Source organism: Bifidobacterium scardovii JCM 12489 = DSM 13734 (assembly GCF_001042635.1).
GTDB classification, from domain to species: domain Bacteria; phylum Actinomycetota; class Actinomycetes; order Actinomycetales; family Bifidobacteriaceae; genus Bifidobacterium; species Bifidobacterium scardovii.
Genome location: NZ_AP012331.1, coordinates 2,358,700 through 2,589,385, shown reverse-complemented (window position 1 = coordinate 2,589,385; position 230,686 = coordinate 2,358,700). Strand labels below are relative to the sequence as shown.

Annotated in this window: 173 protein-coding genes, 1 tRNA gene and 6 pseudogenes (2 of these 180 running past the window's edge); 98 read left to right on the top strand and 82 right to left on the bottom strand. The window is 63.4% G+C overall.

The genetic code is table 11. From position 1 onward, the window contains the following. From lepB to araA, 6 genes are all read left to right on the top strand, one after another. Positions 1–513: the 3' portion of a signal peptidase I gene (lepB, locus tag BBSC_RS10525; RefSeq protein ID WP_033519810.1), read on the top strand. 267 nt of this gene lie to the left of the window's left edge; the window shows 513 of its 780 coding nt (coding positions 268–780); its start codon lies beyond the left edge, outside the window; it ends in the stop codon at positions 511–513. A gap of 84 nt (positions 514–597) precedes the next feature. Further along, positions 598–1,359 (top strand): ribonuclease HII, encoded by a 762-nt coding sequence (locus BBSC_RS10520; RefSeq protein WP_033519809.1) that lies wholly within the window; start codon positions 598–600, stop codon positions 1,357–1,359. Between the two features lie 142 nt (positions 1,360–1,501). Next, complete coding sequence (locus BBSC_RS10515; RefSeq protein WP_144414546.1) at positions 1,502–2,581, top strand: LacI family DNA-binding transcriptional regulator; 1,080 nt, start codon at positions 1,502–1,504, stop codon at positions 2,579–2,581. A 207-nt stretch (positions 2,582–2,788) separates the two neighbouring features. Further along, positions 2,789–4,435 (top strand): xylulokinase, encoded by a 1,647-nt coding sequence (locus BBSC_RS10510; protein WP_033519807.1) that lies wholly within the window; start codon positions 2,789–2,791, stop codon positions 4,433–4,435. Between the two features lie 84 nt (positions 4,436–4,519). Beyond that, positions 4,520–5,212 (top strand): L-ribulose-5-phosphate 4-epimerase, encoded by a 693-nt coding sequence (locus BBSC_RS10505; protein ID WP_033520096.1) that lies wholly within the window; start codon positions 4,520–4,522, stop codon positions 5,210–5,212. Positions 5,213–5,613: 401 nt separating this feature from the next. After that, positions 5,614–7,131 (top strand): L-arabinose isomerase, encoded by a 1,518-nt coding sequence (gene araA / locus BBSC_RS10500; protein WP_033519530.1) that lies wholly within the window; start codon positions 5,614–5,616, stop codon positions 7,129–7,131. A 441-nt stretch (positions 7,132–7,572) separates the two neighbouring features. Here araA and BBSC_RS10495 read toward each other — a convergent pair whose 3' ends face one another. Beyond that, positions 7,573–9,039 carry a hypothetical protein gene (locus tag BBSC_RS10495; RefSeq protein ID WP_033519531.1) on the bottom strand — a complete coding sequence of 489 codons (1,467 nt, stop codon included), beginning with the start codon at positions 9,037–9,039 and terminating at the stop codon, positions 7,573–7,575. A gap of 2 nt (positions 9,040–9,041) precedes the next feature. After that, positions 9,042–9,767 carry a response regulator transcription factor gene (locus tag BBSC_RS10490; RefSeq protein WP_033519532.1) on the bottom strand — a complete coding sequence of 242 codons (726 nt, stop codon included), beginning with the start codon at positions 9,765–9,767 and terminating at the stop codon, positions 9,042–9,044. A 160-nt stretch (positions 9,768–9,927) separates the two neighbouring features. Here BBSC_RS10490 and BBSC_RS10485 point away from each other — a divergent pair, with 160 nt between their 5' ends. Then, complete coding sequence (locus tag BBSC_RS10485; RefSeq protein ID WP_144414474.1) at positions 9,928–10,785, top strand: hypothetical protein; 858 nt, start codon at positions 9,928–9,930, stop codon at positions 10,783–10,785. 816 nt (positions 10,786–11,601) lie between these two features. Here BBSC_RS10485 and BBSC_RS10480 read toward each other — a convergent pair. Then, a complete protein-coding gene (locus tag BBSC_RS10480; RefSeq protein WP_033519534.1) occupies positions 11,602–13,422 on the bottom strand; it encodes an AMP-dependent synthetase/ligase in 1,821 nt (606 codons plus the stop codon). A gap of 553 nt (positions 13,423–13,975) precedes the next feature. Here BBSC_RS10480 and BBSC_RS10475 point away from each other — a divergent pair. The 10 genes and pseudogenes from BBSC_RS10475 (at position 13,976) to BBSC_RS10430 (ending at position 31,065) form a co-directional block, all read left to right on the top strand. Beyond that, positions 13,976–15,547 carry a sugar porter family MFS transporter gene (locus BBSC_RS10475; RefSeq protein ID WP_070098303.1) on the top strand — a complete coding sequence of 524 codons (1,572 nt, stop codon included), beginning with the start codon at positions 13,976–13,978 and terminating at the stop codon, positions 15,545–15,547. A gap of 452 nt (positions 15,548–15,999) precedes the next feature. After that, on the top strand, positions 16,000–19,722 hold the full coding sequence (locus BBSC_RS10470; protein WP_033519535.1) for an ABC transporter ATP-binding protein/permease: 3,723 nt from the start codon (positions 16,000–16,002) through the stop codon (positions 19,720–19,722). 407 nt (positions 19,723–20,129) lie between these two features. Further along, positions 20,130–21,487 (top strand): annotated as a pseudogene (locus BBSC_RS10465) (ABC transporter substrate-binding protein). Between the two features lie 202 nt (positions 21,488–21,689). Further along, positions 21,690–22,595, top strand: a complete 906-nt coding sequence (locus tag BBSC_RS10460; protein WP_046726286.1) for a carbohydrate ABC transporter permease — start codon at positions 21,690–21,692, stop codon at positions 22,593–22,595. Next, positions 22,592–23,563 (top strand): annotated as a pseudogene (locus BBSC_RS10455) (ABC transporter permease subunit). The gene BBSC_RS10460 and the pseudogene BBSC_RS10455 overlap by 4 nt, the downstream one beginning before the upstream one ends. A gap of 419 nt (positions 23,564–23,982) precedes the next feature. Then, a complete protein-coding gene (locus tag BBSC_RS10450) occupies positions 23,983–26,190 on the top strand; it encodes a beta-galactosidase (protein WP_046726284.1) in 2,208 nt (735 codons plus the stop codon). 207 nt (positions 26,191–26,397) lie between these two features. After that, positions 26,398–27,471 carry a LacI family DNA-binding transcriptional regulator gene (locus tag BBSC_RS10445; protein WP_081893106.1) on the top strand — a complete coding sequence of 358 codons (1,074 nt, stop codon included), beginning with the start codon at positions 26,398–26,400 and terminating at the stop codon, positions 27,469–27,471. 338 nt (positions 27,472–27,809) lie between these two features. After that, on the top strand, positions 27,810–28,694 hold the full coding sequence (locus tag BBSC_RS10440; protein ID WP_046726283.1) for an aldo/keto reductase: 885 nt from the start codon (positions 27,810–27,812) through the stop codon (positions 28,692–28,694). A gap of 34 nt (positions 28,695–28,728) precedes the next feature. Next, positions 28,729–29,538 (top strand): HNH endonuclease family protein, encoded by an 810-nt coding sequence (locus BBSC_RS10435; protein WP_081893105.1) that lies wholly within the window; start codon positions 28,729–28,731, stop codon positions 29,536–29,538. A 162-nt stretch (positions 29,539–29,700) separates the two neighbouring features. Beyond that, positions 29,701–31,065 (top strand): Nramp family divalent metal transporter, encoded by a 1,365-nt coding sequence (locus tag BBSC_RS10430; protein WP_033519540.1) that lies wholly within the window; start codon positions 29,701–29,703, stop codon positions 31,063–31,065. A 1,087-nt stretch (positions 31,066–32,152) separates the two neighbouring features. Here BBSC_RS10430 and BBSC_RS10425 read toward each other — a convergent pair. Both BBSC_RS10425 and BBSC_RS10420 read right to left on the bottom strand, forming a co-directional pair. Then, positions 32,153–33,838, bottom strand: coding sequence for an MDR family MFS transporter (locus tag BBSC_RS10425; RefSeq protein ID WP_046726281.1), 1,686 nt, complete (start codon positions 33,836–33,838; stop codon positions 32,153–32,155). 337 nt (positions 33,839–34,175) lie between these two features. Continuing rightward, positions 34,176–35,783, bottom strand: coding sequence for a sugar transferase (locus tag BBSC_RS10420; RefSeq protein ID WP_046726067.1), 1,608 nt, complete (start codon positions 35,781–35,783; stop codon positions 34,176–34,178). Positions 35,784–36,130: 347 nt separating this feature from the next. On the opposite strand from BBSC_RS10420, the gene BBSC_RS10415 reads away from it, so the two are divergent. From BBSC_RS10415 to BBSC_RS13440, 10 genes are all read left to right on the top strand, one after another. Beyond that, entirely contained in the window at positions 36,131–36,736 is a 606-nt protein-coding gene (locus tag BBSC_RS10415; RefSeq protein ID WP_033519885.1) for an arsenate reductase/protein-tyrosine-phosphatase family protein, read from the top strand. Between the two features lie 391 nt (positions 36,737–37,127). After that, complete coding sequence (locus BBSC_RS10410) at positions 37,128–38,450, top strand: hypothetical protein (RefSeq protein ID WP_046726066.1); 1,323 nt, start codon at positions 37,128–37,130, stop codon at positions 38,448–38,450. A 154-nt stretch (positions 38,451–38,604) separates the two neighbouring features. Beyond that, entirely contained in the window at positions 38,605–41,280 is a 2,676-nt protein-coding gene (locus tag BBSC_RS13475) for an InlB B-repeat-containing protein (RefSeq protein WP_156182679.1), read from the top strand. A gap of 101 nt (positions 41,281–41,381) precedes the next feature. Continuing rightward, positions 41,382–42,503, top strand: a complete 1,122-nt coding sequence (locus BBSC_RS13470) for a glycosyltransferase family 1 protein (protein WP_081893102.1) — start codon at positions 41,382–41,384, stop codon at positions 42,501–42,503. 55 nt (positions 42,504–42,558) lie between these two features. Beyond that, positions 42,559–43,794, top strand: coding sequence for a glycosyltransferase family 4 protein (locus BBSC_RS13465; protein WP_231649013.1), 1,236 nt, complete (start codon positions 42,559–42,561; stop codon positions 43,792–43,794). Between the two features lie 45 nt (positions 43,795–43,839). Continuing rightward, the gene (locus BBSC_RS13460) at positions 43,840–44,958 is read left to right on the top strand and encodes an EpsG family protein (protein ID WP_152600889.1); all 1,119 of its coding nucleotides are present in this window, start codon (positions 43,840–43,842) and stop codon (positions 44,956–44,958) included. A gap of 28 nt (positions 44,959–44,986) precedes the next feature. After that, positions 44,987–45,994, top strand: coding sequence for a glycosyltransferase family 2 protein (locus tag BBSC_RS13455; protein ID WP_081893100.1), 1,008 nt, complete (start codon positions 44,987–44,989; stop codon positions 45,992–45,994). 8 nt (positions 45,995–46,002) lie between these two features. After that, complete coding sequence (locus BBSC_RS13450; protein ID WP_161787667.1) at positions 46,003–46,986, top strand: glycosyltransferase family 2 protein; 984 nt, start codon at positions 46,003–46,005, stop codon at positions 46,984–46,986. Between the two features lie 13 nt (positions 46,987–46,999). Beyond that, positions 47,000–48,007, top strand: a complete 1,008-nt coding sequence (locus BBSC_RS13445; RefSeq protein WP_081893098.1) for a glycosyltransferase family 2 protein — start codon at positions 47,000–47,002, stop codon at positions 48,005–48,007. Between the two features lie 294 nt (positions 48,008–48,301). Next, positions 48,302–50,071: a thiamine pyrophosphate-binding protein gene (locus tag BBSC_RS13440; RefSeq protein WP_231649014.1), complete on the top strand. Its 1,770-nt coding sequence runs from the start codon at positions 48,302–48,304 to the stop codon at positions 50,069–50,071. Positions 50,072–50,125: 54 nt separating this feature from the next. Here the strand turns inward: BBSC_RS13440 and BBSC_RS13435 are convergent. The 3 genes and pseudogenes from BBSC_RS13435 to BBSC_RS13425 form a co-directional block, all read right to left on the bottom strand. Continuing rightward, positions 50,126–51,313: pseudogene (locus BBSC_RS13435) on the bottom strand (IS256 family transposase). Between the two features lie 155 nt (positions 51,314–51,468). After that, complete coding sequence (locus BBSC_RS13430) at positions 51,469–52,896, bottom strand: oligosaccharide flippase family protein (protein ID WP_081893021.1); 1,428 nt, start codon at positions 52,894–52,896, stop codon at positions 51,469–51,471. 48 nt (positions 52,897–52,944) lie between these two features. Further along, on the bottom strand, positions 52,945–54,066 hold the full coding sequence (locus BBSC_RS13425; protein ID WP_081893022.1) for a polysaccharide pyruvyl transferase family protein: 1,122 nt from the start codon (positions 54,064–54,066) through the stop codon (positions 52,945–52,947). A gap of 254 nt (positions 54,067–54,320) precedes the next feature. On the opposite strand from BBSC_RS13425, the gene BBSC_RS10365 reads away from it, so the two are divergent. The 10 genes from BBSC_RS10365 (at position 54,321) to BBSC_RS10315 (ending at position 68,413) form a co-directional block, all read left to right on the top strand. Further along, complete coding sequence (locus tag BBSC_RS10365; RefSeq protein WP_033520044.1) at positions 54,321–55,739, top strand: polysaccharide biosynthesis tyrosine autokinase; 1,419 nt, start codon at positions 54,321–54,323, stop codon at positions 55,737–55,739. 79 nt (positions 55,740–55,818) lie between these two features. Beyond that, positions 55,819–56,841, top strand: a complete 1,023-nt coding sequence (rfbB, locus tag BBSC_RS10360) for a dTDP-glucose 4,6-dehydratase (protein ID WP_034535491.1) — start codon at positions 55,819–55,821, stop codon at positions 56,839–56,841. A 422-nt stretch (positions 56,842–57,263) separates the two neighbouring features. Beyond that, complete coding sequence (locus BBSC_RS10355; protein ID WP_144414472.1) at positions 57,264–58,580, top strand: hypothetical protein; 1,317 nt, start codon at positions 57,264–57,266, stop codon at positions 58,578–58,580. Positions 58,581–58,599: 19 nt separating this feature from the next. Beyond that, on the top strand, positions 58,600–59,112 hold the full coding sequence (locus BBSC_RS10350) for an NUDIX hydrolase (protein WP_144414471.1): 513 nt from the start codon (positions 58,600–58,602) through the stop codon (positions 59,110–59,112). Between the two features lie 853 nt (positions 59,113–59,965). Further along, a complete protein-coding gene (locus BBSC_RS10340) occupies positions 59,966–60,850 on the top strand; it encodes a hypothetical protein (protein WP_033517364.1) in 885 nt (294 codons plus the stop codon). Between the two features lie 1,578 nt (positions 60,851–62,428). Next, positions 62,429–62,827, top strand: a complete 399-nt coding sequence (locus tag BBSC_RS10335) for a helix-turn-helix domain-containing protein (RefSeq protein ID WP_033517363.1) — start codon at positions 62,429–62,431, stop codon at positions 62,825–62,827. Between the two features lie 24 nt (positions 62,828–62,851). Continuing rightward, on the top strand, positions 62,852–63,295 hold the full coding sequence (locus BBSC_RS14290; protein ID WP_033517362.1) for a hypothetical protein: 444 nt from the start codon (positions 62,852–62,854) through the stop codon (positions 63,293–63,295). A 101-nt stretch (positions 63,296–63,396) separates the two neighbouring features. Beyond that, the gene (locus BBSC_RS14010) at positions 63,397–65,037 is read left to right on the top strand and encodes an FIVAR domain-containing protein (protein ID WP_051923241.1); all 1,641 of its coding nucleotides are present in this window, start codon (positions 63,397–63,399) and stop codon (positions 65,035–65,037) included. Between the two features lie 249 nt (positions 65,038–65,286). After that, entirely contained in the window at positions 65,287–67,044 is a 1,758-nt protein-coding gene (locus tag BBSC_RS10320; protein ID WP_033517360.1) for a DUF4012 domain-containing protein, read from the top strand. Positions 67,045–67,273: 229 nt separating this feature from the next. Then, positions 67,274–68,413, top strand: a complete 1,140-nt coding sequence (locus tag BBSC_RS10315; protein WP_051923242.1) for an HNH endonuclease family protein — start codon at positions 67,274–67,276, stop codon at positions 68,411–68,413. Positions 68,414–68,649: 236 nt separating this feature from the next. Here BBSC_RS10315 and BBSC_RS10310 read toward each other — a convergent pair whose 3' ends face one another. The 4 genes from BBSC_RS10310 to trxA form a co-directional block, all read right to left on the bottom strand. Continuing rightward, the gene (locus BBSC_RS10310; protein ID WP_033517358.1) at positions 68,650–68,937 is read right to left on the bottom strand and encodes a hypothetical protein; all 288 of its coding nucleotides are present in this window, start codon (positions 68,935–68,937) and stop codon (positions 68,650–68,652) included. Positions 68,938–68,978: 41 nt separating this feature from the next. After that, entirely contained in the window at positions 68,979–69,413 is a 435-nt protein-coding gene (locus tag BBSC_RS10305; protein ID WP_033517356.1) for a hypothetical protein, read from the bottom strand. Between the two features lie 486 nt (positions 69,414–69,899). Next, a complete protein-coding gene (locus BBSC_RS10300) occupies positions 69,900–70,901 on the bottom strand; it encodes an aggregation-promoting factor C-terminal-like domain-containing protein (RefSeq protein WP_033517354.1) in 1,002 nt (333 codons plus the stop codon). Between the two features lie 550 nt (positions 70,902–71,451). After that, positions 71,452–71,817: a thioredoxin gene (gene trxA, locus BBSC_RS10295; protein WP_033517352.1), complete on the bottom strand. Its 366-nt coding sequence runs from the start codon at positions 71,815–71,817 to the stop codon at positions 71,452–71,454. Positions 71,818–72,056: 239 nt separating this feature from the next. Between trxA and BBSC_RS10290 the strand changes: the two genes are divergently transcribed. The 12 genes from BBSC_RS10290 to BBSC_RS10235 all read left to right on the top strand — a co-directional run bounded on the left by BBSC_RS10290 (position 72,057) and on the right by BBSC_RS10235 (position 88,140). Then, positions 72,057–72,683, top strand: a complete 627-nt coding sequence (locus BBSC_RS10290; RefSeq protein WP_033517350.1) for an NUDIX hydrolase family protein — start codon at positions 72,057–72,059, stop codon at positions 72,681–72,683. A gap of 104 nt (positions 72,684–72,787) precedes the next feature. Then, on the top strand, positions 72,788–73,729 hold the full coding sequence (locus BBSC_RS10285; RefSeq protein WP_046726235.1) for an alpha/beta fold hydrolase: 942 nt from the start codon (positions 72,788–72,790) through the stop codon (positions 73,727–73,729). Positions 73,730–73,829: 100 nt separating this feature from the next. Continuing rightward, positions 73,830–74,930 carry an NAD(+) diphosphatase gene (nudC, locus tag BBSC_RS10280; protein ID WP_033517348.1) on the top strand — a complete coding sequence of 367 codons (1,101 nt, stop codon included), beginning with the start codon at positions 73,830–73,832 and terminating at the stop codon, positions 74,928–74,930. A gap of 178 nt (positions 74,931–75,108) precedes the next feature. Beyond that, entirely contained in the window at positions 75,109–75,513 is a 405-nt protein-coding gene (gcvH, locus tag BBSC_RS10275) for a glycine cleavage system protein GcvH (RefSeq protein WP_033517346.1), read from the top strand. Between the two features lie 77 nt (positions 75,514–75,590). Next, positions 75,591–76,811 carry an App1 family protein gene (locus BBSC_RS10270; protein WP_046726229.1) on the top strand — a complete coding sequence of 407 codons (1,221 nt, stop codon included), beginning with the start codon at positions 75,591–75,593 and terminating at the stop codon, positions 76,809–76,811. A 27-nt stretch (positions 76,812–76,838) separates the two neighbouring features. Continuing rightward, a complete protein-coding gene (locus BBSC_RS10265) occupies positions 76,839–79,415 on the top strand; it encodes a S9 family peptidase (protein ID WP_033517344.1) in 2,577 nt (858 codons plus the stop codon). 67 nt (positions 79,416–79,482) lie between these two features. Then, positions 79,483–80,514, top strand: coding sequence for a 3-isopropylmalate dehydrogenase (locus tag BBSC_RS10260; RefSeq protein WP_033517342.1), 1,032 nt, complete (start codon positions 79,483–79,485; stop codon positions 80,512–80,514). 550 nt (positions 80,515–81,064) lie between these two features. Continuing rightward, on the top strand, positions 81,065–81,853 hold the full coding sequence (locus BBSC_RS10255; RefSeq protein ID WP_051923243.1) for a TM2 domain-containing protein: 789 nt from the start codon (positions 81,065–81,067) through the stop codon (positions 81,851–81,853). Between the two features lie 301 nt (positions 81,854–82,154). After that, entirely contained in the window at positions 82,155–83,348 is a 1,194-nt protein-coding gene (locus BBSC_RS10250; protein WP_046726237.1) for a lipoate--protein ligase family protein, read from the top strand. 102 nt (positions 83,349–83,450) lie between these two features. Further along, a complete protein-coding gene (locus BBSC_RS10245) occupies positions 83,451–84,170 on the top strand; it encodes a Crp/Fnr family transcriptional regulator (protein WP_033517340.1) in 720 nt (239 codons plus the stop codon). A gap of 218 nt (positions 84,171–84,388) precedes the next feature. Beyond that, on the top strand, positions 84,389–86,722 hold the full coding sequence (locus tag BBSC_RS10240) for a transglycosylase domain-containing protein (RefSeq protein WP_033517338.1): 2,334 nt from the start codon (positions 84,389–84,391) through the stop codon (positions 86,720–86,722). Positions 86,723–86,988: 266 nt separating this feature from the next. Then, the gene (locus tag BBSC_RS10235; RefSeq protein WP_033517337.1) at positions 86,989–88,140 is read left to right on the top strand and encodes an NADH:flavin oxidoreductase/NADH oxidase; all 1,152 of its coding nucleotides are present in this window, start codon (positions 86,989–86,991) and stop codon (positions 88,138–88,140) included. A gap of 101 nt (positions 88,141–88,241) precedes the next feature. Here the strand turns inward: BBSC_RS10235 and BBSC_RS10230 are convergent, their stop codons facing one another. Next, a complete protein-coding gene (locus BBSC_RS10230) occupies positions 88,242–89,390 on the bottom strand; it encodes a quinone-dependent dihydroorotate dehydrogenase (RefSeq protein WP_033517335.1) in 1,149 nt (382 codons plus the stop codon). Between the two features lie 374 nt (positions 89,391–89,764). On the opposite strand from BBSC_RS10230, the gene BBSC_RS10225 reads away from it, so the two are divergent. The 7 genes from BBSC_RS10225 (at position 89,765) to BBSC_RS10195 (ending at position 96,763) form a co-directional block, all read left to right on the top strand. Continuing rightward, entirely contained in the window at positions 89,765–90,568 is an 804-nt protein-coding gene (locus tag BBSC_RS10225; RefSeq protein ID WP_033517333.1) for a DeoR/GlpR family DNA-binding transcription regulator, read from the top strand. Between the two features lie 3 nt (positions 90,569–90,571). Beyond that, entirely contained in the window at positions 90,572–91,819 is a 1,248-nt protein-coding gene (gene galT / locus BBSC_RS10220; protein ID WP_033517331.1) for a galactose-1-phosphate uridylyltransferase, read from the top strand. Between the two features lie 157 nt (positions 91,820–91,976). Next, a complete protein-coding gene (gene galK, locus BBSC_RS10215) occupies positions 91,977–93,227 on the top strand; it encodes a galactokinase (protein ID WP_033517329.1) in 1,251 nt (416 codons plus the stop codon). Between the two features lie 483 nt (positions 93,228–93,710). Further along, the gene (locus tag BBSC_RS14285) at positions 93,711–94,040 is read left to right on the top strand and encodes an MFS transporter (protein WP_231649311.1); all 330 of its coding nucleotides are present in this window, start codon (positions 93,711–93,713) and stop codon (positions 94,038–94,040) included. Positions 94,041–94,058: 18 nt separating this feature from the next. Continuing rightward, positions 94,059–95,003 (top strand): MFS transporter, encoded by a 945-nt coding sequence (locus BBSC_RS10205; protein WP_046726230.1) that lies wholly within the window; start codon positions 94,059–94,061, stop codon positions 95,001–95,003. A 103-nt stretch (positions 95,004–95,106) separates the two neighbouring features. After that, positions 95,107–95,379: an ACT domain-containing protein gene (locus BBSC_RS10200; protein WP_033517326.1), complete on the top strand. Its 273-nt coding sequence runs from the start codon at positions 95,107–95,109 to the stop codon at positions 95,377–95,379. Between the two features lie 19 nt (positions 95,380–95,398). Then, positions 95,399–96,763, top strand: a complete 1,365-nt coding sequence (locus BBSC_RS10195; protein WP_033517324.1) for a PFL family protein — start codon at positions 95,399–95,401, stop codon at positions 96,761–96,763. 311 nt (positions 96,764–97,074) lie between these two features. On the opposite strand, the gene BBSC_RS10190 is transcribed toward BBSC_RS10195, so the two are convergent. The 3 genes from BBSC_RS10190 to BBSC_RS10180 all read right to left on the bottom strand — a co-directional run bounded on the left by BBSC_RS10190 (position 97,075) and on the right by BBSC_RS10180 (position 100,606). Then, positions 97,075–97,722: a tRNA (cytidine(34)-2'-O)-methyltransferase gene (locus tag BBSC_RS10190; RefSeq protein WP_144414469.1), complete on the bottom strand. Its 648-nt coding sequence runs from the start codon at positions 97,720–97,722 to the stop codon at positions 97,075–97,077. Between the two features lie 45 nt (positions 97,723–97,767). After that, on the bottom strand, positions 97,768–99,486 hold the full coding sequence (locus BBSC_RS10185; protein ID WP_033517322.1) for a glycosyltransferase family 39 protein: 1,719 nt from the start codon (positions 99,484–99,486) through the stop codon (positions 97,768–97,770). 136 nt (positions 99,487–99,622) lie between these two features. Then, positions 99,623–100,606 (bottom strand): glycosyltransferase family 2 protein, encoded by a 984-nt coding sequence (locus BBSC_RS10180; RefSeq protein WP_033517320.1) that lies wholly within the window; start codon positions 100,604–100,606, stop codon positions 99,623–99,625. A 645-nt stretch (positions 100,607–101,251) separates the two neighbouring features. Between BBSC_RS10180 and BBSC_RS10175 the strand changes: the two genes are divergently transcribed. The 4 genes from BBSC_RS10175 to BBSC_RS10160 all read left to right on the top strand — a co-directional run bounded on the left by BBSC_RS10175 (position 101,252) and on the right by BBSC_RS10160 (position 110,979). Beyond that, positions 101,252–102,181 carry an A/G-specific adenine glycosylase gene (locus tag BBSC_RS10175; protein ID WP_375713297.1) on the top strand — a complete coding sequence of 310 codons (930 nt, stop codon included), beginning with the start codon at positions 101,252–101,254 and terminating at the stop codon, positions 102,179–102,181. Between the two features lie 187 nt (positions 102,182–102,368). Continuing rightward, a complete protein-coding gene (locus BBSC_RS10170; protein ID WP_231649312.1) occupies positions 102,369–103,019 on the top strand; it encodes a hypothetical protein in 651 nt (216 codons plus the stop codon). A 269-nt stretch (positions 103,020–103,288) separates the two neighbouring features. Further along, a complete protein-coding gene (rpoB, locus tag BBSC_RS10165) occupies positions 103,289–106,855 on the top strand; it encodes a DNA-directed RNA polymerase subunit beta (RefSeq protein ID WP_033517314.1) in 3,567 nt (1,188 codons plus the stop codon). 101 nt (positions 106,856–106,956) lie between these two features. After that, entirely contained in the window at positions 106,957–110,979 is a 4,023-nt protein-coding gene (locus BBSC_RS10160) for a DNA-directed RNA polymerase subunit beta' (RefSeq protein WP_033517312.1), read from the top strand. A gap of 64 nt (positions 110,980–111,043) precedes the next feature. On the opposite strand, the gene BBSC_RS10155 is transcribed toward BBSC_RS10160, so the two are convergent. From BBSC_RS10155 to BBSC_RS12900, 5 genes and pseudogenes are all read right to left on the bottom strand, one after another. Continuing rightward, positions 111,044–113,497, bottom strand: coding sequence for a transglutaminase family protein (locus tag BBSC_RS10155; protein ID WP_046726231.1), 2,454 nt, complete (start codon positions 113,495–113,497; stop codon positions 111,044–111,046). Next, positions 113,494–114,681 carry a DUF58 domain-containing protein gene (locus BBSC_RS10150; protein ID WP_051923166.1) on the bottom strand — a complete coding sequence of 396 codons (1,188 nt, stop codon included), beginning with the start codon at positions 114,679–114,681 and terminating at the stop codon, positions 113,494–113,496. Before BBSC_RS10150 ends, BBSC_RS10155 begins: the two co-directional genes overlap by 4 nt. Positions 114,682–114,683: 2 nt before the next feature. After that, a pseudogene (locus BBSC_RS10145) lies at positions 114,684–115,772 on the bottom strand (AAA family ATPase); the annotation flags it as partial. A gap of 146 nt (positions 115,773–115,918) precedes the next feature. Then, on the bottom strand, positions 115,919–121,984 hold the full coding sequence (locus BBSC_RS10140) for an Ig-like domain-containing protein (protein ID WP_081892897.1): 6,066 nt from the start codon (positions 121,982–121,984) through the stop codon (positions 115,919–115,921). A gap of 35 nt (positions 121,985–122,019) precedes the next feature. Continuing rightward, a complete protein-coding gene (locus tag BBSC_RS12900) occupies positions 122,020–123,645 on the bottom strand; it encodes a serine/threonine-protein kinase (protein WP_051923168.1) in 1,626 nt (541 codons plus the stop codon). A gap of 207 nt (positions 123,646–123,852) precedes the next feature. Here BBSC_RS12900 and BBSC_RS13775 point away from each other — a divergent pair, with 207 nt between their 5' ends. From BBSC_RS13775 to pepN, 9 genes are all read left to right on the top strand, one after another. Beyond that, complete coding sequence (locus BBSC_RS13775) at positions 123,853–124,128, top strand: hypothetical protein (RefSeq protein ID WP_144414468.1); 276 nt, start codon at positions 123,853–123,855, stop codon at positions 124,126–124,128. Between the two features lie 87 nt (positions 124,129–124,215). Next, positions 124,216–128,589, top strand: a complete 4,374-nt coding sequence (locus BBSC_RS10130; RefSeq protein WP_081892926.1) for a PD-(D/E)XK nuclease family protein — start codon at positions 124,216–124,218, stop codon at positions 128,587–128,589. Beyond that, positions 128,586–132,965, top strand: coding sequence for a UvrD-helicase domain-containing protein (locus BBSC_RS10125; protein WP_033517308.1), 4,380 nt, complete (start codon positions 128,586–128,588; stop codon positions 132,963–132,965). The genes BBSC_RS10130 and BBSC_RS10125 overlap by 4 nt, the downstream gene beginning before the upstream one ends. A 135-nt stretch (positions 132,966–133,100) precedes the next feature. Continuing rightward, the gene (locus BBSC_RS10120) at positions 133,101–133,838 is read left to right on the top strand and encodes a GNAT family N-acetyltransferase (protein ID WP_161787638.1); all 738 of its coding nucleotides are present in this window, start codon (positions 133,101–133,103) and stop codon (positions 133,836–133,838) included. Further along, positions 133,835–135,175, top strand: coding sequence for an MFS transporter (locus BBSC_RS10115; protein WP_033517306.1), 1,341 nt, complete (start codon positions 133,835–133,837; stop codon positions 135,173–135,175). The genes BBSC_RS10120 and BBSC_RS10115 overlap by 4 nt, the downstream gene beginning before the upstream one ends. Positions 135,176–135,379: 204 nt before the next feature. After that, a complete protein-coding gene (gene dapB / locus BBSC_RS10110; RefSeq protein ID WP_033517304.1) occupies positions 135,380–136,135 on the top strand; it encodes a 4-hydroxy-tetrahydrodipicolinate reductase in 756 nt (251 codons plus the stop codon). Positions 136,136–136,315: 180 nt separating this feature from the next. After that, positions 136,316–137,221: a 4-hydroxy-tetrahydrodipicolinate synthase gene (dapA, locus tag BBSC_RS10105; RefSeq protein WP_033517302.1), complete on the top strand. Its 906-nt coding sequence runs from the start codon at positions 136,316–136,318 to the stop codon at positions 137,219–137,221. A 226-nt stretch (positions 137,222–137,447) separates the two neighbouring features. Further along, complete coding sequence (locus tag BBSC_RS10100) at positions 137,448–139,457, top strand: ribonuclease J (RefSeq protein ID WP_033517300.1); 2,010 nt, start codon at positions 137,448–137,450, stop codon at positions 139,455–139,457. 144 nt (positions 139,458–139,601) lie between these two features. Further along, positions 139,602–142,211 (top strand): aminopeptidase N, encoded by a 2,610-nt coding sequence (gene pepN, locus BBSC_RS10095; protein WP_033517299.1) that lies wholly within the window; start codon positions 139,602–139,604, stop codon positions 142,209–142,211. 139 nt (positions 142,212–142,350) lie between these two features. On the opposite strand, the gene BBSC_RS14280 is transcribed toward pepN, so the two are convergent. The 3 genes and pseudogenes from BBSC_RS14280 to BBSC_RS10085 all read right to left on the bottom strand — a co-directional run bounded on the left by BBSC_RS14280 (position 142,351) and on the right by BBSC_RS10085 (position 144,071). Continuing rightward, the gene (locus tag BBSC_RS14280; protein WP_231649317.1) at positions 142,351–142,644 is read right to left on the bottom strand and encodes a GH36 C-terminal domain-containing protein; all 294 of its coding nucleotides are present in this window, start codon (positions 142,642–142,644) and stop codon (positions 142,351–142,353) included. A gap of 129 nt (positions 142,645–142,773) precedes the next feature. Continuing rightward, positions 142,774–143,631 (bottom strand): annotated as a pseudogene (locus tag BBSC_RS14275) (alpha-galactosidase); the annotation flags it as partial. Next, positions 143,526–144,071 (bottom strand): glycoside hydrolase family 36 N-terminal domain-containing protein, encoded by a 546-nt coding sequence (locus BBSC_RS10085; RefSeq protein ID WP_033517296.1) that lies wholly within the window; start codon positions 144,069–144,071, stop codon positions 143,526–143,528. The pseudogene BBSC_RS14275 and the gene BBSC_RS10085, both read right to left, overlap by 106 nt. A gap of 383 nt (positions 144,072–144,454) precedes the next feature. On the opposite strand from BBSC_RS10085, the gene glmM reads away from it, so the two are divergent. From glmM to BBSC_RS10065, 4 genes are all read left to right on the top strand, one after another. Beyond that, entirely contained in the window at positions 144,455–145,840 is a 1,386-nt protein-coding gene (glmM, locus tag BBSC_RS10080; RefSeq protein WP_033517294.1) for a phosphoglucosamine mutase, read from the top strand. A gap of 79 nt (positions 145,841–145,919) precedes the next feature. Continuing rightward, on the top strand, positions 145,920–146,573 hold the full coding sequence (locus BBSC_RS10075) for a peptide deformylase (protein ID WP_033517292.1): 654 nt from the start codon (positions 145,920–145,922) through the stop codon (positions 146,571–146,573). Between the two features lie 284 nt (positions 146,574–146,857). Then, on the top strand, positions 146,858–148,333 hold the full coding sequence (locus tag BBSC_RS10070) for a DNA polymerase III subunit epsilon (RefSeq protein WP_033517290.1): 1,476 nt from the start codon (positions 146,858–146,860) through the stop codon (positions 148,331–148,333). 128 nt (positions 148,334–148,461) lie between these two features. Beyond that, a complete protein-coding gene (locus tag BBSC_RS10065) occupies positions 148,462–149,097 on the top strand; it encodes a hypothetical protein (protein WP_033517288.1) in 636 nt (211 codons plus the stop codon). A 224-nt stretch (positions 149,098–149,321) separates the two neighbouring features. Here the strand turns inward: BBSC_RS10065 and BBSC_RS10060 are convergent, their stop codons facing one another. Next, the gene (locus BBSC_RS10060; protein ID WP_033517285.1) at positions 149,322–150,374 is read right to left on the bottom strand and encodes a Gfo/Idh/MocA family protein; all 1,053 of its coding nucleotides are present in this window, start codon (positions 150,372–150,374) and stop codon (positions 149,322–149,324) included. A gap of 348 nt (positions 150,375–150,722) precedes the next feature. Here BBSC_RS10060 and BBSC_RS10055 point away from each other — a divergent pair, with 348 nt between their 5' ends. The 4 genes from BBSC_RS10055 (at position 150,723) to BBSC_RS10040 (ending at position 156,488) form a co-directional block, all read left to right on the top strand. Beyond that, a complete protein-coding gene (locus BBSC_RS10055; protein WP_081892899.1) occupies positions 150,723–151,247 on the top strand; it encodes a very short patch repair endonuclease in 525 nt (174 codons plus the stop codon). Between the two features lie 10 nt (positions 151,248–151,257). Continuing rightward, complete coding sequence (locus tag BBSC_RS10050; RefSeq protein WP_144414544.1) at positions 151,258–152,448, top strand: aminotransferase class I/II-fold pyridoxal phosphate-dependent enzyme; 1,191 nt, start codon at positions 151,258–151,260, stop codon at positions 152,446–152,448. Between the two features lie 120 nt (positions 152,449–152,568). Further along, positions 152,569–154,017 (top strand): NADP-dependent phosphogluconate dehydrogenase, encoded by a 1,449-nt coding sequence (gene gndA, locus BBSC_RS10045; protein ID WP_033517281.1) that lies wholly within the window; start codon positions 152,569–152,571, stop codon positions 154,015–154,017. Positions 154,018–154,622: 605 nt separating this feature from the next. Further along, entirely contained in the window at positions 154,623–156,488 is a 1,866-nt protein-coding gene (locus BBSC_RS10040) for a DUF975 family protein (RefSeq protein WP_033517279.1), read from the top strand. Positions 156,489–156,631: 143 nt separating this feature from the next. Here BBSC_RS10040 and pgl read toward each other — a convergent pair whose 3' ends face one another. The 5 genes from pgl to BBSC_RS10015 all read right to left on the bottom strand — a co-directional run bounded on the left by pgl (position 156,632) and on the right by BBSC_RS10015 (position 162,179). Beyond that, positions 156,632–157,438, bottom strand: coding sequence for a 6-phosphogluconolactonase (gene pgl, locus BBSC_RS10035; RefSeq protein WP_033517278.1), 807 nt, complete (start codon positions 157,436–157,438; stop codon positions 156,632–156,634). Positions 157,439–157,559: 121 nt separating this feature from the next. After that, positions 157,560–158,537 carry a glucose-6-phosphate dehydrogenase assembly protein OpcA gene (locus tag BBSC_RS10030; protein ID WP_033517382.1) on the bottom strand — a complete coding sequence of 326 codons (978 nt, stop codon included), beginning with the start codon at positions 158,535–158,537 and terminating at the stop codon, positions 157,560–157,562. Beyond that, positions 158,534–160,111 carry a glucose-6-phosphate dehydrogenase gene (zwf, locus tag BBSC_RS10025; protein WP_033517276.1) on the bottom strand — a complete coding sequence of 526 codons (1,578 nt, stop codon included), beginning with the start codon at positions 160,109–160,111 and terminating at the stop codon, positions 158,534–158,536. Before zwf ends, BBSC_RS10030 begins: the two co-directional genes overlap by 4 nt. Positions 160,112–160,246: 135 nt before the next feature. Further along, complete coding sequence (locus BBSC_RS10020; protein WP_033517274.1) at positions 160,247–160,966, bottom strand: DUF4391 domain-containing protein; 720 nt, start codon at positions 160,964–160,966, stop codon at positions 160,247–160,249. A 481-nt stretch (positions 160,967–161,447) separates the two neighbouring features. Further along, a complete protein-coding gene (locus BBSC_RS10015; RefSeq protein ID WP_033517272.1) occupies positions 161,448–162,179 on the bottom strand; it encodes a gamma-glutamyl-gamma-aminobutyrate hydrolase family protein in 732 nt (243 codons plus the stop codon). A gap of 199 nt (positions 162,180–162,378) precedes the next feature. Between BBSC_RS10015 and BBSC_RS10010 the strand changes: the two genes are divergently transcribed. Beyond that, on the top strand, positions 162,379–162,795 hold the full coding sequence (locus BBSC_RS10010; RefSeq protein WP_033517270.1) for a GNAT family N-acetyltransferase: 417 nt from the start codon (positions 162,379–162,381) through the stop codon (positions 162,793–162,795). Positions 162,796–162,869: 74 nt separating this feature from the next. Here BBSC_RS10010 and BBSC_RS10005 read toward each other — a convergent pair. Beyond that, positions 162,870–162,942 (bottom strand) — tRNA-Arg (locus BBSC_RS10005). Positions 162,943–163,252: 310 nt separating this feature from the next. On the opposite strand from BBSC_RS10005, the gene BBSC_RS10000 reads away from it, so the two are divergent. Beyond that, positions 163,253–164,302, top strand: a complete 1,050-nt coding sequence (locus BBSC_RS10000; RefSeq protein WP_081892900.1) for an endonuclease/exonuclease/phosphatase family protein — start codon at positions 163,253–163,255, stop codon at positions 164,300–164,302. Between the two features lie 168 nt (positions 164,303–164,470). Here the strand turns inward: BBSC_RS10000 and BBSC_RS09995 are convergent, their stop codons facing one another. Both BBSC_RS09995 and xseA read right to left on the bottom strand, forming a co-directional pair. Further along, positions 164,471–164,797 (bottom strand): exodeoxyribonuclease VII small subunit, encoded by a 327-nt coding sequence (locus BBSC_RS09995; RefSeq protein ID WP_046726232.1) that lies wholly within the window; start codon positions 164,795–164,797, stop codon positions 164,471–164,473. A 75-nt stretch (positions 164,798–164,872) separates the two neighbouring features. Then, on the bottom strand, positions 164,873–166,192 hold the full coding sequence (xseA, locus tag BBSC_RS09990; RefSeq protein WP_081892901.1) for an exodeoxyribonuclease VII large subunit: 1,320 nt from the start codon (positions 166,190–166,192) through the stop codon (positions 164,873–164,875). A gap of 315 nt (positions 166,193–166,507) precedes the next feature. Between xseA and nrdD the strand changes: the two genes are divergently transcribed. The 3 genes from nrdD (at position 166,508) to BBSC_RS09975 (ending at position 175,160) form a co-directional block, all read left to right on the top strand. Continuing rightward, positions 166,508–168,904: an anaerobic ribonucleoside-triphosphate reductase gene (gene nrdD, locus BBSC_RS09985; RefSeq protein WP_033517268.1), complete on the top strand. Its 2,397-nt coding sequence runs from the start codon at positions 166,508–166,510 to the stop codon at positions 168,902–168,904. A 145-nt stretch (positions 168,905–169,049) separates the two neighbouring features. After that, on the top strand, positions 169,050–169,778 hold the full coding sequence (gene nrdG / locus BBSC_RS09980; protein ID WP_081892902.1) for an anaerobic ribonucleoside-triphosphate reductase activating protein: 729 nt from the start codon (positions 169,050–169,052) through the stop codon (positions 169,776–169,778). Positions 169,779–170,063: 285 nt separating this feature from the next. Next, a complete protein-coding gene (locus BBSC_RS09975; RefSeq protein WP_033517266.1) occupies positions 170,064–175,160 on the top strand; it encodes an acyl-CoA dehydratase activase-related protein in 5,097 nt (1,698 codons plus the stop codon). A gap of 371 nt (positions 175,161–175,531) precedes the next feature. On the opposite strand, the gene BBSC_RS09970 is transcribed toward BBSC_RS09975, so the two are convergent. The 44 genes from BBSC_RS09970 to BBSC_RS09755 all read right to left on the bottom strand — a co-directional run bounded on the left by BBSC_RS09970 (position 175,532) and on the right by BBSC_RS09755 (position 209,228). Further along, positions 175,532–175,828, bottom strand: coding sequence for a phage holin (locus BBSC_RS09970; RefSeq protein ID WP_033517264.1), 297 nt, complete (start codon positions 175,826–175,828; stop codon positions 175,532–175,534). Positions 175,829–175,911: 83 nt separating this feature from the next. Next, entirely contained in the window at positions 175,912–177,207 is a 1,296-nt protein-coding gene (locus BBSC_RS09965) for a GH25 family lysozyme (protein WP_034535431.1), read from the bottom strand. Between the two features lie 147 nt (positions 177,208–177,354). Then, positions 177,355–177,669, bottom strand: a complete 315-nt coding sequence (locus BBSC_RS09960) for a hypothetical protein (RefSeq protein ID WP_033520093.1) — start codon at positions 177,667–177,669, stop codon at positions 177,355–177,357. A gap of 19 nt (positions 177,670–177,688) precedes the next feature. Continuing rightward, positions 177,689–179,887: a right-handed parallel beta-helix repeat-containing protein gene (locus BBSC_RS14005; protein ID WP_081892904.1), complete on the bottom strand. Its 2,199-nt coding sequence runs from the start codon at positions 179,885–179,887 to the stop codon at positions 177,689–177,691. Further along, on the bottom strand, positions 179,884–180,057 hold the full coding sequence (locus tag BBSC_RS14000; protein ID WP_156102373.1) for a hypothetical protein: 174 nt from the start codon (positions 180,055–180,057) through the stop codon (positions 179,884–179,886). The genes BBSC_RS14005 and BBSC_RS14000 overlap by 4 nt, the downstream gene beginning before the upstream one ends. A 10-nt stretch (positions 180,058–180,067) precedes the next feature. Beyond that, entirely contained in the window at positions 180,068–180,427 is a 360-nt protein-coding gene (locus tag BBSC_RS09950) for a hypothetical protein (RefSeq protein ID WP_033519162.1), read from the bottom strand. Position 180,428: 1 nt separating this feature from the next. Then, on the bottom strand, positions 180,429–181,034 hold the full coding sequence (locus BBSC_RS09945) for a hypothetical protein (protein WP_033519161.1): 606 nt from the start codon (positions 181,032–181,034) through the stop codon (positions 180,429–180,431). After that, the gene (locus BBSC_RS09940) at positions 181,031–182,176 is read right to left on the bottom strand and encodes a hypothetical protein (protein WP_033519160.1); all 1,146 of its coding nucleotides are present in this window, start codon (positions 182,174–182,176) and stop codon (positions 181,031–181,033) included. Before BBSC_RS09940 ends, BBSC_RS09945 begins: the two co-directional genes overlap by 4 nt. Positions 182,177–182,179: 3 nt before the next feature. After that, positions 182,180–182,968 carry a hypothetical protein gene (locus tag BBSC_RS09935; protein ID WP_033519159.1) on the bottom strand — a complete coding sequence of 263 codons (789 nt, stop codon included), beginning with the start codon at positions 182,966–182,968 and terminating at the stop codon, positions 182,180–182,182. Next, positions 182,968–186,306, bottom strand: a complete 3,339-nt coding sequence (locus tag BBSC_RS09930; protein ID WP_051923169.1) for a phage tail tape measure protein — start codon at positions 186,304–186,306, stop codon at positions 182,968–182,970. The genes BBSC_RS09935 and BBSC_RS09930 overlap by 1 nt, the downstream gene beginning before the upstream one ends. Positions 186,307–186,322: 16 nt before the next feature. Then, the gene (locus tag BBSC_RS09925; RefSeq protein ID WP_051923170.1) at positions 186,323–186,643 is read right to left on the bottom strand and encodes a hypothetical protein; all 321 of its coding nucleotides are present in this window, start codon (positions 186,641–186,643) and stop codon (positions 186,323–186,325) included. Between the two features lie 62 nt (positions 186,644–186,705). Continuing rightward, positions 186,706–187,227 (bottom strand): hypothetical protein, encoded by a 522-nt coding sequence (locus BBSC_RS09920; protein WP_033519158.1) that lies wholly within the window; start codon positions 187,225–187,227, stop codon positions 186,706–186,708. Between the two features lie 95 nt (positions 187,228–187,322). After that, the gene (locus BBSC_RS13995; RefSeq protein WP_161787657.1) at positions 187,323–187,586 is read right to left on the bottom strand and encodes an Ig-like domain-containing protein; all 264 of its coding nucleotides are present in this window, start codon (positions 187,584–187,586) and stop codon (positions 187,323–187,325) included. 5 nt (positions 187,587–187,591) lie between these two features. Further along, on the bottom strand, positions 187,592–188,122 hold the full coding sequence (locus BBSC_RS13990) for a phage tail tube protein (RefSeq protein ID WP_033519156.1): 531 nt from the start codon (positions 188,120–188,122) through the stop codon (positions 187,592–187,594). Between the two features lie 56 nt (positions 188,123–188,178). Beyond that, positions 188,179–188,559: a hypothetical protein gene (locus BBSC_RS09905; RefSeq protein ID WP_033519155.1), complete on the bottom strand. Its 381-nt coding sequence runs from the start codon at positions 188,557–188,559 to the stop codon at positions 188,179–188,181. Beyond that, a complete protein-coding gene (locus BBSC_RS09900; RefSeq protein WP_231648976.1) occupies positions 188,556–188,939 on the bottom strand; it encodes a hypothetical protein in 384 nt (127 codons plus the stop codon). Before BBSC_RS09900 ends, BBSC_RS09905 begins: the two co-directional genes overlap by 4 nt. Then, positions 188,936–189,370 carry a DUF6093 family protein gene (locus BBSC_RS09895; protein WP_033519154.1) on the bottom strand — a complete coding sequence of 145 codons (435 nt, stop codon included), beginning with the start codon at positions 189,368–189,370 and terminating at the stop codon, positions 188,936–188,938. The genes BBSC_RS09900 and BBSC_RS09895 overlap by 4 nt, the downstream gene beginning before the upstream one ends. After that, positions 189,367–189,861, bottom strand: a complete 495-nt coding sequence (locus BBSC_RS09890; RefSeq protein WP_033519153.1) for a hypothetical protein — start codon at positions 189,859–189,861, stop codon at positions 189,367–189,369. Before BBSC_RS09890 ends, BBSC_RS09895 begins: the two co-directional genes overlap by 4 nt. 19 nt (positions 189,862–189,880) lie before the next feature. Continuing rightward, positions 189,881–190,450 carry a head fiber protein gene (locus tag BBSC_RS09885; RefSeq protein WP_033519152.1) on the bottom strand — a complete coding sequence of 190 codons (570 nt, stop codon included), beginning with the start codon at positions 190,448–190,450 and terminating at the stop codon, positions 189,881–189,883. Then, positions 190,450–191,397, bottom strand: coding sequence for a phage major capsid protein (locus BBSC_RS09880; RefSeq protein ID WP_033519151.1), 948 nt, complete (start codon positions 191,395–191,397; stop codon positions 190,450–190,452). The genes BBSC_RS09885 and BBSC_RS09880 overlap by 1 nt, the downstream gene beginning before the upstream one ends. Positions 191,398–191,407: 10 nt before the next feature. Continuing rightward, complete coding sequence (locus BBSC_RS09875; protein ID WP_033519150.1) at positions 191,408–191,959, bottom strand: hypothetical protein; 552 nt, start codon at positions 191,957–191,959, stop codon at positions 191,408–191,410. Positions 191,960–192,045: 86 nt separating this feature from the next. After that, positions 192,046–192,315 (bottom strand): hypothetical protein, encoded by a 270-nt coding sequence (locus BBSC_RS09870; RefSeq protein WP_033519149.1) that lies wholly within the window; start codon positions 192,313–192,315, stop codon positions 192,046–192,048. After that, on the bottom strand, positions 192,312–193,742 hold the full coding sequence (locus BBSC_RS12895; RefSeq protein ID WP_051923172.1) for a VG15 protein: 1,431 nt from the start codon (positions 193,740–193,742) through the stop codon (positions 192,312–192,314). Before BBSC_RS12895 ends, BBSC_RS09870 begins: the two co-directional genes overlap by 4 nt. After that, complete coding sequence (locus tag BBSC_RS09860; RefSeq protein WP_144414466.1) at positions 193,726–195,126, bottom strand: phage portal protein; 1,401 nt, start codon at positions 195,124–195,126, stop codon at positions 193,726–193,728. The genes BBSC_RS12895 and BBSC_RS09860 overlap by 17 nt, the downstream gene beginning before the upstream one ends. Then, positions 195,120–196,916, bottom strand: a complete 1,797-nt coding sequence (locus tag BBSC_RS09855) for a terminase (protein ID WP_033519148.1) — start codon at positions 196,914–196,916, stop codon at positions 195,120–195,122. Before BBSC_RS09855 ends, BBSC_RS09860 begins: the two co-directional genes overlap by 7 nt. After that, positions 196,916–197,314, bottom strand: coding sequence for a hypothetical protein (locus BBSC_RS09850; protein WP_033519147.1), 399 nt, complete (start codon positions 197,312–197,314; stop codon positions 196,916–196,918). Before BBSC_RS09850 ends, BBSC_RS09855 begins: the two co-directional genes overlap by 1 nt. An 18-nt stretch (positions 197,315–197,332) precedes the next feature. Continuing rightward, positions 197,333–197,815 carry a bifunctional DNA primase/polymerase gene (locus BBSC_RS09845; protein WP_231648975.1) on the bottom strand — a complete coding sequence of 161 codons (483 nt, stop codon included), beginning with the start codon at positions 197,813–197,815 and terminating at the stop codon, positions 197,333–197,335. 892 nt (positions 197,816–198,707) lie between these two features. After that, positions 198,708–199,469, bottom strand: a complete 762-nt coding sequence (locus BBSC_RS09840; RefSeq protein ID WP_033519145.1) for a hypothetical protein — start codon at positions 199,467–199,469, stop codon at positions 198,708–198,710. 43 nt (positions 199,470–199,512) lie between these two features. After that, positions 199,513–200,007 (bottom strand): hypothetical protein, encoded by a 495-nt coding sequence (locus BBSC_RS09835; RefSeq protein WP_033519144.1) that lies wholly within the window; start codon positions 200,005–200,007, stop codon positions 199,513–199,515. After that, a complete protein-coding gene (locus tag BBSC_RS09830; protein ID WP_033519143.1) occupies positions 199,991–200,185 on the bottom strand; it encodes a hypothetical protein in 195 nt (64 codons plus the stop codon). The genes BBSC_RS09835 and BBSC_RS09830 overlap by 17 nt, the downstream gene beginning before the upstream one ends. Next, a complete protein-coding gene (locus tag BBSC_RS09825; RefSeq protein WP_033519142.1) occupies positions 200,182–200,556 on the bottom strand; it encodes a hypothetical protein in 375 nt (124 codons plus the stop codon). The genes BBSC_RS09830 and BBSC_RS09825 overlap by 4 nt, the downstream gene beginning before the upstream one ends. Before the next feature lie 193 nt (positions 200,557–200,749). Then, positions 200,750–203,023, bottom strand: coding sequence for a bifunctional DNA primase/polymerase (locus tag BBSC_RS09820; protein ID WP_033519141.1), 2,274 nt, complete (start codon positions 203,021–203,023; stop codon positions 200,750–200,752). Positions 203,024–203,121: 98 nt separating this feature from the next. Further along, positions 203,122–203,994, bottom strand: a complete 873-nt coding sequence (locus BBSC_RS09815; RefSeq protein ID WP_046726024.1) for a hypothetical protein — start codon at positions 203,992–203,994, stop codon at positions 203,122–203,124. A gap of 23 nt (positions 203,995–204,017) precedes the next feature. Beyond that, positions 204,018–204,986 (bottom strand): hypothetical protein, encoded by a 969-nt coding sequence (locus BBSC_RS09810; protein ID WP_231648974.1) that lies wholly within the window; start codon positions 204,984–204,986, stop codon positions 204,018–204,020. After that, on the bottom strand, positions 204,979–205,203 hold the full coding sequence (locus BBSC_RS09805; protein WP_144414465.1) for a hypothetical protein: 225 nt from the start codon (positions 205,201–205,203) through the stop codon (positions 204,979–204,981). The genes BBSC_RS09810 and BBSC_RS09805 overlap by 8 nt, the downstream gene beginning before the upstream one ends. Continuing rightward, positions 205,200–205,616, bottom strand: coding sequence for a hypothetical protein (locus BBSC_RS09800; protein WP_033519139.1), 417 nt, complete (start codon positions 205,614–205,616; stop codon positions 205,200–205,202). The genes BBSC_RS09805 and BBSC_RS09800 overlap by 4 nt, the downstream gene beginning before the upstream one ends. 170 nt (positions 205,617–205,786) lie before the next feature. Continuing rightward, the gene (locus BBSC_RS12890; protein WP_051923174.1) at positions 205,787–206,200 is read right to left on the bottom strand and encodes a hypothetical protein; all 414 of its coding nucleotides are present in this window, start codon (positions 206,198–206,200) and stop codon (positions 205,787–205,789) included. Further along, complete coding sequence (locus tag BBSC_RS09790; RefSeq protein WP_033519138.1) at positions 206,197–206,664, bottom strand: RusA family crossover junction endodeoxyribonuclease; 468 nt, start codon at positions 206,662–206,664, stop codon at positions 206,197–206,199. Before BBSC_RS09790 ends, BBSC_RS12890 begins: the two co-directional genes overlap by 4 nt. Further along, positions 206,661–206,879, bottom strand: coding sequence for a hypothetical protein (locus BBSC_RS09785; RefSeq protein ID WP_033519137.1), 219 nt, complete (start codon positions 206,877–206,879; stop codon positions 206,661–206,663). The genes BBSC_RS09790 and BBSC_RS09785 overlap by 4 nt, the downstream gene beginning before the upstream one ends. Next, positions 206,879–207,127 (bottom strand): hypothetical protein, encoded by a 249-nt coding sequence (locus BBSC_RS09780; RefSeq protein WP_033519136.1) that lies wholly within the window; start codon positions 207,125–207,127, stop codon positions 206,879–206,881. Before BBSC_RS09780 ends, BBSC_RS09785 begins: the two co-directional genes overlap by 1 nt. After that, positions 207,124–207,480 carry a hypothetical protein gene (locus BBSC_RS09775; protein WP_144414464.1) on the bottom strand — a complete coding sequence of 119 codons (357 nt, stop codon included), beginning with the start codon at positions 207,478–207,480 and terminating at the stop codon, positions 207,124–207,126. Before BBSC_RS09775 ends, BBSC_RS09780 begins: the two co-directional genes overlap by 4 nt. Positions 207,481–207,607: 127 nt before the next feature. Then, positions 207,608–207,847, bottom strand: coding sequence for a hypothetical protein (locus tag BBSC_RS09770; protein WP_033519134.1), 240 nt, complete (start codon positions 207,845–207,847; stop codon positions 207,608–207,610). 314 nt (positions 207,848–208,161) lie between these two features. Continuing rightward, positions 208,162–208,929 carry a BRO-N domain-containing protein gene (locus BBSC_RS09760; RefSeq protein ID WP_033519133.1) on the bottom strand — a complete coding sequence of 256 codons (768 nt, stop codon included), beginning with the start codon at positions 208,927–208,929 and terminating at the stop codon, positions 208,162–208,164. Next, positions 208,926–209,228, bottom strand: a complete 303-nt coding sequence (locus BBSC_RS09755; RefSeq protein WP_033519132.1) for a hypothetical protein — start codon at positions 209,226–209,228, stop codon at positions 208,926–208,928. Before BBSC_RS09755 ends, BBSC_RS09760 begins: the two co-directional genes overlap by 4 nt. A gap of 75 nt (positions 209,229–209,303) precedes the next feature. On the opposite strand from BBSC_RS09755, the gene BBSC_RS09750 reads away from it, so the two are divergent. Next, positions 209,304–209,939 (top strand): hypothetical protein, encoded by a 636-nt coding sequence (locus BBSC_RS09750; RefSeq protein ID WP_033519131.1) that lies wholly within the window; start codon positions 209,304–209,306, stop codon positions 209,937–209,939. A 295-nt stretch (positions 209,940–210,234) separates the two neighbouring features. Here the strand turns inward: BBSC_RS09750 and BBSC_RS13765 are convergent, their stop codons facing one another. The 3 genes from BBSC_RS13765 to BBSC_RS13405 form a co-directional block, all read right to left on the bottom strand. Then, positions 210,235–210,585 (bottom strand): hypothetical protein, encoded by a 351-nt coding sequence (locus BBSC_RS13765; protein ID WP_144414463.1) that lies wholly within the window; start codon positions 210,583–210,585, stop codon positions 210,235–210,237. Continuing rightward, positions 210,585–210,845: a hypothetical protein gene (locus BBSC_RS13760; RefSeq protein WP_034535433.1), complete on the bottom strand. Its 261-nt coding sequence runs from the start codon at positions 210,843–210,845 to the stop codon at positions 210,585–210,587. Before BBSC_RS13760 ends, BBSC_RS13765 begins: the two co-directional genes overlap by 1 nt. A 245-nt stretch (positions 210,846–211,090) precedes the next feature. After that, positions 211,091–211,708 carry a phage antirepressor N-terminal domain-containing protein gene (locus BBSC_RS13405; RefSeq protein WP_081892908.1) on the bottom strand — a complete coding sequence of 206 codons (618 nt, stop codon included), beginning with the start codon at positions 211,706–211,708 and terminating at the stop codon, positions 211,091–211,093. Positions 211,709–211,853: 145 nt separating this feature from the next. Here BBSC_RS13405 and BBSC_RS09735 point away from each other — a divergent pair, with 145 nt between their 5' ends. The 4 genes from BBSC_RS09735 (at position 211,854) to BBSC_RS09720 (ending at position 214,362) form a co-directional block, all read left to right on the top strand. After that, positions 211,854–212,333 carry a hypothetical protein gene (locus tag BBSC_RS09735; protein ID WP_034535434.1) on the top strand — a complete coding sequence of 160 codons (480 nt, stop codon included), beginning with the start codon at positions 211,854–211,856 and terminating at the stop codon, positions 212,331–212,333. Between the two features lie 134 nt (positions 212,334–212,467). Next, entirely contained in the window at positions 212,468–213,304 is an 837-nt protein-coding gene (dinD, locus tag BBSC_RS09730; protein WP_033519128.1) for a DNA damage-inducible protein D, read from the top strand. A 13-nt stretch (positions 213,305–213,317) separates the two neighbouring features. After that, the gene (locus BBSC_RS09725; RefSeq protein ID WP_231648967.1) at positions 213,318–213,740 is read left to right on the top strand and encodes a hypothetical protein; all 423 of its coding nucleotides are present in this window, start codon (positions 213,318–213,320) and stop codon (positions 213,738–213,740) included. Between the two features lie 31 nt (positions 213,741–213,771). Beyond that, a complete protein-coding gene (locus BBSC_RS09720; protein ID WP_144414462.1) occupies positions 213,772–214,362 on the top strand; it encodes a hypothetical protein in 591 nt (196 codons plus the stop codon). Between the two features lie 36 nt (positions 214,363–214,398). Here BBSC_RS09720 and BBSC_RS09715 read toward each other — a convergent pair whose 3' ends face one another. Further along, positions 214,399–215,679: a tyrosine-type recombinase/integrase gene (locus BBSC_RS09715; RefSeq protein ID WP_046726008.1), complete on the bottom strand. Its 1,281-nt coding sequence runs from the start codon at positions 215,677–215,679 to the stop codon at positions 214,399–214,401. 254 nt (positions 215,680–215,933) lie between these two features. Between BBSC_RS09715 and BBSC_RS09710 the strand changes: the two genes are divergently transcribed. Beyond that, positions 215,934–217,211 carry a glutamate-cysteine ligase family protein gene (locus tag BBSC_RS09710; RefSeq protein ID WP_033519165.1) on the top strand — a complete coding sequence of 426 codons (1,278 nt, stop codon included), beginning with the start codon at positions 215,934–215,936 and terminating at the stop codon, positions 217,209–217,211. An 81-nt stretch (positions 217,212–217,292) separates the two neighbouring features. Beyond that, positions 217,293–218,438, top strand: a complete 1,146-nt coding sequence (locus BBSC_RS09705) for a hypothetical protein (RefSeq protein WP_033519126.1) — start codon at positions 217,293–217,295, stop codon at positions 218,436–218,438. Positions 218,439–218,627: 189 nt separating this feature from the next. On the opposite strand, the gene BBSC_RS09700 is transcribed toward BBSC_RS09705, so the two are convergent. Further along, entirely contained in the window at positions 218,628–220,160 is a 1,533-nt protein-coding gene (locus tag BBSC_RS09700; RefSeq protein ID WP_081892909.1) for an ATP-binding protein, read from the bottom strand. A 109-nt stretch (positions 220,161–220,269) separates the two neighbouring features. Between BBSC_RS09700 and BBSC_RS09695 the strand changes: the two genes are divergently transcribed. The 9 genes and pseudogenes from BBSC_RS09695 to BBSC_RS09660 form a co-directional block, all read left to right on the top strand. Further along, positions 220,270–220,908, top strand: a complete 639-nt coding sequence (locus tag BBSC_RS09695) for a TetR/AcrR family transcriptional regulator (RefSeq protein WP_033519125.1) — start codon at positions 220,270–220,272, stop codon at positions 220,906–220,908. Positions 220,909–221,037: 129 nt separating this feature from the next. Beyond that, a complete protein-coding gene (locus BBSC_RS09690; protein WP_033519124.1) occupies positions 221,038–223,392 on the top strand; it encodes a glycoside hydrolase family 3 N-terminal domain-containing protein in 2,355 nt (784 codons plus the stop codon). 218 nt (positions 223,393–223,610) lie between these two features. After that, positions 223,611–224,084 (top strand): annotated as a pseudogene (locus BBSC_RS09685) (ABC transporter permease); the annotation flags it as partial. Positions 224,085–224,194: 110 nt separating this feature from the next. Continuing rightward, a complete protein-coding gene (locus BBSC_RS13400; RefSeq protein WP_049183469.1) occupies positions 224,195–224,482 on the top strand; it encodes a nucleotidyltransferase family protein in 288 nt (95 codons plus the stop codon). Then, positions 224,469–224,870, top strand: a complete 402-nt coding sequence (locus tag BBSC_RS09680) for a nucleotidyltransferase substrate binding protein (protein WP_033519122.1) — start codon at positions 224,469–224,471, stop codon at positions 224,868–224,870. The genes BBSC_RS13400 and BBSC_RS09680 overlap by 14 nt, the downstream gene beginning before the upstream one ends. An 11-nt stretch (positions 224,871–224,881) precedes the next feature. Then, entirely contained in the window at positions 224,882–226,075 is a 1,194-nt protein-coding gene (locus tag BBSC_RS09675) for a glycoside hydrolase family 5 protein (RefSeq protein WP_033519121.1), read from the top strand. A gap of 396 nt (positions 226,076–226,471) precedes the next feature. Then, positions 226,472–228,730 (top strand): exo-alpha-(1->6)-L-arabinopyranosidase, encoded by a 2,259-nt coding sequence (locus BBSC_RS09670; protein WP_033519120.1) that lies wholly within the window; start codon positions 226,472–226,474, stop codon positions 228,728–228,730. 521 nt (positions 228,731–229,251) lie between these two features. Beyond that, on the top strand, positions 229,252–230,373 hold the full coding sequence (locus tag BBSC_RS14270) for an Ig-like domain-containing protein (RefSeq protein ID WP_033517885.1): 1,122 nt from the start codon (positions 229,252–229,254) through the stop codon (positions 230,371–230,373). Next, positions 230,327–230,686: the beginning of a hypothetical protein gene (locus tag BBSC_RS09660; RefSeq protein ID WP_033517883.1), read on the top strand. It continues 1,089 nt past the right edge of the window; the window shows 360 of its 1,449 coding nt (coding positions 1–360); it begins with the start codon at positions 230,327–230,329; its stop codon lies beyond the right edge, outside the window. Before BBSC_RS14270 ends, BBSC_RS09660 begins: the two co-directional genes overlap by 47 nt.

Genomic DNA, 230,686 nt, shown 5'->3' with positions numbered 1-230,686 from the left:
ATGCTCGACACCATCGAGCCGGGCGACAAGGTGATCACCAGCAAGCTCACGCCGCGCCTCTTCGACCTGCAGCGCGGGGACATCGTCGTCTTCAAGGATTCCGGGGAGTGGCTGACTCCCGAGGAGCGTGGCAGGTTCGGCGGCGACTATCTGATCAAGCGGCTGATCGGCCTGCCGGGCGACGTGGTCGAATGCGAGGGGGCCGGGCAGCCGGTCAAGGTCAACGGCGTCGCGATCGACGAGCGCGCGTATCTGCGGCCCGGGGTCGATCCGAGTTCGTTCGCGTTCCGCGTGGAGGTCACCGCCGGCCATGTGTTCGTGATGGGCGACAACCGTTCCAATTCCTCCGATTCACGGTACCATCAGGACGACGGTTCGCACGGTCTTGTGCCGGTCGGCGGGATCGTCGGCGTCGCCATCGCCCGGTATTGGCCGCTCAGCCGCATCAGCGGGCTCAGCGGCCATCATGATGTGTTCGACGCCGTGCCGGACGGCTCCGCGGCGTCCGACTGAGCGTGCGCCGCGCCCGAAGCGCCGCGCATGCGGACGCGCGGCCGCATACGCGGCGAAGGAACTGCCGAAAGGGGCGTATGGTCGATGTCGATACAGGAAATACCCACATTGAGGATGGAGCGCGAGTTGGCCGGGCGGGGATACGACCTCGTCGTCGGGTTCGATGAGGTCGGCCGCGGCGCGCTCGCCGGGCCCGTCATGGTCGGCGCGGCCGCGGTGTGGTCGGCCGATCTGCCCTCATTGGCGGTGCCGGAAGGGGTCGCCGATTCGAAAATGCTGACCGAGCATCGCCGCGAGGCGATATTCGAGCCCTTGCAGGCGTGGTGCGCGGCCAGCGCCGTCGGGCAGGCCAGCAACGGCGAGATCGACGAGTGGGGCATCTCCCATGCGCTCGGCGTCGCCGCCCTGCGCGCGCTGGACGATCTTGAACGGACGCTGGGGCTCGGTGTCGGTGTCGGTCTCGGTGCCGGTGCCGGCCCCGGCACGGCGCGGCCTGCAGCGGCGGCCGGGCACAAGGACGCGCCGGTGACCGTCGCCGGCATCCTCGACGGGCCCAACGACTACATCACCAAGGCGCTCAACACCTTCGACGCGCCGGCGGTGCCGGTCCCGGCCCATATTGTCACGCAGGTCAAGGGCGACCGGCACTGCGCCACCGTGGCCGCCGCGGCGGTGATCGCCAAGGTCACCAGGGACCGGATGATGGTCGATCTGGCACAGGGCGACCCGAGGTACGCCCCCTATGAGTGGGAGCGCAACAAGGGGTACGGGTCGGCCGCGCACCGCGGGGCCATCGCCGAATTCGGGCCGACCCCGCTGCACCGGGTGAGCTGGAAACTGACTTGAGATCCGGCTCGGCACGGCAAATTGTTAGCGTTCACCGTGTTGTGCTGACTGACGCGGTAAGCTCGTAACACCAGTCGAAAATGCATCATGCGGGGAGGTTTGGCGTATGGGCGGCAATCGAGGAACCAGCAAGCGGCCGTCGATGTTCGAAGTCGCCAAATTGGCGGGGGTCAGCCATCAGACCGTCTCGCGCGTGATCAACGACTCTCCCGACGTCTCCGCCGCGACCCGGGCCAAGGTCCAGGCGGCGATCAAGCAGCTCGACTATCGTCCCAGCAACTCGGCCAGGGCGCTCGCCTCGCACCGTTCGCGCACGATCGGGCTGATCGCCGGCGGGCTGCGGTTCTTCGGCCCGATCTCCGCCATCTCCTCGATCGAGACCGTGGCGCGGTCGCACGGCCTGTTCATGTCGGTGATGATGGTGCACGAGGCGCTGTGCTCGCAGTCCGATTTCGAGGAGTTGTGCGGCACCTTCAACGAGCAGAACGTCGATGCGTTCATCTTCCTGACCCCGACCGACGCGATGTTCGAGGCCGCCTGCCGCACGCAGATCAACCAGCCGCGCGTGTTCGTCACGTCCACGCACGGCGGGCTGAGCATCAGCGAAGGGCTGCGCATGATCCGCCAGCGCGACCGCGGCAAGGTCTCGTTCGTCGGCATCGACCAGTGGGGCGCGATGGACGAGGTGGTGCGGCTGCTCGGGGAGTACGGGCACCGGCGGGCCCTGTATTTCGCCGGGCCGTCGGAATGGCGTGATTCGGCGACGCGTCTGGACGCGTGGGTCAAGCTGTCGATGGCCAAATCGATCAGCTCGGTGACGGTGCGGTGCGATACCTGGGATTCGAGCGAGGCATACGGCCGCATGAATCATCTGCTCGACTCGATCGGGAGGGCCGGAGGCGTGCTGCCGACGGCTGTGGTGGCCGCCAACGACAGCCAGGCCGTCGGCATCGCGCGGGCCCTGCACGAGCACGGCGTGCGCATCCCGCAGGACGTGAGCCTGATCGGCTTCGACGACATGCCCGCGATGGACAATATGTTCCCGCCGCTGTCCACGGTCCGGCCGAACTTCGAGCAGCTTGGCATCGCCGCGATGCGCGAGACGCTGCGTCTGCTGGGGGAGGGCGACGAGGTGGCGTTCCCGGCGGCGGCGCACGGCGTCGGGCTGATCCCCGCGACGGTGATTCCCCGTTCCTCGCTCGGGCGGTCGGCGCGCCGCTGACGGCCCGATCCGCGGGCGTGCCCGCCGTGCCGTGCGGTATGAAGGTTATGAAGATGTGACACGGCGAAGTTGTGAAATCCTGCCGTTCCCGCTACAATGAGAACGTAAATGTGAGCGCTAACAACCCTCCAACGAGGCAGGTGCGAACGCTCAAGGGCAGATGACGGGCGGCGGCGGCCACCCGGCCACGTTAAGGAGCTCGAACGAATGGCAACAACGCACAATGACGCCGAACAGGTCGCAACGATCGCCGAGAAGATCCGCGCGGGCAAGACCTCGCTTGGCATCGAATTCGGATCCACGCGCATCAAGGCCGTGCTGATCGACGACACCTACACCACCATCGCCTCCGGCGATTACGGCTGGGCCAGCCATCTGGAGGACGGGCTGTGGAGCTACTCCGTCGACGAGATCTGGGGCGGCCTGCAGACCGCCTACGCGTCGATGGCGAACGACGTGGAGACCGCGTACGGCGAGAAGCTCACCAAGATCGGCCACATCGGCTTCTCCGCCATGATGCACGGCTATCTGGCCTTCGACGAGGCCGGCGAGCTGCTGGTGCCGTTCCGCACCTGGCAGAACACCAACACCTCCGAGGCGCACAAGAAGCTCTCCGAGCTGTTCCAGTACAACATCCCCGAGCGCTGGTCCATCGCGCACCTGTACCAGGCCGTGCTCAACAAGGAGGAGCACGTCTCCAAGGTCGCGTACTTCACCACGCTGGCCGGCTACGTGCACTGGAAGCTCACTGGCAAGAAGGTCCTCGGCGTCGGCGATGCCTCCGGCATGTTCCCGATCGATCCGACCACCCACACTTACGAGACCGCGTTCATCGAGCAGTTCGACGCGCTGCCCGAAGTCGCCGCCCAGCCGTGGAAGCTGGAGAACCTGCTGCCCGAGCCGCTGGTCGCCGGCACCCCGGCCGGCGAACTGACCGCCGAAGGCGCCAAGCTGCTCGACCCGAGCGGTACCCTGCAGCCGGGCATCGTGCTCGCCCCGCCCGAGGGCGACGCCGGCACCGGCATGGTGGCCACGAACTCCGTGCGCGTGCGCACCGGCAACGTCTCCGCCGGCACCTCCATCTTCGCCATGGTAGTCCTGGAGCACAAGCTCAAGGCCCTGCACCCCGAAGTCGATCTGGTCACCACCCCGGCCGGCGATCTGGCGGGCATGAGCCACGCGAACAACTTCACCTCCGACCTCAACGCGTGGGTCGGCCTGTTCGGCCAGTTCGCGGCCGCGCTTGGCAGCCCGGTCGACGCCGGCACGCTGTACGGCACCCTGTTCCGCGCGGCCATCGCCGACGACGTGGACTCCAACTGCGGCGGCCTGCTCAACTACCCGTTCCGCTCCGGCGAGTTCCTGGCCGGGCTTCCCGAAGGCCGCCCGCTGTTCGCCCGCAGCCCCGAGGCCAACATGACCCTCGGCAACTTCATGCGCGCGCAGCTGTTCTCCGCGTTCTCGCCGGTCAAGATCGGCATGGACGTGATGACCAAGGACGAGCATGTGCAGGTGGATTCGCTGGTCGGACACGGCGGCATCTTCACCACCCCGAAGGTGGCCCAGAAGATCCTGGCCGCCGCGTTCAACACCCCGATCAAGGTGATGTCCACCGCGGCCGAAGGCGGCGCCTGGGGCATGGCGGTGCTCGCCGACTACCTGTGGAACACCAACGAGGACCACACCAACCTCGCCGACTTCCTCGACGGCTGCGTGTTCAAGGACGCGCAGTCCACCACGGAGACGCCGGACGCCTCCGACGTGGTCGGCTTCGAGAACTTCTTCGCGCGCTTCTCCAAGGGCCTGCCCATCGAGCATGCCGCCATCGAGGCCATCGACCTCGAGGACAAGTAGGTCCTGTCTGGCTCCCGCCGCGTGAACGGCGGGAGAGGCAATCGATTGTGAACACTTCCGATTAAGTGGAAAGGAATACCAATAATGGCAACTTTGGCTGATTACGGTCCTGAGGTCCGTGCCGAGGTCAAGCAGGTGCGCGAGGTCGTGGCGGCCCTGCACGAGCAGTTGATCAAGTGGAATCTGGTCGTGTGGACCGCGGGCAACGTGTCGCAGCGCCTGCACACCGCCGACCTGATGGTGATCAAGCCCTCGGGCCTGCGCTATGAGTACCTGACCCCGTCCTCCATGGTCGTGTGCGATCTGGACGGCAATGTGGTCGACGGCGCCGAGGCCCCGTCCTCGGATACCGCGTCGCACGCGTACATCTACCGCAACATGCCGGACGTGTACGGCGTGGTGCACACGCATTCCACGTATGCGACCGCGTGGGCTGCGACGGGTCAGAACATTCCGTGCGGTCTGACGATGATGGGTGACGAGTTTGGTGGCCCGGTGCCGGTTGGCCCGTTCCGTCTGATCGGTTCGGAGGCGATCGGCGAGGGTGTCGTCGAGACGTTGAAGAAGTATCCGAAGTCTCCGGCGGTGCTGATGCAGAATCATGGTCCGTTCACGATCGGCAAGGATGCCGAGGGCGCGGTCAAGGCTGCGGCGATGACCGAGGAGGTCGCGCATACGATGTGGGCCGCCCGTCAGCTTGGCGACATCATCGAGATCGATCAGGCCGATATTGATAAGCTCAACGACCGCTACCAGAACGTCTACGGCCAGCACTGATTTGATGGAGTGTCCGCCGCGTTGCGGAAGGCTCGACGTACCTTCGTACGCCTTCGCCTTCCGCGCCTTGCGGACACACGCATCAAATCAGCGCTGACTTCGCCAGCGCTGGAATAACGGGGTGTCCTCGTCGTTGCTCCTCGGAAGGCGTACCTTCGTACGCCTTCCCTCGGTGCGCCTAGAGGCCGCACGCGCCAGATCAGCGCTGACTCCGCCAGCGCGTGGTGTGTGTTTTGGCTCCCCTCCATGAGGGGAGCTGGCGGCGAAGCCGACTGAGGGGAGCAATACGAAAGCCCCTCACCCACTACCGGTGACAGCCCCCTCAACGAGGGGAGCCTCCGGCCGGCACACAAAACTTAACCCGAAAACCCTATAAACAAAGAAGTAAAGGAAGTAACCCCATGGTTATGGAAAACCCCTTCGAGGGCAAGGAAATCTGGTTCGGCGTCGGTTCGCAGGACCTGTACGGCGAGGAGGCCCTGCGTCAGGTCGCCATCCACTCCGCCGAAATGGTCGACTACCTGAACAACACCGGCAAGATCCCGGCCAAGATCGTGTTGAAGCCCACCCTGAAGTCCTCCGACGGCGTCAAGCAGTTCATGGTCGAGGCCTCCGCCAACCCGAACGTCATCGGCGTCATCACTTGGTGCCACACCTTCTCCCCGGCCAAGATGTGGATCCGCGGCCTCGAAGTGCTGACCAAGCCGCTGCTGCAGCTGGCCACCCAGCACCACAAGGAGATCCCGTGGGAGACCATCGACATGGACTTCATGAACCTGAACCAGGCCGCCCACGGCGACCGTGAGTTCGGTTACATCGTCTCCCGCCTCGGCATCAAGCGCAAGGTCGTCGTCGGCCACTACACCGACCCCGAGGTCGCCGAGAAGGTCGGCACCTGGGCCCGCGCCTGCGCCGGCTGGGACGCCTCCAACAACATGAAGGTCATGCGCTGGGGCGACAACATGCGCAACGTCGCCGTCACCGAGGGCGACAAGACCGAGGCCGAGCGCGTGTTCGGCGCCTCCATCAACACCTGGGCCGTCAACGAGCTCGTCGCCGCGTACGACGCCGTCAAGGACGACCAGGTCAAGGCCATTATCGAGGACTACAAGGCCAAGTACGACGTCGACCCGGCCCTGCTGGACGCCAAGTACGACTCCCTGTTCATCGCCGCCAAGGAAGAGGCCGCGATGGTCAACATGATGCGCGCCAACGGCTGCACCGCCGGCGTCGACAACTTCGAGGACCTCGGCGCCCTGCCGCAGCTGCCGGGCGTCGGCCCGCAGCGCTTCCCGTCCGAGTACGGCTGGGGCTTCTCCGCCGAAGGCGACTGGAAGACCGCCGTCCTCGTGCGCATCGGCGCCGTCATGGGCTACGGCCTTGAGGGTGGCGCCTCCCTTATGGAGGACTACTCCTACAACTTCACCGAGGGCGACGAGCTCGACATGGGCTCCCACATGCTCGAGGTCTCCCCGTCCATCGGCACCATCGCCAAGCCGAAGCTGGAGATCCACCCGCTCGGCATCGGCGGCAAGGCCGACCCGGTCCGCCTGGTCTTCTCCGGCAAGCCCACCAAGGACGCCGTCGTGGTCTCCATGTCCGACGTTCGCGAACGCTTCCGCCTGCTCATGGACGTCGTCGACGTCGTTGAGCCGCAGGGCTCCCTTAAGGAGCTTCCGTGCGCCCGCGCCGTCTGGGAGCCGAAGCCGAGCCTGAAGACCGCCGTTGAGTGCTGGATCACCGCCGGTGGCTCCCACCACACCTGCATGACCACCTCCGTCGGTCGTGAGGCTTGGGAGGACTTCGCCCGCATCGCCGGTGTCGAGCTCGCCGTCATCGACGAGAACACCACCGCCCGCCAGTTCGAGAAGGAGCTGGAGCTGTCCGAGATGTACCACCGTCTCAACAACCAGCACTGATTGACGGAGCGTATACCGCCTTTCCTCAGGCTCGACGTACCTTCGTACGCCTTCGCCTTCGGACGGTGGTCTCCGCACGCGTCAATCAGCGTCGACAGTTGAATAACATGCGCCCTCGGCGTGGCATGGATTCGTGATGAAATTCCATGCCACGCCGAGGGCGTTTGTGTTGAGGCGACAGGTTCGTTTCGGTGCATTCGGCCATCTGAGGGGCAGAATGGAGGCCCTGCAGACGTCACTCACGGATCTGAGGGGTAGGAATAGACGGAGAAGCTGACGACATTACGCGGCATATTCGTCACAAGGCGCAATCCCGGTCGGCTCTGATACGCAAACCACCCCTCACATCGCCGAACGACGTCTGCAAGGCCTCCATTCTGCCCCTCAGATGACCGATTGCGACAAATAAGCGGGGAATGCGGGTGGAATCGCAGGAATGTTCTATGCCAGCGGGAGCTTGAGCAGGCAGGTCCAACTGGCGCCGTCGTCGGTGACGGTGAATTCGCCGTGCAGGTCGGAGGCGATGTCCCGGCAGCGTTTCAGGCCGGTTCCGCCGCTGAGCGCGCGATCGGGCCCGTGGTCTCCACCCGGTGTGGACGAGGCGATCGCATTCGACGACGACAGCGTGGCCAGCCCGGTTTCCGCGGTGATGGCGATGCAGTATCCGTTGGACGGATCGGCGTATTTCATCGTATTGGTCACGATCTCGTGCAGGACGTCCAACAGCGCCGCCTTGCGCTCGGGCGTGCAGGCGCAGGTCGTTTCGCCGCCGACGATGGTTTCGCCGTTGAGCCCGGCGGCGTGCATCCGCTGGTCGTATTCCGCGGCGAGATCCTGCAGTTCGCTTGCGGTGATGGAGGCCGAGGCGGCCCGCGGTGTCTGCCCGGTCGGGTCGCAGCGTGAAACAATCAGTGAAACCGGTTGTGAAACGTCTCGTGAAACAGTTTGTCCGTCGTCGGAAGCGTCGCCGCTCCTTGTCGGTGCGATCTGGCCATCGTGCTGCGGCGCGTCCAGCGTCGCGATCAGCGCCCGCACCTTACTCAGGGATTCGGTGGCGGTCTGTTCGATCAGATCGCGAATCCGACGGTCGTCATGCCGCGGGGCACCTTCGTTCCCATCCGGGGCGGCAGCGGGGCCGTTGCCCGGGTCGTCCGTGTCGTCGCCGCCCAGTTGCCGGGCCAACAGCAGAATCGTCGTCAGGTCATTCGCCACCGAGTGATGCAGCTGATTCGCCAATTGCTCGTTGCCGAGCCGGCGCAGCAGCTCGGTGCGTTCCCGCTGCTCGCGTTCATGCCGTTCCTGCCAGCTCATGGACGAGCCGATCCACAACGCGACCATGAGAAACGCCGCGGTGGCGCATACGGTCGCCATCACCGTCGTATCCCACGGGTACAGCCATATGCGCGTCGCCGCGGCTGCTTCGGCCACCACGGAGGCGGCCATGGCCAGCCAGATGTTCGCATACGCCATCACGGTCATCGCCATCAGCAGACAGAACAGGATCGAGAACGCGGTGGTTTCGGGGATGATGCACCTCGCGAGCCAGATCAGCACGATCGCCCAGCCGCCGAGGCGTGGCATCATCGCCATCAGCAGGCACGCGCAGACCGACAACATCGCGTAGATGATGCCGGTGTCGTCGGCGCGGCCCTGCGAGACCAGATACGCGGTCTCGATCGCCACGGGCAGCGAGGAACAGGCGAGCAGCACTCGCGTACGCCCGTCCGATAGCAGTCGCTTGGCGGAATCGCGCGGATCGTGAGGTTCGTTCGTGCTGCGCGATCGGCCGTACCGGCGGTTATCGGTGTCGGCCCATCGATTCGCCGGCGACGCCTGCCGGGCCTTCTCCGGTTGTTCGCTTGCGCGGTTCCCGTTCATATCGTGTGAGGTCTGCTGCATCCGGGACATGGCTACATCCTGAGGAACCGCCGGCACAACGCCACCGCTTCGTTGCGGTCGCGGGCGTGCAGCTTGTCCCTGACTCGGGCCACCTGCGCGAAGATCGTCCCTTTGGAGACGCCGAGCGCGGCGGCGATCTCATCGGTGGAGCGTCCTTCCGCATATCGTCTCATGATTTCGGTCTGCTGCGCGGACAGTGCGAAGGACCGGGGCACCGAAAGATCGTCGCTGGCGACTTGACCGGCGGGATCCTGTCCGTTGCCATAGGCCGGCGAATCGGCATTGACGAGGCTCGTATCGGAAATGGTACCGGTGCGCGGCTGCGTCTCGGCGGCGACGGGCCGTATGCCGTCCCGCCCCTTTGCGGCCGTGCGGATTTCCTGCGCCATATCGGCGATGCGGTCCTTGCTGATCACGGTGATCGCGCCGGCGGCCAGCGCCTCGGCGCGGTACACGTCCGGGTCATAGGCGGTCACGCCGATCATCGCCAGTCGCGGAGCCCATTTATGCACGGATCGGCACACGTCGATGCCGGTCATGTCGGACAATGCCATGTCGACCAGCAGTGCGTCCGGCCGATCCTGCGCCGGTATGCAGCGTTGGATCGCGGCCGCGCCCAGCTGGACGGTCCAGATGACGGCGAATCCTTCGCGCGTCATCAGCGACGACAGCGCCATCAGCGCCATGCGGTCGTTGTCGACGATGGCCACGCGGATCCGTTGCGTGCTCTTCTCCATGATCCCCAAGTGTATGCCGTGCGGCGCCGGCGTTATCATCTCATGTCATGCGCCGCATGTCGCGCATTGCCCACGTGCGGGCCGCCCGCCGTACGCTGGAATCATCAGGGAACGACGCCGGAGTCGGTATGATGCGGCAAGGATGCTGGAGGTGATGACCATGTCGGGCAAAGGAATCGGCAAGATCGGACGATCCGCCGCTGGCGAGGGCGGCGGCGGAACCCAGCCGGCAGGAGTGGCTCGCTTGTCCGGCCGTGGTCGATTCGACCATTCCGGACGGCTGGGTCGCCGTCTCGCTCGTTTCGGACGGGCCATGCGCGAACGGGGCCCTATGCCGATGTGGTGGCGTCTGCTCGCGGCGTTTCTCGTATTCGCCGTATTCGTGACCGGCGCGTTCATCTGGCAGTCGGCCTCGTCGATCACGGCGCAGAAGATCGAAAACGAGCTGTTCGCGCTCGATCCGAGTGTGAGCGTGGCGGAGCTGGAGAGCAAGGGATACGTGAACAACGGCGATGTTGTGGAGGGCTGGCGTACCGTCGGGGTCAGGGATTTTCCGTGGTATGTCGACGGCGAGCCCAACTCCGCGATCGAGAAGTTCGTCGCCGATGCGCGGTCGGGGCGTGAATCCGTGGTGCGTCTGTACACGCAGTCCAACCAGCGTGTGACGGCGGTGCGCGTTCTGTGGTACGACCCGTATGTCGATGCGACATGGGCGGAGCGTACGCCGCAGATCGATGGCGACGAAGGCCGTGGCGCGACGATCCATTACGACGGCAAGGGGCAGATCCGCGAATGGTGGTGGGAGCGTGGTGCTCTGATCACCACGGACAAGCGATTCTCGCGCGGCATCGAGCAGACGGAATCGGATGCGGTGGCCTGCGGCTTGTATGCGGCCGATGCGAATACGCCTTGCACGACGCTGGTGCTCAGGCATCAGCCATCCGCCGAAGGCCTCGTGCGCAACGATGACTCGATCCGCCAATACGACGAGGTGCTGTATGTCCGCCCGAGTGAGTGAGGGACCCTGTGCCTGGGGATCGCCTGTCACAGGTTTGCCTGGATGAAGTGTCGTTCGGCGAGCCAAACGAGCCAGTGTGTGGCGGGAATCGCTCGCTTGCTCTTGTGCGCCGAGCCGGATCTTCCACTTTGTGGAGAGGAGTTCTCGATTGGCAGGGGAGTTGCGAGCCGGATTCTCCATCATGCGACGCGGAACTCTCTCGCACAGGCCCTTACGAGAGGTTCGTGCCACAGAGCGGAGAGGATTTCTCTCTGAAAGCTGCTTATTGAGAGATCCTTGCCATCCGTTGGCAGGGGCCTCTCGGTGAAGCTGGCTAGTGAGCGGTGTGTGCCGCTGGGTGGCGGGATTCGCTCGCGCAGGTGTCATTCTCCGAGAGGTTCATACCGCCCGGTGGCTGGGGTCTCTCGGTGGGGCTGGTTGGTAAGCGGTATGCGCCACTGGGTGGCGGGATTCTCTCGCGCAGGTACTTCTCACCGAGAGATTCATGCTACCCAGCGGCGGAATTGGCTCGATGATTTTGCCGGCGGGCCGGTCATACCGCCGGGTAGCATCAACCTCTCTCCCAAGTGCCGTCTGGCAAGAGATTACCGCCTTTCAACGGCATCAACCTCTCGCCGCTGCCGTGACCCGATTCAATCCATTACGGATGATGGTTCCCGCCGGCCGGTATCACTCTCCCGATCCGGACCGGCTAGGTTCAGCGGGACGGCGGCGGGCACAGAGGCGGTCTGTTTCGCGGCGAATATGTCCCGGCGAAACGCACGTCGATAGGAGCCAGCCGCCAATCGCTCGTCGCCAAGCACCGGCCGCCCGCCATCACTTCTTGCCGGAATAGATCTGCTTGTCGATCACATCGGCGAAAACGCGGTTGACGGCGGGGCGCACGACCTTCAGCGACGGGGTCAGGCACGCGTTGCCCTGCGTGAAACGCTCGGGCAGAACGGCGAACTTGCGCACCGATTCGGCGCGCGACACGGTCGCGTTCGCGCGATCGACGTACGTCTGGATCTCCGCGCGCACATCGGGCAGCGCCGCCGCGTCCGCAAGCGGCATGTCGGCGGAGAACCCCTTGGTCGGCAGCCAGGCGGCCAGCCCTTCGGGATCCAGCGTCACCAGCGCGCCGATGAACGGGCGCCCGTCGCCGACCACCACGGCATGCTCGACGATCGGGCATTCGGCGATCTCCTGCTCCAGCGGGATCGGGGAGACGTTCTTGCCGCCGGCTGTGATGATGATGTCCTTCTTGCGCCCGGTGATCGTCAGTCGCCCGTCGTCGTCGATCGAGCCCAGATCGCCGGTCTTCAGCCATCCGTCGGGGGTGAAGGCCTCGGCGGTCTTTTCGGGCAGGTTGTGGTAGCCGACGAACACGTTGTCGCCGTGCACCTGCACCTCGCCGTCGTCGGCGATGCGGATCGAGCCGCCCGGCGCGGGCTGGCCGACGGTGCCGATCCTGTTGTCGTGGATGCGGGTGACGGTGAACGGCGCGGCGGTTTCGGTCATGCCGTAGCCCTGGATCATCGGCAGGCCGATGCCGGCGTAGAAGTGCGCGAGATCCTCGGCCAGCGGCGCGCCGCCGCACGCCACGTACTTGATGTTCGGGCCGAGCGCGCCGCGCACCGTGCGGTACACCAGCGTCTCGAAGGTCGCGCGTTCCGCGAGCTGCTTGGGGGAGTGCGCCACGCCGTTCTGCTCGTCGCGCGACCACTGGCGCGCCGCCGCCACGGCGCGGGCGAACATGCGCCCCTTGAAGCCGGTTCCCGCCTTGCGCGATGCGGCGTTGTACACCTTTTCGAACACGCGCGGCACGCCCAGCAGATACGTCGGCTTGAACGAGCGCAGGTCGGGCAGCAGCGACTTGGTGTCGGGCAGGTAGCCGATCACGCCGTTGTCGGAGCCGATCGAGCAGTACTGGATGTAGCGGGCGAAGCAGTGCGCGAGCGGCAGGAACAGCAGCAGGCGCGGCTCGCCCTCACACAGCATCTCCGGCAGCGCGCCATAGCCGGCGCGCACGATCCACAGGAAGTTGCGGTGCGTGAGCTCGACTCCTTTCGGCGCGCCGGTCGAACCGGACGTGTACACGATGGTCGCCAGATCGTCGGCGCGCACCGCATCGATGCGCGCCTGCAGTTCCTCGTCGGATACGGTGACGCCGAAGCCCTGCAGCGCGCCGAGCGCGTTGCCGTCCATCATGAGGATCTGCCTGAGCGCCGGGCAATGGTCCTTGACCGAGTCGAGCCGGTCGAAGCGCTCGCGGTCGTCCGCGATGGCCAGCCTGACCTCCGAATCGTTGAGGATGCGTTCGGCCTGGGCCGCGGAATCCGTGTCGTAGATCGGCACGTTCACCGCGCCGATCGCGGACAGCGCGAAATCGAGCACGCCCCATTCGTACCGGGTCGAGGAGAACAGCGTGACGGCGTCGCCCTTGCCGATGCCGAACGCGATCAGGCCCTTGGCTGCGGCGAGCACGAGTTTGTGGAATTCCCCGGTGGTGATGTCGTCCCAGCGGCCCGGGCCGAGCTTGCGCGCGGCGATGATCGTGTCCTCGCCGGCGCGCTCGATGCGATCGGTGAGCAGCGAGTACAGGGTCTCGTCATCGTTGACGACAATGGTTCCGGGAGTGGTGTATTCGGTCAGCATATCTGTGCGGTGTTCCGTTTCTGGGGATGCCCGCGTGGGCGGCCCTGTCTGGTTGTTGTCTGGATGATTCGCGACGCGCGCGGAGCGTCTCGGTGACGTTTTCTGTTGTTTCGTCAATAAACTTACGGCACCGTAGGTTGCGGCGCGTTGTGCTCTTGTACGAATCGCGGCGTTCGCATTTGTCGAGCCGTACAAACGGACGGTGCCGCGCGAGGAGGAGACGGGGCGGGCCGAGAGCGGTGCGGGTGGCGTTCCCGGAAGGGCTCAGCCATGCGGCGAAGCGCGGTTGCGGCATGTGGTAAAACGTTGCAAATCCTACGTGTAAACGATTCAACACGCGGAGGCGCGAATTGATCCACGGCGGTGCCTAATATATCGCTCTGGCCTTGACCGTTAGCGCTAACAGCTGCGATACTTGATTCCCGAGAACGACCGGAATCCGCAGGTGGCCCACACGGTTATGACGGCGCTCCCCCAAGCGCGATCAACACAATAAAACACAACAACCAAAGCAACGCGGCGTTGGCCGCACATATCGTACGAAGGTATTGCCATGAGTGATTCCGATGTGGTGCTCGAGACCGAGGACCATAACAAGCGCGGCTCGGGTCGCTATATCGTCGGCCTGGCGCTGAGCGCCGGCCTCGCCGGTCTGCTGTACGGCTACGACACCGTCAGCATCTCCGGCGCCATCGACTTCCTGCAGGACAAGTACGGCCTGTCCCCGGCGCTGCAGGGCCTGGTCATCTCGTCCATCATGATCGGCGGCGTGATCGGCGCCGGCTTCTCCGGCTTCCTGTCCGACCGGTACGGCCGCCGCAAGCTGCTCATGTTCGGCGCGGCCTTCTTCTTCGCCGCCGCGCTGTGGTCGGCGTTCACGTTCAGCCCGGTCACGCTGATCCTGGCCCGCGTGATCGGCGGCATCGGCATCGGACTGGCCGCGGCGCTCGCCGTCACCTACATCACCGAGTCCGCGCCGACCAACATCCGCGGCGCGCTGACCAGCGCCTACCAGCTGCTCACCATCAGCGGCATCTTCCTGACCAACGTCATCAACTACTTCATCGCCTCCTCCGGCGACCATGACTGGGGCATTAACATCGGCTGGCGCTGGATGCTCGGCATCGGCGCCATCCCGGCCGCCATCTTCTTCGCCGCGCTGTGGTTCAGCCCCGAATCGCCGCGATTCCTCGTGCAGAACGGCAAGGTCGAAGAGGGCTTCAAGGTGCTCGAGCGCATCAACGGCACCGAGAAGGCTCGCCACGACGTCGAGGAGATCCAGAACCAGGTCCGTGAGGAGCGCGAGGCCAACGCCCAGTTCTCCGACCTGTTCAAGCCGGGCCTGCGCAAGGCGCTGCTCATCGGCATCTTCTTGGCCGTGTTCAACCAGGCGATCGGCATGAACGCGATCAGCTACTACGGCCCGGTCATGTTCAAGGACATGGGCTTTGGCGGCAACACCGAATTCCTCGCCTCCTCGATGGTCGGCGGCATCGAGCTCGTGTTCACCGTCGTGGGCATGTACCTGATCGACACCGCGGGCCGCAAGAAGCTGATGGCCGTCGGTTCCGGCCTCATGGTGCTGTTCGCGCTCGGCATCAGCTTCGCCTACGCGAACAACTACCAGCTGCTCATGCTGATCTTCGTCATGTGCTTCACATCCGCGTTCGCGTTCTCGATGGGCCCGATCCCGTGGATCATGATCCCGGAGCTGTTCCCGACCTACCTGCGTGGCCGTGCGACCGGTATCTGCACGGTGTTCCTGTGGGCCACCAACTGGGCGATCGGCCAGTTCACCCCGGTGATGATCGATTCGATCGGCGGCATGGGCGCCTTCCTCGTGTTCGCCGGCACCAACCTGCTGTGCTTCCTTGGCGTGGTCACCTTCGTGCCCGAAACGAAGGACAAGACGCTGGAGGAGATCGCCGAGCTGTGGAAGCCGAAGTCCGATCAGTCCAACGCCCAGCTCGAAGTCGTGCGCGCCACTGCCGACCTCAAGCAGGCCGAGTCCGATATCCGCGCCGCCGAGGCCGAACTGGCCCGCGCCCGCCGTGCCAAGGAGCGCGCGATCGCCACCAAGGCCGCCGCAGAAGCGTTGGTCACCGCCCAGAAGCGGGGCAACTGAGCCGGGTTGCGCCGGACTGGGTTGGCTGAGCCGGACTGAGTCGGATTAAGTCGGCTGAGTCGGGCTCGGCCGAGCCCCGATCCGGTGCCGCCGGTCGCGGCTGCCACCCCCTACGTCACAGGCTGCATGCCAACGGACCCTCGATGAGTCCGCTGGCATGCAGCCTGTTCCATATCCGCCGGCGGCCGCAAGTCGGCGAGACGTCGACGCATCCGCTGGCATACGGCCTGTTTCGTGCCTGTTCGGGGCCGCAAGTCAGCGGGAATGCCAGGCGTGCAGACGGGTGCACTGGCGCACGGCCGGGGGTGTGGCGTTGCCCACTATCGCGGATGTTCCTCTGGCGCAACGGCGCGCCGGTTGTTAGGGTTGAGACGGTCGCGGCCTCGGCCGCATGGTACGCACACGAGGAACGCAAGGCGCGCAGACGATGCGCGCATGCAGTAGGGGTTGGAATGTTCGATAAGAGACTGTTTTCGGTGGCACCCGGCATCGGGGGGCTGATCGCCGGCAAGGTCGCCCTGTTGTGGGTGTCGCTGCTGGCCAATATCGGATTCGTGGTCACGCTGGTGGCGCTGCTGTCCGGGCTGCTCGGCGGCGCCGAACCCGTGATCACCCCGACGCGCGCGGCCCTGTACGCCGGCATATTCGTCGTCTGCGCGCTGGTGCGGTACCTGACGATCCGCGCCGCGGCCGGACTCGGCACCGAAGCGGCCGAACGCGTCAAACTCGGCCTGCGCGAACGGCTCTACCGCAAGATGCTTGCGTTCGGGCCCTCGTACGGCACCCGCGTCACCACCGCCGACGTGGTGCAGTCCGCGGGCGAGGGCATCGAACAGGTCCAGACCTTCTTCGAGCTGTTCCTGCCGCAGCTGTTCTATGCGATTCTCGCGCCGATCACCCTGTTCGCCGTCATCGCGCCGATCAACATGCCGACGGCCGTGACGCTGCTCGTCTGCGCGCCGCTGATCGTGCTCATCGTCGGCATGGTCGCGATGAGCGCCGCCCGCATGTTCAAGAAATACTGGGGCACCTACACGGATATGGGCGCCACCTTCCTCGACGACATGCAGGGGCTGGAGACCCTGAAGATCTTCGACGCCGACGAGCGCGCGGCCCGTGCCATGGATGACAAGGCCGAACGGTTCCGCATCATGACCATGCGCGTGCTGCAGATCCAGCTGCGCTCGCTCTCCGCGATGGATCTGGTCGCGTACGGCGGCACGGCCGCCGGCATCGGCGTCGCGCTCTGGCAGTATGCGACCGGCCGTCTGCAGTGGATGCCGGGCCATTCGGTGCCGCTCGGCCTCGCCGGGGTCGTGCTGATCGTGCTGTTGTCCGCCGACTTCTTCATCCCGCTGCGCCAGCTCGGATCGTATTTCCACGTCGCGATGAACGGCATGACCTCCACCAAGCGGATCTTCGCGTTGCTCGACGCGCCGGAGCCGCAGCGCGGCGACGTGGAGCTCGACACTGCGGCCGGGGCGCCAGCGGTCGCGTTCGAACGCGTGGGATATGCCTATGAGCGCCGCGCCGATGCGTCCGGGCGCTCCGACAAGTCCAGCAAATCCGGCGGTTCCGCGCGGCCCGATTCCCGCAGCGCGGCCCCGTCGGCTCCGGCGTTATCGGACATCACCTTCCTGGCCAATCCCGGCCAAGTGACCGCCATCGTCGGCGTCAGCGGTTCCGGCAAGTCGACCGCGGCCGCGCTGCTGGCCGGCACGCTCGTCGGATACACCGGATCGATCGCCCTGCTCGACGCCCGCGGCCGCCACGAATTGCGCGGTCTGACCGCGGCGTCGCTCACCCGCGCCGTCACCGTGGTCGGCGCGCGCAGCCACCTGTTCGCCGGCACGATACGCGAGAATCTGCTGCTGGCCCGTCCGGACGCCGGCGACGACGACCTGTGGGAGGCGCTGCGCCGGGCCCATATCGACGATTTCGTGCGCGAACAGTCCGAAGGCTTGGACGCCCGCATCGAATCCGGGGCGACGAACCTGTCCGGCGGGCAGCGCCAGCGGCTGGCGATCGCGCGGGCCCTGCTCCACGACAGTGCGGTATACGTGTTCGACGAGGCGACCAGCAGCGTCGACGTGGAGAGCGAATCGCTGATTCTCGCCTCGATCCGCGCGCTGGCCACGGCCGGCAAGACCGTGATCATGATCACCCATCGCATGGCCAATGCCGTCGACGCCGACATCGTCGTGGTGTTCGACCATGGCGAGGTCGTGCAGAGCGGCAAGCACGGCGGCCTCATCGGTGTCGACGGCGCATACGCGCGGCTGTTCCGCGCGCAGAGCGCGATCGAACGGGTCGGGCGGCGCTCTTCGGCCGATGACGGGGCGCAGGGGAGCGCCGCGTCGAGTGCCGTGGCGCCGATCGACGGTTCCGCCGACTCTGATGGCCCGGCCGCTCCTGCCAAACCTGCTGATCCTGCCGCTCATGACGATTCCGCCGCTCCGTCCGATGATCCGGGTGTCTCCGCGCCGCATGAGGGCGCCGTCGCGGCCGGCGCGTCCACCTCCGCCGTCATCGCGCGGCTGCTGCGCGAGGCCAGGCCGCTCGCCGGCCTGATGACCGCCGCGTCCGTCGCCGGCACGATCGGCCATCTTGCCGCCACGTTCCTGCCGGTCTTCGGCGTGATGGCCGCGTTCGCGCTGGCCGGCAGTCCGGTGTGGGGCATGGGCGCCGCACCGGCCGTGACCGTGATGGTCGTATGCGCGATACTGCGCGGCCTTATGCGCTACGTCGAACAGTATCTCAACCACAACGTCGCTTTCCGCCTGCTTGCGCTCTTCCGATCCAAGTCCTTCGCCGCGCTGCGCCGGCTCGCCCCGGCGAAGCTGGCCGGCAAGGGCAAGGGCGACCTGATCGCGCTGATCACCACCGATGTGGAGCTGCTGGAGATCTTCTTCGCGCATACCATCTCGCCGGTCGTGATCGCCGTGACCACCAGCGTGGTGTATGCCTGCCTGCTGCTGGCGCTGAGCCCGGCGCTCGCCGGACTGCTGGTCGTCGCGCATCTGGTCATCGGCGTGGTCGTGCCGCGGTTCTTCGCCACCGGCGTGCAGAACCTCGGGCCGACGATCCGCCGCCAGGCCTCCGAGCTCGACGACGTGATGCTCGACGACATGCGCGGTCTGGGGGAGATCATCGGGTTCGGGCGCGGCGAGGACCGGGTGCGCGTCATCGTCGAGCGCACCAAGTCGCTGTGGGCCGAACACGCGCGTCTGAGCCGCGTCAACGGCGGCTTCGCCGGCATCGGCACGGTGCTGGTCATGACGCTGACCATCGCGTCGGAGGCGCTCGCTGTGGCGTTGGCGGTCGTTTCGCCGTCCGACATTCCCGCATTGGTGACTGGCGTGGTGCTGATCGCCAGTTCGTTCGGTCCGACGCTGGCGTTGAGCGCGCTGCCGGCGAACCTGACGCAGACCTTCGCCTCCGCGCGGCGTTTGTTCGCACTGATGGACGAGCATCCGGCCGTCGTGGAGACCGGCACCGCGGCGCCGCCATACCGCGGTATGGCGCTCGACCATGTGACGTTCGCCTACGGGGACGATGATCCGGTGTTGGGCGACCTGACGCTCGACGTGCCCCGTTCCGGCATCCTCGGCGTGCAGGGGCCGTCCGGCCGCGGCAAGTCCACGGTGCTGAAGTTGCTGATGCGCTACTGGGATCCGCAGCGCGGCGCCGTGCTGTTCTCCGGCGAGCCGCTGCCCGGCGTCGACGCGCATCACCGCCGCCGCGTGCAGACGATGATGAGCCAGGAGACCGCCCTGTTCGACGGCACGATACGCGAGAATCTGATGATCGCGCTGCCTGCGGAATCCGCCGCCGCGACCGGTTCCGACGCCGATGCGCTGCTGCGCGAGGCGTGCCGCAAGGCGTCGGTGCTGGATCTGATCGATACGCTGCCGGACGGCCTGGATACGCAGGTAGGGGAGCTTGGCGACCGGCTATCCGAGGGAGAGCGCCAGCGAATCGGCTTGGCGCGCGTCTTCCTGCGCAATGCGGATCTGGTGCTGTTCGACGAACCGACCAGTCGTCTTGACGCGTTGAACGAGGCCGTGATCCTTCAGTCGATCAACGCGTTGGCCGACGAGCGCGATGCCGCCATCGTGCTCGTGTCCCATCGCGCGTCCACCATGCGCATCGCCGATCGCGTGCTGCGCATGTAGGCGTGCCGGATGTGGGCGGATGGCGTGCGTCTCGCCATCCACGCACCGACAACTCGGGGGTTTGAGGCATAAATGTGCTTCAAACCCCCGAGTTGTCGGTGCGCTGCTTCCGAGACCATGCCGGTATGTCGCCGGAACCGGCCCGTACGGACCGGCGGTAATCGAGGCGTTGGATGCGGCCTCGGCCAAGACAGGCGATCCACGGCGTGTTCCCCGTTTTTTCAAGCGACCGAGCGTTGTGGTCCCCACCGATTTGACATGCTGGTACACGGGTGTATCAAAGAAAACACCCCCAAAAAACAAAAACAAACAGTCAGAGGAGAGCGTCGCGGTACGGACCCCGCCCAATGTCGCAGTTGGTTTCCGTAGCGCGCAGCAAGCCCGCCGATGGCTCGGGAGGAGACAACATGCGTAACACCAAGAAGGTCATCGCGGCAACGGCTGCCGTAGCAACGCTCGTCGGGCTTGCGGCCTGCGGCAGCGGCAGCGGCGACAACGCCGACAACAGCGCCAATAAGGGCGATGCCGAGAACGCCAACATCACCGTCTGGGGCTGGGGCTCGGGCGATTCCACGCAGCAGCTTGTCGATGCTTTCGAGAAGGCCAATCCCGGGATCAAGGTCAAGTTCAACAACACCGCACCGCCGAGAAGACATCCACCGCGCTGACCAATGCGATCGCGGCCGGCAACGGCGCTCCCGACGCCGTGATGCTCGAGGATCCGACCGTCACCCAGTTCGCCGTCACCGGTGATGTGATCGATCTGAGCGCGTATGGCGCCGATGATCTCTCCGACGACTTCACTGCCGGCCCGTGGAACAAGCTGTAGTACAACGGCAAGCCGTATGCACTGCCGATCGACGCGGGCCCCGAGATGTTCTTCTACAACAAGGCGGTGTTCGACAAGGCCGGCGTCGACGGCGAGTCCATCAAGACCTGGGACGACTATTACGAGGCGGCCAAAAAGATCCGTGCCACCGGATCCTACATCACCAACATCGCCGGTACGTCGAGCGACTACCAGCCCTTCACCGCGCAGATCTGGCAGGCCGGCGCCAAGCCGTGGACCGTCGATGGCGAGAAGATCACCATCAATATGAAGGATGAGGGCATGCAGCGCTACATCAAGTTCGTGCAGAAGCTCATCGACGAGGATCTGATCGACACCAAGACCCAGAACTGGTCCGATGACTGGAACCGCGAGCTCAATGACGGCACCCTCGCCTCGCTGACCATCGGTGCGTGGATGCCGATCAACCTGATGACCGGTGCTCCGGACCAGGCCGGCAACTGGCGCGTGGCCATGCTGCCGCAGTGGAACGAGGGCGATGAGGTGTCCGCCGAGGACGGCGGTTCCGCATGGACCATCACCAAGCAGAGCAAGAACCAGGATGCCGCCTGGAAGTGGATCGAGTTCGTCACCCACGGCGACGGCGCGCAGCTGTCCGCCGACACCGGTGCGTTCTCGGCCCTCAAGTCGATCCTGAATTCCGATTCCTTCACCGATCCGACCACCGAGGCCAACAAGAAGACCAACGACTACTTCGGCGGCCAGAACGTGAACAAGATCCTCGCCGAGGCCGCCCAGCGTCCCACCGAGAAGTTCCAGTACCTGCCGTACAACCCCTTCGCGCAGACCGCGTACGGCGATGAGGTGTCCAAGGCCTACACCAAGGAGATCACCCTCGAAAAGGCCATCGAGAACTACGCCAAGAAACTGGCCGATCAGGGCGAGCAGCAGGGCTACACTGTCACGCTCAAGTAACAGGTAATCCTCGGCCTTCCGCCGAGGTCCCTTGCCGCAGCCAGCAACCCAGTAGGAGCGGGGATGCCCCGGTATCCCCGCTCCTGCCATGCCCGGGCTCGGCGGCTCCCAATCATCCACAAGCATCGGCAAGAAAGCAGTGATCATGTCTGAACCAACAGTGTCCGCTGCCGCCGTGGCGTCGCCGGGCACGCAGTCCGAGATGGCGAACCAGCATTCGGCGACGGTCAGAATCAACAAGCACAAAGCCGACTGGCGCGGCTGGAAGTTCATGTGGCCGTTCGCGGTGGTGTTCGTCTTCGTGTTCATCATCCCGATCGTCTACGCCATCTACATCAGCTTCTTCCAGAAGAAGATGATCGGCGGCAACCAGTTCGTCGGATTCGCGAACTATCTGCGCCTCTTCGGCGACGGGCAGTTCTGGAGCTCGGTCGGGCGCGTCGCGGCCTTCACGGTGGTGCAGGTGCCGATCATGCTGTTCCTGGCCGCGGCGATGGCGTTGGCCTTGGATTCCATGAAGCTGCACGGCACGAAGTTCTTCCGTATCGGCACGTTTTTGCCGTATGCGGTGCCCGCCGTGGTCTCGACGATGATCTGGGGCTTCGTGTACGGCGCGAAATACGGATTGGTCGGCTCGCTCAACGACCTGCTGGGCACGCATATCGACGTGCTGGACCCGAGCGTGCTGCTGGTGTCGATCGGCAATATCAACACATGGGAGTTCACGGGCTACAACATGCTGATCTTCTATTCCTCCCTGTCGACGATCCCGCATTCCCTGTACGAGGCCGCGAGCATTGACGGCGCGTCGGAGTGGCAGATCGTCAAGCGCATCAAACTGCCGGAACTCAAGGGCAGCTTGGCGATCACGGTGATCTTCTCGATCATCGGTTCGTTCCAGTTGTTCAACGAGCCTTCGATTCTGCAGAACATGGTGCCGGGCAACGCGATCACGACGTACTACACCCCGAACATGTACGCATACAACCTGAGTTTCACCGGCAACCAGTCGAATTACGCGGCGGCGTTGGCGATCGTGATGGCCGTGATCACCATGGTGATCGCCTACGTCGTCCAGCTGCGCAGCATGAAGGAGCAGATGAAGTGAGTGCCGTAACGACTTCCCATACCGCAACCGACGCCGTCGATCTCAAGGCGCGTGAAAAGGCCGCGAAGCAGGCCGAAAAGGAACGCCAGAAGCGCATCGCCGCCGACGAGAAGGCCGAGCGCAAACGTGCGGCGAAGACCGGATTCTCCAATCCGGCGAACCCGACCCGGTCCATCGTGATGACCGTGGTGTGCGCGATCTTCGCGGTCTACTGCCTGTTCCCGTTCGTTTACCTGCTGATCAACGCCACCAAGACGCAGGCCGACTTCACCTCGACCTTCGGACTCGGTTTCGGCAAGACCTTCGCCCTGTGGGACAATCTGGTCACCGTGTTCACCTATCAGGGCGGGATCTTCGGCCGCTGGTTCATCAACACGATCCTCTACGTGGTGGCCGGCGCCGGTGGAGCCACCCTGCTGGCGATCATGGGCGGCTATGCGCTGGCCAAGTTCCGCTTCCCGGGCGCAAACTGTGCTTCGCGATCATCATCGGCGCGATTTCGGTGCCCGGCATCGCGTTGGCGGTTCCGCAGTTCCTGCTGTTCGCCAAGCTGAACCTGACGAACACGCCGTGGTCGATGATCATCCCCTCGCTGGTGTCGACCTTCGGCCTGTATCTGATGTGGATCTTCTCCGACCAGGCCGTGCCCGACGAGCTGCTGGAAGCCGCCCGCGTGGACGGCGCCGGCGAGTTCCGCACCTTCTTCCAGATCTCGCTGCCGCTGCTGGCGCCGGGTATCGTGACAACGGCCCTGTTCGCGATCGTGGCGACGTGGAACAACTACTTCCTGCCACTCATCATGCTCAAGGATTCCAATTGGTACCCGCTGACGATCGGCTTGAACCAGTGGAAGGACCAGGCGTCCACCGCCGGTGGCCAGGCGGTCCAGAACCTGGTGATCACGGGTTCGTTGATCACGATCATCACCGTTGGAGATCGCGTTCCTGTGCCTGCAGAAGTACTGGTAGTCCGGCCTGGCCACCGGCGCCGTCAAGGAATAACCGCCGGGACGCCACCGGCGTAGAGAGAGGTTGGGCGACACCCTGCTTCTCGGACGGTTTCTACGCTGGGAGCCCCGTCAGCGTAGAGAATGGTTGGGTAACAGGTTGGTTCTCGGACATTTTCTACGCGGAGAGGTTATCTGGCGTAGAAACCGGTTGGGTAACAACTTAGTTCTCGGACATTTTCTACGGTGAAAGGCTGTTTGGCGTAGAGAACGTTTGGGTAACAACTCGCTTCTCGGACACTTTTTACGCGGGAAGCTCGTTCAGCGTAGAAACCGGTTGGGTAACAATCCGGTTCTCGGACGTTTTCTACGCTGCAGGACTCTACGGCGTCGGAGATGCGCAGCAAAATAGATGCCATCATATATCACAAGGAGTATCCCATGTCGTTGTCACAGACCAAAGCGCTCGGTCGGGCCGCCGACGCGGCGCGCAGACCCTTCCGGTGGCCTGCCCTGCTGGCGCCGGATGGGCACGGCATCGCCTACGGCGGCGACTACAACCCTGATCAATGGCCCGAATCCGTCTGGGACGACGACATTCGCCTGATGACCAAGGCCGGCGTCAACACGGTCGCCCTGGCGATCTTCAGCTGGGACAGGATCCAGCCGGCCGAGGACGAATGGGACTTCGACTGGCTGGACCGCATCATCGGCAAGCTCGGCGCGGCCGGCATCGCCGTCGATCTCGCCTCCGCGACCGCGGCCGCGCCCCTGTGGCTGTATCCGGCGCATCCTGAGGTGTTGCCGATCGACCGGTACGGCCATACGATCAACCCCGGTTCGCGCCAGTCGTGGAGCCCGACCAGCCCCGTGTTCAAGGACTACGCGCTGGAGATGTGCCGCCGCCTCGCCGAGCGGTACGGCGACAGCCCGGCCGTCACCGCGTGGCATGTCGGCAACGAGTACGGCTGGAACAACCGGTACGACTACTCGGACAACACTCTGCGCGCGTTCCGGCGCTGGTGCGAACGGGAGTACGGCACGGTAGGCGCGCTCAACGAGGCGTGGGGCACCGCCTTCTGGTCGCAGGCGGTCACCAGCTTCGACCAGGTGATCATCCCGCGCCATATGGGCGGCGACGCGATGGTCAACCCGTCGCAGCAGCTCGATTTAGAGCGTTTCGGCTCCGAATGCCTCAAGGAGTTCTACAAGGCCGAACGCGACGCGATCACCGAGATCTGCCCGGATAAGCCGATCACCACGAACTTCATGGTCTCCACCGATCAGTGCACGATGGACTACGCCGACTGGAGCGACGACGTGGATTTCGTCTCCAACGACCACTACTTCCATGAGGGCGAGTCGCATCTCGACGAGCTGGCCTGCTCCGACGCGCTGATGAACGGTCTGGCGCTGGGCAAGCCGTGGTATCTGATGGAGCATTCCACCTCGGCGGTGCAGTGGAAGCCTCTCAACTCGCGCAAGCGCGGCGGCGAACTCGTGCGCGACGCCCTCGCCCATGTGGCGTTGGGCGCCGATGCGATCAATTTCTTCCAGTGGCGGCAGTCGCGATCCGGTGCCGAATGCTTCCACTCCGCGATGTTGCCGCATGCGGGGGAGGATTCGAAGGTCTTCCGCGAGACCTGCGAGCTGGGCGGCCTGCTGCGCCGTCTGTCCGCAGCCGGGCTGCAGGGGGCCGCGTTGCGTCCCTCGCGCACCGCCATCCTATTCGACGCCGACTGCGAGTGGATGACCCGCAGCGAGACGTTGCCGAGCATGAAGCTGAGCCACTGGCACGACGTGCGCGACTGGTACCGCGCGTTCCTCGACGCGTCCGCGCGAGCTGACGTGGTGCCGCTGCGCGCCGATTGGTCGGACTACGACACCGTCGTGCTGCCGACCATGTTCATTCTGTCCGAGTCCGACGCCGGGCGCGTCAGGGCGTTTGCGCGGTCGGGCGGCCGCGTGATCGTGGGGTACGCCACCGGCATCGCCGACGAGCACACGCACGTGGCCTTGGGCGGGTACCCGGGCATGCTGCGCGACATGCTCGGCGTGCGCGGCGAGGAATTCAACATCCTGAGCGGTGCGGACGACGGCGCGAGTACCGCTGCGGATGGCGCCGGTCTCGGCGATCCCGGGACGGTCACGCTGTCCAACGGCTCCGTCAGCCGTCTATGGGCGAATGTCGTCACATCGGTTGCGCCGGACGCGACCGTGCTCGCCACCTATGAGGGCACGGACGCCGCCGCGTGGGAGCTGGACGGCGTTCCCGCGATCGTGCGTCATCCGTACGGCGAGGGCGAGGCGTATTACATCGGATGCGATCTGGACCGCGCCGATATCGCGCGGTTCCTGCGTGACGAGTTCTCCGGCGCGCTACCGGCGGAACGGCAGAGCGCGGATGCGTCGGCAGCGCTGGTCGGACTGGAAAGCGAGAGCCACACGGACGCCAGCCTGATCCGCACCCGCCGCAGCACCGATACCGCCGATTTCGATTTCGTCATCAACCGCTCCGGTCAAACCGTGTCGGTGCCGGCCGTGGCGGGTGAGATGGTCGTCGCCTACCGCTGTGACGCCGCGGAATCGGGATCGCCGGCATACGCCCTGCGCCCCAACGGCATCCTCATCACCAAAACCGCTCACTAGCGCCCAGCCGCAAGTCCGTCGATAATTGCAGGGCGAGCTGGCCGCGATCTAATGGACGTCCGGCTCCCCTCCGGAGGGGGAGCCAAAAAGGAGCTGTCACCCCAACAGGATCCCGCACGCATTCCATTCGTAACCGCGGATGAGCCGTCGGCGAGGCTCAGGGTATGATGATGCTCTGTCCCCTCAGCGGCGAAAACGGTTGGTGAAATGTCGAAGGAGCGTGCCGTGGGCGATACCAAGGCGAGCAAAAAGCGCGTCACGCTGCGCGACGTGGCGCAGGCGGCCGGCGTGTCCCTGAAAACCGCCTCGAACGTGATCAACGGCAACGGCCGCATGACCGAGCAAACGCGGGCCAAGGTCGAGGCGGTGATCCAGCGGACCGGATACCGCGTGAACATCGCCGCGCGCAATCTGAACCGCGACCACACCGGGTTCATCACGCTCGCCGTCCCCTCGCTCACCCCGCCGTATCTGGCCGAGCTGGCCAACCGTACCATCGACGCGGCCCGTCAGCGCGGATATTCCGTCTACGTCACCACCTACGCGGAAGGGTCCGCGAAGGGGGCTCGCGACATTCTCGAGAACTTCAACTCCACGGTGTCCGATGGCATGATCCTGTCGATGAGCGAGGTCGAGGACATCACCCCCGAGGATCTGGACGTGGATTTTCCCCTGGTGGTGGTCGGCGCGCGCACCACATGGGGCGTCGCCGACCATGTGACCCCGGATGACGTGTCGGCCGCCGCGAACGCGGCCGGCTATCTGCTCGACCATGGCTCCACAGCGCTCGCCGTGGTCGGAGCCCGCGGTGCGTACGACGAGGACGCGTTGCTGCATGCGGTGGAAGGCAACGCGCAGCTGCGCCTGCGCGGCATCATCGAGGAGTGCCGGCGCCGGGGGATCGCGTTGGATCCCCGGCTGGTCGGCAACACCGATCAGGACTGGACGATCGGCTCGGGGGCGTCCGTGACGCAGCGGTTGCTGGATCAGGGGGTGCCCTTCGACGGCGTGGTGGCGCTCAACGACCAGCTGGCGATCGGATCGCTGGTCGCCTTGCGCACACACGGTTTTGACGTGCCGGGGCAGGTGCAGGTGATCGGCTTCGACAACATCGAGGAGTCCGCCTATCTGCAGATCCCGCTGACCACGATGGACTCGAGGTTGGAATGGACCGCGCCGACCGCGGTCGAGCGCATTCTGCGCCGGATCGGCGGGGAAACCGTGGAACCCGAGCTGCTGATGACCGAATCTCGCGTCATAGCCCGGTCCAGTACGCGCTGACTGCGAGTTGTCGGTGCGTGGATGCCGAAATCGGGTCGAAATAGGGCCAAAATAAGCCGAAAAATTGGGTGGCAACCGGTTTCACTACTTGTCCTCGCACCGACAACTCGACTTTTGCATGCAAAAACGTCATGCATGCTGCCCGATGTGGCGCCCTTTCATGCGATTTTGACGCGGTTGTGGTGCGACGCCGTTGTAAGTCCCATGTATGACCGATCCGTCCGATTCGTCCCCCCACCGCACAATCCCCTTGCGCGCCGCGATTTTCGGGCCAAGTAGGGACGCGTTGAGTGTTATTGTGTGTTGAGGAGAAGAAAAAGTTTCCAGGAGGTTTTGTTATGACGGAAACCAGTGATCTTGTCATTGCGGCTGCCGCGGACAGCGTTCCGAATATCGCCCTGAATGATGGCAATGCAATTCCTCAGATCGGCCTCGGACTGCTGCGCATCGATGACGATGCCGTGGCTCCGGTCGTCGAGTCGGCGCTCGCCTCCGGCTATCGCCACATCGACGGCGCCGCCGGCTACAACAACGAGGGAGGCATCGGCCGCGCCCTCACCGCGACCGGCTACAACACGGGGGAGCGGCGCGCATCCCTGTGGGTGACGACCAAACTGCGGGATTCCGAGCAGGGCTACGATTCCGCGCTCAAGGCCTTCGACCGCCAGGCCGGTCTGCTGCAGGTCGACTACGTGGACATGTACATGCTGCATTGGCCGACCCCGTTCGACTGGCGCAGCGGCGAGACTTGGAAGGCCTTCGTCAAGCTGCGCGACGAGGGGCGGGTCAAGACTCTCGGCGTGTGCAACTTCCTGCCCGAGCATCTGGAGCGTCTGCATGACGAAACCGGCGAATGGCCGGCCGTGGACCAGATCGAGCTGCACCCCACATGGCAGCAGCGCGAGGTCGTCGCGTTCTGCAAGGAACACGGCATCGCCGTCGAAGCGTATTCGCCGATGGCCCGCGGCGCCGATCTGAAGGCCGGCGACGGCACGATCGAGCGCATCGCCGCCACGCATCAGGTGACGCCGGCACAGGTGATCCTGCGCTGGCACATCGAGAACGGCACGATCATCATCCCCAAGTCCGTGCATGCCGAGCGCCAGCGGGAAAACCTCGATCTGTTCGGCTTCGCGCTCACGCTGGAGGAGCATGCCGCCATCGACGCGCTCGACGGTCCGACCCGCGCCGGGCACGACCCGATGACCTTCTCGTACGCGTGATCGCGGTGCAGGGCACGCACGCGAGAGATCGATCATGAGCAGACGCGGATATTCCGGGCGTTCCGGGAGGAGTGGCTCCTCCCGGAACGCCGGCTATTCCCGCTATTCCTCGGGAGGCCGTGCCCATTTCCGCAAGCGTCGGTTCAATGCGAGCAGCCCGCTGGAGCGCGTGCTGATCCTGCTGGTCATCGCGGTGGTGATCGGCATCAGCGTCGGCATCGGACTGCCCAAAGTCAGCCCGGACGTCGGCAAACTGACCGGCGAGTACGCGGCGAGCGGCCCGGCCGCGGACGCGCTGAACCGGCTGACGGTCAATGACAGCCCGGTCACGACCGGCTACGACCGCGATCTGTTCGGTTATCGCAAAACTGATGATGACGGCAACGGCTGCGACGCGCGCGACGATGTGCTCGCCCGCGACATGACGGATGTGACCTATACCCATGCGGGCGGATGCACGGTGAAAACCGGCGTGCTCGACGACCCGTACACCGGCGAGACCATTCACTTCGTACGCGGGCAGAAAACCAGCAGCGCCGTGCAGATCGACCATGTGGTGGCGTTGGAGAACGCCTGGCAGTCCGGTGCCAGTATGTGGGACAGCGCCAAGCGGTACCGGTACGGCAATGACATGTACAACCTGCTCGCCGTGGATGGCACGGCCAACCAGGGAAAGGGGTCGTCGTCGGCCGCGTACTGGCTGCCCACGAACGGCGCCTTCCGCTGCGACTACGTGGCCCGCCAGATCGGTGTGAAGGCCAAGTACGAGCTGAGCGTCACCACCGCGGAGAAACGGGCTATGCTCTCCGTGCTGCGGTCCTGCCCCAGCGAACAGCTGCCCTGACATGGGGTGATTTCGTGTAGCCGCCCCACCCGTGTCCGCGGATATTCGCGCGACGGGCGGCGGACACGCCGCAAATGGTGAACGGGGTATTGCGTCTCGTCATAAAGGTGGCGTATAACTCTGAGCGGTTGTACAGATGGTTGGGAGAGGTTGCACCGCAATATGAGCGTTGAGACAGGTCAGACGGACGCGACAAGCACGACGGATACGACGGATACCGGGTCGGTCGATCGGGCGGAGGCCTTTGAGAACAGGGAAAGGCCCGTCAGCGAGTTGGACATCGAGCGTGATCGGGCGGCTCACGAGGGAGGCAAGGCCAAGCACCCGCATGCGCTCGCCAGCATTCTCGGACCGGCGTTCGTGGCTGCGGTGGCGTATGTGGATCCGGGCAACGTGGCGGCCAATATCACGTCAGGCGCGCGCTACGGATATCTGCTGGTGTGGGTGCTGGTGCTCGCCAATGCGATGAGCGTGCTCATCCAATACCAATCCGCCAAACTGGGCATCGTGACTAACAAATCGCTGCCGGAGCTGCTGGGCAGCCGCATGAGCGACGCCGGGCGGTTCATGTTCTTCATGCAGGCTGAGGTCATCGCCATCGCCACCGATCTGGCCGAGGTGATCGGCGGCGCCATCGCGCTGAACCTGCTGTTCGGGCTGCCGCTGTTCATCGGCGGTCTGATCATCGGGGCGGTGTCCACGGTGGTGCTGTGGTTCCAGGGCGAGACGCAGACCATGTTCGAGCGCATCATCATCGTGATGCTGCTGGTCATCACCTTCGGGTTCATCGCCGGCCTGTTCGTGGCGCCGCCCGATCTGGGCGAGGTGGCCGGCGGACTGGTTCCGCGGTTCGAGGGCACGGATTCGGTGCTGATGGCCGCCTCGATCCTGGGCGCCACGGTGATGCCGCACGCGATCTACCTGCATTCCACGCTGGTCAACGACCACTACGAGGGCGGCGTGAAGCCGACGATCAAGCGCCAGCTCAAAGGATCCAAGATCGATGTGGCCTGGGCGCTGCTGCTGGCCGGCACCGTGAACTTGGCGATGCTCGTGCTCGCCGCCAACTCGCTGCACGGCATGACCGGCACGGATTCCATCGACGGCGCGCAGCGCGCGATTTCGCAGGTACTTGGCCCCGTGATCGGCACGATCTTCTCCATCGGTTTGCTGGCGTCGTCCCTGAGCTCCACCTCGGTCGGCACGTATGCCGGCTCGGAGATCATGCACGGACTGCTGCGCATCAAGGCCCCGATGTGGGCGTGCCGCGTGGTGACCCTGGTACCGGCGCTGATCGTGCTGTGGTTCGCCAAGGATCCGACCGAGGCGCTGGTGATCGGCCAGGTGGTGCTGTCGATCGGCATCCCGTTCGCCGTGATCCCGCTGATGCGGTACACGCATGACAAGCAGCTGATGGGGGAGTACGTGGACGGCACGTTCAAGCATGTGCTGTTCCTGATCGTGGTGGCGCTGATCATCGCGCTCAACGTGCTGCTGGTCTTCCTGACGCTTACCGGCCGGGCGTAGGTGGGCATGGCCGGACGTAGCCGGACGAAGGGGTGCGGCCGGCGCGGGAGATTCGGTACGCTTGGGGTTTCTGGCGTATGGGGTTTCTTTTGCGCGGATTGCGTGTACGCGGAGCGCCAGCGTGGTGTTGCTTCTTGTCTCTAGTATCCCGCACCGTTCATTCGTTGAGTAATTCTGGCTCACCTCTCTGAGGGGAGCTGTCGGCGCAGCCGACTGAGGGGAGAATGCGCGAATCGGCTTAATACCAGGTGTTCGTGGTAATGCTCTCCTCAGTCCGCTTCGCGGCCAGCTCGTCCGCAATCAAGGACGGCCTTACGGCCGCAGTCTTATCCGCTCACTGTCGTTCGTCTTCGCCTACAAACAGCTCCGCTGTTTGCTTCACGGCTCAGCCTCCAAGAGGGGAGCCAAATATAGTGCACAAACTTACGACGCAGGATACTAGATGCTTTGCTCCGCTGAGGAGGGTGCCAGCGAGGCGGTTCGTTTAGAGGATGATGGACTTGCCGTGGCGGATTGCGGTGTGCGCGGTGGTGCTTCTATAGAGTCGGTGTTTTGCCCCGTTGAGGAGCTTCTCCGCGGGGCGCTGTTGCTATAGGAGCGGGGCGCTGTTGCTATAGGATATTGGATCCACGTCTAAAGGAGCGGCGGGGCATGATGTCCAGCCTCTGGGCGGTTTAGCGCGCTGGGAATGCCGTCAGTGGGGTGAACCGTCCAGAGGATGTTCGTTCTACCACATCTCGGAGAGATAGTGTGCCGTTGCTTCTAACCTCTCGAAGGTTTGCACTGAGGAGAGCGTTGTCAGCGGGGTGATGCGCTTAAAGGATAATGGGCTTGCCGCGATAGAACACGGTGGGCAAGTCAATACTCCTGAGAACAGGAGATCTGCCGCGCTAAGGAGTCTTCTCGCGAAGTGGCGTTTCTACAGGGTAGAAGATTTACCTCGCTGAAGAGACTGTCAGCGAGGCAAATCTTCGAGGCGGTAACGAATCAGCTCTACCAAGGTCAGCACTGGCATGCTCCCGCTGGCGGGAGCTGGCTCGCGAAGCGAGACTGAGGGTGGTAGCAGAACGGGGGTAATAGAACCGCCTTACTTCTCCCGAGCCGCGCGCAGACGCGCCACGGCCCGCTGCGCCACGTCGCGCGAGGATCCGGCCCCGTCGCCCTTCACACCGAAGAGCACGAGCATCAGCTGCAGGAACACCAGAAATGCACTGAACCGCAGCGTCCACTCGATGCCGAAGATGTTGGCGGGGATCCGGTTCGCCGCCCCGCCGCCGAGCGCCGCTTGGCGCAATGCGGTCAGGGTTTCCATGATGATCACCAGCACCGGTGCGCCGATGGCGCCGGCGATCTGGCGAGCCGTGTTGGTCACGGCCGATCCGGCGGAAACCTCGGAGGGCTTCAGGCAGTTGAGCGACCATGTGGTGATGGGCATCAGCACGAAGCCCATGCCGACCTGGCGCACGAACTGCCAGATGGAGATCCACCAGATCCAGGTGGTCGGACCGATCAGGCTCATCATGATCGTGCCGAACAGCAGCGTGGCCGATCCGACGATGGCGACGGGTCGGGCGCCCAAGCGGTCGAGCAGCTTGCCGCCGCAGAACTGTGAGATGCACTGACCGAAGGCGCCTGGAAGCATGATCAGGCCGCTCATCGTGGCCGAATAGCCACGATCGTCCTGGATATACAACGGCATGATGACCATGATCGAGCTGAAGGCGAAGAAGCTGAGCGCCGCGCAGATCGTGCCGACAGTGAAGCTGCGGTTCTTCAGTACGCCCAGATCGAGCAGCGGCGGCTGGGGGAGCGCCTTCACCGCGGCATTCTCAGCGACATTTTTGGCGGCGCCCCTAGCCGTATCTTCCGCTTCCGCATCCGCGGAATCGCCCGCCTGTTCCGACTCATTCGCCTGCGAAGCGCGGTACGCCGCCTTGGCCGCGTTGAACCGGCGTGCCCCATGCACCTGCCGCAGAACGAACCACACGATGCCGGCCAGGCCGATCAGCATGGCGGCCCACACCATCGGATGCGTGAACGGATACGATTCGATGTTCGTGAAGCCGAACATCAGACCACCGAAGCCGATGACCGACAGTCCGACGGAGAAGAAATCGGCGCGCGCGCTCGGGTCGTTCACGCCGAAATTACGCAGGCCGAAGATGGCGAGCAGCAGCGAAATCACGCCGATGACGGTCAGCGTCAGAAAGATGGAGCGCCAGCCGTTCGCATCGGTCTGCCAGCCGCCGATGGTCGGCCCGACCGCGGGCGCCACGCTCATGGCCATGCCGACCGTGCCCATGGCCATGCCGCGGCGGGACAACGGATAGATGGAGAACACGGTGATCTGCAGCACCGGCCACATCACGCCGGTGCCGATGGCCTCGAGCAGTCGGCCGACCAGGACGAGCAGGAAGGTGGGGCCGAGCCAGGCGAACAGTGATCCGAGCGTGAACACCATCATCGAGACGATGACGATCTGCCGCGTGGAGAACCGCCGGGTGAGGAAGGCTGTCAGCGGCACCATCACGCCCATGACCAGCTGGAAGATGGAGGTGAGCCACTGACCGGTGGTGACGGAAATGCCGAACTCCGAAACGATGGTTGGCAATGCGGCGCTCAGCTGCAGCTGGGTGAAGTTGCCCACGAAGGTGATGAAGGTGAGGATGGCGATGGAGATGAATGCGGTGCGGGTCAGATGCCCGTTGACGTATGATTCCTCGCTGGTGAGTGCCTGTGTGCGTTTCGTTGCCGTCATTCCGAGTCTAGTCATATACCACTTCTTTCCTGTACCTTAGTGCCGTAGACCGCGCCCGCATCGCGCAAGATTCACCAAAGTGACCAGAACACACTACGCCTATGGCTGTACCGAGGACTCTTGTAAGGGGAGTGTGCATGTGCTGTTACACAACAAAGAACCGGGGTGTGTTGTGCACGTTGATGCACAACACACCCCGGTTTCTCATGTATCGATCCTCCCGCTGGATGGATAGCCCGGTGGACTATCCATAGCAGTGCACGAAGTACACGTCGCATGTAACGCCAGGAGGTGGCGGATGTCGCAGCGCCGAATCATCCCTCGACAGCTCGCATCCTCCGCCCAAACGGAATCAGTACGACCCCGTCCCCTTGAACACCGCGGCGACGGTCTTGAACAGAATCGCGATGTCGCCGGTGATGGACCAGTTCTGGATGTAGGAGACGTCGGCAAATTCGGACTGCTCCTGCGAGAGGTCACTACGCCCGGAGATCTGCCACGGGCCGGTGATGCCGGGCTTGACGAGCAGGCGGGTGGAGTAGAGCGACGAGTACTGGTCCACTTCGTACTGGCGCTGTGGGCGGGGGCCGACCATCGACATATCGCCCTTGAAGACGTTGAAGAACTGGGGGATCTCGTCAATCGAGGTCTTGCGGATGAAATGCCCGATCTTTGTGACGCGCGGGTCTTCCTTGAGCTTGAACGTGGTGCCGAGCTCCACGCCGGCCTGGGCCGCCACGGCGGCATCCATCTTGTCGGCGTCGATACGCATGGAACGGAACTTGTACATGGTGAACGGGCGGCCATACATGCCGATGCGCGACTGGGAGTACAGCGCGGGACCGCCGTCCTCCTTGTGCACCTTGTACGCGGCCCACAGCATGAGCGGCGAGCTGAGCACGATCGCGATGGAGGAAAGCACGATGTCGCACACGCGCTTGAGGATGCGTGTAAAGGTGGAGTACTGGGTAAGCTGCGCGGTGAGCACCGGCATCAGCGGATCGTTGCGCAGATGTAGGGTAGCGCCGCTGATATCGGCGACGGACGCGGTGGTGGCCAGCTCGATGCCCATGGATTCGACAGCAAGTGACAGGGTGCGCGTCGTTTCGGAGTCGCGGGTCAGCACGTCCGCGATCAGCACGGTGCGGGCGTTGAGCCGCTTGGCGGTCAGGGGCAGGTGGGAGTTGAGGGCCAGTACCTTGAGCTTCGCCTCGTCGTCATTGGCCGGAGTGAATGGCACCGAAACCAGATACTGGGCTTCGGTCGGATCATCCTCGTTGCGTACGGAAGCGACCGGGCACACGGCGATGGGCGCGTATCCGAGGCTGGTGCTTTCCCTCAACTGCCGCAGGATCTTGTGGATACCCTCGGGAGAGCCGATCACGATGGTTGGGTAGTTGAACTCTCCCTTGCGGCGGTTGCGGTGAAGCGCCCGTCGCATGAGCCAGCGCTCAACGAGCACCAGCACGAGCGACACGATGGGAATGCAGATGTTCAGCGAGCGGGGAATGCTGAGATGGAACAGGTATCCCAGCGTGCACAGCATGATGAAGTCGACGAAGGCCGCGTTGAGCAGCTTGGAGTACAGAGAGTAGCCCTCGCCCATCGTGTGGCGTTCGTAGGTGTGCGTGCAGCACAGGCTGATGATCCATGACACGCAGACCAGCGCGAGCAGTGCCGTGACCCCTTGATTGTCCGGAGCCATGTTCATGACTGCCTGACGCTGTGCCGGCAACAACGCGAACATGATGCCGGTGGCGATCAGCGTCATCAGCAGATCGAGTACCACCAGGGTGGCGTTGTATATGTAACGCCAGCGCGGAATAGAGTAGTCGAAAAGAGGCGGTTTCGTCTCGGATTCGCTGTGCAGCAGGGTACCGTCGTTGCTCAAGGAAAAGTATGATCCGTCAAAGAACGTTGGCGCGGCAGACTGTCCTTCGTTTTGGCTGTTCAACTTAATTGCCTTCCCCCCCCCTCTATTGTTTTTAGAGGGACTTCTCTTTCGTATCGCACGAAACGCGTTACACGTAACATGAAACACGCTCACTCTACCCGATGGTGAGTATAACGTAAAGAAGTCTGACCATTATATTTCATTATGTTCTACAGTGGTAATCCGCTGTTCACTTTTGAATTTTTCTACTCTATCGTGTGCGCATTGGTTGGGGGTGGTTCGAAGCATACCCCCGCTCTGTGTTCCGGACCATCGAATAGGATGTTTCCACGAGCGAGGGTAGGATGGTACCTTAAACTAAGATATGGGCATGCCCACAAGGTTGTGTTCAAGGAAGTGAATGAGGACTGGCTATGCATATCATGTTCGTCTGCACGGGCAATATCTGTCGCTCGCCTATGGGCGAACTGTTGCTGACCCATTATCTTGAAGGAACCACGGTGCGTGTATCGAGCGCCGGAACGCATGGTCTGCCGATGCATCAGATCGATCCGTCCAGTGCCCGCATGATGGACAGCGTGGGCATCGAGTCGAGTGGATTCCGCTCGCGGCGCCTGACCAGCCAAATGGCCTCGGACGCCGATCTGATCCTGTGCTTTGAAAAGAGCCAACGCAAGGATATCGTGACGTTGGCTCCGACGGCGGTGCGGTACACTTTCCTGCTGCCGGATTTCGCGAATATGTGTAAGTACTGTGCAGAGAACGGCATGGTCAAGGGACTGACAATCCAGGAACGGCTGCAGTCGGTGATCGATATGTCGTCGATCATTCGCCCGATGCTGCCGGAGGCCCAGGATATCGAGGATCCGCATGGCAAGGAGTTCTCCAAGTTCCGCCTTGCCGCCGAGCAGACGAACCGAGCTTTGCTCACCATGCTCACCAGCATGCGCAAGCACTACCGGGTGCAAGAGGCGCCGGTGCGGCCGCAGATCACGCGGCAGTACGTGTCGGCGTGGTGAATTCTCCTGAGTTCAGTGGGACTCAAGCGGGGCCGGAATCTGGTTGCCGCAGGGGGAGTTTGTGATTCCGGGAAACTGGCTACGGGCATGATCCGTCGGCAATGATGAAGATCCGTTGCGAGTCGAAAATGGAACCGGGTGCTGGCCGCCCTGTGTGCCGTTGCCGGTTCATGCGCGTTCAACCGTATGTCATGGAAGGTTGAACGGCGATTGCTGCCATCCGCAGGTGTTCGGCTGATCGTACGCTTGTTCCGCAACATAGTGAATATTCAGCCGTATTGCCGGGTTGTTCACATCAATCTCACAAGTGGTACATATTCTTCTGAACCGAGTAGGTTACACTGCTCCTTATCGAGGTATCCAGCCAAAAACAGGGCAATTTGTGGGGAAAATGAACGGGATAAAGAATACCGCGCGGCATGTGCCGCCACCGTCTCCGATCATTCGAGAGCTTACGGATATGGTTTTCTACGCGGCAATTGCCATGTTGCCCATCGATGGTACCCGGATCGGCATCAGCCTGCCATACTGGACCCCTATTTCCCCGTGGTTGTTCGCACTATATGCCGTATTGAACTGGCGGTACCTACGAGATGTCCTTGGACGGTATCTCCCGTTTTTTGTATTCCCGTTTGTGTTGATTGTCGTATCCACCTATGGCTGGAGCACGATCGGCATACATCCGGTTCAGGCGTTGACCTCGTTTGTCTCCATTGTTTTGGGCCTGTGCTGTTTGGCATCGCTGGAAATCGCGATATGGAAAAAGCATTTGAGTGTGCGACGTATGGTGACGGTGCTGGTGGCGACGTATTGGTTTGCGTTTGCCACGGGGGTGATTCAATTCATCGCATTGTTGGTGAATCCAGCGTGGAAAAATGTGCAGATATACTTTGGGGAGCTTTTACTGCGACCTTATGTATGGAGCCGTCCTCAATTCTTGTTCGCAGAGCCCAGTTACATCGGAATGCACTTATTCGGTGTATTGCTGCCGACATATTGGCTGACCAAAGATAGACGGATCGGCATACTGGTACCTGTATTCGCCGTCGGTTCCTCGATTATGGGCGCGGGCACCAGAATCGTATTGGATTCACTGGTGGCGTTGTTCGTATGGCTCTTGGTCGCCGTTAATTTTAAATCGATCAAGGCTACGGCGGTCTTTTTAAGTGGACTGATAACACTTGGAACTAGTGGCATCGTCGCGTTAATAGTGAACCCGAGAATGAATTCTTTGGTTACGCATGGGCTGTTGTCCGGTGATGAGTCCATGAGTTCAAGGATCTTCCATATGCTGGCTCCGGCATGGTCCTGGAAGCATGATTTGAGTCATGTGCTGCTTGGCTGGGGTGCTGGAAATATTTCCGATGCAGTACGAACCGGGTATGCGGGAGCGAAACGCTGGTTTGACCTGCATGGTGGTAAGAGTAACAGCGAGATCGACAAACTGTCCAATCCTCCGGCGAATACTTTCACGATGAGTGCATACGTCAGTTTCATTACTGAATTCGGAGTGCTTTGTTTCCTGTGCCTTCTATTGGCAATTGTTGCGTATACCACGATTCATCATGCGTGGAACAGGATGACGGTATGCTGGTTGCTCTTGCTGGCATACCTGTTCGTGCAGTTCGAGTCCTACTCGTTCTATGCGGTGCCGTTGTTTTTGTGCTGGGCGGGAGGCGGGTCTCGGCGGGATATCGTGCCGGACCACATATGATTCGTGCACAATGGGCGACGAGGCCGCTGCTTATGGAGACAATTCATTCTCATAGAGGGATCTTGCTGAGCCGGGTTGTTTCAAGTCGGATATATCATATTGAAAAAGGGAAGTAGGAGAGGAGAAGGACTTGCTTCATTTAGGATCCCGAAGGTTGTCAAGAATCAGGCTTGGCCGGATTGTTGCTCTGGCTGTGTCCGCGGCCATCTGCCTAACAGTGGGTATTGTGTCCCGAACCGCGTATGCGGAAGGGCCTGCTTTTCGGGCCGCTGCTCAAGTTTTTAAGTTGAGTGGTGAGAATGGTGCTGATAACGCCAAGGTTTTCTGGCAAAAAGTGAGTGGTGCGGATTCATATACGGTGTTCCGCAAGCAGGGTGACGCGCGCGTTGAAGTAGGCGCCACTTCAAGCGCGACTATGGATGACTACGGTCTGTCGGATGGCCAACAGTATGCATACGAGGTGCAGGCCAAGTCGGGGTCGTCCGTCATCGCAACTGCTTCCACCAACGATGTCGAGACTTTTACTCCGTCACAGACAACATTCACCCAAAACAATGTTGTACCTGCTCAACAGGTCTGGAATAATCCACTGGCAAAGCAGGATGTAGTATTCCCGACTACTCAGACCGGATCGACCGAAAACCCTTCCGATTGGAATCAGAGCAATCCCGAAACGGTGGTGACCGGAACGCAGTGCCCGGCTTTCAACCAACTGGTTACGTACTGGGGACGCCGTCATGTCAGCAACTGGGATCGTCGTGAAAGCACATTTAACTGGAACGATAACGATGGCGGCGGGCTCTCGATCACGCAGCGTGTCTCTTGGGATTTCTGGACACAGCTGAACAATACGCGGACGCATTTCCAGTGTGACACATCCTTTAAAGTGAAGGATTCGAAGACTGGTACGGATTGGAAACTCGCGAATGCGACTATGCAGCATGCTAACCGGACACGGAATACCGTAACTGGCGATGCGATATTGTATGGTCAGCTCAATAAGACGTTAGGGCTTTTGCTGGTTGATATCGATCCCGAGTCCGGAACTGTTAAGAGCTATTTCGCTGATCGGCCGTTGAATCAGGATGTTGGTGATTTGGCACTCTTCGTGGATGACGATAATACGGCGTATATCGTAGCTGCTGCACATAGCAATACCGATACAGTTCTGATTAAGCTGAATCGTGAGTGGAATGCTCCGTCTGAACTTGTGGCGACGCTCTTCCAAGGTGAAAAGCGTGAGGCTCCTGGAATCCAGAAGATCAATGGTAAATACTTCTTCTTTAGTTCGGGGGTGAGAGGCTGGTATCCGTCTCAAACGAAGTATGCTTATGCGGATTCAATAGCTGGCCCTTGGTCTCCGCTGCAGGAAATCGGCAATGCTTCGACCAATGATGCTCAATTTGGATGGCTTCGTACGGATTCAGGTACGAAACGTACTACGTATACCATAGTGGGACAGCATTGGGGTGCTAATAGAAATCCGCAGTCCGCACTGAAGAATGCGTGGAGAGTCTTCCCCATTGCGATGAACGTTACTTATGCTGATACTGCATGGTATCCGCAGGTTGATTTCGATAAGGAATACGGTGCGGTTCCCGTACAAATTGGTCGGAATCTGTCCCGGGGCCGCGTCGCGGTGGATTCCGAAAACGGCAATACTTTGGCATTGACCGATGGGATGGATTCAGAATCAAGTGGATATATCTCTCACACGAAGAGTCCTTATACGGTAACAGTGGATTTGGGCGTGTCGAGCGCCATAAGTGAAGTCGATTTCACCACACATTTAAATGATGACGCTTATACGAATTACAAGTATTCGTTGTCGGTCAGTCAGGATGGAACGAACTACAGCCAAGTCACGGATGGTTCGGCGAATACGTTCATGGGGTTTGTTCCGAATGCGTATTCGGGAACCGTTACAGGGCGGTACGTGCGACTTACTGTGAACAGTTGGGATGAAGTTTCGGATATATCCGGGTGGAATAAGCCTCTTGAAGGTTTGCAGGAGATCACTGTCTATGGGTCCAACTCTTCTCCCGCTATTCCTGAAGCCCCAGTCAATGTAACGCCTCCTTCCTATATGGTGACGTTTGATACGCGTGGAGGAAAGGCATATCCGGCAAAGTCTGTGAAATCCGGTGATCTGCTTGATCTTTCCAGCAGCCCGGAATGGACTGACCCGGCTCAGTATTCGTTCAATGGTTGGTCTCTGGACGCTGCCGGTACTCAGCCGATTGATCTGAAGACGTATCGTGTGAGTGGCGATGTCATCTTATTTGCTCAATGGACTTCTACTCGCCGATATACAGTGACGTTCGATGCCCAAGGTGGTGAGTCAGTTCCTGCGCAAGAGGTCAAGCAAGGCGACGCCGTTACCGTGCCGAAGGATCCGTCGCGTGTGGGCTATACGTTCGCCGGCTGGTCGTGGAGCAAGAGCTACTTGGACAAAGTTGATTTCAATGCGCTGCGTATTTGGAAGGATACGACGGTGTATGCGTCGTGGACCCGCAATTACACGGTTCGGTTTGATTCGAACGGTGGTAGTACTGTTCCGGATCAAACAGTAGTTCAGGATGGTCAGGTGTCGGTTCCGAAGGATCCGTCGCGTGTGGGCTATACGTTCGCCGGCTGGTCGTGGAGCAAGAGCTACCTGGACAAGGTTGATTTCAACGCGTTGCGCATCTGGCACGACGAAACGGTGTATGCGTCGTGGAGTAAATCCTCTAGGAGTTTGAGCCAATTTCCGGGAGTTGACAACAGTTATTTCAATTTGGATGAGAACTCGCCCTTTGCCCGCAGCGAGGGTATAGCAGGTATTCGATGAGATTCTTGTAGAATTACGAATATGATCGGATAAGAGGTGAATACATCCGAGGCTCTGGATGTATTCACCTCTTATCCGTAACTTTATTTAGGAGTATTTTAATGATGGGTCCTTTGCGTGTGGCTCAGGTCGTTGGCCGTATGACAGGTGGTGGTGTGGAGGCTACCGTGCTCAATCACTACCGTCATATTGATAGAAGTCAAGTTCAATTCGATTTTGTGGTGTTGGAGGACTCAACTGTAGTCCCGACTGATGAGATCACAGCGTTGGGCGGACGTGTTTTCTTTGTTCCGACGTATAAGAGGTTATCTCAATATCTACGAGAGTGCGAACGTTTATTCCGCGAGATTAGACCTGTCATTGTGCATTCTCATGTAAACGCATTAAGCGTTTTTCCTCTCATGGCTGCCAAACATGCTGCAGTACCAGTGAGAATCGCTCATAGCCATAGTACGAGTAATCCACGTGAGTATGCAAAAAATGCTGTAAAGACAGTTTTAAAGCCATTCGCGACGGTATATCCAACCCACTATGCTGCTTGTGCCATGCACACGGCACGATGGCTTTTTGGCAAGAAACTTGCTGACTCGGGGAAAGTTCGCATTATTCATAACGCGATTGATCCGAACGCGTTTCGCTTTAACAAGACTGTCCGTGATGTAGTACGGAAAGAACTCGGTGTTCAGCCTAATCAGCTTGTTATAGGTCAGATCGGTCGTCTGTGCTTTCAAAAGAATCCCCTGTTCACGCTAGACGTTTTTTCGAAATTATTACGTAAGCGGTCTGATGCCGTTCTTGTGTTTATTGGTGACGGTGAAATGCGTGAGCAGGTTGAAGCACGCATCCATGAACTTGGAATTGAGAATTCAGTACGGTTACTGGGTGTGAGGCAAGATGTCAGCAAGTTTTACCAAGCGCTTGATGTACTTATGTTTCCATCGACATATGAAGGACTCGGTATGGTCGCTGTTGAAGCACAGGCTGCGGGCTTGCCGGTGCTGGCTTCATCTTTCGTGCCGCAGGAGGTTGTTCTGATTCCAGAGCTTGTGGCATTTTTATCGCTCCGCGATTCTAACGGGTGGGTTAACGCCCTTGCCGCAGTTTCAGTGTCTGCGGAACATTCGAATGAGCAGACTCGTATTTGCCAATCAGGATACGACATTTCAGATAGCGCACGAGAATTGTGCGATTGGTACCTAACGCTTGCTGCTACTATTTCCTAGTAATAGCAAGTATATGCCGAAAACGGGAGATTGTACGATGCATAGATTACCACGCGTGGGGATAGTCACTTCCGGATATTTGCCAGTTCCCAATGTACTTGGTGGAGCTGTAGAAGCTTTGGACATGATGCTCTTACGAGAGAATGAGAGGCAATCTTCGTTCAATTTCACCGTATATTCCACTTGGACTGAGGGCGTTGAAGAAGAGTCAAAGAATTTTGATCATGCAAAGTTTGAGTTTGTCAAGACTCCTTGGTTCGTGAAGTTTGCGGATTCAGGCATTTATACATTTGCGAAATATGTGCTGCGTAAAAAGAAGTTGATGAGCTACCGGTATATAGCGCAGCGTTTATGGTATATCAGCAAGGTTGCCAAGAAGCTTTCTAATGAGGATCTTGACGCTGTTCTTATTGAAAATCATGCCACACTCTTTATGGTGATGAAGAAGTATGGGAACGCGAAAAGATACAAAGGAAGAGTGTATTATCACCTACATAATGAATTGACAGGTGGTTTCGGTTGCTTGGATGAGATATCTCAAGTGCATAAAGTTCTGGGAGTTTCCAGATTTATTGTCGATACGCTTGATGTTTTTCTCAAAAAAGAAACAGACTCGGGTTTGATTGAATCTCAGAAAGCAGTATGGAGAAACTGCGTCGATACCGAGAGATTCAATCCCAGCAATGAGTTGATTCAGCAGCGTGGCAAAGATTTTCGGGGAAAACTGGACATTCCAGAGGACGGCATAGTTCTTCTCTTTTCGGGACGATTGACTGAAGAGAAAGGTGCCAAGGAACTCTTGGAGGCTTTCCTGCTCGCCGATGCGCCTAATACGTTTCTGGTAATTGCAGGAGCATTCTTCTATAATTCGAATATTCAGAGTCCCTTTGAGCAAAAACTTGCTGAGATGGCTCAGCAGGCCAATGATAGAATACGGTTTACTGGATTTGTCGATTATGCGGATATGCCTGCTATATATGCAATGTCTGATATCTGCTGTCTGCCTTCAATATGGAATGATCCTGCACCGCTGGCCGTCATTGAGGCATTGGCTTCCGGTAGGCCTTTGATCACGACCAAGTCCGGAGGTATCCCTGAGTATGCTGACGATCAAGCAGCTGTGATTCTCAAAAAGGATGATAACATTGTTGCTAATATGGCAATCGCCATTAGAGATCTTGTGAATAATCCTTTAAAAAGGGAGAATATGGGATCTCGTGGAAGGTCATTGAGTGAAAATCTATCACCCTCTTCTTATTTAAGGCAATTTGTTGCCCAATTTAGAGATTAAAGTACTTTCTTTAAAATGACCATTTTGTAGAAGAAAGATCTAGCATTGACTCCTTATATAATACTTTTTACAATTCTGGCGATTTGTGCTGTTCTGTCATGGCTTATTTGTATAAGGAGTGCGCGGCTTCTCCTGCTTGCATTGCAATGTACGAGTATGGGGGTTATGACTGCTGGCCGCGGGCTAACAGTTGGTACAGATAATATTTCTTATTTTAATATATTTTCTTGGAGACAGTTATACGACTCACAGTATTGTCCGATGGAGTTTGGTTATTGTAGTTTAAATCGCGTCCTTGCGGATCATGGTTTCAGTTTTCAAATAATTTTTGTTATTGAGAGCATAGTTTTATATATGGCGATTTTTATTTTTACAAAAACTATGATCAAGGAATCAATGTGGTCTTTATTACCTCTCTTGTTCTTCACTCTTCAGCCTTTTTTTAATGCTCTAAACACGTCGCGACAATATTTTGCTCTTGGATTTGCTCTAATCGCATTTGTTCTTGCTTATAAAAAGAAATATATATTTAGCATAATTTGTTTTATTGTCGCATTCTCTATTCATTATGCCGTGGCTGCTGTTCTTTTGCTTGCAGTCCTCGTGCCCATGCTTCGATCCTCTTGGTCATCTACAGTGATATTAGGGGCGTATTTAGTTTCTTTTTTTGTTAGGATTATAGGTCCTGAAAAAGTAATGGGAATTTTTACTCATTTGATTTCAAAATATTCGCACTACGCATCGGGCAATCAATTTGATGCTATGGGATCCTTTCAATATATACTCTTTACTATTCTTATTCCTAATATTATTTTTGTTTTTTGTTTATTATTTGACTATTTTGTAAATAATAGAACAAGGAACAGTTTGTTATCTGATAAGGATATATCTATATTTCATTCGAGAGAGATACTTCTCGGAGGATCTCTTGCCTATGTTTGTCTCTTGAATGCTTTTGTCGGCAGTATGTCGCTTGCAAGGTTTGCTGATTTTTTTATTATATTCCTTATTTCTTATTTCTTATATGTACTGTCAAGCATGGATGATAAAAGATTGGTGATGTTTGTTGTGTTAGTGATTATAGTTACATCATTTATTTCTTGTTATTATTTTATTGGAATACGTGGTTATCAATCTGTGGTTCCGTATATTCTTATGGAATAGGTATACTTCCTACTTTTTTGGAGAAAAAATGTTTGACGATTCACCACTCGTTTCAATTGTTGTTCCAATATTTAAAGTTGAACAGTATCTGGATAAGTGTATTTATTCCATTGTTAATCAAAAGTATAAAAATATAGAAATAATATTGGTGGACGATGGCTCTCCTGATCGTTGCCCCGCTATGTGTGATGAATGGGAAAAACGTGATTTACGAATTTCTGTTATCCATAAAGATAATGGTGGATTATCCGATGCGCGTAATGCAGGGATAAGGTACGCCTCAGGAAAGTATGTGTATTGCGTTGATTCTGACGATGTTATAGATCCGTCATTGGTGCAGTGCGCTGTAGATACTGCTTGTAGATGGAATGCTGATGTTGTTATGTTTAAGTTTTCCTGTATGAAAGAAGATGGGACGGCTATCTCATCAGGTAATAATGATAATGGTTTTATTTATCCGGAATCTTGTTTTTCTTCAGAGCAAATACTCGAATGGATGTGGAAAGAGAAAATACCGAACTACGCTTGGTCTTTCCTCGCATTAAGGAGTATTTATGTAGGATCTTCGATCGACTATCCTAAAGATAGACTGATGGAAGATCTGGCAACAACATACAAGATCATTTCTTCTGCGAACAAAATTGCATTAATTAATGATTCATTATATTTTTATCGTATGCGGAGCGGATCTATTCTTGACAAAAAAAGTCCACAATTGGTTATGGATTATGTGACAAGTATTGAAGAAATAAGTAGATATTCTGAAGAGAATTATCCGTCATTATTCGTGACCCAGAATAATTGGGCGATTAAAAATCTATATACAAGCTTAATTTGGTCATACAATATCAAGAATCAATTTTCTGGTAATGACTATAAAATTACTAAGAAAAGAATTTTACGGATAATAAACGAGTATATAAAAAAAATACCTTTTAATGAAATTAGTGTTACAAACAAAATTGAATTTATTCTTTCCAAGTTTGGACTATTGGCAATGATGTCTGTGATTTCTCGTCATCGTCATGAAAATTAAGGATGAATATGAAGAATATGCTCGATACTGAAGTTGTGCATGTTGTCATTCCGATATATAACGTTTGTGATTATGTAGATGAATGCGTAGAAAGCATTGTTGATCAGTTGTACCGTAATCTGGATATCATACTTGTTGATGACGGATCAACAGACGGTAGTCAAGATTGTTGTGACAAATGGGCTCAGCACGATAAAAGAATCCGGGTCGTGCATCAGACCAACCAAGGTCTTTCTGCAGCTAGAAACACAGGATTAAAAATGATCAGCGATGGTTTTGTCTTTTTCATTGATTCTGATGATAAAATAACCTCATCGTACATGATTGGTTCCTGCGTAGAGAGAATGAAGAGAACTAAGCAAGATATTGTTTTCTTTGGATATCACGAGGGTACTTCTTTAGAAAATAGCGATTCCATACAATTAACTGACTCAGAAGAAATTGTTCCGGATTTGTTATTGAAAATAGCGAGTGCTCAAGTACATAGCTATGCTTGGCATTTTATGTCTAAAACAGCTTTATATAAGGATATTTCTTTTCCTGATGGTAGAATGGCAGAAGATCTGGCGACAACGTACAAGATCGTCGCGAGGGCAGAGCACGGATTGTTTGTTCCTGAGTGCTACTACTTCTATCGACAACGATCTGGATCGATTGTGCATAAAAAGACTTCGTATGATCATATTAAATACTATATGGATGAAATGGCTTCATATCATGAAATGATCGAGTTTCTTAAAGAATATGATCATAGTATTTATGTTGCCGGGTATAATGCTTTTCTTAAGCATTTTATTTCACACTTAGGTTTTGCCAAGCAAGCGGATGTCATTAAGTGGCTCAAAGACACTATTTGCAATGAATGTGTCAAGATGCCGTCAGATGTTATTGATAATAATAATAAATTTAAATTATTTTTAATAAAGTTGAGTCTATTTAGATTTATATTCAATTTTGTTGTTCCTTTGAAGAAAATGATTGTAAAACACTGATCAGGATATTGATATGAAGCCATTAGTAAGTATTATTGTTCCAGTTTTTAATGTTGAGAAGTTTCTTGATAAATGTATCAGTAGTATCGTTTCTCAGACATATTCTCATCTTGAAATCATTGTTGTTGATGACGGCTCCACGGACTCATCTCCTGAGAAATGCGATCAGTGGGCTGAAAAAGATGAGCGAATTAGAGTTTTGCATCAAGAAAACAAAGGATTACCTGGAGCAAGAGAGACTGGTGTTTGTTCTTCGACAGGTGAATATGTCTTGTTTGTTGACTCTGATGATTGGATTGCTGAGCGTTCGGTAGAGTTGCTTATGGAATGTGCTATATCCAGCAATGTAGATATAGTATATTTTGATTTTAATAGAGTTTCTGATATTGAAGATGTTTCTGTTCATAATGCAAGAGATGGTTTTCCTGATGAACGACGTGTGTCGGGTTCTGAAGCTCTTCAAATGTTATTGAACGGTAAATTAGGCTGGAATATTTGGAGAATGATGATCCGGTCTACAGTGTTTGAGAATTCTGATGTTGTCTTTCCCATTGGTGTGATGATGGGAGAGGACTTAGATCTTTCATATCAAGTTTTGGGTTATGCGAAGAGTGTATACTTTCTTCCTTATTCTTTATATTACTATTATGATCGACCATCATCTTCGGTGAACACTGTGACAATGAAGACTCGCGATAAGGCCATGTCTGATTTGATGATAGTTTATGGAAATTTGGAAAAATATATTGCATCATATTATCCTGAGTTTGTTAATTTATGTAATGCGATGGTTGTGACGCAGTTTTTTTCTTATTTGTCTGAAATTATTGCAAAAAGAGAAAATGACCCTTCTGTAAAAAGATGGAAAAATATGTTGAGATTGAGGATTCTACAGTATGGCCATGGCCTCTCTCTGATGGGTAAAAAGAATTTGATACGAATATTCGTTGTATGGTCCAAAATTTTATGGATACATCCTATTGCTTGTTTCTTCTACAAACGGGTTGAAAAGTCTCGATGAAGTTAATATATTCTTATCGTGTGATTGAGAAAAGTTGTAATGAGTGCTCATGGAGGGGAAATATGGCAATTTCTAGAGAAGGTTAGTGCTTCAAGATTTCCTATGTTGTGATAAGTTTTATATTAATATCATGACTATTCTTTAAATTTTTGACATTCAGAAAGATTTAATTCTTTTTCATAGTATTATTCTACGAAGAAATATTATGGGATGGCAAATTTTGATATTTTAATATAATATATATTATTTATCATATAGCGAGATGATCTTATTTGTAATATGAAAGGTTTTTATATGAAATATAGTAATGAAAAAAATTCTCAGATCATTGTTTCTCTATTGAAACAACATGGAGTTCGGAAGGTCATTGCTTCTCCCGGGTCTGCAAATATGGCCATTGTCGTAACTTTGCAGAACGATCCTTTCTTTGAAATATATTCCAGCGTAGATGAGCGTTCGGCGGCGTATATGGCTTGTGGTCTTGCTGAAACAAGTGGAGAGACGGTGGCGATTACCTGCACGGGTGCTACAGCTTCAAGAAACTATTTACCGGGACTTACCGAGGCGTACTATCGGAAACTGCCTGTTGTTGCTATTACGGCATTTCGTGGTGGTGCTGACATGATTGGACAACTTGTTCCGCAGAATATCGACAGGACGCAGATACAACATGATGTTGCACTGATATCTGTGGACGTGCCAGTTGTTAAAGATGAGGAAGATGCGTTATATGCGAATCGTCTGGTTAATCAGGCTCTTCTTGAAACAAAGCGACACGGCGGTGGTCCAGTACATATTAATGTTGCGGCATTATACGGTAACACTTTCTTTGATGGTGATGTGCCGAAATCAAGATGTATTCACCGGTACTACGCTCATGATGATTTTCCTGCAATCAAGCCGGATGTTAAAGTTGCGGTTTTCTGTGGTGCGATAACGAGGTTCACGGCTAAGGAGCAGCAGACGTTATCTGATTTTATTAAGAGCCATAATTCTGTTGTACTTTGTGATCATTCCGTGAACTATTGTGGAGAGGGAAAAGTTCTTTCTTCCTTGGTTAGTGAGAATGCTACCAATCCAGATTTGTATCCGGATCTCATTATCCATATTGGTGAGGTTTCTGGCGATTATCCTACAATGGGAGTTCTGCAATCTTCTGGCGCAGAAGTATGGAGAGTCTCTGAAGATGGCGAGATCCGTGATTATTTTGGTCGTCTTACTAATGTATTCGAATGTTCTCTGTCGGATTTCTTTGGACAATACGATTCTTCGTTGTCAAGTACGCATGATTATTACAATGCATGGGCACGCCGCCGCAAAGAATTAGTTTCGTGGATGCCTGAGTTCCCCTACTCGCATCGTTGGATTGCTCAGAAGACCTCATTGCTGATTCCAGATAATTCTATTCTGCATTTTGCAATCTTAAATAGTCTAAGAACTTGGAACTGTTTTGAACTTCCAGAGCATGTTCGGTGCTTCTGCAATACCGGTGGATTCGGTATTGATGGGGCTATTTCAACGATGTTGGGTTCAGCTTTGGCTGATCCTGGTAAGCTGAATATATTAGTTACCGGCGATTTGGCTTTCTTCTATGATATGAACGCATTGGGTAACCGACATGTATTAAACAATGTGAGGATACTCTTGATTAATAATGGGACAGGTGGGGAGTTTCATATGCCATACTCTTCTGGCAGTGCCCTCGGAGATACTATCGATCCATATGTTGCGGCAACGGGGCATTACCAGTGGAAGTCGTATGATGAGTATGCAGTAAAACCATCATCATCACCGGCAGGACAGTGGGCTGAATCGCTCGGCTTCACGTATATTGCAGCGCATAGCAAATCAGATTTCGAACAAAGTATCAGCGATTTCTTGGATACGAATAGTAAGACTCCGATACTCATGGAATGCTTCACATTCATTGATGATGATGCTTTAGCCGCAAAAATGATTGGTGACCTTGATCCGACCCAGAGGAAAAAGCAAGAAATTCGTGCCACTGTCAAAAAGATGCTTCCCAAGGGAGTTCTTGAGACAATCAAGCATATTAAAAAGTAAGGTAGTGCCCGGATTCTTGCGCACTTTGGTCTTCGCCCGTTCCTGTGGCGGTGATCAGTGCGCTGCTGGTACGTTCTCACCGAGTCTTGACATGTCGAGGTAGCGTCGTGTCGACCATTCGTTGGAGGTCACGTAGCGGATGCGCGCGCATATGAGCATGAGCGCGCTGCGTCCGTCGGGGAAGCTGCCGACCACGCGCGTGCGCCGGCGGATCTCGCGGTTGAGGCGTTCGATCATGTTGTTCGTGCGGATGCGGCGGCGATGCTCGCGGGGGTAGCCGTCGAGCAGGTAGGTCGTGGTCTCGCCGATGCCCTCACGAAGGCATTCGGCGGCCTCCCCCGAGCTTCCTCGAATCCATCTCCTCGGCGACGGATTCCGCCTTCTCCAGCGCCTTGCCGCGGGTCTCCATGGAGAACACGGCCTTCAGGGCGTCCGCGGCCCAATCCCTGTTCCCGGGGTTGACCCTGGCAAGGATGTTGCGCTCGAAGTGCACCATGCACCGCTGATGACGCGCCCCGGGCAGCAATTCGCCCACGGCGGCGACCAGCCCCGCACACCGGTCTCCCGTCACCAATCGCACGCCCCTCAACCCTCGTGCGAGCATGCCTTTGATGAACGAGCGCCAGCTTTCCGCGTCCTCCTTCATGCCCTCCGCCACCGAAAGCACCTCGCGCCGCCCGTCGGCACCGACGCCGATGGCCACCAGCACGCTCACGTTCTCCACGCTGCCTCCCCAGCAGCGCTTGTGCCACACGCCGTCCATGAACACGTACGCATACTCCTGTTCCAACGGACGCTCCCGCCATGCGTCAATGTCCGCGTACACCTTCCTGAGCTTGTCGCTCAGGGTCTGCGAGGGCATGCGATCGCCCCACAACAACTGGGCGACATCATCGACCTGCCGGGTGCTCACGCCGGCCAGGTACATGTCGATCAGCGCCTCCCCGGGCGCTCTCCTCACGGCGCCGGTAGCGTTCGATCACCGCCGACTCGAACACCGCCCCTTTCAGTTTCGGTACTTTGAGGCTCATCTTGCCGGCCTTGACGGTCAGGTCCCGCCCGTAGTGGCCGGCCCGGTACGCCTTCCGCTTCCCGCTGCGCTCGTATCGGGCGGCGCCGGTGATCTCGTAGGCCTGAAGCGTCGGGCATCGCGTTCAACGTCTCCTCGACGCTTTTGCGGACCATCCGGTCCAGGGTGGTCTCCAACATGGCCTGGTCGACCTGTAGAATCTGCTGTGACATGGCTTCGTGCCCTCGTTTCCAATCGCGATTTGTTTTGTTTGGCGACAGAAAATCGTACACAGGACACGGGCCATGCCCTATTCCAAGCCCTCAACCAATTTGCGCAAAAAATCGGACGTTATCAAAAGTAAATTTACCGAATAATAAATGCGCTCTCATTTTAGAAAGTGAGAGCGCATTTTATTATGGGATACTATAAATTGCTTTGCTAATGGAAGAACTTCAAAAATACTCAAAATGAGCAGGAGTATGAAAGTAATAATTGAAAAAATCGTATAATTAGGAATCTGCGCGGATACTATTACTGTTTGTGAAACAAGAAGCAGAATAGAGGGTAATACGATTTTTCCATTTACCTGGATGTCAAGAACTTTAGATGAAAGGAAAACTCGACTGATCAACATAACAATATTACTGATAATCATAGCCAGCGCAGCGCCGTACAATCCGTATGGGTAGATGAAAAGCGCTGTAAAAACGATTACTGCAATAGCGGAGATAACAGTTGTCCAGAAGAGCATGGATGTTTTCATCGCAGTTGTGAAGACGGTTCCATAGAATCCTGCTAAAACATTAAAGAAGAACGCTAAGATGAGTAGTGGGATCAAAGGCCAAGCAGTATAGAATTGCTTTTGCAGTAATATCGAAGCAATGAAGGGAGTAAGCGCGATAATCAATGAAGCAAAAAGAGTACAAATAATTCTAAATACCATAAAAATATTTGAGAAAAACTTAGTGATTCCTGTTGTCTTATATTCTTGAAAAGCTGATAAACTCCAAGCTTGCCAAAATGTAGAAGATACAAGATTCATGACATTAGGTATTTTACTTGCTGCTGCGAATAGACCGGATGCTCCGATGCCGAGGACAGAGGTAATGAAGAAACGGTTGATGCTTGTTCCAGCCCACCAGAAAATTGCATTCGGAATTAATGGAAAAGAATAGATAAGCATTCGCTCAAGATATTTGTCCTTCTTAAGCGAGGGGAATCTTATGTATCTATAAACCTTGCCAGCAAAGACAAAGAGTATAATAGAAACAAAACCACCCAAAGATAGAGAGTAGAAGTATCCGTCAACCTTGAACCTGAGAAGACCTATTAAAATTCCAGCAGAGGCAGCAGATACCAGCGAAGAGATAATTGAAGTCCAAGTGATTAATTTGATTTGATTAAGACCACGTGCTGTGTTGCTAAAGAAGCTTGAGAAGAGGGTGATTACAAAGTATATAAAGAAAAGGCCCTTATAATCACCGAGCCCACCGAAAATATCTAAATCAAGAACGGGAAGCAAGGCTGCAGAAATTAGGCAGCCGACACAACTTATCCAAAAACCTATCGTGATATATTTTTGGGCATTCTTTTTGTCATCGATAATAAATCGTACAACAGAATCATTAATTGATGCAACGACAACAGGAGAGATCAATCCTGCGACTGTCAATGACATATCTGTAATGCCATATTCCTGGGTTGAAAGAAAATATGTGTATAAGGGAATCAGGAAGAAAGTAATTAACTTAGTTGAGACAGCGTTTATTGTGAATAATCCGATATTTACCAAAAGAGTTTTATATTTATTCATATCTTATGTATTTAGTTTGATGTACGTAAATGAGATATTAAGAATACCTTATGAGAGAGCTTCCTTGAGATAATGAATCGAATATATCCGCATTTCAGATAGTTTCTTTTGCACGCTATCCCAATCGGCGGATATCGGATCAAACGCTGATTCGAATTGATCATTCACCAAATGATCAGAAATGTGCAATTCAGAAAGGAGATAAGCCATTCGCGATGTTGCCTTATCCTTTCCATATGTAATGAATTTCTTTTCAAAGAGGATCGAGAAGACAGTAGCATGAAAAGAGTTAGAGACAACATATTCAGCATCATCGATTAACTTTAGAAACATACTAGGCGAGATTCCAAAGAGATTAATGGATGGTGATGAATAATTAATTGCCTTGCGTGAGATATAAACTATGATAAGATTATGACGTCGCGCTAAATTATCAACATATTTGCGCATTGAATTATTAGGCCATAACGTATATGCAAAGATAAACTTTTTATTGCGTATTTTGCTTGGCAGATTATCTGTTTCAATAGATGTGTATTGAGATTTTTCCAACAAAAGGGTTGGATCTACTACAACATTTATCGGATTCTTGGTCAACGGTTGAAATAGACTGACAGTGTTTGCTTCTCTTACGGAGAGAGAATTAAAATCATCAAGCAATGATGAAAGTTGTGATTTTACTGACGAATTAAAGAATTCTGATTTGAAATGGGTCTGAGCCAAACTTGGGGCGTATGCAATTTTCTTGCAACCTGGAGCCGCGAAATCAAGGAAAAAAGGACCCACAATTCCACGTGTACAATCAAGATTCCAGATCTGATCGCTGCCGCAGATCAGTGCGTCGAATGAAGAAGCATCCTTCTTCAGTTCTTCTTCTGCGTTCTTCCCTTGATATCGATTAGGAGTTATATCGAGGTGTTGATTTATGAATTTCTCAAAATTTCTATATCTCTTAAAATTACGAGGGAAAAAGACTATATTCGATAGTGCTCTATGTAGCCGTTGAGAGTCGCCGGTGGCAAAGAGTCGGTATTGGTCAAAATCATCTCCTCTGTAGTCAATCACATGAGTGTCATGCCCCAGTGATTTCAAGTATTCTTTCAAGGCATAAGCCTGTAGCGCTGAGCCATAGTTATATGCACTATGGAATGTAATTGTACCAATCCGCATCGTTATTAGACTTTCCCAATCAACAATCTATGTGTACTCATATACATCATATATACTATTCCATGTATTGGATAGCATCTAGACCTTCATTGATGGTTTTGGTGAAAATCATCGATTACTCAGATTGGGGAACTATGGTCAAGGGGTATGCATAGAAGCAGCGGCTGTGGTGCAACGCAAATCCTTTGAAGTTCTCCAGGGGATGGTACATTACTGTATTATGTGTGAGATTTCCGGAAGAATGAGGAAGCCCATTGAATGTAAGTGATTTACTGCAGGTGCTGCGCAAGCACATCATATCTGCGATCATCTCTTTTGTCGTTGTGTTTGGTGTAGTGGCCGGTGTTACGTTTCTGATGCCCCCGAAGTACACTGCAACTGCTGAACTTTTCGCAACGTATGCCGGTACTTCCGGGGAAACGCAAAATACTACAGAAATGTCTTCTGGAGCATCGTATCTCTCCACGCAAATTAAGACGTATCCTGAGCTGGTCAAGACCGAGTCGGTACTTGATCCGGTCATTGATGAACTCGGTTTGGATATGACCCCGGAAGCTCTGGCCGAAGCGGTTACTGCGACCAATCCGACCAGTACATATATGATCGATATTTCTGCAGAGGTGGGAGATCCTCAGCAAGCCGCTGACATCGCCAACAGTGTCGCGAAGAACCTTTCACAACAGATTTCCTCGGACCTGTATACCAATGGTCAGGGTAAGTCCCCGATTTCGTTGTCTGTCGTGCAGAAGGCAAAGGTTCCGACGAGTAAAAGCTCCCCCAAGGTGCCGATGTTCCTTGCGGCTGGCTTTGTGCTTGGTGTCATCATCGCCATCGGCGTTGCACTGCTCAAGGATATCCTCAACACAAAGGTCGACTCCTCCGATGATGTGCGTGAATTGACCCGTGCTTCCTCTCTCGGCTCCGTTCCTCTATCGGATACCCTGGACGATAATCGTCCGATCGTGGTAGCCCAGCCCGCCAGCAGCGAGGCTGAGGAATTCCGCCGCGTCCGCACCAACCTCTCCTTCCTCGCCACTACGCCCGGCCAGCATGGTCGTCTGCTGGTGATCACCTCCACCGATCCGTCCGAAGGCAAGACCACTGTTTCTGCCAATGTCGCCGTGGCCTTGGCTGAGGAGGGCAAGAGTGTGTTGCTCGTCGACGCTGATCTGCGTCATCCGTCGGTGGCTCCCAAGCTCGGCATCGAAGGCCACGTCGGTCTGTCGCATGTACTGTCCGGGCAGGCGTCTCCCAAGGACGTCATCCAGAAGTATTGGAAGCCGAATCTGCATGTGCTGCCCGCCGGCAAGCGTCCGGCGAATGCCAGTATTCTGCTCAACTCGGATATCATGCGCGAGCTGATTGACCAGGCGCTCACCCAGTACGATTACGTGATCATCGATACCACGCCGCTGTCTGTTGCCGGCGACGCCACGCTGTTCGGCCGTATGGCCGGCGGCTTGGTGCTGGTGACCGGTAAGGGCGTTGTGGAGAAGAAGGAGCTGCAGTCCACGGTCGAGTCGCTCAAGACCGCCGAGGTGCCGATCCTTGGCTTCATCTTCAACTTCGCCGATCCGAAGAAGATTCACTCCGGTAATTACTACTATTACTACGGCGAGGAGAACAACAAGAAGGGCGGTAAGAACAGGCGCAACCGGAAGAAGCGCCGTTAGTTCGGAAGCCTTGCCTATCGAACAATGAATCCGTGGTCGACAATGGCGTCGCCACGGATTTTTGTTTATGCTGTGAATCATGACAGAAGAGATTTTCACCCCCAAGAACATCATCGTGACCGGTGGCTGCGGCTTTATCGGTTCGAATTTCGTGCACTACGTGTACAACAATCATCCCGACGTGCATGTCACCGTGCTGGACGCCCTGACGTATGCGGGCAATCTCGAGAACATCAGGGGCATTCTCGGGGATCGTGTCGAGTTCGTGCACGGCAACATCTGCGATGCGGAGCTGCTCGACAGACTGGTGCCCGGCCACGACGCGATCGTGCACTACGCGGCCGAATCCCACAACGACAATTCCATAGCGAACCCCGAACCGTTCCTGAAGACGAACGTGGAGGGCACGTTCCGCCTGCTGGAGGCCGCGCGCAAGTACGACGTGCGCTACCACCACGTTTCCACCGACGAGGTGTACGGCGATCTGGCGCTGGATGATCCGGCGAAGTTCACCGAGGAGACCCCGTATCATCCGTCGAGCCCGTATTCGTCGACGAAGGCGAGCTCGGACCTGCTGGTGCGCGCATGGCATCGTACTTTCGGGGTGCGCATGACCATCTCGAACTGCAGCAACAATTACGGCCCGTACCAGCATGTGGAGAAGTTCATTCCCCGGCAGATCACGAACATCCTCGAAGGGATCCGGCCGAAGCTGTACGGCGACGGACTGAACGTGCGCGACTGGATCCATACGGAGGATCACAGTTCCGCGGTGTGGACGATCCTGACGAAGGGCCGTCTCGGCGAGACCTATCTGATCGGCGCGAACGGGGAACGCAACAACATCACCGTATTGCGCGACATCCTGACGGTGATGGGCCGGGATCCCGATGATTTCGACTGGGTGAGGGATCGCCCGGGTCATGACCGTCGTTATGCGATCGATTCGACCAAGTTGCGGACCGAACTGGGATGGCGTCCTACGCACACTGATTTCCAGAAGGGTTTGGAGAAGACCATCGCCTGGTACACCGAGAACCGCGCGTGGTGGGAACCCGCCAAGGCCGCAACCGAAGCACGATACAAACAACAGGGGCAATGAACCGCATAACGTCACGTGGACAATAGGGCTTAGACTTGTGTCATATGGACAGTGAGACACCGCTGCGCGCGACGATGATCACGAACTTCGATTCCACCGAACAGCGGCAGGAGTGGAACGACATCGTACAAGACTGCCCCGCATACCCTCGGATCGTAGGCTGTGGTGCCGGACCAATACGTATTGTCCCTGCGAGCGAATGCTGAACGACTACACCAGAATCGCTACGTATTTTGCCGGCATCGTGCGTACTGCATATATGTACTGTCCCACGGTCATGCTGACCGACGCCCAGCTGCTGGATGGGATGTTTTTTCCTGTCACTGGGCCCCGCTGCGGTCAACGGCGTATTGGGAAAGTCACACGGTGATGGGCCGGCGATTATCATTTCCGGCCGTCAGCCGACGCTGGAGGACTGCCTGGTGGCATTTACCACCGCACGGATCGGCGATGTGCGACAATCGGCGAAGAGCATCGATGCGTCGATACGACCTGCTGATACGGCGTGTGAAGGCGCTGAGGAGCAGCTGACCATGCGGCCATTGGAATACTACGTGTTCGGTACCACAATTACGCGTGCACAGGCATCGGGGCTGGATGGCCGGTTCTATGCCGAATTCACCGAACGATTGAATCACGCGCGTGAAACAGGAGCGCCACGGGCGGTGATCATTGCCGAAATGTTTGCGCGAGTGCTGTACGGCGATACCGCAGACGATGATACGGACTATTGGCATGGTACGGCACTGGAAGAGCGATGCCGATTCCTTGGGCAGCGATGGCAGGAATGGATCGATGCCGAGAAGCAGGGGCTGGTACTGTACGAGAACCAGAATGATCCATCGGTGCAGCAGACAACGGGAAGTCCCGGCTTCGGCACATGCTTCGATCACAATGCGCGTCGATATAAGGATGTGCTGAGCAGACAGTTCCATTTGCCGCGATCCGCGGATGCCGCAGATGATGGGCGAACCAGCCGACCCGGCCAGCCAGGTAAGCATGATACGGCCGTGACCTTTACCCGGACGTTGCAGGCCATCGCGGCAATGCCGAAACGCTCCGACGCATGTGTATGCATCGATCGGGCCGATCTGCCGGAGGGAGAATCGGCGCCGCGAGAGACCGAAGCCGATGGAAGCAAGAACGCGACCCGGCCGGTCACCAAGGTCGGCAAGCCCGAATTATCCCGGCAATTGCTGCGGGACTGGTATCAGTTCGTGTATCAGAAAACCATGGCGCAGCATCTTGGTGCCTATCTGGTGGCGGTGAGCGCGCCGAACAACTCATTCGCGCGATTGGCGGGAGACGAGTCGCGTCGGTCGTCGCTGGTGCTGAGCGGCAACATCACCAGGCAGTTGGGACGGATGCCGTTCGTGCTGTTCGCGACGTTCTGCTATCAGAGTCAGCCGATCATCAGGGCATGGCGGGAGTGCAATGCGGATATGAATGCTCGGGTGCAGAAAATCTGCACCCGTAACGTGGCATATGCGGTGGATCAGGCATGCCGGCAGAAAAGCCTGAAAGATGATGGCAAAGACATGTTGTGGGGCGCGCTGATCGCCGGTATCCTAGCGTTGGTTTCCGCAATGACGGATAACGTGTGGCTGAATGGCAATGCGCCGATATGGCTGATTGTGCTGGCGGCATGGTTCATCGGCATCGTTCCCGACCTTATCGATATCTCGAAATGGGTGTGGGGCGTAAGATCGAGTTTCAAAACCGTGGTGTATCTGGAATAACGGGATATGTCGATGCGAATTGATCGTTGACACGAACGATGGTGGAAATGGGGCGAATCGGAATTCGAATGATGCGTTGCCCGAAGTGCGCGATGGCGAGCCTCCACTGGAGGTTTTGGGGGAGAGCGTCGTGTATCGAGAACGGGGCGGTGTCGACTTTACGGTCACGCAAGTGGCCTTGCGGGATACCGACACGGGGAATCATTTTGCGGTGCACTATGCGTCGGTCAAAGACGGTAGGTCTGGGGCGGTGTGCGTCGCGATGTGCGGCGGGCGGATATTACTCGCGCGTCATTGGCGAATCGCCACGGGATCCTGGGAGTGGGAATTTCCCCGGGGCATGGGGGAGCGGGGTGAGTCTCCGGAACAGACCGCATTGCGCGAGTTCCATGAGGAAACTGGATTGCACGCGGATTCCGATTCGGCTGTGACCTTGCAATATATCCATGCCGACACCGGCGTATTGAAGGATTCGATCGCCATAGTGGGCTTGACGGTACTCGATACGGTGCCGGATAGTGGATCCGATTGAGCTCGCCGATCTGACATGGTGTTCGGTGGAGACTCTCGATCGTATGATCGCTGCCGGATCCATCGCCGATGGCATTACGATCGCCGCGTATGCGATTTGGCGACTGAGGCAGTGACAATCGGCCGCTCATTCCGTTTGCAGGGCGTTGTTGACGCAACCGGTTGGGGCAGTCGAAAAAACACGGCGGCATCAGGTGTTCGACCTTTCCTCCGGCGCTACGCGCCATTTTTCGCCGACGGTGATACTCCGCTCAACCATTGACGAGATGAACTGCCAGCAGCCCATCATAATGGACAACCCGCCATCCCCGATGGTATGCTGGGCCCCATCGGAGCAGAGCAGCAGATGGCGGTACATCCCCGCTGACCGCATGCATCGCGTTCTGCAAGCGGCATGATGCATATGCTGCCGCATTCGACTGTTACGCGTACATCGGCGTCCGATACCTCCAAGAAGCGTGTCGGCGTCGCGATGTCGTCTGACCTTGGCCGTGAATAGGGTCAGAGTGCTACGCCGTCGGTCGATGCCATATACGTCATCATGCTGCTGATTATTCCGTGGACACCGCATCCCATAGAACCCAGAAAACATTGCTCGGCATATGCCGTGCCATGGCATGCCGGTGTTCGCGATTGCCGTAACGCCGTTCGGCTGTATGCTGCGTGCCGTGCCAACGCGCGCATGCACCGGCGCGCCATGCACCGGCGCAAGTACAAGCACACACTGCCGTGTATGACTCGACTGTACCGCTACAGATCTCATCGCTCGCATAAGAGTATGGAACGGTGCCTTCGTCATACGGATGCGTCACGGGATCGCACGTACCGATACTGCGGGGAGACAAGGAGATACCATGAATGACGGCGAAGTCATCCCTTCTCATTTTTTCGGGATCACGCGAGGAGGCGCCAAGGGCGGTTCCGCCATTCCCGTGCAGTCCGGGCAGTGCCGTTCCCCTGCGGCCCGACGGGTCCAGCAGATCGATCCGGATACCGGCAAGGTGCTGCGTGTCTTCGGCAGCACCGAGCATGCTGCCCGCGCGTTGGGCGGGAAGAACGCTTCAAATATCAGGAATGCGATCCTGCGAGGCGGCACCTCGTACGGATACCGCTGGCGTTATCTCAGCGGCAGCGGCGTGGCTCCGGCTACGATGCCGGATTCATCGCGACCGATCGAGCAGATCGACCCCGACAGCGGACGTGTCATCCGTACGTTTACGGGCGTCTGCCGTGCCGCTCGGGCGTTTGGACTGCATTCCGGCGCCGATCTGTATCGCGCCGCGCATACGGGATTGACATGCTGCGGATTCCTGTGGAGGTATGCGGACTGCAGGGGATATCCAGTGGAGCGGATTGATCCGAATACAGGGGATCCGGATGCGGTGTTTTTCAGCGTCGCAGGCGCTGCAGGTGACGAGCGTGGCTCGGTTTGCCGTGCTCTTGTTGATGGCAGCGTGGCTGGAGGATATCGCTGGAGGCTGTTGGACGAGCCGGCGATTGCGCGCGAAGATGGTCCCGGCCCGTCGTCGAACGCATACTGCGCCGTCGGCGGCATCTTCAAAATCGTGGATCGGAACGGCATCGTATACGGATACGATATGCGCGACGGACCTCATTCGCGATCGTTCACATCGGTGACCAAGGGTAAGGGGCACAAGCTTTCGCCTAAGCTCATGGACGCCCTTACCCTATGGGTTGAAACCGGTGATACGAGGCTCCTGTGCCATTTCCTCCGATGATACGCATGGATGATATGGGAAGGGCCTTGATCCCCTGACTCTCTGTGGGACCGGCTCCGAAAGGATCCGGTCCCACATCTTGCTGAATCATTGCGGCATCGAGTCGTGGTCTCACTGTCCTGTGTAGCAGAGTGGCCGCATGTCGAATATGCGATGCTTGCCATATGGACATTCATCGGTGTCGCCGAGTCTGTGCAACACCCGATTTCCACTATCTTGGGAACGATGACATACGTGTGCTATCGCTCTTTTCCATATCCTGCCCGGAGGGCTTGAATGGTGATGAAATGATGTATTTGCCCATGATATGGGGGACTGAGGAGCGCGTAGGATGCGGCGATTCGCCATGCGGATTTACCTGCTTTTTGGAAACGTTTTCATGGTCGAAAAGCGTTGCGAACTGTACTAGGGTGACGTTCGTAACGATGGACCGATTGAATGCGAGTATGCCGGTCCACAGTGCTATGACACCCGAATCGGGGGGAGGTCACCTTATGAATCTCAGTATGATCCGTATTCCCATATCCGCTATGGCGGTGATACCGGCAGGGGACGCGCTGGCGGGGGCAAGCGCGGCGACTGCCGTTCCAATCAGGGGTTCCGCTGGGATGCCACCTGTCTGCGCTGCTCACACGGCCGAGCGGCGCAGCGATTCCACGCTATGCACATGCCGGTCACGATTCGTCGCAACGATGACGAGGATGCTGATATGGCTTGGTTCGTGTTGTCATCGCTGTTATGGGGTGGGCGACGCCCGGGACGGACCATGCCCAACCGTGATCCGGCATCCGCGAATCCGATGGTGATTGGTGATTGGTATCCGTCGGCCAAGGGATGGTCCTGGTCCCGTCGTCATATGACTGATTTCGTGTACTGGAGCGTCAAAAGTCCGCCTGATTTTGGGTGGTGCCCGTTGAAGTGAAGGCGGGGCTCCTCGACAAGTCTGGGATGCCGTACACACTGCGACACTCGCTGCCGGCTCTCTTGATGTCTTGCCCGCGACCCGGTAGAGTGGCCGCACCTCGCTTGGAAAGGAGGCTGATGATGGCGGATAGGAGAGTTGCCGATTCATTGTGCTTCCGAAAAGCAGCATCCGGATCTCGGTCATTCCACAAGTGCACTACCATTTCGGAGCAACCCCGATGTTTTGTCGATGAGGAAGTCGGCGTTGCGGCTAATGGACTTCCAGTTGGTTTACGCCATGATTTTCGGCAGTATGTCACCGCAGTGGCATGCGCGGCGGCTCGCGGAGAGCGAGGATATTGTGTCACCGGTCGTTACTCAGCCGGATGTATGGGAATTGCGTTATCCGTATGAGGCACCGTTGTCTGGTAACAGAGGATCTCTTCGGCAGTACAGGATGTACTATGCGGAGGATGAGTTCAGAGACCCCTCAGATGGTTGCATTGCTGTTCCATCGCAAAGAGACGGAGGATCTTTCGGCTGCCGTGCAGCGTGATCGGCAGAACGCTCGGATGGGCGAAGCGCAGGAGCGTTTTGCGCTATATCGGTATAGCAACTGGGGTCATCGCAGTGTGAAGTGCCGGTATTGTTTTCATGAGAAAGGAGGCGCGCTCAATGGTGGATCAGCGTGAGATCGAAGATCGTTTTGCCTCTGTCGATTTTGATGAAGTGGCTTTCGAACTGCATGATGATTTTCTTAGGATGAAGCATGCTTTGGTGTCGAGGCGTAAGGAATCTGGTCTTACTCAGGAACAGGTGTCGCGTTTCTTAGGGACGACGAAGGCGCGGATTAATGCATTCGAACAGTATTACTATGATCCTAAGGCTTCGGAGATACGTGCATATGCGCTTGCCGTGATGATGAGGCTGCATACGGATTGCCAAGCTTTTATCTCCCAAAGTGCTCAATGGGCCTTTTATATGGATGAGCCCGATACAACGGTTATGTCGCCGGCATCCTCGGGGAGATCCATGGCCGAGGACTATACGCTGTCGGTTACGGTACGCGATTAGTGTCGTATCACATAAGGAGTGCTCGTGGACGAGAATGTGGTCAGTGTCAGGCTTGTAGCCTCGCGCGCGGAGATCAATGATTATTCCGTTTCAGACTTGTCAGATGCTCGTATTCGGGTTGGAGTGACGGTAAGAACCAAAACTCCAGATGCCGTTGGCGAGAGTGAGCTGCCAAGTTGCTTGGTGGAGATGGCAATAGAAGCGTTTGCTGGTACGTCGGATTCCTCTGAGGAGCCTAGCTGGGATGATTGTCCAGTTGCGGCTGTGGCGTGCACGTATCTGGTGCACATGCATGAAAAAAAGTCATATAAGCAGTTGGTTTCGTACCTGTGGCTGGCGTTGCGCGCATCCGTCATCGCGCAAGCGGGGACGATCGAATTCCCGGTCGCGAAGATTCCATTGGTTCCGCCTCCGGGGATCAGCCGGTTGGACGAGTCCGAGCCGGCTCGCGATCCGGACCAAAGGTAAAGGAATTCGGTATTCTTCCGGGGTCTTTTGGGTTATCCCGTGGGCATGAGTAGACTGGCTTGCGGTAGGAGAAATACTCGCTGAAAGGTGCATGCCAGCTCATGGTAACGGGTGACCAGCCGGAAAAGAATACGACGCCAACGGTTCCGTCGTCGCATGACAGCGTCGCGGATCAGCTCACGATGGTGCAGTCTCCGGTATCCGGGGTCGCCCAGCAAAGCGATTCGCGATTCACTGACGATCAGCCCACCACGGCGATGAACGGTGTTCCGCTACCTCCCGGCAAGCCGGTGAACGCGGAGATCCCGGCTGCCAATCACGATATCGTCGATACGTTCTGGGATATTCCTCCGATCACGTTCCCCACGGAAATGTATGATGCCGGCGAGAACGCCGGCGCGCCTTCCGGTCCTCGCCATTCGGCAAGCAACGTAGCGGCCCAGGCCGCCACCCAGCCCATCGACTTGGCATTCCCCGCATTGCAGGACAGGAAGACGCAATCGCTCGGGGCGTCGGCCGTGAGCGGGCCGGATCCGGCCGCCGCCCAGTCCGAGACCGAGGTCATGCCGACCTACGAGGGGCAGCCGTTGTTCCCGACGGTTCCCGCGACCGCGACGGCGACGAAGGCCAAGGACGCCGATCCATTCGATATCGATTTCAGCGCGATCGAGCAAAGCTCCGTGCCGGTGGACGATCCCGGCGCCCCCGATCCGGTGTCCACGACCCGCTCGGTGGAGCGTGGCGGGATCCCCAAGACCGTTGTCGTCACGTTGGCGGTGATTCTCGCCATTGCGGTGTTTGTGGCATGCGGCATGTTCGTATGGCGCATTTGGTCGAACCGTGAGGACCGGCAGCTGTACAGCAGCGCGTTGTCCTCCTGCAACAAGGCCTACACGCAGTACACCGACGCGAAAAAGGCGCTGGACAAGGCTCTGAGCGATTCCAAGACCGTCCAGTCCGTGACCTCCGATCAGGTTGCCGACGCCGCCACGGTCACCGCCCTCAAGCAGGCGGTCAGCGACGCGAACGCGCTGCAGGCTCCCGCCGAATGCAAGGAATCGCTGTCGGCCGCGCAGCTGACCACCAATGCCAAGGCCGCCAAGGAGGCTGCCAAGACGGCGAAGAGCGCCACCTCGACCATCACATCGGCCGTCAAGTCCGTCAATGACAGCAAGTCCGCCAAGACCGAGGCCGCATCCAAGCAGTCGCTGCAGGACAAGGTGACTGAGGCGCAGACCACGCTCGACAACAGCTTGGGCATGGTCGCCGACGAGACGACCCGCGACGCGCTGCAGACCGCGATCGACAGCGCGAACACGCTGCTGCAGCAGAATGATCCGGACCAGAAGTCGCTGCAGACCGCCGTCACGACATTGCAGACCGCGATGGACAACGTCAATGCGTCGATCGCCGAACTGACCGCGCAGCAGCAGACTGCGACCCAGCAGCAACAGACCACGGTGACGCCGGCGCCGAACACCACGGTGCCGGATACGACGACGACCACCCCGGGGACCACCGTGCAGCCGGAGACGCCGACGACCACTCCGGAGACCACACCCACGACCCCGACCACACCTACGACCCCGACGGAACCGACGACTCCAACGAATTCGGACACCAAGCCGGACACCAAGCCGGACACCAAGCCGACGGAACCGACGACTCCGACGACTCCCGATACGGGGTCGGGAACGAATACGGACACCAATTCGGGAACGGATAGCAATAAAACTGAATAGTCATTAGCTGGCGGGTAATTGCTGGAGTTTCAGCGGTTGTCTTCGGCTGCCGGAGGTCGAGCGTAGCGCGGGTGTAAACCTGAGAATCGGTGCTGGCCACCTAGGCAGCTGTGCCGACGGCCTCCGGCATCATATGCAACGCGCACTTCGTGCACTGCTACGGGCGGTCCGCTGGACCGCCCGTCCGGTGGAGGCATGACCGGTCAACCAGCCAGTATTGATATGCATAACAATGTAAGGAAGTAACCTATGCCGTCACACGCACGTACGATCACCAGGAAAACCCATCGCGTCCGCAACACGCTGCTCGTCGTGCTGCTGTTGCTGGTCGTGTGCGCCGCTGCGGCCGGTTTCTGCGGATTCAAGCTCTACAAGTCGGCGATGAGCGCCAAGACGCATCTCAATAACGTCATCAACTCGGCCAAGGTCATCAAGGACGGCTCCACCGACGATATGATCAAGGCGCTGTCCGATGTGAGCTACATCCAGAGCGAGGCCGCCGCCGCCAAGCAGGATGTCAGCGGCGGTCTGTGGACGCTGGCGGAGAAGGTGCCGGTGGTCGGCAGCGACGTGAAGACGGCTCGGGTTTCCATCGACACCATCGACGACTTCGCGCAGACCACGCTGCCCCAGCTGGGCAAGGTTGTCACCACGCTGACCAGCGCCAGCCTCTCCAGCGGCGACGGCCAGCTCAATATGGAGCCGATCATCTCCGCGGCGCAGCAGCTCACCACGGTCAACCAGTCCGTGCAGTCGCAGGCAAAGACCATCCAGGATCTTCCCGATGCCAAGATCGGCTTGGTGAACAATGCGCTGCAGAGCGGCAAGACGCAGATGGCCTCGTTGGCGCAGATGACCGAGAATCTGACCGGCATGCTCAACATGCTGCCCAACTTCCTCGGCGCGAACGGCGCCCGCAACTACGTGCTGCTGGCCCAGACGAATTCCGAGATCCGCGCCACCGGCGGTCTGGTCGGCTCGGCCGGCTCCTTCAGCGCGGACAACGGCAAGATCACGGTGGGGGAGTTCCATGCCGATGCCGAGTTCCCCTCGAACGTCGCGCTGGACGACGTCAATGAGGAAGGCGACGGCACACTCTACAGCGGCATGTACTTCGGCCAATTCGTCCACAACATCTCATCCACGCCGGATTTCCCTCGCGTCGCAAGCATGGCGCAGAAGTTCTGGCAGGCGGCGCCGTTCGGCGGTTCGTCCGATGGCGTCATGTCGCTTGACCCGGTCGCCCTGCAGGCGATGATCGGCGCCACCGGCGACGTGACCCTGTCCGACGGCCGTGTGCTCAACGGCTCGAACACCGCCGAGTTCCTGCTCAACGGTGCGTACAAGGAGCTGACGCCGGCGGCTCAGGACCAGTACTTCAGCGAGACCGCGGCGCAGGCCGTCGATCATCTGTTCAGCGACATGAACACGCAGAAGCTCATGACCGTCGCCAAGACGATGCTCAAGATGGCCGAACAGCGCCACCTGTACTTCTGGTCGTTCCACGAGGAGGACCAGGCCGTGCTGCGCACCGCCGGCGTGACCGGCGAGATCGCCAACGACGCGCAGAACCCGGTGGCCGGCGTCTATCTCAACGAGATGCAGGCTTCGAAGATGGACTGGTACATCCAGCGCAAGTCGACGGTGAAGAAGACCGGCGACAACACCTACCACATCACGTATTCGTTCACCAACACCCTGCCGGCGTCCGAGGCTGGCTCGCTGCCGGAATACATCACGGCGAATGCCAAGGGCGGTGTGGCGCTCAATCGCGTGATCCTCTACACGCCGGCCGGCGGTGAGATCAGCAATGTGTCGGCGTCGAACGGCAGCTCGTTCGCGCAGGTGCAGGCCAAGGACCATATGACGTACATGGACGATCTCTCCCTGGCTCCGGAGACCACGGTGACCGTCGAATACGACGTGACCACGGCGGCCGGTTCCGCCAACCTCAAGCTGGACCAGACGCCGACCATCGGGGACCCCTCGATCACGTACGAATACTGATCGGTAGAGGCCGAATCCTCAGAAAGCGCGGTATCTGCTTCTTGTGAAGCGGGTACCGCGCTTTCTTCATGTCCGTTCTCTCTTTAGTTCTCCCCGGGAGGGGACTAAGACGGTATCGAGGGTATGCCGATCACCCGCCAAGCACCATCCGCATAGCGTGTCAGCGGTGTCTGCGCGTACTATCGGAAAGCATATGGCGGGTGGCGTTTCGAGCTGGCAGTAAGGTACCTTGGAGGAGTGGGCGTCGCTGGTCGGCATTTTCTCGCCGGACGGCGAGGATTTCGACGTCAACGTCACCACGCAGTTCCTGCTGAACAACTACGATGCCTTCCATGACAACGGCACGTCGTCGATTACCAAGGGACGTGCACTGCAGCGGTATGACGATGTCATCCATGACGAATATCGTGACGGCAACGATTATCTGTGTGTGCTCATCGACCGGGCGCGTGTATTCGCGCAGATCGCGCAGTTCCCGGGAAAGAGCGTCGAGACCACTCCGTTCGATGATCAATTCGACGCGCTCAAGCGGTTGGAATCGTCCCAGGCATATCCGCTGCTGCTGTCCCTGTTCGTCGGGCGGCGGGAACTGGAGCTTGACGACGATCAGCTGCACACGCTGCTGCAGGCTCTGATCTGCTTCTATGTGCGCCGCAACATCACGCTGGTGCCGAAGTCCTCGAATATCCGCGCGAAGATGCTGGGCATGACCCGTACGATCAAGAATGATGATCTGAAGGGCGCAGCCATTGTCTCCGCCATTCTCGCGATGCTGAAGAGCATCAGCTCCACGGATGACGTGTTCCTCAACGCGTTGAGCAACGAGGGCGTGTATGACAAGAACGCGAAGACGACCCGTTACATACTCATCGCTTTGGAGCGCAATATGGATGGTCCCCAGCTGTTCGACAAGGGGCATCCGGACAATCTGGATGAGATCAATCCGAAAAACAAGCAGCCGTTCTGGTCGATCGAGCATATTCTGCCCGAAGGTGATTTGACCGACTACTGGAAGCGCGAGATCTCGCCGGAGGATCCGGAACAGGCCTCGTCGTTGCAGGATCAGTATGTGCATATGCTCGGCAACCTGACACTGACTCCGTACAACTCCGATCTGAGTCAGCGGCCGTTCGTCAATGACGAGAAGCCCTATACCGGTCAGCTGTCCTACCGCGAGTCGAAGCGTGATTTCGCCGACGAGGGCCACTTTGTGGGATTGCGTCAATCGTCCCGTCTGAACGCCAGCATTCCCGATGTCGAAGAGGGGGAGACGATCATGAACAAGACCTCGTGGACCATCGACGACATCGTGCGCCGCACGCGGTATCTCAGCGGCAAGGCGCTGGAGTACTTCGCGTTCCCGGAGTGACGGGCCTGCAGAGCTGAAACGGGGAATCGGCCCGTTTCTTAGGCAGATTATTCACTTCGTAGGCAGGTCTCCTGAATGACCATCGTTCGCGAGGGCTGAAATACTGGTCTCCGCGGATAGGGTTTCGGGGATGACCTGCCTACGAAGTGAATAATCTGCCCAAGAAACCTTTATGCGAGCACAGAACGGTGTGGTTCTTTCTCCTCAACCGGCTGAGGAGAAAGAACCACACCGAATCATGACGGCAGCAGGGTCGTAAACGCAGTGCCTCCGAGCTGCTCGATTCCTCCTGTGACCAGTGCGGTCAGCATTGGCGCGGCTATGTTTTTGATCTGTTTCTCCCAGATGCTGGGCATAAGCGTCTCCGCCGTGTCCAGATGCTTGATCTGCATACGGATCAGGTCCTTAAGGCATGCCTCGGTTTCATGCATATGCAGGAAGGCGGTCGAGATATTGTCGTTGAACCCCTCCTCCCGCGTCTCGCAGTTAAAGAACTGAAGCATGTAATCAGCTGAATTATCCATTAGGCATTCCTATCTATGCACAGATCATGGAGAGATGAAGATCAGGCGGCCTTTTTGCGGCCGCGGCGCTTCATGGTGCCGGCGGTGGCCTTGGCGGCGTCGAAGATCACGGCCTTGTCGTCCGGGTATGCAGTGCCGTTGACGGACTGGTACGACACCTCGTCCTCGGGGACCTCCGCCAGCTCGAAATACTTCATGATGGCTTCGACCAGCGTGGCGTCCTTGACGCTGACCGACGTGGTCTGCTTGTCTTCGGGCTTGCTGAACTTGACGGCGTTGGGATCCTTCTGCGTCGCCGGGGTGAGCGCGATCTGCCGGGTCTTGTCGTTGATGAGCACCTTGGCGTATGCCGGGTATCCCAGAATGGCCGCGGTCGCCTTGTTGAACTTCACGGCCGTCGCGGTGACGGTCATCATGGTCTTGCCGACCGGCTTGATCAGGCTGACTTCTTCGAATCCCTGCAATAATGACGGCATAATTTCACTCCTTGATTATGGATATGCAAAAACATGTATGTCGTAATTCATAATAAATATAACATGATTTTGCTGAATAAATACTAAGAGCGATTTTTAAAATATGCCATGAATATGGTGGGGTAGAAATGTAATGAAATCACCCTAAAACAATGGGGGCAAAATCCAAATTATGGTAGAAAAGGATTGGTAGTATCTTGTGTCATTAATTCGTTTCCTTAGCTGGCTCCCCTCCATGAGGGGAGCTGTCGGCGAAGCCGACTGAGGGGAGGCAGTGCGAATTGGCCTGATTTCGGGAGTTCGCGGTGATGCTCCCCTCAGACCGCTTCGCGGCCAGCTCCCCTCATGGAGGGGAGCCAGACAAGGAAACGCGCTGATGAAGCATAGCCCCTAGCCCTCATACGCAGTCCCTAGCCCTCATACGCGTGTGGGGTGTGCCCCACAAGGAAGCACACCCCACACGCAAGCGGAAAGCCGGACAGTGGATCAGTACCAGTGATGCGTCGTCCAGAAGCTGTACGCGCCCTGAATCGACCCGTAGCGGCTGGCGCAGTAATTCCAGAACCACTTGAGCTGCGTCTGGTAGTTGGTCGCCCAGTCGGCGCCGACGGAGGCCATCTTGCTGCCGGGGAGCGCCTGGGCCAGGCCATACGCGCCGGAGCTGGCGTTTGTGGCGTTCACACGCCATCCGGATTCATGGTTGATGATGTAGACGGTGGCGGTGAAATCCGCCTCCGAATAACCGTTCGCCAGCAGATAGTCGTGTGCCCACGACTGCATGTCGCCGGCCGGGACCGTCGTGCCGATATTGGCCGCTGCGGCGGTGGGCGTCGTGCTGCCGGTGCCCACGAGGATGACCTTGTCGACCGGAGCCTTCTTCACGTATGAGGTGAACACATTGGAGGAGACGATCTTGTCGCCGGAGCGCGTGACCAGACTCGTGGTCTCCATCACGCCTTCCTCGCCTTCGTTCTCGACCTTCTCCTGCCCCTGCGGCAGGGAATCGGTCTCCTTCTTGACGGTGTTGAACGCGATCGGCTCCTCGTTGGTCTCCACCTGCGTGCCTGCGCGCTGGATGGTGATCACCGTCGACTCGCTCACCGGATCGGTGAGCTGCGGGCTGACCGAATCGTCGGGTTCAAGCGTGATGTTGCCCGCGTCGAGCACGGACTTGACGTCGGTGAAATCGGAGCCGAGGACGGTGCGGGATTCGCCGTTGATCTTCACCGTCACATAGGTCGTGTTCTTGTCGGCGCCGCGCATCGACTCACGGGCCTCGCCACGGGACACCTGCAGCGCATCGGCGTCGGTGGCCGAATACGACGTGACCTGCGACTGGGCAGCATGCTGGCTGGCCGCATAGAAATTGCGGGAGACGATGCCCGCACCCGCAAGCATGCCCGTGGCCGCGACAACCGCCGTGATCTTCATCCACTGGCGCTTGCTCAAAGACCTCAGCGTGGGCACTCGCTTGCTGTGATTGGCCATTATGCTCCTTGCTCGATCGACCCGTCGCCGGCTGACCTGTGCAGCCGGGCGGCACACACGATTCCTTAGTTTAGCGTCTGGCCGCGAAGTAGTGAAATCGTGAATATCGATGGGAAAACGGTTTGCGGTGAAGACGGGGAACGGTGCCGTCGATACCGTATGGACCACCCTCAGTCTCGCTTTGCGAGCCAGCCCTCCGGGCCCTGCAATCAAGGACGGCCTGCGGCCGCATATTCTTGCGCGACTGTCGTCGCGTCCTCGCCTACGGACGCCTCCGGCGTCCGCTACACGGCTCGGCCCGTCAACGGGAGCATACCAACTCTGGTTCACCGGAGCCGAAAACGGCCTTCCGCATGTGCACGGAAGGCCGTTTCCGACATCCTCGTCGTCGCTGAGACCCGAGGGGAGCGCATGCGAATCGGCTTGATTCCAAGTGTTCGTGGCAGTGCTCTCCTCAGGCCGCTTCACGGCCAGCTCCCCTCAGCGAGGGGAGCCAGATGTAGTACACGAACTTATGGCGCGGGATACCGGCCCCGCGTCGGGATAGGTTTTACTCCTCAGGCTTCTTGGGCTCCTCCTTGGCTGCGGCATCCAGATCGAGCGTCTTGGCCTGGGCGATCAGGTCGTCCAGATCCGGGGCGCGCAGGGCGCCGGCCTGCTTGAAGATGACCTGGCCCTTCTTGGCGATCATCAGCGTCGGCACGGCCTGGATGCCGGCGGCCTGCGCCAGTTCCTGATTGGCGTCGATGTCGACCTTGGCGAACACGATGTCGGGATTCGCCTCGCTCGCCTTCTCGAAAATGGGGCCGAACGCGCGGCACGGGCCGCACCAGGTCGCCCAGAAATCCACCAGCACCAGGTCGTTGTCGGTTATCGTCTTCTCAAAATCCTGCGTGGTTACCGCAACGGTCGCCATAGCCATCATCTCCTTTTGCGCATGTCATGCGCCTCTCCGGGCGTCGGCCCCATATGGCCGCCCGCCTGCGTGGTCAGCACCAATATCGCAGCACCACTCAACAAACTTCATCCTCCAGCCGAATCGCGCGGATCGCTCGCCGTGTCCGCGCGGCGGGTCTCCCGGCGAACCGCCCCCGCGCGTGTTCGCTGAGCGCGGGGAAACACGGAGGTCGCACGGGGTGGGCGATAATTGATGCTATGGCAGTCATGAATGATGAGGTGCCCGACGAGGGCGACTTCGACGCGGGCCGTCGCCGCGGGGAATTCGACAACATTACGCCTGAGGATTTCATCCACGGCACCGGCCGGGGCAATCCTCCCGGATGGCTCGGCCCGGCGGACATCGACCGCGCCCGCAGCCAGATGCCGATCGCATACGTGGAGATCGTCCCCGTGCGCACCGACGACCTCGGCCGCATCGCACAGATCGGCTTGCTGTTGCGCGTGGCCGACGACGGGTCGATCGAACGCACGCTGATCACCGGCCGCGTGCTCTTCCATGAGACGCTGCGCGAGGCTATCGCCCGCAATGTGGCCAAGGACCTGGGAGACATCGCCCTGCCGGTGCTGCCGCAGAGCCTGCAGCCGTTCACCGTGGCGGAGTTCTTCCCGACCCCGGGCATGTCCGAATACTACGATCCGCGCCAGCACGCGATCGCGCTGTGCTACGTGGTGACGATAGCGGGCGACTGCAAGCCCCAGGACGAGACGCTCGACGTGGAATGGGTGGACCCGCACGGCGATCTCATGGAGACCTTCCTCGCCCAGATGACCAACGGCCACGGCGACATCGTGCGCAAGGCGCTCGCCTGGGCCGGGGTCTGACAGACAAGCCGCCGGCGGCGCCCGAACAACGGGCCGCGGACCGGCCACGCCGGGCGTCGACGATCGATCAGTGATCGCCCGATGATTTTTGGAAAGCGATGAACATGCCAATCACATTGAACAACACGGTCTATCGCGGCGGGCAGGGCACGCCGCTGATACTGGTGCACGCGTTCCCGGTGGACCACCGCATGTGGGACGACTGCTCGGCAGCCGTCGCGCGCCTTGCGGACGAGGAGGGGCTGTCTCCGTTCCCCATCTGGGCGCCCGATATGCCGGGTGCCGGCGAAGGACCGATTCCCGGTGATGATTCCGGTACCGTTGCCGGCACCGAACCCGGTGACGCAGCCGATGCGGCGAGGGAGGCCGCGATCGCCGAGGCCTCCGGCGGCAGCGCCGCGGACGGTGCGTACGAACGGGCTCTGGACCTGCTGGCCGACGCCTATGTGGACTTGATGCATGCGGCCGGTTACCGCTCGGCGGTCTGGGCCGGGCTGTCGATGGGCGGCTACGTGATCCTCGACATCCAGCGGCGGCATCCCGATGCCGTGGCCGGTTTCGCCATGTGCGACACGAAGGCAGATGCCGACAGCCCGCAGCAGCGGGCGAACCGTTTGCGCGTCGCCAGCGCCTGCGCGAGCGGGCACACGGTCGAACCGGTGATGCACTTCGCCGAGGCGAACGAGCGGGATTCGAGCTTCAAACAGTCGGCGGAGGGCGAGGCGCTCTTTACCCGGTGGATCCGCGAACAGCGCCCGGAGGGCGTGGCATGGCGCCAGCGCATGGCCGCCGGCCGGCCCGACCTCAACGACCAGCTGCCGCTGATCAGCGCCCCGGCCGCCGTGATCTGCGGCGACAAGGACCCGTTCAGCCCGCCGTCCGCCATGAAGCCGATCGTCACGGCGATGACCGGCACCACGGCCGCATACACCGAAATCGCCGACTGCGGTCATTTCAGCGCGGTCGAGCACCCGGACGCGGTCGCGCGGGCGCTCGTGGATCTGGTGCGGTGCGCCGGCCGGCGGTCCGCGTTGATGGTCTGTTGAGCACTGGCTCCCCTCGGGGAGGGGAGCCACAGCTACGCGGAATCGCCGACGCCCGGTATCAGCTCCGACATAACGTCCAACAACACAAAGGAAAAACACGATGTTCTCACCACTGGCACTGACGCAAGCGCTGCCTTTCCTGCCGCTCGCGCAAGGTGATATCGACTATCAGACCGACCTGCGCGGCGAGGCGGGGCTGATCGGCACGGTGCTGGCCGACCCGGCCGCCAAGGTGATCCTCACGCGCAACGGCCGCATCGCCGTGCCCAAGGGCCAGGACAACATCGTCGACTACGAGAACGTGTCCATGCGACTGGCCACGCTGCCCGGGTCGTATGTGAGCGCCGAACTGGCATCCCATCCGCAGGCCGTGGCCATGTACCTGGGCCGGTATTCTGGCGAGCGCGGTGAACGGGTGGTCGCCGTCGACATCACTCGGATCGCGGATACGCCGGCGCCGGCCGAGGTGACGGTGCCGGATTCGGCCAGCACCGGAGCCGACGACGCCTTCGACGAGCATGACAACGGCGCCGGGAACGGCGGCGCGCCGAAGCCGAGCCTGTTGGAGCAGGCGGTGACGCGGTTCGACTGGGTGGATCTGCGCGGGTTCGCGCCGCACGCCTCGGCCCGCGAGGCGGGGCAGGCCACCAGCGCGATCCCGCTGAGCATCTGGCATAACCGTCAGCGGTTCTGCCCGACCTGCGGCGCGCCGGTCACGGCGGCGCTCGCCGGGTGGGCGCAGCGCTGCACGAACGAGGCCGACGGCCGCCGTCTGCTGTTCCCGCGCATCGAACCGGCCGTGATCACCGCGATCGTGGACAGCGAGGACCGTCTGCTGCTGCAGCACAACAGCGCATGGCGGGACGCCAGGCTGTATTCGGTGTCGGCCGGATTCGTCGAGGCCGGGGAGAACCTGGAGCACGCCGCCCGCCGCGAGGCCAAGGAGGAGACCGGCATCACGCTCGGCGAGGTCAAGTACCTCGGGTCGCAGCCGTGGCCGTTCCCCGCGTCGCTGATGATGGCGTTCAAGGCGCATGCGCTGACCACCGACATCACCGTGGACGGCGCGGAGACGATGACCGCGAGGTGGGTCACGCGCGACGAGTACACGGCCGAACTCGTCGCCGGGCGCATGGTTGCGCCGGGCAAGGCGACCATCGCCCGGTACATGATCGAGGAATGGTACGGCCGCGAGCTCTAGTGCGTGCGGTTTGCCGCTTCGTCGCTCCGCATTTCGTACTTCCGGCTCCCCTCGGTGAAGCTGAGCCGTGAAGCGACCGTTCCTTGGCTCCCCTCAGCGAGGGGAGCCAGATATCGGAAACGAACCCATGACGCGGACCACTAGTGGTTGCGGGCGCCATGGGCTAGAGTGGAGGGCTATGAGCGAAAACAACGAGGCACAGCCGCTGAACCTTGACATTCCCGATCACCTCTCGTATTCGGAGGAGCATGCGTGGGTGGACGAATCCGCGTCGCCGGCGATCGTCGGCATCACCGAATACGCGGCCAACGAGCTCGGCGAGCTCGTGTTCGTCGATCTGCCCGAGCCGGGGATTCGCGTCGAGGCCGGCGACGAGATCGTCGAGCTCGAGTCGGCCAAGGCGGTCCAGCCGTTCATCAGCCCGGTGTCCGGCACGATCAGCTACGTGAACCGCGACGCCTCCGACGACCCGAGCGTGATCACCAACGATCCGTACGGCGAGGGCTGGATCCTGAAGATCGAACTCGACGACGACGAGCCGGATCTGCTCACCGCGGGCGAATACGCGAAGCTGATCCGCTAGCGGCCGCCGGGCCGGGGCCCGGCACGCGGTTTCGCCGCTCGTAACGACCGGTCGGTTAATGACCGTATAGTGAGATTATGAGCAGGGTCAAGCAACACACACCGCCGATGGACGAGGACGACGAGATGGCGACCGTGCCGATCCCGGCGCGCAAGGTCGTCACCACGTTCGACGCCGCCTCGAAGCACGAGCGCATCGAGAACAAGCCGCTGCACGTGCAGGCGACGCGCCGCGCCATCACCAAGGGGTTCGGCCTGTGGGTGCGCTTCTCCACCAGCGTGGTGAAGCGGTGGGGCTGGTACCCGAACGTCGAGCCCTACGTCGGCTACGGCACCGATGACTACTCCCGCCTGATCTGCCGCACGATCTACGCGCCCCAGCGCGCGCAGGCCGGCAAGCTGACACGCGGCATCCACGGCATGCTCACCGTGCCCGCGGCGCGCCGGCAGGTGCGCATCTCCATCGACGACATGCCTCTGGAAACCGTGCAGGTCGGCCTGTCCGAGGCGTACGACCGGGTGGACCGCACCAAGGACACCGGCAGCGAGTACGCGATCTCCGACACCAGCGGCTATCTCGACCTGGTGGCCGAGCACCGCCTCGAACCGGGCATCCACAAGGTGTCGTATCAGGTCGAGCGCCGCAAGCCGGTCACCGCGAACCTGTTCACCATCCCCGACAGCGCGCGCGTCGGCGTCATCTCCGACGTGGACGACACCATCATGATCACGCAGGCGCCGACCCTGTGGAAGGCCGCCTACAACCTGCTGCTGCTCGACCCCAAGAAGAAGGCCTCCGTGCCGGGCATGAGCGTGCTGTTCACCAAGATCGCCGATCTGTTCCCCGATGCGCCTTTCTTCTACCTGTCGACCTCGCCGTGGAACGTGGAGAGCTCGATCCGCCACTTCATCATCGACCACGGCTTCCCGGAGGGCCCGCTGCTGCTGCGCGACCTCGACCCCCGGCCGAAGACCTTCGTCCCCTCCGGCGTGCAGCACAAGCTGGAGTTCGCCGAACAGCTCATGGCCGATTTCCCGGACATGAAGTTCATCCTGGTCGGCGACGACGGGCAGAAGGACCCGACCACGTACGCCACCATCGCGCGGCGCTATCCGGGCCGCGTGCTCGCGATCGGCATCCGCCAGCTGAGCCCGCGCGAATCGTCGGCGTTCTCGTCGATGGCCGGCATCACCTCCACGCAGCCCGTGCCGGTGACCGACGTGCCGGTGTTCACCGGCACCACCGGGTCGAACCTGATGAAGACCATGCTGCCGTACCTCAAGGAGCATGTGCGGTAGGAGCACGCGGGCCGTATAATCGCGTGCATGACCGACGATATGACACAGACGGCCGCGGCTGCGGCTCCGGCACCAGGCCGCACGGCGCCCGCGGCCGAGCCCCCGCGGGCCAAACGGGTGCCGTATGAGCGCACCTTTCACGGCGACACCTTCATCGACCCGTACGAATGGATTCGCGACAAGTCCTCGCCCGAGGTGCGCGACTACGTCGCCGCGCAGAACCGGTATTGCGACGCGCGCATGGCACCGTTGGGCGGCCTGCGCAGGACCCTGTTCGACGAGATCAAGTCGCGCGTGCAGGAGACCGACCTGTCCGTGCCGACCCGCGTGAACGGCTACTGGTATTTCACGCGCACCGTCGAGAGCCTGCAATACCCGATCAGCTGCCGCATGCCGATCCGCGCCGAGGACGATTGGGACCCGCCCGTCATCGACCCGGCGTCCGAGCCCGGCTCGATGCCGGGAGAGCAGATCGTGTTCGACTCGAACAGGGAATCGGCCGGCCACGACTTCTTCCGTCTGGGAGGGATGAGCCTGAGCCATGACGGACGGCGGATGCTGTACGGCGTGGACACCGCCGGCGACGAACGGTACGATTTCCGCATCCGCGACCTCGACACCGGCGACGAATCGCCCGAAACGCTGGAAGGTATCAGCGGGGCGTTCCTCACGCCCGACGGGCAGTGGGCGTTCTACACCGTGCTGGACGACGCGTGGCGCCCGTGCGCGGTGCGCCGGCACCGCGTCGGCACGCCGGTCTCCTCGGACGTCGAGGTGTTCCGCGAGTCGGACGAACGCTTCTGGGTGGGCGCCGGGCTGAGTTTCGACGAGCGCAACATCGTGATCGGCACGGGATCGAAGACCTCATGCGAGGTGTGGATGATGCCCGTCAGCGACCCCGAAGGCGAGTTCAGCGTCTTCATCCCGCGCGAACCCGACATCGAATACGATGTGAGCTTCGCCTGCTTCGAAGGCGCGGGGGAGCGGGGCGAGGACATTCCGATCGCTCTGGTGTGCCACAACGCGAACAACCCGAATTTCGAGATCGACGTGATCGACATGCGGTCCCATCAGCCGCCTTACCGGCTCGGCGAGGGCATGCGCGTTGCGGTCGGCTCCCCGTACGGCTGCGAGCGCGGCGACGCCGTGGAGCCCGGCGCGAGCGCGAAGCCGATCGGGGCCGGCTACGTCAACCCGGCCAATCCCGTGATCCTGCAGGGCGCGCATGGCCTGGCGGTCGAGGGCCTGTCGGTGTACCGCCATTTCGTCGCGCTGTCGTACCGTACCGACAGCCTGCCGCATGTGGCCGTGATGACCAAGGAGCAGGCGGTCGCCGACTTTCTCGCCGGGCGGCCGTGGTCGTTCCGCGAGCTGGTGCCGCCCGCGCTGGAGCACGATTGGGATGCCGACCTCGAGGCCGATGACGCCGAGACCGCGGCGTCGATGACCGGCGACGACGCGGCCGGTCCCCATCCGCACGACGCCGTCGCCGACGGTGGCGACAGGACCGGCGATGCCGGTGGCGATGTCGCGGACGCCCCCGTGATGGTGACGACCTGGGACGGGGCCGCGGACGATCTGCTGCCCGGCGAGACGCGGCGGCTGTATTCGATCGGCATCGGCGGCAACGCGTCGTACGAGGTGCCCCGGATGCGCTACTCCTTCTCGAGCTATACGCGGCCGGGCGAACTGCATGAGCTCGATCCGGCCACCGGCAGGGACGTGCTGCTCAAGAAAGCGGCGGTGCTCGGTGATTTCGACCCGCGCGACTATATGGAGCGCCGCGTGTGGATTACCGCGCGCGACGGCGAGCAGATCCCCGTCTCGCTGGTCTGGCGGCGCGACATCCCCGTGTCTGGTTCGGCCATGTTCATCATCGGGTACGGCGCATACGAGATCAGCTCCGACCCGGGGTTCTCCGTCGCGCGGCTGAGCATGCTCGACCGCGGCGTGCTCTATGCGGTGCCGCACGTCCGCGGCGGCGGCGAGATGGGGCGCGCCTGGTACGAGCAGGGCAGGCGCCTGAACAAGCGGCATACCTTCGAGGACTTCGTCGACGCGACCGCCGCGCTGCAGGACGCCGGGCTCGCCGATCGGCGCCGGACCGTGGCGGAAGGCGGTTCCGCTGGCGGCCTGCTCATGGGGGCTGTGGCGAATATGGCGCCGGACCGCTACGCGGGGGTCGAGGCGGACGTGCCGTTCGTGGACGCGCTGACCTCGATCCTCGACCCCTCGCTGCCCCTGACCGTCACCGAATGGGACGAGTGGGGCGATCCGCTGCACGACGCGGACGTGTACCGGTACATGAAGGGCTACACGCCGTACGAGAACGCGCCGGACCTGCCGGAGGGCAGCGACGCCGAGGCTTCGGCGCCCGCCCCGCGGTTCCCGCACATGTTCATCACCACCTCGATGAACGATACGCGAGTGCTCTACGTCGAACCGCTCAAATGGGCCGCCCGGCTGCAGCGCGCCGGCGTGGACGCGGTGATCAAGGTCGAGGTCGAGGCCGGGCACGGCGGCACGACCGGGCGTTACAAAGTGTGGGAGGAGGTCTCCTACGAGAACGCGTGGTGCCTGAGCCAGATGGGCATCGCGCACTAGCTCTGCGGTGTCCACCTGCTGAGCGGGGGGACACCGCGGCCGTGGCGCGCGAGTAGTCTCGCGTGCTATGAGCAAGACATATAACATCGCCGTGATTCCCGGCGACGGCATTGGCAAGGAAGTCACTCCGTGGGCTCAGCAGGCGCTGGAAAAGGCCGCCGAAGGCGTTGCGGACTTCACGTACGAGAACTTCGACCTCGGTGCGGAGCGCTATCTGCGCGACGGCGCGATCCTGCCCGACGACGAACTGGAGCGCATCAAGAAGACCGATGCGATCCTGCTGGGCGCCGTCGGCGACCCGCGCATCAAAGCCGGCATCCTCGAGCGCGGCCTGCTGCTCAAGCTGCGCTTCGCGCTCGACCAGTACGTGAACCTGCGCCCGTCCAAGCTGTACAAGGGCGTCACGTCGCCGCTCGCCAACCCGGGCGACATTGACTTCGTGGTGGTGCGCGAGGGCACCGAGGGCCTGTATTGCGGCGCCGGCGGAGCGGTCCGCCGCGATACCCCGGCCGAGGTCGCCACCGAGGTGTCGATCAACACCGCATACGGCGTGGAGCGCGTGGTCCGGTACGCCTATGAGCTGGCCATGAAGCGTCGCAAGCACATCACGCTCGTGCACAAGAAGAACGTGCTGGTCAACGCCGGCGACATGTGGCAGCGCATCGTCGACCGCGTCGGCGAGGAATACCCGGAAGTCACGCACGACTACCAGCACATCGACGCGGCCACGATCTTCCTGGTGTCCAACCCGAGCCGGTTCGACGTGATCCTCACCGACAACCTCTTCGGCGACATCCTCACCGACGAGGCGGGCGCCGTGGTCGGCGGCGTGGGCTATTCCGCGTCCGGCTGCATCAACGCCTCCAACGAGTATCCGTCGATGTTCGAGCCGATCCACGGCTCCGCGCCCGACATCGCCGGCCAGGGCAAGGCGAACCCGACCGCCGCCATCCTGTCCGCCGCGATGCTGCTGCGCCACCTCGGCTTCGACGAGGCCGCCGCCCGCATCGACGCCGCCGTGGAGGCGGACATCGAGGAGCTGGGCTCCACCGTGCGCTCCACCGAACAGGTCGGCAAGGATATCCTCGCGCGCATGTAGCGCCGTCCGGTCGGGCCCGAAGCGGCAGTCGCGCCGCGGTCCGACCCGTGTGTATCGTCATACGGCCGCCGTATCGTCATCGAACGATACGGCGGCCGTTATGCTCGGTGGCTCGTCCCGCGAATACGTGATGCATGCCTCCGTTGGATGGAGCAACCAGCCAACCATGTACGGGACGGACCGCCAGTGGTCCGCGCCGTTGCATTCGTTGATTAATTCTGGCTCCCCTCAGAGAGGGGAGCCAGGTATGGCGTATGAACGTACGATGCTGGATACCGGTAGCCCGCATCATGGCATGGATCGTCGCGTCCGGTTCCCTCGCTGCGGCTGGGCCGCGTGCCTTCCGTCCACATGCTGGTCATCGAGCTGCTTGTTCGTTCGGATTCGACGGGTGCCCGGCCCGAATTCGGGCAAGTCCTCGCCTCTGCGCCGCATTGTCGGTCCGGTGCGTCGTTCGGGTGGGCGGTCCAATTCGAGTAGGGGTATCTTCGGGGATTTTTCAGGGTGTCCATACGCGAGTGCCGAGTGCGATGCCGGATAGTGTGGAGCCATGAACGAGCACAATAACAGCGGTCCGCAGCAGCCGGACGAGAACGCATCGTACGATGCGCAGTTGCCATACGCGCAGTCCGGGCAGCAGCCCGGTGCGTACCAGCAGTCATATCAGCAGTACGGATACGGTCAGGGTGGTCCCGATACGGGCCAGCCGGGGTCGTACCAGCAGTCCGATCCGCAGCGGCCAAGTCAGCAGCCGGGGCAGCAACCGACCGATCAGCCGGCAGCGGATCAGTCGTACGGGCAGCCGCAATACGGCCAGTCCGCATACGATCAGCCGGCGGAAGGCCAGCCAGCAGAGGGGCAGCAGCCGTATCAGCAGAGCGCCTACGATCAGCAGGCATACGGGCAGGTCCCGTACCAGGACCAGTATGCCCAGTCCGGCGGCCAGCAGGGCCAGCCGCAATATGGCCAGCAGGGCCAGCCCCCGTACGGTCAGCAGTACGCGCAGCCGCAATATGACCAGCAATATGGGCAGCAGCCCGCATACGGCCAGCAATACGCGCCGTACGGATCCGATGTGCCGCCGGGCTATGTGCCGCGCCAGAAACTGGTCGCCGGGCTGCTCGGCATCTTTCTGGGCGGGCTTGGCATCCATAATTTCTATCTGGGCCACACCGGAAAGGCCATCGCCCAGCTGCTACTGTCCTTGGTCGGCTGGCTGGTCATCGTCGGTCCCGCCATCTCCGTGATCTGGTCCTTGGTGGAAGGCGTGCTGATCCTGTGCTCGAACTACGGGTCGCCGTGGCATCGCGATGCCCACGGCGTGGAGTTGCGCGACTGACACGATGAGCGTTCCGCCCCGTCACGCCGGCGTGACAGGGCGGAACGAGCACTGGCGCGAGGGCCACCCTGCCGCTGCGGAGACGCCGCCGTATGGGCGGCATGCGGATGGACGCGTCGTACAGGTGGCTTGACTGGGCGTCGCCGGGTGCCGGGCTGCCCGTCACGCCGGGAGCGAATATCGAGTGTGGCGTGTGGGTGCGCCTACCATAAGCGATGTGAACGAGATGACGAACGTGAACGACGGCGAGCACGCCACGGTGGATCCCGTCGGTGTGGCCGGCGAGCCGACGGCGGCCGATATGGCACGTCCCGGGGCCGGGAACGGCGCGGCAGCTGGGAGCCATTCGAGCCGCGGCGAATACAAGACGCCGGGCGGCAAGCTGGTTGGCGTCACCATCCTGCGCAATGCCGAGGCCGCGGCAGGTGAGGGTGGCGACGGCAACGCGGCCGTATTATGCCGTTTGGACGGCGATTTCTTCGTCGACGACGCCGACAACCCCGGCGGCGACGAAGCAGCCGGCAACCATGCCGACGCGGCGTCCGCGCTGATCGCCGACATCGAGCGCACGCTGCTCGGCGGGCAGTCGGCACGGTACGCGATCGCGCGCCATCCGGAGGTGCGGTTGGTCGGGGCGGACGCGGCCGCGATCGATGCGGCGTTCGCGCGCGCATGGTCGGGCTGGAGCGGTCGGCGTGAAGCCCGGGACCCGGCTCCGGCCGCGGCTCCGGGGGCAGTGGCGCATCCCGCGGCGAGCCCTGCCCCGGCACCCATGAAGAACGGGACGCGCGACGATGACGGCGAGGAGGCCGAATGGCGCCGGCGCTGGGCGGCGCTGCATCCCACGGTCGTCGTGGATGAACCGCGTGGCCCCGAAGAGCAGATGCGCATTGACGAACAGTGGTCGCGCGACGTGGCGCAGGGGCGCCGCGGCCCGACGGTCCGATTCTGGCAGTGGGCGGCACCGGCCGTGGTCATCGGCCGGTTCCAGTCCCTGCCCGACGAGGTGCACGAGGACCGCGCGGCGAGCGAAGGCTTCGTGGTGGTCCGCCGGTGCACGGGCGGCGGGGCCATGTTCATCGAACCGGGCAACACCATCACCTATTCGCTGTACGCGCCGCGGTCCTTCGTGGAGGGGGTCGGCGTCGAGGCATCCTACCGCCTGTGCGACCAGTGGCTGATTGACGCCCTGCGCGGGCTCGGCGTCGACGCCCGGTTCGCGGGGATCAACGACATCGCCTCGTCGCACGGCAAGATCGGCGGAGCGGCGCAGCGTCGGTTCGCCGGTCCGGTCGGCGCGGTGCTGCACCACGTGACGATGGCCTACGACATCGACGCCGAGAAGATGGGCCGGATCCTCAACGTATCCGCGGAGAAGATGTCGGACAAGGCGGTCCGGTCGGCGCGCAAAAGGGTCGATCCGCTGCGCTCGCAGACCGGGCTGAGCCGCGGTCAGATCGTCGACCGTCTGGTCGGATATTTGAGGAAACGGTGAGAGGAACCCGCGGGGGCGAGGCAAACCGACTACAATGTGACCAGCCAACGAAAAACGTGTCTAATGAGGAACGCGTCTGCGGCAAGTGGCAAGGAGGGGTGGATGAGCGCAGTCACACCGAATGCGATACACGATGACGGCAACACGCTGTTGCACACGGTCCTGTTCGCGCAGGTGTCGCCCGATCAGGCCGAGGAGCTGCTGCCGCATCTGCGCCGTGCGACGTATGACAAGGGCGATTACATCTTCAGCGAGGGGGACACCGACCACCGCATGTACCTGCTGGAGGACGGCAAGGTCAAGCTGATCCGGGAGTCGTCGGACCGCCGCGTGCAGCTGCTGTCGATCCACGCGCGCGGCGAGGTGCTGGGGGAGATCCCGGTGTTCGACCCGCACGGCGGGCCCCGCACCGCCTCGGCCGTGGCCATGGTGAACGGCACCAACGTGGTGTGGCTGGAGCACGACGCGCTGTTCGCCTGGCTGGACAAGCACCCGCGCGTGGCCGTGGACATGCTGCAGGTGCTGGCGGCGCGCATGCGCGGCAACAACGAGCAGATCGCCGACCTGGTGTTCATGGACGTCCCGGCGCGTCTGGCGAAGACGCTGCTGAACCTGGCCAGCCGGTTCGGCGAGCCGGTCGAGGAGGGGCTGCTGGTGCCGCACGACCTTACGCAGGAGGAGATGGCGCAGCTGGTCGGCTCCTCACGTGAGACCGTGAACAAGGCACTCACCGATTTTTCGAACCGCGGATGGATCACGCGCAGGGGCCGTTCGATCGTGATCTACCAGCCCGGCATGCTGATTCGCCGCTCCCGCCGGTAGCGGCGTTCGGCACTCGGCCAGGCGGTCGGGTGGCCGGTCGGAACGGCCGCGGACCGGCCGGGAACACGCGCCGGCGCATCTCCCGCGGGGCGGTACCGTGCCTCGTTCACGCCCGAGCGTCAAGGCTCCGTTCAGGCGTTCTTATGGTCGCGAGGGTTTTGTAACGAAATTCTACGTGATGCGCCGCCATGGCGGCTAGGTAGACCCGCCCCCTTAGAATGGGCAGCATGCCCAAGAAGAAGTCCCTGACCGTATCACGCGTGTTTACCCTGATTCTGGCCTACCTGACGCTGTGCGTCTCCGGTGGTGCCGTCACCAGTCTGCTGTTCCTGCCCGGTGTGCTCGGCGTGAACAAGGTCGCGCAGGCGGTCATGCCTTCTCTGCAGGTCGAGGGCATCGATTTCGACGTGACCAGCCTGCCGCAGAAGTCCACCATGTACGCGTCCGACGGCAAGACCAAACTCACCGAATTCTACGAGGACAACCGCATCGTCGTGCCGATCAAGGACGTGTCCAAGTACATGCGCCAGGCCGTGGTGGCCCGTGAGGACCGCCGTTTCTTCGACCATTCCGGCGTGGACGTGCAGGGCGTGCTGCGCGCGTTCGTGCAGACCTACATCCTCAAGCGCGACATGCAGGGCGGCTCGTCGCTGACCCAGCAGTACGTCAAGAACGTGCTGGTGGTGCAGGCCGAGGAGAGCAACGACCCCATAGCCCAGTACCACGCCACCGAGGACACCATCGCGCGCAAGCTGCGCGAGATGCTGATCTCCGTGCAGATGGAGAAGAAGTACTCCAAGCTGGAGATCCTGCAGGGCTACCTCAACGTGGCGCAGTTCGGCTCCAACCGCCTCTATGGCGTGGAAACCGCCGCACGCCGCTATTTCAACGTGTCGGCGAAGGATCTCAACATCGTGCAGTCGGCCACGATCGCGGCCATCACCAAGAACCCGCAGAACTACGACCCGTCGATCGAGGCGAACCAGAAGGAAGCGCAGAAGCAGCGCAACATCGTGCTCGACCTGATGCTGCAGGAGGGGTACATCACCCAGAAGGAGCATGACGAGGCCCATGACACGCCGATCCAGGACACGCTGAACATCCAGCAGATGAACTCCGGGTGCCAGTACGCCGGCGACTACGGCTTCTTCTGCTCGTACGTGACCAAGCAGATCCTCAACTCCGAGGCCTTCGGCAAGACGCAGGCGGAGCGCGACCAGCTGCTCAAGGAGGGCGGCCTGACCATCATCACCACGCTCGACGTGGACGCCAACAGCCTGCTGATGGAAACCGCGCGCAACACGATTCCCCCCGACGACCCGAGCGGCATGGAGATCATGATGGCCTCGGTGAAACCGGGCACCGGCGAGGTGCTCGGCTTCGGCCTGAACCGAACCTACGACACGACGTCGGCCGCCGACACGGACCCGACGAAGTCGGCCCAGAACTACGCGGTCGACGAGATAGACGGCGGCGGCGCCGGCTTCTCGATCGGTTCCTCGTGGAAGCCGATCAACCTGATCGCGTGGATGCAGGCCGGCCATTCGATCAACGAGAACCTGCAGACCACCACCAGATACCCGACCACCGAGTTCAACTGCTCCGGCGCCGCGGACGGCGTGAACGACTACGTCGGCGGCAGCGACTCGTGGGACGTGCAGAACGCGTTGACCTCGGGCACGGTCAACCCGGAGAGCCCCTTCCTCGGCTTGGTGCGCTCGCACAACACCACGCAGGCGTCGATCGGCGCGATCATCGGCCTGTGCAAGATCGCCAAGGCGGCGACCGAGGTCGGATACCACGACGCGCACTCCGGCGAGACCATCGACAAGACCGCGTCGTACACGCCGTCGATGACCATCGGCTCGGTGAACGTCTCCCCGCTGACCATGGCGAACATCTACGCCACCTATGCGGCCAACGGCGTCGCATGCACACCGATCGCGATGACCAAGGTCACCAAGGACGACGGCACCGAGCTCGAGGTGCCGAAGGCCAACTGCCACCAGGCCGTCGATCCGGAGATCATCCAGACGCTCGCCTACACGCTCAACCAGGGCGTGACGCGGCCGGACGGCGCCGGCGGCTCCGCGCAGCTCGACAACGGGCGCAAGACCTTCGCAAAGACCGGTACCAACGGCGATACGTACGTGTCGACGGGCGGGTTCATCCCCAACCAGATCGCCACCTTCGTGCTGGTCGGCGATGTGCAGAACCCGAACGCGAACCGTATGGCGAACGTCGCGATCAACGGCGTGTACCGCACCATGTGGGATGGTTCGATGATCGCGGCACCCGCGTGGAAGGCGTTCAACAACGCCTACGCCGAGCGCAAGCAGTTGCCGATCGACAACGATTACGGGCAACCGTCGTCGAAGTACACGGCGACCAGCAATACGGTCACCTCGATCCAGGGCGTGACCAGCACGCTGCAGCAGCGTTCGTCGAACTCGAACAGCAATTCGAACAATCAGCAGAACAATTCGAATAACCAGCAGAACGGCAACAACACGAACAACAACAATTCGAATAACAATTCGAACAACCACTGACGGCGGTTCCGCCGCGTCCCGCAGAGCCGTTCCAGTGACGGCATGGTGAACGCGCGGATACGGCACGGTGAACGCGCCGCCGTCATGACGAACGCCCGCCCGAAACGGCGGGCGTTCGTCATACAATGGCCTAGTGGTTCGCCGATATGGCGATGCGCCGCTCCAGAGGCGCCGGCGGATCGCGCGGAACGCACCGGGCGCAGGGCGGCGGGTCGCCGCCGGGCCGGACGCTCCGCAGCAACGGAAGACATGAACGGAGGGGTCGTATGAGCGATACGACGAATAAGACCGATGGCGGCAAGAAGGCCAAGAAGGGCAAGAAGAACAAGGAGCCCCAGGCCACGCTGTTCACGCCGATGACGCTGCGCGGCCTCACCGTGCGCAACCGCATCTGGATGCCGCCGATGGACACCTATTCGGCGACGGCCCGCGACGGCAAGCCCACGACGTTCCACTACCAGCACTACGTGTCCCGCGCGATGGGCGGCTTCGGCATGATCATCGCCGAGGCGACCGCCGTCTCGCCGGAAGGGCGCATTTCGCCGTGCGACGTCGGCCTGTGGAACGACGACCAGGTCGAGGCGTGGCGTTGGATCGTGGACGGCGTGAAGGCCGCCGGCGCGGTCGCCGCCGTGCAGCTCAACCACTCCGGGCGCAAGGGCTCGACCGGGTGCTTCGGCGTCGGATACGCCGACCAGAGCGTGCCCGTCGAGGAGGGCGGATGGCAGACCGTGGCGCCGAGCCCCATCGCGTACGGCCATTATGCGATGCCGCGCGAGCTGAGCGTCGAGGAGATCCACGGCATCGTGAACCAGTTCCGCGATGCCGCCGGCCGCGCCGTGGCCGCCGGCTTCCAGGCCATCGAGCTGCACGCCGCCCACGGATACCTGATCTCGCAGTTCCTCGATCCGCTCAGCAACGAGCGCACCGACGAGTACGGCGGCGACTTGGCCGGCCGCATGCGCCTGCTGGTCGAGATCGCCGACGCGGTGCGTTCGGTGATCCCCGAGGACATGCCGCTGCTGACGCGCATTTCCGCGACCGATTGGGCGGCCGGCGGATGGGACCTCGATCAGACGATCGAGGTGTCGAAGGTGCTCAAGGAGCATGGCGTCGATCTGATGGACGTGTCCACCGGCGGCATGGTGCCGAACGTGACCGTTCCCGTGCAGCCCAACTACCAGGTGCCGTTCGCCACGCAGGTGCGCCTCGCCGCGGATATGCCGACCACGGCGGTCGGCCTGATCACCAAGCCGAAGCAGGCGGCCAAGATCGTGGCCAAGGGCGAGGCCGACGCGGTCGAGATCGGCCGCGCCTCGCTGCGTGACCCGTACTGGCCGCTGCGCGCCGCCAGCAAGCTGGGCGTGCCGGTCGCCGAGGCCCCGTACCAGCCGCAGTACGTGCGCGGCGCCTACTGATGCGAATGCGGCGCGCCGGTATCGTCGGTATCCTGCGTCATTGCATAAGTCGCTGACGAATAATTATGGCTCCCCTCTTTGAGGGGAGCCATAATCGTAGGTCAGGCGTCCACACCGACCGCGTCGGCCACGTGCTCGAAGCCGTCGCGCTTGAGCAGTTCGGCCAGTCCGCGCTTGAGCACGGTGATCTGCTGTGGTCCGCGGTACATCAGCGCGGAGATGAACATGACCAGGCTCGAGCCGCTGCGGATCTTCTCGTACGCCTGCTTCGGCGTGAATACGCCGCCGATGCCGGCGATGGCGAACCGTTCGCCGTACTCGCGGTACACTTGGCGGATCATCGCGTTGCTGGCGCGGTAGGTCGGGCCTCCGGACAGGCCGCCCTCCCAGTCGCGCGGAATCTCCAGCCCGGTGCGGTCCTTCTGCAGGTTCGCGATGCTCAGTGCCTGCACGTTGTGCTCCGCGAGCACGTCGAGCAGCGCCTTGAACTCGCCCCAGCTCTTGTTGAGCGGCATCTTGACCAGCGTCGGCTGCGGGCGGTCGATCTTGTCCAGTTCGGTGAACAGCCGGTCAAGCGCCTCGGGGCTTTCGTTGAACGGCTCGCCGGCCATCGTGTTCGGGCAGGAGATGTTCACCTCAACCATGGCGGAGCGCCCGGCCGCGCGGCGCATCGACGTGCAGTAGTCCTCGATGCCCTCGGCGAGGTCGCCGGTGTTGCCGTCGTTGGTGCGCGCGATCGACACGGACACCTGCAGGGTTCTGGCCTTCGTCCAGGCGTGTTCGGCGCGTTCGATGACCTTGTCGGAGCCGTCGTTGGCCAGGCCGACGTGCACCATCATCGAATCGTATTCGGGCAGACGGTGGAACCACGGCTTCGGGTTGCCGGCGCAGGGGCGCGCGGTGGTCGACCCGACCGTCTCGAAGCCGAATCCGACGTTGTCCATGAGCACGGGCATGTCGCAGTTCTTGTCCAATCCGGCGGACAGGCCGAAGGGGTTGGCGAAGTGCACGCCCATCACGTCGGTCTCCAGCACCGGATCGGTGTAGTCGAGCATCTCGCGCAGCAGCCACATGAGCGGGGGGATGTTCTTGGTGACGCGGCAGAAGTCGATCATCTGGTCGTGCGCCACGTCGGGCGTGTGGTTGAACACGAAATGAGGCTTGATGATGTGCTTGTACCCGAAGGAGAACAGGTCGGTGGTGGCTTTGTTCACGGCGTCGTGCCAGAAGCTGTCAGAAACGTAGGTCATGCCCTTATTGTGTCACCTTCGCGGGAGGAATGCCAGTGTGAGGAATGCCGGTGCGCGGGAATGCCGGCGTATGGGGCGCGGGATGCGGGGCGCGGGGCGCCCGCTGCGCGCCGATCGCGAGTTGTCGGTGCGCGGGTGTCGGAAGATCCCTGTTTGTAACGTTCCAAACGCGGTATTCGACGCTGGGCAACCGGTTGCTATACCGGGGCATGCACCGACAACTCGCGATTCGTGTGCAGTGCGTGATGCTTGGTATCTTGTAAAAGTGAGATTTTGTGCGCTTTTCACAGAATTATGTGTGATTGCTTGCTTGTTTCCTCAGGAAACGCTCATATCAGTTTGTTTTATGCGCATATGTGTGCGATAATGTTCGAATGATATCCTCACAACGTCAGCATCTGATACTGAGCAGGTTGCGTACCCGCGGTGCGGTGCGCATCACCGCGCTGTCCAAGGAACTCGGCGTTTCCGCGATGACCATTCGCCGCGATATCGCCGAATTGTCCGACAAGGGGCTGCTCAAGCGCGTCCATGGCGGCGCGGTTACCACCAGCACCCTCCTGTCCGAGCCGTTGTTCTCCGTAAAGTCGCAGATGGACATCGGACTCAAGGACGCCATCGCGCAGGAAGCCGTCAAATACGTGGCCCCGGGCGACGTGATCGCCATCGGCGGCGGCACGACCGCCTACGTGTTCGCGCAGCACCTGCTCGAATCCCAACAGTCCAGCGGCATCACCATCCTGACCAATTCGATCCCCGTGGCCGAGCTTGTGCAGGCCCTCGAATCGAAGGACGTGGAGGTGATCGTCACCGGCGGCGTGATCACCCGGTCGAATTCCCTCGTCGGGCCCATCGCCGACAAGGTTGTCGCGTCGCTGCGCGTCAACACCGTATTCCTCGGCACCCACTCCGTGTCCGTGCCGCGCGGCTTCCTCATGCCCAACTCGCTGGAGGCCGCAACCGATATGGCGATGATGGACATCGCCGATCGGACGATTATCCTCACCGATCACACCAAATGGAGCTGCACGTCGCTGTCGCTGTTCGCGCGCTTCGATCAGGTGGACACGGTGATCACCGACGACGGGCTCGATTCCGATTCCGCCGCCAAAACCAAGGATTTGGTCAAAGAGCTCGTGCTGGCCCATCAGCATGAGCGGGAAGAAGAAAGTGAGTAGAATATGACATTCACCAGCTACACGCCTGGAGAATACGCGAAGAAGCACATTCGGATCACGCCGACCACGTTGGCCGACGGCCGTGATTTCTTCTACCTCGACGACGATCCGGAGTACGTTTCCGGCGCCAAGACCCGCGAGCTCAAGGACCCGCGCCCGCTGGACTACCGCTTCGCGCCGCATCTCGACGCCGACGGCAACGAGGTGCCGTACGCCGCCCCGCAGATGCGCCGCGACCCGCTGACCGGCGACTGGATCCCTATGGCGACCGCGCGCATGAACCGCCCGATCACCGCCGGCCCCGGCGCCACCGCCAAGGGCAACCCGTTGGCCGCCCGCAAGCCCGGCGACCCGTACCAGGACGGCGAGGTGCCGGACACCGACTACAACGTCGTCGTGTTCGAGAACCGCTTCCCGTCGATGGTGCGCGTGCCCGGCGTCTCCGAGGACGTGAGCTACGTCGACGGCAACCCGCTGTGGGAGAAGAAGCTCGCCGCGGGCCGCTGCGAGGTCATCTGCTTCGACCCGAACGAGGACGGCCTGCCGGCCGATCTGCCGGTGTCCCGTCTGCGCACGGTCGTCGAGGCCTGGGCCTTCCGCACCGCCGAGATCTCCAAGATGGAGGGCATCGAGCAGATCTTCCCGTTCGAGAACCATGGCCAGGAAATCGGCGTCTCGCTGGCCCACCCGCACGGCCAGGTCTACTGCTACCCGTTCATCGCCCCGAAGATGGAGAAGGAGCTGCAGCACACCGAGGCCTACCACGAGAAGACCGGCGGCAACCTGCTCAAGGACCTCATGAACGTCGAGCTGGAGGCCGAGGAGCGCGTCGTGATGCGCAACCACAGCTGGGTCGCCTACGTGCCGGCCGCCGCCCGTTGGCCCCTCGAGGTCCACGTCGCCCCGGTGCGCGACGTGCTCACCCTCGACCAGCTCAACGACGACGAGCGCTGGGACCTCGCCTCCATGTACTCCCACCTGCTCAAGCGCGGCAACGCCTTCTTCGACAAGGGCGACGGCAAGGGCATGGACCTGCCGTACATCGCCGCCTGGCACCAGGCCCCGATCCACGACGTCCGCCGCGAGAACTACCGCCTGAACCTGCAGTTCTTCTCCTTCCGCCGCGCCGCCAACAAGATCAAGTACCTCGCCGGCTCCGAGTCCGGCATGGCCGCCTGGATCTCCGACACCACGCCGGAGCTCATCGCCAAGCGCTTCCACGAGCTGGGCGCGGTCGACATCGCCGACTGATCGCATTATGGTGGCTCCCCTCTGTGAGGGGAGCCGTCGCCATAGGCGACTGAGGGGAGTATGACGGTACGCTCCAATGCTCCCCTCGGTCCGCTTCGCAGCCGGCTCCCCTCAAGGAGGGGAGCCAAGAAACTACTTCACAGAAAGAAAAACATCAATGACTGCTGTTGAATTCATTGAGCCGCTGACCCATGAGGAAGGCGTCTCGCAAGCCACCAAGCTGTTCGTCGATACTTATGAGACCGCGCCCGAAGGCGTGTGGGCCGCTCCGGGCCGCGTGAACCTGATCGGCGAGCACACCGACTACAACGCGGGCCTGTGCCTGCCGATCGCGCTGCCGCACCGCACCTTCATCGCGCTGAAGCCGCGCGAGGACACCAAGGTTCGCGTCGTCTCCGACGTGGCCCCCGACAAGGTCGCCGAGGCCGATCTCGACGGTCTCAAGGCCCGCGGCGTGGACGGCTGGTCCGCCTACCCGACCGGCGTGGCCTGGGCGCTGCGCGAGGCCGGCTTCAGCAAGGTCAAGGGCTTCGACGCCGCGTTCGTCTCCTGCGTGCCGCTCGGCTCCGGCCTGAGCTCCTCCGCCGCCATGACCTGCTCGACCGCGTTGGCCTTGGACGACGTGTACGGCCTCGGCTACGGCGATTCCGACGCCGGCCGCGTGACCCTGATCAACGCCGCCATCAAGTCCGAGAACGAGATGGCCGGCGCCTCCACCGGCGGCCTCGACCAGAACGCCTCGATGCGCTGCACCGAAGGCCACGCGCTGCTGCTCGACTGCCGTCCCGAGCTCACCCCGCTCGAGAACGTCTCCCAGCAGGAGTTCGACCTCGACAAGTACAACCTCGAGCTGCTCGTGGTCGACACCCAGGCCCCCCACCAGCTCAACGACGGCCAGTACGCCCAGCGCCGCGCCACCTGCGAGGAGGCCGCGAAGATCCTCGGCGTGGCGAACCTGCGCGTCACCGCCGACGGCATCTCCAAGGCCGACGACCAGTTCCAGGCCCTGAAGGAGACGCTCGACGCGCTGCCCGACGAGACCATGAAGAAGCGCGTGCGCCACGTCGTCACCGAGATCGAGCGCGTGCGCTCCTTCGTACGCGCCTTCGCCAAGGGCGACATCGAGGCTGCCGGCCGTCTGTTCAACGCCTCCCACGATTCGCTCGCCGCGGATTACGAGGTCACCGTACCCGAGCTCGACATCGCCGTGGACGTGGCCCGCAAGAACGGCGCCTACGGTGCGCGCATGACCGGCGGCGGCTTCGGCGGTTCCATCATCGCCCTCGTCGACAAGGGCCACAGCCAGGAAGTCGCCCAGAAGATCGCCGACGAGTTCGACAAGCAAGGCTTCCACGCGCCGCGTGCGCTTGCTGCGGTTGCGGCGAAATCCGCTTCGCGCGAAGCGTGAACGGATTTCGCCGAGGACAGCCCTGTGGGCTGTCCGGCAACTGCAGCCGAGGGTGATCCGATAGGCGAACCCGAGGCAATGCTGAGTCGGCCGCAGGCCGTCCGTAATTGCGGGATTGCGGTTGCGGCGCCGAGCGCCAGCCGCGAGGCCTGATCCGCTTCATCGTGGCTCCCCTCTCTGAGGGGAGCTGTCGCCATAGGCGACTGAGGGGAGTACGCACACGATGCGGCTCCCCTCAGTCAGCTTCGCTGACAGCTCCCGCCAGCGGGAGCCCTGACTTGTCCCACGACACGCGGGACCGACTTACGAAGAATCCCGAATCGTATTACGGTAACGGATTGTTTTGAAAATCGCATGGCATTCGCCGGAATCATCTGGTGAGTGCCATGCGTTTTTTGTTGCCGCCGTAGGCCCGGACGTTAGGGGCGTAACGACATTTTTCGCGCGACGGCAATCTGCAAAGGCGATCCAAGAGAGGTCCCGTTGTCCGATATCCAGACAACCCCCGAAAACACCATGCCCGCCGGCGAATCCGGCATCTACGATTCCCGTAATCCCCGCACCCCCCCCCATAATTCCCCCGACCCCCGCAACGATGACGCGGCCCGGCGCTTCGCGCACCCGCACCGGGTGATGCTCGGCCTGTACGCCGGCGCGTTCCTCGGCATGCTGTCCGAAACGTCCATGAACATCGCCCTGCCCGACCTGATGGACGAGTTCTCCGTCTCCTCCGGCACCGCCCAGTGGATGGTCGTCGGCTATATGCTGGCCATCGGCGTCGTGCTGCCGTGCGCCGGCTTCCTGCTTAAGTAGGTCAAGGCCAAAACCCTTGTGCTGTTCGCGTTGGCCTGCTTCCTCGTCGGCGCCGTGGTGTGCACCGCGGCCGCGAGTTTCCCCGTGCTGCTCGCCGGGCGCATCGTGCAGGGCGTCAGCACCGGCATCGTGCTGCCGACCATGTACGCGGCGATCATGCGCGTCTTTCCGCCCCGCAGCATCGGCGCCGCCAACGGCGTGGCCGGACTGGTGGTCATGTTCGCTCCGGTCATCGGCCCGACCCTTGCCGGCGCGCTGATCGGCGCGCTGAGCTGGCGCGCGATCTTCGCGCTGTTCGCCGTCGTCTCCGTCATCGCCCTGGCTTGCACGGCCGCGTTCTTCGTCACCCCGATCGAGCGCACGCGCCCGGCGGTCGACGTCCCGTCCATCGTCGCCTCCGCCCTCGGCTTCGGCTGCCTGGTGGCCGGCGTGAGCCTGATCAGCGACATGGGCTCCTCCCCGGCGGTGATCGGCCTGCTCGTGGTCGGCGTGGCGGTGCTCGCGTTCTACGCCTATCGCCAGCTGCACATCGCCGATCCGCTGCTCGACCTGCGTGCCCTGGGCATCGCGGCGTTCCGCACGCCGGCCCTCATGGTGAGCTGCTCGTTCGCCTGCACCCTGGCGTTCATGTATCTGGTGCCGCAGGAACTGCAGCGCGGGCTGGGCATGAGCTCCACGCTCGCCGGCATGCTCATGCTGCCGGGCGGCGTCGTCAACGCGGTGTGCACGCTGATGGCCGGCCGCCTGTTCGACCGCCACGGCGCCAGAACGCTCGTGTGGATCGGCGTGGCGATGACCGCCATCGGCGGCGCGCTGTTCTTCGCCATCGGCGTCGGCTTGGCCGTCGCGCTGTTCCTGGCCGCGCACGTCATCGTCATGGTCGGCATCCCGTTCATCCAGCAGTCGGCGCAGTCCTCCGGTTCATGGCGGCCGGGGCGCATGAGCCCTGGCCACGCCCGGTGACGGCCGGGCGGCGCACCGGCGATCGGCTGGCATCGGTCAATGGCGGGTGACTCCCCTATACTTGGGGAGTCACCCGCTTTTTCGCATTCGATCAGGGAGAGTCATGAACAAGGCAATCATCACCGTCGTCGGACAGGACACCGTCGGCATCATCGCGCGCGTCTGCACCTACCTGTCCCAGCGCAACGTCAACGTGCTCGACATCTCGCAGACCATCATCGACGGCTATTTCAACATGATGATGATCGTCGACTACGCCAACGCGGACAAGGACTTCGGCGCGATGGTCGGCAACCTCGAGGATCTCGGCGACGACATCGGCGTGCGCATCCGCTGCCAGCGCGAAGAGATCTTCACCAAGATGCACCGCATCTGAGTCTCGAAAGGAACACACCGTGCTGAATATCATGGAGGTCCACGAGACCAACCAGATGATCGAGCAGGAGAAGCTCGACGTGCGCACCATCACCATGGGCATCTCGCTGCTCGACTGCGCGAGCGCGTCCGTGGACGAGACCTGCGACAACATCTACCGCAAGATCACCACGTATGCCAAGGACCTCGTGTCGACCGGCCAGGCCATCGAACGCGACTACGGCATCCCGATCGTCAACAAGCGCATCACCGTCACCCCGATCTCGCTGGTCGGCGCCAGCTCCTGCAAGACGAGCGAGGATTTCGTCAAGATCGCCCACGCGCTCGACAAGGCGGCCAAGGAGGTCGGTGTCGACCTCATCGGCGGCTACTCGGCGCTCGTCTCCAAGTCGATGACCCCGGCCGAGGAACTGCTCATCCGCTCCCTGCCGCAGGCGTTGAGCGAGACCGACATCGTCTGCTCGTCGGTGAACGTCGGGTCGACCAAGACCGGCATCGACATGGACGCGGTCGAGCTGCTCGGCCATATCGTCAAGGACATCGCCGAGCGCACCGCCGACAACGATTCCTACGGCTGCGTCAAGTTCGTCGCGTTCTGCAACGTGCCCGACGACAACCCGTTCATGGCCGGCGGCTTCCACGGCGTGACCGAGGGCGACGCCGTCATCAACGTCGGCGTGTCCGGCCCGGGCGTGGTCTCCCGCGCGCTCGATGCGGCCAAGGGCAAGGATTTCGAATTCCTGTGCGAGACGATCAAGCGCACCGCGTTCAAGATCACGCGCGTCGGACAGCTCGTCGCGCAGGAGGCCTCGCGCCGCCTCGGCGTGCCGTTCGGCATCATCGACCTGTCGCTGGCCCCGACCCCGGCCGTCGGCGATTCGGTCGGCGAGGTGCTTGAGAAGATCGGCCTGGAGCAGGTCGGCGCCCCCGGCACCACGGCCGCTCTGGCCATGCTCAACGATCAGGTGAAGAAGGGCGGCATCATGGCGTCCTCGTATGTCGGCGGCCTGTCCGGCGCGTTCATCCCGGTGTCCGAGGACAAGAACATGATCGACGCGGCCGCATCCGGCTGCCTGACGATCGAGAAGCTCGAGGCGATGACCTGCGTGTGCTCGGTCGGCCTCGACATGATCGCGATCCCCGGCGACACCAGCGCCGCCACGATTTCCGGCATCATCGCCGACGAGGCGGCCATCGGCATGGTCAACCAGAAGACCACCGCCGTGCGCGTGATCCCGGTGGCGGGCAAGGGCGTCGGCGAGATGGCGAACTTCGGCGGCTTGATGGGCTACGCGCCGATCATGCCGGTCAACCAGACCAGCTGTGAGGCGTTCGTGACGCGCGGCGGCCGCATCCCCGCGCCGATCCACTCGTTCAAGAACTGATGGGTCCGTTTCCCGGGTGTTTGAGGGGCTGGAGCCGACCTATCGTCGGCTCCAGCCCCTCAAACCTGTGTTTATGTGTTTATGCGTACTTCTTAGGCAGATTATTCACTTCGTAGGCATGCGCACCCCGATGGGCGGTGTTGAAACGGTGCGACTTCAACACCGCGTATCGGCGGGTACCCGCCTAAGAAGTGAATAATCTGCCTAAGAAATGGCACATATCCCGATTTCGTTGTTTCCGTCGTCATATGGGCTGGCCATGATCCATGAGGGGGAGTGCTCCGTTCCGGGTTCGGCCGCCGGCAGCCGAATCAGCGGCCGCCTTGGAAGTCGAGCTGGCGCCACGCCTCATAGATCGCGATGGAGGCGCAGTTGGTGAGGTTGAGGGAGCGCAGGCTCGGGCGCATGGGCAGGCGGACCTGTTCGGCGACGTGCGGGCCTGCCATGATATCCATGGGATCGGGAATGTCGCCCGGTTCCGGGCCGAAGAGCAGAATATCGGTCGGCTTGTACTCGACTTCGGTGTACAGCTTGGTGGCGTGCGCCGTGAACGCGATGATGCGCGAGTTCGGCATCGATTCCACCAGATTGTCGAAATTCGGGTGCAGCACCACATGGGCCATGTCGTGGTAGTCCAGGCCGGCACGGCGGAGCTTGGTGTCGCGCAGGTTGAAACCGAGCGGCTCCACCAGATGGAGGATCGTGCCGGTCACCGCGCACAGGCGGATCGCCGACCCGGTGTTGCCGGGGATGCGGGGGGAGTAATAGCACAGATGCGGCGTCACCGTCTCGGTGGCGGCGGCTTTCTCGGCGGAGAGCATCGCATCGACCACGGAGATCGGATTGCCGTGCGCGTCGGTCACCAGCTCGTCCGGGCCGTAATTCGACTTGCGGTATCCGTACTCGAACATCTTCTCGACTTTTTCTTCGGGGTTTCCGGGAACTTTCGCTTCGTTCATCGCCTTGCCGTCAATCGTCATGGGTGTGCAGTTGCCCAACTGAGCTTAGGGCAAACCATACCCGACGCGTTCCCGTGACGGACCCCGGTCGGGCCCCGCTTGCCGCTGCGGCGACGCGGGCGGCGAGGAAGGCCGGCGTCGGTACTCGACGGCGGCGTTGGCGCCGCGGCGGGTCACCCCGCCGCGCGCCCATCCGGTCGCATGCAGCAGCGCGTCGTAGTCGCGCCGCGTGGACCAGCTCAGCAGCGTGAACCGGTCGGCGGCGAGCGGGTCGAGGCTCTTCAGCTGCGCGGCGGTGTGGCGCAGCGGCGCGTACCCGCCCCGTGCCGGCACGTCATCGGCGTCGAGGAAATAGTAGGCCGGACAGTCCCGGTAATACCAGTACGCGTCGATGTAGGTGTACTCGTCCTGCGCGATCACCGGCCGGCTCGCGGAACAGCTGACGGATCGGCTCAGCGCCGCCGATCCGGGCGTATCGGAACGATCGAAGCTATGGTTGCCGCGGATCGCGAAGGTGACGGTTCCGGCGAGCAGCGCGACCAGGACGGCCGCATAGGCGAGGCGGGCGAGGCAGGGCCGCCGCGCCGCGGCGAATATGCAGGACAGGGCCATTGCGGAATATCCGAACGGCATGGCCACGCTCAGATACCGTATGGAGAACAGGCCGTATCCGCCGGTGGACAGCTCCTTGGCCGCCGACCAGACGATCATGATGACCGGCGGTACGGCGGCCAGCATGATGATCAGCACGAAAGCGGCACGATTCAACTGGATCGGGTGGGGCAAGGAGTTTCGACCGGCCGCCGGGGGCCTCCGGTCTGATTGATCCGGCTGGTCCGGCATCCCCTCCTGCGGCGCGTTCAAAGCGATGACGGCCATGGCGAATATGCTCAGCAGGGTCGCCAGCACCAGCAGCGAGACCGACGACGGCAGTTCCCGCTCGGTCATGCCGAGCATCACCGTATCGAGGGCGCTCGCCACGCCGGACATGTTCATCGCGCGGCGTATCGGCGGGAGCACGGAATGCCGCATCTGACCGAGCAATACCGGCATCCACGGCAGATAGAGGGCCAGCGATGCGATATAGACCGTGAGACGACGCCACGAGCGCCATGCCAGCCATATGGCGTGCGCCAGCCAGACGAATGCGGTCAGATAGAGCGTGTACATGCCCAGCGCGACGGTGCACGCATATGCCGTCCACCATGCGATGCGCGGCCGGCGGTCGGCGCGGCTCCGAACGGCGTCTCGTGCCGTGCCGGACGACGGGGCGTCGCCGCCGATCGTGGCGGTGGCGCGTAGGATCGCATAGGTGCCGAACACCGCGACCAGCATCGCCAGCGAGTACATGCGCAGTTCGTATCCATAGCGCAGCATGAAGCCGCCGCACAGCAGGAACGGCATGCATAGGGAGGCGGTGCGGGTGCCGAACAGATCGCGCAGCAGGATCAGCATGACCATGACCGCAGCGCCGAGCAACAGGCAATTCAGGAGTCTGAGCGCGGCGACGTCGCCGCCGGTCAGCGGCATCCAGGCCTTGAGCATCAGATAGTACAGCGGCGGATGTGCGTCGACGGCGGTCAGGGCGATCAGGCTGCGGATCGGCTTGCCCGCCAGCAGCAGGGAATACTGCTCGTCGAACCACAGGGACTGGTTGCGTCCCATCAGAAAACTGGTCGATGCGGCCGCGATGGCGCATAGCGCCACTGCGAGCGAAAAGACGGGCGTGCGGCGATGTGCGCCGGTGCGGTTGCGGTGCGTCATACGGCCTCCTTGCCGTGTCGATGAGATGAGTCGGTGCGCCGTGCCGATGTGGCGGGGCGTTGCGACGGGTCGTCGGGCGCGTTGCGACGGGGCGTTGGGCGCGATGCGACATGCCGGTCCGTCGCATGGAGTGGCGCTATGCATCGGGCGATGCGCCGGTGCCGCCGGCCCGGACGATGTAGTTCGGCCTGCGCTTGGTCTCAAGATAGGTTTTCGCCAGATATTGGCCGATCACGCCCAGACAGAGCAACTGCAGCCCGCCGATGAAGGTGACCAGGCATGCGATCGAGGGCCAGCCGGCCACCGGGTCGCCGAACAGCGCGGCGCGGACGGCGATGAATCCGGTCGCGCCTAGGGCAACGCCGCATAGCAGCAGCCCGATATAGGACGCGATGGTCAGCGGTACGGTGGAACAGGAGATCAGACCGTCGATCGCGTAGCGGGCCAGTTTGAGGAAGTTCCATGTGGTGCGCCCCGCGGCACGGCGTGCATTCGGGTACTCGATCCATGCGGTATGGAAGCCGACCCACGCATAGAGTCCTTTGGAAAACCGGTTGCGTTCGGGCATCCCGGTGATCGCGTCGACCATGGCTCGTCGCATCATCCGAAAATCGCGGGCGCCGTCCGGCACGGCCACGGGCGACATCGCGTTCAGCAGGCGATAGAACAGGCGGGAAAACAGCGACCGGACCGGTGGCTCCCCCTTTCGCGTGATGCGCCGCGTCGCCACGCAATCAAGATCGGGGTCGCTGGCCAGCATGGCGAGCATGCGGGGCAGCAGCGATGGCGGGTCCTGCAGGTCGGCGTCCATCACCGCCACCGCATCGCCGGTGGCGGTGTCGAGCCCGGCGAGGAGCGCGCCCTCCTTGCCGAAATTGCGCGACAGGGACAGCCAGCGGACGGCAAACGGCCATGATCCGTCCTCGGCGGCCTGCCGGCACAGCCGCGCGGTATGGTCCCGCGAGCCATCGTCGACCAGTATCAGTTCCATGTCGGTGCCCGAGCCGGCGGAACGGAGATCGCCCGTGATGCCCGCGAGCGCCTTCAGCAGCAGTGGTAGGCAGCTCTCCTCGTTGTGGCACGGCACCACGATGGAAAGCGTGTCTATGGCGGCGTTCATTGGCTTCCCCCTTCGATGGATCGTCATTGTCTCGCTTCGCCGGCGCCCCCACATCGCTCTCCGTCGCCTTCAGTATGTGCCCGCAGGCGTTGCGGACTGGCCGGTATCGCCCCTGATCGTGCCCTGACTGGTCCCTGGTCTTTGGCCTTCGGGATCGACATGGCGATAAGGAGCGGTATGGGTTATATGGTTAATTACTTATATAACTAACCATATAACCCACTATAGGTTTCCGCCGGTGATTCGGCAACTCGGCGTTCCGTGGCTTCGGATGCACCGGATTGCCGGCACAATGGAAGCCCTCGGCGACGGCGGTCGCAGCGCGGCTGGGGGGCCATCATCGTTCCTCCCGTCATGGGCCGCTTCCGTCGGCCGCCGTGGATCCGTGGAATGGACCCGGACGCCCGCGCCGCATTCACATTACGGGGAGACCTGCGCCACGCGCCCCAACGCGTCCATGCGGCCGGCTTGGTTCCTACGGTCATCGAACGTCCCCGTTCCCGGCGACGACACCCCCGGATCATCAACGACAGGGCGGGAAAGTCATACCAAAACCGGCGACCCCGACCATCGGGGCCTACCAAACAAGGTAATGGGCAGGAGGCTGTGGGGTCTGTGGCGGGAGTGTCCGTTATGGTGAGGAGCGTGAATGCGGTGAACAACGACGATACGGCGAACGGCGGCGTGACCGACGCCGAATGGGCGCATGCCCGGCTCGGCGCATGGTGGGAGGCGAACGCGCGCGATCTGCCGTGGCGGTTCGGCCGGGCGACGCCATGGGGCGTGCTGGTATCCGAGGTGATGAGCCAGCAGACGCAGATGAGCCGCGTGGTGCCCTATTGGACCGACTGGATGCGCATGTGGCCGGACGCCGCGGCGCTCGCCGGCGCGTCCACCGCCGAGGTGATCACCGCGTGGGGGAGGCTCGGCTATCCGCGCCGGGCGCTGCGCCTGCAGGAATGCGCGCGGGTGGTGGCCGACCGGTGGCATGACGATCTGCCCCGCGGATACGACGATCTGATCGCGCTCCCCGGCATCGGCGACTATACGGCTTCCGCGGTGATGAGCTTCGCCTACGGCGAGCGGATCGCGGTGATCGATACGAATATCCGGCGCGTGCTGTCCCGCCTGTTTCTGGGTGTCGAGTCGCGCGGGGGATCGGCCTCGCCGGCCGAGCGGGATCTGGCGAACCGCGCGCTGCCCCGCGACGCGCGGCGTTCCGTGACATGGAACCAGTCGGTGATGGAACTCGGCGCCGTGGTCTGCACGGCGAAGACGCCGCTGTGCGACGCATGCCCGGTCCGCGACCGCTGCGCGTTCCTAGCCGCCGGCCGGCCCGGGCTGGGGGAGCGGCGGACCCGCCCCCGCCAGCGCTTCGCCGGCACGGATCGGCAGGTGCGCGGGCTGGTGCTCGATGCGCTGCGCGGATTGCCGGACGGGGAGACGTCGCTGCCGCGCGCGCAGCTGGAGGCGCTGTGGGCCGATCGGGTTCAGCTGGACAAATGCGTCGCGTCGCTTGACGACGACGGCCTGATCGAGATGCTGCCGGACGGGGCGGTCCGCCTTCCCCGCTGAGCCGGCGGGGCGTTGGCCGGGCGGGCCTCCGTCGCGTTTCGAGTTCCGGGGCGGGCGGAAGGGTTCGGATTCCGTGCCCGGGTCACGGGCTGCGGTCGGAGCGCCGGGCATGGTGTCCGGTCATGATCATGTGACGTTTGACGACATTATCCGCCACTTCGTTTCGCTTCGGTTTAGACTCGAAGGTATGCCTACACCGAAGTCCCGTGGAGCCATGAAGCAGCGCAAGCGCAGGATCAGCGCGAAACGGCGCGCCATCTATCGCCGCCGCCGCATCGTCGTGGGCGTCGCGTGCCTGCTCGTGGTGGCTGTGGTGGTGTTCTGCGCATACAGTCTGGTCCGCGGCTTCGGCGCGATCGGCGCGGCCGCCCGCCATGACGACATCTATGCGGTATCGCGTTCCGCGGTGCCCGATCCGACCAGGACCAGCGGCATCAAGAACTGCTCGGCGAACGACGTCGATCTGTCCCTGACCGCCGAATCGCAGAACGTCGCCGTTGGCGGGTCGCTGAACTTCACCGCGACCATCAAGTACACGGGCAGCGGCAAGAAGGGGTGCCTGATCGACGCCTCCGACGCGAACCGCGTGCTCACGATCACCTCCGGCGACGAGACGATATGGAGGTCTGACGTGTGCCCGGCCGACCCGCGCCTGCTGCTGATGGCCAAGGGCGATGCCGACAAGCGGCAGATCGTGTGGAACGCGGACGCCACCGGGGATGCGTGCGCCGAGGACGACTCGCTGCCGAAGGTGAACGCCGGCACGTATGTGGCGAAGCTGAGCCTCAAGGACCAGCCGAAGGTTGCCAGCGACCCGGTGACGATTTCGGTGCAGTGAGCGCCGGCGCGTCGGCCGGCCGCTGGAGCCCGGGCGCCGCGCGATGCCTTGGTGCGACGCCGGGCTTGCGCCGTCGGGCGTTGCGCCACTTGGCGTGTTGCGATATCGCATGCAATGTGCTAGCATAAGGGATTTGCGTACATGCATGTCATATTGCGGGCATGCTGACACAGACGAAGCGCCCGCGAATTGAGGCATATGGCGGCCCAAGCGGCGCTTGTCGGGGAACACCAGTATCGAACGAACAAGCGAGCGATAAGGAACGTCCATTGGCTGCCACTGAAGCTACGACGAATACCACCACTGTCATCGCGCGCGCCGACCAGCACGACATTGATCTGCACAAGGCGTCGGACCGCGTGAATTTCGGCTCCATCCGAGAGCCCATCGATGTGCCCTACCTGTTGGGCGTGCAGACCGACAGCTTTGATTGGCTGATCGGCTCCGAGCGCTGGAAGAAGCGCGTCGAGGAGGACAAGGAGAACGGCACCAACACCGTGCCGCACATCTCGGGCCTCGACGAGGTCTTCCAGGAGATCTCCCCGATCGAGAACTTCGCCCAGACCATGTCGCTGACCTTCTCGGACCCGTACTTCGAGGAGCCGCGTCACACCGTGCAGGAGTGCAAGGAGAAGGACTACACCTACTCCGCCCCGCTGTACGTGAACGCCGAATTCGAGAACGGCGACACCGGCGAGATCAAGTCCCAGACCGTGTTCATGGGCGACTTCCCGCTGCAGACCCCGCACGGCACCTTCATCATCGGCGGCACCGAGCGAGTCATCGTCTCCCAGCTCGTGCGCTCCCCGGGCGTCTACTTCGACCGCTCCACCGACCGCGCCTCCGGCAAGGAGGTCTTCGGCGCAAAGATCATCCCGAGCCGCGGCGCTTGGCTGGAGTTCGAGATCGACAAGCGCGACGTGCTCGGCGTGCGCGTCGACCGCAAGCGCAAACAGTCCGCCATCGTCTTCCTCATGGCCATCGGCATGACCAAGCCGGAGATCCGCGAGGCGTTCGAGGGCTACCCGCTGGTGCTCGACGCGCTCGACAAGGAGGCCATCGAGACGCAGGACGACGCGCTGACCGATCTGTACCGCAAGATCCGCCCGTCCGACACCGCCACCCCCGAGGCCGGCCGCAACCTGCTGGATTCCTTCTACTTCAACACCAAGCGCTACGATCTGGCCCGCGTCGGCCGCTACAAGATCGACCGCAAGCTCGGCCTCGAGCACGACATCAACGACCGCAGCCTGTCGCGCGAGGACATCATCGCCACGATCAAGTACCTGGTGACGCTGCACGCCGGCGACGCGACCTTCCCCGGCACGCGCAAGGGCGAGAGCATCGACCTGCGCGTCGAGACCGACGATATCGACCACTTCGGCAACCGCCGCATCCGCCAGGTTGGCGAGCTGATCCAGAACCAGTTGCGCACGGGTCTGTCGCGCATGGAGCGCGTGGTGCGCGAGCGCATGACCACGCAGGACGCCGAGGCCATCACCCCGCAGTCGCTGATCAACATCCGCCCGGTGAACGCCACGATCAAGGAGTTCTTCGGCACCTCCCAGCTGAGCCAGTTCATGGATCAGAACAACCCGCTGGCCGGCGTGACCAACAAGCGCCGCCTGTCCGCGCTGGGCCCCGGCGGCCTGTCGCGCGACCGCGCCAGCATGGAGGTGCGCGACGTGCACCCGTCCCACTTCGGCCGCATGTGCCCGATCGAGTCCCCTGAAGGCCCGAACATCGGTCTGATCGGTTCGCTCGCGACCTTCGGCCGCGTCAACCCCTTCGGCTTCATCGAGACGCCGTACCGCAAGGTCGTCGACAGCCAGGTGACCAACGAGGTCGAGTACATGACCGCCGACCAGGAGAACGACCACGTCATCGCGCAGGTGAACCAGACGCTCGACGCCAACGGCAGGTTCGCCACCGACATGGCCCTCGCCAGGGCCAACGAGGAAGAGGCCGTCGATGTGCCGGTGAGCTCCGTCGACTACATGGACGTCTCGCCGCGCCAGATGGTCTCGATCGGTTCCTCGCTGATCCCGTTCCTCGAGCACGACGATGGCCACCGAGCGCTGATGGGCACCAACATGCAGCGTCAGGCCGTCCCGCTGGTCAAGTCCGAGCGTCCGCTCGTCGGCACCGGTTCGGAATGGCGCGTCGCCTACGATTCCGGCGACGTGATCATCGCCGACAAGCCGGGCGTCGTGATCTACGTGTCCGCCGACCTCATCCGCGTGATGAACGACGACGGCACGCAGTCGAGCTACAAGCTGACCAAGTTCCAGCGCTCCAACCAGACGACCTGCTACAACCAGCGCCCGATCATCAAGAACGGCGAGCGCGTCGAGGCCGGCACGGTGCTGGCCGACGGCCCGGCGATCGAGAAGGGCGAGATCGCCCTCGGCAAGAACCTGCTGGTCGCGTTCATGCCGTGGAACGGCTACAACTACGAGGACGCCGTGATCATCTCGCAGCGCCTGGTGCAGGACGACACCCTCAGCTCGATCCACATCGAGGAGTACGAGATCGACGCCCGCGAGACCAAGCTGGGCGCCGAGGAGATCACCCGCGACCTGCCGAACGTCGGCGAGGACGCGGTGGCCAACCTCGACGAGCGCGGCATCATCCGCATCGGCGCCGAGGTCGAGGCCGGCGACATCCTCGTCGGCAAGGTCACGCCGAAGGGCGAGACCGAGCTGACCCCGGAGGAGCGCCTGCTGCGCGCCATCTTCGGCGAGAAGTCCCGCGAGGTGCGCGACACCTCGTTGCGCGTGCCGCACGGCGAGACCGGCACCGTGATCGCGGTCAAGGAGATCACCCGCGAGGACGCCGAGGAGGACGGCGACGAGCTGCCCAACGGCGTCAACCAGATGATCCGCGTGTACATCGCGCAGCACCGCAAGATCACGCAGGGCGACAAGCTCTCCGGCCGCCACGGCAACAAGGGCGTCATCTCCCGCATCCTGCCCGAGGAGGACATGCCGTTCCTCGCGGACGGCACCCCGGTCGACATCATGCTCAACCCGCTGGGCGTGCCCTCGCGAATGAACCTCGGCCAGGTGCTGGAGCTGCACCTCGGCTGGATCGCGCATTCCGGCTGGGACATCAGCCTGGATCCCGAGCTGGAGGCCGAGTGGAAGAAGCACGTGCCGGCCGGCGCCGAGAAGGGCGAGCCGGGCACCCCGGTGGCGACCCCGGTGTTCGACGGCGTGCGCTCCGACGTGATCAGCGGCCTCATGAAGTCGACGCTGCCCAACCGCGACGGCGAGCAGATGGTCGGCGAGGACGGCAAGGCCGTGCTGTTCGACGGTCGCACCGGCGAGCCGTTCGGCAAGCCGATCTCCGTCGGCTACATGTACATCCTGAAGCTGCACCACCTGGTCGACGACAAGATCCACGCGCGCTCCACCGGCCCGTACTCGATGATCACGCAGCAGCCGCTGGGCGGCAAGGCCCAGTTCGGCGGCCAGCGCTTCGGCGAGATGGAGGTGTGGGCCCTCGAGGCCTATGGCGCCGCGTACACGCTGCACGAGATGATGACCACCAAGTCTGATGACGTCGACGGCCGCGTGCGTGTCTACGGCGCGATCGTCAGGGGCGATAACCTGCCGCCGGCGGGCATCCCCGAATCGTTCAAGGTGCTGCTCAAGGAAATGCAGTCCCTGTCGCTGAACGTCGAGGTGCTCAACGCCGATGGCGTGGCCATCGACATGAAGGACGAGGACGACGATCCGATCTCGGCGGGCGACGACCTGGGTTTCAACATCGGCGCGCGCCCCGACGCGGCGGCCAAGGAAGACCAGAAGGCCGAAACCCCGGAATATCAGTGAACCGACGGTCGCCGCGCGCGTGGCGCTCCACGAGGGAGCCCGCGGCGCGCGGCGGCCACCTAGCAACCGTTTGAAAGTTTCATTACAGACAGGACATAAGAGTGCTGGACGTCAACGCATTTGACAAACTGAGGATTGGCCTGGCCACCGCCGAGGATATTCGCAACTGGAGCCACGGCGAGGTCAAGAAGCCCGAAACCATCAACTACCGTACCCTCAAGCCCGAGAAGGACGGTCTGTTCGGCGAGCAGATCTTCGGACCGACCCGCGACTGGGAGTGCGCGTGCGGCAAGTACAAGCGCGTGCGCTTCAAGGGCATCGTGTGCGAGCGATGCGGTGTGGAGGTCACCAAGTCGCGCGTGCGCCGCGAGCGCATGGGCCACATCGACTTGGCCGCCCCCGTCACCCACATCTGGTTCTTCAAGGGCGTGCCGAGCCGCCTCGGCTACCTGCTCGACATCGCGCCGAAGGACCTGGAGAAGGTCATCTACTTCGCGGCCTACATGGTCACCAAGGTCGACGAGGAACAGCGCCATCAGGATCTGCCCGACCTGCAGGACGAGTTCGACACCGAGATCGGCCACATGGCCAAGCGCCGCGACAACGAGATCGAGGAGCGCGCCAAGAAGGTCGAAGCCGATCTGCACGAGCTGGAGGAGGCCGGCGAGGCCAGCGGCTCCGCCAAGGCGAAGCTGCGCAACAGCGCCGAACGCGAGATGGCGGCCATCCGCCAGCGCTACGACGACCAGATCCAGCGCCTGAACGCCGTGTTCGACCGCTTCAAGAACCTGAAGCCCGGCGACATGGAAGGCGACGTGGACCTGTGGCGCGAGATGGAGGACCGCTACGGCGATTACTTCGAGGGCTGCATGGGCGCTGAGGCGATCCAGAAGCGCCTGCAGGACTTCGACCTCGAGGCCGCGGCCAAGCAGCTGCGCGAGGAGATCGACACCGGTTCCGGCCAGCGCAAGGCCCGCGCGCTCAAGCGCCTGAAGGTCGTCAACGCCTTCCTGACCACCGGCAACAAGCCTGAGGCCATGGTGCTCACCGTGATCCCGGTCATCCCGCCGGACCTGCGCCCGATGGTGCAGCTCGACGGCGGCCGCTTCGCTACCTCCGACCTCAACGACCTGTACCGCCGCGTGATCAACCGCAACAACCGCCTGCAGCGTCTGATCGACCTCAAGGCCCCCGAGATCATGCTCAACAACGAGAAGCGCATGCTGCAGGAGGCCGTCGACTCGCTGTTCGACAACGGCCGCCGCGGCCGCCCGGTCACCGGCGCCTCGAACCGCCCGCTCAAGTCCCTGTCCGACATGCTCAAGGGCAAGCAGGGCCGTTTCCGCCAGAACCTGCTCGGCAAGCGCGTCGACTACTCGGGCCGTTCCGTGATCGTCGTCGGCCCGTCGCTGCGCATGCACCAGTGCGGCCTGCCCAAGCCGATGGCCCTCGAGCTGTTCAAGCCCTTCGTCATCAAGCGCCTGGTCGACATGAACTACGCGCAGAACATGAAGAGCGCGAAGCGCATGGTCGACCGCGGCGACACCGAGGTGTGGGGTGTGCTCGAGGAGGTCATCTCCGAGCATCCCGTGCTGCTCAACCGCGCGCCTACGCTGCACCGTCTGGGCATCCAGGCCTTCGAGCCGATCCTGGTCGAAGGCAAGGCCATCCACCTGCCGCCGCTCGCCTGCGCCGCGTTCAACGCCGACTTCGACGGCGACCAAATGGCCGTCCACCTGCCGCTGAGCGCCGAGGCGCAGGCCGAGGCACGTTCGCTGATGCTCGCCTCCGACAACATCCTCAAGCCCGCCGACGGCCACACCGTGACCATGCCTTCGCAGGACATGATCCTGGGCCTGTTCTGGCTGTCCACCATCAGCGATGGCGCCAAGGGCCAGGGCCGCATCTTCTCCTCGCTGGCCGAGACGCAGATGGCGCTCGACCTGCACGAGATCGACATGCAGGCCAAGGTGCTGATCCGCCTGCCGAAGGACTTCGTGCTGCCGACCGGCTGGGAGCCGGGCGAGGTCAAGGTCGTCGACCCGGAGCCGGGCAGCCCGGACGTGGCGCGCGAGGAACGCTTCACGGACGGCACCGTCCTGTTCGCCACCTCGATGGGCCGCATCCTGTTTAACGAGGCGCTGCCGACCGATTACCCGTTCGTCAGCGAGCAGGCCAAGAAGGGCGTCCTGTCCCGCATCGTCAACGACATCTCCACCCGCTACTCGACCGCCCAGGTGGCGGCGACGCTGGATGCGCTCAAGGACCTTGGCTTCACCAAGGCCCCGTGGTCGGGCGTCACCTTCGCGTTCTCCGACGTGACCGAGCCGCCGGCCCGCGCCACGCTGGTCGCCGAGTCCGAGGCGCAGGTCAGCAAGATCAACCAGCAGTACGACATCGGCTTCTTCACGGAGGAGGAGCGTCGCCAGGCGATCATCGACGAGTGGACCAAGTGCACCAAGAAGGTGTCCGACGCGGTCGAGGCCCACTTCGATCCGAAGAACAACCTGTCGATCATCGTCCAGTCCGGTGCGCGAGGCAACATGACCCAGATCAACCAGATCGCGGGCATCCGTGGCCTAGTGAACAACCCGAAGGGCGAGGTCATCCCCCGACCGGTCGAGTCGAACTACCGTCAGGGCCTGTCCGTCCTCGAGTACTTCATCTCCGAGCACGGCGCGCGCAAGGGTCTGGCCGATACCGCGCTTCGTACCGCGGAGTCGGGCTACCTGACCCGTCGTCTGGTCGACGTCTCGCAGGACGTGATCGTGCGCGAGGAGGACTGCGGCACCAAGCGCGGCCTGCCGATGAAGGTCGCCGACCGCGACGAGAACGGCAACCTGACGCTCGTCAAGGCCGCCGACGGCGGTCCGTACTCGCGTCTGCTGTCCGCCGACGTGATCGACCCGGCCGACGGCGAGACCGTGCTGTACAAGCGCGGCGACGCCCTGTCGATGGACGTGCTCCGTGATCTCGTGGCGCACGGCGTCGAAGAGGTCAAGGCCCGCTCCGTGCTCACCTGCGATTCCAAGCGCGGCGTGTGCGCGAAGTGTTACGGCTGGTCGCTGGCCACCAACAAGCTCGTCGACGTCGGCGAGGCCGTCGGCATCGTCGCGGCCCAGTCCATCGGCGAGCCCGGCACCCAGCTGACGCTGCGTTCCTTCCACTCCGGCGGCGTCGCGGCGGCTTCCGATATCACGCAGGGTCTTCCCCGTGTCACCGAGCTTTTCGAAGCCCGTACCCCGAAGGGCGAAGCGCCCATCGCCGAGTTCTCCGGCGTGATCAAGACCGATGCGGAAGCCGACCACGTCTACCAGATGACGCTGACCCCGGACGACACGACCGTCGAGCCGATCGTCTACACCGTGAACCGCCGCGCTCCGCTGCTGGTCAAGAATGGCGATCACGTTGACGTCGGCACGAAGCTGACCGAAGGTTCCGTGGATCCCAAGAAGATCCTGCGCATCCTCGGCCCGCGCGCCGCCCAGGTCAACATCGTGAACGAAGTGCACACCGTGTACCGTGAGCAGGGCGTGGACATCCACGACAAGCACATCGAGGTCATCGTGCGCCAGATGCTGCGCCGCATCACCGTCATCGACTCCGGCGACACGTCGCTGCTGCCGGGCGAGCTGGTCGACCAGGCGCGCTTCAAGGAAGCGAACAAGGAGGCCGTGCAGAACGGCGGCAAGCCGGCCGCCGGCCGCCCCGAGCTCATGGGCATCACCAAGGCCTCGCTGGCCACCGACTCGTGGCTGTCCGCCGCCTCCTTCCAGGAGACGACGCGCGTGCTCACCGAAGCCGCCCTGAGCCAGAAGGTCGACGACCTCAAGGGCCTCAAGGAGAACGTGATCATCGGCAAGCTGATCCCGGCCGGCACCGGCCTCGCCCGGTACCGCAACGCCGTGGTCGAGCCCGACAAGGCGATTCGCGACACCATCTACCCGAACTTCGGCTTGGGTGGCGGCGACGACGCCAGCGCGGACTTCTCCGATGCCGACCTGTCCGATGTGGACTTCTCCAACATCGACTTCGGCGACCTGAAGCTCGGCGACGACTTCAACCCGGACGACTTCCTCGACGATCAGGGAGGCCAGGACGCGCTCGGCGGCGACACGCTGTGACGTCCGCCCGCTGACGGCGAAGACGTGCCGTGACGGATCCCGGTGATCCGTCACGGCCAACGGACTACGGAGGCTCCCTCATGCGAGGGGGCCTTTGTGATATTCGGCGGCGCCCTCGGGCTCGGCGGAGCCCGGACGATGCCGCCTGCGGCGGACGCCATATGCCGCGCAGCGAGAGCCGTGTGCGCCAGCGTCGCAGCGGCGGCTGCGACGAGAGGATCATCCGGTGCAGGCGGCGCACGTCGTCCCAGTACGCGTTCGCCCGCGCGTCCGACAGGGGCCGCCCCGCGAACGCCGCGTAATCCGCCGTGCGGGCGAGCCCCGCCATAAACGATGCCGTGATGCCGAAGCCGGCGGCGATCGCGCCGGCCTGATTGCGGCGCGTTCCGGTGACGGCGAGACCGCCCTGCAGCGCCAGCGCCTCCACGGACCGCCATCCCGAGACGATGCGCCGGCGGGGATCGCCCCGGCGACGCCAACGCGCCATGATGCACGCCTTGGCGGCAAGGATCGCCGCGCACACGCATGCGCACGCCCAGACGGGGCTGCCGTATCGCGCGACGCCGCCGGCGATGCGGCCCAGCCGCGTCCACATCGGATTCGCCGCGCGCGTGTCGGCGTCCTGACCGGCGACCTTGGCCTGCCCATACGGCCGGTCCCGGTCGTGCAACGGGTCGTCAAGCGGCACCGGCGGCTGCCTCACCAGCGGTTGCGGATCCGGTGGCGCCGGCGACTGGTCGGGATCGGGCATATCGGTTTCGCTGGGCGTCGGCCGGAACATCACCCATCCGCATCCCTCCAACTTGATTTCCACCCATGCCTCGATATCGCCGCCGCGGAATTCGGTGATCGCCGTTCCCTCGGCATCGAGGACGGTCCGCCGCCGGCTGATGCCGCCGTGCTCGTCCTTGGGCAGAAACCCCAGCACCACGCGCGACGGCAGGCCGATCTCGCGGGCCATCAGCGCCATGGCCGAGGCGTATTGCTCGCTATCGCCGACCATGACCGGGCCGGAGAGCAGCATGTCGACGCGGTAGCTGCCGTGGCCGGGCGGAGACGGGTATTCGCCCGCCAGCCCGTGCGAGAACCAGCCGTGCTCCCGCAGCATGGCGGACAACGACTGCGCGGCCCGGCCGCCGGCGGCGTCGTCCTCGTCGCCGCCGGCGACGGCAAGCGCCATCCGGGCCACCGTATCGGGAACGTCCTGCGCCCGCGGCTGCGCGATATGATCCGCGGCGGCCCGGCCGATCCGCGCATCGTCCGGCCGCCGTTCGATCACTCCGGTTTCGGTATACGAGATATCCTCCGCCACCGGCGCGGTGAGGATAGCCGAAGCGGTGCCGGTGTTGTAGTAGAGCTCGTTTTCCAGCGTGCCGCGCTTCCTGGCATCGCCGTCGAAGGTCACGCCGGTGGCGGTTCCCGCGAGCGGCAGCCAATGGCCGGCAGCCGATGCGGCAAGGCGGAACCTGGCGGTGAACGGCTCGCCTCGGGCGGTGGTCGGGATGGATTCGCCGACCGGCCGGTAATCGGCGGATCCATCGGTCTCCGCCCGATCGGACAGATTCCACACCGTGCCGTCGAAGCGGTCCATCACCGCCATCCTGACCGGTGTTCCGGCAGGCAGCCCGGTGGCGGTGAGCAGCACATCATCCTTGTGGTACCTGACGTAGGACCGCATGCCGCTCAGCGGACTGGCGATGTCGTTCAGGCTGATCGGCGGCTCGTAGCGGTCGCGTATCGTCAGACGGTGCGGCGTCAGGGCCATGCAGCTCCCCGCCGCAAGAACGATGGCGACAACGGCGGCGATGACCGCGGATGCGTGAGGAGCAGGCCGGACGAGGCGCCAGCGCCACGACAGCCAGATGACCAGAACGAACGCGCCCGTTATGCCGGCTGTGGTTCGCCGGAACCCGCTGGCTGTGCCCAACAGCGCGCACGCGGATGCGAGGACGGCCAGCGGCAGCGCGCAGAGCGCATTGGCCCGTCGCCGTGGTGCCGCAGCCAGCGCGCATGCCGCATATGATGTCCACAGGCACAAGGTCCATGCGGCCATCAGACTTCCATGGCCGGTGCCGATGGGCGGGGCGACGGCGACCAGATACGGGAACGCGCCGAACGTGCCGTACCAGCCTTGGCGCAGCGTGTCCGGCGACGGCAGCACATGGGCCACGGCGCTGCCGTGGAACGCGATCACCGGGCCGATCGCGAATTGGCCGACGAGCAGGATCGCGATCCTCGGGACCGTGTGCGGCCGCGCGCCGTTCCGGCCAGCGCACGCCGTCAATGCGCCGAGGAGCGTCGCCGGTATGCAGGCCGTGCCCCAGGCAACGGGGGACCCGTAGACGTCGATCAGGTTCGCGGCGGCCATCAGCACGAGCGAACAGACGACCATCGCGCCGATGGCCGCGTCATGCAGCGGGCGCCGTCGCTTGGCCGCGCGATGCGTGGCGTGCCCGGCACTGGTTCCTCGCGTCACCTCGACGGCCGAGCGCGCCGATCGGGTCCACGAGCCGTTCATGGCAATGCCCCCATCACTATCGGCAGGTCGGCAAGCGCGCCGACCGTGACCAGTGTGAACCCGGTGCCGTGGTGGACCGTCCGTTCCGCGTGTTCGTCGATGCGCAGCACCAGGCAGCCGGCCGACCGTGACGGCGGCATGGCCATGCGCGTGATCCAGTCAAGCGGTCTGAGCGAGCCGACCACAAGGCAGCGGAACGATGCCCGGGAATCATGCCGCACCGCGGACGGGAAGGCCTGACCGCCATCGCCGTTGGGGACTATGGCACTGCACTCGTCGAGGAAGGCCGGAATGCGCTTGGGTACCGTATGCCGGCTTCCGGCGTGGACGGACAGCCGGCGCCCCTCGGCCAGGTAGCGCACGCCGAGCGAGGCGTACACGGATACGGCGAGTTCGAACTCCGCCTCGCTGGCGTGCGCGGCAGGATCGACGTCCACGGCCAGACTGATGTCGGTGCGGTGGGTCGCCTCGTACTGCCGCACCATCAGCGTGCCCGTCTTCGACGAGTTCAGCCAGTGCACGCGGCGCAGATCGTCGCCCGGCACATACTCGCGCAATCCCTGAACATCGAGGTCGTCGTCGACGGCCGTCCCGTTCGGCAGCCCGTCGGGATCGCGTGCGACGCCGGCCTCGAGCGCATCGAGCCGGATGGTGGCCGGGTGGATGCATATAGTGGTCCGGCCGGTCAGCGGCCGTTCACGACGGATCATACCCAGTGCATCCCCGGCGCGCACCGTCACCGGACCGATGGACAGCACCGCCCGCGCCCTGGCGAGCAATTCCACGGTGAGACGCGTCTCCCCTCCCGGCGCGAGACGGGGCACCGCCAGCCGCTGAGGCACGCCGCCGACCGGGACCTCGATAGTCGCGCCCCCGGATCTCGCCGGACCGGGATTGCGGACGGTGATGGCGAAGAACGTGCGCTCGCCGACGCCGATGCGGCGTCGAGGCGTTTCGACGGAAGCCGTGACGCCGGCGTCTCCCCGGGCCAGGATGGCGGCCGTGACGAGCAGCGTGGCCATGACGATGCCGGCCGCCAGCAATTCATGCCATTGCGTCATCGGGAACAGGACCAGGCACAGGGAACCCGTGACCGCGGCGATCCAGCCGAGAGGGGACACGCCGAATCCGTTCGCGCGCGCGATGCCGCGGCGGGCGGCATGCATCAGGAAGGAACCAAGCACGATCAGCTCCTTCCGGTCGGGGTCGGAACGTCGTCAAGCACCTGCTCGATGACCCGGTCCGCGCGCTGCCCGGCGAACGAGGCCGTCTCGGCGAGCGTGACGCGATGGGCCAGCACGGCGACGGCCAGATCGCGGATATCGTCGGGCACCGCATAGTCGCGCCCGTCGGCGGCCGCCCGCACGCGGGCGCACCGGGTCAATGCCAGCGCCCCGCGGATCGACGCGCCGGACGCGATGAGCTCCGAACGCCGGGTCGCCTCGACGATGCGCACGATGTATTCAAGCAGGCTGTCGTCCATATGGACGCGTTCGGCCACGGCGCGCAGCTCGAGTATGCGTTGACCAGTGAGCACGGGGGAGACGGTTGCCGCCCGATCGCCGACATCGGCCTGCCTGAGGATGTCAAGGCTCGCCTCATGGCCGGGATGGCCGATCGACGTGGAGATGAGGAAACGGTCCAGCTGCGCTTCGGGCAGCCGATACGTGCCCAGCTGCTCGATCGGGTTCTGCGTGGCGATCACCATGAACGGCTGAGGCACGGCGCGCGTGACGCCGTCCACGGTGATATGCCGTTCCTCCATCACCTCGAGCAGCGCGGACTGGGTTTTCGGTGGCGCGCGGTTGATCTCGTCGGCCAGCACGATCGATGAGAACGCCGGCCCCTCCCGGAACCTGAACTCGGCGTGCTGCTGATCGTAGAACGTCACGCCAACCACATCGGACGGCAGCAGATCCGGCGTGAACTGGATACGCTTGCACGGGGCCTGTATCGAGCGCGCGATGCCCCGCGCCAATTGGGTCTTGCCGGTGCCCGGGTCGTCCACGAGCAGTACGTGGCCGCCGGCCAGCAACGCGGTGACGCACAGCGCGATCGGGCGCGCCTTGCCGACCACGATACGCGAAACGTTGTCGACAAGGGCGGAGAACGCGTGCCGGAAGCGGTCCATCGACGCGTCCGACGCCGGCGACAGCGATGGCGCGGGTGATAGTGATGACGCGGGTGATAGTGATGACGCTGTGGACGTTGGCGATACCCGGGGTGGGGACCCCGGCGGCGTTGCTGACGACGATGAAGCGGGTGAGGCGGGCGAGATCGGCGGCGGTGCCGGAGACTCCGGCGCCGGAGACGCCGGTACCGCCATCCATGAAACCGCATGCCGCCCGCCCGCGCGCGTGATTCGCGTGGCGTCCGATATCCGCGTCATATCGTCGGAAGAGGTGCGACGGATGTTGCCGGTCATCGGTTCCTCCTTATGCGGCGATGCGGCTGATCCAACGCGTAGCCCGCGGCCGCCGCCGAACGAGCCGGATACGGACGCGATCGCGGCGCCTTGGCACCATTATGTTTCACGGGATGTTTCACGATGGGTTGCTCCGTGAACCCGACGGAGAGTCCATGGAGGGGACTCATGCCGGGCCTCGACCAAAGCCGGCCCGATGACGGGGACACGGGTATCCTCCACCCTTGTATCTCGGCCGTTGCGGATACCGCGTTCAGCGCCGGATCGTCGCCGGATACGCGCACGGTCCAGTACCACGGCGGCGCGGCGTCGTCTAGGAAGTCGTCCACCACGATATGGTTGCCGGTTCGCAACGGATAGACGCGTTCACGGCCATCGGACCGGATGATGATATCGACGCGATGGCGTTGGTCCCATGCGTTGATGTGCAAATCGGGGAATTCGACGACCGCGTGATCGGTGGGCGACCAGATGGCGGTCCCCGCGCCGATCACGGCCGGAACCTTCCAGACCCGGGACTCGCCGCCGGTGACGCCGGGGCTTTCCGTGCCGTTCAGCACCGAGAATATGGTCACCGGACCGCATGGCCGCCATGGAACAAGGCCGATCCGCGCCGTTGAACCGGTGGCGGATACCGTCTCCCCGGAGGCGTTGCGCACGGCGAAACGGTCATACAGCCCGCCCGAGGGCTGCCACGAGACCGTGCAGGATCCGCCTTCGCCCGTCGCGGTGGATCCCTCATGCAGCGTGACGTCGATATCGGTGATATCGGGAACGTCGGGAAGCGGCGTGATCCGCGCCGTATCCGAGCGCGCTGCGGGCACGGCCAAGCGCGTGGCCAGCGTGGCGGTGACGGTCATGACGGCATGGTACTTGTCCCGAGGAATGCCGATGCGCGCGCGTGGGGCCGAGCAGTCCACAATTCTCTCGGCATCGCCGGAGAGCACGATGCCGGAGCATCCGGCGTTGCGCAGATCGCCGATCGTGATTTCCGCGATGATGCCGTCTCCGGCCTGCGTGAGGGAGAGCCCTATGCCGTCCGGATTCCCCCACGGCGCGGCGACGCCGTCCGACATGCCGGGCTGGCCGTCGCCGGCCCGGTTGCGGCCGGTGACCGTCGCTCCGAACGTGGCTCCGTCGGCTATCATCTCGTCGGGAATCGTGAATACGGCGGCCGTGCCGTTGACGAATCGCGTCAGGGACGCCCCTCCGGCTGATCCGGATATCGCCACCGTGTATCCGTCCGGGGGAGTGCCGGCATACCGAGGCTCCTCCCAGCGCACGGTCAGCGTATGGTAGCCGCCGGCCACCGTGACGCCGGTTGGCGGGGTCGGCACGATATCGGGCATGCCGGCGACCGGCGCCGAAGGATCGGACCATCCGGCTTCATTGCGGGCCCTGACCGTGAAGACGTACTCGGTGCCGTTGACAAGCCCGGTGATATTGCAGGCGGTCACGGCACCGCAGGACTTCGAGCCGCCGCTCCAGAGCACCTGATAGTCGGTGACCGGGCTGCCGTTGGCGGCGCCGGGGGTCCACGACAACGCCACGGAGCCGTTTTCCGGCTGGCCGGTCACCGGCGACAGCAGCGGGGTGCCTGGGCGCCCGACCACGGATACGGTGACCTGCGCGCTCACCTGACGGTCCCGGAGCAGCGTGCCGTCCCTGACGGTGACCGTCACCGCGGTCGACAGGGCCTCGGCATGGTCGTCCACGCGGATCGTCAATGGGCCGGTTCCTTCGCATCCCTCGATGACGACCGGCGGCGCGGCGCCCACGCATCCGATCATGGACAGCGGGACATCCGGGAATGGGTTGTATGCGTCGGACAGCAGATCCACCTGCGCCGAGGAACCGGCGGCGATGCGTATGGTCGGCGCGCCGATGCGGGCCAGAGGACGGTTCGACGCGATTATGCGCGCCGTCACTCCCGTGCGGACCGATCCGTTGCGATGCCCGATCGTGAACGGGATGCCGACGATCGTGCCCGGTGTCGCCTCCTTCGGCGCGCTGACCGTCAGCAGGCCGCTTGGGCTGATGTCGGCGGCGATCGCGTCCGGCGCCGCATCGAGCGCATAGGTGCAGGGCCGATCCGGCCCGCAGGATTCCGGCGAGGCGAGCGTCAGCTTGGTCAGATCGATGGTCATGGCGGGCTCTCCGGCCGCCACGTCGACCATGATCGGCGAGAACACGGGCGGCGGCGCCATATCGCCGATCACCGTGATCGGCAGGGTCAGCACCGCCGTGCTGATGATCGTTCTTCCTCCGTCGCCCGGCTTGCCGTCGGCGGCGGTGAAGGTGACCGAGGCCGGGCCGGCGTAGTCCTTGGGCGCCACGAAACGCAGCGTATGGTCGTCGACATACGGGCTGCCATTGGCCGCTTTGGTGGCGCTCGCCGAACTCTCGTCCGCCACATACGCGGTTTTGCCTACGCCGACGCGCACATGGTCGGCTACGGCGATGATGAGCGTGCCGCCGGCTCGGACCTCCAACGGCGGCGCCTTGGGGCGAAGCATCGGAGGGAACACGCCGTAGGCCGGCACCTGAACGAATGCGGCGGACGTGATGCCGTGCGTCGTGTTCGTCACCGTATAGGCAATGGACTGCGGCTCATCGGTCAGATCCACGCTGATCGTCGTGGATCGGGCGCCGGGCCGGACCCGTGCATGCTCGAAGGCGGACGGATCCACCCCGATCTCCAGCTCATCGACGGTGCCGGAAGGGTTGGCTATCCACTGCGCGATGTCCACGTCCACGGATTTTCGGTCGATCGTCGCCACGGCGGGCACCCGATAGTCGTGCGCCACCGGCGGCTCGATCGCGGCGAGGGGATCGACCGATACGGCAAGCGTGGCCGCATCGGACAGTCCGGCGGCGTCGCTGGCCGTATACGTCACGTAGAACAGTCCCTCCCGATCGGGCGTGACGAACGACACGGCGTCGCCGACCGCCCGCGCCTGGTCGAGTCCGGGCGCATCGATGCCGCTGACGGTCAGCGGTTCGCCGTCGGCGGCGATGTCGTTGCGGGTCACCGGTACGACGGCCTCGACCCCCGGGCGCAACGTGACCTCATCATCCCGCGCCACGACCCCGGCGGCCTGCGCATCGCGGAAGATGCCGACGCGGATGTCCCCCTGCGCTCGCTGGCCGGTCCAATCCTCCACGGCATAGGTGAACGTGTCGGTGCCAGACGAGTCCGCATACGCCTCGTACAGCATGGAATCCGAGCCGACTTCGGTGATGCGCCCCATCGCGGGCGCGCGGTTGCCCAATCCAAGCAATATGACGTCATCACCGTCCACGTCGATGCCGGACAACTCGATGGGGATGCGCACCCGTCGCCCGGCGGCCACCTGCGCTTCGACGGGGAGCGGCGTCGGCGCCGCCTTGCGGCCGGCGTCCCGCTCGTGCACGGTGATGGCAAGCGTGCCTGACGAGGCGTTGCCCGAGCTATCCGTAACCGTGTACGTCACCCGGTATTCGCCGGGATCGGATGACGCCTGGTAGCGGATCAGGCTGCCCGAGACGAAAACGAGCCCCTTAAACGCATCCCGGTCATATTGCAGGTCGGGGGACAGCGATACCGCCGAGCGACCGGTGAAGGAGACGTGGTCGAGCGCATCCACCGAGACGATGCCGCCTGTGCGCACCCGCATGTCGATGTCGGGGGCGCGCGGTGCGGTCTCGTCGGCCATCGGCGCCGGCGGATGCAGCACGATGGTGCCCTGAGACGCGCCGGCCGCATTCGCCACCGTATAGGTGATCGACACCGTCCGGATCGGGATGCGGCGCGCGACCAGATATACGCGTTTGTTGCTGACCAGACCGCCGACGATGCCCTGCTCGTGGTCGGACGACACCGCGGTGACCGACAGCACCCCGCCCATGGGATCCACGTCATTGGTCAGCGGTTCGACGATGGCCGTGCGATCGGGGCCAAGCATCGCGATGTCGTTGGCGGCGACCGGGCGGGCGCTTTCGCCGGTTACCGGCTGCACTTCGATACGGGCCAGGCCGTGCGCGGGCACCGATCCCTGCATGACCGTGAACGGCACATAATAGGTGCCCGGCTCGGTGGACAGGAAGGAGAACGACAGATCCGAGGCATGCGCCGTGACATGCGCGCCATCCGGCGCGTCCACGGCGGACAGGCGTACCGATTGGGCGGACGTGCCGTGCACATAGGGCTTCAGATCGACGGTGGTACGCGTGCCCGGCGAGGTCTGCCCGACGACCGCGTCGACATAGGCGGCAAGCGTGTTCGCCGGGCGAATGGAGAAATACACCATGCCGGTGCCCGTGGCCTGTCCGTCGGATACGGTGACCTCCACGCTGATGCGGCCGGAGGTCGCGGCGGCCGCATCGAAGGTAAGCTGCCCGTCGGCGCGCGTCGAAACGGCCACCTGATCGCTGTTGGTCGCCCGTGCCGCTACCAGGGTAAGCGGGTCCCCGTCCGGATCGGCGAAACCGCCGAGCGCATTCGACGTATGGACCGATCCCTGCTCGACTTCGTATTCCGTGGGCAGATCGGTCTGCGCCGGTTCGGCGTTGGATGAGGGGCCCACCAGCGTGATCGTGACGGTGGCGGTCGAGGTCTGCCCGCGTCCGTCGCCGATGTCGTATGACACCGACGCCTCGCCCACGGCGGCACGCGTGGCGTCCAACTGCAGGTAGCGGCCGCCGTAAACGGGCGATACGGAGATGTCCGCTCCGACCGGTGCCCCCGTGCCGATGATCCGCAGCACCGAGCAGTCGGTCTGCTCGTCGTTGCGCAGCACGTCGAGGATGCGCATGCTCCCGGCCCGCGCGCCGAAAGCGTCGTCCTCGGCGCGGATTTCACCCGATTCGGCGGAGCAGGAAGCTGAAAACTCATGGCGATCGCCGGTCATCCCGCCATCCTGGGGCTGACCGATGGGCTGATCGACGCGGACCGTGTTCCACTGGATGCGGATCAGACCGGTGCTTTCGTCGGGATTCCATATGTCGCCGGTCACCGCGTCGTTGAGCAGCACCAGCCGGTGATTGGTGCGGAACACCAGATCGGAGGTCTCGCCGATCTCCTCCAGCGTGTCGAATACGGCCGGATCGTCATCCGTCTCCAAACTATTCCCTGAGCCGTTCCCCGAGCCATTCGGCGTGCAGACGCGCGCGTGGTTGCGCGCCCGCTGGCTCCACGCCGCATATACGCATCCGCCGACGGATACGGGTTTGGCTGCGTTCCCGGTGCCTCCGCTGGGCAGCGTCCTCGTCCGCTGCACGCCATCGACCAGATCCGCCAGGTAAAGGGCGCCTTGGCCTGCCGCCGCCACCCATTGCCGTTGCTCGCCATCGTAGGGCGGCGCCTGCAGCCGCAGGCGGCCCTTCGCGCCGGTGCTTGCGCTGCCGGTGTTCCAACGGATCGTGCCCCGCGCGACCACGACGGGAATGCCTGCGATCACCGTGAAATCATCGACGTCGAGCCTCCGGCCGTCGCTGAGCGAGCCATATCGGCGTGCCTTCGACGAAGCCGGGCCCTCCGCCACCAGTATCATGCCGTCACGCGGCCTGTACCCGTAGACCGTTCCGTGATCATCGACCGCGATCATGCCTCCCGAACCAAGAGTCATCTTGGGGTCGGAGGACGGCGTCATCGCGTCGAGCGTATCGGCTTGGCCGATCCACACTTTGCCGGTGGCCCTGCTGCACAGGGCCGTCGTGGCGCCGCCGATCATCGCCGCCGTGCTGCCGTCCGTGGCGGCCTTCGGACCCGTGCCGAGCGTGGACGCCGCGACGCTGCTCACGCTCGAGCCCTCGTCGAGTATCATGTCGTTGCCGTGCTGCGCGACGTCGAATCTGGTCGCCGATGCGGAGACGGCCGCATCCGCTTCTCCCAGCGCGACGTTGAATCGTGCGGCCTTGCGATGCTCCGACGACGTGACCCACACCGTGCCGTCGTCGAGGCTCACTTGCTGGCGGGTCACCGAATCGGCCCAGACCGCGCCGATGGCGATGACCGCCAGCGCCATCAATGCGGCCAGGGGCGCCATCCACCGGCGATCATGATGAGGTGCCTTGTCTGCCATGATGAGTTCCTTTCCGATTGCGTCTCCCGCAGAGGCTATGGCTGGTCCGCGCAGACGGCGGCCGGTTTCGCGGACATGCGACGATCGCTGCGCACGATGCTCACCTGAATGCACGTCCGCGTATCGGTGACGTCATGGAGCACGACCGATCGGTCTGCGACGATGCCGGCATTCGCCTGCGGCTGCGCCGTGCCGCCGTCGATCGGCGCCCATGCGTACAGATCGCCTTCCCGCGGTTCGGGATTGATCCAGGTGAACGTGACGGTATTGCCCTGATACACGCCGTTCAGTCGTTCGACGGATGGCACATATCCGGCATCCTCGCCGGTGCGCGGATCGTCCTGCGCCGCGCCGGCGCTGATCGTTTCCGGCGCGATGGCCGGTGCCGTGCCGGATATGATCGTCGCCGGCATGCCGGCGGTCAGTGCGGCCGCCAATGCGACCGCGGCCGTCACGAGAGGCGCCGTGCCGGCGATCGTCGATGCCGTTGCGCTGCCGGACAGGCCCGTGCCGGCACGCCTGATCGGAACCTGCGCCCGTGCCGGCGCCATCGCGCCTGGCGAGTCGGGGGAACCGGCCGGGTACGGGCCGGCCCCCACGGGCCCGGGCTCGGACTGGGGCGGAATCGCCTTATGCGTGAAGTCCGGAGGCCGGCCTTCCCCAGGGAACTCATGGCTCGCTCGGGTCCAGTCGCCGGAAGCGGCGGCTTTCGGCGGTCCTTGTGTCGGGGCGATCAGGACTGATCCGCCGTGCCCGGCGGCGGATCGGCCCCCATGCTCATCGGACAGCCCGGACGGGTACGGTGAGACGCCCGATGCCATGAATGGCGTGACGTGGCCACCATGCCGGTGCTGCGCATGCTGCATGGCCCGGGCGAATTCCAACGCCGAACCGTACCGGTCGTCCGGATGCCATGACAAGGCGGTGCGCAGCACGTCCCCGGCGTCGTGCGAAACATCCGGGAGGTCGAGCCGCGGACGGCTCGCATGGGCGATGGCTCCGCCCGGGTCGCCTTGCGGGCCGGAGATGGGGCGGGGCGGCGGCGATCCCGTCAGCACGCCGAACAATGTGGCGCCCAACGAATACACGTCGGATGCATCCGTGCCGCCGCTCCGGCCTTCAAGCACCTCCGGCGCGGCCCATGGCGCCGAGTGCCCGGTGGCATGGTCGGACCGGTACATACTGGCGGCGATGCCGAAGTCCGCGAGGACCGGCGCACCCTGCACATCGATCAGCACGTTCGACGGCTTGACATCGCGGTGCACGATCCCTACCCGATGCGCGGCGTACAGCGCTCCGGCCAGCACGACGCCCAGGTCGAGGGTCTGATCGGCGCTCAGCGGGCGGCGCCGGCACCGTTCCCGATACGAGCCGAACGGGGCGTAGCCGAGCACCAGATACCCATGACCGTCATCGGTGACGCCGACGGCATGGATGGGCAGGATGGCCGGATGCGAGGAGAGCCGGGCCAGGCATTCGGCCTCGATGCGGTATCGCGCCGCCGCATACGGGTCGAGCACGGTCCGCGACACCTTGACGGCGACGTCGCGATCGGGCATCCTCTGACGGTACAGATACACGATGGATGTCGCTCCCGAACCGATCCGGCGTTTGAAATCGTAGCCCGGCAGCCGCGGCGGCATAGCGTTGCTGGTCATCATTTCACCTCGTTTCGGTCGGCAACATCGGCGGCGTGCCCATCACTCTACCGTCGCTCCGGGTGGCCGGACCGTGACCGTGGGCGCCGATGCCGCGGTCATGGGGAATCGTCAGCCGGTGATGCTACCCGCGGTATATGGCGGTGCGCATCGGAGCGTCGCGACGGAGGAAACGCCGGTTGACGCTTCCGGCGAACGCCGATGGGCGACATGACTGTCACGAAAACCCGAGTTGTCGGTGCATGGGCCGGAAACCTCGACAACGACAATGCCGGAAAATCAAGGAAACGGATTCCTCTTGAACCGTGCATGCCGAATGCGCGCACCGACAACTCCGATTTTCGATGTTTTTTTGGGCGTGTCGTGCCGCTGAATCATGAGCAAGACGCCGCATCGGGATCCTCGGGAAGCGCGTGTGCCGATGACGCGCCGAAGGCGGGCATGCGGGCGAACGGTTTGCGCGGAGCGGGGCAGGGCGGCATTTAGTCTGAGGGCATGACCGGGAATATGCATGACGCAGGCTACAGGCTGTACGACGAGGTGCCGCGGGGCTCCTTGCGCAAGCATGGCCTCATGCACGATCGACGCGACGGCGTGACGATCGATGGGCTGCTGGCCGGATTGGTCTGCGCAGACAACCCCTCGTACGGTTCCCATGACGGACGGACCGTACGGGATGACCGCTCTCGCTCCAGAGTGAGGAAACGCGCGGAAGCCCTGCTGGTGGCCGGGGCGCCGTGCTCGGGCAAGACGGCGTTCGCGACCGACCTGCTGCTGGGGGCCCTGCGCGTATTCGGCGATGACGGTGCGGTGATGGCGGTGTCGGGACGCCAAAGCGCGGACCGGATCGGCAACGAGGTCATCCGGCGCGTGGGCTTCACCTCGCAGGCCCGTCCGGTCACCACGCTGTCCGCGATCGCATTCCGGCTGATCACCGACGTGAGGACCCGTCGCGGTCTGCCGGCCCCGAAATTGCTCAATGGCGCCGAGCAGGATGCGCTGTTGCGCCGGGTGACCGCCGCTCATGTGCGGCATGCGCAATCGGGCGACCCCTGCCAGACCTGCGGGCTGCTGCGCGAATACTTCGCGGCTGAGGATTGGGCCGGCGTCATTGCCGCGGACGGGGCCGACCGCGGTGCGGCATCGCCGACGGCGCCGCATGAATCGCGGACGGCCGGGAATCCCGACCATACCCCGGCGGATGCCTCCGATGCGGGCGAGGCCTCCGGGGACGCCAAGCGGGGAAATTCCTCGGCCATGTTCTCGCGCGGCATCAACGACGCCTTCGTCATGCAGCTGCGCGATATGATCGCGCGCATGAACGAATTGGGCGTCATGCCCGGCGACGAACCCCGGCTGCTGGCCAAACTCAGCGCGTGGACGCCGCACACCGAACGGCTGCATGTGCAATGGAGGCTTGCCTTCGCGCTGCGCCGTGAATATGCGCAGGCGATCAGCGACGCCTATCCGCACGAGTATCGCCTGGATTCCTCGCAACTGCTGGTTGGCGGCGAGCAGGCCGCGCATGAGGCGGAACCCGGCAGGCTGCCGCAGCTGGTGGTGGTCGATGACGTGCAGGATCTGACGCTTGCCGGATTCTCCTTCCTCGCCGCGCTGCAGGAACGTGGCGTACGGCTGGTGCTGGTCGGCAACCCCGACGAATCCGTGCAGTCGTTCCGAGGCTCGTACCCGGAGTATCTGTTCGCGCAGGCGCGGAATCGGCTCGGCGCGAGGCTGCTGCGGATCGAATCCTCGCACGCGGCCGAGCATGGCGAAGCCATGACCGTGACCGATGAGGGCGCACTAGCTGGAATCCATGGCGGAGACGGTTCGGCCGGGACCGCGCCGCCGGAACCGGAACGGCACTGCTACCGGGATGTGGTGGCCGCCCGCATTTCCTTGTCGATCCGTTCCCTGCAGGACGATGATACGGCGTTGCCGGATCGCCCGGGCAAGATCCGGCCGTTGCCCGGCAGCCTGCCCATCGCGCCGTTCGGGGCGGACGACCCGCGTATGTGTGACGGCAGCGTGCATACGGGGCTGTACCGCTCTCCCTCGGAGGAGCTGGATGACGTGGTCTGGCGCATCAAGCGCGCGCATCTGATGGACGGGCGCGCCTGGAACGATCTCGCCGTCATCGCCCACGACAATGCGACCGTCCGCCAATTCGGCGAACGCCTGCGCCGCGACGGCGTGCCGGTACGGTATTCGTCGGTCACCAGGCCGTTGCGCGACGAACCGTTCGTGCAGGGCCTGTTCGCGCTGCTGGAACTGGCCCGGCTGCGCAATCAGGCGCATGAGCGGGGACTGGCCTCCTTGCCGATGAGTCTGGGCGGCATGTCGGCGTTCGTGCGGTCGCGCGTCTCTGCGGTGATGGGATGCCCGCTGATCAGCGTCGGTTCCGGCAGTGACCATGAGGGGCGTCCGGCGCGCATCGCCTCCGTCGAAGCCGCGATGAACGCGCTCGGGGCGTTGTCGGGCGTGATGGGTGAGCGGGACGACGAGCCGTCCGCGGCGTTGCTGCATCTGACGCAGGCGTGGGACAGGCTGCGTGGGCCGGTGATCGCGGCACGCGATGCGGCCGCGGTCGTCACCGATGACAGTCTGGTCGCCCCGGACGCCCGTGGCGGCGACGATGTGCGGTTCGGCATCGATGCACTGTATCTGATGCTTGAATTCGATGACGCGGACGCGGTGCTCGCCGCCATACAGGCGGTCTGCGGGCCGGATCCGCATGCCCAGGCATTCGCCCATCTGTGGGATCTGGTTCGGTCCATTGCCCGGGGACTGCCGGAACTGCCGTCGCGTGAGCCGCAGTATGCGTTGTGGCTGGCCTGGGACTCCTGCAAGGTGGCTTCGCGCTGGCAGCGCGAAGCGCTGAACAACACCGAATCCGGCCAGGCCGCCAACGATCGGCTGGATACGGCGATGCGGCTGTTCGATTATGCCTCGGGCTCGGCGAGCGCCGATGATCTTTCGGGCTTTTTCGAACAGATACGGTCCATGCGCATCGAAGCCGATTCCCTCGCCAAGGTCGCTCCCATCGATCAGGCCGTCACGCTGACCACGCCGGCCGGCGCGGCCGGGCGGCACTGGCCTTTGGTATGGCTGCCGGCATTGCAGCAGGGCGTATGGCCGAACCTTGCGGCGCGCAACACGATGTTCGGCGGCGAGGATCTTGCCGACGTCATGCTGTACGGGGTGCTTGCCGAGGACATGGGCGTGGACGGCGACCCGCGCCTGGAATCCGTGTTGTCCGCCGAGCAGAAGAGCCTGCTGGTCGCGTTCACGCGCGCCGAGGAACGGATCACGGTGAGCGCGGTCTATAACGATGATCTGACGCCGTCGGATTTTCTGTACGGCTATCTGCCCGAATGGTTTGATCGTGCGGCGCACGCCGACCCTGCAAGACGCGATTATGCGGAGGTCGGGCAGTCGGATCGGTTCTGCGGTCTGGACGGCACGCCGCGCGGCCTGGTCGCCGTTGCCAGGGTGACGCTGGCCCGTGAACCGGCGGGCTCCCCTGCCTCGCGGGATGCCGCCGATGCGCTGCGCCTATTGGCGGGACACGGGATCGAGACTGCCGATCCGCGGAACTGGCCGTTCGCCAATCCGGTCGGAGACGGATCCGCGGACGCCGGCGCTGAAACCGGAACGGCAGACGGGAACGGGGAGCGGGCCATACCCGTATCGGAGGCTGCGGAACGGTCCGCGGCTGCGGATCAACTCGTATCCCGATCCATGGAACGGCCCATAACCTTGTCCCCGTCCGCGGTGGACCGCATCTGGGCGTGCCCGGTGTGCTGGCTGATGGAGAACCAGTTCTCCGGGCCAAGCGCGGGCAGCGTGGCCATGACGTTCGGCACGCTGATCCATACGGTCGCGCAGCGGGCCAGCGAGGAGGGCCTCGACCTGCCGGGCGGCGAGGGGACGGAGAGCGAACGCGCCGAGGCCATCCGCTCGCGCATGATGGAGATCTACCGCGACCTGCGGGCCGACCCGTCCGGCATCGCCGACCCGGCTGACCGCTATGCCGTCGCCAGGCAGGATGCGACCGCCGAGGACGTGCTCGGCAACATCGCCATGTATTTCGTGCGGTCGAACGACGGCGACTATCCCACCGGCAACGTGAACAACTTCACCATCGGCACGTTGGATTCGGCGGAGTGCGAGCGCTCGTTCAGCGCCCTGTTCACGGTGGACGACATCCTCGAGGCCTACAATGCCGTCGACGGTGTGGAACCGATCGACAGAAGCGAGCTGGTCTCGATCATGGGAACATTGGTCGGAGGATGGCCGGACGCGATGCATGAGCGCCTCGCCGTGCGGCTTACCGGACGTATGGACCGGGTCGAGCACCGGACCATGGCCGACGGCGGCGAGCGCATCCGTCTGATCGACTACAAGACCGGGCAGGTGCCGTCCGTCAAAGCGGTGTTCAACGATCTGCAGCTGGTCTGCTATCAGTTGGGTCTCGCCTTCCCCGAAGGCGGGGAGCGCGGGGCCACAGCGCTGTCGATCATGCCTCGGATCGCGCAGAGCGCGCTGTTCCACGTCGGGCATAACGCGGCCCCGGCGCAAAGCCGTGGTGCGGAAAGCCTCTACCAGCCGCCGTTGTTCGCGGGCGGATCGTTGAATGACGGGGCGTTCGCGGCGCGTTACTACTACAAGGATCCCGCCAAGCTCACCGACATTCCCGAGTTGGACGAGCGGCCGCCGCGCGGCGTGCGCGAGAGCGTGTGGCGCCGCTTCCTGGAGCTGCGGGGCACGCAGGCGGTATGGGCGCTGACGATGATCAGCCGGGTGTTCTACGCGGCGGCGGCCAGCCGGTCGCGCCGGCTGATCGCCCATCCCCAGCCCAGTCACGTCGAGGCGTGCCGTTTGAAGGAATCCTGCCCCGCCTGCGCGGGCCAGGTCGACACCGTGTTCGAAACGAGGCAGGCATGAACGGCAAAGGCACTCCGGCATTCACCGACAGCCCCGAGCAGGCGGCGGTCATCGGCGCGCCGGTCGGCGGCGATGTACTGGTCGTCGCCGGCGCCGGCAGCGGCAAGACGTATACGATGACCCGTCGCATCATCGGCCTGATCGAGCAGGGCGTGCCCCCGGAACGCATCCTCGGGCTGACCTTTACGCGCAAGGCCGCGTCCGAGCTGCTGTCGCGCGTGTCCTCGGCCGTGTCCGACCACGATCGGGGGAGCGGGCGCAGCGCGTTCCTCAAGCCCGAGGTGTCCACATACGACGCGTTCTTCCAGTCGATCGTGCGGCAGTACGGCCTGCTCGTCGGATTCGACCAGAACACGCAGCCGCTGAGCGACGCCGGGGCGACGCAGCTGGCGGCCACCGTGATCGACCGGCATATGGATCTGCTGTTCGACGACGATTTCGGTTCGTTCCGCACCGTCGTCGGCAAGGTGCTCGCCCTGTCGCATGCGATCGGCAACGCGATGATCGGCGGGCGGACCGTCACCATCGACGAGGCGATCGCCCGCATCCGCCAGTGGGACGCCGCGTTCATCGCACAGCTCGACGTGGCGATCGGCGATGCGGAGGTGCCCGGGGAGGAGCCGAAGACGAAGGCCCCGAAACGCAACAAAAATGACACGGACAGGCAATATGCGGCCAAGCAGGCCGAATACCGCGCCGCACTGCACGATCTGTGCGTCTACCGCTGTTCGGCGCTGCGCGACGTGGTCCGTCGGCGCGAAACGCTGATGACGCTGGTCGCCGAGTACGAACGGGAGAAACGCCGGCAGAACATGGCGGAATTCAGCGATTTCACGATTGCCGCGTATCAGCTGGTCACACGGTTCCCCTCCATCGGGGAACGATACCGCCGCCGTTACACGCATGTGCTGCTCGACGAATATCAGGACACCTCCACCACGCAGGCGATGGTGCTGGCGGCCTTGTTCCATGCGCAGCGGGAGGAAGACGCGGATCCGTCCGCCGGCGTGGTCTCGTCCGCCGGCGTGGCCCAGTCCGTTGTCACGGTCCAGTCCGTTGGCACGGCCCCGAACGACGGCGGCGCGGACTTGGCCGGTGATGGCACGGGCCCGACGGGCGGCGCGAATCCGGCGCGGACCGGACGCGCGCTCCGCTCGGCGGTGAACGCGGTCGGAGACCCGTTCCAGTCGATTTATGCGTGGCGAGGCGCCAGTCCCGGCGCGTTCCGCATGTTCCAGCGCGATTTCGGCATGGCCGAGGGTACAAGGCCCTTCCCGCTCAGCGTGACGCGACGCAACTCGCGCATCGTGCTCGAGGCCGCCAACCACCTGACCGGGCCCCTGCGCGTGCCGCCGCGACGCGCCGGCAGCTCGCTTATGCGCGAGGTCGATGTGGCTGAGCTCACCACGCTGGACGATGCGCCGGAGGGCACCATCGGCGTGCTTGGACTGACCACGTTCGGCCAGGAGATCGACGCGGTCGCCCGCTTCGCCAAGCAGGCGATCGCGCGCTACACGCCGACGGAGCGGCAGCGTGCGGGCGGAGCCAAGGACATCCGCCCCCATGTGGCGGTGCTGTTCCGCGGCAAGACCCATATGGCACAGTTCGCCCGGGGACTGGAACGCGCCGGGTTGTCCACGCTGGTGGTGGGGTATTCGGCGCTGCTCGAACGCCCCGACGTGCGCGACCTGCTCGCCCTGATGCACGCCGTGGCCGACCATACCGATTCGAACGCGCTGATGCGGCTGCTCGCCACGCCGAGATTCGGACTGCGGTCGGCCGATCTGACCGCATTGGCGGATCTCGCCGAACGATTGGACACGGCGTATCGCTACCGCGCGCTCGCGGAAGCCGGGCTGATCGATGCCGGTGGCGGTGCCGATGCCGATGGAGGTGTCGGGGCTGCCGATGAGGCGCGTCAGGCCGCCATCGTCAGGGAATACCGGGATCAGGTGCCGCACGCGGTGTATCTCGCCGACCTGCTCGCGCGCAAGGATCTGGCCGATCTCCTGCGGCGCGGGGCGATCGCCGGCGCGGCGGCGGATGCCATCGTGCGGGCGGGTCGGATGATCCGCCGTGTGCAGGCCGTGGCGAACCATCCTCTGAACGATGTGGTGCGGACCGCGGTCGAGGAGCTGGGCCTCGACATCGACATGATCGTCGCGCAGGCGATCGAGCACCCGGACCAGCCGGTGAATCCGACCGCGGCGCGATCCGGCACGGACGCGATCATCGCGCTGGTGGACACGTACGCGCGCGAGATCGTCGAAGGGGCCACCCCGACCCTGCGCGGGTTCATGGCATGGGTCGATTCGCTCGGATCCGTGGATGAGGAGTCCGCGGCCGCTCCCGATACCCCGGCCGATGTGGTGCTGATGACCATTCACCAGTCCAAGGGCCTCGAATGGGACGCGGTGGTGGTCGCCGGCATGGCGGCCGGCACCTTCCCCAGCAATCAGAGCGGGCTGAAGATCACGGCGGATGCCGACCATGCGGGCGGCATGACGCCGGAAGGCGCATGGATTCCGCCCGAATACCACACGGACGTCGCCACATGGCTGGACGATCCGGCCGCCGTGCCGGTGCCGGTGCGCGTGGACGCGGGCATCCTGCCGAGGTTCCCGCACGATGCGGCGCCGCATGATGATCCGCTGCATGCGTTGACGATGCTCGACGACGTCGAGGTGATCGACGATGAGATCTACGGCGACATGCGCGGCAAGGACATCGGCGACGATATGGATGCCGTCGACCCGGACGGCTGGTATCTGACGCAGGGTGAGGAATACGGCCGCCGCCTGCTTGCCGACGAGCGGCGGCTCGCCTACGTGGCGCTGACCCGCGCCCGTTATGATGCGCTGCTCACCTACAGCAAGTACCCGACCGAGGACCGGGACCCGAGGCCGCTGCTGGAGCGGGGCGGGCGCAAGCCCAATGCGTCCAAGCCGTCGGTGTTCTGGGACGAAGTGCGCGACTCGTTATGCCACCGCGCCGACGTCGTCGCCGTGAACGGGCGGCGCGACGACGGTGACGCCCAGGCTTCGGGCGGCGCCGCAACCCGTCCGGCCTCGGCGCCGGAGCCGACGACCTCGCCGTCCACGTTGCCGTCAGCCCCGCGATCCTTGGATGAGGCTGGCGCCGACAGGCCGGACGGGTTCTTCGCCGGCGAACGGGCCGGCGATTACGAGAGCGCCGTGGTAGAGGCCGCATGGCGGGAGCCGCTCGAACCGCAGCCCGAGGAGACGAGCCTGCCGTGGCCGGCATCGCTTTCCGCAAGCGTGCTCGGCAAGCTGATCGGGGGAGTCGGGGCCATGGGCCTGCCCGGTGCGCAGGCACGGACCGAGGCGAGCCCCGGCTCGGGCCCCGATACGTCCGGTATGGGGTCCGGCGCGGTCGCGCCCGACACGGATCGAAACGACGCTGGCGAGCCTGAGGGAAGCGGCGGGCCATCGCTCGCGAACGCCACGCCCGTGCTGCCGGCGAAGGAGTCGCTACTTGCTCGAGCCCAGCTGCTGGTGAACGATCCCGACCTCATGCCGTGGCCGGACGGCGACGCCCGCGATCTCGACGCGCGCGTGCGCCGGCAGGCGGAACGCCTGCTGTCCGGCGGGCGCCAGAACGTCACGTCGCTGCAGGCCCGGGCCGGTCACCTGAACGAGCGCGACGCGCGCGCCTTGTGGAGGGGGCTTGTCCGGCCGATCCCGCATGTCGCGTCGCCGTCCGCCGAAGCCGGCACGATCTTCCACGCGTGGGCCGAGCAATTCATCACCGCGTTTGGCGGCGGCGAGGTGGCGGATGCGGTCGTGTCAGCCGGCGCCGCGGACGATGCCGCGACGATGGGGCCGACGGGTGCCGGCGTGCCGTCGCGCGAATCCATGATCGCCGATCTCGACGCGCGCGAGGCCGCGGCGGCGGCCGGCGAGCCCCTCGACGGCGAGCCCCGGCAACTGCTCGCGTGGCAGCGGCGTCTGGTCTCGTCGAGGTGGGCGTCGCGCCGCCCGGCATGGGCGGAACGTCAGCTTGTCGTCGCGATCCCGCAACTGGGGAACACCATCGTCAACGGCAAGCTCGACGCGGTCTTCTACGGCGGGCTCGACGCGGGCGACACGGCGAAGCGGTTCACCATCGTCGACTGGAAAACCGGCCGCAAGCCGCGAACGGCACGGGACATCGAAGACAAGCTGGTGCAGCTCGACTGGTACCGGCTGCTGCTGTCGGTCATCGAAAACGTGCCGCTGGACAGTATCGACGCCACCCTCTACTATCTGAGTGAGCCCGATGAGGGCGCGCGCGAGCTGACGGCCCGCGCGAAAACCGAACAGGAGATCCTTGCCGAGTTGAGCTCCGGTATCCCCAAACAGTCCGACAACGACTGACCGCGCCGTGCCGTGCGGTCGCACGCGAATGGAAAACGCTTCGCGCGCGTCGTTGCGGCGGGTGAGCCGCGACCCTTGGTGCAAGTGTGGGCGGGCACACATGCGGGACGCAACAACAGTAAGGAGCATCGCAACATGGTTGCGCACGCATACGCCGGCGCCGGGACGGCCACCGCAGACGCCGCCACGACCATCGCCGGAGTCACCTATCGCCCCATGACATGGGCGGACGTGGATGCCGTGACCGAGGCGTTCGAACAGACTTGGGGGCATTGCAGCAGCGCGGCCGGGACGCCGAGCTCGCCGCTGCTGTCACGCCATTTCGTGCTGCATTATCTGGAACCCGCCACCCGGGCCGACATCGCCGAACGCGACGGCCGGTTCATGGGCGTCACGCTGGCGCGCGTGGCCGGCAGGCCGGCGGCGTTCCCCCAGACCGGCGCGGAGCTTGCCGCCGTCAACGCGCGTTTGGAGCACGGCGCCCCGATCGGCGCGCAGGCGTTGCACGAAACGGAGCGGTGGCATCGGCTCGAGGAAACGCTCGAGGAGCGTATCTCCATCAACGACACCGCGCAGGCGGAGATCGAGCTGTTCCTGGTCGCCGGCGCGGCCCGAGGCCATGGTGTCGGCGGATCGCTGTGGCGCCGGGTGAACCGGTACTTCGCCGGCTGCGGCGTGGAACGGTACTATCTGCACACGGATTCCAGCTGCGACGTCGGATTCTACGATCATCACGGCATGCAACGCGTGCTGACGCGGCTGGCGGCCGACCACCCCGAAGACGGCGACGAGGACGACCTCTACATATACGCGGCGGAACCGGAACGATATGACCGGCCGCGGGCCGGCGCCGGATCCGAGGAGACACGATGAGCAAGGCGAGCAAGGTGGGTTCCCCGACGGATGCGCGGGCCGCCGCCTCCCCCTACGCCCAACTGTTCCGGGTCACCGGCGCGAAGGCGTTCTGCCTGTCCGGCGCGGTGGCGCGCCTGCCGATGTCCATGATGGGGCTCGGCATCGTGCTGGCGCTCAACCACCTCTACGACAACTGGACCGTCGCCGGCACGATGAGCGCCAGCTATATCCTCGCGGCGGCCATCGTCACCCCGTTCTACGCCCGGCTGTTCGACCGGTTCGGGCAGCGCCGCGTCGGGGCGGTCGCGCTGACCGTGCAGGTGGCCTCCATGCTGGCGCTGGCGTTCGGGGCACTGATGCGCGTGCCGATTCCGACGCTCTTCGCGCTGGCGATCCTGATGGGGGCGACCCAGTTCTCCTTCGGCGCGCTGGTGCGCACCCGATGGGCGTACGCGCTGCGCGGCCCGGACAATGCGGCGCTGCTCAACACCGCATATGCGCTGGAGGCCGCAATCGACGAGGTCGTGTTCATTCTGGGACCGATCCTCGCCGCATTCCTCGCCACATCGGTGCACCCGGTGGCGCAGCTGCTCGTGCCGACGGTTGCCTGCGGCCTCGGCGGGGCGGTGTTCTTCTCGCTCAAGCGCACCCAGCCGCCCGTGCTGGAGCCCGTCGACGTCTCGGCCGAACGGACCGGCACCGCTTCCGGCGCCCCCGCCGGCCCCGTCGATGGCGAAGCCGACCGGATGACGCTGCGTCAGCTGCGCTCGCCCGGGCCCAAGGCGACGAACGTGCTGCTCTATCCGGGCATCATGCCCCTGATGATCGTGTTCGTCGTGTTCAACATGAGCTTCACCGCGTTCGACGTGTCGATGACCGCGACGATGAAGGCCGCCGGCGCCGAGCAGTGGCTCGGCCTGCAGCTGGCCATGTTCGCCGTCGGATCGTGCATCGGCGCCGTCATCTTCGGATCGCGCGAGATGAAGGGATCCCATTGGCGCCATATGGTCGTGTTCCTGGCGCTGCTGTCCGTCGGATTCGTGCTGTTCCGGCTCGCCATGGACCAATTCCTGCTGTTGGGATGCCTGGAGGTGCTGTTCGGCCTGTGCGTGTCGCCGCTGTTCGCCACCGGCAACCTCATCGTCAAGGGCACCGTGCCGGCGCGCTCGCTGACCGAGGGGCTGTCGTGGCTGACCACCGCCGGCTCGGTCGGCGCGTCGTTCGGCTCGACCGTCGCCGGAACGGTGCTCGATGCGGCGGGGCCGCACTCCAGCATGCTGATTCCGTGCGTCGCCGTCGCCTGCGCGATACCGCTCGCCCTGCTCGGCTGGTTCCTGGCCCGCAGACGGCGCTAGCCGGCGCCGGGCGCGCCGATCCGCCGCGATGCCGTACGGTCTCCGGCGCCGCCGGCGGGCCGCGCGGCGCCGCGGCGGTGATATGGGCGCCCGCATCGCGCGGGTCAGGTGCTAGGCTCGGGAATGGATGGAACGGCATGCGCCGCCGCGCCCGCCGGGAGGACCGCCGGCCGCGGCGGCCGCCCACAACAGGAGGAATGAGTGATGAGCATCAAGGTATCGGTGGTCGGCGCCAAGGGGCGCATGGGCTCCCACGTGGTCGAGGCGGTCAACGGGGCCGATGATATGGACTTGGCGCTGGCCCTGGACGCCGGCGACGATCTGGCCGCGATCACGCCCGGGAACACCGACGTGGCGGTCGAGTTCACCGTGCCGACCGTCGCGTTGGACAACGTGCTTGCGCTGATCGGGCAGGGCGTCGACGTGGTGGTCGGCACCACCGGCTGGACCGACGACAAGCTCGCGCGCGTCACGGCCGCGCTGGCCGACGCGCCGCGTGCGGACCAGGCCGTGTTCATCGCGCCCAACTTCGCGATCTCCGCGGTGCTGGCCGACTATTTCGCCACCGTTGCCGCCCCGTACTTCGAATCGGCGGAAGTCGTCGAACTGCACCACCCGAACAAGGTCGACGCGCCTTCCGGCACCGCGATCCACACCGCGCACGGCATCGCCGAAGCGCGCCGCGCGGCGGGCCTCGGCGCCATGCCCGACGCCACCGAAACCGACGGCGGCTCCCGCGGCCAGGTGATCGACGGCGTGCACGTGCACGCGGTGCGGTTGCGCGGCCTCAACGCGCACGAGGAGGTGCTGCTCGGCAATGCGGGGGAGCAGCTGACCATTCGCGCCGACAGCTTCGACCGCATCTCCTTCATGCCCGGCGTGCTGCTGGCGGTGCGCAAGATCGCCGCCGGAGGCCACGCGGGGCTCACTGTCGGATTGGACAAGTTCCTCGACCTGTGATTCCGGACGCTTCCGGACGACATTCCTGAACGATGTTCCTGAACAACGCTCACGAACGGCACTCCCGGACGGTCGGATCAAGGCGGCCGGGCGCGGCGGCGCCGGGCGCAACGGGGATGCGATGCGCCCGGAAGCCCGCCCGGGCGCAAGGCGTCCCGACCGCGAAGTACCTTGTGATATATGAGTGACGCTATGCATCTTCTTGATCCGGCCCCGTTCGGGCGTATCCTGCCAGCCATGATCACGCCGATGAAGACCGATGGCTCCGTCGATTTCGAGGCCGCCCAGAAGGTCGCCAGGCAGCTGGTCGCCGACGGCGCGGACGGCTTGGTGGTCAACGGCACCACCGGCGAATCGCCGACCACGCACATGGATGAGAAGGTGGAGCTCGTCACGGCGGTGCGCGAGGCGGTCGACGTGCCGATCATCTCGGGCGCCGGATCCAACGATACCGCGCACACCGTGCGCATGGTCGAACAGACGCAGGAGGCGGGCGCCGACGCGGTGCTCGTCGTCGCGCCCTATTACTCCCGCCCCTCGCAGGAGGGCGTGTACCGCCACTACAAGGCGGTGGACGAATCGGCCGACAAGCCGATCATCATCTACGATGTGCCCGGCCGCACCGGCGTGCACATCCAGCTGGAGACTTACTGCCGCATGGCCGAACTCGGCCATGTCAAGGCGGTCAAGGACGCCACCGGCGACATCGCCGGCGCGGTGCGCAAGCGCATGGAGACCGGGCTGACCTGGTACTCGGGCGACGACGGCCTGTTCCTGCCGTTCCTGTCCGTCGGCGCGGTCGGCATCATCTCGGTGATCGCCCATGCCGCGGCCGGCCCGATGCGCGACCTCGCCGCGGCGTTCGACCGTGGCGACATCCGCGAGGCGCAGCGCATCGCCGTGCAGCTTGCGCCGCTGGTCGAATCGATGAACGGCAACGGCTTCCAGGCGGTGATGGCCAAGGCGGCGCTGCGGGTGCGTGGCGTGCTCGACGATACGAGCATGCGCCTGCCGAACGTCGGTCCCGGCCCGGAGGAGTTCTCCCGCGTGGAAAACGGCATGCGGGCCGCCGGTCTGCTGCACTAGGCGATCGGGCGGAACCTGCCGGCGCCGCTCGGGCGGCGCAAGCCTCACCCGCATCCGCGGCCGGCGATCCGCAGTCGGAGCAGCCGCGCCCGAAATGGACCGCAGCCGACCGGTGGCCTGTCGCAGCGGAATCGCGCCGCGATGCGCGGCCGGCACCGGTCTGCGATGCAATACCTCGTTCCCGGCACAGGTCGGGAACACCAAGAAATGGAAACCCAACTAGGAAATGGCAACACAACAAGAAACCACACAGAAGACCACACGCAAGCGCGGCGCCAAGAACGCCGGCCAGCAAAGCGAAACCGAACAGAACGCGGCGGCCCTGGCCGCGGTCGAGACCCTCGACCAGGCCACGACCCGTTCCTCGCGCTCCCGTAGCGGCAAGTCCGCGTCGGGCTCGGCGGCGAACGGCAAGTCGGCGAAGTCCGCCTCGAAGTCGACGCGTTCGTCCTCCAAGGGCTCCGGCCGCACCGGCGCCGGCCGTTCCGGGTCGCGGCGCGGCACGCGCGGCGCGCAGCCGGCGACCGCGCCGCAGCAGGACAGCGTGCTCATCGCCCCGCCGAAGTACCGCAAGGGCTCGCTGCGCATCGTGCCGCTCGGCGGCTTGGGCGAAATCGGCCGCAACATGAACGTGATCGAGTACAACGGCCACCTGCTGCTCATCGACTGCGGCGTGCTGTTCCCCGAGGAGGAGCAGCCGGGCGTCGACCTGATCCTGCCCGACTTCCACTACATCAAGGACCGTCTCGACAAGGTCGAGGCGCTCGTGCTCACGCATGGCCACGAGGACCACATCGGCGGCGTGCCCTACCTGCTCAAGCTGCGCCCGGACATCCCGCTGATCGGCTCCAAGCTCACGCTCGCCTTCGTCGAGGCGAAGTGCAAGGAGCACCACCTCAACCCGGTGATGGTTCCCGTGCAGGGCCGCGACAAGATGAAGGTCGGCCCCTACAACCTCGAGTTCGTCTCCGTGACCCACTCCATCCCCGACGCGCTGGCCGTGTACGTCAAGACCCCGGCCGGCACGCTGATCGACACCGGCGACATCAAGCTCGACCAGCTGCCCCTCGACCACCGCATCACCGATCTGGTCGAGTTCGGCAAGATCGGCGAGCAGGGCGTGGATCTGCTGATGATGGATTCCACCAACGCCGAGGTGCCCGGATTCGTCAAGCCGGAGACCTCGATCGGCCCCGCGCTCGACCAGGCCTTCGCGCAGGCGAGCCGCAAGATCATCGTCGCGAGCTTCTCGTCGCATGTGCACCGCGTGCAGCAGGTCGTCGACACGGCGCACAAGTACGGCCGCAAGGTCGTCTTCGTCGGCCGTTCGATGGTGCGCAACATGTCCATCGCCGCCGATCTGGGCTACCTGCACATCCCCGAGGGCACCGTCATCGACCTCAAGCAGGCCCACGACGTGCAGGACGACAAGCTCGTCTACATGTGCACCGGATCGCAGGGCGAGCCGATGGCTGCCCTTGGCCGCATCGCCGACGGCAACCACCGCGACATCACGATCAACGAATTCGACACGGTGATCCTCGCCAGCTCCCTGATCCCGGGCAACGAGCACGGCGTGTACAAGATCATCAACAAGCTCGTGCAGCTCGGCGCGCGCGTGGTCAACCGCGACAACGCGGCCGTGCACGTGTCCGGCCACTGCAACGAGGGCGAGCTGCTGTACATGTACAACATCGTCAAGCCCAAGTGCGCGATGCCGATCCACGGCGAGAACCGCCACTTGGTGGCCAACGGCCTGATCGCCGTCAAGACCGGCGTGGACCCGCAGAACGTGGTGCTCGCCGAGGACGGCGACGTGGTCGACCTGTACCATGGCAAGGCCGCGGTCGTCGGCTCCGTGCCGTGCGGCTACGTGTACGTGGACGGCGACTCGGTCGGCGAGATCACCGACGAGGAGCTCGAGAAGCGCCGCATCCTCGGCACCGAGGGCTTCGTGTCCAGCTTCGTCGTGGTCGACACCGAGGCGAACGAGGTCGTGTCGGGCCCGAAGATCTACCTCAACGCCGTGGCCGAAGACGAGAGCGAATTCGACAAGGTTCGCCACCAGATCGTCGAGCAGCTCAGCGACGCGATGATGAGCGGCACGCACGACACGTACAAGCTGCAGCAGATCATGCGCCGCACGCTCGGCGGATGGGTCGCCCGCCAGCTGCACCGCAAGCCGATGATCGTGCCCGTCGTGGCCGACATCGCCACCGACGTCATCGAACAGTAACGGCATCGGCATAAGCTGATGCACGGTTGACCGTATCCACGAACGAGACTCCCCGCAACGGGGAGTCTCCTTTGTTCTTGGTTCCCTTTCGGGGAACGGCCGAATGCCGGCCATCCAACACCTTCCAGACATAAGGAGAGCAGCATGCCAGGAGCCAATCTCACCCGCATCGAAGCCGAGGAGCGCAAGAGCGTCGTCGCCGCGCCCATCCACTACCAGGTGGCGCTCGACCTGACGGTCGGCGCGAAGAACTTCGGTTCGACCGCCACCATCACCTTCGACGCCACGCCCGGAGCGAGCACCTTCCTTGACCTGATCGCCGACGAGGTGAACTCGGTCACGCTCAACGGCGTCGCGCTCGACCCGGCCACGGCCTACGCCGACAGCCGCATCGCGCTGGACGGCCTCAAGGAGCACAACGAGGTCACCGTCACGGCGCTGTGCCGGTACTCCAACACCGGCGAGGGCCTGCACCGCTCCGTCGACCCCTCCGACGGCAACGTCTACCTGTACTCCCAGTTCGAGGTGCCGGACGCGCGCCGCGTCTACGCCGTGTTCGACCAGCCCGACCTCAAGGCCATGTTCGACTTCTCCGTGCTGGCCGCCTCCAGCTGGATCGTCACCTCGAACATGCCGGTCGCCTCGGTGAGCGAGACCGACGCCGTGACCGCGCCGGGCACGCTGGGCGACCACGCGGCCGAAACGGCCAAGCGCTGGGTGTTCCAGACCACGCCGACGATGAGCCCCTACCTGACCGCCATCTGCGCCGGCCCGTACGCCGAATGGCACACCGAGTACGAGAACGAGGACGGCCGCATCGTGCCGATGGCCCAGTACTGCCGCCAGTCGCTGGCCGAGGCGTTCTCGAAGGACGTGGACTACCTGTTCGACATCACCAAGAAGGGCTTCGCGTTCTACGCCAAGACGTGGGGCGTGCCCTACCCGTACGCCAAGTTCGACCAGATCTACGTGCCCGAGTACAACGCTGGCGCCATGGAGAACATCGGTATGGTCACCATCCGCGACTCCTACGTGTTCGAGTCCAAGGTGACCGACGCGCTGGCCGAGCGCCGCGTGGTGACCGTGCTGCACGAGCTGGCCCACATGTGGTTCGGCGACTATGTGACCATGAAGTGGTGGAACGACCTGTGGCTCAACGAGTCCTTCGCCGAGTTCACCTCCACGCTGGCCACCGCCGAGGCGACCGAATGGCACGACGCCTGGGCCACGTTCAGCTCCGGCGAGAAGAGCTGGGCGCTGCGCCAGGACCAGCTGTCGACCACCCATCCGATCGTCGCGCCGATCAACGACCTCAACGACACATACGTGAACTTCGACGGCATCACCTACGCGAAGGGCGCTTCCGTGCTCAAGCAGCTCGTCGCCTACGTCGGCCGCGACAAGTTCTTCGAGGGCATCCATAACTACCTCAACCGGTACGCGTACTCGAACGCGACGCTCGCCGATCTGCTGGCCGAGCTCGAGAAGACCTCCGGCCGCGACCTGACGGCGTGGAGCGCCCAGTGGCTCGAGCGCTCCGGCATCAACACGATCACCACCGAGGTCGAGGAGAACGAGGACGGCACCATCGCCTCGCTCACCCTGCGCCAGACCGCCCCGGCCGAGCACCCCGTGCTGCGCGCCCACCGCCTGGCGGTCGGCTTCTACAACGAGGACCCGGCCACCGGCGCGATCGTGCGCACCGACCGCTTCGAGCTCGACGTGGACGGCGAGACCACCGTGGTCGAGGCCGCGGCCGGCAAGCCGCGCCCCGCGCTGATCCTCGTGAACGACGACGACCTGACCTACACGAAGCTGCGTTTCGACGACAAGTCGCTCGCCTTCGCCGCCGAGAACCTGCATTGCTTCTCCGACGCGCTGGCCCGCTCCGTGATCTGGCTCGCCTTCTGGGACATGACCCGCGACGGCGAGCTGCCTGCCAAGCGGTTCATCGACACGTCGCTGGCCGCGCTCGCCACCGAGCACGAGTCCACCACCTTCCGCTACGCGCTCTCGCAGATCAGCACCACCGCATGGCACTACACCGCGCCGGCCGAACGCGCCGCCGTGGTGGAGCATGTCGCCGCCGAACTGTGGAAGCTGGCCGAGGCCGCCAAGGCCGGCTCCGACGAGCAGTTCCAGCTCGTCACCGCCTACCTCGGCTACGGCGAGGAGGGCGACGAGGCCTTCGCGGCCAACGCGAAGGGCCTGCTCGACGGCACGGTCACGCTCGACGGCCTGGAGATCGACAACAACTTCACCTGGACGATCGTCAACGCGCTCGCCTCGGTGAACGTGCTCGACGAGGCCGGCATCGAAGCGCAGCTCGCCAAGCGCGACACGACCGAGAACCGCGAGTTCGCGCTCGGCGCCAAGGCCGTGCGCGGCACCGCCGAGGCCAAGGCGTGGGCGTGGGACCAGGCGCTGCACAACGCCGACCTGACCAACAGCCAGCTCGAGGCGGTGGCCCGCGGCTTCGCCGCGACCCCGCGCGCCGACCTGGCCGAGCCGTACGCCGGCACGTACTTCGAGGTGATCGACTGGGTCTGGAAGAACAAGACCTTCCACATGGCCGAGGCCCTGCTCGAGGGACTGTACCCGGTCTACGCCGACCCGGCCGGGCTCGTCTCGCTCGGCGAGGCGTGGCTCGCCTCCCACGAGGACGCCGACAACGCGCTCAAGCGCCTCATCCGCGGCAACGTCGAGTCCTCGCAGCGCACGCTCAAGGTGCGCGACTTCAACGCCGCGCTGTAGGGCGCGGCCGTGCTGGGCTGGCCGCTCCGGTGACGGGAACGCCTGACCGCGGTCGATATCCGGCCCAATGGGGTGGTTCGGCAATGCGTGTCCGCGCATTGCCGAACCACCCCATTCAGCGTTGTGGCGTCATGACGGCTCAGTCTTGGTCTTGCACCGCCTGCAGGTGGAACAGCCGCGACAGGTTGTCGCCGGTCGGGATGGACGAACCCCAATCGCCGTTGGAGCGGTCGAGCAGCATGAGCCCGACCTTCTCCAGCTCGTCGCCGTGACGGGTGCGCCACGGATTGGTGTCGAACCCGATCTCCTCGATGCCGTAGGCGGCGGTGCGGTCGAGACCGGCCAGCCGCAGGCGGTAGGGCATCAGACCGACGCCGACGCGGTTACGGTAGTAACCGACCAGCGCCTCCGTGCGGTCCTTCGAGACCACCATCCATGCGGCGTGCGACATGCCGAAGCCCGGCACCGGCGCGAATGGGTCGAGCAGACGGTAGAAGCCGCCGGTCGTCGTGAGCTGCGCGAACCGCTTGTCCGTGGCGATCTGGCGCCTGATCTGCTCGCGGGCATCCTCGTCGGTGATCCTGCGCGGGTCGAGCTCGTAGCCGTACGCGCCGAAGTACGCGACGTCGGCGCGCGTCTTGATCGCGGTGACACGGCCGGTCTGGTGGTTCGGCACGTCGGAGACGTGGTTGCTCATCATGCTCAGCGGGTACCCCATCGAGGTGCCGTACTGGATGCGCAAGCGCTCCATCGCGTCGGTGTTGTCCGATATCCAGGCCTGCGGCGCGAACGCGAGCACGCCGGGGTCCATGCGGCCGCCGCCCGAGCAGCAGGATTCGATGAGCATGTCGGGGAAGTCGCGGTTCAGCCGGCGCAGCAGGTCGCAGTAGCCCAGCACGAAGCGGTGGTAGGTCTCGCCCTGGCGCTCGGCCGGCAGCGTGGGCGTGTACACCTCGGCGAGCTGGCGGTTCATGTCCCATTTGATGTAGTCAGCGCCGCTGTCGCGGATCACCTTCGCCATGCTCTGCTCAAGGTAGTCGATGACCTCGGGGCGGGCCATGTCGAGTACATACTGATGCCTCACGACGCTGAGCTCGACGCTCGGATCGCCCAGCGTCCACTCCGGGTGGATCTTGTACAGCTCGCTGTCGGGGCTGATCATTTCCGGCTCGAACCACAGGCCGAGTTTCATGCCGAGGGCGTGCACGTGGTCGCCGACCGGCTTGAGGCCCTTCGGGAATTTCCTCGGATCGGGGAACCAGTCGCCGAGGGAGGAGTCGTCGCGGTCGCGGTGGCCGAATCAGCCGTCGTCGATCACCAGCATCTCGACGCCGAGGTCGTGCGCGTCGTCGGCCAGCTCGCACGGCTTGCCCTCGTCCATGTCCATATGGATGGACTCCCAGGTGTTGATGACGATCGGGCGGTGGCGGTGACCTTCACGCTGCGCGTGATGACCGGCAGCGCGGCGTAGATCGTGTACAGCAGCTGCACGGACAGGCCCAGCCGCTCGTCGGCGAGCGTGATCTCCAGCGTCTTCGCCTCGCCGGGATGCTCGACGTAGGTCGACGGCATATCGCCGAGATCCGGCTTGCCGTCGATGACCCGATGGCCCGCGTACAGCAGCCGGGCCACATGCGATCCGCGGTGGTCGGTGATGGTCGGCACGGCCGGGTTCAGATCTCCGGAACCCGCCGCCGGGTATTCCAGGTGCACGTCCTCCAGCGAGTAGGCGTCATCGGTGTCCTTGGTCGTCGGCGCCTGCTGGTTGACGTCCATCTCCTCGGCGATCGTTCCGTCGAGCAGCGCGTGGCCGAAGTATATGTGGGCGAGTTCGCCCCCCGTCGAGCACGCGCATGACATAGCTGATCGATCCATTGGTGAGATGGAGCCGCCTGTCGGATGCGTCATAGAGGATGGTCATGCTGATTGTCCTTTCCAGCGGATCAAGGTGATGGTCGCGTCGCTGCCGGCCATGGGATGAGAATTCCTGACGGGACAAGTATATGGATCCTTGGCGTGCGGTACCTGCTATGACTTGTTCGATGAAGTGGAGATATATATCAGGTTTTGCGCGGCTGCCGGCATACGGTCGTTGTGCGGGGCGGAAACGGCTGTATGCCGGCACGGGGCGGCGTGGATGTGGCGGGTGCTGTGGACATGCGACCTGTCGGGGGTGGTCGTGGCCGGGTGCGGGTACGATGGTGCACGGTAATAACCGCTGGGAAAAGCGAGGATGTGGGAACATGCCACGTATGTTCGGAACCGATGGTGTCCGTGGATTGGCCAACCGTGATCTGACCGCGCAGCTGGCGCTCGATTTGGGCGACGCCGCCGTGCGCGTGCTGGGGGATACCGGCACGCAGGACGATCAGCCCGAGGGGCGCCGCCGCGCGCTTGTCGGCCGCGATACCCGCGTCTCCGGCGATTTTCTGGCGTCGGCCCTGTCGGCCGGCATGTCGGCCGGCGGCTTCGACGTGATCGACGCGGGCATCATCCCGACCCCGGGCATCGCCTACCTGACTTCCGTGCTCAACGTCGAAATGGGTGCGGTGATCTCCGCCTCGCACAACCCGATGCCCGACAACGGCATCAAGTTCTTCGCGCGCGGCGGCTTCAAGCTGCCCGACACCAAGGAGGACGACATCGAGGCCGTCCTCGGCCAGGACTGGGACCGCCCGACCGGCGCCGGCGTCGGCCGCGTGAGCCACGACCAGACCACCGCCACCAACCTGTACATCGACCATCTGGTGTCCACCATCGCCCCGCTCAACGACGACCAGACCCAGCCCAAGCCGCTGAAGGGCCTGAAGATCGTGGCCGACTGCGCCAACGGCGCCACTTCCGTGGTGGCCCCCGAGGCCCTGCGCCGCGCCGGCGCCGACGTGATCGTGATCAACGCCTCGCCGGACGGCTACAACATCAACAAGAACGCCGGTTCCACCCACCCGGAGCAGCTGCAGGCCATGGTCAAGGCCACCGACGCCGTGATGGGCGTGGCCTTCGACGGCGACGCCGACCGCTGCCTCGCGGTGGACGAGGACGGCACCATGGTCAACGGCGATCAGATCATGGGCATTCTGGCCCGCGCCAAGAAGCGCGAGGGCAAGCTCAAGCACGACACGCTCGTGGTCACCGTGATGAGCAACCTGGGCCTGAAGCTCGCGCTCAAGGACATGGGCATCAAGACCGTGGAGACCGCCGTGGGCGACCGCTACGTGCTTGAGGAGATGCTCAAAGGCGACTATTCGCTCGGCGGCGAGCAGTCCGGGCACGTCATCAACCGCGAGTTCGCCACCACCGGCGACGGCACCCTGACCGCCCTGACGCTGTGCAACGAGGTCGTCAGGTCGGGCAGGAGCCTCAAGGGGCTCGCCGCCGACTTCCCGCAGCTGCCGCAGACGCTGATCAACGTGCCGAACGTGGACAAGAAGGCCGCCTCGACCAATGCCCGCATCCAGGCCGCCGTGGCGCACGAGGAGGAGCTGCTGGGCGATTCCGGCCGCGTGCTGCTGCGTCCCTCCGGCACCGAGCCGCTGGTGCGCGTGATGGCCGAGGCCGCCACGCAGGCCTACGCGGACGAGGTGTGCACCCGCCTGGCCAAGATCGTGGCCGAGGAACTGGCCCTGTAGACCCGTTACACCGGACTCCCCTCGAGGACCGCGCGGCGGGGCCGAGGGGAGCTCGCCACTGACGCAAAGGAAATCCATCATGTTCGGAAAGAACGCCAAAGTGGACATCGCGCTCAACCGGGATGTCGAACAGCTCATCAAGACCGGTGGCAAGGAGCAGATCCTGCCGATCGTGCAGGCCGGCGAACCGGTGCTGCGCCAGCAGACCGCCGCCTATGCCGGGCAGCTGTCGAAGCGGACGCTCACCAAGCTCATCGACGCCATGCACACCACGATGATCGAGGCCCCCGGGGTTGGGCTGGCCGCCACGCAGATCGGCCTCGGCCTGGCGCTTGCGGTGGTGGAGGACCATGTGCGCGACGACGAGGACGATCCGCGTGAAATCGCGGAATTCCCGTTCCATGTGATCATCAACCCCAGCTATGAGCCGATCGGCACCGAAACGCGCAGCTTCTACGAAGGCTGCCTGAGCTTCGACGGCTATCAGGCCGTGCGCAGGCGCTGGCTCGACATCACCGCGCGCTGGCAGGACGAGGACGGCAAGTCGCATGAGGAGCGGCTGCATGGCTGGCCGGCGCGCATCTTCCAGCACGAGACCGATCATCTGAGCGGCGAGCTGTACATCGACAAGGCCGAGATCCGGTCCCTGGCCACCACCGAGAACCTCGAGGATCTGTGGTGCGAGGACCCGGTGCCGACCGAGGCGGCGCAGGAGCTCGGTTTCGAGATCTGAGGGCGCCCGGCCCGTCTTGCGCGCCCCGAATCGCTCGATCGGGGGCGACAGGGCCCTGATTCCGGCGCAATGACGGCTAGTGCCGAGTTGTCGGTGCGCGGGTCAGTAGTGGAACCGGTTGCAACCTCATGTTTATCGTTTGACGTGGGGCTTTGCAGCCGGTTTTCGCGAGTTCACGCACCGACAACTCGGCATTGCCGTACCATTCGGCGCTACGGTCGCCTTGGCATGGGGGACTGTGGGGCCCGCGCCGCGCGGGCCAGTGCCCGCACTACGATGGCGGCATGACCAATACAGCGCCTCCCGTCGACCGCACCTGGCTCACCGCCGCCAAGGACGACATCGACCCATGGGCCACGGCCATGCCCTCGGATGCGGATGGGCGTGCCATCGACTGGCAATGGGTGCGTTCGCTCGACCTCGAACACGGCATCGGCTGCGCCGGGGACCCCGATCTGCAGCCGGGCGCCGAGCGCGATGCGCGCGAGCTGCTCAAGCGCGACTATGCCGTGCGCGACCGGCTCGAGGCGATCATCGCACAGTGCAATACGGCGTTCATGGCTGATTTCGACCGGTTGATCCCCTCGTATCGGTTGCCGCGCGCGCTGGCCTATGCGAACCGCCGCCTCAACGACGAGATCGCCCTGCTGGTGGAGCGGGGCGTGCAGGAGCATCGCTGGACCGTGACCTATGAGCGCCGCCAACGGGTCACCGTGCCGGTGCTGCGTGCCCTTGACGCGCATGACGCGCTCGACGACGTGCAGGACCGGACCGCCGAGATCGTCAACGGCCGCGCCGAACGGCGCAAGTACCGGCGAGGACAGGAGCGGGCGGCGCGCCGCGACATGGCCCGCGCGAATCTGAGCGGTGTGACGGCGCCAGGCGGATCGCTGACGTTGTTCGGCGAGGATCAGGGCCATCCCGAACGCGGCTCGGCATCCGGCAAGGCCGGTGCCCGGGGCGAAGACGCCGGGCCGGCGCGCCGGGGTTCCCGCGGCCGCGCCCCGGCCTCCGATTGGAGGGACGCCTATCTGCCGGGCCGCGACGTGGACGCGGTGATGGGCATCGACATCGAAACCACGGGCACCGATCCGGCGCGCGTGTACATCATCGACGTCGGGTTCGAGTTCATGAACATGGCGTCGCCCAAGCCTGCCGATGCCGACGGAGACCGGCAATACCGATACGAGCAGGACGGCTACGCGGCCGGTGACGCCTATGGCCAGTCGAGGCTCGCGTTCGGGGTGCCGGATCGCAACGCGCGGCTGGGCAACCCGCTGATCGCCAAGCTCACCGGCATCGACGTGCGGGAGCGCGGCGCCTCGCAGGGCCACCGGCTGTTCGACGAATGGCCGGCCGCGCAGCGCGGCCTGCTGGCCCGGTTGGAGCGGCAGCCGTACGTGGCGCACAATGCCACCTTCGAGCATGGCTTCTTCATGCTCAACGTCGCCGGGTACGCGGAAAGCTACCGCGCCGGCGACATCACGATCATCGACACGCTGCCGATGAGCCGTCGCTGGGATCCGGGGGCGGTCCCGGACGCCGAGCACCCATACGGCAACAACACGCTGGACGCCTATGCCAAACGGCAGGGGGCGCTTCCCGCGGATCAGTCCGAGCGGCACCTGGGGCTGGAGGACGCGCATATCATGCTCGTGGCGATGAAACATCATCTGGCCGAGCTGCGCCGCGAGGGGCGCGGCCCGTGGGGCGCCGACGGCGTGCCGGGCGTCGGCGGCAAGCAATGCGGCCGGCGCTGAGGGTTCCGTAGGGGGCGTTTGCCCCGTTCCTGCGCAATCGCACCCGAAGCCATTCCGATATGTGGCGAAAACCGCAACGTTGCGGTTTCGTGGCCCTACCATGGAACCATCACAGAAAGAGAAGCCTCATGGAGCATAAGCAGTCGCGTCCACTGGTACTGATCGATTTCGACGGCGTGGTCAACCAATTCCCCGACGGCAAGGTACGCCGCCACCAGAACACCACGTCATGGATGAAGCCGGGGGATGCGCGCATGGCGCTATACGCCCCCGATCACTGGTTCGTGCCCGACAACGTCGGCGTCGCGCGCGCCGGCGGCAGCCGGTGGCGGATCCACTGGTCGAGCACGCTGGTACGCCGTCTGGACGCGCTGGACGCCGACATATGGTGGCTGAGCACATGGCAGCCGTATACGGAGGAGCTGAACTACCTGCTCGGCGTGGATTGGAAGACCGTGGAATGGTACGACCCGGTGACCCGCAACGGCATCCTGACCGGCAAACGCCGCGCGGTGCTCAGTCATCTGAAGCTCGGGCGGCCGATCGTGTGGATCGACGACGAGGAGGTCACCCAGGAGGCCGCGGACGACCTCAAGGCCGCCGCTCCCCAAGCGCCGGTGCTGGGCATCGGCCCCAGCGGGGAGATCGGCATCAGTCAGCCGCAGATGGAACTCATCGACGATTTCGTCGCCAACCCGCCCAACTGGCCGGTGCTGCGCTTTAACGCCGCCGAGGAGCGGCACTCCAGCCACTGGGGATATTAGCGGCCGCACCGCAAACAATGAAGTGGCCTACGCCCCCGCTGGTTTGGGCTGCCGGCGAAGCCGACTGGGGTGGCCGGCAACACCGCGGCATCGAGCATCCGACCACCCTCCGGCGTACGCGCCACCTCCCGCCAGCGGGAGGACCAGCCACCACTCAGCCATGTGCGAAACAGGCCACCGGGAGTCTGCGTCACGGGTCGCCGGATGCAGACCAACCGAACGCCCTACTCGAACGGGTAGCGCAGGCCCCATTCGGCGCGCAGCGCGTCCATGAGCTCCATGATGCGCAGGGTGTCCGCATGCGGCATTTCGGCGCATTCGGTACGACCGTCCAGAATCGCGTTCGCGGCGGAGGCCACCTGATATTCGTAGCCGGTCAGCTGTTCGGGCACGTCGTAGTGCGCCGCCACCTGATGGTCGGTGCCGTACACGTCGATCGCCTCGACGTTGTTGATGTTCTGGCACACCACGTACCCCTTGTCGCCCCAGATGGAGCCGCAGCGGTCGGAGGACGCGATCATCGACGACGAGGAGACCGCCATCACGCCGTTGCCGTAGAACAGGGTGGTGGAGTTCTGCGCGTCGACGCCGGTCCCGTACGGCGTCATTGCAGTTGTCAGGCGGTCGATCGGCACCTCCCCGTGCCCGCCCATCACCATGTCGATGAAATTCAGCGGGTACACGCCGACATCCAGCAGCGCGCCGCCGGCCATCGCCGGATCGGACATGCGGGCCTTGGCGCTCACCGGATAGCACAGATTCGCCGCGATCGACCGCACCTCGCCGATGACGCCGGAGGCCACGATGCCGTCGATGATGCCGCGTGAGGGCATGTAGCGCGTCCAGATCGCCTCCGTGCACAGCAGTCCGCTCGCCTCGGCCGCGGCCAGCAGCTCCTTGGCCTGCCTGGCGTTGGCGGTGAATGACTTCTCGACCAGAATGTTCTTGCCGGCGTTCAGGCAGGCGATGCCCTGCTCGGCGTGCAGCGCGTGCGGCGTCGCGATGTACACCAGATCCACGTCGGGATCCGCGAGCAGCTCCTCGTAGGAGCCGTACGAGACCGGGAAGCCGTACCGCTCGGCGAACGCCGCGGCGCGGCCGCCGTCGCGCGCAGCCACCGCGTAGGGCGCGACCAGACCGCCATAGCGGGGATCCGCCGCCATCGCGGTCAGCGTCGTGGCCATCGAACGCGCGATCCCGCCCGCGCCGAGAATCGCCACGTTGACCTTCAGCCCCTGCGCTTCCGCCTCGGCCCGCCTGCCGTTGAGTCTGCTCATCGTTCCTCCTTGAATGCGCCGCTATTGCGCCGTGATACCGCCGTGCCCGAACGGGGCACGATGCCGTTTCCATGGTAGCCGAACGGAGGCTGGTGGGGAACACGGAGCGGGCGGATCCCGGCATCCGGAAACGCGGGCGAGAGGGCGGCCCGGCCGGCGCCGAGGACGGGAACAGACGGTGGCGCGGGCCCGGCCGGTCGGGATACCGGCGATCCATTGCCGTTCCATCCGCTGCCGTTCCCCGATGCCGTCCCCTATAATCGTTGCTGGTGATCGGCCCGCAGGGTTCCGTTCGTCGCTGGCCGTCGCGGCCCGCCGGGCGGGGCGGGAGGGCCGGTAAGGAGCATCATGGCCGTACGTGGGCGCGGAAGTCAGCCGGAAAAGTATGCGCGGGGCACGCGCAGCTATACGATGTCGCACATCCGCGCGAAGGACACGAAGATCGAGGTGCTGGTGCGCCGGTACCTGTTCGCGCGCGGACTGCGGTTCCGCAAGAACGACCGGCGGTATCCGGGGCATCCGGACGTGGTGCTGCCGAAATGGCATGCGATCGTGTTCGTCAACGGATGCTTCTGGCATATGCACGAGGGCTGCGCCAAGCACGCGATGCCCAAATCCAATGTGGAGTTCTGGAGCGCGAAGCTGATGCGCAACCACGAGCGCGATCTTCGCCAGCACACCGAACTCGAGTCCGCCGGCTGGCACGTCATCGTCGTCTGGGAATGCGAATTGGGCAAGGCGACGCGCGATGAGCGGCTGGCGCGCCTGTATGACGAGATCGTCGGCGGCGGCGATGCGCGCGGCGCACTAGAATCGGCAGCGGAACCAAACGATGTCGCTCAACGACAGGGTCTCAACGACAAGGAAGAGTGATCGAGTGATGATGGACGAGCAGATGCGGCCGGCGATGGCCCGCCGCGCGCGCGAGGCGCAGCCGTTCCGTGCGATGGTGTTCGGCGAGAAGGCCGATCGGATGATCGCCGAGGGAATCGACGTGGTCAAGCTGAGCTTGGGGGAGCCGGATTTCGGCGCGCCCCCCGCCGTGCGCGAGGCGATGCGCGAACAGTATGACGGACGCGCGCTGCCGTACACCGCCGCGCTCGGCCTGCCCGAGCTGCGCGAGGCGATCTCCGACTTCTACCGCACCCGCCACGGCCTCGACGTCGATCCCAAGCGCATCGTCATCACGGCCGGCGGCTCGGCCGCGCTGCTGCTGGCCACCGCGCTGACCGTCGACCCGGGCGACGAGGTGATCCTCGCCGACCCGTCCTATCCGTGCAACCGCGAACTGGTGCGCTCCTTCGAGGGCACGGTCGTGGACGTGCCGACCAGCGCTGCGACGCGGTTCCACCTGACGCCGGAACTGGTCGACAAGGCGTGGACGGAGCGCACCAAGGCGGTGATGATCACCTCGCCGTCCAACCCGACCGGCACCACCATCGACTTCGACGTGCTCAAGGGCGTGTGCGATCTGGCGCGCAGCCGCGGCGCATGGCGCATCGTCGACGAGACCTACCTCGACCTGGCCGACCGCGAGGCCGACGGCAGCGAGGTCAGGTCCGCGCTGTACGCCGACCCGGACGCGATCATCTGCAACAGCTTCTCCAAGTTCTTCGGCATGACCGGCTGGCGCCTTGGCTGGGCGATCGTGCCCGAATACACGATCGAGGCGGTCGACGACCTGGCCACCAACTTCTATCTGTGCGCGCACACGCCGACCCAGCACGCGGCCGTGGCCTGCTTCACGCCGGAAAGCCTCGCCGTGTGCGAGGAGCGCCGGCAGGAGCTGCTCGCGCGCCGGCGCATCGTGGTCGACGGGCTCAAGCGCATCGGCCTGCCGCTCGAGGTGGAGCCGAACGGCGCGTTCTACGCGTATTTCACCATCGCGTCGACCGGATTGGACGCGTGGACCTTCTGCGAGCGCGCGCTGAACGAGGCACATGTGGCGCTGACGCCCGGCCGCGACTTCGGGCCGGCCACCGCCGACACGCATGTGCGGCTGTCGTACGCGGCCTCCCGCGAGGCGCTCGCCGAGGGCCTGGAACGGCTCGGCCGCTTCGTCGCCGGCCTGTGACGCGGGCCGGCTCCGGTGCGGGGAAGCCTTGTTCGTTCGCGGTGGACAAAGCCGGGCGCATGGGATGGCCGCGTAATACACTTGACACGGTAAAAGTATTACTTTTCGGAAGGATCCAGCATGTCCGCTGAAGCAAATGTCGGAGTCGTCGGTCTGGCTGCCATGGGGGCCAGCCTCGCACGCAATCTCGCGCGTCATGGCAACAAGGTGGCGGTGTTCAACCGGCACTACTCCCGCACCGAGAAGCTCATCGCCGAGCACGGCGACGAAGGCCAGTTCTTCCCGGCGAAGACGATGGAGGAGTTCGTCGACTCGCTCGCCAAGCCGCGCACGGCGATCATCATGGTCAAGGCCGGCGCTCCGACCGACGCGATGATCGACGCGCTCGCCGATCTCATGGAGCCGGGCGACATCATTGTGGATGCGGGCAACGCGCATTTCCCCGACACGATCCGCCGTGAAAAGGCGATTTCCGCCCGCGGCCTGCACTTCGTGGGCTGCGGCGTGTCCGGCGGCGAGGAAGGCGCGCTGCTCGGGCCGTCCATGATGCCCGGCGGCACCGAGGAATCGTGGAAGACGCTCAAGCCGATCTTCGAGTCGATCGCGGCGAAGGCTGAGGGCGAGCCGTGCGTGACCCACATCGGCGAGAACGGCGCCGGCCACTTCGTCAAGATGGTGCACAACGGCATCGAATACTCCGACATGCAGCTCATCTCCGAGAGCTACGATCTGATGCGCCGCGCGCTCGGCATGACGCCGGCCGAGATCGGCGACGTGTTCGAGGAGTGGAACAAGACCGAGCTGGAATCCTACCTCATCGAGATCACCGCCGAAGTGCTGCACCAGGTCGACAAGAAGACCGGCAAGCCGCTCGTCGACGTGATCGTCGACCACGCCGGTATGAAGGGCACCGGCACGTGGACCGTGCAGTCGGCGCTCGATCTGGCCGTGCCGGTGACCGGCATCGCCGAGGCCGTGTTCGCCCGCGGTCTGTCCGGTCAGACCGAGCTGCGCGCCGAGGCGCAGAAGCAGGACTTCGAAGGCCCCTCCGGCGTGGTGCCGATGGCCGAGGAGGACAAGGTCGCGTTCATCAACGACATCCGCGAGGCGCTGTACGCCTCGAAGATCGTCGCGTACGCGCAGGGCTTCAACGAGATCACCGAGGCCGCCAAGGTGTACGACTGGGACATCGACCTGGCCGCCGTGGCGCGCATCTGGCGCGGCGGCTGCATCATCCGCGCGAAGTTCCTCAACCGCATCTCCGACGCGTTCGAAAGCGGCGAGGCCAACGTGTCGCTGCTGTTCGCCCCGTACTTCAAGGACGCCATCGAAGCCGCCCAGCGCTCCTGGCGTCGCGTGGTCTCCCGCGCCATCTCCTTCGGCGTGCCGGTCCCGGTGTTCGCCTCGTCGCTCGAGTACTTCGACGGCCTGCGCTCCGACCGCCTGCCCGCCGCCCTGATCCAGGGCCAGCGCGACTACTTCGGCGCCCACACCTACCAGCGCGTGGACATGCCGGGTGCGTTCCATACGTTGTGGGCTGAAGAGGGTCGTCCGGAGATCGAAGCGTAGCTTCGATCTCCGGACGAGGGCACAGCCCGGTGGGCTGTGCCCGGTCTTCGGCCGAGTGGCGGCAGCCGCGAGGTGGTATTGGGTCTCGCCGTAGGCGAGTCCGCTGTTGCAGGGGCTGAAGGCGAACCCGAAAGGGTTCGAAGCGTAGTAAAGATCATAACGACACCCGCAACTCAGCCCATCATCAGGGGGCTTTCTATCAGCGGAAGCCCCTTGATGTTTTGTTGCCCCCGCTGTCGGGGCCGGCGGCGAAGCCGACTGAGGGTGGTCTGACGATATCGCATTGACCACCCTCAGTCTCGCTTCGCGAGCCAGCTCCCGCCAGCGGGAGCGTGATACAAGCATCCGCGGAACCATGTATACGTCGCGTATGCATTGCCAGCTCCCGCCAGCGGGAGCATGATGAAGGCGTCTGCAAGAACCGTATATACGTTATCGCGTGCATTGCCGGCCCCGCCAGCGGGAGCGGCGCAACAGGGGCACGGCCCCCGCCGGTCCCGCCCCGCGTGTCCCCATTCCCTTCCATGAATCCCGCGATAAGGCCCCGCGCCGCCCCGTTCCCCGCTAAGCTATTGCACAGGCATCATTATGCGGGGGGAGCAACCATGGAGAGACGCGCGTTGAAAGCGGCCGCCCGACGGACATTGAAGACCCATTATTGGCCGATCGTCGTGGCATGTCTGTTTGCCGCGTTCCTCAGCGCGGATTACGGCTCGTCGCTGGTCGCGGTTAACTCCACCGTGGAACCGTCCGACGCATCGGCCTCCGCCTCGCAGGCCGTGGACGTGCCCGATGCGCCCCAAGGCTTGTACGTCACCGGTATCGGCCCCGTGGATCTGCTGTTGCGGATGGCCTCCGGCGACGAGAGCGGGGCGCGCGACCAGGTCGGCGCCAACGAGCGCGCGATCGCCGGCCAGGATACGATCGCCATGCTCGGGCGCACGCGCGGCGTGTTCTCCGCGCTGATCAACTCCTTCACCTCGGGGTCGTTCATCCTGTCCGTCACGGATGCGACGGCGTCCGTGATCCGCTCCAAGAGCCTGGCCGTCTCGCTGTTGCTCATCGTTGCCCTGGCCGGTTCGGTCCTCGTCGGTTTGTTCGTGGTGCAGGCGTTCCGCGTGGTGCTGCGGCGCGTCATGCTGGAGTCGCGCGTCTACGAGAAGGTGCCGCTGCGCCGGTTCCTGTACCCGTTGCAGACCGGCCGATGGGCGCGCATGGCGTGGGTGATGCTGGTGAGCAACGTGTACCTGATGCTGTGGTGGTGCACGGTGGTCGGCGGCATCGTCAAGATCTATTCGTATGCCCTGGTGCCGTATATCGTGGCGGAGAACCCGAACATCGGCGCCAACGAGGCGATCAGCCTCTCCCGCCGCATGATGAGGGGCCACAAGTGGGAGTACTTTGTGGCGCAGCTGAGCTTCATCGGCTGGTACCTGCTGTCCGGCGTCACCTTCGGCCTGGTCGGCATCCTCTATTCCAACGGATACAACGCGGCGTTCTTCGCCGAATACTATGTGCGGCTCCGCACGATGGCCAAATCGGTGAATATGGAGGGAACGCAGTGGCTGTGCGATGAGGCCCTGTACGCGAAGCCGGCAGTCGAGCGGGTGCATGGCGCCTATGCCGACGTGGCTGGCGTCGTCGCCGCGGCGCATGCCGGCGCCGCCGCCGTGGCGCGCCCGACGGGGTTCGTCGGCTGGCTGTCCGATTGGTTCGGCGTCACGCTGCGGCGGAACGACGGCGTGGATGCCTGGCAGCAGCATGAGGCCGATCTGGACAATGCGGCCAAGGCCGAGGACATCCTGTGCGGCCTGACCTATCCGGGCCGCCTCGCCCCCGCGAGGATGGAGTTCAGACTGGCCAAGCGCACGGACCTCAACCCGCAGCGCAGCTACACGGTGCTCAATCTGGTGATGATGTTCTTCATCTTCTGCATCGTCGGCTGGCTGTGGGAGGTGATGCTCGCGCTGATCACGGAGGGCATGTTCGTCAATCGCGGGACATTGCACGGCCCGTGGCTGCCGATCTACGGCACCGGCGGCATCATCGTCCTGGTCCTGCTCAACAAGCTGCGCAACAGGCCGGCGCTGCTGTTCGCCGGTACGGTGGTGCTGTGCGGGATACTCGAATACTGCTCCTCGTGGTATCTGGAGGTCACCCACGACGGGCAGCGCTGGTGGGACTACAGCGGCTATTTCCTGAACCTCAACGGACGCATCTGCGCCGAAGGGCTGCTGACCTTCGGACTGGGCGGTCTGGCCATCGTCTATCTGCTGGCCCCGGCGCTGGACAATCTGCTGGCCCCGGCGCTGGACAATCTGCTGGCCCGGGCGAACCGGCGCATCATGGCCGCCGTGGCCATCGTGCTGTTGGTGGCGTACGTCGGCGACAACATCTATTCCGCGGCGGTGCCCAATACCGGCGCCGGCATCACCGATTACAAGGGATCGGATTCCAGCGAGACGGCATAGCCGTCACGGCTCCATCCGGGAACATGCGGAAAACATAGGGGCATACGGAAAACGCCCCCGGCGGAAGGACGATCCGCCGGGGGCGTTCCATACGGTCATGGCGGCCGTCGCCGAGGCATCATCGGCGACGATCCGATCCGTGCTCAGCGCCGCATACCGGGCAGCTCGCCGGCCGCCCCCTCGTCGATGAGCCACAGCAGCTCCCCGCCGTCGGCGAAGGAGCTCGGCGCCTGGGGATTGCGAGGCGCGGCGAAGGCCTTCGCCACCGCCCTGGCCTTGCGTGCCTCGGACGTGAACACCCAGGTGTGCCGCGAACGCGCGATCATCGGCACGGTCAGCGTCAGCCGCAGCGGCGGCGGCTTGGGCGAATCGCGCACGCCGGCGACCAGCACATGCGGATCGTCGATCAGCACCTGCGGCAGGCCGGGGAAAAGGGATGCGAAATGCGCGTCCGGCCCCATGCCGAACATGGCGATGTCCAGCGTCGGGGCGTCGCCCAGCGCGGCGACCAGCTCGCGCTGGTATGCCGCCGCGGCTTCGGCCAGCACCTCGTCGGTCCGCTCGGGGGAGTCGGACGCGATCCGATCGGCGGACCGGCTGTCGGCCGGCATCTCGTGGATGTTTTCGGCGGGCAGCGTGCCGTCGGCGATCATGCCGTCGAACAGCGCTCGGCGCGCCTGCTTGGCGTTGCGGTCATCGTCGTCGGCGGCGACGAAACGCTCGTCGCCCCACCAGATGTGCACGCGCGACCAGTCGACCGTGGCGGACAGCGGGCTGGCCTTCAGCTCGGCGAACACGCGATTGCCGTCGGTGCCGCCGGTCACGGCGATATCGACGCGCATGCGGCCCGCTTCGGCGAGCAGATCGCCGATGGTGAGCAGCGTGCGCGCGGCCACGGCCTGCGCGAGCAGTTCGGGATTCGGATAGACGATGGTTGATCGGGTGGCCACTATGACTCCTTGGACGGGCTGGCGCGGTATGCGGGTCGTGCGTGTGCGCACGTATGTATGCGCGGCGAGACGTGACGGCGGCCGGTTCGATGGGCCGGCGTCACGCCTCGCCGCGTGCGGTTCAGTCGTTGGGATGGATGAGGTCCCAGCCCTGGGTGATCACCTCGGCGTAGACCTCATCGGGGTCGAGCCGGCGCAGTTCCTCGCTCAGGCATTCCTCCAGCGTGCGGGTCGGCACGCTGATGGTCTGCGGCGACTGGCCGGGCGTGCTGATCACGGCGATGCCCTCGTCGGCGCTGGGCCGCTCCAGGCTCAGCACCCCATCCGCGCGGGTCAGGTACACGCCGGTCACGGCCTCGGCGCCCGGCACGTCCTCCACAGTGACCGGCACGTTGAGCTTCAGCCGCAGCCAGGCCGCCAGCAGGTCCATCGGCAGGAAGTCCTTCGGGCCGGTGACCCGGGCGTTGCTGATCGGCAGGTACGGTGGCTGATCGAGCATCGTCGCCAGCATCGCGCGCCAGACCGTCAGCCGTGTCCAGGACATGTCCACGTTCTTCGGCGACCAGTTGCGGCGCAGATCGCTCATCGTGCGGTACGGGTTCGAGGAGCGTAGGGCGTCGGTGATGCGGCTGCGGGCCATCGCGCCGAGCAGATCCTTCGACGGGTTGGCCGGGGCTTCGGTCGGCCACCAGGCCACGACCGGCGCATCCGGCACCAGCAGCGGGATCACGAGCGTATCAGGGTGGTGCACCAGCCCGCCGCGGGGATGCAGCACGATGATCTCGCCCGCGCCGGCGTCCGCGCCGAAGCGCACCTGGGCGTCGAGGTTCGAGTTCTCGAAGTCGTCGGCGTCGTCCGCCGGCTCGGCCTTCTCCGGCGTATCGACCGGCTTGCGGCTCGGGCTGATTGCGATCACGCGGCAGGGGTGCTCGCGGCTTGCCGCGTTCGCCAGCTCCAGGGAGTACTCGAGCTCGTCCTCGTTCGTGGAGATGAGCAGGGTGAGCACGCGGCCGGTCGCCGACTCGCCGCGCTCCTCGTGCAGCTCGTCGATCTTGCGCGAAATCTCACGGGTGCGGGTATTGGGCATATCGATGATCATGGCATCCTCCATTGGCGGCCGTCGCGGGCCAGCATCTCGTCGGCTTCCTCGGGGCCCCACGTGCCGGAACGGTACGGCTGCGGCTGGCCGAGCGTCGACCAGAACTCCTCGATCGGGTCGAGGATCTCCCAGCTCAGCTCCACCTCGCGGGTAGTCGGGAACAGCGGCGGATCGCCGAGCAGCACGTCGAGGATCAGGCGTTCGTAGGCCTCCGGCGAGGATTCGGTGAACGAACGGCCGTAGCTGAAGTCCATCGACACGTCGCGCACCTCCATCGAGGTGCCGCCCGGTACTTTCGCGCCGAAGCGCATGGTCACGCCCTCGTCGGGCTGCACGCGGATCACGATCGCGTTCTTGCCGAGCTCGCGGGTGGCGGTCGATTCGAAGGGCAGGTGCGGCGCGCGCTTGAACACGACCGCGATCTCGGTGACGCGCTTGCCCAAGCGCTTGCCGCAGCGCAGGTAGAACGGCACGCCGGCCCAGCGCCGGGTGTCGATGTCGAGGCGGATGGCCGCGTACGTTTCGGTGATGGACGCCGGGTTGATGCCCTTCTCGTCCAGATAGCCGACGACCTCGTGCGATCCCTGCCAGCCGGCGGCGTACTGGCCTCGCGCGGTATGCGCGGCCAGATCCTTCGGCAGGCGCACCGCGGACAGGATCTTCGTCTTTTCCGCGGTCAGGTCGGACGCCGCGAACGACACCGGCTCCTCCATGGCGGTCAGCGCGAGCAGCTGCAGCAGGTGGTTCTGGATCACGTCGCGGGCCGCGCCGATGCCGTCGTAGTACCCGGCTCGGCCGGCCACGCCGATGTCCTCGGCCATGGTGATCTGCACGTGGTCAACGTAGTTGGCGTTCCAGATCGGCTCGTACATGGCGTTCGCGAAGCGCAGCGCCAGCATGTTCTGCACGGTTTCCTTGCCGAGGTAATGGTCGATGCGGAACACGCTCGAGGGGTCGAAGACCTCGGAGACCACGCGGTCGAGCTCCTTGGCGCTTTGAAGATCATGGCCGAACGGCTTTTCGATGATCACGCGGCGCCACGCGCCTTCGGAGGAGCAGGACAGACCGCAGTCGGCGAGCTGGCGGGACACCACCGGGAACGCGCGCGGCGGCACCGACATGTAGAACGCGTGGTTGCCGCGCGTGCCACGGTCGCGGTCCAGCTCGGCCACGGTGTTCGACAGGCGCTCGAAGGCCTTCGGATCGTCGAAGGTGCCCTGCACGAAGCGGATGCCGGCGGCCAGCTGCGTCCACGTCGATTCCTTGAACGGCGTGCGGCAGTGCGCGATGACGTTCTCGCGCACGAAATCCTTGAAATGATCCTCGGTCCAGTCGCGGCGGGCGAAGCCGGTCAGCCCGAAGCTCGGCGGCAGCAGGCCGCGGTTGGCCAGATCGTAGATGGCGGGAAGCAGTTTCTTGCGCGACAGATCGCCGGTCACGCCGAAGATCACGATGCTGCACGGCCCCGCGATGCGCGGCAGGCGCAGATCGCGCGGATCGCGCAGCGGATTGGTCCAGTGTTCCGGCGCGACAGGACCGCCCGAGCCGGAGACGGGTGTTATGGAATCACTCATATCTATCTATCCTAGTCAGACGGATGCTTATGCGGGTAGAGGATTCCATGGATGTGGTGTGACGATTGTCACGGGATGGACGTTTCCGCGGCGGCCGCCCCGCAACGATCGCCGGGCGGCGCGAGCCGGACCCGGTCACTCGGCGCGCAATGCGGCCAGCTGCGTCTTCGCCTTGTGCAGCTTGGCGTAGATCTCGTTGCGCTGCGCGGGATTCTTCGCGCGCTGATGGTCGCGGGTGAGCTTGTCGACCTCCGCCTGCAATCGGGCGATCTGCCCATGGCGAATCAGCCGCGCGTCGAGATCGGCGTGATCGGTGGTGCCCAGGATCGTCTGCGAGCACATGGACGCCCACAGGTCGTCGATCGAGGCTCCGGACAACTCCAATTGCGCCTCTCCCGCCGGCCGCCATGCGCTCGCATACACCTGATGCACCGGCGTATGACCGGCGCGCCCGGGCAGCGCCCGCCGTACCGCAAAGGCGCATTCCTCCCGCGTGCTGCCCTCGAACGGCGTCTCGCGCACGCAGACGAACACGATGCCCGACTTGCGCTGACCGGCGATCAGATCGATCACTTCGACCGGCACGTCGGTGGCCTTCGGCGTCAGCCGCAGCCCGATGACCAGCACTTCGGGCACGCGCGTGCCGGCCTCCAATCCGGTGTTCGCGGGGCGGGCCAGCGCCAGCATCGTGATCGAGGCGATGTCGTTGACCAGACGTTGCTTGAGCTTGGCCGACACCGGCGCCTTGGCCACGAACAGCGCCTTGGGCAGCGGACCCTTCTGCTCGGGGATCGCCGTGGACGCCGGCAGACCCAGCGAGAGCGCGGATACGGAACCGCAGTGCGAGACAGTCATCGTCGGCCTTCTTTCCCGGCTCGTTCGGATCGCTTCGGATCGTGCCGGATGTTGTCGGGCCATCGGTGCCACCCGTTCCTGCCGACGGGTGGCACCGATGATCCGTCGTTACCTTGCAAGCAACACTAGCGCATTCGGCCTTCGGTCGGGATCATGTGTCCGGCAGTGAGTATCCCGCGTCGTTAATTCGTTTGGCAATTCTGGCTCCCCTCTTGAAGGGGAGCTGGCCGCGAAGCGGTCTGAGGGGAGCATTTCCGCGAACGCCTGAATCAATCCGATTCGCATGTGCTCCCCTCAGTCGGCTACGCCGACAGCTCCCCTCCAAGAGGGGAGCCAGACATAATCAGCGCATCAATGGCACAGGATATTGGATGGACGTGTGATGAGGCATCCGGCATCGAGTCCGTTTCACGCGGCACCGTGGCGACAGGCGGCGATGGGTGGGGCGGGCGTTGCGCCATGGGTGAGGCGCTTCCGCCGGTCAGTGCCGGGACGCGCGGATCAGGGCTCCCACGATCGCCCGGCATGGGGCGTCGGTGCGCCACGCGTGCTCGGGATGCCACTGGACGCCCCAGACGAAACGCTTGCCCGGCATCCATGCGGCTTCGACCAGACCATCCTCGCTGATCGCCATCGGCTGCAGCGCGCTGGCCAGCCGGTTGATCGCCTGATGATGGCGGCTGTTGACGCCCAGCGAATCCGCGCCGAGCAAGGCATGCAGGGGAGTGCCGTCGATGACGGACACCCGGTGCTGGGGCCGGTCGTACGGCGGCTGCATGTCATGGTCGATGGCGCCGGGACGTTCGGTTGGCAGGTCCTGATACAGCGTGCCGCCAAGCGCCGCGTTCATGAACTGGAGGCCTCGGCACACGCCGAGCACCGGTTTGTCGCGCTCCAGCGCCAGCTGCAGCAGCTTCGATTCCATCGCGTCGCGCTCGGGACTGACCGTGCCGCATTGCGGTATCGGGCGGGCGCCGTACAGCGCCGGCGACACGTCATGGCCGCCGGAGAACAGCATCCCATCGCACAGATCGGTCAGCTGCTCCAGCGTACCGGCGTCATCGGTCAGCGGCAGCATGACCGGCGTGCCCCCGGCCGCCGAGACGGCCTGCATGTAGCCGGGCAGCATCCAGTAGCTCTCCCGTTCGATATCCACCAGCGGGGTGATGCCGATCAGCGGGTTCGCCGGTCGTGCGGCTGCATGTTCGTCCATGGTCGCTCCTTTGCGTCAGTGCGTCTGCGCGTAGGTGGGTTCCGGCCGTGTTCGGCCGGAACGTGTGCTGCCAACACCATAGCAAAGGTATTCCGTGTAATAGGACGGCAGTTCTCGATTCCGGGGCGTATGAAGATGTTGCTGGGTGTGGTCCTTGATATCATCGGATGCAGAAACACTGCGGCAAAGGGGCCCGGATATGGCCGGAATTGTATTCAAGGGGCATGCCGATTTGCCAAGCGCACAGGTGCTGCGGCTGTATGAGGACGCGGGATGGACGAACTATACGAACGATCCCGGTAAGCTGATGCGCGCCCTTGACGGCTCGCTCGGCGTGATAAGCGTGTGGGACGGCGATACCTTGGTTGGCTTGGCGCGTGTCGTCGGCGATGGTGAGACGATCCTGTACGTGCAGGATATCCTGCTGCTGCGTGATTATCAGCGTCGTGGTCTCGGGCTGCGATTGCTGACCGAGGTGTTTGACCGATACCCTTCGGTGCGTCAGAAGGTACTGATCGCTGACGGCACGTCCGAATTGCGCGCCTTCTATGTCGCATGCGGGCTCAAACCGATCAATGAGTTGGATTGCATGGCATATTGCCGTTTTGACGTATAGCCGCGTTGTATATCACCATGCTTGTGGCAGAGGATGCGACCCGCTGCGATTGCAACGGGCCGCACCCTCATTCGTGCCCCAGATCGGATTCGAACCGACGACACCCGCTTTAGGAGAGCGGTGCTCTATCCACTGAGCTACCAGGGCAGCAATCCTCTATTGTACACACGTAGGCGCGACCGCACCCCGTTTGCGTGTGCATTGCGGCATGCCGGGGCGTCGGACGCATGCGTGCCGCCATGCGAACGGCCGCAATCCGTCGCCGACGGCAGTTGTGTGCATCCCGGAATGATACCCGGGGATGATCATGATGCCGTGCAATGTGCGCTAACGTGTGAGAACGTCTTCCGGGGCTCGCCGGTTGGGCGCGGGCGGGGCGCGGTGCCATGCCGGTCCGGCCGCATCCACGGCTCCGGGGTTGGGTGCATTACGGCGACACACGGGAGGAAGCTGACCTATGGCGAAGACTCGAACGGCGGCGAAGGTAAAGCCAGTGCCGGCGCCACGGCGTCACCGGCACATCATCGCGGGGTTGCTGTCCATCGTGCTGGCAGTGGTGTCCCTGATCGGCGTGATCGCGCGCTCGCTGCCGTCCGATCTGCAGGCGCTGCCGTATGTGCCGGTGCTGGTCGCGGCCACGCCGTGGTTCGCTGTGACGGCCGCCTTGGCGCTGGTGCTCGCTTTGATCAGCCGTCGATGGCTCACGGCTCTGATCGCCATCGGATGTCTCGGCGCGCAGGTGTGGTGGCAGTACCCCTTCTTCCAAGCGTCTTCGTCGCTGCCGGCCGAGGCGGTCGCCGCGGTGTCGGGCGCTTCGGCGAACACCGGCGACGCCTATGCCCGGGTCATGACCTTCAATGTGTACAAGGGGCAGGCCGATCCCGAGGCGATCGTCGAGCTGGTGCGTGATCAGCGGGTCGAGGTGTTGGCGCTGCAGGAGACCACCGACGAGTTCGTGCAGGCGCTGGATGCCGCCGGCATCAAGGACTATTTGCCGTATGTGCAGGTCTCCACGTCGGACGGGGTGTATGGCAACGGCCTGTGGTCGGCCGCCCCGCTGTCCGACCCGGCCGACGACGATGTGCGTTCGACCGCGTCGTTCATGCCGGGAGGCACGATCGCGTTCGGTGATGCGCCGATCCGATTCGTGTCGGTGCATACGACCTCGCCCGGGCCGGGCCGATGGTCGCAGTGGAAGCGGTCGTTGGATGAGCTGGCGATGATGAAATCGCACACGGACACGCGGTATGTGTTCATGGGCGATTTCAACGCGACGACCGATCACGCGCCGTTCCGCGATGTTCTCGGCGACCGGTTCTCCGATGCGGCGCTGCAGTCGGGCCACGGATTCGCGTTCACATGGCCGGCCGACAAGACGCCGTTGCCGCGATTCGCCGGCATCGACCATATCGTGCTGGACCGGGGCATCACCGCCGGCCAGCTGGAGGTCAAGACGATCGCCGGGTCGGATCACGCGGCGCTGCTTGCGACGATCGCGGTCGGATAGCCGGGGCGGGACAGGACAGGACCACCCCCACCCGCTACGCGGGAGCCCCCGCCAGCGGGGGCGGGACCTTCTTAACTGGATCCTCCGGTACCCAACTCAAATGGGAACCCCGACGTCATATGCGACGTGCACTGCTATGGACAGTCTACCGGGCTGTTCGCTTACGGCTCAGTCCAGGTTGGACTGAGTACCAGCGGTGTCGGCGCTGGTGGCCTGTTCGGCCTGGGCGGCGTCGAGCTTGGCGCGGACCTCGCCGAGCAGGGACTGCGCGCGCTTGGCCAGGGCCTCGCCGATCTCCCACTGGCGCATAGACTGGTCGAGGTTCAGGCCGCCGGCCTCAAGCGCCTGCACGGCTTGGATGAGCTTGTCGCGGGCCTCCTCGTACGGCATCTGGGCGATGGCTTCGCGCTCCTTGTCGGTCAGGCTCGAGGCGGGCGCCGCCGGCGTGGCGGGGGACTTAGGGGTGGCGGCATCGGCGGCTGCAGTGGTTGCCATGATTGCTCCTTTATATAGGTATGTGTATCGGTATTGAATATGGGGGCGTTGGTGGGGCCGTGATGCCGCCGCGCGTCAGTCCGCGGTGGCGGTGAGCGTGCCTCTTCTCAGGGTCATGGTGAGCCGGTCGCCCGTCCGCACGGTGCCGGCGTCGTCGACCACATGGCCGCCGGCGGACTGCACCACCGCATAGCCGCGGTCGAGTGTCGACTGGGGGCTGAGCGCGGTCAGGCTCGCGTGCAGCTTCTCCACGGTCAGGCTCGCGTCGTCGACGATGCGGGTCAGGCCGATGTCCATGCGCCGCCTGGCGTCGTCGAGGAAGCGCTGATGCGGCTCGAGCATGGTGAGCGGCTGGGTGAGGCTCGGGCGGTTCGCATAGCCTTCGATCAGCCGGGTCTCGTTGGCGACGCGCGCGTCGATGCGCATGCGCGCCCGCGTGATCGCGTTGTCGATCAGCTGCCACTGCTCGCGCGCGTCCGGCACCACCTTCTTCGCCGCATCGGTCGGCGTCGAGGCGCGCAGGTCGGCCGCCAGGTCGATCAGCGTCCAGTCGTCCTCATGCCCGATGGCGGAGACGATCGGCGTGGCGCATGCGGCCGTGGCCCGCACCACGGACTCGTCAGAGAACCCGATGAGGTCCTCGAACGCGCCGCCGCCGCGCGCCACGATGATCACGTCGACCTCGGGGTCGGCATCCAGCTTGCGGATCGCCGCGACGATGTCGGGCGGGCACTGCGCGCCCTGCACATGCGCGTGCACGACCTTGAAGCGCACGGACGGCCAGCGCAGGTTCACGTTGGTGATCACGTCGCCCTCCGCGCGCGCCTGCGGGGCGCAGATCAGGCCGATGCAGGAGGGGAACTCGGGCAGCGGGATCTTGTTCTCCGCATCGAAGAGGCCCTCACCCTTGAGCTTCTTGCGCAGCTCGTCGATCTGCTCCTTGAGCCCGCCGCCGGAACCGATCTTGCGGATGTCGTCGCCGATGAAGCTCAGCCTGGTCTGCTTGACCCAGATGTCGGCCTTGCCGTGCACCACCACGCGGTCGCCCTGCTTGAACGCCGCGGCCTTGGCGGCGAAGGCGCGCCAGCCGGACACGGGGATCGCGATGTCCTCGAAATCGTCGCGCACGGTCAGATAGGCCGAGCCGGCGCGGCGCGTGTTGATCTCGGTGATCTGCCCGCAGATCCACGCCGCCGGCCATTTCTCCACCGCGACGTGGAACTTCTGGCTGAGCACCGACACGGGCCATGGGTGTTCCGCCGTGGTCTCGCTGGCGAGCCTCGGCAGCTGGTCGAGCGGTTGGGGCGTTGGCGCCCCGGACGCGCCGGCGCCCGGCTGCGCGGTCTGATCCGCGTGCCGGCCGCCCGAATATCCGTATCCCGTGTTGAAAGCCATGCCCCAAGATTCCTCCACGTAACGGACAACGACACGTGGCGGCGGCTCCCTTGGGGATGGCCTGCGGCACCCGCCGGACGAGCGCCGGCGCGACACGCTGAAGCAGATCCGTCACGCAAATCACACAATTGTCATTTCGGCTCTATTCCGCCATTGACCACTATATCTAGGCAAAACACGGCGTGGCGCTACTAGATATCGGGGTGGGATTGCCGTACAGTACAGAAGGCACAGAAACTTACAGGCATGTAATTCATCCGGCTGGGCGCCGGAAGCCGAGGATATTGTACTAGGAGTACTAGGAAAGGACCGCAGATGGAAGCTCAGGTTATGACCGCTGTCGAGACGAACGCGAGGCCCGGAACGGGCGCCGTGCTCGTCGAGAAGCGCGATGGCCGTGTGGTCGATTTCGACCCGATCAACATCATCAGCGCCGTCAAGTCCGCGTTCGCCGATCTCGACAAGGAGGTCGGCCCGGAGGAGGAGAAGCTGGTGCGCGGCTTCGCCGACCAGGTCGAGGGGGAGATCAAGGAGCGCTACAACGGTCCGGCCAAGATCGAGGACATCCAGAACCTCGTCGAGCACGCGCTGATCGACGCGCACCTGTACGATGTGGCCCGCGCCTACACCAACTACCGTCTCGACAAGGACATCCAGCGCGCCAAGGCCACCGATGTCAACGAGGCCGTTTCCCGCTTCATCAACCAGGATCCGACCCTGATCCACGAGAACGCGAACAAGGATGCCAACGTCTACGCCACCCAGCGCGATCTGCTGGCCGGCGCGGTGAGCAAGGCCGCCGCGTTCAACATGCTGCCCCCGGCCGTGGCGAACGCGCACATGAAGGGCGACATCCACTTCCACGACGCCGACTACTCGCCGTTCACCGCGCAGTCCAACTGCTCGCTGCCGAACTTCTGGGACATGCTGGCCAACGGCTTCACGCTCGGCAATGCGCCGATGGCCTCGCCGAAGTCCATCGCCATCGCCGCCACCCAGATCACCCAGATCATGAAGGACGTGGCCTCCAGCCAGTACGGTGGCCAGACCGCCAACCGCGCCGACGAGCACCTCGCCACGTACGCGAAGAAGGACTACGAGAAGTTCCTCGAAGAGGCGCGCGAGACCATTCCCGACGGCATGCCGGTCGAGTTCGCCCGCCGCCAGGTCGAGAACGCCAAGAAGAACGAGCCCTCCAAGCTGCACTTCGGCTCCCGTGAGCCGCTGCCCATGGACACGCCGTTCCACGACGACGTCGACGAGCTGGAGCAGGAGCGCGAGATCCTCGCCAAGATCCGCACCCGCAAGTCCATCTACGACGCGATGCAGACCATGGAGTACCAGATCAACTCCAACCGCGTGTCCAACGGCCAGACCCCGTTCGTCACCATCGGCTTCGGTCTCGGCACCGACTGGTTCGCCCGCGAGGTCCAGCGCGCGATCCTGCTCAACCGCATCCGCGGCCTGGGCAAGGACCACCACACCGCGATCTTCCCGAAGCTCGTGTTCACCATCCGCCACGGCGTGAACGCCGATCCGGGCGACCCGAACTACGACCTGAAGCAGCTCGCCCTCGAGTGCGCCACCAAGCGCATGTACCCGGACGTGGTGTTCTACGAGAACATCGTCAAGATCACCGGCTCCTTCAAGGCGCCGATGGGCTGCCGCTCGTTCCTGCAGGGCTGGATCAACCCGGCCACCGGCAAGGACGAGGAGGACGGCCGCATGAACCTCGGCGTGGTTTCCGTGAACGTGCCGCGCATCGCGCTCGAGTCCCACGGCGACAAGGCCCGCTTCTGGAAGCTGTTCAACGAGCGTATGGAGACCGCGCACCAGGCGCTCCAGTTCCGCATCATGCGCTGCAAGCAGGCCACCCCGGTGAACGCCCCGACCCTGTTCCGCTTCGGCGCCTTCGGCCGCCTCGGCGCGAACGACAACGTCGACGCGCTGTTCAAGAACGAGCGCGCCACCGTCTCGCTCGGCTACATCGGTCTGGCGGAGGCCACCGCCGTGTTCTACGGCAAGAACTGGATCCGCGACCACGGCTGGGACCCGCAAGGCAAGGAGTTCGCGCTGTCGATCGTCAAGCGCATGAACGAGCTGTGCAAGCAGTGGAGCCGCATGGAGGGCTACCACTACTCCGTGTACTCCACGCCGGCCGAGTCGCTCACCGACCGCTTCAACCGCATGGACCGCGAGAAGTTCGGCCGCGTCGAGGGCGTGACCGACCACGACTTCTACACCAACTCCTTCCACTACCCGGTGTGGCTGCAGCCGACCCCGATGGAGAAGCTCAACTACGAGAAGGACTTCCCGTACTACGCCTCCGGCGGCTTCATCAACTACTGCGAGTACCCGTGCCTGCAGGACAACCCGAAGGCGCTCGAGGCCGTGTGGGATTACGCCTACAACATCGGCATCGGCTACCTCGGCACCAACACGCCGATCGACCACTGCTTCGTGTGCGGGTTCCAGGGCGACTTCGAGCCGACCGAGGAAGGCTTCAAGTGCCCCGAATGCGGCAACGCCGATCCGGACAAGTGCAACGTCACCAAGCGCACCTGCGGCTACCTCGGCAACCCGGTGCAGCGCCCGATGGTGCACGGCCGCCACGAGGAGATCTCCCATCGCGTCAAGCACATGAGCGGTGAGACCGGCCACGTCACGCTGTCGGACGGCACCGAGCGCGAGTGGTTCGAAGAGGCCAAGTAAGGATTATTCACGAGTCTCCCGCTGGCGGGAGCCGCCGATCGCAGGCGGGAGCGAGGGTGGCCATCCTATGTGCTGGCCACCCTCGGTCCGTCTGATGACGGACGGCTCCCGGCAGCGGGAGCCAAGCTATGGTAGGAAGTGCGCCATGCCTGACTTTCGCAAGGCGGCCGCGGAACCCCTGCGGCATGATTTCGCGGCCGGCGAGACCGGCCGTGGCCCCTGCGTGCCCTCCAACGGCCTGGCCAACGACCCGCGCGCGGGCCAGTGGGATGGCCGGCGCATGTCCAAGCGCATGATCGCCGACTACAAGACCTTCATCGTCACCGACGGCGAGGGCGTGCGCAATTCGCTGTACGTTTCCGGATGCCCGTTCCACTGCGTCGAATGCTTCAACGCGTCCATCTGGGACTTCAAGGCCGGCCATGAATACACGCCGCGGCTCGAGGACAGGATCATCGACGATCTCCGGGCGCCCTGGGTGCAGGGCATCACCTTCCTGGGCGGCGAGCCGCTGCTCAACACCCCGGTGCTGCTGCCGCTCGCGCGGCGCATCCGCAGCGAGTTCGGCGACTCCAAGGACATCTGGTCGTGGACGGGCTACACGTGGGAGGAGCTCATGCGCCCGGGGGAGACACCCGACAAGCTCGAGCTGCTGCAGCTGATCGACGTCCTCGTCGACGGCCGGTACCTGGCCGACCAGCACGACTCCCTACTGCAGTTCCGAGGATCGCGCAACCAGCGCATCCTCGACGTGCCGCGCTCCCTGGCCGAGGGGCGCCCGGTGATCTGGGCCAAGCTGCATGATCAGGAGCGCGACATTCCCGAGATGTATCTCAAGGACCGGGTGAAGGGCGAGGCCGCGCAGGCGTCCTGAGCGTCCTGAGCGTCTTGGGCGTTCCGAGCATCCTGAGCGTTCCGTACGCGCCGTGGTTCCGGCGCGTCGGCCTATCGACGCATTTTCCCGTACCTTTCCGCGCCCAACTCGACATCGGGCGGTCTGACGTTGGGTTTTGCCCCCGATGTGTTATATAAATCACGCTGTGGGAGGACCGGTATCGGGGGCTTGGACTTGGCATCCTACTAAAGTAGGGATGTTGGAGCAGCCGGGCAGTGCATGGTGGGTACACCGTGTCCCGGGAAATCAGGCGAAGAGGTTTGCATGGTGAACGAAGCGGATACCGCGGCCAACGGCCACGATACGAAGCCGTTGCGCGTGGGGCTTGACATCGGTTCGACCACGGTCAAGGCCGTGGTGCTCGACCAGTCGGATTCGCTGGGGGATACCATCTTCTCCGACTACCGGCGCCATCACGCCAACGTGCGCGCCACCGTCGCCGGCCTGCTCGTCGACATCCACAAGGAGCTCGAGCAGCGCGGCCGCGGCGACGAGCCGATCCGCCTCGCCATCACCGGTTCCGGCGGCCTGACGCTGGCGGACAACATGCATGTGCCGTTCATCCAGGAGGTCATCGCCGAAACCGAGGCGATCGACAAGGAATACCCGCAGGCCGACGTCATCATCGAGCTGGGCGGCGAGGACGCCAAGATCACCTATCTCAAGCCCACGCCCGAGCAGCGCATGAACGGTTCGTGCGCGGGCGGCACCGGCGCGTTCATCGACCAGATGTCCACGCTGCTCGACACCGACGCGTCCGGCCTCAACGACATGGCGAAGGACTACAAGACCCTGTACCCGATCGCCTCGCGGTGCGGCGTGTTCGCCAAGACCGATCTCCAGCCGCTCATCAACGACGGCGCGGCCAAGCCCGATCTGGCCGCGTCGATCTTCACCGCCGTCGCGACCCAGACCATCGCCGGCCTCGCCTCCGGCCGGCCGATCCACGGCACCGTGATCTTCCTCGGCGGGCCGCTGTTCTTCATGAGCGAGCTGCGCGCCGCCTTCCAGCGCGCGCTGGAAGGCAAGGTCGACGAATTCATCGTGCCGACCAACGCCCACCTGTACGTCGCGTACGGCGCGGCCCTGCAGGCCGACATCGACGCCGACGACGAGGGCCACCACTTCGAGGCGCGCACCTGCGCCGACATCCTGGCGCGTCTGGACGAACTGCAGAACCTGCCGTCCAACACGCCGACCATGCCGCCGCTGTTCCCCACGGAGGCCGACCGCGAGGCGTTCAACAAGCGCCATCACCGCGAGCACATCCACATCGGCACGCTCGAAGGCGCGCACGGGCCGCACTTCCTCGGCATCGACGCGGGGTCGACCACCATCAAGGCCACGCTCGTCAACGACGACCGCGAAATCGTGTGGTCGAGCTACGCGAACAACGAGGGAAGCCCGCTGACCGCGGCCATCAACATCGTCAAGCAAATCCAGTCCCAGCTGCCGGCCGGGGCGTGGATCGCCCGATCCTGCGCCACCGGCTACGGCGAGGGACTGATCACCACCGGCCTGCATCTGGACGAGGGCGTCGTCGAGACGATGGCCCACTACCGCGGCGCCGAAATGGTGAGCCCCGGCGTCACCGCCGTCATCGACATCGGCGGGCAGGACATGAAGTACCTGGCCATCACCGACGGCGTGATCGATTCGATCGCCGTCAACGAGGCCTGCTCGTCCGGCTGCGGCTCGTTCCTGCAGACCTTCGCCATGTCGATGGGCCTGACCATCCAGGAGTTCACCCAGAAGGCGCTCGCCTCCACCCATCCGGTGGATCTCGGCTCACGCTGCACCGTGTTCATGAACTCCTCGGTCAAGCAGGCGCAGAAGGAGGGCGCGTCCATCGAGGACATCGCCGCCGGTCTGTGCTACTCCGTGGTCAGGAACGCGCTGTACAAGGTCATCAAGCTGCGCGATTCCGGCGAGCTCGGCGATACGGTCGTCGTGCAGGGCGGCACCTTCCTCAATGACGCCGTGCTGCGCGCGTTCGAACTGCTCACCGAGCGCGAGGTGACCCGCCCGAACATCGCCGGCCTGATGGGCGCGTTCGGCGCCGCGCTCACCGCGCGCATGCACTACGAGGACGAGGCCGACCATCTGGACGTGCAGGTCAAGGCCGACGGCTCCGAGCAGCAGGCCGATGCCAACGCCCAGCCGGCGAGCGGCTCCGACGAGCGGCACGTCGCCGTCATCGACGGCGTGACCCACACCGCCAGCTCCATCCTGACCGGCGAGGCGCTCGACACCATGAGCATGACCACCGAGCGCGACGTGTGCAAGCTGTGCCAGAACCACTGCAAGCTCACCATCACCACCTTCGCCGACGGTTCGCGCTACGTGACAGGCAACCGCTGCGAGCGCGGCGGCGACGCGAAGAAGAAGCGCTCCGACCGCCCGAACCTGTACGACTACAAGTACAAGCGCTGCTTCGCCTACCGCCGCCTGACCGACAAGAAGGCCACGCGCGGCGAGATCGGCATCCCGCGCGCGCTCAACATGTACGAGAACTACCCGTTCTGGTTCACGCTGCTCACCTCGCTCGGATTCAAGGTGATGATCTCCGGGCGCAGCTCGCACGAGCTGTTCGAGACCGGCATCGAGTCGATCGCGTCCGAGAACATCTGCTACCCGGCCAAGCTGGTGCACGGCCACATCAAGTGGCTGCTGGGCAAGGGCGTCAAGACGATCTTCTACCCGTGCGTGAGCTACGAGGACAACCTCGTGCCCAACACGGACAACCACTACAACTGCCCGGTCGTGGCCAACTATCCGCTCGTCGTCGGCGCGAACATGCCCGAGCTGCGCGAGGACGGCGTGCGCTACATGCATCCGTACTTCAACCTCGCCAACCATGAGCTGATGGTCGAGCGCATCGTCGAGGAGTTCGCGTGGGCGAACGTGAGCCGCGAGGAGGCCGAGACCGCCGTCAAGGCCGCCTACGCCGAGGACAAGGTCTTCAAGCACGACGTGCAGCAGGAGGGCCTCGCCGCGCTGGCGTACATGAAGGAGCACAATTGCCGCGGCATCGTGCTCGCCGGCCGCCCCTACCACATCGACCCCGAGATCAACCACGGCATCCCCGAGACCATCTGCTCGCTCGGCATGGTGGTGCTTTCCGAGGATTCGGTGTGCGAGCTGCAGCCCGGCGAAAAGCTCAATCTGACCGAGTTCCTCGCCGAGGGGGAGGAGGATCCGCGCGCCAAGAACGCGAACGGCTTCCGCCATGTCGGCGACCGCAAGCTGACGGTCAACAAGATGCCGCTGCGCGTGACCAACCAGTGGGCCTACCACTCCCGCCTGTACGCGGCGGCGCATTTCGTCGCCTCGTATCCGGGGCTCGAGCTCGTGCAGCTCAACTCCTTCGGATGCGGCCTGGACGCGATCACCACCGATCAGGTGGCCGAGATCCTCGCCGACAAGGCCGACGTGTACACGCTGCTCAAGATCGACGAGGTCTCCAATCTGGGCGCGGCCAAGATCCGCCTGCGCTCGCTCAAGGCCGCCGTCGAGGAGCGCGAGCGCAACAAGTCGAAGGCGATCGCCGCCGTATCGTCCGCCATGGCGGCCGACGGCAACGGTTCCGCGCTGCCGGACAAGCGCGACCAGCATGTCGCCTCCTCGCCGACGGCCGCCGAGCTGGAGGCCCGCCGTCAGGCGCAGGCCAAGGCGCAGTCCGATCTGGCCGACGCCGAGGCGCAGCTGAGCCGCGCGAAGGAGCAGCTCGCCGCCGCGCAGGCCGCGGTCAAGGCCGCTCAATCCAAGCAGTCCGATCTGGCGTCGGCCGCCCGGACCGCCGCGCCGGCCGCCGCCCCTTCATCGGCCGGATTCCGCAAGACCGGCTCCAAGGCGCCGACCCCGGGCCGCCAGGTGCTGCTCGACACGACCATGGCCTCCAACCCGAAGCTGACCGAAGCCGTGCGCGAGGCGTCCCGCCGCGCCGCGCAGCGCGACCTGCAGGCCGCCGTCGACGCGGCGGACGGCAAGGGCGCCAAGAAGTCCGGCCACAACAACGCCACCATGTCCCGCTACGCGCACCGCGAGAAGTTCGTCAAGGACATGAGGAAGAACTACACGATCGTCGGCCCCCAGATGAGCCCGATCCACATGTCGCTGGTCGAGGCGGTGATCCGCTCCGGCGGCTACAAGTTCGACATCCTCAAGCACGCGAGCCGCGGCGACGTGGAGACCGGCCTCAAATACGTGAACAACGACGCCTGCTACCCGGCCATCATGGTCATCGGCCAGCTCATCGGCGCGATCCAGGAAGGCAAGTACGATCCCGATCACGTGGCATTGGCCATCACCCAGACCGGCGGCATGTGCCGTGCGACCAACTACTTCGGCCTGATCCGCAAGGCGCTGGTCGATGCCGGCTACCCGCAGATCCCGGTCATCGCCATCTCCACCCAGGGGCTCGAGGACAACCCCGGCTTCAAGGCGACCCTGCCGTTGCTGCACCGCGCGGTCAAGTCCCTGATCCTGGGCGATCTGCTCATGAAGTGCCTCTACCGCGTGCGCCCGTACGAGGTGGAGAAGGGTTCGGCCGACAAGCTGTACGAGCAGTGGGACGTGATCGTGCGCGAGACGCTCGAGCACCACGGCTACTCGAAGACCGCGGCGAAGACCCCGTGGCTGCGCAAGGGCTGGCTGCCGTACGGCACGCTCGCCAAGGAGATCGTGAAGTCGTTCGACGCGCTGCCGCTGAAGGACATCCCGCGCAAGGTGCGCGTCGGCGTGGTCGGCGAGATCCTCGTCAAGTACCAGCCGGACGCGAATAACCACGTCGTCGACGTGATCGAGTCGCAGGACTGCGAGGCCGTGGTGCCCGGCATCATGGAGTTCATGACCACGCGCCCCTACATCACCGACTGGAACGAGAAGAACCTCGGCATGGGCGGCAACAAGCTGGCGTACTCCTTGATGCGCAAGGGCCTCGACATGTACAACGCCCCGATCAAGGCGGCGCTCGCGCTGTCGAACGGCAAGTTCCGCCAGGACGACCCGATGCCCGAACTGGTCAAGAAGGCCGCCGAGGTCACGTCCATCGGCGTGCAGGCCGGCGAGGGATGGCTGCTCACCGCGGAGATCCTCGACCTGATCGAACAGGGCTGCCCGAACGTGATCTGCGCGCAGCCGTTCGCCTGCCTGCCCAACCATGTGACCGGCCGCGGCATGTTCGGCAAGATCCGCCGCCTGCACCCCGAGGCGAACATCGTCTCGATCGACTACGATCCGGGCGCGTCCGAGGCGAATCAGCTCAACCGCATCAAGCTGATGATCGCGGCGGCCAAGAAGGCTCACAACGCCAAGTTCTCTGAGCAGGGCGAGCCGCAGGGCTTCACTTCCGCGGACTGACCGGACTGACCGACCGGGTAGCCGAGGTGATCGGCGTGGCCTCGCTTATATAGGCTCCCCTCTCTGAGGGGAGCTGTCGTCGTAGACGACTGAGGGGAGCACCGGCGCGGAGCCGGCTATCGGTTTTCCGTATAGCGGTACAGTCTCTCAGGCGTTGGAAACATTGGGTTTTCCAAAGGAGTACACTCTAAGTAGACTCTATTTTTGTTGTCTCATTCAGTGTAGCAGTGAGTGTGTGGCGCCGGGCCGAGTCGAGCGGCGTGCGGATCGGCTTCACCGGCGACGAACGGTAGACTCCCCGTATAACGCGAAAGACGCCCCTCACCTCTCCGTGATCGGAGGGGTGAGGGGCGTCTTTGTTTGGGTGGGGTCTACTTGCTGCTGATGTGGGCGTTGATGGCGCTGATGCCGATGATCGCGCCGCATAGTACGCCGAGCGCGGCGAGCGTGGTCGCGATCGCGTCCATGTGGGGCAGACCCCATGCGGGGCCTATCGTGCGCGTGAACACCGCGAGTGCGGGGAACACGAGCATGGCGAGCCATTTGAGCACGTCGTAGAGTCGGTTGGGGATGAGCCATGCGGGTGGCGTGAGGTCCACGTCGACCGTCGGCCCCCATGTGGAGGTGTCGATGTTTGGCGTGGGGTTGTCGGTGTTGGTGTCGGACATTGTCATTCTCGATTCTATTGAGCGAATCCAGTGGCCTCGGAGGTATATGCTTCCGAGGCCACTGGATTCCGGCGTGATGACTCTTAATAGCGCAGCACTTCGCCGGGGTAGATCACGTTGGGGTCGCCGCTGCGGTAGCCGGTGAGCTGCGTGTAGCCGATGCCAAGTCGTGCCGCGATGCCGGTGAGGGTGTCGCCGGCACGCACGGTGACGGTACGGCCCGCTGACGGCACGCTACTGGCGGCGGCGGAGCCGCCGCCGTTGTAGGTGACGACCTGTCCCGGCCAGATCCTGTTGAGGTCGCCCGAGGGTGCCTGCCATGCGGACAGGGGCCACAGGCCGGTGCGCGTGGCGATGGCGCTCATGGTGTCGCCCGGCTGGACGGTCACGCTGGTCGTCCCGCCATTGGTGTCGCCGGCGGGCGTGGTGTTGGCGAGGAGCTGGTCGACGCGGTCCTGGACCTCACGGTAGCGGTTGCCGAGCAGGAGGCGGCGGGTGGGCAGGTTGCCGTAGTCGCCGCGGATGACTGCTCGGGCGAGCGTGTCCGTGTCGCCGGTGGGTGCGCCCTGCTGCGGGTTTTGCGCCGGTTTCGCGGGCATCGGGTTGGCGTTGGTGCCGGGCGTGGAGTCGCCGCCGGCGTATCTGGCCCATGTGCCGGCGTCGCCGTAGAACCAGTTGACGTCGATCGCGCTGCCGATGCCGGCCACGCTGCCCGTGGACGAGTACTGCCACGCGGCCGCGAAACTCCACGGTGCCACGCTGTAGGGCACGTTGCCGGGATCGCGCAGCCGCTCGCCCGCGTAGCCGCGCGGATAGCCCGCGACCCACAGTCCGTAGTCCGATCCGGCCACGTTGCTCCAGTCGCCCGACCGGATCACGCTGGCGGACATGTAGATCATGGGTTTGACGCCCCACGCGCTCTCGACGCGCTGCAACCAGCGCAACGCCCACCACGTCCACGCGTTGTACGCTCCGCCCGGTTCCCAGTCCAGGACCGGGATCACACCGTCGTGCATGTATCCGCGGGTCTGGCTGTTGAACCAGTCGGCCTCGGCCTCCGGCGAATTGCCCAGGTCGGGGCGGGCGAAATGGTACACGCCGCGCCGCACGCCGGCGGTTTTGAGGCCCTGCATGCTGCAGTCGGCCTGCGGGTCCGTGTAGCCCGCGCCCTCGGTCGCCTTGATGAACGCGAAGCTCGCTCCGGCCCGTTTGGCCTGATCGGCGCGCGTGTCGGTGATGCAGCCCTGCCAGTTGGACGCGTCCACGCCGCTGTCCGCCATCGCCGGCGCGGGCATGGCCACGACCATGAGCATTGCCAGCAGTGCGGCGAGCCACGCGGCCGGCCGACGGCCCAGCGGCTTGTTTTTGTTGTGGATCATCTGTCTCCTCTCAAAAGGGGGTTTGGATATGGGTTTGGCCCCGCGGGTTTCGCGGGGCCAAAAACTATCGGCGCGGGTCCGCGCCGTGCGTGAACAGGACGACGATCAGGAGACCGGTCAGCCATGCGAGTGGTATCAGTAGTGGTATCAACGTGACTCCTTGCGGTCGGCGATGGGCGCTGATTGGATGTCTTGGTTGAGGGCGGTGCCGTGCCCGTTGCCGCCGAGCGCGTGATAGCTGTCGTAGAGGCGTTGTGATCGGCTTTTGAGGTCGTCGTCGGCGATGCCGTGGTTGTCGTACACCATTTCGCGGCGCAGGTCCTCGAGCCTGCACAGCAGGAGTTCGCGCATCCCGTTGATCATGGCTGTGCCCCACCGCCAGGCCAAGGCGAGCACCGTGACCGCGCCCCCGCACATGGCGGGGATGAGCCAGTCGAGAAACTGCTGGACGAGTGGGGGCATGATATGGGTCTCCTGACTGTCAGATCATGGTGAGTGGGATTTTGAATGTGGTGCGCTGCCACGAGATCCATACGAGGTTGTAGTCGAGGGCTCCCTGTCCGCTGCCGGTGGTGCTGTTGTTGATCGGGATGAGGCAGTTGGCCATGTGCGCGTATTCCTTCTTGACGCTGGCGTACGACATCCAGTAGGGGTCCCTGTGGTTGGCCTTGCGGTTGAAGCCCATCTGGTAGACGACCTCGGATGTTTTGGCGCTGTTGGGCTTGTCGGCGACGTGGTCGACCCATTGGTAGACCGCGGGCCCGTGCACGTCGGCCACGTTGCCCTCGACCAGGACGCTCTTGACGCCGCCGTCCGACTTGGTCAGCAGCGCGTAGGCGGGGCCGGACTGGGCGGCGGGCAGGGCGTTGCGCACGATGTTGCCCTCGAGGACGATCTGGTTGTCGGTGGCCGCGTCCCTCGTGTCGTCGCCGTACAGTGGCGCGACCAGGATGCACGGCATGGAGTCCGTGCGCGCCGCGTTGTCGACGATCCGGTTGCCTTTGACGGACACGCGGCCGCCGCGGGCCGAGCCGATCTCGAGGATCGCGTACGCGTGGATGGACGGGTGCCCGTCCTGGTTGGACGGATACCAGGTGTCCGACAGCGGCCCGTAGTGGCGCTGGTAGAGGAACACGTTGTCGTGGATGCTGACGCCCATGCTGGGCGTGTCGCATGCCAGGCGCAGGCACGAGTCGCGGAACGTGTTGCCGGAGATCATGTGCAGGTTGAGGCTGTCGCCGATCTCCAGCGACCAGTTCGCCGATCCGGTGCTGACGAACGTGTTGCCCTCCAATACGCCGGTGGGGCAGCTGGAGTCCCAGGGCAGGGGGTTGGAGAACGAGACCATGAACGTGCACGGCCGGTCGCCGCCGCCCTCGAACGTGTTGTTGGCCACGATCTGCTCGTCGACCCTCCACGCGACCGCGTAGCAGCACACCCCGTTCGTGGACATGACGCGGTTGTTGACGGTGGTCATCCTGTCGTTGCCCTCGTTGCCGATGTTGTTGTCCCAGCAATCGGACACGGTGTTGCCCTCGACGAGCACGCCGCGCGTCCACGTGCCCCAGATCCCGCTGCCGCCGCAGTTGCGCACCGTGTTGCGCACGATCCTGATGTCGTGGCAGGGTTTGGGCACGCTGCGCGCCAACTGGGCGCTATCGACGGGGAGCGCGGGATCGTATTTCTTGGGGTCGGCGTCACCGCCCCACCACTGGATCCCGCTCCATTTGAGCAGCGCGTTGTCGATCACGTTGGACTCGACCGTGCTATTCGAGCAGTATTTCAAATTGATCGCCGCCTGCGCCGACGGTTTCTTCTCGGTCCCGTCGCCGAAGCTGTCGCACCGGTTATGGGAGACGGTGATCCGCTCGCACATGCTGCCCGTGATCTCCGCGCCGTCCGGCCGCACGGTCAGCCACTTGTCGGCGTTGGCCTGGACGAGCGCGCCCGAGATCGCGTGGCAGCGGGTTACGGTCACGTCATGCGACCCGTGGTAGACGCCTATCGCGTAGTCGCCCGGATTGTGCAGGCGGAAGCCCAAATGGGCGATGAGCGTGTCGGAGCCGCACAGGATGAGCTTGGCCTTGTCGACCTGCACGGGCAGATCCAGTTCGGTGCGCAGCACGGACAGGTTCGAACCGGCTCCGACCAGGCGCACGGGGGACGTGAACCGGATCGTGTCGGAGAGCACGTAGACGCCCTCGGGCACGTACAGGCACGGCAGGCCCGCCTTCGCGGCCCCCTGGAACGCGAGCGTGTCGTCCGACGCGCCGTCGCCCTTCGCGCCCAGCTTGCGGATGTTGTCCGCGTCCAGCAGAGTCGCGTATCGTCCCGAAACAAGCCGCATGTCACGGATATCCGACGCGTCATGCATGGGTTCGTCGGCGATCTTGTACATGCCGGCCCCGCCGTCACCGGGAGTGTAGTAGCCGCGCGTGCGCGCGCCCATGCCCGCGCGCAGCAACCGGTCCGCCTTCATGGCCGCGACCGTGTCGTACACGCGGTCCGCGCGTGTGAACACCGCCAGCGAGGTCGCGGTCTCCTCGCCGGCTACGAACCCCGCGACCGCCTCGTCCTGCGTAGCGGTCTCGGCCGCCATGGGCCCCTGCGGGCCCACGGGACCCATGGGTCCGGGGTCGATGCCCTCGCGCAAATCAACGATGTCCTCGCCGATCATCATGCCTCCTCAAAACTGTTGATATGCGCGCACAGGCGCGTCAGGTCGATGTCCCCGTCGATGATCGCGTCGGCATGACCGCCGTCGAGATCCGACGAGTAGTACAGGCGCGGGTCCTCCCGTGCGCAGGCGCGCAACGCCATGTCCAGCATGCGCGGAGTGATAGCGGTCATCTCGTGCTCCTTAGAATGTGAGGATCCAGTAGCCCCAGCCGATCGTTTTGACCGTGCCGCCATCCGGACTGGTAACCCGGCATCGCCATGTGCCATGCCGACGCGAATCCCACTGAGCTCCCATAAACGCGTCAGGCGGGATCGTGGCCACCGCCCGTCCGTCCGCGCTCATCTCCGTGCATGCGACCGAATACCACAACTCGTCATCCAGACCGTGGAGTTCGATCACGCCGCTCCAGCCGGACAGGTTCACGTCCCACGACTCGCCGGTGCGCACGTTGCGCTGCCGCCAATGACCCCCGAACCGCTGCGTGTCGCCGCGGATGAACCTTTTGTCGCGGCGCTTGACCGCCTTGCCGTACACTGGCATGTCACTCACCCCTTTCACGCGCCGCCGTGGCGGGCGGGAACGCGGCCTGCACGGTCAGATCCGCCGTGTTCGTCTCCTGTTTCGGCCAGTCCGCGGGGGTCGTGGCCCGATATTGCAGGGTGACGGGGATCACGTCGCCCTGCTTGAGATTGTTCAGATTGATCACCCCGCTCACGAGGCCGTCCCATTGGTCGGCCTCCGCGTTCTCGCGAGACATGACCCCGGACGCGACCTGCCGATTGTTGACCAATAGTCGCAGCACGCAGCCCGTCTCCACATCCGTGCTTTTGGCGGTCATGGTCATGCTGCCGGTGGCCTGCACCGCGCTCACTGACCTACCCGCCGGCACCGTGACCCGCACCGTGCACAACGCGGTCCACTCCGCCGTCGGTGGGCCGAAACCCTCCACTGCATCGTCGTCCGCGATCACGTTGAGGCTCGCACCCACCAGCGCCTGCAGGTCCGCCTGCGTCCGCGTCAGCTTCTCGACCGATTGGAACGGGCGGGTGCCTTCGGAGGTGAGCGCATTGTTGAGGCGGCGGGCCGTGCGCTGGTTGATGCGGCGGATGACCTGCGCATTGTCGATCGTGCCTGACCGGTATTTCATGCGCTCTCCTTGATTGGTCTGGTTTGCAGGGTCAGCCATTCGCTGGCCGCATCCCATTTGACGTCCGTGATTTTCAGGTCGATGGTCTCGTCCAGCAGCAGGTCCCGTTCGTTGGTGTCGGGGTTGCTGTGGGTGACGCGCAGGCGGGCGTGGTCGCCGACGTGCACGTCGTGTTCGAGGCCGACCCTCAGCCCGTGGGTGGACTGGTCGGTGTCGCCGAGCAGGATGGCGGCCCGAGCGTAGGATTGCAGTGTTTTTAGCACGGTCACGGTCGAGTGCGACGAGTCCGACGATTGCAGGAGGGGCCAGCCGTGGTCGGTCAGCTCGTGTCCGTCGGCTTTGGCGACGAGGGTTTTGTCGTCGGAGCGGCCTCCGACCATGTAATGCTGTCCGGTCAGGCCGCCCCCGTCGCAGTCGGTCGCGTCGAGGATGGCCCGTTGGCCGGGCGCGAGCCGGTTCCACGTCCAATAGGGTTGGTCGATGATCTCGGGCGTGCCCACGCGCACCTGGAATCGCAGGCGTCCCTCGGTGTCGATCAGGGGGTCGGCGCGGATTTCGGGCCCGTCCTCCAGATCGGCGATATCCGATATCTCATCCCAGGTGCTGGTGAACTGCCAGCCGTCCCAGTTGCGTTCGTGCGCGGTCCCGCCCTCCACGTCCGGCAGGACGAATGGCAGGTCGCCCCATTTCATGGTTTCCGCGATCAGCGCGCGGATCAGGTCGCGGTATGTGCCGGTGGCGGTCAGGCGCCATGCTTTGGGCGGATGGTCCTCGTCGATCAGGACCTCGCCGTCGCGCCACGAATCCCGCAGGGCGATGTTCAGGACCTTGCGTTTGTTGAGGATCGTGAATCCGCCGCCGATCGTCAGGTTCAGCTCATCCCTTGTGTCGTTGAGGCTATGGGAGGTCAGGTAGCCGGCGTGCAGGATGCGTTCGCCCATGTGCGCCGCGTAGATCGTTCCCCAGTCGTGCAGGTACGGGTCCAGGTCGGGGATGAGGCGCAGCTGTTTGCAGTCGGGGATGGTGGCGCTCATCGACCCTTCGTCGCTGATCGAATCCTGAGCGGACAGTGCGGTGTAGGGCAGGCGGCCGATGTGCTGGCCGGTCAGCCCGTTGTACGCGTGCAATGTGATCTGTTCCATGGTTCACCTCCATGCGTTGCGTACGCGCAGCGCGACGTCCGCGCTGCCCTGCACCGTGACCGAGATCGTGTGGCGTCCTGGCGGAATCTGGAATCCGTCGTCGTTGCTCACCGTGCCGATGGTGGGGATCATGGTCGCGAAGTCCAGTTCCGCGGCCTGCACCGGCCTGTCGTCGAACCGCCAGTCGACCCGGCGGCCGTCCAACGAGGCCACGATCCGTTTCGGCGAGCCGGATACCGCCAATACCGGCCATGAGGCGGCGGTCCCGTTGTTCTCCGCCATAATCCGGCTGCCACTGGCCTGATAGGTGACGGGGTTGGAGTAGACGAGCGGATCCGGGCACGTCAGGATGATCGCGAACCGAAGGAGCCCGTAGTTTTCGTTTTCGTCGCCGGAGATGATTTTCGAGCTGACGTAGCCGGTGGCCTCGCGCACGCCCATCGTGTCGGCCACGCTCAGGGTGACCGGTTGGCCTACCAGTGCGCGCAGCAGGTCGCGCAGTCGCATGTCGCCGATCGAGGATCCCTCGTCATGGGGATTGCGTGTCTGATGGCCCTTGATGGTGACGACGCGTTCGGCCATGAGCAGGCGCGCGGGCATGTATAGTCCGTCGCCTGCCGGATTGTCCGCGGCCTGGGTTTTCAGGTCCACGCCGTCGTACCAGCCGTCCAATGGATGCCGGTCGAGCCAGACCATGGGCCCGATGGGCGAGTCGGGCCGGTTCGCGGGCGAGTCGTCCCTCATGGAGAGCCGGAGTTCCGGTTGGCCGAGGGTGGTGATGGTCACGCGCATCAGTCGCCTCCGTATCCGTTCACGCGCAGGGTCTGCAGGATCTCCTGCGCGAGGGCGCGGTCGGTCTTGCCGTTGCCCTGGATGATGATGTTCGCGGTTTTCGACACGTAGGTCACCGGCGCCGCGCTTTGCTCCGTATGGGAGGGTGGTGCGGGCATGACCTTCGTGTCGGGCTTGTATCGCATCGCGTTGACCGAGTCCATCCAGTCGACTCCGTAATGGTCCACGGCGCGCGCGTTCATCATGTATTCGCCTCGCGACGCCCAGATCAGGTTCGAGTCGGATACCGCGGAGCCGATCCCGCCCAGCAGGCCCGATGGGCCTCCCGCGGCGAGGCGGGGTATGCGCCCGCCGGTCGCGTATCCGATGATCCCGCCGTGCGCCTTGCTGTCGGCGCCGACGTTGACGTGGAACACCTGTCCGAGGATCGAGTTGACGGTGCCCCAGAACCCCGACGCGTCCGCGCCGATGCTCACGGTCTTGCCGGCGATCTGTTGGTTCTCGACCGCTTGGGCGGCGGCCTTGAACGGTCCGTCGTCGCCTGAGATCACCCCGGTTTTCGGGTCGATCTTCCATCCGTTGGCTTGGGCGACCTTGTTGAACAGGTCGCTGCCGTCGCCGATCAGGTATCCGGTTTTCGGGTCGATCGTCGCCCCGTTGGCCAATGCCAGTGCGATCTGGTATTGGTTGCTGTCGAGGGTGAGGGTGCCGGTTTTCGGGTCCACGGGGATCCCGTTGACCATGGCGATGCTGTTGATCGCGTCGGTGTTGTCGCCGGTGATCTTGACTTCGCCGTTCGGCAGGGTCTGGACGGTCACGCCGAGTTCGCCCAACCGGGTTTTCGCCTCATCGTCGTTGGCGGTGACGTTGACCTGCTTGTCGTCGGGCACCTGATTGACGCTGTTGGCGAGCCTGTCGAACTGTTCCCGGGTCAAGCCGGCGGCGTTCGCGGCCGCGTCTGCCGCTTCGGGGGTCATGCCCATGGCCCGCGCGGCGGCGATGTAGCGTTCCCGCGCGGTGTCGAGCGTCGCGTTGATCGCGTCCATGCCCTCGCCGTTGCGCGCCTGCGCTTCGGCGGCCTTGCCGGCCGCCTGCGCCAGATCGTTCAACGCGCTCTGGTTCGCGCGCCCCTGGGCGGTGTTGATGTCGAGTATGGCGCCGTTCTTCTGCGCCGATTCGGTGGCCTTGTCGAACGAGTCGTACAGGCCGATCATCGCGTCCGACGAGCTGAGCGCGAACCCGTAGTACGTGTTCAACGCGTCGACGACCTCGCCGAGCGAGGCGGCCTGGTCGTCGAGGCCTTTGGTCGTCGCGCCCATGCCGTCCTCGAGGATCGACTGTGCGTCGGCGGCCTCCTGGGTGGCCTGCGCGTTCTCGGATTGCGCGTCGCCGTTCTCGCTGGACGCGTCGGTGTTCTCCCCGGTGGCCGCGTTCAGGTCGTCCAACGCGTCCTTTTTGGTTTTGGCCGCGTCGCTGCCGGTCTCGTACGCGTCGGTCAGCTGGTCGAGGACCCTTTGCAGCGCCTGTGAACGCAACGCTCCGGTGCCGGCGGACTTGGACAGTTCCTTGATCGTCTCGTTGACCTTCGCCAGCGAGCCGGCGTCGCCTTCCGCGGCGGACACCATGTCCGAAACGCTCAACCCGACCTTGTCCAGCAGGTCGGGCACGTTCTGCGCGTCGACCTGAATGCGTTTGAACCAGTCGAGGATCCCGCCGGTCGTGAACGTCATATTCATGGCCTGGTCGACGAGCGCTTCGGTCGCGTCGCCGGACGATTCGAACGCGGACTGGACGTCCTTGGCCGCGTTGCTGGCTTCCTGCGCGCCTTGCGCCCACAATGTCAGGAGTCCGGCGGCGGCGGTCAGGGCGATGCCCCATGGGCCGCCCATCAGGTCGACGATGCTGCCGCCGATGCTGCGCAGTCCGGTCATGACGCCCTGCGTGCGGCTCACGGTCGTGCCGAACACCTGCATCTGCCGGTCCGCGGACCCGAAGGCCGCGACGATGGCCTGCCCGCCGTAGGAGATCGCTCCCCCTGCGGACTTGAACCGTTCCACCGGATCCACGACCATGCTCATGGTGCGCGCGAATCCGCTGGAGCTGGTCGTCAGGCTGCCGAACATCTTGTGCAGTCCGGCCGCGGCGCCCGCGGCCATGCCCAGCAGGACGGCGCCCTGCTGGACCGGGGCCGGCATGCTCGAGAACGTGTCCACGAGCATGTCCGTGATCTGCACGGCCTTGCGCAGCGGCCCGTTGGCGCCGGATCCGATGCTGATCATCAGGCTTTCAAAACTGCCGGACAGGTTCTCCAGATCACCCTTGAGGTTGTCGTTCTTCGCGGCGGCCTGCTCGGCCGCGTACCCGGAGTCGTTGACCTTCTTGGTCCACTCGGCGATGCCCTGGGCGCCCTCGTTGTAGAGCACGTTCGCGGCCCTGATGGCGTCGGTCCCGAAGATCGTCGCCAACGCCTGGTTGCGCTGTTCCTGCGACAGGCCGCTCATTTTGTCCTGGAGCTGGCCGGCGAGGTTCGACAGTCCCACGAACTTGCCTTGCGCGTCGTACGCGTTGATGCCCAGTTCCTCCATCAGGTTCCGGGCCTTGGTGGACGGGTTCGCCAGGGAGATGAGCATGGCTTTCAATGAGGTGCCGGCGTCGGAGCCGACCATGCCGGCATTCGCAAAGCTGGTGAGGGTGCCGACGGTTTCGGTCATGCTGATGCCGAAACTATTGGCGACCATGCCGCTCTGTTGCAGCGCGTAGCCGAGGTCACGGGCGGATCCCTGCGCCTTGCCGGCGCCTGCGGCCAATGCGTCGGCGACCTTGCCCGCGTCCTTGCCTGTCAAGTTGAACTGGGCCATCGCCGAGCTCATGAGTTCGGCCGCCTCGCCGACGGCCATGCCGTCGGATGCGGCGAGATCCAACGCGCCGTCGAGTCCGCCGGAGAGGATGTCCGCGGTGCTCATGCCGGCCTTGCCGAGCTCGTTGATCGCGTCGGCCGCCTCGGACGCGCTGTAGACGGTGTTGGCGCCCGCGTCGATGGCCGCCTGGCGCAGTTGGCCCATTTCGTCGGCGCTGGCGCCGGTGTTGGCCTGGACGGTGCTCATGGCCGCGTCGAACTGGGCGAACGTGCTGACCGCGGCGACGCCGATGGCCGCGCTGAGCGCGCCGACCGCGAGACCGGCCTTGGTGGCGCCGGCCGCGAATCGCTCGCCCGTGGTCATGGGTTTCTCGAGCGCGCTGCCGAACTGGCCGGCCTGTTTCGACGCGGCGGCCATCTTGGTCGTGTAGTTGCTGGTGTCGGCCATCAGACGGATCATGATGTTCTCGTTGAGGGCCATCGCCACGCTCCTTCATTTATTCTTGCTGGTTTTCGCTGGTCCGGGGTCTGGGCATGAGGCTGGTGGTCTGCGCGTGCGTGTCGACGCTGCCGGACGCCTCATAGTCGCGCATGGCCTGTTCGCGCAGTTGGCTCACGAAGCACAGTTCGACCTGCGCGCCCCGGTACGCATGTTCGACCTTGTCCTGGTCGTGGCAGAAGTCCACGCTCATGCCGCACAACGGGCACAATCCGCTTTCGTAAACGTTCAGGGCGAGCATCCACGCCTGTTCGGTCCCGTCCCATTCCACGGGATCAGCCGGGGTGGGTGTCCATCCTTGGAATCGTTTGAGGGACATGCCGAGTTTCCTCGCGCATTCGAGGTTCATGCGCAGCCATGGGTTGGCTGCGATCAGGTCGGCTAGTCGACCGAGCCGAGCATGGTCAGGATCTCTTTTGGGAGTGCGCTGGCCGGCGTGTTCAGCGTCTGGATGGTCTGCAGGAGTTCCAATGACTGCGTGTCGGTCAGGCTTTTCGCAAGGCGTTGAATTTCGTCGCGGTCCATGTCGAGCGGCTTGCCGTGCGCGTCGGTCAGGCCGTCGACCATGGCGGGCAGGCTCAGGCTCAGCAGCAATGGCAGGTCCTTGGTGGTCTGTCCGTGTTCGGTTGTGGTGCATTGCAGGACGATCTGGTTCCATTCGTTGGATTTCAGGCCGTGCAGGGTGAGCGTGATCGTGGATTCGCGCACCCGGTCGGCCAGTTCGCGCAATCGGACGGTCAGCGCGTCGCGTTGGCGTCGGCTTGCCGCGGCTTCCGCTTCGGTGCGTCCGGACTCGTCCTTGAGATCGTTGAGCCGGTTCGCGGCGTCGATGCACTGGCGCAACGCGTCGAGGTCGGTGACGATCTCCTGTCGTGCGGTGGGCGTGGTTATGGTGATGTCCATTGGTGTTCTCCCGTTCCGATATTCCCCTTCTCCCGATTAAAAGGTTCCCCGCGCGGGAAGGGAAACGGAAGCGCGCGGGGAAGCATGGGGACCGGTCAGGGGTTTGCCGGACTGGTCACGCCGACCCGCAGGTCGGTGGACGTGACGGTGCCGGCCGACGCGCTGATGCGCGCGGTGCCGGCCTTCACGCCGGTGACCACGCCGTCGGCGACGGTCGCGATGGTCGGATCCTTGGACGCCCAGGCCACGTCGTGGCCGGTGGTCTTGTCCTCGTAGGTGACGGTCGCGGCCAAGGTGATGGTCCTGCCGGTTTCGACGCTCGTCGGTGGCGTGTCGCCGTCAGGGGCGGTGATCGTCACCGACGTCACGCTTTTGGGGCGATGACCGCGGTCTCGTCCCGCGACGCGGGGTCGGCGCTGAAGCTGATCGTGCTCAGCTGGCGCTGGTTGGCGGCGTGGGCGACCGGGGTGCGGATGCCGATGGTCACCGGGAACACCGACACCTTCTCGCCTTCCTTCCATGCCGAATCGGTGTCGGCGCCGCGCCGGCGCACGATGTACCATTTGCTGCCCTGCACGAGCTGTTCGACCGCGTCGTTCGACTCGGGCGTGTTCCCGTTCATCACGTTCACGTTGTCGAGGACCTGCATAGTGCCGTCCGTGTACTTCTCCTGTCCGGGGATCTGGCCCACGGCGGCGGCGCCCTCCCTGTCGTCGTCGATCATGTCCTGCGAGTGGGTCAGCTTCCACCCGTCGGACGTGAGCCAGTACGACAGGTCGACCGCCCCGTCGGCGGTCAGTTCGGCGAGGGTCGGCGCCTTCACGTCGGCGATCGACTTGACCGCGACGGTCTTGACGCGCCCGTCCTCCAGATGCGCGTTCACATTGTTCGGCATGATGTGTGTCCTTTCAAAAAAAAGAATGCCGGTTATTGCAATGGGTTGCGGGCCGGCTAGGCGCCGACCCGCCATGACAGGACGCGCATCACATACGCGCATCCCGTTCTTGGATCCGTCAGTTCCGACGCGTACACGCCGGAATCCCTGTACGGCACGAGCGCGGCCATCCCGTCGGGATGCCGTCCGTCGAACGCGTCCTGCAGGCGTTCGCACGCGATGTTCACGCCGTCCTCGTCCGCTCCGACCACGCGGATGTCCAGCTCCCAGACGCGGCAGGTGACGTTCACGGCCTCATTCAACGCGATGCCGGCGTTCAGGAGCCGGACGACGATCCACGGGGGCGCCGGACCGGTGGCCGTGTTCCAGTGGACGGGCCAGCCGGGCATGTCGGGCATGAGTTGCATGACGCGGCTTTTGGCTTCGAGATGGTTCATAGCAGGTCCGATGCCACCTCCTTCACATATCGGGCGGTGGCATCCAGTTCCTCTTCGCCATGCTCGTAGAACCGGTGGGTGCCGCCGCCTTTCGACGTGCCGAAGAACGCGAGGTTGGCCAGGCTGCCGGCGCCGCCCGATCGTGGCGCGATGTCCGCTTCGACCACCAGCCCCGTATCCTTCATCTCATAGGCGATGGGGATGCGGGCGATGGCCTCGTTGGACGAGCCGGCCACGTCGTCCTGTATCGCGGTCTTGATGTTCTGCGCGCCCTTCTTCACCGATGCGGCGATTCTGGCGTGCTTTCGCTCGGGTATGGCGGCGAGTCTCGCGGCCAGTTCCTTGACCTGGGACACGTCGATGTCGATGCCCGTCATCATTCCTCCCTGGGGATCTCGCGCACGTTCCAGCGTCGCGCCGTCGCGTGCGTCTTCTCGGACTGCATGTTGACCAGACGATAGCGGCGGCCGACCAGTTCGGGGTCATGGCTGGCCGTGCATTCGGCCATGTCCTTCCCCCGAATGCCGGTCGCGCTCATAGGCAGGTGCAGGTAGAGCGCCCATTCGGCGACGTTGCCACCGACGTTGCTGGACGCTCCGGTGGCGCTCACCCTGTCGGACGCCTCGCCTCCCGAGGTCTGCAGCTTGCCCTTGCCCTCGTAGACCGGTCTCATCACGGGCGTGCCGACCCCGGTATCGGGGTCCACCGTGGTCTCCCCCGTGTACCGGCTGATGCGATACGTGTCCGTCATCAGCGATTCGGCGAAACCGCGCAGTCGTTTTAGGCTGGCGGGGCGGAACGCGCCATTCATCGGCTCACCTTCGCGTTCAGGAATCCGGGGGAGTCGTCATCGTCGAACCAGTAGGGGAGCATGTCGAGACTGGCATGTTCGTCCCGTGTGGTGGAGATGACTCCCAACCCGCCGATCAGGGGGGATTGGTCGGCGATCAGGTCGTCCAGTGTCTGCATTTCGCTGGCGGTCAGATACAGGCCGGCCTCGTCGACCTTTCTGCTGCCGCCGTCCATGCCGTCGTCGATCTGCCTTGACCATGAGGTCTCGCCCTCCGGGTTCGAATAGAACCTGCCGGCGCAGGCGAGCGTCACATCCTCGATGTCCTCCGGCAGCGGGTCGACGAGCTTGTTGTTCTCGTCGACCCAACTGCGCTTCGTGTACCGGCGGATGCGGTTCGATGCGGCGCGGAGGCACCGTTGGGCGCGTTTCACGTCCTTTTCGTCGGTGATGTCCTCGCCGAGCCATTCGCCCAGGGCCGTTTCGTCGGCAAACGGGGGGAGTGCTGCCATCGTCTGCCTCCTCTCGACGCTAGGCGGCGATCACGCCGGCGGCGCGCAACTGCGCGAGCAGGCTGTTGACCGTTGCCGCTATGTCCGCCGCAGGGGCGTCGGCCGCGAGGTTAGGCACGGCAGCGCCCTTTCTGACGCCGCCCAACGCCTTGTCGGTCGCAGCCGGCAGCGTGTAGGCAAGCGCGGCCTTCGCGGCGTCGGTGAGTGCGCTGGCCCCTACCTTGCCGTCGGCCACGGAACCGTCGTCCTTGAGTCCGGCGAGCTTTGCGGTGAGCGTCGCGTCGAGTTTGGCGGGGATGACGGACGCATCATGCAGCTGTGCGCTGGTGACGGCGGTATCGCCGATCAGTCCTGTGGTCACGCCCTTGGCCGCGAGACCGATGGTGAGCGCCTGAGTATCGTCGTCACGGGTCACGGTCACGCCGGTGCCCGCGAGGAGCATTCCCGCGCCGACCGGGCCCGGCGTCGGGGTCGCGGAACCGCCTGTGATGTCGACGGGGTTGCCGGCGTCGTCGAACGCGGCGACCTCCGCGACGTCCTGTCCGTCGATGATGGCGGGCTGGGAAACGAATCGTATCTGCTTGGCCATCACTTGCCCGCCTTCGGAGTGATGAAGCCGGCCGGATACTGGGTGCCCTTGTCCGCGATGCGGGTGACCGGGTTGGCGACCTGGAAGCCGACGCGCATGACGACTCGCAGGGCCCTGGAGTCCTGCTGCATGAGGTTGTAGAGCACCTTGCCGTCCGCGTCGGAGATGACGCCCTGGTCGAACACCTGGTAGGTGATGTCCTGGCGGACGCCGACGACGAACTTGCTCCAGTCGGCGGCGAGCAGCACGGCCTTGGTGGCGTCCCACGCGCCGTTCTTGACCTCGTTGAGCGGGTAGCCGTACAGGCTGGCCGGAGCGCCCTGGGTCAGGTTCGGCGTGTAGATCGGCTGGCCGTTCGCGTCGCGCAGGCCGACGAGCTGCCAATTCAGGCCGGGCTGGGATGCGAAGCCATTGACGGCGAAGCCCTTTTTGCTCAGCGTTTCGCCGAGCTTGGCGACGTCCTGCGCGAGGTCGGCGCCGGTGCCCTGTGCGACGTTCGTGCCGGCGGCGGTGGCGCCGGCAAGAATGTCGGTGGTGTTCCATCCGGCGGGCTTGTCCACGCCGAAGATCGCGGCCGCGTCCACCTTCTTGCCGAACGCTTCGGCGATCAGCGGCTTGACGGCGTCCCACAGGTTGATCTTCGCGTCGTCCACGACGGAATCGGGGATCGGGACGATCACGGCGAGTTCCTCGGCGGTGATGGACACGTCCTCCCAGCCGGTCTTCGTGGTCTGCTTGAGCGCGCCCTCGTTGACCCAGTACGCTTCGGGCAGGGTGGCGAGCACGGGCTGGGTCTTCTTCGCGGAGCTCATCGGCACTCGCTTGGCGCGGGTGAGGATCACGCTGGATTCGGGCATGGTCTGGATGATCTCCTGGGAGATCTCGTCGGGGATGAGGCTCGTGCCGAGGTCGGTACGGCCGATGGTGCTGTCGAAATTGTCAGCCATTGGTTTGTCCTTACTTGGTGAGTGCGTCGCGCAGCCAGTCGGCGTTCTCGGTGACGGTGGGGTCGCCGCCGCCGGTGGGCTTCGCGCGCAGTATCGGGTTGATGTTCTTCTGGTCCGCACCGTCCGCCGCCTGTGCGGGGATGCGCGCCGCGAGCTTCGCGGCCTTGTCCGCGATCTCCTCGGGCGTCGCCGCGCCGAGAAGGTCGAAATCCTCTTCCTTGAGCTGCGGCCACTTGGAACGGGCGTCGGCCCACGCCTTCGCCCGGTCGGCCTCGGCTAGACGCGCCTGCGCCTCGCTCAGGTCGCGCTGCAGCTTTTCCTGCTCGGTGAGCTTGGAATCCTCGATCTCGCGCAGCTTCGCATTGCTCGACTCGTTGGATTCCCTGAGCTTCGCGTTGTCGGAACGCAGGTTCTCGATAAGCTTCCACGCCTTTTCCGGGCTGAAGTCCTCGCCGTCGCGCTCCCACGGCGGCTTCTGTCCTCCCTCGTCGGACTGTGCCGGCGGTTCGGGTTTCGCGACCGTGGTGTTCTGATCGTCGGTCTCGGTGTTTTCCTCGGCCATGGCCTTTCTCCTTTTCCGCCCGGCATGCGGGCATAAGAAAAGCCGCCATGAGTTCATGGCGGCTTGGGAAATCGAATGGGAAGCTGCTAGCTTGCAGGTATCGGATTGAGTTCTTCAAGGAATTCGCGACTGGACAGCATCATGCTTTCCTTGGCGGTGCAATACCGGGCTTGGCCGGATTCGAGGTCCACGAAGAACCCTTGGGGCAATCCTATGGCGGCGCCCGGTTCGCAGGACGACGGAACCGCATAAATGATGAGCTCTCCGTGATAGATGCCGGCGGGCTTGAGCAGGCGGAAACCTTGCCGGGATGCCTCCCGTCTCGCGTTCTCCGTCAGTTCCCTGATCGTCTTCATTGTTTCGCGACCTCCATCAACCCGGGTGCGATGTCCCTGTTCAGTTCCAGATTATCAATCCGGTAGACCCCGACACTACGGGGATCCACTTGGTATCGGTATAAATACTGTTTCAGGGTTTGTCTCGTTCCGGCTTGCGGGTCCACGACGATGATGGTCTTGCCATGGTTCGTCCATGGGCGTTCCAATACGACGATGTGCCCCACGTCTTGGTCCTGCCAGGAGAAGGACATGGCGTAGCGCTCCCCGGGACGGATGCGTTTGCCGATCCGTGCCTGCACTCTGTCGAACGTGTCGTGTCCGACGTTGTGGCGTGTGGGCTTGCGTCCGGTACGGGGATTCGTCCATGCGAGCGTGTTGTCGTTCATGACCTGTTTCGACTCGTCCGAGCCGAAGCCGCGCGCTTGGACGTTGACGCCACGCCGTCGCATTTCGTATGCGGGTACGCACGACTGGCAGTTGTTGCGGTATCGCCATCCATGCCCGTCGAATTTCGGGTTGGCGTGCGACTGGTCGGCTTTGCTGATGCTCATCGGCTTTCCGGGGTTGTCGATCGTCGCGTTGAGGGCCTGCTTGCGTTCCTGGAACTCCTTCGCCTTCCGCGCCGCGACCGCGGCGCGTCTGCTGGCTTTCGCGCTGGCCGTGTTGCGTCTGGCCACGCTGTCGCGGAAGTCCGCGTCGCGACGCATGAGCGGCAGCACGGTCTCCTGAGTTCTCGGCGTGCCCTTGGGCAGGCTTTCGGCGGCTCGATAGTAATCGTCGATCCACCGCTGCTCCCGTTCGGTGGGTTTCCAGTCACCGTAGACGACCTCGACGGTGCACCCGCAATGCGCATGATACTTCTTTCCCGTCTTGGCGCTAAGCCCGGCCTTGTCCTTGGATGTGTAGACGGGACCTCTGGTGACGAGCATCGCGCAAAACGCACACGGATCCCCGTCGGACACTCGACGCCAGCCGATGGCGCGCGAGTCCTGTTGGGCCCAGTGTTCGATCGTGGTGCGACCGCCGGTGAGCACGGCCTCGTGGAACACTCCGAGGAACAGGCTGCGCGCCGCGGCCCATGCCGCTTCCTGAGTTTCCCCGCGGGCGAGGTGCCACAGCACGTTCGTCGCGCCGGTCCAGTCGATCCGCTGCGCCATGCTCGCACGGTCGAAGCGTGGCATGGCGGTCTGGAAGCCGCCGTCGCCGGTTTCTGCCTCGCGGAAGCGGGGCAGGTATTCGTTGGCCGTCTGCGCGCTGATCCTCCACCATGTCTGCAGGAGTTGCAGGACGGCGTTCTTCCATATCGGCTGACTGGCCCTGAGGTTGTTCGGGTCGAGTGTGGCGTCCCAGATGCGTCGCGCCTGACTGTCGGCGGTGATGGCGAGCCTGACCTGGGCGCGCCGGTGCTTGTCGGTCAGCAGGGCGCCATTACTGGTCTGCGCCATCGTCCACCGCCGATGCGAGCTGTGCCTGGTATGCCTGCATGGCGAGCGTGTCCGCGTCGGGATGGGTTTCGACCCATTCGCGCCACGAGTCGGCGCGGCTCTTGGACACGCCGGGGATCATGTCCCACAACTGTTCCTTGGGTACGCCGAGCATCTGCGCGGCCTTGCCGAGCGCGTCCACCGCCTGGTTGATGGTGCGCACGTCCGTGTCCTCCCAGATGGGGGTCAGGTCGAAGTTGCGGGCATCGTCCACACGACCTTCGATGCCTGCGGCGAGCCGGAGCACGTCCATGTGGCTCACGCCGAAGCTTTTCTGGCGTTCGTCGCGCTTGGCGTAGAAGCCGGCGCGGGATTCGGCGATGCCGGCGTCACCCACGTTGACCATCTTGCCGAACGCCGTGGTCGGCGTCTGGGAGACGGCGGCGAGCTCCTCCACGTCGGCCTGCTTCGCCTCGATCAGACTGGACAGCGTGGTTTCGGGCAGGGTCCCGAATTGCACGCCCTCGCCGCCGGTGAGGATGTCCTCCTGGCTGAGCCTGGCCTTTCTGTCGGCGCGTTCCGCGTCGGACAGTTCCGTCATGTCCAGACCTGTCGCGGTACGAACCTTCCAGCTGTTGTAGTGCTGGGCGAGCAGACGGTCGTAGTTGTCCTTGTTCAGCCGGTTGGCGAGCGGGATGAACGGTTCGACCTCGCCGGGGGCGCGCCCCTGCAGGTCGAGGTCGTTCGTGTAGCGGACCACCGGGCACACCGGGTTGCCGTACGGGTCGGTCGCCAAGTGCGGCGTCGCCGACACGAATTCATAGGCGCCGTTCTCCCGCTTCCATTGCCAGACGTTCCACGAGTCCCACAGTTCGTACGAGCATGATTCCGGAGACAGGCGGCGCAGACGCATGAACGCCTGCGGGAACGCGTCCTTCGCCGGATCGTCGTACACGGCGATGCTTTCGCGCGGCGAATAGCAGTCGATACCGGCATGCACGCCACCCTGCGGCGACTTCACGGCGCGGACGGCCGCATAGGCGGACCCGTAAGCGATGGCCGTCTTGTGCAGGGCGACCTGCTTGCGGCCCATCCTGTTCTCCACCCACGGATGCCAGAACGCGCGGGCCGAATCCGTGTCCGCCTTGCCGGGAATGTCGACGCCCTCGAGATAGAGCGTCTGGGCGATGGTCGTGACCACGAGGCGCAGCCACGGCGTATGCCCCATGTCGCGCAGCATCCTGTGCTCGGGCGTGGCCCTGCGCAGGCGGATCGGCTTGGGATTCCACCGCCACCAGCGGTCGATGCGGTTCAGCTTCTCGATTTCGTCGCCGAACGCGGGCAGCAGCAGCGAACGCAACGCCTGTTCGGCCTCGGTTTCGTCGCCGTATTCGGTGATCACCATACCTGTCCGCCTCCTCTCTTGCGATTGTTCAGATATTCGCGTCGCATGCCTCGCGCGGCGATGGCGCAGAACGCGAGATCGATCTTGCGTTTCGATTCGCGGCCCTCCTTGGCGACGCTCATGCCGGCCCTCGTGGGCTGACGGCGCGCGTTGAGCATGTGCGCGCGCAGCCTCGCGTCGCCATCATGGGGAAAGTCCCTGTCGCAAATCGCCGTGTACGCCTGGTCGACGTATTCGACAAACCTTTTCTGCACGTCGAGGCGCACCATGTCGAACATGACCGAATGCCGGTCGCGTCCCTCGGGCCTCGCCCACAGCTTCAATCGGCGCCCGTAGACGCGGTGCCATGCGTCGAACAGCGGATCCCAGTAGTGCAATCCGGTTTCATCGTCCAGCACGTGGCTGGGATCGCCCCAGAACGCGACCACCCGGTATACGCGCATGGCCTCGCGCACCGCGTCGTCCACGCTCTCGCGAGGCACCTTCCATGTGTCGCCGCGCTTGCCCGGAGGCCTCTGCCACAGGCCGAGCGGCTTCGTGAAACCGTCGCTGACCCGGCATGCCACCAGTGCGGTCGCATCGTCGGTCAGCGAACAGTCGAGGAACATCGTGATCTCCTCGCCCGGTTCCAGTTTGAGTTCGGGATGCTCGTTGGCGTCCCACTCCTGCGAGGTGACGTAGGCGTCCTCGGGCGCCTCGCACTGGTTGAACCACTTGCGCCGCGATTCGCTGACGGGGTTCTTCGGATTGATGATCTCACGCACGATCTTCGCCGTGGACAGCCACGTGGAGTCGCCGCGAACGTCCTCGACGACCTTCGGTATCGACTCCTCGGTCATAGGAGTGTCCGGAGCGGCCTCGATCGAGTCGTAGAGCAGTCCGAAGTCCATGTATTTGGGGCGCAATCCCTTGTCGTCGCTGTTCGGGTCGCCCTGCGTGCCCTCCCACGCCTCGCGCACGCGCTGGGCCACGCTGTCCTCGCCGTCGCGGTACGCGTTGCAGATATCGAGCATCTTCACGTTGACCGAATCCTCGGACTTGGCCGCGTTACCGGACAGGACGCCGTCCATGTCATGGCCGCCGTTCGAGGAATTCCAGTTCTGCGTCTCGTTGCGGATCAGGAACGTGGGCCGACCGCCCTCCAATGCGAGGGGGCTTGAGGTGACAGCCTCGATCTGCCTGCTGTCGCCGAGCGCGTACATGTTCAGCTTGCCGAGCTGGATGCCGTAATGGCGTCGGGTCTCGGCGGGGATGAGCCCGGGCAGCAGTTTCATCGTGTTCTTCGTCTGCTCTTGGGACACGGCGCACACCTGCACCCATGCGTTCGGCTCCTCACGGCCCACGGGCTCTCCGTTGGCGTCGAAGTGGTCGAACGTGAGGTGAGCGAAGCATGACGTGACCGCGCCGCCGGCGGCCATCGGATCCTTGCCCCAGCCCTTGAGCCGCTGCAGCACCGCATTGTCGTGGATCGGCGTGCCGTGCTCGTCCAGACTGTAGTACCACAACCAGAAGCGGGCCTGCTCGTTCGTCCACTTCCACGGCGCCCGCTGCTTCGAGTTGCGCAGCCAGTAGCCGCTCCATGCGAGGAACTGCCAGCCGAGCGTGATCTCGGGCAATATCCAGCCGTTCTCGTCGCGCTTCCATGTCGGGCCGATCAGCGTCGGCTGCATGTTCCACCTGCGGGCGGGTTCGTTGGCGAGCGTGTCACGGTACCAGTCGATGATCTCCCGGTATTCGGCTTGGCGGGAGGGAACGTAGGCTGCGGATCGTTGTGTGCGCAGCCTCGCCATCACCCACCGTACGCCTTTCCCCACCGGGACTGGGCCACGTCGCGCATCCTAGTCGACCTGTCGCCCTCGTCGGCCGAAGCACCGGCCTTTTCGTCGGGTTCCGGCATGACGATGCGGGCGAGTGTCTTGGCGAGGTGCTCCTCGTCGAGCCTGAGCTGTGCGAGCAACGGATGCGCGACGATCTGCCCTTGACTGCCGGAGACCGTCAGGGTGTCGCCGATTGCGCGGCGTTCCTTGACGATACGGTCGGCGGTGTAGCAGGCGTTTTCCAGCATCCGGTATTCGGATTCCGTGAATTCCCACTTGTCGGTCAGGTCACGCCACAGGGTCTGGCCCTTGCCGTCCTTGATGAGCCCGGACGGCATGCGGTGCCCGGCTGTTTTTCTTGGGCGTGGCAACGTGCACCCCCTTTCGGGTCAGTCGAGACGTGCGATCACGTCGAACAGGAACGTCAGGTCGGCGAGCTTCGCCGGACTCTTGCGGAACCGGCGGCCCGTGTAGGTCATATAGCGTCCCTGACTGTAGGCCTCGACGTTCATGCCGAGATCATTGCGGACCTTCAGCCCGGTGCGTTCGGCGCAGCGTCCCCAGATGTGCAGGCCGTCGCCGCTCGGGCTGATCTCGATCCACGTGGAATCGGCCACGGGGGCGATCAGCATCTTCGCCCAGCCGGCCAGGTGGTTGCGTTCGTCGTAGCAGTGGTCGAGGTCGATGCACGCGAATCCGCCGCCAAGCGCGAATCCGAGACCGTCGCCCATGTCGGAGGATTCCGCGCTGACGAGCGCCGTCCATGTGGCGGGGTCGGTGCTGGACGCGGGGGAGCCGTCGCAGGTGACGGGCATCTTGGACGTGCCGTCGCCGCGCACGACTTTCTTCCAGCACACCCAGCGGTTCGCCATCGCCATCCCCGGCGGCACGGGCATTCGCTCCCCGGCCCGGTGCGCCGCCTGGCGGCACCGGTCGTCACAGAACCGACGTTTGCGGCCCCGACCCTGAGCCTCGGGGAGTTCCTTGTCACAAAATTCGCATCGTGTCACGCTTTAATTATATCGTGACAACGCTAACAAAACAAATAAATGGCGTAATATCAACGATTAATTAATATCGTGACATCGCTCAAAAAACAGGCGTTGCTTAAACCGTACAACCCACGCAAACGCATCGGATGACGCTGAGAGGCGAATAAAGCCACGCAGAACAGCGGAACGAGAAACAGCCCAAGAAAAATGAGACCATCCGGAAAACGAACGTTTGGGCCGCATGCATGATCGGAAGTGCTATCCGGCGGTTACACCGACAATCGGGGGGAGTCCCTCCCCACCCCGGCCGGGTCGGTCGAGCAGGCCGGGAAATCGTTCCCTTGGATGCTTGCGCGTGTGCGCTCGTCTGGTGTTCCTTTCCGCGTTCTCGCGCTCCGTTTTCGCTTTATGACAAGGATGCGACAGCCATTGCAGGTTGTCAAGACTGTGGTTGTCGCCGGCGATGATGTGGTCGCAGTCCGTGCCGATCCCATCGCATTCCGGCACATGATGCTCGGCCTGGCATCTGCCGTGCGCGCGCATCCTGACCTGCTGTCGGCGCCACCCCCAATCATCGGGCAGTCGGCTGCGTCTGTCGCTGCTATTCCAGTTAGTCCTTCGTCTGTCCATGTAGCCCTCGACCTCTCACATGCCGGTGGCATCTCCCGACCGGCAGCAGGTCGCCAATGAATGCGGATATGCGAAGACCCGGATCGGTTGATCCGGGTCTTCAGACACTTCTGCCATTGCTATTGTGCGTGACACCCGGTTTTCAGTCCAGCTGCGACACGCCGGCGATGACCAGCCTATACGCGTCGCAGTAGGCGATGCCCTGCGGGCTGCGGGTGAGTCTGCCTCGTTGAACCCATTTGCGGATCGTGGCCGCGCGCAGGGTGATGCCGGCGTCGGTGAACGCGCGCGCGATACCGGCCGCCGACCCGCGCCTGGAATCATCGAAGCACAATCGCTCGAGTCGCTTGAGTTTGACGGTTTGGACGCGCTGCTCGCGTCCGCATACGGGGCAGGTGACCCACTGGTCGCGGCTGCCGGCGGTCAGCATGGTCGCGCAGCATTCGCAGGTCCCGATCTCGCGGTGTTCTTCGGGCGGATCCAGCACATGATCGATCCTGACGGCGAGATCGGCGAGAACGTCCAGATACATGCCGGCGTCGGGGAACATGGCGAGACGCGGATGCCCGGCGCACGTGATGAGGGTCATGCGCAGATCCTCGCACTGCGGATCCGGCGCATCCAAGTGCGCGTCGATCCCGTCCAGTCGGCGCCGCAGCTCATAGGCGGTGCTGTCGAGGATGTCGATCAGGTCCAGCACGTCGAGGCGGATCGGCGTGGGCGGGGTGGCGGTCTGGATCCTGACGGGCGAATGGCCGCCCGGATGCAGGGTCGCGTCCAGACTGTCGTGCAGGGGCATGATGTCATTGGCGAGCCGGATGAGCGTATGGAAGAACGTCATCTCGCATGCAGTGCAGAGCGTATGGTTTTCGGTGGTGTCGTTGTGACAGTGCTGGCATTCCATGATGGCGTCCCTCCGACGGATCGGCTAAACTGAGTATTTGCGACTACTCGCCCTGGCCGACCCGTTCGGTTGGGGCTTTTCTCTTTTTCAGGTCCGCCAATGGCATGTTCCACAGGCGTTCGAACTCGGCGATCTCCTCGTCCGACAGGTGTGCGTCGAAGACCGGTTTGCCGGGCGGTCGTTCCTTGCGTGGTGGCGTGAATCCCGTGGAGCTGACCCGCATGCGCGCGCACTCGTGTCCGGCGAGGTACAGGCCGTCCGGTCTGATGCCCCGCTGTCCGCACACCTCGACCAGCACGGGCTGACGGAACACGTTGTTCCACTCGATCCGTGCCAACCGTTTGTCCAGGATGATCGCCACCGCAATGTCCCCGTCGCGGATGATGCCCGCGTCATAGGTGTCCCATACGCCCGTCTGTTGGACGATCACCCATCGGCCGCATCCGGGGCAGACCATGGGCTCGAGTTTGGCGAGATTGCCCGACGGCGCGAACACGCGCAACCATGCCGGCTTGCGTTCCCTAGCCTTCGGCTTCATCGGTCAGGTCCTCCCTGTTGAATCGTGTTTCGACGCGGATCGCGAAGTCGATCGCCGCCCGCCACCCGGTCTCATAGCCGGTGACGTACGCTTCCGCCGGACTGGCCGCGCCGACGAGCTCGTTCCTGGTGAGCGCGTCGATCGCCTGTCGGGTGAGATCAAAATGCTGGCCGGTCATGATTCCTCGCTTTCGACCGTGTGGCAGTTCGCATCGAGCCAACGGGCGATGGTGCGGAAGTCTGCAGCCCATTGGATCCGCATCTCCCTCTCCCGCTCATCCTTGGGGACGGGCTTGGGAATGTCGAAGTCGAGTACTGAGTACTCAGGTTTCTTCAGGAAGTGGCTGCGGGCTGGTCTGCCTTGGTGTTGGGGAACCCGCTTGTAGTTGACGATTTGGAGGATATGCAGCATCTCCAAGGCTTTTGCCGGGTCGAAGTTCGGGGTGTCGGGATTGTTGTCGAACCGCTGGCGCAGCTCGGGTACCGTGCCTTCGCCGTTGGCGAGCTCCCATGCGGTTTCTTCGATCTGCTCTTTGAATGTGAGGGTCATTATCCGGTCTCCTTTGATGTGGGAAAAACTAGTGTTGTCGAGAGGTGTTTTGGGGCTTTCCCGAGGGGCGAGCCGTAGTTTTTCCCACACCCGGTCACACACGTAGTGTGACCGGGGATGTTGGGAAAAGCTAGACTCGGTGGCTCCAGTTTTTCCGGGAAAGACTGGGAAAAACTGGGAAAAACGGGAAAAACTAGATTTCGAAGTGGTTTTCGGCATCCAATTCGCTCGCCTCCCCCCTGCTCATTCGATCCACGTATGCGTCCGATTTCGGGTCGTCGATCTGCCGGTAAGGTCGTACCGTTTTGAATATTGACCGGTTGTTGCGTCCGGAGCGGTTCGAAATGAACCCCTCCCGCAGGAGCAGGTTCACGGCCTTGCTCATGACGGCGGTGCGCGCGCTCGAGCCGTCGTCCTTCAACGCTTGGAACAGTTCGGACTGGTTCGGCTCCTCCACGGAGTCTTCCAGTATGCGGCTGATGCGTTCCATGAGTCCGGTGGGTCGGAAGTCGTCGCGTTTCGCCGGTCTGTCGTCGACGGGCATCATGTTGGGCCGTGCGATGGTGACGCGCATGATGTTCGGGTCGGTGCTGTTGATTTCGATCCGGGCTGCTTCGCGCAGGTGGCTGCCGTTGCCGGTCCATGCCGACGCGCAATGCTCCTCGATTTCGCTGATCCTGTCCTTGCCGCTTTTGATGACGATGGTGCCGCGCAAGCCCCTGCCGACTGGTCGGGTCATGTCCACGCTGTAGCTGATGCCGTCGATCAATGCGAGTTTCTGCATGCTGCCGCCGGCGTAGCGGCCGCGATTGTCTTTGGACTTGACGACGTGGTCGATGAGTACGACGGCTGGCCCGCAGGCTGAGATGAGTCGGGGCATGGTGTTGTACCAGGCGGCGATATCATCACCGCTGTTGCTGTCGAGGCCGGCGTAGGCGAGGCAGCTGGTGACGCCGTCGATGATGGCCAGTGTGGCCGTGTCCGCGTACTGGAGGGTTTCCTGCCAGCCGGTGAGGCTGGTGGGGCTGCTGGGCTTCGCGGACGGGCGTACGTAGTGCAGGTGGTTGATGATCTGTTCGGCCGTCACGCCGAGCAGTAGGAGTCGTTTGACGACGTTGCGTGCCGAGTCCTCGTAGTCGATGTAGATCACGTCATGCTCCTGTTTGAGTTCTTGGGATGTTGCGATCTGAGCGATCATGCTTTTGCCGCATCCGGGCTCGCCGTGCAGGTCGTTGACCGCGCCCCGGTAAAACAGGCCTTGTCCATCCTCGCGTTGGAACACGGTGGGTGTGGGTGGCAGTTCAATACCGGACGCGAGTTGGGTGAGGTCCTCGAACCGCCAGCTGGAGGGGGCGGGGGTATTCGCCTCGCGACCTTCCGCCGACCCGTTTTGAACTTGCGGGACGGGAATTGAACCGTTTTGAACCGGCGTCGCTCCAACGTTTTGAACCTTCTGCGGGTGGCTTTCCGCATGTGTGCCGTCTTGGGTGGGGTCTTTGAACTCTCCGGGCAGCATGCGTTCGATCTTCGACTGCTCGCACGGATCCACACGGGAGGGGATGCCGTTGACCTTTCCCATTGCGCCGTTGAGGATCGCGGCCCATTCGCGTGCCGCCTCACGCTCCTTGCCCTGACGGTCGGGAGCCACCTCGGAGATGAACCGGGGTTTGAGCTGGTTGATCGCATCCAATGCGCCGCGATGCCCCTCCTGCGCGAAGTTAACCAAAGCCCAGACGGCCTGCAGTGTGGTGTCATGACGTGAGCCTTTGCTGGCCGGGTTGGCGAGTGTCTTGTCGAGGAACGTGTTGATGGCCTTGCACATGCGGTCGTCATAACCCATCGAATTCGAGGGGTTTAAAGTGGCCGAATTCGACGTTTTTTCGCGGTCGGGTTTGCGCAGCCGGTCCACCCACTCCGATGGCAGGGTCGCCAGATCCGCGATGCGGGGGATCGTGCCGGCGGGCGAGCCGCCCGGCGTATACCAGCAGTACATTTCGCCGGATGGGTGGATGGACGGCCAGACCACGCTGTACCGGTGGCCGGGCTGCAGGATGTCGACGCCTTCGATCGCGCCTCCACGCCATGCGAGACCTTCGGGGACCCTATAGAACAGGTGGCGCGCCGGCGAGTCGATGCCGTGGGCTGTGCTGCTCCATGTTGCCGGCAATGCGCCGAGCTCCCGTGCGAGTTCGCTGATGCCCTTGGCGCCGTCTGCCTTGACCTGGTGGCCTTGTGCGGCGTCGATGTCCAGCACGAGCACGCCTTCGGGGATGACGATGCCCGTGTTCGCGTTCGGATTCGCCTGGGCCCATAGTCGTATCTGCTCGTCGGTGACGGGCTTGCGGCTGCGTCCCGTATAGCCGCTGGGTGGTGGGGTTTTCCTGCCTTCGGGCAGGGGGATGACCTGCATCCAGCCGGCCGCGCGGTAGAGTGGCTCGGCTGCCGCGTACCCGTAGATGTCGGTCATCTTGGATCCTCCTGTATTACTGGGGTGTTATGTGGTGCCGTGCGCGTCGTTGCAACTGCGCCGGCCGCTTGGCTACGGCTACGGCTATGGGCGGATGGTTAGAATTCGGGCTCCTCGCCACTGGTGGCGTCCGGGTGGGCCGTGGGGTTGGCCGCGTCCGTGATCGCCGTCACCGTTTCGACGGGTACGCCGAGCATGCCCGCGATCTCCTGCGGGGGCTTGCCCAACGCCTTGAGCTGCAGGACCTGCTGCGCGTTCACCTGCGGCTGCTGGGGCTGCTGGATCTGCACCGGTTGCACTGGTGGCTGGGCTTGCATGGGACGCCCGGACCACGGGTCCACCATGCTCGGCTGCTGCGGCAGGGGCTGCTGGACCGGAGACGCCTGCTGCGGCGCGTACTGCTGCTGCGGGTAACCCTGGGGTTGCTGCGGGGGAGCTGTCTGCACTGGCTGCTGGGACTGGTTCCCGTTCGCGGGTTCGATGTGGAACGAGAACACCTTCGGCGGTTGGGGTGCGTTGCCGCGTTCGCCCAACCCGATGTAGGTTTCGGTGATGGTGTCGCCCGGCTTCGGGATCTTCACGCCGGCCTGCTGGCATGCATCGCGGAACGCCTTCAGTTGGATCCCCCAGCCTTTGACCCAGAGGCTGCGGCGTCCGTCATCGTCGTCCACGCTCGGGTCGCGCAACTGGGTCTGGATGATGATGTGGATCTGCTCTTTCGGGCGTCCGTCGTTCCAGTAGGCGGGCTGCTTGGTCTGGAAGTCGTTGACCTGCGTGGGTTCGATCTTCTCGATGACGCCGGTGACCGTGTCTCCGGGCTGGCTGTTCGCGCCGAAGAACGCCTTGGCGCTGTTGCCGGCGAGCAGGTCCCCGAGCGAGCTCAACTGGACGGGTTGACGCTGTTGGGGCTGGTAGCCGTACGCCTGCTGGGGGTATCCGCCGTACTGCTGTTGTGGTTGCTGTCCGAACATGATGTGTTCCTTTCAATGGTTGGTTATTCGGTGAATTGGTATTCGGGTTCGACGAGGGGAATGAGTCGGACCCATTTGGCGGGCACGTCCGGCCACGGCTTGGCGTCGAACTCCGGCAATGCGCTCATGTCGGGCCACACGTGGCCCTTGCAGGAGAAGCACTTGTCGGGTCCGGTAGTCGGCAGTTGCCTGATCCAGCTGTCGCGCACTTCGATGCCTTCGGCCTGTTCGATGATGTCCATGAGGTTGACGAGCAGTTGGGCCCGGCTCAACGCCCATTGGCCGGGTTTCGGGTCGAACCTGGTCTCCCAGGGCAGCGCGTCGCCGAGGCTGGTTTTGTTTCGGGGCAGGAAGTAGATGCAGTTGCGCTCCACCCGCTCGCCCTCGTTCGCCAGTCCCACGCCGTACAAGCTGGCCTGTATCCGGTACTGTTGCGAGGGTCCGTGGGCCTTGACCTTGGTGACGGTCGTGTTGCCGACGATCTTCCAATCGATGGTGCTATGGGTCTTCCTGTCCCACAGGTCGATGCTGCCGGTCACGTCGTAGCCGCCGTGCAAGCCCTGCAAACGGCCTACGGTGACCCGGTATTCCGACCGCCAGCGTTCCACGAGCTCGGTCACATTGTCTTCGCCCGTATAGGAGAACTGGTGTGCCGGATCCGCATCGAGCTTTTGGAACAGTCGCTCGAAGTGGGCGTGCACGCATGTGCCGATGAACGGCAGCCATCCGGGGGAGCGGCGTTCGGGCCATCCCGCCAGCTTCGCCGCCAGACAGTGCACGCAGTCCGTGCCCAGTTCGCTGGGACCGATCTCGCGTTGCAGTTCGCGCGGCGCGTTCTGGATATCGTTTTCGATGAGCTGGCGGATTTCCGGCCATAGTTTCGGTTCCTCCATCGTGTCCACCCGGGGTTTCGGCGTTGATGGTGGGGTCTGCAGCACGTCCTGCGTTTGGGCAGTCGGACGGGTCAGGTCGATGGGGATCGCGTCACTCATCGTCATCCTCCTCTTCGATGGTGATGGTTGCGCTGGTGTAGGTGACGTCGTCCTCGTTGATGTCCTGGTCGAGCACGTCGTCCACGCACACCGTGTTGTTGTTGAGCGCGGTCAGCACGTTCGCCTCATTGGGCTCGCCCATGCCGGCCGGCCATGAGACGACCAGCTTCTGCTGCACTGTGGCGTGCCCGCTGGCGATTACGCATAGGCTGCTCATGAGATCACCACCTGCGGTTTGCCGGCGACCTGATAGCCGGCCAATGCGACCGGCGCGAACGCTCCCCGCACCGCCCGCGTATCCAATGCGCTCTTGTACAACTGCGGATAGTCGGTTGCGGGATAATCCTTGCCGAGCTTCGCGGTGTCGAGCCGCATGGGCCCGTTTTTGACGGTGACCTTGAGCTGGCCCGCCTGGTAGGTGCCAGGCGTATGCGAGTCCAGAATTTGGCTTTTGAGGCTTTCGAGCTCGTCCTCGCGGGTTTTGATCTCCCCTTGCAGTTCGACGATTCGCGCCGCCTGCGCCTGCAGCAATCGGGCCTTGCGCTCCGCGTCCTCGGGTTCCGCGGTCCCGGTTTCCGGCGACAGGGCCGGCTCCCGGAACATGGGCGACAGAGTGTTATTCGCAGTCATGGTGTGTTCCTTTCACGAGTATCCGGGTGCCGGAATTGAGTGGCACCCATTGGGTCTTGTGCGTCCTGTATTCGCGTCGATGCTTTTCGCAGATGTCCATGCACGCCAGCAGCGTGGTCGGCGCGCCCAACGGCCCGCAGACGCGACAGCGGGGCATATACGGGCGATGGTCAGTCATGCTCATCGGCCTTGCCGGAGTCGGTATGAGGGGCTTCGATCTCGCCGACGACCTCCGCATGGATCACGTCATCGCCAATGTCGTCGATGTCGAGCTGGGTTGCCGGGGCCGGCTGGTCCAGATCGAGTTCGGCGCGGGATCCGACGGGATTGCGCAGCAGCTTCGAGATCGCGGAACCGTATTTGACGACCTTCTGCGCCAGATCCTGTGCACGGGCCAGAATCACCGCGTCATTGCCGTACACCTGGTTCTTCCCGCCGAACAGCTTGTCCGACGCGGAAATGAAAACGGCCGCGGCATCCGTGATCCTCGACGCCTTCGGGATCAGATCCGCGAAATCCGCTCGCAGGTTCTCATCCTCGATCAACTGCTGCACCGTATACTCCGGCGTGTTCTTCCCACTCATGATTGCTCCTTTTCTGTCGGGTCCCATTGGGGGATCGAATGGATACTGATGTACAGGTGGGGCTCGTATTCGTGCCCCTGGTATGTGTATGGGTCGCCGCTTTTGCGTTTCCGCCAGCCGCGCGCACCCTGGACGATCCGATCCGGCACGCGCTTCTCCGCGAACACGGACACGATCTGCGAGTCATCCGCATAGGCGACGCCGTTCAACGCGTCCAACACGGTTTTGATCAGATTGTCGATGTCGGGCTTGCCGCGTTTCGACAGCCAGAATTTCACGTACACGCTCACCGGCCCATCGAACGGCGCCTCATCCGGATATTTGCGGCGGAACTCGGCGAAGATCCGCTCCTCCGCACGCTGCGTCTTCCGGGGCGTGATCGCATGCCCCCCGTAGACGCGGGGCCGGCCCTTGGCGACCGGATCACCCGGCAGGGTCAGGTGGAATTCGTCGATGCGCGTCACGAGTCCTCCTTCCAGAACAGGATCACCGCCATCCAGATGAACGGGATCGCGACCATCAGCACGGTCGACAACCCCATCACGAGCTGGTTGCCGGCGCCGATGTCGTGCGTGAACGAATAGGACGCGCACCACCCCTCCAACACGGGCAGGAGCAGCACCAGCAGGCTGCGCGTGACATTGGTTTTGCGCGGTTCGATCCTCACGTGCTGCGCCATCACTGGACCCCCTCGTTGACTCGTAGGGCGAACTCGAAGCGAAGCTGGCTCGCGCCGCCGAGCTGATACGACCGCACCGCATTGGGCGAGAGCAGGATGATGTCGTCCTGACGTGTGACATGCACGGCCTGGAACGCGATCACCGTGCGCGGTCCGGACAGGAACACGAAATCACCCGCCGACACGCAGTCCGCGTGATCGATCCGCCTGCCTTCACGGATCGCCCGATCCCACACGTTGGCGCTCATTGGTCCGCCTCCCCGTGCAGGTGACGGTCGACGACCAGTTGGGCCTGCCGCAACAGGGAGACCAGTCGGATCGTCAGATCCAACAGCTCATACTCCCCGTCCTCGAACGCGCTGTGTTCGATCGCATGCACGGCCTCATACGCGTCCAGAAGCGTGTCCCGGTATACTTGCCATGCGATGGGCAGATCGGCGATCATGGGCTCGACGGGAGCCGGTTTCGCCGTGGATGCGGGATGATCGTCCCCGGACAGGGCGCCGGTTACGCGGTCCAGGATGTCCTGGATCGAGTCCTCCTCGCCGATCGGGACGACGAGCGTTCCGATAAGCTTGATATTCTTGTCATCAGACACCATGATTTCCTTCCTTTCCATTTGGTTTGTGGTGTCGGCCGGCACGGGAACAGGCAATAGGCGATGCACCACTCCCATGCCGGCCATTTCTTTTTTCTCCCCGCCCATGACGAGTCAGACGGGGAAAATCTCATTGTTCGATGGATTTGATCCACCGGATCATCTCCTCGCGGCGCACCCGGCGCCGTCCCGGCCGCCCCTGCTTGTTCGGCGGACGAAACACGTCGATGTCACCCCGTCGAACCGCATGCAGCAGGCCCTCATAATCCAGGTTGAACACCTGCGCAGCCTGCGGCAGGGTCAACGCCTCACGCTCCCACAGGGGCACCGGATTACCGTCCGTACGAACCCCATCAACACTCACCGGCATCACATACCTCCCTTAAACCAGTACCGGTGCATGACCTGGCAGCGGGGGCATAGGGTTTTCGCAGCCCCCCCCCCCATTGCGGCTATCCCAGTAGATGGTGTGTTTGGGATCGTCCCTCATCCAGCAGCCGCACAGGGTCGGAGCCCCGCCGTGGCTCAGCATTTCCGAGATTCTGACGTAATGCCACAGCAGATTCCCGTCCCTGTCGTACTGGCGTGCCCGGGGGAGCGTGCGCTTCAGATCATCGAACAGTTCCGCATCGGCGACATCGGGAACAGTCTGACGCCGCGTCTTCGATTTCGTCGCAACAACCATCACGCACCCGCCTTCTGACTGAGCTCATCCCATGCTTGGTCAAACAAGGGTCGATCTTCTTCCGTGTGGGCGTAGACCTGAATGATGTGACCGTTCGGCAGTGTCAGATCGGCGCGTTGTGGGTCTTGACCGTTTCGTTCTCGGTATGCGGCCTTGAGTTTCTTGCCGAATGTGCTGCTCTTCGATCGCAGCTGCTTGGCGCTCAGATTCTTCTCCCGTAGATAGTCCTGTGTGTACAGGGGACGGGTCTTCGGGTCGAGTTCCGGTATTTCGCCCAGTTCTCTGGCGATGACGATACGGGTTTTCGCTTCGAGGAAATCCGGGTGGACGATGCCTTGCGAAGCCTTCAACAGCTCTACCTGCATCATCCGCTCATGGTGAGCCGCCTCAAGCAGATGCTGCGGACGCTGTACCTCGTATCTGCCGGTGCGTATTATGGTCGGGACTAGTTCGTGGTTCACCCAACGCTGGAAGCGGATAACCATGTTGCGCGTGGCCTCGTCCTTGATAGCACCGGGGCGGCGATTGTTCAAAGCGTGGCTCAGACCGGGCAGCGTGATGACGCTGGCTGTTTGTTTGCCTCCAAGGGTCTCCACAATGTGAGTACCCTTTTCGTCGTCGTCCAACCCGCGCAGCATGTTGAGCGCATCCCGATACCCGAGTTTCTTCGCGATGGGGCTTGCAACGAACACGGGCTCGTCGGTATCGCAGTCCAGTGCGGTGATTTCAGTGTCCTCGAAACGAAGGGTTTGCAATGCGTTGCTCATTTGAGACCACCGTCTTCCGCGTCCACGGTCTCTATCTGTTCGATGCTTTCGACGTTGTTGAACGGAACGATCGTCGTAAGAGCCGTATCGGAGGAAGACCCGTCGTTGTTGAGCCATTGGGCTTCGTAGAACGCGAATCCGACGCCGGGAAGAATGTCCACATCAGCCGCGAACAGTTGACGGTGCCCCTTGACCCCGGTCTTGGTCAGGGTTGCGACGCAGGGGAAGTCGTCGCTCCACCATGAGGGGAGGTCGAGGGTTTCGATTTCCTTGTTGTCGGTTAAACTGGTGTTGTTCATTTGAACCTTCTTTCATTTGACATTCGCCGCCGCTCCTATCGGCGGCATTTTCATTTCGTGGATAGAATCTGAATTATGAGCATCGAAGAGGCGTGCGCCATCGTCAGCGCGGCTTTCGGCTTCACCGGTTTCGTTCTTGGACTCGTGGCCATCCTGCAGACGCGCCATGCGAACAAGCTGTCGGAGACGGCGAACCGCCTGAACGAGGAAGCCGGACACATCGCCGAAACCGCCAACGTTCTCGCATCCCAGTCGAACCAGATAGGTCGCAGCGCGAATCAGATCGGCGAGGCTGCTCTTCGGATCAGCAAAGACAAGATGATCTACCGTTGGGGCGCGCAGTTCGATACCGATACGCTTACCGTCTGCCTCGCCAACGAATGCCCGTACAAAGCATGCGACGTGGACTTCTTCCTTATTCGCAACGAACACGAGTTCGTTGGACGCAGTGGTCCGAAAACTCTTGCCGGTCTCGAAAAGCTCCCGCTCCAATCGCAGCTCTTCCGCGACTATCTGGACGAATCCGCGGCTGAAATGCGCATGGCGGAGGAAGAGGGCATGTACGTCGACGACGAGGCCCGACCCGAATTCCTCGTCGACGTCTACGTGACGTGGACCAGCGAACTGGGAACCAAACAGACCATATGCTTTCAGGAGCGCTTCCGCGACGGCGACAGCATACCGGACATCCAAACAATCATCGGCAGATAGACCATCCATCCGATTACCTCCTTTGACATTCGCCGCCGCTGTGATCGACGGCATTTTCATTTCGTGGATAGAATCTGAGCCATGTGGAAATGGCTTGCGGACAACTGGATGGGACTGACGGCACTACTGCTGTCAGCTGACGCGGAACGACGCCTCTACCTCTCGACCGATTGGGAAGTGGAGAAGACGGACGGGGACGGGTGGATCCTGCGCAATGACGGCTGGCTTCCCGAACGCGGCATCCGGGTGACGCCGGTAGGCGGCGCGATCGTCGAATACCGTGGCGCCTCCAAGCTCAGGCGGCATGAGTCCGCCACGATCGTCGTTTCGATGGTCGAGTCATCACGGTCGAGAGACATTCGCGTATCCTCGCGAAGAATCCTGTTCCGGCATTCCCGGATCCTGTCTCTATAGATCCCGGCTCGACCGCCACCGGGCTGAGCCCCTGCAGGCAGAAAGCAATGTCCTCCATGTCGCAAGCCACGACACCCGAGTAGTGGACCAGGCATCGACCGTTATCCGACACGCGGACGATCATCGGATGCTCATCCAGACTTTTGACGCGATCCATGTCGATGCCGAGAACATGGATCAGCGCGTGGGCCCGCTTCTGGTCCGAACCGTCAAGTCGATAGGTTCTGATCATCACGCCACCATTTCTTGCTGGGATGCGATTCGACGTCCAAACCGGGCGCTTTCTAAGAGATCCTCGACTCCGATGTTGAGATAGTCGGCGATGCGGCTCATTTCGTCGGTGGTGAACGGTTTGTCCCCGCGAAGTCGGGCGTATACCCAGTCGCGCGACTTACCGAACAATCCAGTCAGATCGTTGCCTGTCTTGTTTTGTCTGGCCAGCTCCGCTTTTATCGCCCCGCTGACCGAGAGGGTAAGTGATTTATTGTTCATGCCTTACACTGTACGTAAATACGTATAGTCAGTCAAATCAATTACGTACATCGGCGTGTCGATACATACAAAAAGTTGTGTTTTGTACGCAAATAACGTAATCTTTTGGCTATGGGTAGAAAAGGAATGGATGAAGCTCAAGGCTTCTCGCTAGACGTGATTAATGAAGTTCGTCGCGCAATTGATGAATCCAATATCTCCGACTCGGAGATCATCGAAAAAGCAGAAATGTCTCGTGATTATTTCTATAAGCGCATGCGGGGTGAGAAGCCGTTCAACACCAACGACATCAGCAAAATAGCCGACGTGCTCGGAGTTGACGCTTTCCTCATCCTGCGTCGCGCCGCAACGAGCGGGAAGCGTATCCGGCCTCGCGACGGCGCCACCGTCCTCGACGCCGAGCAGGCTAGTACTGTTGTTCCGGCAACTCCCGATCTCCTGGCGACTGCGGCTGCGAGCATGCCTTTCGCGATGATGTCGTCCTCGGTGTCGTCGGAGCCGACCCGGATCGCGGCGCCCTCGTTGAAGTACTCGTCCAATGCGTCGGCGGCCTCGCACTGATAGGCTTCGATCTTCTCGCGAAGCTCCGGCTTGACTCGGCTCGGGGTGATGTTGGCGAGCCACATGGTCATCGTGCGACGGTCAATCATCGCCATCTGGTAGGCCTTGCCGTCGGATCCAGTCATTGTGTTTAACACAATGACTGCCCACTTGTAGGCTTTTAGCTTTGTGTATTGGCTTGCGTAGTCCACGCCGAGGTTTTCGCACATGCGCCTCAGAGACACGAACCAGTTACCGTTATTGGCTTTGATTGCGTCGATGGTGTCTTCGCGAAAAGGGACCTGAACCAAGGAATCGCTCATCGTTGGCAACCTCCTTTCTTTTTGCATTCCGCAACCGTTGTGTTGCGTTCTGCAAATCATTAAAAAGCAGGTTGCAAAATTTGTCAAGCAAAACGCAAAACACGGCGTGTTGCAAAAAAAACAAAAGTATTGCATAATGCAAAACATGAACATTCAGCAATGGTACGAAGAAACGGTAAGTGGCGACAGCCAGAACACAGTTGCCGACAATGCGGGCATCGTCCCGTCGTCCCTCTACAGGCAGTTACCGGACAGGTTGTCTCCACAGAACGTCGTAAAGATCGCCCGAGCTTACGGTGTATCGGTCATTGACGGACTAGTCGCGCTTGGACTGATTGACGACAGCGACCTGGAGAAGTCGGCATCATCGGACGCATTGCGCAATGCGACTGATGAGGAACTGTTGCACGAGCTCTCCATCCGCATGGCCAGCGGAGCCGAAAAACGCGACCCAAAGTGGGACGAGCCGATCACGCTCACCGAAGAAGACATGCAGGAGGCACGACAGCGCAACGAAGAAACCGCAGTGGCGGAAACTCTCCAGAAGCTGCACCGCGGCGACCTCGACCTCGCCGCGCACGAGGACGAGCACAAGTACGACGGTGACGGAGATGAGCCAGCGTAAGACCCAGTCGTCAAACATTCTTTGGCAACCTCGACCCACAAGCATTTCTTGTAAGTTCAAAACCATTGGAAACATTGACTTCCCATCATTTTGTACACCACTACAAAATGATGGGAGCAGAGAGATGAGGACAAATGGATAAAGAAGCCATCAAACGATACGCCAACGACCTCGACGCCATCGCCAACAATGAGGATGACGTGGAATTCTGGTACGCCAGAGACGTCATGGCATACATGAACTACTCGGAATGGCGAGCGTTTTCGAAAGCCATCTCCCGTGCAAGGAATGCATGCGAAAATTCCGGCATTCCGATTGAGGCTCACTTCCGCGATGTCAAGAGAAACGTCGAACTAGGCAAGGGCGCGACTCGCTCCATTGATGATGTAAAGCTCACCCGCTACGCCTGCTACCTCATCGCTCAGAACGGCGACCCGAAGAAGGAAGAGGTCGCTCTTCTTCAAAGCTATTTCGCGGTGCAGACACGCACCGCCGAACTCCTCGAACAGCGTATGGGCGAAATCATTCGGCTCGCAGGACGCCAAGCGCTCACCGCCGAGGAGAAAATGCTGTCGAAGAACATCTACGAGCGCAGCAACCGTCGCGACGGATTCGCGATCGTTCGCTCCAGGGGCGACGAGGCCCTGTTCAACCATTCCACCAAGGACATGAAACAGCGGCTCGGGGTGCCGGAAAGAAAACCGTTGGCGGACCGGCTTCACCCGATCAACGTGACGGCCAAGCAGCTCGCCGCGCAGATGACCAACTACGGCATCGAGGAACAGGACCTCCACGGTCTCGGCAGCCTCGTGCAAGAGCATGTCGAGAACAACCAGAGCGTCCGCGCCGCCCTGGTCAACCGAGGCATCAAACCGGAGGATCTTCCTGCGGTCGAGGACATCAAGAACGTCGAGAAGCGTGCCAAGCACGATGAGAAACGCATTGAGGGCACCGGATTCAAGGAAGAGTAAGTGGGGCAATTCGATGATGCTGCCGTTGTCGCCGCGCATGAGCTACGGGCAGATGCGCATGGCATTGTACGATGTCGCGCCCGAACTGACCGTCAGCAGCGCTTTGCTGCCCGGCAACATGGACGGCCTCTACTGCCGGGAAACGAACACGATCCTCATCGACCGGCGCGTCACCTACACGCGCAAACGCTGCATCCTCGTCCACGAGCTCATCCACTGGGAATACGGCGACGACACCACCAACGGGTGCGCGGGCGGCAGGCTCGAACGCCGCTGCCGCAAGGAAACCGCCCTCCTGCTCGTCGACCCCATCGAATACGCGACGGCCGAACAAGTCTACGAAGGCAACCCCTACCGGATCGCCAGCGAACTCGACGTCACCCTTGACGTCATCAACGACTACCGGCAACTACTCCACGACAGGACGGTGGTATAACGAAAGGGGAGAGGAAGGAAGAAGGAAGATCATGACTGACGGAAACAACCAGATGCCAACAACCCCCATGCCGGAATACGGTCAAATGATGCCGGAACAGCCGACAACACAGGGACAGCAGTTCACCCCACCCTCGCAAGACCGCAAGACGATAGCCGTCTGGCTGCCCATCGTCACGGCGATCGCGGGACTGATCATCGGCCTGGGCATGGGATACCCCGTCGGACGACAGTCCGAAGCCCTCGACACGGCCAAAGCCGCAGCACAGGCCCGGCAGCAGACCGTCGAAAAATACGAGAAACTCACGAAGAAACTCACGAAGGTGGTCTCCGACTGCCAGCCGACGGACGCATGGTCGCAAACGGCCGACAATCTCACGTCCCACTCCGACGGAAGCCTCACCCTCGTGTCCGAGAAATACTCGCTGAACACCACGCTCGAATGCGTGGAACAGGCGCTCGACATGCCATCGAGCCTCACCAGCCAAATCGGGATGACCAACGCATACAACGGCGTGCAAAAAGAGAACTTCGACGAATACACCGTGACGTGGAGCTACAACGGATCCAAGGGACTGAATCTCACCGTCGCCCCGACAATGGAGAATCCGAAACAGGAATAACAAAAAAAACGATGAGAGCGGTAATCCCGAGGGGGATTACCGCTCTTTTTCATGCCGCCTCCTCGACGACCCGCGCGTCGTCGAGGAGGCGGCATGCAGGTCGGGAATGGCCTTGTCCATTGCCTTGGACAGGGCTTTTGGCGACCAGTGAGTGTATCCGGCGGTCACCTCGATGCTGGTGTGCCCGAAGATCGCCTTGCGTTCGTCCTCGCTTGCCCCGGCCTCGGCCACGCGGGTCGCCGCCCAGTGCCGCGCACTGTGGATCTTGACATAGGGCAGGCCGGCGTCCTCCAATGCGCGCTTCCACCGGTACCGCTCCGTCTCCCTGGTGACCGGACGGCCGAACCGGTTGCGAAACACCAGTTCGCGCATGCCGATGCCCCGTCGGCGGATCCAATCCCACAATCGCTCCCATAGACTCTCGCTGACGGGAACGAACCGATACCCTTTCATGGTCTTCGGGGCCACGAGCCACACGCTGCCCCACACGTGCGTCGCCGTCATCCACGACGGGATCATCGGCTTTCCCACATACCGCTGCAACTGCTGCTGCACGAAGATGCCCGGCACCCCGTCCCGACGTTCCAGCTCATACGGCATGAGCGCGTACCGTTCGCCCTCGCGCATGCCGGTCGAGAACGCCAGTTCGAACAGCAATGCCCACATGACGCGCGCGTCCTCGTCCTCGACGACGCGCCTGGCGTCCTCGTCCTCCCGTGGCAGGGTGGAGATGGTCTCGATGAGTTTTTTCGGCTGGTCCTCGCCCAGGATGCGCATCGGCATGCTGGACCATCTTGGGGCCCGCATCATCCTGCAGGGGTTGGCCCTGATCAGCTCCTCGCGCACCGCATCGTCCAACACCTGCTGCAGTAGTCCGTAGTAGTCGTGCACCGTCCGCGAACTGTGGTTCTCGGACAGTCGCGTGACGAGCAGTCGCATGTGGTCCGCCCGGAGGTCGTTGAGTCGCACGGATCCGATGACCGAGCAGACGGTCTTAAGGTGGCTGGTGGAGTTCGTCCAGCTGTTAGGGCGCACGCGCAGCCGGTAGGCTTCCAGCCAACGGTCGCAATAGTCGCGCAGGTAGGGGGACCGGCCGGTGTCGAGCAGGCCGGTCCGTTCGTATCTTTCGATTTTTTTGTCGAATCGTGCGCGTGCGTCGCCCTTGACCTTGCCGGTCGCCTCGATGATTCGGCGTTTGCCGGTGGTGGGGTCCGGGCCGACGTCGCGGCGGAAGTGCCAGACGCCGCGTGCGTCCTGGAACACGCCGCCCGCGCCCTTCGTGCGTCTCCTCGATGTGCTGTTTTTCGTTGCAGCCATTGCCGTCCCTCCCTGTCGAAAGTCCACTCTATTTCGCACTCTATGCGGGCGTACAACGCGGCAAAACGGCGGAATTCCAACGGTGCGAAAATGCGCGAAACACGCCGTTTTCACTCCGCCGGAGGAGCCCGATTTCCTTGGAATTCCAACGGTTTCACGACTGTTAAACCAGTCTGTTTCCCAAGTGCCCGTAATAGGTTTTCCGTATAGCGGAGCGGCCGCGTGGCCGGCGCGCATCCGATATGCTTGGGCGCATGACAACACCGCGCATCAGTTACGCCCATCTGCTGGCCAAGCCGAATCCCAAGCACGTCGAAAGCCTGCTCAGGTTCTTCGAGAACGGGCGTTCGCAACGCGGCACCGGTGGGTTCGGCGTGGAGATCGAGCATCTTCCGGTGCACAACAGCGACGACACCGCCGTGACGTATTACGAGCCCAACGGCATCGAAGCGCTGCTCAAGCGCCTCGCCCCGTACTACGACGAGGAGAAGGAGTACTGGGAGAACGGGCATCTGGTGGGCCTCGGCCGCCCGGGTGTCGCCGTGTCGCTGGAGCCGGGCGGGCAGGTGGAGACCTCCATCGGCATCCTTAACAAGCCGTCCGACCTGAACACGCTGTATTCGAAATTCCGCCGCGAACTCGATCCGATTCTCGACGACCTCGATTTCCGTCTGGTCAACTACGGGTATCAGCCCAAGTCCAGCTTCGCCGATGTGCCGGTCAACCCCAAGGACCGCTACGATGCGATGACCGACTACCTCGGCCGCGTCGGCCAGTTCGGTCCCTGCATGATGCGCTGCTCCGCCTCCACCCAGGTCAGCATCGACTACGTGGACGAGCGCGACGCCATCGACAAGATGCGCCTCGGCACCGTCATCGGCCCGATCCTGGCGTACTTCTTCCGCAACACCCCGTATTTCGAAGGGGAGACGAACCCGTGGCCGCTGCTGCGCCAGCGCATGTGGGACTATCTCGACTTCCAGCGCACCAACGTGCTGCCGGGCCTGTTCGACCCGCGCTACGGTTGGGAGGATTACGCGATCGACGTGCTGTCCACGCCGCTCATGTTCGCCGATCTGACGCACACGCCCGAGGTCGTGGCCTCCGGGGCGAGCCCCAAGGAACTGCACCGCGCGGCCTTCCGCGAGAACGCGGGGGAGGTGTACCCGGACCGCGAGCTCAACCCGTACGAGATCAATCACATCATCTCCACGCACTTCAACGACGTGCGCCTGAAGAACTTCATCGAGCTGCGCCACTGGGACTCCCTGCCCATCGAGCGCGCCGAACGCCTGACCGAAATCGTCTCCTCCCTGTTCTACGTGCCCGAGCACCGCGACCGTCTGGAGAGCTACTTCGACGGCATCAGCGAGGAGGAGGTGCTCGAGGCCAAGGCCAATCTGCAGGCGCATGGCCGAGAGTCCACGCCGTACGGCCAGCCGCTCGACTTCTGGAAGGAGTTCCTGGGGCTCGAGGGGTTGCTGTCCGACGTCCCCGGCGACCCGAAGCATCCCGACGTGTTCCAGGAGTAATCTGCGGCAGACAGGAAGGTTTGGGCGGCAGGGCGTTTCCCGTCTTGCCGCCCATGCGTGTTTCCGTTCAAGGAGCGAAGCGTGGATACGGATACCGATGTAACGGTCGAGGAGCGGGCCGGCGCATTGACGGACCTGGAACCGGCGGAGCCCGATGTGCCGGATTTCTTCGGCGGCGACGGCCCCAGCTCATGCGACTGGGAGGACGGCTGGTGCTCCGAGCTGGCCGATCACTACATTCTGGAGTACTGCAGCTACCCGGACTGCAAGGACGATCACGCGTCACGGTACTGTCTGCGGCACTACGTCATCAACCTTGGTCTCAAGCTCGACCATCTCAGGGACTGCCCCGGCATGATCGAGGCGCGGACGCCCGACGAGGTGCGCCGGGTGGCGTTCGAACACGTTCCCGGTTTCGGCGCGATCTGCCGCGATCCCGATGGCCGGGCCGTGGGCGCGGCGTCGGCGGATGCTGCGGCACCGGCATCGGGGAGCGACGGGCCGCAGCCGACCGACGAGCAGCTCGACGGCGAGATCGGACGCCTGCAGGAACAGACGCATTTCTATGGGGGCGCCTACGACGAGCTGCGCATGAGCGAGGCCACGACGATCGACGATCTGCGGGCATGGCTTGACGGTTTGGAGCTGAATCACTGCGTATGGTCGGTCTGGTATTTCAGCTGGGCCGATGACGCCGCGATGTGGCTGCAGGAAACCCGATACGATACGTCGTGGGAGAAGCCGTACAGCACGCGCCACTACGATCCGGTCGCCAACGAGGTGGAGTGGACCGCCTACGATGAGGCATCGATCGAACGCCGCAATCTGATCTTCCCCAAGCTCGTCACCGAGCAGGACCCCGACAGCGGCAAGCTGCGATACTGGTACACCTGCGATTCGCTGCGCGCCAAGGAGATGCTCGAATCCGGGCAGCTCACCGATGACGCGTCCCAGTCGGTCCCCGGCACCTTCGCGATCGTCGAGGCCCGCACCAACACGGTGCTGCCGGTCACCTCCGGGTCGTGGATCCAATGGAAGGCCCTGTACGACGGCGACCAGAACCAGCTGACCGCACGCGACGCGGCGAGTTTCCGCCGGCTTATGGCCCCTTACCTCGACTACTACGACGAGAGCAAACCGCTCGACCGCGCCAAGGCGAAGGCCAAGGCGGCCGATATCGAACGCCGGCTCAATCTGGCCATTCGCGACGGCGTCAAGCCGGAGTGACCGCCAATGGCCGGCGGCAGTCATGGCCGGCGTTATGCATTGCCGTCGCCGCCCCGGCCGGGCACCGGGCCCGGGACGCTGCTTGCGCTGCGTCGTATACGCGCACGCATGCGCGATCCCGCCGTGCCGGCATTCTTCGTCGTCTCACCATGTGACGTCTCGCTGTGTGACGCCACACGGCGCAACGGTTCACTGCGCGACGGCATAGCGGGTGTTGCGGGCGGCGCCGGTTGACACGATGCTGCCCTCATGCTCGAGTTTGCGCAATACGTAGGCGGCTCGGTTCTTGTTGATGCCGAGCCGCTGCTGGATTTCCAACCGGGAGATGCCGGACCCCGATCGTGCGATGAGCTCCAGGGTGAGCTCCTCCAGTGTGCTGGAAGGATGATCCTCGATTGGGTCGGCGCCGCCGTTCACGGCGGTGCCGGTTGTGCCGGCTGCCGGCACCAGGACAAGCGTGCCGGCGCCTTCGCCGGTTGGATAGCCGGAGAGGACGGCGGTCTGCGTTTCCCCGCTCGTGCGAATGACGGGCCCCGCGGGGAAGGGATTCCTCGCGGTGAACCAGCTGCCGGTACCCGGTGCGGGGCGGCTGCCCGGTGCCCCGCGGTCTCCGCCGTCGTGGTCGAGGTGCGGCAGCGTTATCGTGAATGCTCCGGGCGTGACCCGGATGGCCGGGGCGGTGCTGTTGCCCGCATACTCCTCCATGATCTTGGGAATGCCGCTGCCATAGCTTTCGATGAGTCTCAGCCGGTACAAGGTGTTCGCCAGAACCGCGTTCCGGGGCTGCGAGATGCCGTTGGTAAGATCCATCAGGGTCAGGCCTTTGACCAGTCCTCCCAGCGACGTGAAATCGATGCGGTCGGAGAAAATACTGACGAGCGTCGGCCCCGAACAGTCATAATCCCTATGGGCCACGGCGTTGATGAGCGCCTCTCTGAGAGCGGGCTCGGGGTAGGCGCATGAGTCGTTCCGGTACAGGCCGACGACATCGGAGCGCATCGGATTGTTGAGTTCCAGGTAGCGGCACGCCTCGTCCAATTGCTGCAATATGGAACCGCGGAATTCCTGGCGCGCGAGGAACCGCGACTTGGAGCCGTCCTGATAGACCGCGCATTTGACGCTGTGCTGGCACTGATCGGAGATGAGCAGCGCCGCGTTGGTATACAGCCCATCCGGATTGATCAGCCCCAGCGAACGCTGCTGCGATTCGCCCCAAGGCAGCTGTTGCCGGCGGAATATCCTGGCTGTGTACTCGAATGTCAGATCCTGATTGATGCTTGTGGCGGCGTCGAATGCGGTTCTGTCGTCGTCTCGAATCATCTGACGGATTCGTTCCTCGCCTGCGGGAACCGCGGACACGCCGTGCCGGATGAAGACGCCGGTCGGCTTAAGCCCTTTGGACGCCAGATAATAGGGGCGGTGGACGCCTCTGAGCACGGTGACGTGGACGACGCTGTGCATGATGCCGCTCTCGTCTTCCAGCTGCTCGTGTTCGATGGTGGTGTACGCCGTCAGATCGGGCTTTACGGCGTTGCGGATCATATCGCCGACGCCGCCCATGACGGAGTCCGGATCCGCGACGCCCACGGGAATCCCCTCGTCGTCGACACCGATGTACAGATCGCCTCCGTCGGTATTGGCGAAGGCGATGATTTCACGTTTCACCGCGTCGACAAGCTGTCTTTTGAACTCTACTGTGGCGCTTTCCCGTAAACGGACCATGGCGTTTCCTTACCCGTATCATCATCGATGAATTCATCGTAGATCATCGATGGGACTTTGCCGCGATGCGATGGCGCGCGGGCGGCGCCGGTCCGATAGACTGGCGGGTATGGCATCCGAAATCCCGTCGCAGCGCAAACGCATCCGCAAGGCTCCCGAGGAGCGCCGGCGCGAGATCCTCGATGCGGCGGTCCGCCTGATCTCCGAACGCGGGTACAACGGCATCTCGATACAGGACGTGGCCGACGCGGTCGGCGTCACCAAGCAGGGGGTGCTGCGCTACATCGGCAGCAAGGACAATCTGCTCGCCATGGTGTATCTCGAGAACTACAACGTCACCGGTAACGTCGACGACTTCATGGCGTCGGGGTTGCCGGGCGGCGACCCGGGCGATCTGCGGCTGCCCGCGTATCTGCGCTTTCTGGTGCGCCATAATTCGCGCCGGCGCATGATGGTGCAGCTGTTCTCCGTGCTGCAGGTCGAATCGTTCAATCCCAGCCATCCGCTGCACGACGAGTTTGCGAACCGCCAGGAATCGATATGGCGGTACTATTCCGGATTCGATTGGCTGATCCCTCCGGAATTCGCCTCCTTCGAGGAGGTGCGGCCGACGGTGCGCCGGGCGCTGGCGATCATGGACGGCGTGCAGCTGCGCTGGCTGCGCGACCCGCCGATCGACCTGTACGACGAGTGGTGCGAGCTCGAGTCGATGATCTTCCCCTCGCCGGTCTGGGACGGGTATCGCTGACCGAGCCTCGTCGCGTTCCGTGCCGGGGTCGTGCCGGCCGTCGACGTGTGTCGCTCTGCCGGCCATGCTAAACTACCAATTGGTAATTAAAGGTTGACCATTCGATTTCATCGAAGAAAGCGAAACGATATGAGCGACATCGCCGGCACCGACGCGACCCTGCCCTACAAGAATCCTGCCCTGCCCGCCGACGAGCGCATCGCCGACTTGCTGTCCCGCATGACCCTCGAGGAGAAGGTCGGCCAGATGATGCAGCTCGACGCGCGCAGCGGCGGCCTCGAGGATCTCATCGTCGGCAAGCATGTCGGCTCGATCCTGCACACCAGCCCGTCCGACCTGCCGAAGGCCGTGAAGCTGGTCAACGAGCGGACGCGCCTGGGCATTCCGCTGGTCATCGGCGACGATTGCATCCACGGCTACTCCTTCTGGCCCGGCGCCACGATCTTCCCCTCCCAGCTCGGCATGGCCGTCAGCTGGGACGCCGCCAAGGTCGAGGCCGCCGGCCGCGCCACCGCCGAGGAGGTCTCCTGCACCGGCGTGCACTGGACCTTCTCCCCGGTGCTGTGCATCGCGCGCGACACCCGCTGGGGGCGCGTGGACGAGACCTTCGGCGAGGACCCGGTGCTGATCGGCGAACTCGCCTCGGCCATCGTGCGCGGCTACCAGGGCGGGGCGAAGGCCGGCGAGGCCCTGCCCAAGGACGCGATCCTCGCCTGCGCCAAGCACTTCGCCGGCTACTCCGAAACCCAGGGCGGCCGCGACGCCTCCGAAGCCGACCTGAGCCACCGCAAGCTCGAATCCTGGTTCCTGCCGCCGTTCGAACGCGTGGCCAGGGAGGGCTGCGGCACGTTCATGCTCGGCTACGAGTCCATCGACGGCGTGCCGGTCACCTTCAACAGATGGCTGCTGACCGACAAGCTGCGCGGGGCGTGGCAATACGGCGGCATGCTCATCACCGACTGGGACAACGTCGGCCGTTCCGTCTGGGAGCAGAAGGTCAAGCCCGACTATGCGCACGCGGCCGCCGACGCGGTCAAGGCCGGCAACGACCTGATCATGACCACGCCGCAGTTCTACGACGGCGCGATCGAGGCGGTGAAGACCGGCATGCTCGACGAGAAGCTGATCGATGAGGCCGTGGCGCGCATCCTCGCCGTCAAGTTCCGCCTCGGCCTGTTCGAGGACCCTCGCCTGCCGGACGCCGAGCGCATCAAGGCGGTCATCGGATCTGACGGGCACCAGAGGCTCAATCTGGAGATCGCCCGCGAATCCGTGGCCCTGCTGCGCAACGACGGAGGCCTGCCGTTCGCCGCGGGCAAGGCCAAGCGCATCGCCGTGGTCGGCCCGCTCGCCGACGACGCCCAGAACCAGCTCGGCGATTGGGCCGGTAACTCCGGGCAGGTCAACTGGATGCCCGACGGGCAGCCCCGGGGCATGATCGCCACCGTGCTCGACGGCATCCGCGAACTCGCCGGCTCGGATTGCGACGTCACGTACTCGCGAGGGGCGAACGTCATCGACCTCGTGCCCGATCCGGAAGGCGAGTTCTACCCCGACGGCCAGCCCCGACCGAAGATCGGCGTGTCCGCGGCGGTCGACCAGGCCCTGATCGACGAGGCCGTGGCCAGCGCCCGCCGGTCCGACCTCATCGTCGCCGTGGTCGGCGATGTGGTCCAGCTCGTCGGCGAAACCTGCTCCACCGCCACGCTCGAACTGCTCGGCGGACAGAACGCGTTGCTCGATGCGCTCGCCGCCGTGGCCAAGGAAACCGGCAAGCCGATGGTCACCGTGCTCATCAGCTCCAAGCCGCAGATCCTGCCCGCCTCCATCGTGGGCGATTCCGGCGTGCTCGCCAAGCGCGCGGGCGACCCGGCAACCGGCACCGGCTCCATCCTGTGGGCCGCGAACCCCGGCATGCAGGGCGGCCGGGCCATCGCCGAGATCATTCTCGGCGTCACCAACCCGTCCGGCCGACTGCCGATCACCTTCCCGCGCCACGCCGGCCAGCTGCCGGTCTACTACAACCAGATCCGCGGCCAGCACGGCGACCGGTACGCCGACCTCACCCAGGATCCGGCCTTCGCGTTTGGCGAGGGCCTGGGCTACACGACGTTCGCATACGGCGAGCCGACGATCGTGGGCGGCGCATCGAACGCCGACGGCACCTTCGCCAAGACCGATACCGTGCACGCCGAAATCGCGCTCGCCAACACCGGCGACCGTGCCGGCGTGGAGGTCGTGCAGGCCTACATCGGCGACGTCGTGACCTCCTACAGCTGGACCGACCGCGAGCTCAAGGCCTTCCGGCGCGTGGCGCTGGAACCGGGGCAGAGCACGACCGTCGCCTTCGACATTCCGGTCGCCGACTGCACCATCGTCGATCCGGACGCCAACCGCATCGTCGAACCCGGCGAATTCGAGCTGCTCATCGGCCATTCGTCGCGCAGCGAGGACCTGAAGCGCGCCACCTTCACCGTGGCGTAGCCGGGTTTTCGGGCCTGCCGGCCATCAGTTAGGCAGATCGTTCGCCTCGTAGGCAGGCGCCTGCTCCCGACCGTCCTTGGAAACCAGCGATATCAAAGCGTCCTGTTGCCGGCCACCTGCCTACGAGGCGAACGATCTGCCTAACAAGCAAGGATTCAGTCGGTGGCGGTGATGTGCTCGACGTCCCAACGCACGCCGAGCACCTCGGGAGTGCGGATCACCGCATCACCTATACCGATTACGTGGCGCTGATGACCAGTTCGATCACCTCGATCGTCAACATCATCACCTATGTGCTCATCGCGTTCGTGGCGGTGTCGCTGGTCGTCTCGTGCATCATGATCGGCATCATCACGCACATCTCCGTGATGGAACGCACCAAGGAGATCGGCATCCTGCGCGCGCTGGGCACCTCGAAGCGCAACATCTCGCAGGTGTTCAACGCGGAGACCATCATCATCGGCCTGTGCTCCGGCCTGCTCGGCGTTGGCCTGACCGCGCTGCTCACGATTCCCGCCAACGCCATGGTCGCCGGCCTGCTCGGCTCGGGCGGCACGCTGACCATCTCCCTGCCGATCGGCTACGCGGCGATACTCGTGGTCCTGAGCGTGGCCATCACCCTGATCGGCGGCCTGCTGCCCGCCCGCAAGGCCGCGCACAAGGACCCGGTCATCGCGCTGCGCACCGAGTAGGGCGGTCGGCTGGAGATATCGACCTCCGGACTGGACCCCATATCTAGTCCGACGGCCGTATGATAGAAACACGGGTGGTCCGGGACTGCTGCATGTAGCGGGGAGGCGTCATGGTCCCTATCGAGAATGTGTACGAACAGATCCGTGCGTTTGCCGCTGATGCCGGTGCGCGCAAGGTCGTGCTATTCGGATCTCGAGCAAAGGGCGTGAATCGTCCTAAAAGCGATATCGATCTTGCCGTGGCCGGATGTCCCGATTTCAATCGCTTGGAACAGAACCTTCAGGACAATCTGTGGTCACTGCTTAAAGTTGATGTCATCAATCTGGATGAGCCGATTTCCTCATCGCTGAGGGCGGAGATTGAGCGTAGCGGAAAGGTGCTGTATGAAAAAGTATGAGAATTACGTTTCCGCGCTGAATTCACTGCGCAAAGCTCCTGAACAGGATCTCAGCAATGATTTCATCCAGAGCGGGATCATTGACAAGTTCGAGTTGCAGTTTGAGCTTGGTTGGAAACTGTTCAAGGCGCTGCTGGCTTATGAGGGAGACCCTGTTTCCGCTTCCGGTTCCCCGCGAGATGTGCTCAAAACCGCTTTTCAATACTATGATTTCATGGACGAATCGTTGTGGCTGCGTATGCTGCGCGATCGCAACGATTCCGCTCATATCTACGATGAAGAACGAGCTCGGTGTCTTGTGGATGCCATCATCGCTGATTTCATTCCTGAATTCGAGCGTGTGAATCAGGGGTTGGCCGTTCGCTATGGCGAAGCGCTGAACGATTAGCGTGGCAGTGTATGACGCTGGGTATTGACGAGCGGATCAACGGGGTGAGCCTCGGCAACTGGCTGGTGCTGGAGAAGTGGATGAAGCCGGGGCTGTTCGCGGCCAGCGGCGAGGAGGACGAGATCCGGCTGCACCGGGCCATGGAACCGGCCGAGCTCGATACCCTGCTGCGGCGGCATCGCGATACCTATATCACCGAAGCCGATTTCCGGAACATCGCCGCGCATGGCTGCAATCTGGTGCGCATCCCCGTGCCGTATTTCATTTTCGGGGACGTGCCCGGCCATCCCGGGTGCCTCGGGTATCTGGACAAGGCCTTCGACTGGGCCGAGCGCGCCGGGCTCAGGATCCTCATCGACCTGCATACCGTGCCCGGCTCGCAGAACGGATTCGACAACGGCGGCCTCACCGGCGTGGTCCGCTGGCATCGCAGCCCGCGCGCGGTCGCCTTCGCGCTGGGCGTGCTGACCCGTCTGGCCGCTCGGTACCGGGGCCGCGCGGCGCTGTTCGGCATCGAAGTGCTCAACGAGCCGATCGATTGGCTGACGTATGCCACCTCCCCGTCGAGCCGACAGGCGAAAGACAAGGCCGAGGCGCGGGGAAGCGGGCCGGTTCCGATGGTCTTTCTCAAACGGTTCTACCGCGCGGCGTACCGCCGGTTGCGCCCGATTCTGGCCGAGCATCACATCATCGTGTTCCACGACGGCTTCCGGCTGGGCCGTTGGCGGGACTGGTTCGTGCGCGAAGGCATGCGGGGCGTCATGCTCGACACGCATGTCTACGTGGTCATGGCCGAACGGTTCCCGCTGCTCCGCGCGATTCCCGAGCGGTGGATGATGGGCTGCTACCGTCTGTTCGTCCGCTGGAACGCATGCCGCATCCGTTCGGCCTCCCGGTACACGCCGGTGATCGTCGGGGAGTGGTGCGTGGCCAACAATCTGGCGATCCGGATGATCGCCGGGCCTGCAAACGATGGCGATTCCACCGATGCGGACGCCGCTCGGGGCGCGTCCGCCATACGCGGTGTCTACCGTGAGGTCGCCGCCATGCAACGCCGGGCGTGGGATGCCTCCGCGGGCCAGATCTACTGGAGCTATCAGCTGCGCGGCGATCGCGCTCTCCTGCGTGGCCCCGATTCACGGGCGGATGCGCGGCGATTCGATCCCTGGGACCTCACCCACGTCTGGCACGCCGGTTGGATGTAGCGGTTCGTGTGCCCTTGTGATACGGGCTGATGTGTTTTCGGCTCGGATGGGTGTGTTTTCGGTGCGGATTACACGGTGCGGACCGGCACGGTCCCGCGCCGTTGCCGCCGTATGCCCGCGCCGGTGCCTGTGTGGCTGAGCGATGGCATTTCACTTGGCTGTGGCGTTTGCGCCGCCATATTTGATAATCTAATTACCAGCCGGTAGCCAGCGCGTCACCAATGGCCGGGCTCATGGACGAGCCTGGGCATGGGGTGGGGCGCCAAACCGGCGCGTGCGGTGCGCGTCATTGGGGAGCATGCTGCGCGGGACCATCCGGCGGACCGGATAACACGGCACGTCGGCAACCAGATAATCGAATAACCGGACCATCCGGCAGCGAAAGAAAGAGGCCTCATGAGCGAATCGACCTATCCATCCGTCAAGGATCTGACCCTCGAGGAGAAGGCATCCCTCACCTCGGGCGGCGATGTCTGGCATCTGCAGGGCGTCGAGTCCAAGGGCATCCCCGGCTACATGATCACCGACGGCCCCCATGGCCTGCGCAAATCCCTCGCCTCCAGCGCCGGCGAGACCGATCTCGACGCCTCCGTGCCGGCCACCTGCTTCCCGCCAGCTGCCGGCCTGTCCAGCTCGTGGAACCCGGAACTGATCCGCAAGGTCGGCGAGGCGATGGGCGAGGAGTGCATCCAGGAGAAGGTGGCGGTCATCCTCGGCCCCGGCGTCAACATCAAGCGCAACCCGCTCGGCGGGCGCTGCTTCGAATACTGGTCCGAAGACCCGTATCTGGCCGGTCACGAGGCGATCGGCATCGTCGAGGGCGTGCAGTCCAAGGGCGTCGGCACGTCCCTGAAGCACTTCGCCGCCAACAATCAGGAGACCGACCGCCTGCGCATCTCCGCCAACATCGGCCCGCGCGCCCTGCGCGAGATCTATCTGCCGGCCTTCGAACACATCGTCAAAACCGCCCAGCCGTGGACCGTCATGTGCTCCTACAACAGGATCAACGGCGTATACTCCGCGCAGAACCGCTGGCTGCTCACCGACGTGCTGCGCGGCGAATGGGGCTTCGAGGGCATCGTCATGTCCGACTGGGGCGCCGACCACGACCGCGTGGCTTCCCTCAACGCCGGTCTCAACCTCGAAATGCCGCCGAGCTACACCGACGACGAGATCGTCCACGCCGCCCGTGACGGCCGCATCGCCCCGGCCCAGCTCGACGCGATGGCCCAGGGCATGATCGATCTGGTGAACAGGACCCGCGCGGCGATGAGCGTCGACGATTACCGCTTCGACGTGGACGCCCACGACGAGGTGGCCCACCAGGCCGCCGTCGAATCCATCGTCATGCTCAAGAACGACGGCGCGATCCTGCCGCTCGACGCCGACGCGGCCTCCGGACAGAAGATCGCCGTGATCGGCGAATTCGCCCGCACCCCGCGCTATCAGGGCGGCGGTTCCTCGCATATCACCCCGACCAGGATGACCAGCTTCCTCGACGCGCTCGACGAGCGCGGCATCGCGGCCGAATTCGCCCCCGGCTTCACGCTCGACCTCGAACCGGCCGATCCCGCTCTGGAGGCGCAGGCCGTCGACGCGGCGAAGCGCGCCGACACCGTGCTCATGTTCCTCGGATTGCCGGAAGCCGCCGAATCCGAAGGCTTCGACCGCGAAACCCTCGACATTCCCGCCAAGCAGATCGCGCTGCTCGACGCCGTCGCCGCCGCGAACGATCAGGTGGTCGTCGTGCTGTCCAACGGCTCCGCCGTTTCCGTGGCCCCATGGGCCGGCCGCGCGAAGGGCATCCTCGAATCGTGGCTGCTCGGCCAAGCTGGCGGCCCGGCGCTCGCCGACGTGATCTTCGGCCGGACGAGCCCGTCCGGCAAGCTGGCGCAGACGATACCGATGGATATCAACGACGACCCGAGCATGGTCAACTGGCCCGGCGAGGAAGGCCACGTCGACTACGGCGAAGGCGTGTTCGTCGGCTACCGCTACTACGACACCTACGGCAAGGCCGTCGGCTATCCCTTTGGCTACGGCCTGAGCTACGCCACCTTCGAGATCTCCAAGGCGGCCGTGGCTAGGACCGGCGCGAACGCCGCCGTCGTCACCGCCACCGTGACCAACACCTCCGGTGTGGACGGCGCCGAAACCGTGCAGGTGTACGTGGCGCCTGGCAAGGCCGACGTGGCCCGGCCGCGCCACGAGCTCAAGGGCTTCGTGAAGGTGTTCCTCAAGGCCGGCGAGTCGGCGGATGTGGCCATCGACCTCGACGAGCGCGCCTTCGCCTACTGGTCCGAGCGATACGATGACTGGCACATCGAGTCCGGCGAATACGCGGTCGAGATCGGAACCAGCTCGCGCGACATCGCCGCCACCGTGACGGTCGCCCTCGAGGGCGACGGCAAGACGCAGCCGCTCACCGCATGGTCGACCTATGGCGAATGGTCGTCCGACCCTATCGGCGCCAAGGTGATGGCCGCGGTGGCCGCCGCGGGCGAGGCCGGCGAGCTGCCGAAGCTGCCCGACAACGCCATGATGAACATGTTCCTTATGGCCATGCCGATCAACTCGCTGCCGACGCTGATGAGCGAGGGCGGCAAGTCGATCACCCGGTTCATGCTCGACGAATACGCCAGGCTGACCAAGTAGGGTTCGCCGCCCTCGGATTCGGGCATGCTCCCGCTGGCGGGAGCCGGCTCGCGAAGCGAGACCGAGGGGCGGTTGGCACAACGCGGCGGGGCGGCCGGACACGGAGTGTGTCCGGCCGCCCCGCCGCGTTTGTTGTATGGCCGTGTCTCGCCGAGACGATGGGGTCGGGTGCGGGTGCGTGGAGACGAGAGGGCGGGAGCATGGGGGAGTACGTAGTTCGGGGATGAACATACGTCATGGTGGGGTGCGATCGAGCGTGGTCGGGCGAGTTAAACCCCCGTTATACCAGTTTTTTTGACGGCGTTTTACGGGGCATAACGAACATGTCGAATGTGAGAAAAACGGGTGAAATGCCCCCGGAATCAGGTTTACGTGCGCTTTCGCGAACCTTATTCGGGGGTCGCCGGAACCGTCACCCGATCGCTATGTTGTGTTGTGTGAGCGTCCAGAGAGGACGTGGGATCGCACCCCCCGCCGCGGATCGGCGGATGGGGTGCGGGTGAAAGCCTAAGGAAGATGGCATGTTCGAGAGGCTGAAGGGCCTTCGTGAGGAAGGCAGCGCGCGATACGGCGTGTTCGCGCGCGTGATCGCATTCGTCGCCGCGCTGTGCACGATGCTCATGTTGGTGCTGGTTCCGGCCTCGTCCTCCTATGCACTCGAGTCCAGCGTCAATGCTGCCGTGGGGTTTGAGCAGTACATCACCAACGCGGTGGTTTTCAAGCTGGAAAATGGCAGTTGGGTGCCAGTCACTTCCGTTACCGATGGCGATGGTATTAAGGTATCCATTGACTATACAATGCCGGCCGGTACGGTTACGGGCGAGAATCAGGAAATCACGTATCAGCTGCCCGCCGGTGTGAGGCCGATTCAGGACGAATCCGGCACGGTGTACCAAAGCAACACGCCTGTCGGCACCTACACCATCGAAACCGACGGCAAGATCACCATCACGTTCAACGACAACTTCGCGACCGGTGAAGCGTTCTCGGGCAATATCACCTTCCAAGGCACGGCCGAAAAGCAGGGGAGCGGAGACAGCAGCGACATCGATTTCGGTGGTGATACCGGCAAGGTCACCATCGAGAAGAGGGATGATCAGAACGACCTGACCGTCACCAAAACCGCAAGCCATTCCAGGCAGGACGGCGACAAGGTGGTGATCTCCTATACGGTCACCGCATCCACCGTGAACGGTACCGGCTCCGGTCCGGTCACGCTGAAGGACCAGCTGAAGAACGTCACCGGCGGTGGCGCGGCGACATATGACAAGGACACCATCAAGGTCGTCAAGGTCTCGGCGGATGGCACTGTATCCGATGTAAATATCAGTGGCAAGGTCAGCGACACGAACGATGCGTCGAACAACAAGCTCCCCGGATTCACTGTCGATAATTTGCCAGAGCTCGGTGCGGGTGAGAAGTACATCCTCACATACGATGTCGTGCTTGACGGCACCGCTGGTGATGGTTCAGGTCAGGTGGATAACGCTGCCGAAGCGGACGGTGGAAACAGTCACGGGAACATGTGGCATACCGAAACCATCGAGTCACGGATTCAGAAAAAAAGGTTGGTACGATTCCACAAAGGACCTGATCATGTGGACCATCATCGTCAACAACTCCGGATGCACCACGAGCGGTAACACCATCACCTGCTCCGATCTCGGCGGCGAGAAGGTTACCGACGCATTGCAGACCGACGGCGTCGACATCCAAGGCGATGTCGTCATCACCGGCAGCGACGGGTCGAAGCGCACGGTTTCGGCGCAGGAGTTCATGAGCAACGGCTATACGTTCCCTGAGGGCTCGACCGCGAAGACGTATACCATCGCCTATCAGACCAATGTCCCGCAAAGCGAAGCTGGGCATAAGGCCCAGGTCGAGAACCAGGCCACTATCAATAAGCCCGGCGAGGGGGACGGCAAAACGTCCACCGGCACGGTCGATGTCGCGAAG

Bases quoted from the DNA above. Each gene is read 5' to 3' on its own strand.
- BBSC_RS10520 (WP_033519809.1), top strand. From the start codon at position 598: ATGTCGATACAGGAAATACCCACATTGAGGATGGAGCGCGAGTTGGCC.
- BBSC_RS10515 (WP_144414546.1), top strand. From the start codon at position 1,502: ATGTTCGAAGTCGCCAAATTGGCGGGGGTCAGCCATCAGACCGTCTCG.
- BBSC_RS10510 (WP_033519807.1), top strand. From the start codon at position 2,789: ATGGCAACAACGCACAATGACGCCGAACAGGTCGCAACGATCGCCGAG.
- BBSC_RS10505 (WP_033520096.1), top strand. From the start codon at position 4,520: ATGGCAACTTTGGCTGATTACGGTCCTGAGGTCCGTGCCGAGGTCAAG.
- araA (WP_033519530.1), top strand. From the start codon at position 5,614: ATGGTTATGGAAAACCCCTTCGAGGGCAAGGAAATCTGGTTCGGCGTC.
- BBSC_RS10495 (WP_033519531.1), bottom strand. From the start codon at position 9,039: ATGTCCCGGATGCAGCAGACCTCACACGATATGAACGGGAACCGCGCA.
- BBSC_RS10490 (WP_033519532.1), bottom strand. From the start codon at position 9,767: ATGGAGAAGAGCACGCAACGGATCCGCGTGGCCATCGTCGACAACGAC.
- BBSC_RS10485 (WP_144414474.1), top strand. From the start codon at position 9,928: ATGTCGGGCAAAGGAATCGGCAAGATCGGACGATCCGCCGCTGGCGAG.
- BBSC_RS10480 (WP_033519534.1), bottom strand. From the start codon at position 13,422: ATGCTGACCGAATACACCACTCCCGGAACCATTGTCGTCAACGATGAC.
- BBSC_RS10475 (WP_070098303.1), top strand. From the start codon at position 13,976: ATGAGTGATTCCGATGTGGTGCTCGAGACCGAGGACCATAACAAGCGC.
- BBSC_RS10470 (WP_033519535.1), top strand. From the start codon at position 16,000: ATGTTCGATAAGAGACTGTTTTCGGTGGCACCCGGCATCGGGGGGCTG.
- BBSC_RS10460 (WP_046726286.1), top strand. From the start codon at position 21,690: ATGGCGAACCAGCATTCGGCGACGGTCAGAATCAACAAGCACAAAGCC.
- BBSC_RS10450 (WP_046726284.1), top strand. From the start codon at position 23,983: ATGTCGTTGTCACAGACCAAAGCGCTCGGTCGGGCCGCCGACGCGGCG.
- BBSC_RS10445 (WP_081893106.1), top strand. From the start codon at position 26,398: ATGTCGAAGGAGCGTGCCGTGGGCGATACCAAGGCGAGCAAAAAGCGC.
- BBSC_RS10440 (WP_046726283.1), top strand. From the start codon at position 27,810: ATGACGGAAACCAGTGATCTTGTCATTGCGGCTGCCGCGGACAGCGTT.
- BBSC_RS10435 (WP_081893105.1), top strand. From the start codon at position 28,729: ATGAGCAGACGCGGATATTCCGGGCGTTCCGGGAGGAGTGGCTCCTCC.
- BBSC_RS10430 (WP_033519540.1), top strand. From the start codon at position 29,701: ATGAGCGTTGAGACAGGTCAGACGGACGCGACAAGCACGACGGATACG.
- BBSC_RS10425 (WP_046726281.1), bottom strand. From the start codon at position 33,838: ATGACTAGACTCGGAATGACGGCAACGAAACGCACACAGGCACTCACC.
- BBSC_RS10415 (WP_033519885.1), top strand. From the start codon at position 36,131: ATGCATATCATGTTCGTCTGCACGGGCAATATCTGTCGCTCGCCTATG.
- BBSC_RS10410 (WP_046726066.1), top strand. From the start codon at position 37,128: ATGAACGGGATAAAGAATACCGCGCGGCATGTGCCGCCACCGTCTCCG.
- BBSC_RS13470 (WP_081893102.1), top strand. From the start codon at position 41,382: ATGATGGGTCCTTTGCGTGTGGCTCAGGTCGTTGGCCGTATGACAGGT.
- BBSC_RS13455 (WP_081893100.1), top strand. From the start codon at position 44,987: ATGTTTGACGATTCACCACTCGTTTCAATTGTTGTTCCAATATTTAAA.
- BBSC_RS13450 (WP_161787667.1), top strand. From the start codon at position 46,003: ATGAAGAATATGCTCGATACTGAAGTTGTGCATGTTGTCATTCCGATA.
- BBSC_RS13445 (WP_081893098.1), top strand. From the start codon at position 47,000: ATGAAGCCATTAGTAAGTATTATTGTTCCAGTTTTTAATGTTGAGAAG.
- BBSC_RS13440 (WP_231649014.1), top strand. From the start codon at position 48,302: ATGAAATATAGTAATGAAAAAAATTCTCAGATCATTGTTTCTCTATTG.
- BBSC_RS13430 (WP_081893021.1), bottom strand. From the start codon at position 52,896: ATGAATAAATATAAAACTCTTTTGGTAAATATCGGATTATTCACAATA.
- BBSC_RS13425 (WP_081893022.1), bottom strand. From the start codon at position 54,066: ATGCGGATTGGTACAATTACATTCCATAGTGCATATAACTATGGCTCA.
- rfbB (WP_034535491.1), top strand. From the start codon at position 55,819: ATGACAGAAGAGATTTTCACCCCCAAGAACATCATCGTGACCGGTGGC.
- BBSC_RS10340 (WP_033517364.1), top strand. From the start codon at position 59,966: ATGAATGACGGCGAAGTCATCCCTTCTCATTTTTTCGGGATCACGCGA.
- BBSC_RS10335 (WP_033517363.1), top strand. From the start codon at position 62,429: ATGGTGGATCAGCGTGAGATCGAAGATCGTTTTGCCTCTGTCGATTTT.
- BBSC_RS14010 (WP_051923241.1), top strand. From the start codon at position 63,397: ATGGTAACGGGTGACCAGCCGGAAAAGAATACGACGCCAACGGTTCCG.
- BBSC_RS10320 (WP_033517360.1), top strand. From the start codon at position 65,287: ATGCCGTCACACGCACGTACGATCACCAGGAAAACCCATCGCGTCCGC.
- BBSC_RS10310 (WP_033517358.1), bottom strand. From the start codon at position 68,937: ATGGATAATTCAGCTGATTACATGCTTCAGTTCTTTAACTGCGAGACG.
- BBSC_RS10305 (WP_033517356.1), bottom strand. From the start codon at position 69,413: ATGCCGTCATTATTGCAGGGATTCGAAGAAGTCAGCCTGATCAAGCCG.
- BBSC_RS10300 (WP_033517354.1), bottom strand. From the start codon at position 70,901: ATGGCCAATCACAGCAAGCGAGTGCCCACGCTGAGGTCTTTGAGCAAG.
- trxA (WP_033517352.1), bottom strand. From the start codon at position 71,817: ATGGCGACCGTTGCGGTAACCACGCAGGATTTTGAGAAGACGATAACC.
- BBSC_RS10290 (WP_033517350.1), top strand. From the start codon at position 72,057: ATGGCAGTCATGAATGATGAGGTGCCCGACGAGGGCGACTTCGACGCG.
- BBSC_RS10285 (WP_046726235.1), top strand. From the start codon at position 72,788: ATGCCAATCACATTGAACAACACGGTCTATCGCGGCGGGCAGGGCACG.
- nudC (WP_033517348.1), top strand. From the start codon at position 73,830: ATGTTCTCACCACTGGCACTGACGCAAGCGCTGCCTTTCCTGCCGCTC.
- gcvH (WP_033517346.1), top strand. From the start codon at position 75,109: ATGAGCGAAAACAACGAGGCACAGCCGCTGAACCTTGACATTCCCGAT.
- BBSC_RS10270 (WP_046726229.1), top strand. From the start codon at position 75,591: ATGAGCAGGGTCAAGCAACACACACCGCCGATGGACGAGGACGACGAG.
- BBSC_RS10265 (WP_033517344.1), top strand. From the start codon at position 76,839: ATGACCGACGATATGACACAGACGGCCGCGGCTGCGGCTCCGGCACCA.
- BBSC_RS10260 (WP_033517342.1), top strand. From the start codon at position 79,483: ATGAGCAAGACATATAACATCGCCGTGATTCCCGGCGACGGCATTGGC.
- BBSC_RS10255 (WP_051923243.1), top strand. From the start codon at position 81,065: ATGAACGAGCACAATAACAGCGGTCCGCAGCAGCCGGACGAGAACGCA.
- BBSC_RS10250 (WP_046726237.1), top strand. From the start codon at position 82,155: ATGGCACGTCCCGGGGCCGGGAACGGCGCGGCAGCTGGGAGCCATTCG.
- BBSC_RS10245 (WP_033517340.1), top strand. From the start codon at position 83,451: ATGAGCGCAGTCACACCGAATGCGATACACGATGACGGCAACACGCTG.
- BBSC_RS10240 (WP_033517338.1), top strand. From the start codon at position 84,389: ATGGGCAGCATGCCCAAGAAGAAGTCCCTGACCGTATCACGCGTGTTT.
- BBSC_RS10235 (WP_033517337.1), top strand. From the start codon at position 86,989: ATGAGCGATACGACGAATAAGACCGATGGCGGCAAGAAGGCCAAGAAG.
- BBSC_RS10230 (WP_033517335.1), bottom strand. From the start codon at position 89,390: ATGACCTACGTTTCTGACAGCTTCTGGCACGACGCCGTGAACAAAGCC.
- BBSC_RS10225 (WP_033517333.1), top strand. From the start codon at position 89,765: ATGATATCCTCACAACGTCAGCATCTGATACTGAGCAGGTTGCGTACC.
- galT (WP_033517331.1), top strand. From the start codon at position 90,572: ATGACATTCACCAGCTACACGCCTGGAGAATACGCGAAGAAGCACATT.
- galK (WP_033517329.1), top strand. From the start codon at position 91,977: ATGACTGCTGTTGAATTCATTGAGCCGCTGACCCATGAGGAAGGCGTC.
- BBSC_RS10200 (WP_033517326.1), top strand. From the start codon at position 95,107: ATGAACAAGGCAATCATCACCGTCGTCGGACAGGACACCGTCGGCATC.
- BBSC_RS10190 (WP_144414469.1), bottom strand. From the start codon at position 97,722: ATGAACGAAGCGAAAGTTCCCGGAAACCCCGAAGAAAAAGTCGAGAAG.
- BBSC_RS10185 (WP_033517322.1), bottom strand. From the start codon at position 99,486: ATGACGCACCGCAACCGCACCGGCGCACATCGCCGCACGCCCGTCTTT.
- BBSC_RS10180 (WP_033517320.1), bottom strand. From the start codon at position 100,606: ATGAACGCCGCCATAGACACGCTTTCCATCGTGGTGCCGTGCCACAAC.
- BBSC_RS10170 (WP_231649312.1), top strand. From the start codon at position 102,369: ATGCCTACACCGAAGTCCCGTGGAGCCATGAAGCAGCGCAAGCGCAGG.
- BBSC_RS10155 (WP_046726231.1), bottom strand. From the start codon at position 113,497: ATGAACGGCTCGTGGACCCGATCGGCGCGCTCGGCCGTCGAGGTGACG.
- BBSC_RS10140 (WP_081892897.1), bottom strand. From the start codon at position 121,984: ATGGCAGACAAGGCACCTCATCATGATCGCCGGTGGATGGCGCCCCTG.
- BBSC_RS12900 (WP_051923168.1), bottom strand. From the start codon at position 123,645: ATGATGACCAGCAACGCTATGCCGCCGCGGCTGCCGGGCTACGATTTC.
- BBSC_RS13775 (WP_144414468.1), top strand. From the start codon at position 123,853: ATGACTGTCACGAAAACCCGAGTTGTCGGTGCATGGGCCGGAAACCTC.
- BBSC_RS10130 (WP_081892926.1), top strand. From the start codon at position 124,216: ATGCACGATCGACGCGACGGCGTGACGATCGATGGGCTGCTGGCCGGA.
- BBSC_RS10125 (WP_033517308.1), top strand. From the start codon at position 128,586: ATGAACGGCAAAGGCACTCCGGCATTCACCGACAGCCCCGAGCAGGCG.
- BBSC_RS10120 (WP_161787638.1), top strand. From the start codon at position 133,101: ATGGTTGCGCACGCATACGCCGGCGCCGGGACGGCCACCGCAGACGCC.
- BBSC_RS10115 (WP_033517306.1), top strand. From the start codon at position 133,835: ATGAGCAAGGCGAGCAAGGTGGGTTCCCCGACGGATGCGCGGGCCGCC.
- dapB (WP_033517304.1), top strand. From the start codon at position 135,380: ATGAGCATCAAGGTATCGGTGGTCGGCGCCAAGGGGCGCATGGGCTCC.
- dapA (WP_033517302.1), top strand. From the start codon at position 136,316: ATGAGTGACGCTATGCATCTTCTTGATCCGGCCCCGTTCGGGCGTATC.
- BBSC_RS10100 (WP_033517300.1), top strand. From the start codon at position 137,448: ATGGCAACACAACAAGAAACCACACAGAAGACCACACGCAAGCGCGGC.
- pepN (WP_033517299.1), top strand. From the start codon at position 139,602: ATGCCAGGAGCCAATCTCACCCGCATCGAAGCCGAGGAGCGCAAGAGC.
- BBSC_RS14280 (WP_231649317.1), bottom strand. From the start codon at position 142,644: ATGGTGGTCTCGAAGGACCGCACGGAGGCGCTGGTCGGTTACTACCGT.
- BBSC_RS10085 (WP_033517296.1), bottom strand. From the start codon at position 144,071: ATGTCATGCGCGTGCTCGACGGGGGGCGAACTCGCCCACATATACTTC.
- glmM (WP_033517294.1), top strand. From the start codon at position 144,455: ATGCCACGTATGTTCGGAACCGATGGTGTCCGTGGATTGGCCAACCGT.
- BBSC_RS10075 (WP_033517292.1), top strand. From the start codon at position 145,920: ATGTTCGGAAAGAACGCCAAAGTGGACATCGCGCTCAACCGGGATGTC.
- BBSC_RS10070 (WP_033517290.1), top strand. From the start codon at position 146,858: ATGACCAATACAGCGCCTCCCGTCGACCGCACCTGGCTCACCGCCGCC.
- BBSC_RS10065 (WP_033517288.1), top strand. From the start codon at position 148,462: ATGGAGCATAAGCAGTCGCGTCCACTGGTACTGATCGATTTCGACGGC.
- BBSC_RS10060 (WP_033517285.1), bottom strand. From the start codon at position 150,374: ATGAGCAGACTCAACGGCAGGCGGGCCGAGGCGGAAGCGCAGGGGCTG.
- BBSC_RS10055 (WP_081892899.1), top strand. From the start codon at position 150,723: ATGGCCGTACGTGGGCGCGGAAGTCAGCCGGAAAAGTATGCGCGGGGC.
- BBSC_RS10050 (WP_144414544.1), top strand. From the start codon at position 151,258: ATGGACGAGCAGATGCGGCCGGCGATGGCCCGCCGCGCGCGCGAGGCG.
- gndA (WP_033517281.1), top strand. From the start codon at position 152,569: ATGTCCGCTGAAGCAAATGTCGGAGTCGTCGGTCTGGCTGCCATGGGG.
- BBSC_RS10040 (WP_033517279.1), top strand. From the start codon at position 154,623: ATGGAGAGACGCGCGTTGAAAGCGGCCGCCCGACGGACATTGAAGACC.
- BBSC_RS10030 (WP_033517382.1), bottom strand. From the start codon at position 158,537: ATGATCATCGATATGCCCAATACCCGCACCCGTGAGATTTCGCGCAAG.
- zwf (WP_033517276.1), bottom strand. From the start codon at position 160,111: ATGAGTGATTCCATAACACCCGTCTCCGGCTCGGGCGGTCCTGTCGCG.
- BBSC_RS10020 (WP_033517274.1), bottom strand. From the start codon at position 160,966: ATGACTGTCTCGCACTGCGGTTCCGTATCCGCGCTCTCGCTGGGTCTG.
- BBSC_RS10015 (WP_033517272.1), bottom strand. From the start codon at position 162,179: ATGGACGAACATGCAGCCGCACGACCGGCGAACCCGCTGATCGGCATC.
- BBSC_RS10010 (WP_033517270.1), top strand. From the start codon at position 162,379: ATGGCCGGAATTGTATTCAAGGGGCATGCCGATTTGCCAAGCGCACAG.
- BBSC_RS10000 (WP_081892900.1), top strand. From the start codon at position 163,253: ATGGCGAAGACTCGAACGGCGGCGAAGGTAAAGCCAGTGCCGGCGCCA.
- BBSC_RS09995 (WP_046726232.1), bottom strand. From the start codon at position 164,797: ATGGCAACCACTGCAGCCGCCGATGCCGCCACCCCTAAGTCCCCCGCC.
- xseA (WP_081892901.1), bottom strand. From the start codon at position 166,192: ATGGCTTTCAACACGGGATACGGATATTCGGGCGGCCGGCACGCGGAT.
- nrdD (WP_033517268.1), top strand. From the start codon at position 166,508: ATGGAAGCTCAGGTTATGACCGCTGTCGAGACGAACGCGAGGCCCGGA.
- nrdG (WP_081892902.1), top strand. From the start codon at position 169,050: ATGCCTGACTTTCGCAAGGCGGCCGCGGAACCCCTGCGGCATGATTTC.
- BBSC_RS09975 (WP_033517266.1), top strand. From the start codon at position 170,064: ATGGTGAACGAAGCGGATACCGCGGCCAACGGCCACGATACGAAGCCG.
- BBSC_RS09970 (WP_033517264.1), bottom strand. From the start codon at position 175,828: ATGTCCGACACCAACACCGACAACCCCACGCCAAACATCGACACCTCC.
- BBSC_RS09965 (WP_034535431.1), bottom strand. From the start codon at position 177,207: ATGATCCACAACAAAAACAAGCCGCTGGGCCGTCGGCCGGCCGCGTGG.
- BBSC_RS09960 (WP_033520093.1), bottom strand. From the start codon at position 177,669: ATGCCCCCACTCGTCCAGCAGTTTCTCGACTGGCTCATCCCCGCCATG.
- BBSC_RS14005 (WP_081892904.1), bottom strand. From the start codon at position 179,887: ATGATGATCGGCGAGGACATCGTTGATTTGCGCGAGGGCATCGACCCC.
- BBSC_RS14000 (WP_156102373.1), bottom strand. From the start codon at position 180,057: ATGACCGCTATCACTCCGCGCATGCTGGACATGGCGTTGCGCGCCTGC.
- BBSC_RS09950 (WP_033519162.1), bottom strand. From the start codon at position 180,427: ATGCCAGTGTACGGCAAGGCGGTCAAGCGCCGCGACAAAAGGTTCATC.
- BBSC_RS09945 (WP_033519161.1), bottom strand. From the start codon at position 181,034: ATGAAATACCGGTCAGGCACGATCGACAATGCGCAGGTCATCCGCCGC.
- BBSC_RS09940 (WP_033519160.1), bottom strand. From the start codon at position 182,176: ATGGAACAGATCACATTGCACGCGTACAACGGGCTGACCGGCCAGCAC.
- BBSC_RS09935 (WP_033519159.1), bottom strand. From the start codon at position 182,968: ATGCGCGTGACCATCACCACCCTCGGCCAACCGGAACTCCGGCTCTCC.
- BBSC_RS09930 (WP_051923169.1), bottom strand. From the start codon at position 186,306: ATGGCCCTCAACGAGAACATCATGATCCGTCTGATGGCCGACACCAGC.
- BBSC_RS09925 (WP_051923170.1), bottom strand. From the start codon at position 186,643: ATGTCCCTCAAACGATTCCAAGGATGGACACCCACCCCGGCTGATCCC.
- BBSC_RS09920 (WP_033519158.1), bottom strand. From the start codon at position 187,227: ATGGACATCACCATAACCACGCCCACCGCACGACAGGAGATCGTCACC.
- BBSC_RS13990 (WP_033519156.1), bottom strand. From the start codon at position 188,122: ATGCCGAACAATGTGAACGCGCATCTGGAGGACGGGCGCGTCAAGACC.
- BBSC_RS09905 (WP_033519155.1), bottom strand. From the start codon at position 188,559: ATGAACCATCTCGAAGCCAAAAGCCGCGTCATGCAACTCATGCCCGAC.
- BBSC_RS09900 (WP_231648976.1), bottom strand. From the start codon at position 188,939: ATGATGACGGGCATCGACATCGACGTGTCCCAGGTCAAGGAACTGGCC.
- BBSC_RS09895 (WP_033519154.1), bottom strand. From the start codon at position 189,370: ATGAATGGCGCGTTCCGCCCCGCCAGCCTAAAACGACTGCGCGGTTTC.
- BBSC_RS09890 (WP_033519153.1), bottom strand. From the start codon at position 189,861: ATGGCAGCACTCCCCCCGTTTGCCGACGAAACGGCCCTGGGCGAATGG.
- BBSC_RS09885 (WP_033519152.1), bottom strand. From the start codon at position 190,450: ATGGCCAAGCAGATACGATTCGTTTCCCAGCCCGCCATCATCGACGGA.
- BBSC_RS09880 (WP_033519151.1), bottom strand. From the start codon at position 191,397: ATGGCTGACAATTTCGACAGCACCATCGGCCGTACCGACCTCGGCACG.
- BBSC_RS09875 (WP_033519150.1), bottom strand. From the start codon at position 191,959: ATGGCCGAGGAAAACACCGAGACCGACGATCAGAACACCACGGTCGCG.
- BBSC_RS09870 (WP_033519149.1), bottom strand. From the start codon at position 192,315: ATGAAGACGATCAGGGAACTGACGGAGAACGCGAGACGGGAGGCATCC.
- BBSC_RS12895 (WP_051923172.1), bottom strand. From the start codon at position 193,742: ATGGCGCAGACCAGTAATGGCGCCCTGCTGACCGACAAGCACCGGCGC.
- BBSC_RS09860 (WP_144414466.1), bottom strand. From the start codon at position 195,126: ATGGTGATCACCGAATACGGCGACGAAACCGAGGCCGAACAGGCGTTG.
- BBSC_RS09855 (WP_033519148.1), bottom strand. From the start codon at position 196,916: ATGGCGAGGCTGCGCACACAACGATCCGCAGCCTACGTTCCCTCCCGC.
- BBSC_RS09845 (WP_231648975.1), bottom strand. From the start codon at position 197,815: ATGGCGAACCGCTGGGTGTGCTGGAAGAAAGTCGTGCGCGGCGACGGC.
- BBSC_RS09840 (WP_033519145.1), bottom strand. From the start codon at position 199,469: ATGGAATGCCAGCACTGTCACAACGACACCACCGAAAACCATACGCTC.
- BBSC_RS09835 (WP_033519144.1), bottom strand. From the start codon at position 200,007: ATGAAGCCGAAGGCTAGGGAACGCAAGCCGGCATGGTTGCGCGTGTTC.
- BBSC_RS09830 (WP_033519143.1), bottom strand. From the start codon at position 200,185: ATGACCGGCCAGCATTTTGATCTCACCCGACAGGCGATCGACGCGCTC.
- BBSC_RS09825 (WP_033519142.1), bottom strand. From the start codon at position 200,556: ATGACCCTCACATTCAAAGAGCAGATCGAAGAAACCGCATGGGAGCTC.
- BBSC_RS09820 (WP_033519141.1), bottom strand. From the start codon at position 203,023: ATGACCGACATCTACGGGTACGCGGCAGCCGAGCCACTCTACCGCGCG.
- BBSC_RS09815 (WP_046726024.1), bottom strand. From the start codon at position 203,994: ATGTTCGGACAGCAACCACAACAGCAGTACGGCGGATACCCCCAGCAG.
- BBSC_RS09810 (WP_231648974.1), bottom strand. From the start codon at position 204,986: ATGAGTGACGCGATCCCCATCGACCTGACCCGTCCGACTGCCCAAACG.
- BBSC_RS09805 (WP_144414465.1), bottom strand. From the start codon at position 205,203: ATGAGCAGCCTATGCGTAATCGCCAGCGGGCACGCCACAGTGCAGCAG.
- BBSC_RS09800 (WP_033519139.1), bottom strand. From the start codon at position 205,616: ATGACTGCGAATAACACTCTGTCGCCCATGTTCCGGGAGCCGGCCCTG.
- BBSC_RS12890 (WP_051923174.1), bottom strand. From the start codon at position 206,200: ATGAGTGGGAAGAACACGCCGGAGTATACGGTGCAGCAGTTGATCGAG.
- BBSC_RS09785 (WP_033519137.1), bottom strand. From the start codon at position 206,879: ATGGCGCAGCACGTGAGGATCGAACCGCGCAAAACCAATGTCACGCGC.
- BBSC_RS09780 (WP_033519136.1), bottom strand. From the start codon at position 207,127: ATGAGCGCCAACGTGTGGGATCGGGCGATCCGTGAAGGCAGGCGGATC.
- BBSC_RS09775 (WP_144414464.1), bottom strand. From the start codon at position 207,480: ATGGTGTCTGATGACAAGAATATCAAGCTTATCGGAACGCTCGTCGTC.
- BBSC_RS09770 (WP_033519134.1), bottom strand. From the start codon at position 207,847: ATGCCGGTGAGTGTTGATGGGGTTCGTACGGACGGTAATCCGGTGCCC.
- BBSC_RS09760 (WP_033519133.1), bottom strand. From the start codon at position 208,929: ATGAGCAACGCATTGCAAACCCTTCGTTTCGAGGACACTGAAATCACC.
- BBSC_RS09755 (WP_033519132.1), bottom strand. From the start codon at position 209,228: ATGAACAACACCAGTTTAACCGACAACAAGGAAATCGAAACCCTCGAC.
- BBSC_RS09750 (WP_033519131.1), top strand. From the start codon at position 209,304: ATGAGCATCGAAGAGGCGTGCGCCATCGTCAGCGCGGCTTTCGGCTTC.
- BBSC_RS13765 (WP_144414463.1), bottom strand. From the start codon at position 210,585: ATGATCAGAACCTATCGACTTGACGGTTCGGACCAGAAGCGGGCCCAC.
- BBSC_RS13760 (WP_034535433.1), bottom strand. From the start codon at position 210,845: ATGAACAATAAATCACTTACCCTCTCGGTCAGCGGGGCGATAAAAGCG.
- BBSC_RS13405 (WP_081892908.1), bottom strand. From the start codon at position 211,708: ATGAGCGATTCCTTGGTTCAGGTCCCTTTTCGCGAAGACACCATCGAC.
- BBSC_RS09735 (WP_034535434.1), top strand. From the start codon at position 211,854: ATGAACATTCAGCAATGGTACGAAGAAACGGTAAGTGGCGACAGCCAG.
- dinD (WP_033519128.1), top strand. From the start codon at position 212,468: ATGGATAAAGAAGCCATCAAACGATACGCCAACGACCTCGACGCCATC.
- BBSC_RS09725 (WP_231648967.1), top strand. From the start codon at position 213,318: ATGATGCTGCCGTTGTCGCCGCGCATGAGCTACGGGCAGATGCGCATG.
- BBSC_RS09720 (WP_144414462.1), top strand. From the start codon at position 213,772: ATGACTGACGGAAACAACCAGATGCCAACAACCCCCATGCCGGAATAC.
- BBSC_RS09715 (WP_046726008.1), bottom strand. From the start codon at position 215,679: ATGGCTGCAACGAAAAACAGCACATCGAGGAGACGCACGAAGGGCGCG.
- BBSC_RS09710 (WP_033519165.1), top strand. From the start codon at position 215,934: ATGACAACACCGCGCATCAGTTACGCCCATCTGCTGGCCAAGCCGAAT.
- BBSC_RS09700 (WP_081892909.1), bottom strand. From the start codon at position 220,160: ATGGTCCGTTTACGGGAAAGCGCCACAGTAGAGTTCAAAAGACAGCTT.
- BBSC_RS09695 (WP_033519125.1), top strand. From the start codon at position 220,270: ATGGCATCCGAAATCCCGTCGCAGCGCAAACGCATCCGCAAGGCTCCC.
- BBSC_RS09690 (WP_033519124.1), top strand. From the start codon at position 221,038: ATGAGCGACATCGCCGGCACCGACGCGACCCTGCCCTACAAGAATCCT.
- BBSC_RS13400 (WP_049183469.1), top strand. From the start codon at position 224,195: ATGGTCCCTATCGAGAATGTGTACGAACAGATCCGTGCGTTTGCCGCT.
- BBSC_RS09680 (WP_033519122.1), top strand. From the start codon at position 224,469: ATGAAAAAGTATGAGAATTACGTTTCCGCGCTGAATTCACTGCGCAAA.
- BBSC_RS09675 (WP_033519121.1), top strand. From the start codon at position 224,882: ATGACGCTGGGTATTGACGAGCGGATCAACGGGGTGAGCCTCGGCAAC.
- BBSC_RS09670 (WP_033519120.1), top strand. From the start codon at position 226,472: ATGAGCGAATCGACCTATCCATCCGTCAAGGATCTGACCCTCGAGGAG.
- BBSC_RS14270 (WP_033517885.1), top strand. From the start codon at position 229,252: ATGTTCGAGAGGCTGAAGGGCCTTCGTGAGGAAGGCAGCGCGCGATAC.